General features: G+C 42.1%; 217 protein-coding genes and 3 riboswitches (2 of these 220 only partly in view). Of the genes, 89 read left to right on the top strand and 128 right to left on the bottom strand.

Annotated features, from left to right (window positions below; translation table 11 throughout):
* From CRO17_RS01945 to CRO17_RS01935, 3 genes are all read left to right on the top strand, one after another.
* Positions 1 to 397, top strand: partial view of a glycosyltransferase family 4 protein gene (locus CRO17_RS01945; protein ID WP_097038755.1) — the 3' end only. 830 nt of this gene lie to the left of the window's left edge; only the last 397 of its 1227 coding nucleotides appear in the window; its start codon lies beyond the left edge, outside the window; it ends in the stop codon at positions 395 to 397.
* Between the two features lie 100 nt (positions 398 to 497).
* Complete coding sequence (locus tag CRO17_RS01940; protein WP_097038753.1) at positions 498 to 929, top strand: hypothetical protein; 432 nt, start codon at positions 498 to 500, stop codon at positions 927 to 929.
* A gap of 399 nt (positions 930 to 1328) precedes the next feature.
* A complete protein-coding gene (locus CRO17_RS01935) occupies positions 1329 to 1655 on the top strand; it encodes a four-helix bundle copper-binding protein (protein ID WP_097038750.1) in 327 nt (108 codons plus the stop codon).
* Positions 1656 to 1715: 60 nt separating this feature from the next.
* Here the strand turns inward: CRO17_RS01935 and CRO17_RS01930 are convergent, their stop codons facing one another.
* A complete protein-coding gene (locus CRO17_RS01930; protein WP_097038748.1) occupies positions 1716 to 2012 on the bottom strand; it encodes a hypothetical protein in 297 nt (98 codons plus the stop codon).
* Between the two features lie 160 nt (positions 2013 to 2172).
* Here CRO17_RS01930 and CRO17_RS01925 point away from each other — a divergent pair, with 160 nt between their 5' ends.
* Genes CRO17_RS01925 through CRO17_RS01910 form a run of 4 tightly spaced genes read left to right on the top strand, consistent with a single transcriptional unit; the run spans position 2173 to position 5932 of the window.
* Complete coding sequence (locus CRO17_RS01925) at positions 2173 to 3270, top strand: ABC transporter ATP-binding protein (protein ID WP_097038746.1); 1098 nt, start codon at positions 2173 to 2175, stop codon at positions 3268 to 3270.
* A complete protein-coding gene (locus tag CRO17_RS01920; protein WP_097038744.1) occupies positions 3260 to 4069 on the top strand; it encodes an ABC transporter permease in 810 nt (269 codons plus the stop codon). Before CRO17_RS01925 ends, CRO17_RS01920 begins: the two co-directional genes overlap by 11 nt.
* Complete coding sequence (locus tag CRO17_RS01915; RefSeq protein WP_097038742.1) at positions 4062 to 4868, top strand: ABC transporter permease; 807 nt, start codon at positions 4062 to 4064, stop codon at positions 4866 to 4868. The genes CRO17_RS01920 and CRO17_RS01915 overlap by 8 nt, the downstream gene beginning before the upstream one ends.
* Positions 4865 to 5932, top strand: coding sequence for an ABC transporter substrate-binding protein (locus tag CRO17_RS01910; RefSeq protein ID WP_097038740.1), 1068 nt, complete (start codon positions 4865 to 4867; stop codon positions 5930 to 5932). The genes CRO17_RS01915 and CRO17_RS01910 overlap by 4 nt, the downstream gene beginning before the upstream one ends.
* Positions 5933 to 5975: 43 nt before the next feature.
* Here the strand turns inward: CRO17_RS01910 and CRO17_RS01905 are convergent, their stop codons facing one another.
* The 4 genes from CRO17_RS01905 to CRO17_RS01890 form a co-directional block, all read right to left on the bottom strand.
* Complete coding sequence (locus CRO17_RS01905; RefSeq protein WP_097038738.1) at positions 5976 to 7418, bottom strand: glycoside hydrolase family 1 protein; 1443 nt, start codon at positions 7416 to 7418, stop codon at positions 5976 to 5978.
* A 21-nt stretch (positions 7419 to 7439) separates the two neighbouring features.
* Positions 7440 to 9332: a beta-glucoside-specific PTS transporter subunit IIABC gene (locus tag CRO17_RS01900; RefSeq protein ID WP_097038736.1), complete on the bottom strand. Its 1893-nt coding sequence runs from the start codon at positions 9330 to 9332 to the stop codon at positions 7440 to 7442.
* A 260-nt stretch (positions 9333 to 9592) separates the two neighbouring features.
* Positions 9593 to 9760 (bottom strand): DUF2642 domain-containing protein, encoded by a 168-nt coding sequence (locus tag CRO17_RS17990; protein WP_097038734.1) that lies wholly within the window; start codon positions 9758 to 9760, stop codon positions 9593 to 9595.
* Positions 9761 to 9784: 24 nt separating this feature from the next.
* Positions 9785 to 10714, bottom strand: coding sequence for an alpha/beta hydrolase (locus CRO17_RS01890; RefSeq protein WP_097038732.1), 930 nt, complete (start codon positions 10712 to 10714; stop codon positions 9785 to 9787).
* 133 nt (positions 10715 to 10847) lie between these two features.
* On the opposite strand from CRO17_RS01890, the gene CRO17_RS01885 reads away from it, so the two are divergent.
* The gene (locus CRO17_RS01885; protein WP_245864552.1) at positions 10848 to 12029 is read left to right on the top strand and encodes an MFS transporter; all 1182 of its coding nucleotides are present in this window, start codon (positions 10848 to 10850) and stop codon (positions 12027 to 12029) included.
* 545 nt (positions 12030 to 12574) lie between these two features.
* Here CRO17_RS01885 and CRO17_RS01880 read toward each other — a convergent pair.
* From CRO17_RS01880 to CRO17_RS01860, 5 genes are all read right to left on the bottom strand, one after another.
* Positions 12575 to 13003 (bottom strand): hypothetical protein, encoded by a 429-nt coding sequence (locus tag CRO17_RS01880; protein WP_097038728.1) that lies wholly within the window; start codon positions 13001 to 13003, stop codon positions 12575 to 12577.
* 112 nt (positions 13004 to 13115) lie between these two features.
* A complete protein-coding gene (locus CRO17_RS01875) occupies positions 13116 to 13982 on the bottom strand; it encodes an SDR family oxidoreductase (RefSeq protein ID WP_245864550.1) in 867 nt (288 codons plus the stop codon).
* A 77-nt stretch (positions 13983 to 14059) separates the two neighbouring features.
* Entirely contained in the window at positions 14060 to 14995 is a 936-nt protein-coding gene (gene mmuM, locus CRO17_RS01870) for a homocysteine S-methyltransferase (RefSeq protein WP_097040029.1), read from the bottom strand.
* Positions 14955 to 16373, bottom strand: a complete 1419-nt coding sequence (gene mmuP / locus CRO17_RS01865; protein WP_097038725.1) for an S-methylmethionine permease — start codon at positions 16371 to 16373, stop codon at positions 14955 to 14957. Before mmuP ends, mmuM begins: the two co-directional genes overlap by 41 nt.
* A gap of 90 nt (positions 16374 to 16463) precedes the next feature.
* Positions 16464 to 16568: riboswitch (SAM riboswitch) on the bottom strand.
* A 53-nt stretch (positions 16569 to 16621) separates the two neighbouring features.
* A complete protein-coding gene (locus CRO17_RS01860; protein WP_097038723.1) occupies positions 16622 to 18670 on the bottom strand; it encodes a beta-galactosidase in 2049 nt (682 codons plus the stop codon).
* A gap of 163 nt (positions 18671 to 18833) precedes the next feature.
* Between CRO17_RS01860 and CRO17_RS01855 the strand changes: the two genes are divergently transcribed.
* Genes CRO17_RS01855 through CRO17_RS01845 form a run of 3 tightly spaced genes read left to right on the top strand, consistent with a single transcriptional unit; the run spans position 18834 to position 22542 of the window.
* The gene (locus CRO17_RS01855; protein WP_097038721.1) at positions 18834 to 20006 is read left to right on the top strand and encodes a galactokinase; all 1173 of its coding nucleotides are present in this window, start codon (positions 18834 to 18836) and stop codon (positions 20004 to 20006) included.
* 14 nt (positions 20007 to 20020) lie between these two features.
* A complete protein-coding gene (gene galT, locus CRO17_RS01850; RefSeq protein ID WP_097038719.1) occupies positions 20021 to 21514 on the top strand; it encodes a UDP-glucose--hexose-1-phosphate uridylyltransferase in 1494 nt (497 codons plus the stop codon).
* Positions 21511 to 22542, top strand: coding sequence for an aldose epimerase family protein (locus tag CRO17_RS01845; protein WP_245864547.1), 1032 nt, complete (start codon positions 21511 to 21513; stop codon positions 22540 to 22542). Before galT ends, CRO17_RS01845 begins: the two co-directional genes overlap by 4 nt.
* Before the next feature lie 85 nt (positions 22543 to 22627).
* Here the strand turns inward: CRO17_RS01845 and CRO17_RS01840 are convergent, their stop codons facing one another.
* Together CRO17_RS01840 and maa are read right to left on the bottom strand one after the other, a co-directional pair.
* Entirely contained in the window at positions 22628 to 23767 is a 1140-nt protein-coding gene (locus tag CRO17_RS01840; protein WP_097038717.1) for an ROK family transcriptional regulator, read from the bottom strand.
* A gap of 71 nt (positions 23768 to 23838) precedes the next feature.
* A complete protein-coding gene (maa, locus tag CRO17_RS01835; RefSeq protein ID WP_097038715.1) occupies positions 23839 to 24399 on the bottom strand; it encodes a maltose O-acetyltransferase in 561 nt (186 codons plus the stop codon).
* Between the two features lie 104 nt (positions 24400 to 24503).
* On the opposite strand from maa, the gene CRO17_RS01830 reads away from it, so the two are divergent.
* A complete protein-coding gene (locus CRO17_RS01830) occupies positions 24504 to 25361 on the top strand; it encodes an N-acetylmuramoyl-L-alanine amidase (RefSeq protein ID WP_097038713.1) in 858 nt (285 codons plus the stop codon).
* Positions 25362 to 25453: 92 nt separating this feature from the next.
* On the top strand, positions 25454 to 25801 hold the full coding sequence (locus tag CRO17_RS01825) for a hypothetical protein (protein WP_097038711.1): 348 nt from the start codon (positions 25454 to 25456) through the stop codon (positions 25799 to 25801).
* Positions 25802 to 25876: 75 nt separating this feature from the next.
* Here the strand turns inward: CRO17_RS01825 and CRO17_RS01820 are convergent, their stop codons facing one another.
* The 3 genes from CRO17_RS01820 to CRO17_RS01810 all read right to left on the bottom strand — a co-directional run bounded on the left by CRO17_RS01820 (position 25877) and on the right by CRO17_RS01810 (position 27968).
* Positions 25877 to 26929 (bottom strand): tetratricopeptide repeat protein, encoded by a 1053-nt coding sequence (locus tag CRO17_RS01820; RefSeq protein ID WP_097038709.1) that lies wholly within the window; start codon positions 26927 to 26929, stop codon positions 25877 to 25879.
* A gap of 96 nt (positions 26930 to 27025) precedes the next feature.
* Complete coding sequence (locus CRO17_RS01815; RefSeq protein ID WP_097038707.1) at positions 27026 to 27529, bottom strand: GNAT family N-acetyltransferase; 504 nt, start codon at positions 27527 to 27529, stop codon at positions 27026 to 27028.
* Between the two features lie 46 nt (positions 27530 to 27575).
* Positions 27576 to 27968: a YfmQ family protein gene (locus CRO17_RS01810; RefSeq protein ID WP_097038705.1), complete on the bottom strand. Its 393-nt coding sequence runs from the start codon at positions 27966 to 27968 to the stop codon at positions 27576 to 27578.
* Between the two features lie 151 nt (positions 27969 to 28119).
* Here CRO17_RS01810 and CRO17_RS01805 point away from each other — a divergent pair, with 151 nt between their 5' ends.
* The gene (locus CRO17_RS01805) at positions 28120 to 28539 is read left to right on the top strand and encodes a DUF4064 domain-containing protein (protein WP_097038703.1); all 420 of its coding nucleotides are present in this window, start codon (positions 28120 to 28122) and stop codon (positions 28537 to 28539) included.
* Between the two features lie 42 nt (positions 28540 to 28581).
* Here CRO17_RS01805 and brnQ read toward each other — a convergent pair whose 3' ends face one another.
* From brnQ to CRO17_RS01760, 10 genes are all read right to left on the bottom strand, one after another.
* Positions 28582 to 29898 (bottom strand): branched-chain amino acid transport system II carrier protein, encoded by a 1317-nt coding sequence (gene brnQ / locus CRO17_RS01800; protein WP_097038701.1) that lies wholly within the window; start codon positions 29896 to 29898, stop codon positions 28582 to 28584.
* Positions 29899 to 30319: 421 nt separating this feature from the next.
* Positions 30320 to 30889, bottom strand: coding sequence for a LysE/ArgO family amino acid transporter (locus CRO17_RS01795; RefSeq protein ID WP_342748948.1), 570 nt, complete (start codon positions 30887 to 30889; stop codon positions 30320 to 30322).
* A gap of 93 nt (positions 30890 to 30982) precedes the next feature.
* Positions 30983 to 31414 carry a GNAT family N-acetyltransferase gene (locus CRO17_RS01790; RefSeq protein WP_342748947.1) on the bottom strand — a complete coding sequence of 144 codons (432 nt, stop codon included), beginning with the start codon at positions 31412 to 31414 and terminating at the stop codon, positions 30983 to 30985.
* Positions 31411 to 31551, bottom strand: coding sequence for a hypothetical protein (locus CRO17_RS17945; protein WP_342748946.1), 141 nt, complete (start codon positions 31549 to 31551; stop codon positions 31411 to 31413). The genes CRO17_RS01790 and CRO17_RS17945 overlap by 4 nt, the downstream gene beginning before the upstream one ends.
* 104 nt (positions 31552 to 31655) lie before the next feature.
* Positions 31656 to 33992: a putative bifunctional diguanylate cyclase/phosphodiesterase gene (locus CRO17_RS01785; protein WP_097038697.1), complete on the bottom strand. Its 2337-nt coding sequence runs from the start codon at positions 33990 to 33992 to the stop codon at positions 31656 to 31658.
* Between the two features lie 106 nt (positions 33993 to 34098).
* The gene (locus tag CRO17_RS01780; protein ID WP_097038695.1) at positions 34099 to 36285 is read right to left on the bottom strand and encodes an alpha-galactosidase; all 2187 of its coding nucleotides are present in this window, start codon (positions 36283 to 36285) and stop codon (positions 34099 to 34101) included.
* A 166-nt stretch (positions 36286 to 36451) separates the two neighbouring features.
* On the bottom strand, positions 36452 to 37159 hold the full coding sequence (locus tag CRO17_RS01775; protein WP_097038693.1) for a LutC/YkgG family protein: 708 nt from the start codon (positions 37157 to 37159) through the stop codon (positions 36452 to 36454).
* On the bottom strand, positions 37156 to 38586 hold the full coding sequence (locus CRO17_RS01770) for a LutB/LldF family L-lactate oxidation iron-sulfur protein (RefSeq protein ID WP_097038691.1): 1431 nt from the start codon (positions 38584 to 38586) through the stop codon (positions 37156 to 37158). The genes CRO17_RS01775 and CRO17_RS01770 overlap by 4 nt, the downstream gene beginning before the upstream one ends.
* A gap of 16 nt (positions 38587 to 38602) precedes the next feature.
* The gene (locus CRO17_RS01765) at positions 38603 to 39319 is read right to left on the bottom strand and encodes a (Fe-S)-binding protein (RefSeq protein WP_097038690.1); all 717 of its coding nucleotides are present in this window, start codon (positions 39317 to 39319) and stop codon (positions 38603 to 38605) included.
* A 128-nt stretch (positions 39320 to 39447) separates the two neighbouring features.
* Entirely contained in the window at positions 39448 to 40158 is a 711-nt protein-coding gene (locus CRO17_RS01760) for a FadR/GntR family transcriptional regulator (RefSeq protein ID WP_097038688.1), read from the bottom strand.
* Positions 40159 to 40309: 151 nt separating this feature from the next.
* On the opposite strand from CRO17_RS01760, the gene CRO17_RS01755 reads away from it, so the two are divergent.
* Positions 40310 to 42109 (top strand): L-lactate permease, encoded by a 1800-nt coding sequence (locus CRO17_RS01755; RefSeq protein ID WP_097038686.1) that lies wholly within the window; start codon positions 40310 to 40312, stop codon positions 42107 to 42109.
* A 28-nt stretch (positions 42110 to 42137) separates the two neighbouring features.
* Here the strand turns inward: CRO17_RS01755 and CRO17_RS01750 are convergent, their stop codons facing one another.
* Positions 42138 to 42770: a pentapeptide repeat-containing protein gene (locus tag CRO17_RS01750; RefSeq protein WP_097038684.1), complete on the bottom strand. Its 633-nt coding sequence runs from the start codon at positions 42768 to 42770 to the stop codon at positions 42138 to 42140.
* An 82-nt stretch (positions 42771 to 42852) separates the two neighbouring features.
* Entirely contained in the window at positions 42853 to 44859 is a 2007-nt protein-coding gene (locus CRO17_RS01745) for a YhgE/Pip domain-containing protein (protein ID WP_097038682.1), read from the bottom strand.
* Between the two features lie 139 nt (positions 44860 to 44998).
* Here CRO17_RS01745 and CRO17_RS01740 point away from each other — a divergent pair, with 139 nt between their 5' ends.
* From CRO17_RS01740 to CRO17_RS01720, 5 genes are all read left to right on the top strand, one after another.
* Complete coding sequence (locus CRO17_RS01740) at positions 44999 to 45928, top strand: LysR substrate-binding domain-containing protein (protein WP_097038680.1); 930 nt, start codon at positions 44999 to 45001, stop codon at positions 45926 to 45928.
* 80 nt (positions 45929 to 46008) lie between these two features.
* The gene (locus CRO17_RS01735; protein WP_097038678.1) at positions 46009 to 46449 is read left to right on the top strand and encodes an Rrf2 family transcriptional regulator; all 441 of its coding nucleotides are present in this window, start codon (positions 46009 to 46011) and stop codon (positions 46447 to 46449) included.
* A 60-nt stretch (positions 46450 to 46509) separates the two neighbouring features.
* Positions 46510 to 47412: an NAD(P)/FAD-dependent oxidoreductase gene (locus CRO17_RS01730; RefSeq protein ID WP_245864545.1), complete on the top strand. Its 903-nt coding sequence runs from the start codon at positions 46510 to 46512 to the stop codon at positions 47410 to 47412.
* A gap of 99 nt (positions 47413 to 47511) precedes the next feature.
* Complete coding sequence (locus CRO17_RS01725; protein WP_097038673.1) at positions 47512 to 48183, top strand: TolB family protein; 672 nt, start codon at positions 47512 to 47514, stop codon at positions 48181 to 48183.
* Between the two features lie 208 nt (positions 48184 to 48391).
* Positions 48392 to 49345: a S9 family peptidase gene (locus CRO17_RS01720; RefSeq protein WP_097038671.1), complete on the top strand. Its 954-nt coding sequence runs from the start codon at positions 48392 to 48394 to the stop codon at positions 49343 to 49345.
* Between the two features lie 189 nt (positions 49346 to 49534).
* Here CRO17_RS01720 and CRO17_RS01715 read toward each other — a convergent pair whose 3' ends face one another.
* The 6 genes from CRO17_RS01715 to CRO17_RS01690 form a co-directional block, all read right to left on the bottom strand.
* Positions 49535 to 49867, bottom strand: coding sequence for a hypothetical protein (locus CRO17_RS01715; RefSeq protein WP_143595977.1), 333 nt, complete (start codon positions 49865 to 49867; stop codon positions 49535 to 49537).
* 555 nt (positions 49868 to 50422) lie between these two features.
* A complete protein-coding gene (locus tag CRO17_RS01710; protein WP_097038667.1) occupies positions 50423 to 50746 on the bottom strand; it encodes a nucleoside triphosphate pyrophosphohydrolase in 324 nt (107 codons plus the stop codon).
* Between the two features lie 128 nt (positions 50747 to 50874).
* Positions 50875 to 52014 (bottom strand): M20 metallopeptidase family protein, encoded by a 1140-nt coding sequence (locus CRO17_RS01705; protein ID WP_097038665.1) that lies wholly within the window; start codon positions 52012 to 52014, stop codon positions 50875 to 50877.
* Positions 52015 to 52032: 18 nt separating this feature from the next.
* Positions 52033 to 53448 carry a YfcC family protein gene (locus tag CRO17_RS01700; RefSeq protein ID WP_097038663.1) on the bottom strand — a complete coding sequence of 472 codons (1416 nt, stop codon included), beginning with the start codon at positions 53446 to 53448 and terminating at the stop codon, positions 52033 to 52035.
* Positions 53449 to 53605: 157 nt separating this feature from the next.
* Entirely contained in the window at positions 53606 to 54643 is a 1038-nt protein-coding gene (locus tag CRO17_RS01695; RefSeq protein WP_097038662.1) for a polysaccharide pyruvyl transferase family protein, read from the bottom strand.
* 106 nt (positions 54644 to 54749) lie between these two features.
* On the bottom strand, positions 54750 to 55310 hold the full coding sequence (locus tag CRO17_RS01690) for a DUF3267 domain-containing protein (RefSeq protein ID WP_097038660.1): 561 nt from the start codon (positions 55308 to 55310) through the stop codon (positions 54750 to 54752).
* Between the two features lie 114 nt (positions 55311 to 55424).
* Here CRO17_RS01690 and CRO17_RS01685 point away from each other — a divergent pair, with 114 nt between their 5' ends.
* Positions 55425 to 56117, top strand: a complete 693-nt coding sequence (locus CRO17_RS01685) for a DUF421 domain-containing protein (RefSeq protein ID WP_097038658.1) — start codon at positions 55425 to 55427, stop codon at positions 56115 to 56117.
* A gap of 91 nt (positions 56118 to 56208) precedes the next feature.
* On the opposite strand, the gene nhaC (CRO17_RS01680) is transcribed toward CRO17_RS01685, so the two are convergent.
* On the bottom strand, positions 56209 to 57633 hold the full coding sequence (gene nhaC, locus CRO17_RS01680; RefSeq protein WP_245864543.1) for a Na+/H+ antiporter NhaC: 1425 nt from the start codon (positions 57631 to 57633) through the stop codon (positions 56209 to 56211).
* 310 nt (positions 57634 to 57943) lie between these two features.
* Positions 57944 to 58654 (bottom strand): DsbA family oxidoreductase, encoded by a 711-nt coding sequence (locus CRO17_RS01675; protein WP_097038654.1) that lies wholly within the window; start codon positions 58652 to 58654, stop codon positions 57944 to 57946.
* A gap of 142 nt (positions 58655 to 58796) precedes the next feature.
* On the opposite strand from CRO17_RS01675, the gene CRO17_RS01670 reads away from it, so the two are divergent.
* Together CRO17_RS01670 and CRO17_RS01665 are read left to right on the top strand one after the other, a co-directional pair.
* A complete protein-coding gene (locus CRO17_RS01670) occupies positions 58797 to 60668 on the top strand; it encodes a DUF4084 domain-containing protein (protein WP_179636772.1) in 1872 nt (623 codons plus the stop codon).
* A 159-nt stretch (positions 60669 to 60827) separates the two neighbouring features.
* Positions 60828 to 61844, top strand: a complete 1017-nt coding sequence (locus CRO17_RS01665) for a quercetin 2,3-dioxygenase (RefSeq protein WP_097038650.1) — start codon at positions 60828 to 60830, stop codon at positions 61842 to 61844.
* A 33-nt stretch (positions 61845 to 61877) separates the two neighbouring features.
* Here the strand turns inward: CRO17_RS01665 and CRO17_RS01660 are convergent, their stop codons facing one another.
* The gene (locus tag CRO17_RS01660; protein ID WP_245864541.1) at positions 61878 to 63833 is read right to left on the bottom strand and encodes a glycoside hydrolase family 127 protein; all 1956 of its coding nucleotides are present in this window, start codon (positions 63831 to 63833) and stop codon (positions 61878 to 61880) included.
* 138 nt (positions 63834 to 63971) lie between these two features.
* Between CRO17_RS01660 and CRO17_RS01655 the strand changes: the two genes are divergently transcribed.
* Positions 63972 to 64838 (top strand): helix-turn-helix transcriptional regulator, encoded by an 867-nt coding sequence (locus CRO17_RS01655; RefSeq protein ID WP_097038646.1) that lies wholly within the window; start codon positions 63972 to 63974, stop codon positions 64836 to 64838.
* Between the two features lie 368 nt (positions 64839 to 65206).
* On the opposite strand, the gene CRO17_RS01650 is transcribed toward CRO17_RS01655, so the two are convergent.
* Together CRO17_RS01650 and CRO17_RS01645 are read right to left on the bottom strand one after the other, a co-directional pair.
* Positions 65207 to 66070 (bottom strand): EamA family transporter, encoded by an 864-nt coding sequence (locus CRO17_RS01650; protein ID WP_097038644.1) that lies wholly within the window; start codon positions 66068 to 66070, stop codon positions 65207 to 65209.
* A gap of 51 nt (positions 66071 to 66121) precedes the next feature.
* Entirely contained in the window at positions 66122 to 66754 is a 633-nt protein-coding gene (locus tag CRO17_RS01645; RefSeq protein ID WP_245864540.1) for a DUF2306 domain-containing protein, read from the bottom strand.
* Positions 66755 to 67218: 464 nt separating this feature from the next.
* Here CRO17_RS01645 and CRO17_RS01640 point away from each other — a divergent pair, with 464 nt between their 5' ends.
* From CRO17_RS01640 to CRO17_RS01625, 4 genes are read left to right on the top strand one after another with little or no spacing between them, the layout of a single operon-like run.
* On the top strand, positions 67219 to 67818 hold the full coding sequence (locus tag CRO17_RS01640; protein WP_097038642.1) for a TetR/AcrR family transcriptional regulator: 600 nt from the start codon (positions 67219 to 67221) through the stop codon (positions 67816 to 67818).
* A gap of 1 nt (position 67819) precedes the next feature.
* On the top strand, positions 67820 to 68674 hold the full coding sequence (locus CRO17_RS01635) for an ABC transporter ATP-binding protein (protein ID WP_097038640.1): 855 nt from the start codon (positions 67820 to 67822) through the stop codon (positions 68672 to 68674).
* On the top strand, positions 68671 to 69363 hold the full coding sequence (locus tag CRO17_RS01630; RefSeq protein ID WP_097038638.1) for a fluoroquinolone export ABC transporter permease subunit: 693 nt from the start codon (positions 68671 to 68673) through the stop codon (positions 69361 to 69363). The genes CRO17_RS01635 and CRO17_RS01630 overlap by 4 nt, the downstream gene beginning before the upstream one ends.
* Positions 69364 to 69366: 3 nt before the next feature.
* Positions 69367 to 70092: a hypothetical protein gene (locus CRO17_RS01625; protein ID WP_097038636.1), complete on the top strand. Its 726-nt coding sequence runs from the start codon at positions 69367 to 69369 to the stop codon at positions 70090 to 70092.
* Positions 70093 to 70149: 57 nt separating this feature from the next.
* On the opposite strand, the gene CRO17_RS01620 is transcribed toward CRO17_RS01625, so the two are convergent.
* From CRO17_RS01620 to CRO17_RS01610, 3 genes are all read right to left on the bottom strand, one after another.
* On the bottom strand, positions 70150 to 71211 hold the full coding sequence (locus CRO17_RS01620; protein ID WP_097038634.1) for a hypothetical protein: 1062 nt from the start codon (positions 71209 to 71211) through the stop codon (positions 70150 to 70152).
* Between the two features lie 174 nt (positions 71212 to 71385).
* Entirely contained in the window at positions 71386 to 71664 is a 279-nt protein-coding gene (locus CRO17_RS01615; RefSeq protein WP_097038633.1) for a hypothetical protein, read from the bottom strand.
* Between the two features lie 167 nt (positions 71665 to 71831).
* Entirely contained in the window at positions 71832 to 73463 is a 1632-nt protein-coding gene (locus CRO17_RS01610) for an alkaline phosphatase (RefSeq protein WP_097038631.1), read from the bottom strand.
* 803 nt (positions 73464 to 74266) lie between these two features.
* Here CRO17_RS01610 and ahpC point away from each other — a divergent pair.
* Together ahpC and ahpF are read left to right on the top strand one after the other, a co-directional pair.
* Positions 74267 to 74830, top strand: a complete 564-nt coding sequence (gene ahpC, locus CRO17_RS01605; protein WP_097038629.1) for an alkyl hydroperoxide reductase subunit C — start codon at positions 74267 to 74269, stop codon at positions 74828 to 74830.
* A gap of 16 nt (positions 74831 to 74846) precedes the next feature.
* Positions 74847 to 76376 carry an alkyl hydroperoxide reductase subunit F gene (gene ahpF / locus CRO17_RS01600; RefSeq protein WP_097038628.1) on the top strand — a complete coding sequence of 510 codons (1530 nt, stop codon included), beginning with the start codon at positions 74847 to 74849 and terminating at the stop codon, positions 76374 to 76376.
* A gap of 125 nt (positions 76377 to 76501) precedes the next feature.
* On the opposite strand, the gene CRO17_RS01595 is transcribed toward ahpF, so the two are convergent.
* The 9 genes from CRO17_RS01595 to CRO17_RS01555 form a co-directional block, all read right to left on the bottom strand.
* Positions 76502 to 77449: a 5-oxoprolinase subunit C family protein gene (locus tag CRO17_RS01595; protein WP_097038626.1), complete on the bottom strand. Its 948-nt coding sequence runs from the start codon at positions 77447 to 77449 to the stop codon at positions 76502 to 76504.
* Positions 77442 to 78215: a LamB/YcsF family protein gene (locus tag CRO17_RS01590; protein ID WP_097038625.1), complete on the bottom strand. Its 774-nt coding sequence runs from the start codon at positions 78213 to 78215 to the stop codon at positions 77442 to 77444. The genes CRO17_RS01595 and CRO17_RS01590 overlap by 8 nt, the downstream gene beginning before the upstream one ends.
* Positions 78216 to 78226: 11 nt before the next feature.
* Complete coding sequence (gene pxpB, locus CRO17_RS01585; protein WP_097038624.1) at positions 78227 to 78949, bottom strand: 5-oxoprolinase subunit PxpB; 723 nt, start codon at positions 78947 to 78949, stop codon at positions 78227 to 78229.
* A gap of 21 nt (positions 78950 to 78970) precedes the next feature.
* Complete coding sequence (locus CRO17_RS01580) at positions 78971 to 80197, bottom strand: NRAMP family divalent metal transporter (protein ID WP_097038623.1); 1227 nt, start codon at positions 80195 to 80197, stop codon at positions 78971 to 78973.
* A gap of 182 nt (positions 80198 to 80379) precedes the next feature.
* On the bottom strand, positions 80380 to 81924 hold the full coding sequence (locus tag CRO17_RS01575) for a glycoside hydrolase family 32 protein (RefSeq protein ID WP_425444401.1): 1545 nt from the start codon (positions 81922 to 81924) through the stop codon (positions 80380 to 80382).
* An 89-nt stretch (positions 81925 to 82013) separates the two neighbouring features.
* The gene (locus CRO17_RS01570; RefSeq protein WP_097038622.1) at positions 82014 to 83489 is read right to left on the bottom strand and encodes a glycoside hydrolase family 68 protein; all 1476 of its coding nucleotides are present in this window, start codon (positions 83487 to 83489) and stop codon (positions 82014 to 82016) included.
* A 174-nt stretch (positions 83490 to 83663) separates the two neighbouring features.
* On the bottom strand, positions 83664 to 84923 hold the full coding sequence (locus CRO17_RS01565; protein WP_097038621.1) for an ABC transporter substrate-binding protein: 1260 nt from the start codon (positions 84921 to 84923) through the stop codon (positions 83664 to 83666).
* A complete protein-coding gene (locus CRO17_RS01560; RefSeq protein WP_097038620.1) occupies positions 84923 to 86089 on the bottom strand; it encodes a response regulator in 1167 nt (388 codons plus the stop codon). Before CRO17_RS01560 ends, CRO17_RS01565 begins: the two co-directional genes overlap by 1 nt.
* 12 nt (positions 86090 to 86101) lie before the next feature.
* A complete protein-coding gene (locus tag CRO17_RS01555) occupies positions 86102 to 87811 on the bottom strand; it encodes a sensor histidine kinase (protein WP_097038619.1) in 1710 nt (569 codons plus the stop codon).
* A gap of 250 nt (positions 87812 to 88061) precedes the next feature.
* On the opposite strand from CRO17_RS01555, the gene CRO17_RS01550 reads away from it, so the two are divergent.
* Positions 88062 to 88955 carry a fructose bisphosphate aldolase gene (locus CRO17_RS01550; protein WP_097038618.1) on the top strand — a complete coding sequence of 298 codons (894 nt, stop codon included), beginning with the start codon at positions 88062 to 88064 and terminating at the stop codon, positions 88953 to 88955.
* 39 nt (positions 88956 to 88994) lie between these two features.
* Here CRO17_RS01550 and CRO17_RS01545 read toward each other — a convergent pair whose 3' ends face one another.
* Positions 88995 to 89885: a LysR family transcriptional regulator gene (locus CRO17_RS01545; protein ID WP_097038617.1), complete on the bottom strand. Its 891-nt coding sequence runs from the start codon at positions 89883 to 89885 to the stop codon at positions 88995 to 88997.
* A gap of 136 nt (positions 89886 to 90021) precedes the next feature.
* On the opposite strand from CRO17_RS01545, the gene CRO17_RS01540 reads away from it, so the two are divergent.
* The 5 genes from CRO17_RS01540 to CRO17_RS01520 are packed head-to-tail and all read left to right on the top strand — an operon-like array spanning position 90022 to position 95571.
* Positions 90022 to 90987, top strand: a complete 966-nt coding sequence (locus tag CRO17_RS01540; protein ID WP_097038615.1) for an ABC transporter ATP-binding protein — start codon at positions 90022 to 90024, stop codon at positions 90985 to 90987.
* 3 nt (positions 90988 to 90990) lie between these two features.
* On the top strand, positions 90991 to 92001 hold the full coding sequence (locus CRO17_RS01535) for an ABC transporter substrate-binding protein (RefSeq protein ID WP_097038614.1): 1011 nt from the start codon (positions 90991 to 90993) through the stop codon (positions 91999 to 92001).
* A 17-nt stretch (positions 92002 to 92018) separates the two neighbouring features.
* Positions 92019 to 93671, top strand: coding sequence for an ABC transporter permease (locus CRO17_RS01530; protein ID WP_097038611.1), 1653 nt, complete (start codon positions 92019 to 92021; stop codon positions 93669 to 93671).
* Positions 93668 to 94774: an MBL fold metallo-hydrolase gene (locus CRO17_RS01525; RefSeq protein WP_097038609.1), complete on the top strand. Its 1107-nt coding sequence runs from the start codon at positions 93668 to 93670 to the stop codon at positions 94772 to 94774. The genes CRO17_RS01530 and CRO17_RS01525 overlap by 4 nt, the downstream gene beginning before the upstream one ends.
* Positions 94771 to 95571 carry a CYTH domain-containing protein gene (locus CRO17_RS01520; RefSeq protein ID WP_097038607.1) on the top strand — a complete coding sequence of 267 codons (801 nt, stop codon included), beginning with the start codon at positions 94771 to 94773 and terminating at the stop codon, positions 95569 to 95571. The genes CRO17_RS01525 and CRO17_RS01520 overlap by 4 nt, the downstream gene beginning before the upstream one ends.
* 48 nt (positions 95572 to 95619) lie before the next feature.
* On the opposite strand, the gene CRO17_RS01515 is transcribed toward CRO17_RS01520, so the two are convergent.
* From CRO17_RS01515 to CRO17_RS01495, 5 genes are all read right to left on the bottom strand, one after another.
* Positions 95620 to 96225, bottom strand: coding sequence for a Bax inhibitor-1/YccA family protein (locus CRO17_RS01515; RefSeq protein ID WP_097040021.1), 606 nt, complete (start codon positions 96223 to 96225; stop codon positions 95620 to 95622).
* Positions 96226 to 96323: 98 nt separating this feature from the next.
* Positions 96324 to 96698 carry a hypothetical protein gene (locus CRO17_RS01510; RefSeq protein WP_097038605.1) on the bottom strand — a complete coding sequence of 125 codons (375 nt, stop codon included), beginning with the start codon at positions 96696 to 96698 and terminating at the stop codon, positions 96324 to 96326.
* An 18-nt stretch (positions 96699 to 96716) separates the two neighbouring features.
* Positions 96717 to 96995: a YwqI/YxiC family protein gene (locus CRO17_RS01505; protein ID WP_097038603.1), complete on the bottom strand. Its 279-nt coding sequence runs from the start codon at positions 96993 to 96995 to the stop codon at positions 96717 to 96719.
* On the bottom strand, positions 96992 to 97408 hold the full coding sequence (locus CRO17_RS01500) for a YwqH-like family protein (RefSeq protein ID WP_097038601.1): 417 nt from the start codon (positions 97406 to 97408) through the stop codon (positions 96992 to 96994). The genes CRO17_RS01505 and CRO17_RS01500 overlap by 4 nt, the downstream gene beginning before the upstream one ends.
* 154 nt (positions 97409 to 97562) lie before the next feature.
* Complete coding sequence (locus CRO17_RS01495) at positions 97563 to 98006, bottom strand: hypothetical protein (protein ID WP_097038599.1); 444 nt, start codon at positions 98004 to 98006, stop codon at positions 97563 to 97565.
* Positions 98007 to 98317: 311 nt separating this feature from the next.
* Between CRO17_RS01495 and CRO17_RS01490 the strand changes: the two genes are divergently transcribed.
* Genes CRO17_RS01490 through CRO17_RS01475 form a run of 4 tightly spaced genes read left to right on the top strand, consistent with a single transcriptional unit; the run spans position 98318 to position 101196 of the window.
* Positions 98318 to 98596: a YwqI/YxiC family protein gene (locus CRO17_RS01490; RefSeq protein WP_097038596.1), complete on the top strand. Its 279-nt coding sequence runs from the start codon at positions 98318 to 98320 to the stop codon at positions 98594 to 98596.
* 19 nt (positions 98597 to 98615) lie between these two features.
* A complete protein-coding gene (locus tag CRO17_RS01485) occupies positions 98616 to 100223 on the top strand; it encodes an LXG domain-containing protein (RefSeq protein ID WP_179636770.1) in 1608 nt (535 codons plus the stop codon).
* Between the two features lie 3 nt (positions 100224 to 100226).
* On the top strand, positions 100227 to 100880 hold the full coding sequence (locus tag CRO17_RS01480; RefSeq protein WP_097038592.1) for a DUF443 family protein: 654 nt from the start codon (positions 100227 to 100229) through the stop codon (positions 100878 to 100880).
* Between the two features lie 19 nt (positions 100881 to 100899).
* The gene (locus CRO17_RS01475; protein ID WP_097038590.1) at positions 100900 to 101196 is read left to right on the top strand and encodes a DUF4176 domain-containing protein; all 297 of its coding nucleotides are present in this window, start codon (positions 100900 to 100902) and stop codon (positions 101194 to 101196) included.
* A 232-nt stretch (positions 101197 to 101428) separates the two neighbouring features.
* Here CRO17_RS01475 and CRO17_RS17835 read toward each other — a convergent pair whose 3' ends face one another.
* From CRO17_RS17835 to codB, 4 genes are all read right to left on the bottom strand, one after another.
* A complete protein-coding gene (locus CRO17_RS17835; RefSeq protein ID WP_281253802.1) occupies positions 101429 to 101605 on the bottom strand; it encodes a winged helix-turn-helix domain-containing protein in 177 nt (58 codons plus the stop codon).
* Positions 101606 to 101802: 197 nt separating this feature from the next.
* On the bottom strand, positions 101803 to 102006 hold the full coding sequence (locus tag CRO17_RS17830; protein WP_281253787.1) for a response regulator: 204 nt from the start codon (positions 102004 to 102006) through the stop codon (positions 101803 to 101805).
* 204 nt (positions 102007 to 102210) lie between these two features.
* Complete coding sequence (locus tag CRO17_RS01465; RefSeq protein ID WP_097038587.1) at positions 102211 to 103479, bottom strand: cytosine deaminase; 1269 nt, start codon at positions 103477 to 103479, stop codon at positions 102211 to 102213.
* Complete coding sequence (codB, locus tag CRO17_RS01460) at positions 103476 to 104750, bottom strand: cytosine permease (protein ID WP_097038585.1); 1275 nt, start codon at positions 104748 to 104750, stop codon at positions 103476 to 103478. The genes CRO17_RS01465 and codB overlap by 4 nt, the downstream gene beginning before the upstream one ends.
* Positions 104751 to 105080: 330 nt before the next feature.
* Between codB and CRO17_RS01455 the strand changes: the two genes are divergently transcribed.
* Positions 105081 to 105620: a sigma-70 family RNA polymerase sigma factor gene (locus tag CRO17_RS01455; RefSeq protein WP_097038583.1), complete on the top strand. Its 540-nt coding sequence runs from the start codon at positions 105081 to 105083 to the stop codon at positions 105618 to 105620.
* Entirely contained in the window at positions 105598 to 107010 is a 1413-nt protein-coding gene (locus tag CRO17_RS01450) for a DUF4179 domain-containing protein (RefSeq protein ID WP_097038581.1), read from the top strand. Before CRO17_RS01455 ends, CRO17_RS01450 begins: the two co-directional genes overlap by 23 nt.
* A gap of 267 nt (positions 107011 to 107277) precedes the next feature.
* Here the strand turns inward: CRO17_RS01450 and nhaC (CRO17_RS01445) are convergent, their stop codons facing one another.
* The 4 genes from nhaC (CRO17_RS01445) to CRO17_RS01430 form a co-directional block, all read right to left on the bottom strand.
* Positions 107278 to 108753 (bottom strand): Na+/H+ antiporter NhaC, encoded by a 1476-nt coding sequence (gene nhaC, locus CRO17_RS01445; protein ID WP_097038579.1) that lies wholly within the window; start codon positions 108751 to 108753, stop codon positions 107278 to 107280.
* 313 nt (positions 108754 to 109066) lie between these two features.
* The gene (locus CRO17_RS01440) at positions 109067 to 110218 is read right to left on the bottom strand and encodes a glycerate kinase (RefSeq protein WP_097038577.1); all 1152 of its coding nucleotides are present in this window, start codon (positions 110216 to 110218) and stop codon (positions 109067 to 109069) included.
* Between the two features lie 61 nt (positions 110219 to 110279).
* Positions 110280 to 111548 (bottom strand): GntP family permease, encoded by a 1269-nt coding sequence (locus tag CRO17_RS01435; RefSeq protein WP_097038575.1) that lies wholly within the window; start codon positions 111546 to 111548, stop codon positions 110280 to 110282.
* Between the two features lie 125 nt (positions 111549 to 111673).
* Entirely contained in the window at positions 111674 to 112783 is a 1110-nt protein-coding gene (locus CRO17_RS01430; protein ID WP_097038573.1) for a CdaR family transcriptional regulator, read from the bottom strand.
* A 204-nt stretch (positions 112784 to 112987) separates the two neighbouring features.
* On the opposite strand from CRO17_RS01430, the gene CRO17_RS01425 reads away from it, so the two are divergent.
* Positions 112988 to 113296, top strand: a complete 309-nt coding sequence (locus tag CRO17_RS01425; protein WP_097038571.1) for a hypothetical protein — start codon at positions 112988 to 112990, stop codon at positions 113294 to 113296.
* A gap of 256 nt (positions 113297 to 113552) precedes the next feature.
* Here CRO17_RS01425 and CRO17_RS01420 read toward each other — a convergent pair whose 3' ends face one another.
* Positions 113553 to 114902 (bottom strand): amino acid permease, encoded by a 1350-nt coding sequence (locus CRO17_RS01420; RefSeq protein WP_097038570.1) that lies wholly within the window; start codon positions 114900 to 114902, stop codon positions 113553 to 113555.
* Between the two features lie 118 nt (positions 114903 to 115020).
* Positions 115021 to 115099: riboswitch (glycine riboswitch) on the bottom strand.
* 138 nt (positions 115100 to 115237) lie between these two features.
* Positions 115238 to 116698, bottom strand: coding sequence for a sensor histidine kinase (locus tag CRO17_RS01415; RefSeq protein WP_097038568.1), 1461 nt, complete (start codon positions 116696 to 116698; stop codon positions 115238 to 115240).
* A 333-nt stretch (positions 116699 to 117031) separates the two neighbouring features.
* On the opposite strand from CRO17_RS01415, the gene CRO17_RS01410 reads away from it, so the two are divergent.
* The 3 genes from CRO17_RS01410 (at position 117032) to CRO17_RS01395 (ending at position 120501) form a co-directional block, all read left to right on the top strand.
* Positions 117032 to 117994 (top strand): bile acid:sodium symporter family protein, encoded by a 963-nt coding sequence (locus CRO17_RS01410; protein ID WP_097038566.1) that lies wholly within the window; start codon positions 117032 to 117034, stop codon positions 117992 to 117994.
* A 308-nt stretch (positions 117995 to 118302) separates the two neighbouring features.
* Complete coding sequence (locus CRO17_RS01400; protein WP_179636768.1) at positions 118303 to 120006, top strand: T7SS effector LXG polymorphic toxin; 1704 nt, start codon at positions 118303 to 118305, stop codon at positions 120004 to 120006.
* Positions 120007 to 120501, top strand: coding sequence for an immunity protein YezG family protein (locus tag CRO17_RS01395; protein WP_097038559.1), 495 nt, complete (start codon positions 120007 to 120009; stop codon positions 120499 to 120501).
* A gap of 317 nt (positions 120502 to 120818) precedes the next feature.
* Here CRO17_RS01395 and CRO17_RS01390 read toward each other — a convergent pair whose 3' ends face one another.
* Positions 120819 to 121202: a hypothetical protein gene (locus CRO17_RS01390; protein WP_097038557.1), complete on the bottom strand. Its 384-nt coding sequence runs from the start codon at positions 121200 to 121202 to the stop codon at positions 120819 to 120821.
* Between the two features lie 367 nt (positions 121203 to 121569).
* On the opposite strand from CRO17_RS01390, the gene CRO17_RS01385 reads away from it, so the two are divergent.
* The 3 genes from CRO17_RS01385 (at position 121570) to CRO17_RS01375 (ending at position 123128) form a co-directional block, all read left to right on the top strand.
* The gene (locus tag CRO17_RS01385; RefSeq protein WP_179636766.1) at positions 121570 to 121869 is read left to right on the top strand and encodes a T7SS effector LXG polymorphic toxin; all 300 of its coding nucleotides are present in this window, start codon (positions 121570 to 121572) and stop codon (positions 121867 to 121869) included.
* A 268-nt stretch (positions 121870 to 122137) separates the two neighbouring features.
* Positions 122138 to 122665 (top strand): DNA/RNA non-specific endonuclease, encoded by a 528-nt coding sequence (locus CRO17_RS01380; protein WP_097038554.1) that lies wholly within the window; start codon positions 122138 to 122140, stop codon positions 122663 to 122665.
* Positions 122658 to 123128 carry an antitoxin YezG family protein gene (locus CRO17_RS01375; RefSeq protein ID WP_097038553.1) on the top strand — a complete coding sequence of 157 codons (471 nt, stop codon included), beginning with the start codon at positions 122658 to 122660 and terminating at the stop codon, positions 123126 to 123128. The genes CRO17_RS01380 and CRO17_RS01375 overlap by 8 nt, the downstream gene beginning before the upstream one ends.
* Positions 123129 to 123363: 235 nt before the next feature.
* On the opposite strand, the gene CRO17_RS01370 is transcribed toward CRO17_RS01375, so the two are convergent.
* From CRO17_RS01370 to CRO17_RS01310, 13 genes are all read right to left on the bottom strand, one after another.
* Positions 123364 to 125274 (bottom strand): DEAD/DEAH box helicase, encoded by a 1911-nt coding sequence (locus tag CRO17_RS01370; protein ID WP_097038551.1) that lies wholly within the window; start codon positions 125272 to 125274, stop codon positions 123364 to 123366.
* Between the two features lie 98 nt (positions 125275 to 125372).
* Entirely contained in the window at positions 125373 to 128258 is a 2886-nt protein-coding gene (locus CRO17_RS01365; protein WP_097038548.1) for a DEAD/DEAH box helicase, read from the bottom strand.
* 83 nt (positions 128259 to 128341) lie between these two features.
* A complete protein-coding gene (locus tag CRO17_RS01360; protein ID WP_097038546.1) occupies positions 128342 to 128737 on the bottom strand; it encodes a (deoxy)nucleoside triphosphate pyrophosphohydrolase in 396 nt (131 codons plus the stop codon).
* A 170-nt stretch (positions 128738 to 128907) separates the two neighbouring features.
* Complete coding sequence (locus CRO17_RS01355) at positions 128908 to 130527, bottom strand: DUF262 domain-containing protein (protein WP_097038544.1); 1620 nt, start codon at positions 130525 to 130527, stop codon at positions 128908 to 128910.
* Positions 130528 to 131027: 500 nt separating this feature from the next.
* Positions 131028 to 131396 carry a DUF3899 domain-containing protein gene (locus tag CRO17_RS01350; protein WP_097038542.1) on the bottom strand — a complete coding sequence of 123 codons (369 nt, stop codon included), beginning with the start codon at positions 131394 to 131396 and terminating at the stop codon, positions 131028 to 131030.
* 79 nt (positions 131397 to 131475) lie between these two features.
* Complete coding sequence (locus CRO17_RS01345) at positions 131476 to 133080, bottom strand: peptide ABC transporter substrate-binding protein (protein WP_097038540.1); 1605 nt, start codon at positions 133078 to 133080, stop codon at positions 131476 to 131478.
* 21 nt (positions 133081 to 133101) lie between these two features.
* Positions 133102 to 134058, bottom strand: a complete 957-nt coding sequence (locus CRO17_RS01340) for an ABC transporter ATP-binding protein (RefSeq protein WP_097038537.1) — start codon at positions 134056 to 134058, stop codon at positions 133102 to 133104.
* A complete protein-coding gene (locus tag CRO17_RS01335; protein WP_179636764.1) occupies positions 134055 to 135074 on the bottom strand; it encodes an ABC transporter ATP-binding protein in 1020 nt (339 codons plus the stop codon). Before CRO17_RS01335 ends, CRO17_RS01340 begins: the two co-directional genes overlap by 4 nt.
* Before the next feature lie 8 nt (positions 135075 to 135082).
* The gene (locus CRO17_RS01330; protein WP_097038533.1) at positions 135083 to 136033 is read right to left on the bottom strand and encodes an ABC transporter permease; all 951 of its coding nucleotides are present in this window, start codon (positions 136031 to 136033) and stop codon (positions 135083 to 135085) included.
* 1 nt (position 136034) lies between these two features.
* A complete protein-coding gene (locus tag CRO17_RS01325; RefSeq protein ID WP_097038531.1) occupies positions 136035 to 136961 on the bottom strand; it encodes an ABC transporter permease in 927 nt (308 codons plus the stop codon).
* A 37-nt stretch (positions 136962 to 136998) separates the two neighbouring features.
* On the bottom strand, positions 136999 to 137847 hold the full coding sequence (locus tag CRO17_RS01320) for a M55 family metallopeptidase (protein WP_097038528.1): 849 nt from the start codon (positions 137845 to 137847) through the stop codon (positions 136999 to 137001).
* A gap of 60 nt (positions 137848 to 137907) precedes the next feature.
* Positions 137908 to 138963, bottom strand: coding sequence for a M42 family metallopeptidase (locus tag CRO17_RS01315; protein ID WP_097038527.1), 1056 nt, complete (start codon positions 138961 to 138963; stop codon positions 137908 to 137910).
* 17 nt (positions 138964 to 138980) lie between these two features.
* A complete protein-coding gene (locus CRO17_RS01310) occupies positions 138981 to 139427 on the bottom strand; it encodes an Lrp/AsnC family transcriptional regulator (protein ID WP_097038525.1) in 447 nt (148 codons plus the stop codon).
* Between the two features lie 188 nt (positions 139428 to 139615).
* Here CRO17_RS01310 and CRO17_RS01305 point away from each other — a divergent pair, with 188 nt between their 5' ends.
* The 3 genes from CRO17_RS01305 to CRO17_RS01295 all read left to right on the top strand — a co-directional run bounded on the left by CRO17_RS01305 (position 139616) and on the right by CRO17_RS01295 (position 143461).
* Complete coding sequence (locus CRO17_RS01305; protein ID WP_097038523.1) at positions 139616 to 140746, top strand: amidohydrolase; 1131 nt, start codon at positions 139616 to 139618, stop codon at positions 140744 to 140746.
* A gap of 117 nt (positions 140747 to 140863) precedes the next feature.
* Complete coding sequence (locus CRO17_RS01300; protein ID WP_097038521.1) at positions 140864 to 142849, top strand: S9 family peptidase; 1986 nt, start codon at positions 140864 to 140866, stop codon at positions 142847 to 142849.
* A gap of 15 nt (positions 142850 to 142864) precedes the next feature.
* Entirely contained in the window at positions 142865 to 143461 is a 597-nt protein-coding gene (locus CRO17_RS01295; RefSeq protein ID WP_281253786.1) for a pyroglutamyl-peptidase I, read from the top strand.
* A 107-nt stretch (positions 143462 to 143568) separates the two neighbouring features.
* On the opposite strand, the gene CRO17_RS01290 is transcribed toward CRO17_RS01295, so the two are convergent.
* A complete protein-coding gene (locus tag CRO17_RS01290) occupies positions 143569 to 144234 on the bottom strand; it encodes an NDxxF motif lipoprotein (protein ID WP_245864536.1) in 666 nt (221 codons plus the stop codon).
* 206 nt (positions 144235 to 144440) lie between these two features.
* Between CRO17_RS01290 and CRO17_RS01285 the strand changes: the two genes are divergently transcribed.
* From CRO17_RS01285 to nikE, 6 genes are all read left to right on the top strand, one after another.
* On the top strand, positions 144441 to 145145 hold the full coding sequence (locus CRO17_RS01285; protein WP_097038517.1) for a DUF421 domain-containing protein: 705 nt from the start codon (positions 144441 to 144443) through the stop codon (positions 145143 to 145145).
* 244 nt (positions 145146 to 145389) lie between these two features.
* Positions 145390 to 147009: a nickel ABC transporter substrate-binding protein gene (gene nikA, locus CRO17_RS01280; RefSeq protein ID WP_097038515.1), complete on the top strand. Its 1620-nt coding sequence runs from the start codon at positions 145390 to 145392 to the stop codon at positions 147007 to 147009.
* A gap of 17 nt (positions 147010 to 147026) precedes the next feature.
* Positions 147027 to 147971, top strand: coding sequence for a nickel ABC transporter permease subunit NikB (gene nikB / locus CRO17_RS01275; RefSeq protein ID WP_097038513.1), 945 nt, complete (start codon positions 147027 to 147029; stop codon positions 147969 to 147971).
* Positions 147968 to 148798, top strand: a complete 831-nt coding sequence (gene nikC / locus CRO17_RS01270) for a nickel transporter permease (RefSeq protein ID WP_097038511.1) — start codon at positions 147968 to 147970, stop codon at positions 148796 to 148798. Before nikB ends, nikC begins: the two co-directional genes overlap by 4 nt.
* An 18-nt stretch (positions 148799 to 148816) precedes the next feature.
* A complete protein-coding gene (locus CRO17_RS01265) occupies positions 148817 to 149647 on the top strand; it encodes an ABC transporter ATP-binding protein (RefSeq protein ID WP_097038509.1) in 831 nt (276 codons plus the stop codon).
* A 23-nt stretch (positions 149648 to 149670) separates the two neighbouring features.
* On the top strand, positions 149671 to 150483 hold the full coding sequence (gene nikE, locus CRO17_RS01260) for a nickel import ATP-binding protein NikE (RefSeq protein ID WP_097038507.1): 813 nt from the start codon (positions 149671 to 149673) through the stop codon (positions 150481 to 150483).
* 137 nt (positions 150484 to 150620) lie between these two features.
* Here the strand turns inward: nikE and CRO17_RS01255 are convergent, their stop codons facing one another.
* Positions 150621 to 152699, bottom strand: coding sequence for a pectate lyase family protein (locus CRO17_RS01255; protein ID WP_097038505.1), 2079 nt, complete (start codon positions 152697 to 152699; stop codon positions 150621 to 150623).
* Between the two features lie 191 nt (positions 152700 to 152890).
* Positions 152891 to 152979: riboswitch (cyclic di-GMP riboswitch) on the bottom strand.
* Positions 152980 to 153230: 251 nt separating this feature from the next.
* Between CRO17_RS01255 and CRO17_RS01250 the strand changes: the two genes are divergently transcribed.
* Positions 153231 to 154676 carry a DEAD/DEAH box helicase gene (locus tag CRO17_RS01250; protein WP_097038503.1) on the top strand — a complete coding sequence of 482 codons (1446 nt, stop codon included), beginning with the start codon at positions 153231 to 153233 and terminating at the stop codon, positions 154674 to 154676.
* A gap of 75 nt (positions 154677 to 154751) precedes the next feature.
* Here the strand turns inward: CRO17_RS01250 and CRO17_RS01245 are convergent, their stop codons facing one another.
* From CRO17_RS01245 to CRO17_RS01225, 5 genes are all read right to left on the bottom strand, one after another.
* Positions 154752 to 155768 carry an oxidoreductase gene (locus CRO17_RS01245; RefSeq protein WP_097038501.1) on the bottom strand — a complete coding sequence of 339 codons (1017 nt, stop codon included), beginning with the start codon at positions 155766 to 155768 and terminating at the stop codon, positions 154752 to 154754.
* 89 nt (positions 155769 to 155857) lie between these two features.
* The gene (locus tag CRO17_RS01240) at positions 155858 to 156769 is read right to left on the bottom strand and encodes a PTS system mannose/fructose/sorbose family transporter subunit IID (protein WP_097038499.1); all 912 of its coding nucleotides are present in this window, start codon (positions 156767 to 156769) and stop codon (positions 155858 to 155860) included.
* 21 nt (positions 156770 to 156790) lie between these two features.
* Positions 156791 to 157600 carry a PTS mannose/fructose/sorbose transporter subunit IIC gene (locus CRO17_RS01235; protein ID WP_097038497.1) on the bottom strand — a complete coding sequence of 270 codons (810 nt, stop codon included), beginning with the start codon at positions 157598 to 157600 and terminating at the stop codon, positions 156791 to 156793.
* 34 nt (positions 157601 to 157634) lie between these two features.
* Positions 157635 to 158609, bottom strand: a complete 975-nt coding sequence (locus tag CRO17_RS01230; RefSeq protein ID WP_097038495.1) for a mannose/fructose/sorbose PTS transporter subunit IIA — start codon at positions 158607 to 158609, stop codon at positions 157635 to 157637.
* Positions 158610 to 159051: 442 nt separating this feature from the next.
* The gene (locus tag CRO17_RS01225; protein WP_097038493.1) at positions 159052 to 159423 is read right to left on the bottom strand and encodes a DUF956 family protein; all 372 of its coding nucleotides are present in this window, start codon (positions 159421 to 159423) and stop codon (positions 159052 to 159054) included.
* 363 nt (positions 159424 to 159786) lie between these two features.
* Between CRO17_RS01225 and CRO17_RS01220 the strand changes: the two genes are divergently transcribed.
* Complete coding sequence (locus tag CRO17_RS01220) at positions 159787 to 161241, top strand: SulP family inorganic anion transporter (protein WP_245864534.1); 1455 nt, start codon at positions 159787 to 159789, stop codon at positions 161239 to 161241.
* 200 nt (positions 161242 to 161441) lie between these two features.
* Positions 161442 to 162197 carry an IclR family transcriptional regulator gene (locus CRO17_RS01215; protein ID WP_097038490.1) on the top strand — a complete coding sequence of 252 codons (756 nt, stop codon included), beginning with the start codon at positions 161442 to 161444 and terminating at the stop codon, positions 162195 to 162197.
* Between the two features lie 74 nt (positions 162198 to 162271).
* On the opposite strand, the gene CRO17_RS01210 is transcribed toward CRO17_RS01215, so the two are convergent.
* The 5 genes from CRO17_RS01210 to CRO17_RS01190 all read right to left on the bottom strand — a co-directional run bounded on the left by CRO17_RS01210 (position 162272) and on the right by CRO17_RS01190 (position 168146).
* Positions 162272 to 163369: a hypothetical protein gene (locus tag CRO17_RS01210; protein ID WP_245864532.1), complete on the bottom strand. Its 1098-nt coding sequence runs from the start codon at positions 163367 to 163369 to the stop codon at positions 162272 to 162274.
* 197 nt (positions 163370 to 163566) lie between these two features.
* Positions 163567 to 164199: a copper homeostasis protein CutC gene (locus CRO17_RS01205; RefSeq protein WP_097038488.1), complete on the bottom strand. Its 633-nt coding sequence runs from the start codon at positions 164197 to 164199 to the stop codon at positions 163567 to 163569.
* A 99-nt stretch (positions 164200 to 164298) separates the two neighbouring features.
* A complete protein-coding gene (locus CRO17_RS01200) occupies positions 164299 to 165750 on the bottom strand; it encodes a sensor histidine kinase (RefSeq protein ID WP_245864529.1) in 1452 nt (483 codons plus the stop codon).
* 378 nt (positions 165751 to 166128) lie between these two features.
* A complete protein-coding gene (gene rlmH / locus CRO17_RS01195) occupies positions 166129 to 166608 on the bottom strand; it encodes a 23S rRNA (pseudouridine(1915)-N(3))-methyltransferase RlmH (RefSeq protein WP_097038485.1) in 480 nt (159 codons plus the stop codon).
* Between the two features lie 257 nt (positions 166609 to 166865).
* Positions 166866 to 168146, bottom strand: a complete 1281-nt coding sequence (locus CRO17_RS01190; RefSeq protein WP_097038484.1) for a glycosyltransferase family 2 protein — start codon at positions 168144 to 168146, stop codon at positions 166866 to 166868.
* A gap of 1033 nt (positions 168147 to 169179) precedes the next feature.
* On the opposite strand from CRO17_RS01190, the gene CRO17_RS01185 reads away from it, so the two are divergent.
* Complete coding sequence (locus CRO17_RS01185) at positions 169180 to 170703, top strand: BCCT family transporter (protein WP_097038481.1); 1524 nt, start codon at positions 169180 to 169182, stop codon at positions 170701 to 170703.
* A gap of 43 nt (positions 170704 to 170746) precedes the next feature.
* On the opposite strand, the gene CRO17_RS01180 is transcribed toward CRO17_RS01185, so the two are convergent.
* Positions 170747 to 171301 carry a class I SAM-dependent methyltransferase gene (locus CRO17_RS01180; protein ID WP_097038480.1) on the bottom strand — a complete coding sequence of 185 codons (555 nt, stop codon included), beginning with the start codon at positions 171299 to 171301 and terminating at the stop codon, positions 170747 to 170749.
* Between the two features lie 335 nt (positions 171302 to 171636).
* Between CRO17_RS01180 and CRO17_RS01175 the strand changes: the two genes are divergently transcribed.
* Positions 171637 to 172536, top strand: coding sequence for a CPBP family intramembrane glutamic endopeptidase (locus CRO17_RS01175; RefSeq protein ID WP_097038478.1), 900 nt, complete (start codon positions 171637 to 171639; stop codon positions 172534 to 172536).
* Positions 172537 to 172563: 27 nt separating this feature from the next.
* Here CRO17_RS01175 and CRO17_RS01170 read toward each other — a convergent pair whose 3' ends face one another.
* Entirely contained in the window at positions 172564 to 173439 is an 876-nt protein-coding gene (locus CRO17_RS01170; RefSeq protein ID WP_245864527.1) for a sulfurtransferase, read from the bottom strand.
* Positions 173440 to 173692: 253 nt separating this feature from the next.
* Here CRO17_RS01170 and CRO17_RS01165 point away from each other — a divergent pair, with 253 nt between their 5' ends.
* A complete protein-coding gene (locus CRO17_RS01165) occupies positions 173693 to 175057 on the top strand; it encodes a sodium-dependent transporter (protein WP_097038476.1) in 1365 nt (454 codons plus the stop codon).
* 94 nt (positions 175058 to 175151) lie between these two features.
* Here the strand turns inward: CRO17_RS01165 and CRO17_RS01160 are convergent, their stop codons facing one another.
* From CRO17_RS01160 to CRO17_RS01145, 4 genes are all read right to left on the bottom strand, one after another.
* On the bottom strand, positions 175152 to 176240 hold the full coding sequence (locus tag CRO17_RS01160) for an NAD(P)-dependent alcohol dehydrogenase (RefSeq protein WP_097038474.1): 1089 nt from the start codon (positions 176238 to 176240) through the stop codon (positions 175152 to 175154).
* Positions 176241 to 176427: 187 nt separating this feature from the next.
* On the bottom strand, positions 176428 to 177249 hold the full coding sequence (locus tag CRO17_RS01155) for a DUF368 domain-containing protein (RefSeq protein WP_097038471.1): 822 nt from the start codon (positions 177247 to 177249) through the stop codon (positions 176428 to 176430).
* A gap of 570 nt (positions 177250 to 177819) precedes the next feature.
* Positions 177820 to 178431 carry an NAD(P)H:quinone oxidoreductase gene (gene wrbA, locus CRO17_RS01150; protein WP_097040008.1) on the bottom strand — a complete coding sequence of 204 codons (612 nt, stop codon included), beginning with the start codon at positions 178429 to 178431 and terminating at the stop codon, positions 177820 to 177822.
* 181 nt (positions 178432 to 178612) lie between these two features.
* Positions 178613 to 179548, bottom strand: coding sequence for a ring-cleaving dioxygenase (locus tag CRO17_RS01145; RefSeq protein ID WP_097038469.1), 936 nt, complete (start codon positions 179546 to 179548; stop codon positions 178613 to 178615).
* A 273-nt stretch (positions 179549 to 179821) separates the two neighbouring features.
* Here CRO17_RS01145 and CRO17_RS01140 point away from each other — a divergent pair, with 273 nt between their 5' ends.
* On the top strand, positions 179822 to 180256 hold the full coding sequence (locus CRO17_RS01140; protein WP_097038467.1) for a DUF421 domain-containing protein: 435 nt from the start codon (positions 179822 to 179824) through the stop codon (positions 180254 to 180256).
* A gap of 67 nt (positions 180257 to 180323) precedes the next feature.
* Here the strand turns inward: CRO17_RS01140 and CRO17_RS17825 are convergent, their stop codons facing one another.
* Positions 180324 to 180458, bottom strand: coding sequence for a hypothetical protein (locus CRO17_RS17825; RefSeq protein ID WP_281253785.1), 135 nt, complete (start codon positions 180456 to 180458; stop codon positions 180324 to 180326).
* A gap of 861 nt (positions 180459 to 181319) precedes the next feature.
* Between CRO17_RS17825 and CRO17_RS17985 the strand changes: the two genes are divergently transcribed.
* Together CRO17_RS17985 and CRO17_RS01130 are read left to right on the top strand one after the other, a co-directional pair.
* Complete coding sequence (locus CRO17_RS17985) at positions 181320 to 182120, top strand: thermonuclease family protein (RefSeq protein WP_245864630.1); 801 nt, start codon at positions 181320 to 181322, stop codon at positions 182118 to 182120.
* A gap of 171 nt (positions 182121 to 182291) precedes the next feature.
* Positions 182292 to 182672, top strand: a complete 381-nt coding sequence (locus CRO17_RS01130) for a glyoxalase (RefSeq protein WP_097038464.1) — start codon at positions 182292 to 182294, stop codon at positions 182670 to 182672.
* A 50-nt stretch (positions 182673 to 182722) separates the two neighbouring features.
* Here the strand turns inward: CRO17_RS01130 and CRO17_RS01125 are convergent, their stop codons facing one another.
* The gene (locus CRO17_RS01125; protein ID WP_245864525.1) at positions 182723 to 183136 is read right to left on the bottom strand and encodes a YbaN family protein; all 414 of its coding nucleotides are present in this window, start codon (positions 183134 to 183136) and stop codon (positions 182723 to 182725) included.
* Between the two features lie 252 nt (positions 183137 to 183388).
* Entirely contained in the window at positions 183389 to 183838 is a 450-nt protein-coding gene (locus CRO17_RS01120) for a hypothetical protein (RefSeq protein WP_097038462.1), read from the bottom strand.
* Positions 183839 to 183953: 115 nt separating this feature from the next.
* Here CRO17_RS01120 and CRO17_RS01115 point away from each other — a divergent pair, with 115 nt between their 5' ends.
* Complete coding sequence (locus CRO17_RS01115) at positions 183954 to 185018, top strand: hypothetical protein (RefSeq protein WP_097038460.1); 1065 nt, start codon at positions 183954 to 183956, stop codon at positions 185016 to 185018.
* Positions 185019 to 185109: 91 nt separating this feature from the next.
* Positions 185110 to 185670: a GNAT family N-acetyltransferase gene (locus CRO17_RS01110; protein WP_097038458.1), complete on the top strand. Its 561-nt coding sequence runs from the start codon at positions 185110 to 185112 to the stop codon at positions 185668 to 185670.
* A gap of 52 nt (positions 185671 to 185722) precedes the next feature.
* On the opposite strand, the gene CRO17_RS01105 is transcribed toward CRO17_RS01110, so the two are convergent.
* Together CRO17_RS01105 and CRO17_RS01100 are read right to left on the bottom strand one after the other, a co-directional pair.
* Positions 185723 to 186148: a MaoC family dehydratase gene (locus CRO17_RS01105; RefSeq protein WP_097038456.1), complete on the bottom strand. Its 426-nt coding sequence runs from the start codon at positions 186146 to 186148 to the stop codon at positions 185723 to 185725.
* A 65-nt stretch (positions 186149 to 186213) separates the two neighbouring features.
* Positions 186214 to 186816: a TetR/AcrR family transcriptional regulator gene (locus CRO17_RS01100; protein ID WP_179636762.1), complete on the bottom strand. Its 603-nt coding sequence runs from the start codon at positions 186814 to 186816 to the stop codon at positions 186214 to 186216.
* 146 nt (positions 186817 to 186962) lie between these two features.
* Between CRO17_RS01100 and CRO17_RS01095 the strand changes: the two genes are divergently transcribed.
* Positions 186963 to 187700, top strand: a complete 738-nt coding sequence (locus tag CRO17_RS01095; protein WP_097038455.1) for an SDR family NAD(P)-dependent oxidoreductase — start codon at positions 186963 to 186965, stop codon at positions 187698 to 187700.
* Positions 187701 to 187744: 44 nt separating this feature from the next.
* Here CRO17_RS01095 and CRO17_RS01090 read toward each other — a convergent pair whose 3' ends face one another.
* Positions 187745 to 188224, bottom strand: coding sequence for a tetratricopeptide repeat protein (locus CRO17_RS01090; protein WP_097038453.1), 480 nt, complete (start codon positions 188222 to 188224; stop codon positions 187745 to 187747).
* Between the two features lie 223 nt (positions 188225 to 188447).
* Between CRO17_RS01090 and CRO17_RS01085 the strand changes: the two genes are divergently transcribed.
* The 3 genes from CRO17_RS01085 (at position 188448) to CRO17_RS01075 (ending at position 191417) form a co-directional block, all read left to right on the top strand.
* Positions 188448 to 188654: a TRADD-N-associated membrane domain-containing protein gene (locus CRO17_RS01085; protein WP_097038451.1), complete on the top strand. Its 207-nt coding sequence runs from the start codon at positions 188448 to 188450 to the stop codon at positions 188652 to 188654.
* A gap of 244 nt (positions 188655 to 188898) precedes the next feature.
* The gene (locus tag CRO17_RS01080; RefSeq protein WP_097038449.1) at positions 188899 to 190587 is read left to right on the top strand and encodes an alpha-glucosidase; all 1689 of its coding nucleotides are present in this window, start codon (positions 188899 to 188901) and stop codon (positions 190585 to 190587) included.
* Positions 190588 to 190670: 83 nt separating this feature from the next.
* A complete protein-coding gene (locus CRO17_RS01075) occupies positions 190671 to 191417 on the top strand; it encodes an SDR family NAD(P)-dependent oxidoreductase (protein WP_097038447.1) in 747 nt (248 codons plus the stop codon).
* A 204-nt stretch (positions 191418 to 191621) separates the two neighbouring features.
* Here the strand turns inward: CRO17_RS01075 and CRO17_RS01070 are convergent, their stop codons facing one another.
* Positions 191622 to 192767, bottom strand: coding sequence for an FtsW/RodA/SpoVE family cell cycle protein (locus CRO17_RS01070; RefSeq protein WP_097040002.1), 1146 nt, complete (start codon positions 192765 to 192767; stop codon positions 191622 to 191624).
* Positions 192768 to 192808: 41 nt separating this feature from the next.
* Entirely contained in the window at positions 192809 to 193948 is a 1140-nt protein-coding gene (gene ftsW / locus CRO17_RS01065) for a putative lipid II flippase FtsW (RefSeq protein ID WP_281253800.1), read from the bottom strand.
* A 175-nt stretch (positions 193949 to 194123) separates the two neighbouring features.
* On the opposite strand from ftsW, the gene uppP reads away from it, so the two are divergent.
* A complete protein-coding gene (uppP, locus tag CRO17_RS01060; RefSeq protein WP_097038444.1) occupies positions 194124 to 194936 on the top strand; it encodes an undecaprenyl-diphosphatase UppP in 813 nt (270 codons plus the stop codon).
* A 44-nt stretch (positions 194937 to 194980) separates the two neighbouring features.
* Here uppP and CRO17_RS01055 read toward each other — a convergent pair whose 3' ends face one another.
* The 4 genes from CRO17_RS01055 to CRO17_RS01040 form a co-directional block, all read right to left on the bottom strand.
* Positions 194981 to 196327 (bottom strand): gluconate:H+ symporter, encoded by a 1347-nt coding sequence (locus CRO17_RS01055; protein WP_097038442.1) that lies wholly within the window; start codon positions 196325 to 196327, stop codon positions 194981 to 194983.
* A 98-nt stretch (positions 196328 to 196425) separates the two neighbouring features.
* Positions 196426 to 197436 (bottom strand): 4-hydroxythreonine-4-phosphate dehydrogenase PdxA, encoded by a 1011-nt coding sequence (pdxA, locus tag CRO17_RS01050; protein ID WP_097038441.1) that lies wholly within the window; start codon positions 197434 to 197436, stop codon positions 196426 to 196428.
* Positions 197437 to 197449: 13 nt separating this feature from the next.
* Positions 197450 to 198736, bottom strand: coding sequence for a four-carbon acid sugar kinase family protein (locus tag CRO17_RS01045; RefSeq protein WP_097038439.1), 1287 nt, complete (start codon positions 198734 to 198736; stop codon positions 197450 to 197452).
* A complete protein-coding gene (locus CRO17_RS01040) occupies positions 198736 to 199503 on the bottom strand; it encodes a DeoR/GlpR family DNA-binding transcription regulator (RefSeq protein ID WP_097038437.1) in 768 nt (255 codons plus the stop codon). Before CRO17_RS01040 ends, CRO17_RS01045 begins: the two co-directional genes overlap by 1 nt.
* 395 nt (positions 199504 to 199898) lie before the next feature.
* Here CRO17_RS01040 and CRO17_RS01035 point away from each other — a divergent pair, with 395 nt between their 5' ends.
* Both CRO17_RS01035 and CRO17_RS01030 read left to right on the top strand, forming a co-directional pair.
* Positions 199899 to 200105 (top strand): DUF3951 domain-containing protein, encoded by a 207-nt coding sequence (locus CRO17_RS01035; protein ID WP_097038435.1) that lies wholly within the window; start codon positions 199899 to 199901, stop codon positions 200103 to 200105.
* A complete protein-coding gene (locus tag CRO17_RS01030) occupies positions 200102 to 201160 on the top strand; it encodes a tartrate dehydrogenase (RefSeq protein WP_097038433.1) in 1059 nt (352 codons plus the stop codon). The genes CRO17_RS01035 and CRO17_RS01030 overlap by 4 nt, the downstream gene beginning before the upstream one ends.
* 111 nt (positions 201161 to 201271) lie before the next feature.
* On the opposite strand, the gene CRO17_RS01025 is transcribed toward CRO17_RS01030, so the two are convergent.
* Complete coding sequence (locus CRO17_RS01025; RefSeq protein WP_179636760.1) at positions 201272 to 201730, bottom strand: response regulator; 459 nt, start codon at positions 201728 to 201730, stop codon at positions 201272 to 201274.
* Positions 201731 to 201951: 221 nt separating this feature from the next.
* The gene (locus CRO17_RS01020; RefSeq protein ID WP_097038429.1) at positions 201952 to 202998 is read right to left on the bottom strand and encodes an NAD(P)/FAD-dependent oxidoreductase; all 1047 of its coding nucleotides are present in this window, start codon (positions 202996 to 202998) and stop codon (positions 201952 to 201954) included.
* A 487-nt stretch (positions 202999 to 203485) separates the two neighbouring features.
* Here CRO17_RS01020 and CRO17_RS01015 point away from each other — a divergent pair, with 487 nt between their 5' ends.
* Together CRO17_RS01015 and CRO17_RS01010 are read left to right on the top strand one after the other, a co-directional pair.
* Positions 203486 to 204481, top strand: a complete 996-nt coding sequence (locus tag CRO17_RS01015) for a FecCD family ABC transporter permease (protein ID WP_097038428.1) — start codon at positions 203486 to 203488, stop codon at positions 204479 to 204481.
* Positions 204478 to 205482, top strand: a complete 1005-nt coding sequence (locus CRO17_RS01010; RefSeq protein WP_097038426.1) for a FecCD family ABC transporter permease — start codon at positions 204478 to 204480, stop codon at positions 205480 to 205482. The genes CRO17_RS01015 and CRO17_RS01010 overlap by 4 nt, the downstream gene beginning before the upstream one ends.
* Before the next feature lie 32 nt (positions 205483 to 205514).
* Here the strand turns inward: CRO17_RS01010 and CRO17_RS01005 are convergent, their stop codons facing one another.
* From CRO17_RS01005 to betB, 5 genes are all read right to left on the bottom strand, one after another.
* On the bottom strand, positions 205515 to 205868 hold the full coding sequence (locus tag CRO17_RS01005) for a DMT family transporter (protein WP_097038424.1): 354 nt from the start codon (positions 205866 to 205868) through the stop codon (positions 205515 to 205517).
* A 12-nt stretch (positions 205869 to 205880) separates the two neighbouring features.
* Positions 205881 to 206195 (bottom strand): DMT family transporter, encoded by a 315-nt coding sequence (locus CRO17_RS01000; protein ID WP_097038421.1) that lies wholly within the window; start codon positions 206193 to 206195, stop codon positions 205881 to 205883.
* Positions 206196 to 206199: 4 nt separating this feature from the next.
* The gene (locus CRO17_RS00995) at positions 206200 to 206736 is read right to left on the bottom strand and encodes a TetR/AcrR family transcriptional regulator (RefSeq protein WP_179636758.1); all 537 of its coding nucleotides are present in this window, start codon (positions 206734 to 206736) and stop codon (positions 206200 to 206202) included.
* Between the two features lie 535 nt (positions 206737 to 207271).
* The gene (gene betA, locus CRO17_RS00990; RefSeq protein ID WP_097038417.1) at positions 207272 to 208957 is read right to left on the bottom strand and encodes a choline dehydrogenase; all 1686 of its coding nucleotides are present in this window, start codon (positions 208955 to 208957) and stop codon (positions 207272 to 207274) included.
* Between the two features lie 99 nt (positions 208958 to 209056).
* Positions 209057 to 210529: a betaine-aldehyde dehydrogenase gene (betB, locus tag CRO17_RS00985; protein WP_097038415.1), complete on the bottom strand. Its 1473-nt coding sequence runs from the start codon at positions 210527 to 210529 to the stop codon at positions 209057 to 209059.
* Between the two features lie 278 nt (positions 210530 to 210807).
* Between betB and cudC the strand changes: the two genes are divergently transcribed.
* The 3 genes from cudC to licT all read left to right on the top strand — a co-directional run bounded on the left by cudC (position 210808) and on the right by licT (position 213470).
* Positions 210808 to 211359 carry a choline uptake/conversion transcriptional regulator CudC gene (gene cudC / locus CRO17_RS00980; RefSeq protein WP_097038413.1) on the top strand — a complete coding sequence of 184 codons (552 nt, stop codon included), beginning with the start codon at positions 210808 to 210810 and terminating at the stop codon, positions 211357 to 211359.
* Between the two features lie 185 nt (positions 211360 to 211544).
* A complete protein-coding gene (locus tag CRO17_RS00975; RefSeq protein WP_097038411.1) occupies positions 211545 to 212414 on the top strand; it encodes a glycine betaine ABC transporter substrate-binding protein in 870 nt (289 codons plus the stop codon).
* A gap of 210 nt (positions 212415 to 212624) precedes the next feature.
* The gene (gene licT, locus CRO17_RS00970; RefSeq protein WP_097038409.1) at positions 212625 to 213470 is read left to right on the top strand and encodes a BglG family transcription antiterminator LicT; all 846 of its coding nucleotides are present in this window, start codon (positions 212625 to 212627) and stop codon (positions 213468 to 213470) included.
* 34 nt (positions 213471 to 213504) lie between these two features.
* Here licT and CRO17_RS00965 read toward each other — a convergent pair whose 3' ends face one another.
* The 3 genes from CRO17_RS00965 to CRO17_RS00955 form a co-directional block, all read right to left on the bottom strand.
* The gene (locus CRO17_RS00965) at positions 213505 to 214542 is read right to left on the bottom strand and encodes a ribonucleotide-diphosphate reductase subunit beta (RefSeq protein WP_097038407.1); all 1038 of its coding nucleotides are present in this window, start codon (positions 214540 to 214542) and stop codon (positions 213505 to 213507) included.
* Positions 214530 to 214979, bottom strand: a complete 450-nt coding sequence (locus CRO17_RS00960) for a flavodoxin (protein ID WP_097038405.1) — start codon at positions 214977 to 214979, stop codon at positions 214530 to 214532. The genes CRO17_RS00965 and CRO17_RS00960 overlap by 13 nt, the downstream gene beginning before the upstream one ends.
* 345 nt (positions 214980 to 215324) lie before the next feature.
* On the bottom strand, positions 215325 to 215777 hold the full coding sequence (locus CRO17_RS00955) for an NUDIX hydrolase (RefSeq protein ID WP_097038403.1): 453 nt from the start codon (positions 215775 to 215777) through the stop codon (positions 215325 to 215327).
* Positions 215778 to 215892: 115 nt separating this feature from the next.
* Between CRO17_RS00955 and CRO17_RS00950 the strand changes: the two genes are divergently transcribed.
* The 4 genes from CRO17_RS00950 to CRO17_RS00935 all read left to right on the top strand — a co-directional run bounded on the left by CRO17_RS00950 (position 215893) and on the right by CRO17_RS00935 (position 219430).
* The gene (locus tag CRO17_RS00950) at positions 215893 to 217101 is read left to right on the top strand and encodes an MFS transporter (protein WP_097038401.1); all 1209 of its coding nucleotides are present in this window, start codon (positions 215893 to 215895) and stop codon (positions 217099 to 217101) included.
* Positions 217102 to 217129: 28 nt separating this feature from the next.
* On the top strand, positions 217130 to 217573 hold the full coding sequence (locus CRO17_RS00945; protein WP_097038399.1) for a MarR family winged helix-turn-helix transcriptional regulator: 444 nt from the start codon (positions 217130 to 217132) through the stop codon (positions 217571 to 217573).
* A 223-nt stretch (positions 217574 to 217796) separates the two neighbouring features.
* A complete protein-coding gene (gene thiW, locus CRO17_RS00940; protein ID WP_245864522.1) occupies positions 217797 to 218279 on the top strand; it encodes an energy coupling factor transporter S component ThiW in 483 nt (160 codons plus the stop codon).
* Positions 218280 to 218380: 101 nt separating this feature from the next.
* Positions 218381 to 219430 (top strand): glycoside hydrolase family protein, encoded by a 1050-nt coding sequence (locus CRO17_RS00935; protein WP_097038397.1) that lies wholly within the window; start codon positions 218381 to 218383, stop codon positions 219428 to 219430.
* A gap of 32 nt (positions 219431 to 219462) precedes the next feature.
* Here the strand turns inward: CRO17_RS00935 and CRO17_RS00930 are convergent, their stop codons facing one another.
* Together CRO17_RS00930 and CRO17_RS00925 are read right to left on the bottom strand one after the other, a co-directional pair.
* Positions 219463 to 219681: a hypothetical protein gene (locus CRO17_RS00930; protein WP_097038395.1), complete on the bottom strand. Its 219-nt coding sequence runs from the start codon at positions 219679 to 219681 to the stop codon at positions 219463 to 219465.
* Positions 219682 to 219736: 55 nt separating this feature from the next.
* Complete coding sequence (locus tag CRO17_RS00925) at positions 219737 to 220396, bottom strand: bifunctional 4-hydroxy-2-oxoglutarate aldolase/2-dehydro-3-deoxy-phosphogluconate aldolase (protein ID WP_097038393.1); 660 nt, start codon at positions 220394 to 220396, stop codon at positions 219737 to 219739.
* Positions 220397 to 220495: 99 nt separating this feature from the next.
* Between CRO17_RS00925 and CRO17_RS00920 the strand changes: the two genes are divergently transcribed.
* Positions 220496 to 221257: an IclR family transcriptional regulator gene (locus CRO17_RS00920; RefSeq protein ID WP_097038392.1), complete on the top strand. Its 762-nt coding sequence runs from the start codon at positions 220496 to 220498 to the stop codon at positions 221255 to 221257.
* Between the two features lie 33 nt (positions 221258 to 221290).
* Here CRO17_RS00920 and CRO17_RS00915 read toward each other — a convergent pair whose 3' ends face one another.
* The 4 genes from CRO17_RS00915 to kduI all read right to left on the bottom strand — a co-directional run bounded on the left by CRO17_RS00915 (position 221291) and on the right by kduI (position 225141).
* Positions 221291 to 222241 carry a sugar kinase gene (locus tag CRO17_RS00915; protein ID WP_097038390.1) on the bottom strand — a complete coding sequence of 317 codons (951 nt, stop codon included), beginning with the start codon at positions 222239 to 222241 and terminating at the stop codon, positions 221291 to 221293.
* Between the two features lie 57 nt (positions 222242 to 222298).
* Positions 222299 to 223309, bottom strand: a complete 1011-nt coding sequence (gene kdgT / locus CRO17_RS00910; protein ID WP_097038388.1) for a 2-keto-3-deoxygluconate transporter — start codon at positions 223307 to 223309, stop codon at positions 222299 to 222301.
* Between the two features lie 212 nt (positions 223310 to 223521).
* Positions 223522 to 224298, bottom strand: coding sequence for a 2-dehydro-3-deoxy-D-gluconate 5-dehydrogenase KduD (gene kduD, locus CRO17_RS00905; protein WP_097038386.1), 777 nt, complete (start codon positions 224296 to 224298; stop codon positions 223522 to 223524).
* A gap of 12 nt (positions 224299 to 224310) precedes the next feature.
* Positions 224311 to 225141, bottom strand: a complete 831-nt coding sequence (gene kduI / locus CRO17_RS00900) for a 5-dehydro-4-deoxy-D-glucuronate isomerase (RefSeq protein ID WP_097038384.1) — start codon at positions 225139 to 225141, stop codon at positions 224311 to 224313.
* Positions 225142 to 225467: 326 nt separating this feature from the next.
* Between kduI and CRO17_RS00895 the strand changes: the two genes are divergently transcribed.
* From CRO17_RS00895 to CRO17_RS00885, 3 genes are all read left to right on the top strand, one after another.
* On the top strand, positions 225468 to 227132 hold the full coding sequence (locus CRO17_RS00895; protein WP_179636756.1) for a LytS/YhcK type 5TM receptor domain-containing protein: 1665 nt from the start codon (positions 225468 to 225470) through the stop codon (positions 227130 to 227132).
* An 8-nt stretch (positions 227133 to 227140) separates the two neighbouring features.
* Positions 227141 to 227866 carry a LytR/AlgR family response regulator transcription factor gene (locus CRO17_RS00890; protein ID WP_097039997.1) on the top strand — a complete coding sequence of 242 codons (726 nt, stop codon included), beginning with the start codon at positions 227141 to 227143 and terminating at the stop codon, positions 227864 to 227866.
* Between the two features lie 110 nt (positions 227867 to 227976).
* Positions 227977 to 229203 (top strand): L-lactate MFS transporter, encoded by a 1227-nt coding sequence (locus tag CRO17_RS00885; protein ID WP_097038383.1) that lies wholly within the window; start codon positions 227977 to 227979, stop codon positions 229201 to 229203.
* Positions 229204 to 229236: 33 nt separating this feature from the next.
* Here the strand turns inward: CRO17_RS00885 and CRO17_RS00880 are convergent, their stop codons facing one another.
* Positions 229237 to 229788, bottom strand: a complete 552-nt coding sequence (locus CRO17_RS00880; protein ID WP_097038381.1) for a GNAT family N-acetyltransferase — start codon at positions 229786 to 229788, stop codon at positions 229237 to 229239.
* A gap of 56 nt (positions 229789 to 229844) precedes the next feature.
* On the bottom strand, positions 229845 to 230686 hold the 3' portion of the coding sequence (locus CRO17_RS00875; RefSeq protein WP_097038379.1) for an AGE family epimerase/isomerase. It continues 355 nt past the right edge of the window; the window shows 842 of its 1197 coding nt (coding positions 356–1197); the start codon falls outside the window, past its right edge; the stop codon is at positions 229845 to 229847.

Here is a 230686-nt window from a genome sequence, read left to right as displayed (position 1 = left end):
AATAAAAAATGCAGACCTTACAGAAAACATTAAACTCTTTGGTTCCGTACCGAACGTAAAAGGCTTCCTCGATACTGCTGATATCTTTGTATCGCCAAGTCTGCAGGATACACAGCCGTATTCTGTCATCGAAGCACAGCTCAGCGGTCTTCCTGTTGTAGTAAGCGATGCTGGCGGCTTACCCGAAATGGTGCAAGAGGGTCTAACAGGATTGCTCACAGAGACAGCTAATCCAGAAAGTCTGGCACAGCAGCTGGCTCGCTTGCTTCAGGATGCCCCGTTCCGCCAGCAGCTGGGCAATCAAGCAAAACAATGGGCTGAACAGCAATGGTCGCTAATAAACATGGGAAACAATACCTTCAGTTTATACAAGAAAGCACTCGGGCTACCAGATTGAACATGAAAATAGATTCATCTGCCATGGGTTGGCTGTCCCTTTCACAATGAAGCACGAATCATACAATATGATATCTTCATTAAGAGAGGAGGACTTTATCATGACTATACTTCTTGATGCAAGAACATCCCAGAATGCTAGTACGGCAGGTTCCATTGCCTCACCGATTTTAGTTGGTACACCAGTTTTGTTTGGCCAAATCGGTTTAGTAGTAACAGAAGCAACAACGCCAATCCGAGTGCAACTGAGTGGTATCATTACGCTGCAGCTTCCCTTGCTTCCTGCACTGACTAGTATTACAGTTACAATTGTTCGAGGCACAGCTCCTACAGATCCAGTTGTTTTCTCAGCTACTTCCAACTTAGATTTGGAAATTCTCGGTCCCCAATCCTTTTCTTTCGTCGGATCAGATTACAACGTACCTGCACCACCAAGCGGACAACTGACGTATACAGCTTTCGTATCGTCAAACTTACTTGGTACTGTTCGGGTAGGTCCAGAAAGCTTGAACGGAATTGCGTTTGCCGAGTAATTTTTAAGAGAATGAGCAATTTTTGCTTGTCCTCTTTTCTAATAGCCCTGTCTGTTATGCCGATATTTTCATATTATATGGAAGAGAGGTGGTGAACTACATGGGTTACTACTGGCCAGACTGCAATCAAAAGCCTAGACGCAAATATATATGCAAGAAAGAAGAATGCTGCGAAAAAGAAGAGGAACACGAGTGTGAGTGTGAGGAGAAATGCGATCACAAGTGCGAAGGCGGCACACGATGGGGAGCGTCATTCCTGACACCTCCTTCCCCGCCATTCCCATATTAATAAATAGCTAACGGCATCTGTATAAGATGCCGTTTTCTACATACTTTTTCATGTTAGGAAGCGATTCAGGCAGGGTAAACAGGAACCGTAATAACAGAGGAGGTACCATAATGAACCCTAACTATGAGAAGTGTATCCAAGCCTGTTTCGAATGCTTGGAAGCCTGTAATAGCTGCTATGATGCGTGCTTACTGGAAGATAACGTTAAAATGATGGCAGATTGCATTCGGATGGACCGAGAGTGTGCGGATATGTGTGCGTTTGCTGTTCAATCAATGCAGCGAAACAGTCCATTTGCCGAGCAAGTGTGCACCCTTTGTGCAGAAGTATGCCAAGCTTGCGGCGAAATCTGCCGCCAGCATGAAGCAAAACATTGCCAAGATTGCGCGGATGCGTGCTTTGCTTGTGCAGATGCTTGCCGTACAATGGCAGCATAATTCGAAAAAGACTGCCAAGAAAGATGGCAGTCTTTTTCATTGTTTTAGGTCATGTTAAGTTTATTGCTGAAGCCGTCTCGAGAAGGACTCGACCAGCAGTACTATCGCTGCTGCGGCATGAAGCAGCCAGCCGACAAATGGAATCCAACCCAGACAAGAAGCAATAATCCCTACAATACTGCCGGCGAGCGGCCCTTGAACTCGGACAGCCAGCAGGAGTGTAATAATATGCAAAACAAGCATGATAACTAACGGCATCCAGCCATTCGATACAATAATAATTGCACCTAGAACAGGGATTGCCAAAACTGCTTCCATAATTCCAGTAATCAATTTCATCATTCTCACTGCAGACATTCTATTCCGCCTCTCTATGCACATACTCAATTACTTACATATACGTATCATACAGGAAATTGTTTCATACGGAAAAAGTTCTATTCATCTAGCATATTCTGTCGTATAATGGTACGTCTAGTTTTATAAAATACATTTTTTAGAAACAAGGGAGATGACAATGACAAAGAATCCGATCATTCAATTCAACAATGTCATAAAGCAATACGATAAAGAAGCCACCATCTTAGACAGCGTCAGTTTCGAGATTGAGCGGGGTAAATTTTATACCCTTTTAGGTCCCTCGGGCTGCGGCAAAACCACGATACTCCGTTTGATTGCCGGTTTTACAGAACCAACTTCTGGCGACATGCTGTTTGATGGGAAACCACTAAACAAAATACCTGCCAATAAGCGCTCCGTTAATACGGTATTCCAGGATTATGCTCTGTTTCCGCATTTAAACGTTTTTGAGAACGTTGCTTTCGGTTTGCGCATTAAGAAAATGCCGCAAAAGCAGATTGACAAGAAGGTAACAGAAGCTTTGCGCTTCGTTAATCTTGCTGGCTACGAAAAACGAGAGATCAGCGAAATGTCCGGCGGTCAGCGCCAGCGTGTTGCGATTGCTCGAGCAGTGGTCAATGAACCCGAAGTAATCCTTCTGGATGAGCCATTATCCGCACTTGATTTAAAATTGCGTACGGAGATGCAATACGAGTTACGTGAGATGCAGCAGCGCCTCGGCATCACCTTTATCTTCGTCACACATGACCAAGAAGAAGCACTGGCACTTTCAGATGAGATTTTTGTCCTGAATAACGGAAAAATTGAACAAAGCGGCACACCAACAGATATATATGATGAGCCAATCAACCGCTTTGTGGCAGACTTTATCGGAGAATCTAACATTGTTGATGGACGGATGATCCGGGATTATGAAGTAGAGTTCACCGGCAAGCGATTTGCTTGTGTAGACCAAGGTTTACAGCCGAATGAACCTATTGAAATTGTCATCAGACCCGAGGATTTGCATATAACAAGCGCAGATTCCGGTAATTTGCGCGTCAAAGTGGATTCCCAGCTGTTCCGCGGCGTTCACTATGAAATTTCCAGCTATGATGAAGCCGGAAACGAATGGCTTGTCCATTCAACGAAGAAAGCGGTTGTCGGCGAAGAAATCGGCCTTGCCTTCGAGCCGGAGGCCATTCACGTTATGCGACTGAATGAAACAGAAGAAGAATTCGATAAACGATTAGAGGCATACAGCGATGGAGAATAAGTCAACTCGCAGTCTGTATATGATTCCTTATGTAATCTGGATTGCTTTCTTCGTTATCGCACCAATTCTGCTCGTGCTGTATTATTCTTTCCAAGACTTGAATGGGAATTTTTCGTTAACGAATTATCAAAATTTCTTCACTCCAATCTATTTGGAGATGACTTTAAGTTCTTTTTGGTATGCGTTTCTGATTACACTAGTTACGCTGCTCTTTGCTTATCCAACAGCTTACCTGCTGACAAAATTAAAACACAAGCAGCTCTGGCTCCTATTAATTATCGTGCCAAGCTGGATCAATTTGTTGTTGAAAGCTTATGCTTTCCTGGGAATTTTCGGCACCTACGGGATGGCAAATAAATTGCTGGAAGCAATCGGCATGGGATCAAAACAGCTGTTATTCACGGATTTCAGCTTTGTGTTCGTAGCTGTTTATATTTTCATTCCGTTTATGATTCTGCCTATCTTTAATTCGTTGGACAAGCTGAATGCAACCTATTTGGATGCGGCAAACGATTTAGGTGCTTCCCGCTGGACGACATTCCGCCGAATTGTCTTTCCGCTAACAATTGATGGTGTGAAAGCAGGATGTCAAATTACGTTCATTCCTGCATTGTCCTTGTTTATGCTGACTCGCCTTATTGCAGGCAGCCAAGTTATTACACTCGGCACCGCAATCGAGCAGCAGTTCCTTGTCACGCAGGATTGGGGCATGGGATCAACAATTGCCGTCTTCCTGATCATCTTTATGTTCATTGTTATGTTTGCAACTGGAACGAAAAGGAGGAGAGCACGTGGATAAGAGGATTTCTCCCCTGTCACGGATATTTTTGATTGTCATGTTTGCACTGCTATACTTACCAATCTTTTATTTAATCTTTTATTCCTTTAACAGCGGCGGAAAAATGTACGGATTTGAAAGCTTTACGCTCGATAGGTATCGAGAGCTGTTTCAGAACACCAGACTGCTTATTATTGTGTTAAATACAGTTGTTATTGCGCTGCTGTCTGCTTTGATCTCAACTATTATAGGTGTGCTGGGTGCCATGATGATTAATAAGGTACGTTCTCGCCGGGCGAGAGACAGTCTGTTGTCCTTGAACAATATACTCATCGTCAGTCCGGATGTTATTATCGGCGCCTCTTTTCTGATTTTGTTCACAATAGCAGGATTAAAGCTCGGCTTTTATTCGGTATTGCTTTCGCACATAGCTTTTAGCATTCCAATTGTCGTGCTGATGGTACTGCCAAAGATTTCGGAGATGAGTCCATCTCTGCTGGATGCAGCAAGAGACTTAGGCGCTTCTCGCTGGGAAGTCATGACCAAGGTAGTTATACCTTACATCACTCCCGGAATATTCGCCGGCTTCTTTATGGCTTTAACTTATTCACTGGATGACTTTGCCGTTACGTTCTTTGTTACCGGAAATGGTTTTACAACATTGTCAGTAGAGATTTATTCGTTAGCAAGACGTGGTATTTCATTAGATATAAATGCACTTTCCACTATTATCTTTCTTATAACGATGGTAATTGTGGTCATTTATTACCTAATTACAAACCGAACCAAGAAAGCACCTGATATGGAGGTGTTCAAATGAAACAACTTGTTCGTTTGGCTGTCGTAATTCTGGCAGTCTGCGGTATCCTGCTCTTCACAATTTCACGCTTGAATGCCTCGCAAGGCTACTCGGGCAACAATACACTCACTGTGTACAATTGGGGAGATTATATCGACCCCGAAGTGTTGGACAGCTTTGAAGAGGAAACCGGCATCACGGTCATTTATGAGACATTCGATACCAATGAAGCGATGATGACAAAAATTCAGCAAGGCGGTACAAGCTATGATATTGCCGTTCCTTCTGAGTATATGATTGAAAAGCTGAAGGAAGAAGATTTGCTGCTGCCGATTGACCACAGCAAGATTCCGAACTTGAAAAATATTGATGAGCGATTTTTAGATTTATCGTTTGACCCGGACAACAAGTATTCAATCCCATACTTCTGGGGAACGGTTGGGATTGTTTATAACAGTAAACAACTTAACGGTATGAAAATAAACAGCTGGGACGATCTCTGGAATCCAACATTAAAGAATGAAATTATCTTCACAGACAGTCCACGTGAAATTATAGGTATGGGACTAAACAGCCTTGGCTATTCGTTGAATGATACAGATCCTCATCATTTGCAAGAGGCTTATGATAAGCTAGTCTCTTTAAAACCGAATGTAAAAGCACTGCTTGGCGATGAGAACAAAATGCTGCTGGCATCCGGTGAAGCATCTATCGGCGTCGTATGGTCAGGTGATGCATCGGAAATCATGTCGGAAAATGAAGATTTAGATTATGTGCTTCCAGAAGAAGGATCCAATCTTTGGTTCGATAACATGGTCATTCCGAAAACGGCCAAGAATGTCGATGCCGCACATAAATTCATGAATTACATGCTCGATCCGAAAGTTGCAGCAAAGAACACGGAGTATGTAAGCTATTCCACACCGAATGAGGAAGCATTACAATATATGCCAGAAGAAATGGTGAATGACAAACGTTTTTACCCATCACCCGAACAAACCGAACGACTAGAAGTTTATGAGAACCTCGGACCGGAAAAACTGGGTCGTATTAATGAGTTATTCCTCCAATTTAAAATGGAATAAGCAAAAGGCATGTGTCTAGTGACACATGCCTTTTCGCTTTATATTAGGACAAGTCCGCTCCATCAGATGCAATTACTTTTTTATACCAATGGAAGGATTTCTTCCTGCTTCGCTCTAGTGTACCGCTACCATCATCATGCTTATCTACATAAATGAAGCCGTAACGCTTCGAATACTCCCCAGTAGATGCACTCACCAAATCGATGCAGCCCCAGCTTGTATAGCCCATTAAATCAACGCCGTCTTCTATCGCTTCTCCCATCGCTTGAATATGATTACGCAAGTATTCAATACGATAGTCATCATTAACACTGCCGTCTGCTTCTACTTTGTCATACGCACCAAGACCATTCTCAACAATGAACAATGGCACTTGATATCGATCATACATATCATTCATTGCAATACGCAGACCTAGCGGATCAATTTCCCAGCCCCAATCACTCGCTTGAAGGAATGGATTTTTCACGCCGGACATCATATTCCCCTGCGCCTTTTCTTCCTCGGTTTTTTCCGCTTTTTCGGTACGGGACATGTAGTAGCTGAAACCGATGTAATCTACTTTTCCTTTTTGAATTGTTTCCAAGTCACCTTCTTCTATCTCAAGCTCTACTCCTTGCTCCTTCAGGAAACGCTTAGCAAAGGCTGGGTAAGCACCGCGTACCATCACATCACCGCAATAGTTATTGAACAGGCGTGCTTCCTGATTGGCATAAAAGACATTCTCCGGGTTGCTGTCAAAGGCATACACAGGTGCATAGATAATCATGCAGCCAATCTGAGCTTCTGGATTCACTTCGTGGCAATACTCCACTGCTTTTGCACTAGCTACAAACTGATGATGAAGCCCTTGTGCAACAGACTGATACTTATGCTCACCAGGCTGGATGGAGAATCCAAGGCTCATAATAGGCATCACCAGTCCGCTGTTAATTTCGTTGAATGTCATCCAATATTTCACTTTATCTTTATAACGATCCAGCACAGCTTTTGCGTAGCGTTCAAAGAATGTGATAACTTCACGGCTCTTCCAGCCGCCATATTCCTTTACTAAGTTAACCGGCATCTCATAGTGTGAAATCGTAACAACTGGCTCGATACCATGCTTATGCAGTTCATCAAATACACGGTCATAAAATGCCAGACCCTCTTCATTCGGCTCCAGCTCATTACCTTGCGGGAAAATACGTGTCCAAGCAATTGACATCCTGAATACCTTGAAGCCCATTTCGGCAAACAACGCAATATCTTCTTTATAGCGATGATAGAAATCAATTGCTTCATGGTTTGGATACGTGTACTTATCTGTATCAATATCAAAATTAAAGCCAGGTTCAGCCAATATGCGCAGGCGCTGCTTACCACCTGGCAGGACATCTGCAATATTTAAGCCCTTATTCCCTTCATGGAAGCCACCCTCCATTTGGTTAGCGGCAGTAGCGCCGCCCCAAAGAAAGTCTTTTGGAAATACTGTTGTGTTTGTCATCGTTTCTCTCTCCTTCGCAAATTAAGATGCTTCTTTTGATGCTGCGTGTGGTACTGCTAAATCTAATAGTGCTTCTCCCGTGCTGACAGTCCCTTCAGCTAGCGCAGTAATATCTTCGTACTCCGCCGTATTGGTAATAATGACTGGTGTAATCAAATCATATCCAGCAGCCTGGATTGCTTCTTTATCAAAGGACAGCAGCTTTTGACCTTTGTGCACTTTAACACCTGATTCAATATGTGCTGTGAAATGTTCCCCATTCAACTTGACTGTATCAATACCTACATGAATCAGCACTTCCGCGCCATTTGAACTCTTCAAGCCAATCGCATGCTTGGTTGCAAACACCGTAACCACTTCTCCGTCAATTGGCGAAACAACTTCACCTACGGATGGAAAAATAGCTGTTCCTTTGCCCATAATTTCCTGGGCGAATGTCGGGTCACTTACTTCTGCAAGCGGTCGAGTTTCTCCTGCAATTGGGCTTGCAAGAACTTCTGAAGTTTTTTCTGTTACGATTGCTTCTTTTTCCGTATTTTGATCGGCAGTTGTTGTTTCTTCAGCAGGTGATAGGACATCTTCGAAACCAAGAATCCACGTTACCACTGCTGCAGAAACGAACGCTAACAAAAGACCAAAAAGTGCAAAGACAAATTCAGGTCCAATCAAGACAGGAATACCCGGAAGGCCAACAATACCTGCAATGATATAAGCTTTCACATCTGCAATTCCATACAGTGCTCCACCTATTGCAGCACCAATCAACGCGGCTACAAATGGCTTCTTCAACTTCATGTTTACGCCGTACATAGCTGGTTCTGTAACACCCATTACTGCTGTTATTGCTGTTGTATAGGACAATGATTTAAACTTTTTATTCTTCGATTTAAGCGCAACAGCAAAAGCTGCTCCTGCTTGGCCAAAATTGGCAAGAAACATTGCTGGAATAATGTAATCATAGCCATTTACTGCAATGTTATTAATTACGATTGGCGTAAACGCATAATGCATCCCAGTCATGATAATTAGCGAGAATGTACCCGCCAGCAGAATGGTAGCAAAGATACCTGCATGCTCAAACATAAAACTCATGCCAGTAGATAGATAGTCACCAAGAATGGCACCTAGAGGCCCAACTGTAATTAATGTGACTGGGACTACCACCAGCAAAGTTATAGTTGGTACGACAATCAGCTTTAATGACGCATGTGTGATGCGATCAATCCACTTCTCTACATAGGAAGCAATCCATATAGCGAGCAAGATTGGAATAACAGTAGATGAATACGTTGCAATCGTCACCGGCAATCCAGCAAAGGAGATGTCTCCTCCTTCTGCAAACATCGCAGTTAGTGTCGGATGGAGCATGGCTGCAGCTATTGCGGCAGCTATATATGGATTAGAGCCGAATTTACGCGCTGCACTAATTGCGAGTAAAATTGGCAGGAAGTAAAACGCACCATCACCAATTACTGTTAGAATTTGATACGTTTGTGATGTATCCTGCAGCACACCAAGTGTTAATAATAGCGCTGTGATCCCTTTGATCATCCCCGCTCCAGCGATCGCTGGAAGTATCGGTGTAAATACACCAGAGATAACATCAAAGATAGAACTAATGACGTTTTTCTTTTCTTTCGATCCACCTTGTGTATTACTTGATTCACTTAACCCGCTGCTCGCAATGATTTCTTTGTATACTTTTGGTACTTCATTCCCGATAATCAGCTGGAATTGACTTCCGCTGATATTAGAGCCGAGTACGCCATCCACTTGTTCCAAAGCCTGCCGATCTGCTTTGCTGTTGTCATAAAGATTAAAACGAAGACGCGTCATACAATGAATAACACTTTGAACATTTGACTCTCCGCCTACTAATTGCAAAATCTCTTCAGCTGTTTTACGATGGTTCATGTTAGACCCTCCATTCTGGGATAGTGTGATGAGGATAAAGGGTGCCGCCTTTTCCTTTTTTCGCTGATAAGCCCTATTTGGTACACAAAAAAACCCAAATTACACCCTGTGCACAAAGTCGCCTTTGCTTAAGGAATATAATTTAGGTTTTGCCTGCTTATCAGTAACAATCCTAAAGGATAGTTGTATGCTGTTGTTTTTTATTACACTCATAATTTATCATGTAAGCGTATACTTGTCAACGCTTACATGATAAATTTTTAATCCGGCATTACAGAGATAAGTTGCATGGTTCTAATATAAAAAACGGAATTACCCATTTTAACTGTGATATAATCCGGCTTCGCATCGATAAGAATGTCACGGTAGCCGTTACCAGGTGATCGACGACAATTCTTCCTCCGATTATACTTTGCAGTAATTGACATACATAAGGCTCTGCTTAGATGTGCCTATACATTAGGATGCAAAGCTTGTTTTAGCTTAGCAGCTCCTTCTTCCATTGCTTCACGCGCTTCTTCTACATGCGCTGAGAATCCGGCAAACCCGTGAATTAAACCTTCATAATTCCTAACAAACACATCAACACCCTCTTGCTGCAGCTTGGCTGCAAAAGCTTGTGCTTCATCACGAAGCGGATCAAACTGAGCAGTCAAGATTGCTGCTGGCGGCAATGTATGCAGCAGCTCAGAATGAATCGGTGCTGCATGCGGATGAAGACGATCTGCATCCGTTCGGTAATAATGTGATCGGAACCAGGTCATTAAGTTCTTGGATAATAAATATCCTTCTGCATTTTCATTTAGCGAAGCCGGTTCCTCACCGATGTACCCAGTAGAAGGATATAACAGCAGTTGGAAAACTGGCTTCTGTCCGCCTCTTTCCTCTGCCATCAGACAAACAACAGTTGCTAAGTTTCCGCCTGCACTGTCACCGCCTACAGCAAGCTCGCTGCCCTCAACTCCCAGCCTATCTGCATGCTCTGCTATCCATTGGAACGCATCATACGCATCTTCTACTGCTGCCGGGAAACGATGTTCGGGCGCCAGCCGGTAGTCAACAGAGATAACGGTGCACGCTGCCGAGTTTGCCAGCTCACGACATGTTGCATCATGTGATTCAATACTGCCGACAACCCATCCGCCACCATGATAAAAAACAAGAGCGGGCTGCGTCTTATCCGCTGACCGATAAATTCGGATCGGCACTGACCTGTCTTCTAAGTCTATTGTACGATCTTCTACCTTAGCCACTTCTTGTTTTAGTGTATCGCTTTGCATCCTCGCCTGACTCCGAAACTGTTCAGGTGACACGTTTTCCAGCGATATTGGCTGCGCATTTACCTCTTCCAGAAATGCTTTAATTTTTGGATTTAATCCCATTGTTCAAACTCCTTCCCTTTCCTTCATACTAAAATATTTTCCACTATTCCCCTACTATTTAAACACAGTTGCATTGCGGCAGTCTTCGAGAAGGTTTACAATAAATGAATTGATAAGGATGGGGGTACAGCACGTGAAAAAATCAACATACATTTGGTTAGGCATTGCATTGTTTGCAGCGGCTTTAAATCTACGGCCTGCTATTAACTCCATTTCTCCACTCATTGAAACCATTCAGACAGAGTTACATATGAACGCATCCAGCGCAAGCCTGCTCACCTCGATACCTGTTTTGTGTATGGGCGTCTTCTCACCTGTGGCAGCAAAGCTGGCGAATCGTTTCTCACTTGAGTATGTGATTGCCTGGTCTTTAGGTATTATTGGTATTGGTACGATTATCCGCTTTTTCTCCCATACTTCCTTTTTCCTGCTCATCACAGCTTTTTTAGCAGGAGTAGGTATAGCTGCGGCTGGCCCGCTTCTTTCCGGTTATATAAAGAAATACTTCCCTCACAACAGCGCATTTATGATCAGCATTTATACAGCAGCTTTGGCAGTTGGCGCAGGGGTTGCATCCGGCGGCGTAGCACCTATTCAGCATCTTTTTGATTCTTGGCAAATTGCGTTAGCATCTTGGTCCATACTGGCATTGCTTGCTATTGTAATCTGGGTTCTGGTTGTACTGCCTCAGAAAAAGAAAGATCGTGCTGCCCAGACTTTCGGCGGAGCCGAGAAGTTACCTTGGAATCAGTGGAATGCATGGCTGCTCACCTTTTCTTTCGGCGGTATGGCTTTTATCTTTTATTCTTTGACCGCCTGGCTGCCACCTATTGTTGAGAATATGGGGTACAGCAAGACCTATGCAGCCAATCTGCTCGTTATTTTCATGATTCTGCAGGTTCCTGCTAATCTAGCAGTACCTTATTTACTAAACAGAATTCCGAGCCGTTTGTTCTGGCTTGTACTGGCCGCTATTTTTGAAATGATCGGCTTTGGCATGATTTTATTCTCCTTTCTGCCTTGGCTGGCAGCATGCTTTATCGGACTCGGTGCTGGCGGATTGTTCGCGATGAACATGCTTCTTCCCATTGACGTCACCACCACACATCAAGCAGCTGCTTCTTGGTCAGCGATGGTGCAGGCAATTGGTTATATTATTGGTTCATTCGGTCCGATAATTTTAGGCGCGGTAAATGATAGGACAGGAAGCTTCTCGTACTCTGTCTTTGTCCTGATTGCTGTCAATCTGCTCATGATTGTCATGCAGGTGTTTTCGGTTAAACGAAACTTCCAAGGATTAAAAAAATCCGCCTAACCAGAAATTGGATGATTACCAGTTTGCTAGATTGGGTATCTTATTAATACAAACCCAATCACAAGGAGGATTCAACTCATGAGTTCATTAACCAAAGACGTTTTCACTACCTATGCCGAGGACGATTCATTCGAGCTAGAACCATACTTAGATCATCTGTTTGAAATGAATGAAGAAGAATCCGATAGCGAATAAAGCAAAAGAAGCAGCGTCTGCAATACAGCTGCTTCTTTTTAATGTCCCTGTTGCTTCTGCTGTATATTTATCTAAAAAAATTTTCCTTTTATAGGTTTGACTTTCTGCGCAGAGGGCATAATTAATGCAACCCCCTTAACTTAATTTTTTACTTAAACTGTATTCGACGTTTTATTCGTTGGATACTTTTTTTTGTGTATAGATGCGGCTATAGCATACTATTAGAGTTAAATACTTTCTATCTATGGTAATGTTAAAGTTTCCAAGTTACTGAAAAACACCGAATTCAGGTGCATCCTCATAAGAGAGAATGCACTTAAGTTCGGTGTTTTCAATTGATATTCTATCATTTACACACTAAAATCTTCTGAAATAAAACTTTGGTAAAACTTATTTGACGGAACTTCATAGCCAGTTACGGTACCAAAGCGTCTCATCATTACGGCATTCCAGGCTAGGAACCAATCTCGGTCTTCGTGTATCTCATCAAGCAGCATCGGTGTCATTCCGATATGGCCGTCAAATAGATGAGCTCCAAGCTTCGCTAGTCGCAGCAAGTCATTGTCCAATTCATAATCCTTAAACATCTGCTCATACGCAAATTGGCAGCCATCAACTTGAAAGTATGGTTTAAATAATTTTTCCAGCCTGCTGTCTCCTGCCATTAAATATAAAACAGCCAGACAACCTTTATTCTCCAGGAACTCTGCATTTCCGATGCCCGCTCGCAAGTTTTGGTATTTGATTTCATGATTTTCATCACGGAATTTAATATACACGTTTCCCCCTCCTCCCGTCCGTTCTGCTTATCACCTAATAAAATTGTTGTTCCCTATCCTGTCCGCGTTAAACAAAAAAAGGCCCTGCCGGAAGACGACAGGGACAAAGTAATCAAGATGATGTGTAAGTACCGCCGTTAATATGAATGGCTTGCCCTGTCATATAAGATGCCTCATCTGAAGCCAGCATCACATAAGGCCACGCATGTTCCGATGGCTGGCCTGGTCGGCCCATTAAGCTATCTTGTCCGAACTGCTCAATCTTATCTTCGCCGATTGTTGCTGGAATGAGCGGTGTCCAAACCGGTCCAGGCGCAACCGAATTGGCACGAATCCCTTTCTTAATAAGACTTTGTGCGATACTGCGTGTCCAGGCTGTAATCGCACCTTTTGTCGCAGAGTAGTCCATGAACATTGGGTTCCCGCGATAAGCATTAATAGAAGAAGTACTTATAATGGAGTCGCCTGCTTCCATGTGGCGCACGGCTGCTTTCGTTAAATAAAATTGGGAGAAGAAATTGACTTGGAACACCTCCTCAAATTGCTCTGAAGAAATCTCCAAAACATCCTCTCTCACATATTGAATTGCTGCATTGTTGACGAGAATATTTAGTTTACCAAATTCCTCAACTGTCTTTTCGACTAAGTTGATGCAATGCTCTTCATCTTTAATATCTCCTGGCAGCAGCAAGCAGCGTTTTCCTTCTGCTTCGACAAGACGCTTCGTTTCCTCTGCATCTTCTGTTTCATCGAGGTAGGAAATGGCGACATCTGCACCTTCCTTAGCATATAATACCGCTACTGCACGGCCGATGCCGGAATCTCCGCCAGTAATAAGGGCTGCTTTTCCTTCCAATCTGCCCACCCCTTTATAGTCGAGCGGCTGATGCGGCAATGGCTCCATCTTTGCTTCAATACCGGGTTGACGATCCTGCTGGTGGGTACTTGTCTGACCATTCATCATATCTTTTGGTTTCATGGGGAAACGCTCCTTTGTTTTAATAATTGATACATTACTTTTCCTCTATTTCCCCAAAACAAAACGTCAATTGCACCCTAGCGCCATCGCTTGGCCAAGTGCTGAATCTGCTGCGGCGTCGTGCGGCAGCACCCGCCAATAATATGCGCACCAGCTTCATACCATTCCGGAGAGCAGCCAGCGAGCGTTTCCAATCCCTCTGTACCTGACCATGTTTTAGACACCGCATCGTACTGTTCACCAGAGTTCGGATAAACAATGATAGGTTTTGATGTATGTTTTTTTAGTTCCTTTACAGCATCTGTCACCACAGAAATAGGTGCACAGTTTAAGCCAATCGCCGCAATCTGCTCACTGCTAGCTGCCAGTTCTGCACAGCGGCCAAGCGGAGTTCCGTCACTAATACTATTTGCATCCCGAAGCGTAAACGTAAGCCACGCTGAAGAATCGGGAAACTCTTTTAACAGGTCGATTAAGACTTCAGCTTCTCGTAACGATGGAATTGTTTCAAAAGCCAGAAGATCTGCGCCAGCTTCCAGCAAAGCTTGAATACGAGGTCTGTGAAAATCTTTAAGTACCTCGTCAGATACTTGATAGTCCCCCCGATATTCCGAACCGTCGGCCAAAAAGGCACCATATGGGCCCACAGATCCTGCAACGAGCGGTAACACTTGATTAGGGAATTTTGCTTCTTGCCTATAAATCTCTCTTGCTTCTGCTGCTAACTTAACTGTTTTTCCAATCAAGTTCAGCGCTTCTTTCTCCTCTAGCCCCCGAGACTGGAAACCCTCAACAGAAGCTTGGTAGCTGGAAGTGATGGTACAATCGGCACCAGCTCGGAAATAATTCAAGTGTGTTTGGCGGATCAATTCTGGCTGCTCCAAAAGAATGCGCGCTGACCATAATGGGTCCTCCAGATTGCATCCTTGTCTTTCTAATTCTGTTCCTAATGCACCATCAAGAATCATTACTTTATGCTTGCTTAGCAGATGTTGAATTGGATTTCTTGGCATGACGTTGTCTCCTCTTTTTTGTATATTCGGTAATATAATAAGCAGCGTAGCAAAATACGACGAATGGAATGGTACAATACAAGGCAATTACCTGGGTCGGATCAAATGCGATACCAATAACAGATGCCAGACATAACAAGAAAGCTGTAATCGGCACAACTGGATACCATGGCGTTCGGTAGCCAAGTTCTTTATCGGCGTGACCCAATCCACGAAAACGGCGCCGGAAGAAAAATTGGGATAAAGCAATGCTCATCCATACCGCTACAACCGCAAGACCGGAAACAGATACTAAAACAAGATAAATAGTTTCCGGCGCAATTATACTCGATAGTAAAGCAAGTGCTCCCCCTCCCATGCTCCAGACAGTCGCCCGCAGCGGGATACCCTGTTTAGAAAGCTTGGCAAAGTATTGCGGAATAAGCTTTTTATCTCCTAATGACCACAGCATTCTGCTCGAAGCATACAGCCCTGAATTCGCAGCTGAAAGAATTGCTGTCAGAATAACAAAGTTCATCACATCCGCAGCATATGGTATTCCAATCCGTGACAGTACCGTTACAAAGGGGCTTTCGAGTACCCCGGCTTCTTGGAAAGGGAGCAAGGCTGATAGCACAATAATGGTCCCGACAAAGAAGATAACCAGCCTGATGACTGTAGTACGAATTGCTTTTGGCACAGTTTTCTGCGGATCTTCTGTCTCTCCTGATGCAATACCAATTAACTCGGTGCCGGAAAAAGCAAAATTAACTGCAAGCATTGTCAAAAGAATGGCAAAAGCACCATTAGGCAGCAATCCAGCATCAGTGAAGTTCGTAAACAACGGTGCAGTTTCTGTTTCTTGCATCGGGATCATTCCGAAAATGGCAGCAGTTCCAATTAAGATAAAAAGAATAATAGCAGCTACTTTTACGAATGAAAACCAAAACTCTGATTCGGCAAAGAACCGAACAGCAACACTATTTAAGAAGAATACTAAACCAGCAAACAGTGCACTCCAAATCCATACATTGATTTGCGGAAACCAGCGCTGCATAAGCAGTCCGGCAGCTGTAAACTCTGAGCCTAAAGCTACTGTCCATGTCAGCCAGTACAGCCAAGCAACAACATATCCTGTTGCTGGTCCTATGTATTTATGTGCATAGCTATGAAATGCTCCTGTTTCCGGCATATGCACTGCAAGCTCGCCTAAACAAAGCATGACGAGGTAAACAACTAACGCCCCAATTAAATAGGCAAGCACCGTCCCAAACGGACCAGCTTGCTGGATCGTGTAACCCGAGCTTAGAAACAACCCTGTCCCAATTACACCGCCAAGTGAAAGCATAATAAGATGACGCGCCTGCATGTGTCGTTTAAAATTTCGTTTCGATGTCATATTACAGCCTCATTTCTATCAATCAAGTATTTTGTCAACAAAAAAAGCACATCCATGAGGATGTGCTGAACTGACAAATAATCTGCGAACGTCTCATCTATCAGGTGGCAACCACCCGCTGGAATTAGCACAGTATCATTGCGACCTGTTGCTGAAGCTTCATCGGGCCAGTCCCTCTGCTTCTCTGGATAAGATTATGGAATTGCATTTACAATATCATTAGCTGTCAAAAAAGTAAATAAAATCTTTTAGAACTGCAGCACTTTTGCTTCATATGGTTTTAATAGGTAAAGCCCTTCCAAGAAGCCTCCTTGGAGCACATCCTGATATGTTTGATCCAATTCAATGGCTTTTTCACTTTCACTGAAGTTCATGATGAACACATAAGTGGTGTGGGCATGGAAACGGGCTTGGATAGAAACACCTTCTTCTTTTTTAATACGAACAGGCGCGACAATTTGCTCTTTTATCAGCAGTTCCTCGTAGAATTCCTCTTGAAATGCATCTTCCAGCCTGCCGCCAATATAATAAGCACTGCCCTCCCCATAATCATGTTCGGTAACGGCAGGTGTTCCTGCATAAAAATCTTTTTCATAGCTGCCAATCGCCTTTGCTCCATGAAGCTCCAGTACAGTGGCGTAGTCTTTTAATTCATACTGCTTCCCTTTGTACTGTACACTGTTGCGATCCGCCGGGTACAGTGTGTCTGTTTCGGCAGGACACAACCCAAAGATATTCGCCAGTTTCTCCTGCCAAGCTCCAGGGTGCACTAAGTCATGCTCATCTGCCACACCGCTAATATAGGTCATCACGAGTCGTCCGCCCGCTTGCACAAACTTCTCTAGCTTTTCTGCGGTTTTGTTTTCCATCATGTAAAGCATAGGCACAACCAAAAGCTTATACTTTTGGAAATCATGCGTTTTCCCAATCACATCAACCGGAATATCACGTTTCCAAAATGGCCGGTAATGCGCATGCATTGTCTTGATATACTGTTTGGACTCCAACCCATAACCTTGCGCATCCTCCAGCGCCCAATCATTCTCCCAATCATAAAGCAAAGCCACTTCCGCCGTCCGATGTGCACCTGCTAAGCCCGCCAGTTTTTCCATGTTTGCGCCGAGTGCTGCCACTTCTCGGAAGACGCGGTTATCCGGCGAACGATCATGATCGACAACAGCTCCATGGAACTTTTCCGTTGACCCGCGTGATTTTCGCCACTGGAAATATAAAATGCTATCCGACCCGTGCGCAATCATTTGCATCGAGGAGAGTATATGCATACCAGGCCGCTTTGCTTTGTTCACCGGATGCCAGTTGACCATACTCGGTGTGTTCTCCATTAAAAGAAACGGCTGATCTTTCATTGTACGGTACAGGTCATCGATAAACCCAACTTTCATCGCCAGTTCGGCTGTTGTTTCCCAATCGTTATGCCAAGTCGGATACGCATCCCAGCTGATCACATCAATTTTTTCTGCAAATCGCTGATAATCCAGACCGCGGAAAGGTATTAAGTCTGGGGTGTCTGCCATAAAATTCGTCGTTACCGGGATATCCGGTGTAAGCTCACGAATGGGAACCATCTCATTTTCCATGAATCGCACAGTCTGATCTGTCACGAACCGCCGCCAATCCAAGCGCAAACCATGAACACCATCCTCACCATTCGGTGATGGAGATTCTACCTGTTCCCAATCTGTGAATGTATGGCTCCAGAACGGCCCCCACCATGCATCATTTAACGTATCCAAACTGCCATCGTAGCGCTCTTTTAACCACTCACGAAAAGCAGTCTGACACCGATCACAATGACAATCACCGCTGTATTCATTGGAAATATGCCATAACAGCAGCGCTGGATGCCCGCCGTATCTTTCTGCTAGTTTACGGTTCATGTTTTGTGTCTTCTCTAAATAAGCAGGAGAGGTGAAGCAATGATTATGCCTGCCTCCATGCAGCTGTTTGACTCGAGCTGCGTTAACCCGAAGAACATCTGGATACTTTTGCGATAACCAAGCAGGACGCGCTCCGCTTGGGGTAGCCAGAATTACCTTCCCCCCAAAAGCATGAATATCATCAAAAACCTTATCAAGCCATTCGAAGGTGTATACACCTTCCTCCGGTTCTAAAGCACTCCACGCAAATATACCGACAGAAAATGTATTCGTGTTTGCTGCTAGCATGAGTTGAATATCCTCTTTTAAGACATCAGGATATTTCAGCCATTGATCTGGATTATAGTCTCCGCCATGAAGCAGAAATGATGCGTTTATGTTACGTTTTTTGTTGGTCATCCCCGTTTCCTCCCGCACTTAGTAAGCGTTTACAATATATGATACGCCAATCATCTCTATTCTCCTTCTTAAAAGAAGTATTCCTTGCTCCCCCCTTCCGCATATAGTACACTAACCGTAACTTAATAAATTTAATTAATAAAGTTAAGGAGGCTCTATAATCATGACTCGCATTCCTAATTTGACAGCTGAGTTCCAGAAAATTTTTCAAACAGCAGAATTACCTCGCCGCTTCTTCGCTCCCGGCAGGATCAACCTGATTGGAGAACATACAGATTACAATGGCGGTCACGTCTTCCCCGCAGCCATCTCCTATGGTACGTATGCTTTAGCAGCTAAACGCCAGGATAACTTACTGCGATTTTATAGTATCAACCTTAATGAAAGCGGTATCATTAATTCTTCTTTGGAAGATCTCAGCTATCGCGACGAAGATGGCTGGGCGAACTATCCAAAAGGCATGCTACTTTACTTACAGCAATACGCTGACAAAATGAATGCTGGCATGGATATTCTTTTTTACGGAAATATACCAAACGGCGCAGGCCTCTCCTCTTCTGCTTCTATTGAACTTGTAACTGGCGTCTTGGCGGATCAAATGTATGACATTGGAATTGACCGAATTCCATTAGTTCAGATTGGGCAGCGTGTAGAAAACGAATATATCGGCGTGAATAGCGGGATAATGGATCAATTCGCAGTCGGCATGGGCAAACAGGGGCACGCTATACTGCTTGACTGCCAATCGTTAAATTACCAGCACGCCCCTCTAGATTTGACCGAGCACGTCATCTTAATAGCGAATACGAATAAACAGCGTGCGCTATCGGGTTCGAAATATAACGAACGCCGCTCCCAGTGCGAAACAGCACTGCGGGATTTACAACAGCACTTGCCTATTCAAAGTCTCGGAGAACTTACACCAGAAGCATTTGAACAGCATTGTACACTGATTAGCAATCCAATCAACATAAAGCGCGCCCGCCATGCTGTCTATGAAAATAATCGAACAATCGAGGCTTTGAAGCAGCTGCAGAAGCATGACTTAATTGCTTTCGGGGAATTGATGAATGAATCGCACTGTTCACTGCGTGACGATTATGAAGTGACTGGCAAGGAGCTGGATGTACTTGTTGAAGCTGCATGGTCACAACCGGGTGTTCTTGGAGCCCGCATGACAGGTGCTGGATTTGGCGGCTGTGCCATTGCGCTTGTTGAAAAAGACAAAGCAGAAGCTATTCAGGCAGGGATTCAGCAGCGCTATGAAGAAGAAATCGGATATAAAGCAACTTTCTATACAGCTACAATCGGTGACGGCGCGAAAGAATTAGCATAAGGGATGTGGGACAGATGATTTATTCAGATATTGAAGCTTTATTGGAACAAACATGTCAGGAAGGCTTAATCAAGGAACGAGATAAAACGTATGTACGAAATCAAGTAATCCACTTGCTTGGGATGAACAATTACCCGATGCATAAAATCCTGACAAGTGAAGGCTCTATACCAGATTTAGTCGATCGAATAATAGACTACGCTGTTAATGAAGAAATCATTGATAATGTGTTAGATGAAAAGGAGATGCTTGCTGCATCTTTAATGGATTGCTTTATGCCTCGTCCTTCCACTGTACAGACACTATTCGATTATTATTATGACGAATCACCTGAAAAAGCAACCGACTATTTCTACAATCTAAGTAAGAACAGCAACTACATTCAAATGAATCGGATCAAGAAAAATATTTCTTATAAAGCGCAAACAAAATACGGGGAGATGGATATAACCATCAATCTGTCTAAACCTGAAAAAGACCCGGAACAAATCAAACGCGAGCGAATGATAAAGCAAGATGTTTCTTATCCTGCTTGTGTGCTTTGCAAGGAGAATGAGGGCTATGCCGGGAGGATTGGTTATCCTGCACGCTCTAACCACAGACTCATTCAGCTTTCCTTGCAAGATGAAACATGGTATCTCCAGTACTCTCCTTATGTGTACTATGAGGAACACAGCATTGTACTGTCAGAGGAACACCGCGATATGAAAATAAATAAAGAAGCATTTGCCAGATTGCTCGAATTTGTAGAGCAATTCCCCCACTACTTTATTGGCTCCAACGCAGATTTGCCCATTGTAGGGGGCTCTATTTTATCGCATGATCACTATCAAGCTGGACGATATACATTTGCTATGACAAATGCAGAAGAACAGTATACGTTTCCTATACACGCCCACCCTGATGTCAAAGCTGCTGTACTCAATTGGCCGCTCTCTGTCATTCGCCTGCAAGCGAGTGATAAAGAAAAACTAACAGAAGCTGCCGAAAGTATACACTCGTTCTGGTATAACTATGATGATCCCGATGCAGAAATTCAGGCTTATACAGATAAAACACGCCATAACACGATCACACCAATTGCAAGAAAGCGTGATGATATGTATGAACTTGATTTGGTTTTACGCAACAACCGCACATCCGCTACGCATCCGCTAGGTATCTTTCATCCGCATGCAGATGTTCATCACATCAAAAAAGAGAACATCGGCCTAATTGAAGTGATGGGACTAGCGGTGCTTCCTCCCCGGCTGAAGGAAGAGCTGGAGACCATTTATAAATTTTTATCCGGGGAAGTGGATAATGTAGATCCTGCCCAGCAGGACTGGGCGCAAGAACTGCGCGATAAGCATGGTTTTCTGCACAACCAGCAATATGCCGAAGAAGTAGTTCGCAAAGAATTAGGAGAGAAATTCGTCCGAGTACTTGAGGATGCAGGTGTTTTTAAAGACGATGAAACCTTTCAGCGCTTTATCACAAAACTAAATCAGAAAGTGGTGTCGAATTGATCGAAAAAACTCCATTACAAGATGATTGGATGTTGTACACAGTTACCAATTCTAACGGCATGAAGCTTGAAGTGCTAAACTTCGGAGGTATTATTACTTCATTAGAAGTTCCAGATAAGAATGGCAAACTGGAGAATATCGTGCTGGGTTACCGCAATTTGGAAGATTACAAAGCTAATCCGAACTATTTTGGCGCGATTATCGGGCGAGTAGCTGGTCGTATAGAAGATGCCCAATTTGAGTTAAATGGCAAGGTCTATCCTTTGCCGGCAAACGAAGGCAACCACCATCTGCATGGCGGACCGGAAGGCTTTCATCAAGTCCTATGGGATGTAGAGACATTCGAGCACGGCCGAACGAATGGCCTCCGACTTTCCTACACAAGCACAGATGGTGAAGGAGGCTACCCTGGTAAATTAAACGTAGTCGTCACATACACATTGACTGAGGATAATAAGTTCGCCATTCTTTATGAAGCAACTACTAATCAAGCTACACCTGTCGCACTAACCAACCATACCTATTTCAACTTGAGCGGCGGCTTAAAAAGATCAATTGCAGAGCAGCAAGCAATGGTTGCCAGCAGCCATTTCACGGAGCTAGATGAAGAGCTCATCTCTACAGGAAAGCTGCTGGATACGGCAGGCACACCCTTCAATCTGCAATCATTCAGAACGCTAGCTGATATTTTCAGTGCACCTCATGAACAGCTTCGGCTTGCAGGAGAAGGAATTGATCATTATTTTCTGTTCTCTAACAATGAGAAGCCGAAAGCTGGCTTATATGATCCGGCAAGCGGCCGATTAATGACAATGGATTCGAATCAACCAGGTCTTGTTTTGTACACGAGCAATGGGCTTGATGATACATTAGAATTAAAAGAACGCCAGTCGGAGAAATATTTAGGAATATGCTTTGAAACGCAAGCTTTTCCAGCCGGCTTGCATCACAGCGGCTTTCCAAATATCATTTTACAGCCAAAGGAAACATATCGGAAAGAAACCATCTTCTCTTTTTCCGTTAAGTGATGCTTTACCCCATATCGGATCTCTGAGAGAACGTTATTTGATCTGCGCAAAACCAAAATAAGAGCACAGCCAGCCGCTGTGCTCTTTAAACTGGAGCAAATAATTCTTCTAATAATAAGGCCACTGCACCAAGTGCTGTCGCCCGCTCTTCCAGTTCACTAATATGAATCTCTGTCTTCGCTGCTTTATCCGTGAGCGCTCTTGCTTTTATCTCTTCTTTCAGCGACGGAAGAAGATAGGCCGCACTTTGCATTACACCGCCGCCCAATATAATACGGTCCGGATTCAAGAGATGAATCAAATTAATCAGTCCGATGCCTAGTGTTCTGCCGGTTTCTTGCAAAATGTTTCTTGCTGTCTCCTCGCCCCTAACAGCTGCCTGGTAGACAGCTTCTCCGCTTATCATTCCAGCTCGCTTGGCAATAGCCGGCCCGCTGGCAAAAGTCTGTAAGCAGCCGCGATTTCCACATGCACATATTTCTCCATTCAAATCTATAGACATATGACCGAATTCGCCAGCAAGTCCTGCTGCCCCGTGAAGCAGCCTGCCTTGAATGATAATACCAGCGCCAATTCCGCTTCCTATATTAACTGCAACGATTGTTTCATATGTATCGTACTTGCCAAACCATGCTTCACCAAGTGCCATGGCGCGCGCATCATTCTCCACTTTAACAGGTACACCAAACGCACTTTCCATTTCTTGCTTAATCGGTATATTATGCAGCTTTAAAATCGGGGCCACCTGTCCTATACCAGCTTCTGCGTCAACTACTCCGTGCATGGCGATGCCAATTCCCAAGATATGCTCTCTCTTCACCGAATAACTTTCCAGTAAATAATCTACAGCTTGAGACAGCTGCTTTAGAAATTCGCGATTAGTATATACTTGAAGATTACGGGAAATAGTACCAATCACCTCACCAGTAAGCGTCGTCAATATACAATCAACTGTTTCCGGCCCGGCATCCACCCCAATGACAAACAATCCTTCTGTTCGAATACGGAGCATCTTCGGTTTCCGCCCGCCGCTGGAAGATCCAAGCGTACTCTCCACCACTAGTCCTTGTTCTATCAATTCCTTGACGATTGTACTTACAGTTGGAGGTGTCAACCCTGTCTCCTTGGCAATATCAGCCCTTGATATGGGGGCCGCTAATCGAATCTTATTCAATATTAGTGATCTATTTACTGTTTTCATTAACTGAAATGTACCACGCTGCATATGAACCGCTCCACTTTTTTGATACTCCGAGTATAGCATGTTTACACTGACGCCAGCTTCTCAAGAAAATCTCAGACTTGGATTACTTTTATAGCGCTTGCTGGGTTCCCGCCCACAACTGTATTGGCAGGTACATCCTTCGTCACAACTGCTCCTGATCCAATGACTGCGTTATCCCCAATCGTCACGCCAGGATTAATAATGGCACGTCCGCCAATCCAGACATTATCCCCAATGGTTACCGGCTTCCCCAGCTCGTACCCGGAATTACGCTCCGCAGGATGAAGCGGGTGCGTTGCTGTGTAAATGTGCACACCTGGAGCAAGCATACAATTATCACCGATTTTGATCTCACAAATATCCAGCATCACACAGTCAAAGTTCGCATAAAAGTTCTTCCCGAGATGAATGTTGTATCCGTAATCACAACGAAAGGTAGGTTCAATGTAAGCACAGCCATCCGAAGAGCCAAGAATCAGTCCGAGCAAATCCGCTCGTTCCGCATGTTCATAGCTCGTCGAGTTATTGTAACGCCTAACCAGCTCCCGAACTTCCATACGTCTGTCAGCTAATTCCTTATCAGAGGGCCGGTAAAGCTCACCAGCAACCATCTTTTCTCGTTCTGTCTTCATTTTGCTCTCCTCTCTCTATTATTCTCACAGATTATGTTTCTAATGTTATAAAACTCTTAAACGATGTCCATACTGTTTCTATTATATCGCAAAGGAGAATCACGATGCATACCGCCATGAAAGTTGCACTACCTATTCTTTTTATACTCGTTGCCATTTTATTCATCTTGCCAACCCAAGCAGACGCTAGCACCTCCCAAACAGGACAGACAACAGCAAATCTAAATATTAGAGCCGCTCCTACGACCGACGCTGCTATTCTCGGAAAATTCCCGGCAGGTACACAATTTCAATATATTGATAGAGGCGATGGGTGGGGGCAGATTACAATTCATAGTCAAACGGGATTTGTCAGCTTGGATTATGTAACTTCTGTACAAATGCAGGCAGCACCTGCTCCGGAAGAACCATCAGAACCAGCTCACCACCCTATCCGGAAGATTATTATTGATCCAGGACACGGCGGGAAGGACCCTGGAGCCATTGGAAACGATACAGTAGAGAAATCGGTAGCGTTATCTATCTCCAAAAGACTGCAGAACCAATTGCTTCATAACGGGTTTGATGTAAAAATGACACGCAGTGAAGATATCTTTATTCCATTAGCAGACCGCGCCAGCATATCAAATAACTGGGGAGCAGATATTTTTGTCAGCGTACATGCTAATAGCGCAACCACTTCCGCAGCACAAGGACTGGAATCATACTATTATGGATCCAGCAGCAGCGGGAAGCAGCTAGCTTCCAGTATTCAAACAGCTCTAGCAGCTAATACTGACAATGGAGACCGCGGAACACGCAGTTCTGATTTCTACGTATTACGACACACATCCATGCCAGCCGTACTTGTAGAAACTGGATTCACCTCTAATCCGACTGATGCTGTTCTACTCAAGGACACAGGCTATCAAGACAAAGTTGCAAACTCTATTGCAGATGGTATAAAAAATTATGCGAGTTAAAAGGCTGCTCACGAAGCAGTCTTTTTTTACATAATATTCACACTTATCTTCCCGTATAATTGTATAATCAGTAAAAGAGGAGGGGAAATTAATTGAAGTATATTTTCGATTTTATTTTAGCTATAACACTAACGGGATTGTCTTACTACATAGGCAGCTTATTTTTCCGGCATGGATTGCCAATCTGGCAAGCCCTAATCATCGGTTTCTCTGTCGTCAGTCTGGGGGCACTAACGGAGGCGCTCGGTGCACCTATTTGGCTCATTGTATTGCTCCCTTTTCCGGTTGGGATGCTGCTATTATATTTATTCCTGCAAGTCCCAGTCCCCAATTGGTTCCTCACCTATGCAACAACACTCGCTTTATACACCGTCATGCACATTCCAATGAGCTACTTCTTCCAATTTCACAGCTTAATTCCAGCTTGGAAACTATCTTAATAAGGAAAAAGGAGGTTGCTTTCAAGCAATCTCCTTTTTCCAGCATGGCATGTCCTTTATCAAACAAAAATAAGTCTATTTCAAAGCCAGCAAATAATAGCGGGATGCTTTTTCAAAATCCCGATGGTCTGTATAGTACTTCGCAAACCGCTCTGCAAAATGACGTACTTTATTGCTGTCTTGAATGGATTGGAAATACTCAATCCCTTCCCGCCAAACGCCTTCCAGGCTGTCCTGGTCCACGTATTGCTTATGAAGCATGGCAAACATCCATTTGTAAGCATCATCGTCACGTTCTTTGCTCAGCGTAAAACCTTCTGCAAAATACTGCATCGCGCGTTCTTTCAAACCAAGGCGAAAACTGCATTCGGTTACATAATAAAGACTTTTTATATAATAGTCGGGATGCTTGTACCCCATCGATTGTTCCATATGAAAAATGGCCTTCTCCAATTGATTCTTCTTGAAATAAAGCACACCCAGGTTATGATGCACATATAACGGCAGCTTTAATTCTGACTGTGATGCATCATGTTCTAATGCTGCTTGGAACAGTTCTTCTGCTTTGCGGAAGTTAGCTGCTTCCATGTAATTCAACCCTTGGAGCAAACGGCACTTCGCAACCTGCAGATCTTGCTTATAGCGTAACGCCGATTCAATTGCTTTATCTGCATTCAAGATCGAGAAGGCAGTCATATTCATATGATAGTACGTATTCGCCAATTTATAATAAAAATCAGATACTTCCCGATGATCAATTTGCCCTGTTAAAAATGACTCCGCACGTTCGTATTCAATAATTGCTTCTTGAAGCTTGGACTGTCGGTAAAGTAACAATCCTTTAAAGAAATGGTAATAATAAAGATTTTCGCTGGTGAGCGCAAATGCATCAGTAACGCCTTCCAAAAGTTGCCCACCCTTTTCCAAGTTCCCTTTCAGCGTTTCCAAGCGGGCCTCGTACAGCATACTCCTTGCAAGCAGTTTCTCGTCACGAATAACCATTTCCTGTTCAGCTATCTTAAATCGGACATGCTCAGCAGCTTTTATCTGCTCCGACTTGATATTTTCATACAAATTATCAAGCAGCAATGTAAACATTTCTGTTTGTTTCAAATCTGTCTGGTGCATCGGCTCACCCTCCTTCTATTCATAGGAACCATCGGTTGGTTAACGGTAATGTTTAGGAGTTAGCATCAAAAAAGATCCACCAGGTGGTGAATCGGGCTATAACAGCTTTTTCCCGTATATTCGATATGCTTTATCATCCGGATAAAAGGAGTCTTTCAGCAACTCCCAGCCATTCCGTTCATATAGACGAATCGCCCCCGTATTTTTTTCTCGAGTTGTCAGGATAGCTGTTTGATTAGGAACAGCGGCAAGTACTTGCGTTAGCAGCGACGTTCCGATTCCTTTTCCGCGCATTGTTGGTGACACTGCTAATTCTACTATTTCAAAGCAATCTTCGAGCCAAGAGGATTTACCATTCTCCTGCAGCGCTGAATGCAATAAGTCATGATAATATTGTCCCTGTTTCGAGATATATCCGTATACCAACCCCACTATATTGCCTTTTTCGTCTAGCTGTACGAGTCCGCAATATCCCGGATACGTACTATGGCGCACAAAACGAGGGGCAATCGTTGCGTCCTCCACTTGCCATGCTTCTTGGTAGAAAGCTGCTGCCGAAACAATTAGCGGAGAATCTATTGTTAAGGTCTTCCTTGTCATGCAGGCTCACATCCGTTTCCTTTTTCTATCCATTATAAAGGAAGCTTCAATCAGTGTGCACCTTTCTTTGCATGGACTCAGAACGTAAACTGTAAGCATAAACTTTTTTCTTTTTATATTTAAAAACATCTACTCTGTCTCCATAGGGATAAAGATAATAACGCTCATTGATTGTTTCGATTTCATATGGAGTTCCTTCAGGAGCTGGCGGATAGTAATACTTTTCGAGAAAATTAGACGCATTAAAAGCATCTACCAGACGCTGTTTCTCCTCATCTGATAAGACTTCTCCATCTTTCTTTACAGAGACATCATATGATAAGGATGGGTGAAGCTGAAATCTTTTACCTACCTTATCAACGACAGCACTGGGGGCAGAAGCAGCTAAAATCTTAAACAGACTAGCAACAATCAATATAACAATAAAAACCCACGACATATGCTCGCCTCAATTCCATTTTATCCTGCTAATAATACCACATTTCCCGTCCTTCCACTTATCGAATTTTGACAAGTAATTGACAGATACGTCTTTGGTTCTATACCATCAATCGCCAGCTGCGTTTATACTGGAAAGGAGGTGAATAATCTTGAGAACTTCTAAAGTCTTAACAAGTATCGCACTTACATTAATGGTTCTAATTTTAATCGGAAGTCTCGTATTCACCGTCACACTGCCGCAGAACGATTCTTTGGAACAAGCCGTGACGACGTTCTTGGAAAATGATCCGAAATATCAGCGACAGCTGGAAGCGGACGAAGCCTCTTCTATTTCACTCAGTGACATGGCAGCTGAGACACTATCTGTGCTGCAAATTTTTCTCATCATCCCTACGGTTTATATCGCAATTATTTGTTTAATTGTATTGATCGGCTTCTTGTTAATCTCCAAGAAACCGCGTGCAGCTCGCTTCACTTTATTTAGCGCAGCAATTCTATCTTTAATAACCATTATTGTCCCTATCTTATTGTTTATTGCCGGCGGGAAGCTAAAAGGCCAACCTGCATAAGAAAATCTCCTCCCGATCAGGAGGAGATTTCTCTTCTTCTTCTTATTTTCTAAGATGGGACACAAACAGACCCAGCAAGCCTCCTAATATGGAAGGTACTAGCCACCCAAGACCAACTTCGTGAAAAGGCAAAATCTTTGTGTAAAGATCATTGACTGCTGCAACTTGCAGTCCAGCCTCGTTTAAACCATCAAAAATACTCACACAGAATGTCAGTGCAAGACTGCCGATGTATACTCCTCTTCTCCCTTTAAATAGCGAATGAAGGAATGTCAGGAACACAAGACTGATCGTAATCGGATAGATTGCCATCAATACCGGAACAGAAATGGAAATCAGTTGTGTAAGCCCAACAGTTGATACAATCGCACTAAAGATAGCCAGGATAACTGCGAAAGTCCTATAAGATATGCGCGGCATTAATTCATGAAAGAAAGCTGAACAGGATGTGATTAAACCCACACTTGTTGTCAGGCACGCGACTGTAATCATTAAACCAAGGAATATTTCACCCCAAGCACCGAAATAATGGTTTGAAACATCAGCCAAAATTTCAGCTCCATTATTCAAATAACCAAGTTCACTGACACTAGAAGCTCCCATAAAAGCAAGTGATGTATAAATCACACCTAAAACAACTGCTGCAAGACCAGTTGCTAGTAAGCACACCTTCATGACTGTCGCTTTTTTAGTTATTCCCTTCCCTTTAATAGCGTTCACAATGATGATTCCGAACACACATGCTACCAGCGCATCAAGTGTTAAGTAGCCTTCTTGGAATCCATTAAAGAAAGCATTGCTTCTATACTCATTTGTCGGTTCCTTCATTTTTCCGATTGGATATAGTATTGCAACTAGTACAAGCAAGCCAATAAACGTAAGCTTGATTGGCGTTAAGAATTTCCCAATTATATCAATGATCTTCGTCGGATTTAATGACAATAAACACGTGATTAAAAAGAAAATAACCGAGAAAACAATCAATGGAAGCGGACCTGGATCTGCAGACAAAAATGGCTGCTTCAAGCCAATCTCATAAGATACATTCCCCGCACGCGGAATGGCGAAGAACGGTCCGATCGCAAGATACAAAAGAACTGTGTAAACAATTCCAAAAACCGGATGAACTCTGCTGGATAATGACATAAGATCTTTCTCACCGGAGAAAACAAAAGCAATGATACCGATTAAAGGCAGTCCAACACCTGTTACAAGAAACCCTGCATTTGCTCCCCAAATATTTTCACCAGCTTGCTGCCCTAGCATCGGCGGAAAAATTAAATTTCCTGCTCCAAAGAATAAAGCAAAAAGCATCAAGCCAAGCATAATCGTAAATTTACCTGGTACTTTCTGTGACACACCAAAACCTCCAACTAACTTTTCGAAAAGTCTGATAAATAACGCAGTAAAAGACTGACTTTTGTCATATTTTCTGACACAATAGAAGTTAGTATAATACTGAATTAGGCAACATTCAAGGAGTTTTTTTAAGGAATTTTCTGCAAAACATTCACCCTATTATATTTATGCATAACAAGGATAAGCTGTCTGCTAAACAATTCTTTGCCAGTCTAACTAGTTTTTTATAAAAACAGTATGGTCAATTTCCTGTTCTTCTAACCTATAGTACGCTGTGTCTTCTCCCATAAGCCGAAGACATGGAATGAATTATAAACCAAATTACTGAAATCTAAAGTCGAATGAAAAGCCGAACGATTCTGGAATTTACCTCAGAATCACTCGGATTTTCGTGAATAAATCGTCATTGTTTCACTTTCTTTTATAACGCATTTATAAACCTCACAAGCATCAGAATAGCCATTATCCATATAAGTCCTGCTGATACGCGATTGAGTACAACTATTATCTTACCTTGTGTATCTAATCTCCCTACCAGCCTTCCCGCGGCTGCTAATCCGATGAACCAGATCCACGAAACAAGGATACAGGCAATGGTGAACGCCCATTTTTCCGTCCCGGTATATGTCAACGAGCTTGTCCCAATAACACCAACAATATCTAAAATAGCATGCGGATTTAATAAGGAGACAGATGCGGCAAAAGCGATCTGTTTACGAGGTGGAAAGCGTTCTTCTCCCGCTTGTGTATTGTTCGGAGCTGCCTTCCATAAGCTATATCCAATATAAAGAAGAAAACAAGCTCCTGCTCCGTATCGTACAACTTGAATCCACGGAACACCCCATACGAGTACAGAAATTCCGCTGACTGCTATGAAGATCATTATTGTATCTGCCATACCTGCTGTAATAACAGTCGGTAAAGTATACATAGAACGCTTTTGAATAATCCCTTGATTGAATAAAAATACATTTTGAGCCCCTAGAGGCAAGATGAGACCGAATGCCAGAAGAATACGTAGCTAATAGAAAAAGCCTGTATGTTAGATGAGCAAGTAATCATCGATACAGGCTTTTTTCACGATTCATATAGTTGAACGAGAATCAGCATTTATATAATACACGAGATGGTCAACCCACTGATCTTCTTCTAGAATAAATCCTTTTCTTGTGCATTCATATGTCATTCCGACACACTTTGCTAAATTGTATGAAACGTCATTATCAATAGCTATATGCGCTTCAATGCAATGGAAACCTAAGTCGTTAAAGGCAATTTTAAGTGCTTCCTTCACTGCTTCCTTGCCATATCCGTTTCCCCAATGCTGATTGTGAATGGTATAACCTATTCTAGCCCATTGAAAATGCATTCTGGCTAAAGTAGAGAAATCCACCATTCCCAGATGTGTTCCTTCTGACTTATGAAAAAGACCGAATACATGTGCAATATCACTCACTGCCTTCTTCTGGTGCTGTTCTACTAGATCAAGGAACCATCCTTCTGTACATTCACTCATATCAATTCTTCCAGGATCGTGTTTATGCTGCCATTGAATTGCTCAAGCCAATTCTTATAGTCATTTGGCTGCAGTGGTCTCACTATCAATCTTTCTGATTCCGATGCAGCATCAAAACCTTTTTCAGCAGCTATCAATGTGACATCTCCTCTTCTTTTTTCCCATACAAATAAAGTTTGTTTTATTCATATGCTTCCTTCTGATTCCCTAGATATCACACTTCCTTATATCGCCATACAATTTATCCTAACCATTTCAACTGAAATTCCTCTGCTGAAATTGGCTTTCCTATTAGGTAGCCCTGCACAAACGTACAGCCCTTCTCTTTTAGAAAATCGAGTTGATCCTGTTCTTCTACGCCCTCTGCAATAACATCCAGCTCCAACTGATTGGCCATAACCAAAATCGTTTCGACGAGCACTCTGTTATTCCGATTCTGCATCATATCGTAAACAAATGCCCGATCAATTTTCAGCGTATGTACAGGCAGGCGCTGAATATACTGCAGGGAGCTGTACCCTGTCCCAAAATCATCAATGCTCATTCGTACACCAAGCTGATTAATATGTGCGAGTACAGCAATAGCATGGGCGTCACTAAACGGAATATTTTCTGTAATCTCAAGCTCCAGATAAGCTGGATCCATCTCAAATTCACGCAGAGCTCCCTCCAGCTCTCGCACAAATTCAGGATGAATAAATTGATTAACAGATATGTTTACAGCCAAACTTATAGGCTCGTATCCTTGTTCTTTCCAGTCACGCCACTGCCTGCATACCTCGCGAATCAGCCATTTCCCTAGAGGTATAATGAACCGGGATTCTTCAGCTAACGGAATAAATTGATTCGGCGGCAGCAGACCTTGCTTCGGGTGATTCCAGCGCATCAGCGCCTCCGCTCCTGCAACTGTTTCTGTTTCCAAGCGATACAACGGCTGAAAGTGAAGAAGGAACTCCCCTCGTTCCAGCCCGTAGCGCATTTCTTTCTCCATCTCAAGCTTGGATTGTTCTACAGGATGAAGCGATTCATCATAAAATAGCCAGCGCTTTCCAGGACTCTTTTTTGCTGCGTACATCGCAATGTCTGCTTTTATTTTCAGCAGCTCTACGTCTTTGGCGTCCTTTGGGTATGAACTAATTCCGATACTCGCTGACACAAATACTTCTTTTCCATGCAAATGAAACACTTGTTCAAGCGCTTGTACTAGCTCATCTACAGCTGTTTCAATCTTACGTACATCCGTAGATGGCAGCAAAATCAGAAACTCATCTCCACCCTGGCGAAAAACTTCCCCTTCTAACTTGATACTCGTTTGTAAACGTTCTGCCACCTGCCTGAGCAGCAAATCCCCGACTCCGTGATTCATTGTGTCATTTACCCACTTGAATCGGTCCATATCTATAAACAGCAAAGCAAATCTTTTGCTTTTTGCGGCCCATTCGGCGGCCACTCTGTCAAACTCACGACGGTTAGGCAGTCCTGTTAAAGGGTCATGTCCTGCCAAGAACTTTGCTTTTTCCGTGGAGCTTTCGAGTTCTTTGTTCTTTTGCAGCAATTCTTCTGTCCGGTGTAACACCTTCTTTTCTAGCTCCAGCACCAGCGTTCGATTTTCAAACATTGTATACATCTGACGAAACATAATCAGCAAGATAGAAGCTATACAACCAAGCACGATTAAATCAAAGCCATCTTTTCTCACTACAATAACTGCAAGCATAAGAAGTACGCTGATAGTAGAGAACCACAAACGAAAGGAAAATAATGATTTACTAACAGCAACCGCCGGTTCTTTATGGAAAACATCTTCATCTAATTTCTTTGTATACATTGCTGCACTTCCGACTAAAACCAAACCGGCAATCCATAACAAATCTATCAGATGTCCCTCAAAATAGGATTGCTTTGAAAGAAGGTACAAGTAACTTGTATCAGCGATTAGAAAAATGATAAAACCTGCGCATATGAGAAGCAATGCTTTCGAGAAATATTGAAGGCTTAGCGCATTAAACATGCTTACCACAAAAAATAAGATAATAAGATCTCCAACTGGATAACTCAATCCAATTATCTGCGAAAGCAATCCTAATTCATTTGCCCCGTCCCATAGCGGCTGCAGCAAGAACTCCCAGCTTAGGCTGGCTGCAGCAATAATGATAATAACCGCGTCATATACCATTTGATAAAAGGTAACTTCTATTGACCTCTTCCGAATTAATTGTAAGAAAGCCAGCAAATAGAAAATCATCATAAGATTCCAAACTATATCTGCTGTAAAAGTGAGAAGGGAACTCACTTCCATAAAAAAATAGTGGCTATTCCAAAGGATAGTTGCGATTAAGTAGCCTGTTATTGCAATAGATAAGTAAAACCAAAATAATCTCAATGCCGTGTTAGAAGTTTTATATGCCTGAAAAGTCCAATAGGCAGGAAAGGCGGTTCCAATCACTTGGAAGATAGCTGATCCGGCTGCAAGCACGTTTGATGACGCAAAAAGAAGCAAAAAAATAGCATAAGCTATTAAAAATACAGCAATTAAAGTTGCATACACAAAGTAGTTTCCATCTCTTTTTCTTGCCAACTATAACTTCTCTCCTTGATAAAAAAGAATAGTTAAAGTATACGATAACCTGCATAGATTTTATATACTTCAGCAAAAAAGCCGCCTTCACAAGGCGACTTTTCTCTTATTCTGATTTTAAATGCCATGTATGACTTACAAAGTCCCCTTGCAGTGCTGTTGGTATTCTGATTCCGCTATACTCCAGCTCTTCGCCGCTATACACTTCGTCTGTTCCCTGCACATAATAATCCTTTGCTAAATCCAGTCCTTTCATTCGCAGCGCAGCAAGCGGGGCGGCTGGCTCTGCCAGCACACGGTAATAACAAACATAAGCCTCCGTTTTATCTTCAGTCACAAACATCCAAGCTGTCTCATTTCCCTCAAAAGGACTTTTCAAGCGATAAAAGTTTCCAAATTGTACAAGACTCCGAATTTCCTTATAAAATTCTATTTGCTGGCTGACGACTTGCTTCTCCTCTTCACTAAGTTTGGTGAGATCCAATTCGTAGCCGAGATTGCCAGCCATCGCAACATCGCCGCGCATCGCCAAAGAAGTAAAGCGGTGTACCTGGTGATTTGGTACATCGGATACGTGGGCTGCCATCGATGCAACTGGATACAGCAGACTGGTAGCATATTGGATTTTAAGCCGGGATACCGCATCGGTATTATCACTCGTCCACGTTTGCGGCATGTAATACAGGACCCCCGGATCATAACGCCCGCCGCCACCGGAACAGCTTTCAAACAAAATATGCGGAAAACGAGAAGTGAGCGTCTCCATCACCTCATAAACACCAAGCATGTGTCGATGTGCTGTCTCACGCTGCCGTTCGGCAGGAAGAGAAGCTGATCCTACTTCTGATAAATGACGGTTCATATCCCACTTCACGTAAGCAATTGGTGCGCTGCCAAGGATAGCGGATATACGCTTGATGATTTCCTTGCGAACATCCTCCCGGGAAAAATCAAGGACTAGCTGATCACGGCTTTCTGTTCGGTAGCGGTCCGGAACATGCAAACACCAATCCGGATACTCCCGGTACAGCTCACTATCTACTGATACCATCTCTGGTTCTAGCCAAAGACCAAACTGCATTCCGAACTCGTTAATCCGCTTCGCCACGTCTTCCAGCCCATTCGGCAGCTTCTTTTTATCAACAAACCAGTCTCCTAAAGAAGTAGAATCAGAGTTTCGGTTCTGAAACCAGCCGTCATCCAGAACGAACAATTCAATTCCTAATTTGCTGCCCGCTCTCGCGATTTGTTCAATTTTACCGGCATCAAAATCAAAATACGTTGCTTCCCAGTTATTAATAAGAATTGGCCGTTTCTTATCTTTGTGTTCCCCTCTTACAAGATGCTGCTGATAAAAGCGGTGCAGTGTGCCAGACATACCGCCAAGGCCATTTGAGGAATATACAAGGACAGCTTCAGGTGTTTGAAATATTTCTCCAGGTTCCAGCAGCCATGAAAAATCAAATGGATTAATCCCTAATGTTACCCGCGTTGCTGCAAATTGATCAACCTCTGCCTGCGCAAGAAAGTTGCCGCTGTAAACCAGGTGAAAGCCGAACACTTCCCCGTGATCTTCTGTTGTGTGCTTTTCCATTAAACCGATGAATGGATGCTGCTGGTGGCTGCTTGCTCCACGCGTACTTTCGGCAGATTGTATACCTGACTGCAAGGGACGTTTTTCCATATGACGCTCTTTCCCCCACGCACCAGGAAACGTCAGCATATCAAAGTCAGATCGCCGAAAATCAACACTCACACTGGAGGCCTGCAGCAGTTTCAGCTTTTGTTTGCCTTTGTTGCGGAACTGAACTGACCTTGTTACCACATCATAGTTGCTGAAGACGGTATACAATAACTGCACTTCCAAGTCTAAATATTCATCCTGCATCACAAGCTCCAGCGTTTCAGCATCTGCTTGGCCCGCATAGGTCGCTGGCAGTCCTGTAAGCTTTGGTTTGCCGCTATACATACGATGTGACTTATAACGTAAATCAGTTACAGTTGATCCATTTTCCAGTTGAATATGATAAGCCGGCTTCCGAAAATCAGAATTACCATACTGCGGATATTCCTGAGGCAGGTTATCTAAAGAAAACGTTCGATCACGATAATAAGGGTTCGGGGAAAAGGAACGATCTATGTACTGCTGCCGATTGCTATTTCGAAACTGCCGTATTTTTCTCCCCCAATACTGGTGCGTGACATAACCATCCCGCTCCAGCTGTATGACATAACTAGTCGCCTTACCCTGCAGGTGAAACATACGGTGTTTCTCATCGAATTGAATCCCCATTAAATTAGTACCCCCTCAGGATTTATAAATAAATTAGTCTGACGTTTATAGCTGTTTTCGTTTCACCATCCAAGTATCTTTTCTAACAAGCTAAGCCTAGCAAAGAAAGCGCTATCATTCAAGATAAAAAAGCAGAAGGCAATTCTAAGAATAGCCTTCTTCCCCCTTATCTATCTTCAATAACAATATAAGCCGCTTTCACGGGCCCATGAACGCCTACAACCAAGTTCATTTCAATATCCGCAGAGTTGCTTGGCCCCGTAATAAAGTTAATACAAGAAGCAATCGTTTTTCCTTCTTGCACTTGTTTTGAGATTTGCTGTGCTGCCTGGGTCATGCGCGGAACGATAGTGCTTTTTGGTATGAGTGCAATATATTTATGCGGAAGCAGGCTGACGGAGCGGCCTTTTCCTTCCCCAGAAAAAAGCACAACCGTACCTGACTCAGCGAGCGTAATATCGCTGAAGGTAATACCAATATTGGCTTTTTCTGCAATGGCGACATTATCGCAGCCAAGACTTGCATCCCATTCGTGCACAGCAATCCCTTGCGCCGGCCACTTCTCCAGCTGTTTTTGCAGCCCAAATTCTTCGTAACGAGGATCCTGCCATATTACTAGCGGACCGCCATCATAAGCTGCGACTGTCTCCTCCAGCACGCTTGGCAAATCCTGTGCATTGGTTTCTATCAGATCAGTATGGATGAGACGGCATTGATCTCGGAGAATGCTGACCAGTTCATCCGGCGTTTTATTTGTCAGTGTTTTATCTTGCGGCCGGAACTTCCAATTACGAACTGGTCTTTCTGTTTGTACTGCTGTCCGGCTAAGACGGCTGGCGACGTTCGCTAGAAACCTCTCCCGATTTTGTATCATGCATTATCACGCTCCTTGTCATGCTGCTTGAACCAATCGCGGAAACGTTCTTTATTTGGTGCAGGGAAGTCACGAATCTCTGTCCATGCTTTCAACGGACCAGGTCCTTTTGATATTGTTTCATCCTTTGTAAAAGGTTTCATCACAGTATTGGCCATTTTCGACCCTGCTGCGTAAAGCGGATTTGAGGACGCTCCAAGTCCGAATGCTTTCATCGCCAGCTTTTCTGATATAGGGGCACGTCCTTCCCGCTCGACAATTACTTGGCGATGGCGGTGCAGCAGCGTATGCAGCGGAATCTTAACCGGGCAGGCATCGGTGCAAGCTCCACAAAGTGTTGACGCGTACGGTAATTCTTTGAAATCATCGTAGCCGCCTAACAGCGGCGTAAGCACAGCACCAATCGGCCCTGGATAAATAGAGTTATACGAATGTCCGCCAATATGCCGGTAGACCGGGCAAACATTAATACATGCTGCGCACCGGATACATTGCAACACCGATTGGAACTCAGTGCCTAAGATACCGGAGCGGCCATTGTCCACGATAACAAGATGGAATTCAGATGGACCATCAACTTCTTCCGCTGTCCGGGGGCCTGTTAAAGCAGTAATGTAGCTCGTTAGCTTCTGGCCGACAGCACTCCGCGTTAACAGCCCTACAAGCACCTCAAATTCCTCAAAAGTGGGAACAATCCGCTCCATCCCCATCACACAAACTTGCGTATCTGGTAAATCAGATACCATACCGGCATTTCCTTCATTCGTTACTAAGCCCACAGAACCGGACTCTGCAATCGCAAAGTTGCAGCCTGTGATACCAATATCCGCTTGCAGAAATTCTTGGCGAAGCTTTTCCCTAGCATGCAGCGCAAGCTCTTCTGGTTTGGACGTCAATTTGTATTCCAGCTTCTCGGTAAAAACGTCCTTGATCTGCTCTTTATTTTTATGAAGTGCAGGTGTAACGATATGAGATGGCGGATCGTGATCATCCAGCTGCAGAATATATTCGCCAAGGTCTGTTTCAATCACTTCACAGCCTTCTTGCTGCAGAACATCGTTTAAACCGATTTCTTCGGTAACCATCGATTTAGCCTTCAAGATTTTCTTCGCACGCTTCTCTTTTACGATGCCTCTTACATAATCATTGGCTTCTTCAGCTGTAGCTGCAAAGCATACATGCCCCCCGCGCTTTTGCAGGTTCTCTGAAAGCTCTTGTAAATAATAGTCAAGATTGTCTAACGTATGCTGACGTATCTCTTCCCCATGAGATCGCCATTCTTCCCAGTTGCCGAGCTCCTCGGCTGCATCCAGCCTTCTCGTGCGAAGCCGCTCTTGCGCTCCAGCAACAGCTCCGCGCATGAACGTGTCTTCCATCTGCTTATTAACGTTATCCTTAAACTTCTCATTCCCAATTTTCATCGCCATGTCTGTTCCGCCCCCTTTATCTGCTGTTTAATACTTCGGCAATGTGCATCACTTTCACTGGTTTGCCGCGCCGCTGCATTCTTCCCCCGATATTCATCAAACAGCCGCCATCTGCCCCAATCAGATAGCTCGCTTTTGTTTCGGATACTGAATTCACTTTCTCATCAACCATTTGTTCAGAGATATTTCCCATCTTTACAGCAAATGTTCCGCCGAAACCACAGCAGTTCTGCGCATTCGGAAGCGGTTGCATTTCTAAGCCCTCTACATGAGACAACAGCTTCATTGGTGCGTCTTTCACACCGAGCAGCCGTGTCATATGGCAAGAAGGATGATAGGTGGCAATGCCATCTAACTTGGCACCAACATCCTCCACTTTTAATACATCTACAATAAACTGCGTCAGTTCATACGTTTTTTCTGCCAAGCGCTCTGCCCGCGGACGCCAAACCGGATCATCTTTGAATACTTGCTGGTATTCTTTAAACATCGTGGCACAAGACCCGGACGGTGTCACAATTACCTCCGCATCCTCAAACGTGGCAATCATTTTCTTCATTGCTTTTTTCGCATCTTCTACATACCCAGAATTGAAGGCAGGCTGCCCGCAGCAGACCTGTCCAGTCGGAAACGCAATCTCACAGCCCAGTCTTTCCAGTACCTCAACGGTTGCTATCCCAACGTCGGATTGAAACATATCAACAATACACGTCGCAAATAAAGTAACCTTCATGCTCTCACCCCACAGATAAGGTCATCAGATGACCTGTTCTATTGTCTGCTTTCAGCATACTACAAACGCTTACATTTTCCAAGTACTGCCTATACAAAAAAAGCCAACCCTTATCGGGCAGCTTCTCTCTATTCCATATAAGTGCGTAATACATCTTCTACATATTCCAGATGTGAAACCATGGCCTTTCGTGCTTGTTCCGGCTGCTGCAGGCGGATAGCTTGGAGGATTGCTTCGTGCTGTTTGTTTAATTCCTCTGGCGCAGTTTCTGTCCCAAACAAACAGATCTGTCTCGTTTCTTTCATCGATTCTGCTGTTAAATCTGACACATGATGCATCAAGCGAAGCAGTAATTTATTTTTGGCTGCATGCGCAATAGTCATGTGAAAGGCAAGGTCTGCTTTCTCGCCATTTTCCGGGTCGCCTTCATATTGCTTCATCTCCGTGAGCGCTTGTTCCATCTGCGCTAGATCCTCCTCTGATCTATTTCGGGCTGCTGAAGCTGCAATTCCCGTCTCCAGTATGTTACGAACCTCCATAAGCTCTGCTCGATCTTCCATACTCATAAGCAAGGCATGCTGCAGCGGGTAAACAATTTCTTCCGGCTCGAATGCCTTCACATATGTCCCTTCCCCCTGCTTCATTTCCACCAGACCCATCGCCCGAAGTGTAGCCAGCGCTTCACGAATCGCTGAACGTCCCACTTGAAAGTTCTCGGCAAGCTGTGTCACACTATCCAGCTTCTCTCCTGGCTGAAGATTACCGTCTCGTATCATCGCAAGCAGCTCATCTGCTACCTGTTCATATATCTTTTTTGGTTTGATTTGTTTGTATTTCATTGGGTTCTCACCTCCCCCTCATTATAAACGGAAATTTTCCAAAATTTCATTGCTTTTTCAAAAAATAGCATTCTATAATATAAACAGGTCATCAGATGACCTTATTTTACCATTGGTATGTAAACGCTTACTAAAGGGGATGGAGCGGAAGATGAGTTTACTTGCATTATCTTTAATCGCTGTAGTACCAATCGTAACGATATTGCTATTCTTAGTTATTTTAAACTGGCCAGCCAGTAAAGCAATGCCGGTCGCACTTGTTGTTACTGCACTAACCGCCGTTTTCGTTTGGGGAACGAAAACAAATGTTGTAGCTGCTGCTGCCTTTAATGGTCTCGTAACTGCACTGGAGGTTATCTTTATTGTATTCGGCGCTGTCCTGCTGCTGAACACAGTAAAGGAATCTGGTGCAATTCACACCATTCGCCGCGGCTTTATGACTATTTCACCCGACCGGCGTATTCAAGCTATTCTAATTGCCTGGCTGTTCGGTTCCTTCATTGAAGGTGCAGCAGGCTACGGCACAGCTGCTGCGATTGCTGCCCCGCTGCTTGTAGCTGTCGGGTTCCCAGCCATGGCTGCCGTGCTCGTTTCCTTGATCATTCAAAGCACGCCGGTTTCCTTCGGAGCAGTAGGGACACCCATCTTGATTGGCGTTAATACGGGACTGACAGATCAGCAAGCTGTTATGTCCGGTCTGCAGCAAACTAACATGGGTTATTTTGATTATTTGCTTCGTATCACTTCTGATGTGGTCCTTGTCCATGGCATCGTAGGGTCCATCATTCCGCTGTTTGTATCCGCTATGCTTACCCGCTTCTTTGGGCCGAATAAATCTTTCTTGGAAGGACTTCGAGCTTGGAAATTTGCTTTATTTGCCGGGATTGCCTTTACTATCCCTTACTACTTAATCGGCATTTTGCTAGGACCTGAATTCCCTTCCTTGCTAGGTGCACTCATTGCCCTTCTAATTGTAGTACCTGCTGCAAGGCAAGGGTGGTTTATGCCTAAAGATAAAACGTTTGATTTCCCAGACAGAAGTCAATGGGAAGCCGACTGGATTGGCAAACTAAATCAAGCTCCTGCGGAAGAAAAAGCTGCTCGCTCTATCTCTGCTTGGATGTCTTGGCTGCCTTACGTATTGATTGCAGGGATACTTGTCTTGTCCCGTTCCGTTGATTCATTTAAACAGTTGCTTGAATCTTGGAAGCTTGTCTTCCCAGATACATTTGGTTCCGGCATAACTACTACTTCTACACCGCTTTATTTACCTGGATTTCTATTTGTCATTGTTTCTATCCTAACTTTCTTCCTGCACAGGATGAAGCTGCCAGCATACAAAAGTGCTTGGGAGAATTCTTTTAAAACAGCCCTCAGCGCTGGTGCAGCACTTTTGTTCGCGGTACCTATGATTAAGATTTTCCTCAACACTTCCTTGGCAGCTGACAAAGTCAATGCTGCAACAGAAGCGCTCACCGGGCAAAATATGCCGCTAATTCTCGCAGAGTCTGTTGCCATCTTAACCGCCAGTTTCTGGCCAATTGTTGCACCGACAGTCGGCGCACTTGGTGCCTTTATCGCAGGCAGCAACACCTTCAGCAATATGATGTTTTCTTTGTTCCAATTTGGCGCTGCCGGCAATATCGGCTTGAATGTACATCAATCTGGAACAGTTGTCGCATTGCAAGCTGTTGGAGGTGCTGCCGGTAATATGATTTGTGTCCACAACATCGTTGCTGCCTCCGCTACAGTCGGGTTAGTTGGCAAGGAAGGCGCACTCATCCGGAAAGCCATTCTTCCCATGTCCTATTATGTGCTTGCCGCTGGTTTCCTCGGTATGGCCCTTATCCATGGCATCTTGAATATCTGGCTGCTTCTATACGCTGTAATTGTTATGCTGTATATCCTGCGTCTCGTCACTGCAAAGAGCGCCTTAAAAACAGCCGCTTAAAAAAAGCTTCCCACCACGGGAAGCTTTTTCACTTAATAACCAGTCCTATTAAAGCTGCAAACTGAATTGCTTGGTTCGGTGATACGATACAGCCTTTTAAGTTATCAATCGAAACAGTAAGCTGCTTAAAGCTGCTTGTGCTGAGATCTATTCCTTTTAACGATGTTTGCTCGAAGTTTGCTTCATTCAAGTCACAGGCAGCAAATTCTAGTTTTTTCATTCGGCAAGCGTAGAAATCTGCTCCTTGCAAGCCGCAGGAGGAAAATATAATTTTCTCTAATTTAGATCGTCCGAATGAAACAAGGTTTACGAGTGAATCTGTAAAGGAGACATTTCCTAAACTAGATTCCGTTAAGTCTGCACCAAGCAGCTTACAGCCGTGGAACTCCACGCGGTGAATGGAGGATTTGCTCATTTGCACATTCGAAAAATCACAATTCTCAAAACGCACATCCAGTAAATCCATTCCTGTAAAATCCGTATGGTTGAAGCGGCTGTTGCGGATGACCACCTTTGACAAACGGAGCCGATCGACTGACTCATTCTCAAAATCAGCTTGCAGTACTTGACCATTCTCTAATTCAGGTTCTTCTTCAAAGAAAATATCGTGCATTCTTTTTTCAGGTAAGTTATTTGGTAGTTTTGGTTTATCAATTTGCATAACACGTATCCTTTTTATGTGATGCTTAAAGTCTATCATAATATGTCAACGAAAAAAGCCCGCCTAATCGGCGAGCTTTTCTTTATGCTGCTTGTTGCTCTATATCTTTTTTCGGACGGTGCTGCAAGTGGGAAACCACCCAGCCGATAACACCGACTACTACTAGATAAATGATTAAATCGATCAGCTGATGACTTAGTACAGACCAGTCGCCTAGCGTAATGGCTTCTTGCAAGCTGTGCAAGGAATGCGCCATTGGCAAGTATTTACCTACAGCAGCCAACCCGGATACAGTTAGTTCACTCGGGAAGGTACCGCCGCAGGATGCCAGCTGAATAACCAGCAGGACAATGGCAAGTAATTTCCCTAAGTTACCGAATATCGTCACCAGGGCTAGAATAATTGTCATAACCGTCATAGATACTATGATACTAGACAAGAACAATAGCGGCACGCTTTGTACATCTACTTGGAATCCGAATAAGAAAATCAGATCAAGGATCACCGCCTGTACAATTGCTACGATATAAATAAGTGTCAGCTTACTGAAGAATTGTACGGTGCCTGACACTTGCATGTCCTGTCTTCTGCCAAGCGGCAGGATATTGGCTGCCATCAAACCACCCACAAACAATGCCAATGACAAGAAGTACGGTGCAATACCCACGCCATAATTCGGTACATCGGACAGTTGTTTTTCTGTCAGTTTAATTGGGTCAGCAAACATTGTAGTCAAAGCATCACTTGACTGAATATCACTTGTTTTGGCCGCAGCATCCTGCAAGCTAGCCGCAAGCTCATCCGAACCATCGGAAAGCTTATTGATACCATCGTTAAGTTTTGTTGCGCCATCGGAAAGATCACCTGTACCGGAAGCAAGCAGCGCAGCACCAGTTTGCAAGGAAACGAAACCTTTCGTGTAATCAGCAAATCCACTATTCAAATCTGCTGCCCCGCTAGCTACTTTATCCGCACCGCTAACAGCTGAGTTAAGTTTCTCGCGGAAGGTATCCACTCCATCTGTAAGTTTTTGTTCACTGCTTGCAAGTTGGTCGGCACCTTCCCCTAGCTTCTGCTGCCCGTCAGCTAATTCCGCAGAGGAATCTGCCATTTTATCAGATATCGCAGCTATTTGCTGGAATGCTTGATCATCCTCAAGTTCTGGATGTTCTTTCATATATGATGCAATCAGCTTACTCAAGTCTTCTGAACCAGATGTGAATGCTTGTTGATTTTCAGATAGCTTTTCGCTTTGTTTCTGCCAATCAGTCAAGCCAGCTGCTATTTTTTCACTATTTACAGCTAGTGAGTCAGCACCGTCATTCAGCTGCCCTAGCCCGTCTGCTAAATCGCTAGCACCTGTGTTCAAGCTGCCGATACCATCAGACAATTTACCTTGCGCACCCGCCAGCTTGTCTGCGCCATTTGCTAAATCTGCTGCACCGCTATGCACGTCGCCAATGCCGGTTTGCAAATCCTTCAGACCACTTTGCTCATCTGTAATTCCTGTATGCAAATCTCCTGCGCCATCACCTGCATCTTGCAAGCCGGCAGCTACTTCATGGAAACTTGTAAACACACTGTCAGCATATGATTTTGTAATGCTGCTCGCCAGCTTTGCTTTCATTTTTTCCATAGCAGAGGAACTGATTTGTGATGCTACAAAGTTTTTCCCTGGATTTATTTCATACGTCAGCTCCGCTTGCTGTGGCTCATCGTCCATCAAGGTTGTGACGTTTTCAGAGAAGTCATTTGGGATTGTTACTTTCATATAATACTTTCCGTCATCCAATCCTTCTTCTGCCTTGTCATTGGAGACAAAAGCAAAGTCGAGTGACTTGCTCTTTTTCAATTCTTTTATAAAGTCATCCCCAGCATGCATTTCTTCTCCATCCATGCTGGCACCTTCATCCTGGTTAACAACAGCCACAGGCAGATCTTCTATATGGCCGTACGGATCCCAGTAACCACCAAGAAACAGCGACGCATAGATAACTGGAATAATCAGTAGAAATAGAAGTGCAATTCGTCCATGCTTATGCTGCCACATCCGCTTTATATCAAATAAGCCTAGTTTTAATCCTTTCATAATTTCCTCACCTTTACCTTTGTGAAATATTGAACATCTATATAGAACATCTAAATAGCATACCGGCTATGTTATATAATGTATAATATATATATCGTTATAAATAATAGCTTTAAAGCTATCTGAAAGAAGGCCGATTATGGAACTGCTGCAACTTTACTATTTCAAAAAGGTAGCGGAGCTAGAACATATGACACATGCTGCCGAAGCACTGAATATCGCCCAGCCTTCTCTCAGCAAGGCCATCAGCAGACTGGAAGAAGATATAGGTGTAAAACTCTTTGAGCGCTTTAATCGCCAAATCAAGTTAAATAGTAATGGGAAGATGTTTCTCAAACGCGTTGATGCGGTACTGCATGAGCTGCAGGAAGCTAGAAGAGAGCTGAACGCCGCAAATGAAGAGGCCGATAACAGCCTTAAACTGTCTGTTACTATCCCAAGAGTACTGCCTGATTTAATTAGCAATTTTCTGCAGAAACAGCCTGCGGTTCACTTCAAACAATACGTGCATTCTGTCTCAACAATGACGGATAAGCTGCGCAGTGGGGATCTTGATTTCTGTATATCTTCGGTCCCCCTTGAAGGAGAAGACATTGAATGGAAGCCACTTATTACAGAAGAAATCTTGCTCATCGCTCCGCCTGGACACTGGCTTGAGACAAAGCACACTGTTGCGTTAGCGGAACTTCGAGAGGAAGCCTTTGTCAGCATGAACGAAGGCCATGGCATTCGCAGTCTGACGGATAAATATTGTCAGCTTGCTGGTTTTCAGCCGCATATTGCTTTTGAAGGCGATGAACCGGGGGTTATTGGCGATCTTGTTCGTAATGGCTTGGGTATCGCTTTTATCCCGGCTGTCTCCCTGACTGGAAGCAAAGTCGAACATCTGCCCGTCGTTCGCATAAAAGAACCTGTTTGCCAACGAACAATCGGCGTGGCGTGGTCTTCCAGAAGATTTCTCAGCCCGATTGCAAAACAGTTCCAGCATTTCCTGTCGAGTTATTTTCATGAATTAGAAGGAAAGCTGCATGCTATTACAGCATGGCGCATCGAGGATAGATCCAAGTAAATACAAGGCATTCACATTGACTTTGTTAAATACAGAAGATATTATAGACACATGGAATCTACAATAAAGAGGTTAACGTCATGAAATATTCCAAAGCTACCAACTACGCACTCCACTCTATTGCTTTTCTTGGTTTGCTTCCGTCTGGGAAGTCTGTCGGTGTGAAGCCTTTAGCTGAATTGCAGAAAGTATCACCCACTTATCTGTCAAAAGTGCTGACAACGCTTGTAAAAGCTGGGTTAATCTCATCTGCAACTGGCGTAAAAGGCGGTTACAAATTGATGAAGCAAGTCCAAGACATTTCTTTCTGGGATGTCATCCAAGCCGTAGAAGGTCAGAATCCTTTGTTCCAATGCGGCCTGGAATCGCACGCGCACGAAAACGAAAATTGTTTTATTCAAAGCGTGATGAACGATGCGGAAAGAAAAATGGAAGAACACTTGCAATCACAAACGATTGAACAGGTACTAGAAAAAATCGACCGCCGAGCTTCTGCATTTCTTCAATCCGAAGCGGGTTGATTTTTTCTTTACACCAATTAAAGACAATAACTATCCATAATATCCACGGGAGGCATGAACATGTTAGATTGTGCCATTATAGGCGGAGGTCCAGCTGGATTAAATGCTGCACTTGTTTTAGGGAGAGCCAGAAGAAATATTGTGTTATTTGATCATGGCAAGCCGAGAAATGCTGTGACGCACGAATCACATGGTTTTATTACGAGAGATGGAGTTTCTCCAAGTGAGTTTCGCAGCTTGGCACACAATGACTTGCGTAAGTACCCTTCTATTACCATTCATAATATGGAGGTTGTGTCGATTGAAAAAAACAGTGAATCCGCATATCAGCTCCAAACACAGTGCGGTGACACATTTTCCGCCAAAAAAGTCATCCTCGCAACAGGACTAAAGGAGAATTTACCGAATGTACCAGGCATTTACGATATGTATGGGAAGAGTCTGTTCAGCTGTCCTTATTGCGATGGCTGGGAACTACGTGATCAACCGTTGGTGTTAATCGCAGAACACAAACATAGCACACACATGGCAAAGATAATCTCGCAATGGAGTAAGGATTTAATTGTTTGTACAAATGGGCTGGCCATTATTCCCGATGAAGAAAAAGCAATGCTTCAAAAACATGACATTCGCGTCGTAGAAGAAAAGATAGCTAAACTGGCGGGATCTGTTGGGATATTAAAAAAGGTTATCTTGGAAAACGGAAAAGAATTGGAGCGCACTGGAGGATTTGTAATAACAGAACTCTCACAGCCGCATAATTTCGCCTCTTCGCTTGGTTATGATACGGACGATAAAGGCGGAATTAAAATCGATAATTTAGGCAGAACTTCTATTCCTGGTGTTTATGCTGCAGGCGATTCTACTATTGCGGGCCCTTCTCAGCTCATCCTCGCTGCGGCAAACGGATCCCTCGCCGCAGTAGGAGTGAACAGTGATTTAACGATGGAAGCATTCAGCTAGAATACTAGCTGAATACTCTTTGCCATAGGAGTTTATATTGTCCCATCTCCCTTTATTTCGATACAATTAATGATAAATAGACAGGGAGGCGTTTCAACAATGGCAAAGCGTTATTTCATCCCGGAAGATTTGCTCGATCACCATTGGCTATCCGGTTTAACTGTTCATTCTGACAGTACAATCGCCTATGTGGATCGCAGTATCGATAGAGAAACAAACAGCTATCACACAGCTATCAAAACAATCAGCAATTCCATCAGCGAAACAATACCTGGTGAAGGCTTTGATTCACTACCATCTTGGTCACCTGAAGGCAGCCTCACCTTCCTGCGCGGAAAAGAGAAAAAAGCCATCTGGATGCTGGATGTGCAGGGAAACGCGGCACAGTTAGTTGATTACCCGGCATCCATTCTATCCTATCAGTGGTCACCCGATGGTTCACATTTGTTATTTACTGCATCTATTCATGCCGATCATAAGAAGCAGCTGAACACCGACCAGCGTGGACATGTGTATGAACAAGTCTATTTTAAACAAGAAGGCACAGGTTCTTACTCTGGTGCTTACAACCATCTATTTTTGTTCCGTTTGGCAGATAACAGCATCGTCAGGAAAAGCAGATACAAGATGTTTATACCGTTGCAATTCAAGATCGTACTATTACAAAACAGTCAGATTCGAGCTTGTCGATTAAAAAGTTCACTTACAATGCTGACGAACAAACCTTTATGCTCATTGCAAATGATCAAGCATTCGGAAGCGGTACTCTGATCGGCTTTACCGTCTCGGAACAAATGGTATTCCAGTATTACATCATACAGAAGATATTCATGTAGGAAGTGCTTCTCTCAACGACGCAAAGTTTTCAGATGATTATACAGCTCCGCTTGTTCACCCTGTCAGCAAGGCCATTTATACACTTGTTACCAAACTGGGCCAAGTACATATCTACCGCTTTGCTGGGGATGCGCCGCTTCAAGTGACACCAGGAGAGAAAGATATTTATGACGCAGTAATAAGTGCAGATGGACGTTATCTTATTTATGCAGCGCTCACACCGACCAGCCTTAGTGAGATTTATCGACTGGACTTGGAAACGATGACAGAAGAACAGCTTACAAATTGCCATACCGCATTTCATGAAACTACATGGCAAAGCATCCCAGAAGAATTTTGGTTCACCTCCTTTGATGGCACTAAGCTGCAGGGATGGATAATGCCGCCAGCTGAGATCACGCTTGGAAAAGTCCCGCTCATTCTGCAAATTCATGGCGGACCGCACTCTGCTTACACCAATATGTACAGTTATGAAATGCAATCTCTCACTGCACAAGGTTATGCAGTACTTTTCCTTAATCCAAGAGGCAGTGTCGGCTATGGCCAATCCGTAACGCAAGCTTGCCGCGGCGACTTCGGAAATGGCGATTACCGCGATATCATGACTGGACTTGCGCATGCCCTTAACACTTATCCATTCGCAGATTCATCCCGTCTCGGTGCTACAGGCGGAAGTTACGGCGGACTAATGACCAATTGGATTATCGGTCAAACAAATAAATTCAAAGCCGCTGTATCACAGCGCTGTATCTCTAACTGGGTCTCCTTTTACAACACAAGTGATATCGGCATTGCATACACAGAAGGAATGGTTGGCGGCAACATCTGGGAGAACACTGACAGACTATGGGAGCGCTCTCCCATCGCACACGTACAAGACGTGGAAACACCGCTGCTCCTCATCCACGGAGTAGCAGACTTACGCTGCCCTGTCAGCCAAGCAGATGAGCTCTACACCGCATTGAAGCGCTGGAACAAAACAACAAAACTAATCCATTATCCAGCATCTAATCACACCTTGCTGAAAAGCGGCAAGCCTTCTTACAGAGTTGATCTGCTGGAACAGGTCACTTCATGGATGAAACAATACGTTTGAAGACCTCAGCACGTGATAGATAGCTATGGCTTACCTTTATAAAGATCGAAAACATCACGTCTGTTAAAATGTTTGTGCCTATGATCTTCTGTTCATATAAAACTAGCTTTTACGTTTATGTCCCCCACGCAAGGGGTTAAACGGTGCTTAAACCGCATAAAAAAAGCTGACCATCCGGTCAGCTTTTTCTTATTGTTTCGTTAGCGTAATTGGATCATCATCAGCATCCTCAGGATTGGTTAATCTAATTACATCCTTGCTTTTTTGCTCAAATCCCAGAGATGCGCCTTCTCCTTGGTAGGTAAGTGTAAGTTCATTTCCTTCATCATTAATGCTGTATTCCATATTCATTTCATCATCATAATTATCTATCACAGTTGCTGTTCCATCATCAAAAAACATAAAAGTGATAGCGTCACCATATGGATCTTCACCTTTCCATGTTCCTTCAATATTCGGTTTTCCACATGCTGCTAAAACGATGACGATTAAAAGAAGCATGCCCATTAAAGTTCTCTTCATTGCAATCTCTCCAATAACTAATTATGTAATAATTTCACACTTTTACTATGTTAAGGTTTATCAATATTTACCGCAAGCCTTTTTCCTTAGATCCTCAATTAATAAAGGGGGTATATTTGACTAACATCTGCACTAGTGGTTTCCCCAAGAGAAAACAAATTGCCTATTTTTTATGTATGTGCAACCGAACCAAGTTAATAAACTTCCAAGCGATATAAACTTACACCTTTACCAACACGCCGGTAAGTATGGATGAACTATTTGCTGAGGTTTTGAGGCAAAGCTGAGGTAAAGCTGAAGAGATTAGATGAAGCGGTGGTTGTACCTGACTAAAGAAAACCAGGTTCACATAAAAGAACCTGGTTTCTTCGGTACCAAAATGAACCAAAGCCGTTTTTATAAAGCTTGCTGTGCTGCTCATTAGTAATCTTTCAAATGGACGGTGAGTTCCTTCTTGCTATACTTTTGATGATAGCAAGGTTGTGAATATGCGTCATATGTTTTCATCCGTTAAAAAATAACCTTCCTGAAGTTCTCCGACGCTCAACTTATGACTCAATCATGCACCTCCACTAAAAACAGCCTTTCCTTAAACCCGCCTCGTTCCAGCTTCTTCTGCTGGCGCACTTGCTCTACCTCTTCATGCGTAATACCCTGGTTCTCCAGCATCATATATACTACTTCTACTAAATCTGCCGCTTCTTCTACTATTTCTGTTTTTTCTTCTGCAGTTCGTAGTTCATTTGCTTCCTCGAGAAGTTTTAATTTCAGTTCTTCTGTGTAACTTGCCTGATCAAGTATTTTCACCTTGGGAACCTTGCCAGCTTGTTCTATGATCTGAGGGATATGATCACGGACTAATTTGTTATAGATAGGCATGAGCTGAGACCTCCTATTTAAGGTTGTTTATCTGGTTTGCACGACTTCTTTTCTCTATTATAACTATACTTTAAAGCTAGCAAATATCAAAAAGCCAGAAAGGAGAACTCCCTCTCTAGCTTATTTTGTCAGCTCTGTTGAATCAGTTTTAAAAATACCTCAATTGCATCGCCAAACACATCTTCATCTATATCAAATTTCGGATGATGGTGCGGATATTGACTTTTCTCTCCTTGCATACCGACCTTGATGAATACCCCCGGGATTTTCTGTAAGTAATAAGAAAAATCTTCCGATCCCATTACCGGCTCGAGCTCTTCGTATCGTTCTGCACCAAATGTATCTTGCAGTACTTTTTCTGCAAATGCTGCTTCTTGTTCGTCATTGATGAGCGGTGGTGTACCAACGATGAAGTCAACTTCTGCTGTGGCGCCGAATGATTCACAGATGCCTTTCGTCAGCTTGGTAATCTGCTCTTGGATTGTTTGCACCGCTTCTGTAGAAAAGGAGCGCATCGTCCCGATGATTTTAGCTGAGTCCGGGATCACGTTGTATGTGTTGCCTGCTTCTATTTTTCCGACAGAGATGACGCTCGCTCCCATTGGATTGAGCTTACGGCTGATGATGCTTTGCAAAGCTTGGATAACATGTGTTGCAATATAGATTGGGTCTATCGTCAAATGCGGTGTTGACGCATGGCCGCCGGAACCTTGAATTTTAATCTCAAAGTCGTCTACAGAAGCCATCATCGCACCAGGACGCGTACCAAATTGACCTTTCGCCAAACCGGCATCAACATGGATACCATAGATACTGTCCACACCTTCCAGTACACCTTCTCCAATCAGTTTATCGGCCCCGCTTGGGGAAGCCTCTTCAGAAGATTGGAACAGCAATACAATATTATGCTCTACTTTCTCGCGATGCAGCGTAATCCACTCTGCTACTGCCAGCAGAATAGCTGTATGTCCATCATGGCCGCACATATGAGAAATACCATGATGTTTAGAAATATAAGGTTTGCCGCCTTCCTCGACAATCGGGAGGGCATCCATATCCGCACGAAGCGCAATAGTTTTATCTCCCTTTGTGCCTTTTACGTATCCAACCACGCTTGGCGGCTGATAATCCAGTATCTCAATGCCAAGCTTTTCAAGTCTAGCTTGGACATACTCTCCTGTCTCATATTCTTCTCCAGAAAGCTCTGGATATTGGTGAAAATGACGGCGATCCTGAATCGCCTGTTCGATTAATCTTTCAGATACCATAACAATTGACTCCTTCTATTAAAACGGTCCGTATTGGATTGCTTGTGCCACAATCAAAGCGATAAGAGCAATACCTATTTGAATAAAGAAAAACGGTAAAAACCACTTCACCCATCTGCCATAACCAATGCCGGCAATCGCCAGCAGTGCAATGATATTACCAGTTGGCAAGATCATATTTGAGATTCCATCACCAAATTGATAAGCCAATACTGCTGTTTGTCTTGTTACGCCGATCATATCAGATAACGGCGCCATTAAAGGCATGGTGAGTGCTGCTTGTCCGCTTCCAGATGGTACAAAGAAATTGATTCCCATCTGCAAAAACAGCATGCCTGCAGCAGATAAAGCGGCCGGAATTGTTCCCAGTGCATTGGCAGCATGATACAAGAATGTATCCATCATACCGGATGTATTGAAGATAACGAGAATTGCCTGTGCAAATCCAATGATTAAGGCTCCGCCAAGCAGATCCTTCGCACCGAGAATAAAGTTATCTGCAATACCTGAAGGTGAAATACCTCCAAGAATACCCATGAACACGCCGAACAATAGGAACAACCCAGCAATTTCGGTAATATACCAGCCATATTTCAACACGCCGATAATCAATACTACATAGTTGACCAAGAATGCTGCTAACACGAGTTTATGACGAGTAGTCATTTTGCTAGTATTTTTTAATGCAGAAGCATTTGCTTTTCTCCCGAATTTCCCGTATACACCAAGTTCCGGATTCTTTTTCACCTTCCTAGCATGACGCATCACATAAAATACGGCTGCCAGATATAAGATGACAAAAATAACAATTCGAAAGCCGATGCCCGAGAATGTTGGCAATTCCGAAATACCTTGAGCAATTCCGACTGTAAATGGATTCATGACAGCAGCTGTAAAGCCAACGCCAGCTCCAAGTACAACAATTGCAAACCCTGTTAATGCATCAAATCCCAGTGCAATTGTCATCGGTGCCAGAATGGCAACATACACAATTGTTTCATCTGACATCCCCATTAAAGCTCCTGCCGCTGCAAAGAACAGCATCAAAACAGGAATCAAAAGCATCTCTTTCTTCGCCATTTTTCTGGAGAGCATATGAATGAAAGCATCTAAAGCTCCTGTTGCGGTAAAAATACCAAACGCACCGCCAACAATAAGGACGAAAAAGATAATATTCGCACCGTTTACCATACCGGCATGAATACTATTGAATATCCCCAGCAAACCAACATTCTCTCCATCGATATAATGGAATGTTTCCGGCAGGATAACACTGCGGCCATCCTGATCCACACGGTCGTAAGCTCCGCCTGGTATGATATAAGTTAATAATGCAGATACAATGATGAATGCAAAAATCATCACGTAGACATTAAATTGTTTTGGTTTCTTTTTTTGAGCAGGCTGCTGCTGCAATTCTTGTAAACTGTTCATCTGGTTGTACTCCCTTGTTAGAATGAATCATGTTTGTATATTGTTTAATAAATATACAACTACACTCATAATAATACAACCTTATATTCATATTCTTTTGGATTAATTACGTGAACACATACGAAAAAGCTAGAATCCTAAGATTCTAGCTTTCCTTTCAGCTGCGGAAGAAATCAACTAATGGCTGATAGTCTTTACGCAGATCTACTTCATTTGGTTCTTCCTGCATTAATTTGTCTGCTAACTGTTCTAGCAGCTCTACATCTTTTGAATCTGTATATTCAACAAATCGAATGGAACTTAGCCAGTCTTGATAAGAGTGCTTCGCTTTTCCGTAGCTGTTGCCGAAGACCAAGCAAGGAGTTTTTGTGAGAATAGAGAAAATCATGGCATGCAGGCGATCCGTGACAATCAGCTTCTTAGAACTAATAAGATCCAGCATTTCAAGGAAATGCTTTTCACGATCTGCGTAATCAATTGTTGGCACGACTTTCTCATCTAAAACGGTATCTGCGCGATCTACAGAGCCGTATTTCTTCGTCCACTCCATTAACTCGGCAACAAAGTCTTCCTCCATCACCTTTTCTTTATCCGCTCGAAGGAAGAACATAACGCCTTCGCGTTCTTTTTGACGAGGTACATAATCGAGAGACATAACCATATCCGGTGTATAAATCACATTTGAATCAAATGTCTGTCTGACAATATCGAGCGTTTGATTCTCTCTGGCCGCAATCGTCAGATTTTTATTTTGATGATACGCATCCTGCGTTTTCTTCTTCTCCTGCTCGCCATGCTCGTTATTCTCGAAGAATACAGACTGCGGCATGGAAATGGATTTATAATCCTTGAATGCAGCGAAGACTTTGCGGCGATCTTCTTCTATATCCAAGTACAGACTTCCAAGATTCCCTCCGCCAGTAAACATCACAATATCATCTTCATGAATGATCTTCTTAACAAATTCAATTCCCTCATCTGTCGCATAGTCCATGATTTCAATGTATTCATAATAAGGGAAACGGCTTGTGATGAACTGTTCAATGCTGTATGCAATTGCTTGGTCTCCTATATTTGTATAGCTTGGTGAACCGAACAAGAATATCTTGCGTTTATCATTTGTGAATGCCTCTGGGGAAACATTCGGCCCGATGCCTTTGGTCAAATTATTTATATCAATTGGTTGTATAGTCATAACTTATACCCTCCTAGCAACTTCTTTTGTTATTACTCCATTCCCCAAATCAAAAGATTTTATGCCAAATAGGAGTTTCAATTTTTACCATTGTATATGTAAAAGGTTATGTTGTTTTCTCTTTCTCTTCCGATTTCGATGTATTTGTATAAATAAAGTACCCCACCTTGGTCGGGTGGTCCAATACCTGCTGATTGGCGTCGTATTTCATTAAGCTGCGGAATACAAGCCAATCTCCTATACCGCCAGCTGTTAAGATGACCGAAACAGTGAGCAGCATGCCATTCCCAATTATATAGGCTATCAGAAGCGGAATTAGTCCTGTCAGCATTACCGGCAGCAGCAGCGCGATACGATACGCGCGCAATTTAATCGGTACTTGGCAGTGTGCATAAGCAACCCCTTGCTTCCACAGAATACCGTATTTCACCTCGTTCAGCCGGACCTTACCAAAACAGATGAATCCGATACCGTGCAGAAACTCATGCAGGATAATCCCCAGGCCAGTAAGCAGCAAGAATACAGTACATCCAGTTAACGTTATATAAATCTCCATTCCATGAATCATAAAATAAACAAAACTGGCTGCTGCCATCAATCCAAACGTCAGGTATGCTGCTTGTTTCTGGAGTTTGTGCATATCGAATAATATTTCTTGCTTGTGCATACATATCACCTCTTCTTTCTATTACATACAGTTCCTTTTATTCCATTTATATTTATAGTCTCGTTTTGAAATCAGGGCTGACTGGAGATGCTGTTAGATGAAAGGAGCTGCATGATGCCAGATTATATACACGATAATATAATTGTCCTTGTCCGGATAGCCACTATTATTCCGTTAATGCTTTTCGTGACCTTGTATATGGGAAAACGCGCAATTGGAGAAATGCCTGTATTTGATTTCCTGATTGTCGTTATATTAGGCGCGGTTGTCGGTGCTGATATTGCAGATCCTGCGATTCACCATCTGCCTACAGCGGTAGCTATAGCAGCCATTGGTATTTTCCAAAAGGCGATTGGCAAGTGGAAGATCTCCAATCGCACAGTCGGACGATTGCTCACCTTTAACCCTACGGTTGTAATAGAAGATGGGGTTTTTATTTATGAAAATATGAAGAAAATCCAATACTCTATTGATAACGTTTTATTCATGCTCCGCCAAAAAGATGTCTTCGATATTAGCGACGTGCAGCTCGCCATTGTCGAGCCGAATGGGACCATCAGTGTCCTAAAAGTCTCCAATGAGAAGCAGCGCAACCCAATAATGACGTATTCTGCTATTGTAGAAGGAAAGATTGAACAAGAAGTCCTCGATTACCTTCAATTGGATGAGATTTGGCTTCGCACCCAGCTGGCAGACAGAGGAATCATCGGATTGAACCAAGTTTTTTATGCATCCATTTCTTCTGACCTGGAAGTGCATGTAAGCCTGAAGGAGCACACCCGGAGAATTCCACCTGTAAAGCATTAAATTACACAAAAGATAAGCGATTTCCTCCTCTTATTTCTCAAGCACATAAAAATGAGCATTACCCTGTCAAGGTAGTGCTCTCCCTTACATATTATGCTTCTGCAATTTTCATCTTCGGTTTCTTTTGTTTTACTGCATCTTTCTTCTTTTTCATTGTCCAGCCTGTTATACCATACATTAAGGTGAACATTGGTGTTATGAAAGCGAGGAAACAGAATGGCAAGTATGTGACTGTTGTGATACCAAGTGCACCAGCAGCGTAAATTCCTCCGCCAGTCCAAGGTACTAATGGTGAACTAAGCGTTCCGGTATCTTCCAGTATACGTGACAAGTTTTCCGGCTCCAAATCCAGTCGTTCGAATATCGGACGCATTAGCGTTCCGCCCATTACAGTAGAGAAATACACGGTACCACCCAAAATGAGCGTCAAATAACTTACCGCTAGTGTTACAACTGTCAGAACACCAGTATGTTTAATCTTAGAAGCAAATGATGCAATCAATGCTTCCAGTACACCAGCATCTGCTAACAGACCACCTAATCCAAGTGCGAATAGGAAGAGTGCAATCAATTCCAGCATACTGGTCAATCCGCCGCGCATCAGAAGCGTATCGACAACTGGAATGCCTGATTCTACCGCATACCCGCTATAAAACGTTGTAAGTGTCTCAGCAAAACCAAATCCTTGATAGAAGACTGCAATCAAACCGCCAACTGCTGCCCCAGCAAAGATAGATGGAATAGCTGGCTTTTTCATTATTAGCAAAGTAATTAGCACGACAATCGGAAGCAATGGCACGAGACCTAAGTGGAAGTGCTCAGCCAAATAAGCTGTCAGCTGATTAACACTCGCTGAGTCCGCTCCTGCTCCGTTATAACGCAAGCCGATAAACAAGAAGATACCAGCTGTAATGAGGTAAGATGGTACAGTCGTCCATAGCAAGTGCTTGATATGCTTGAATAAATCCCCGCCTGTTACAGCAGGAGCTAAATTTGTTGTATCAGATAAAGGAGACATTTTATCACCGAAGAAAGCTCCGCTGACAATTGCTCCGCCTGTCAGTCCTACCGGAATACCAAGCGCCGCACCGACACCCATCATCGCAACACCCGCTGTACCTACCGTTCCCCAGCTAGTACCTGTAGAGACAGAGACAAGCGAACAGAACAATAGTGTTGTTACTAAGAAAAACTGCGGTGTAATTGCCTGTACACCGTAATAGATCAATGTTGGCACAGTCCCGGAGGCGATCCATGCACCGATTAAAATGCCGACGGTCAAAAGAATAACACCGGGCATCAATGCTCTTCCCATTGCTTTTGCCATGGATTTTTCGATTTGTTTATACGTAAATCCAAGTTTTAGCATGTATGGGATAATGACCAGCATGCTGATGAACATCAGTATTTGAATCGGTGCATCAAAAGCCAAAATTCCTGCGGATACTACTGCTACAACAGATAAAATCATCATCATTGCGTACAGAAACGACGGTTTTCTAATATCGGTTTCCAACAAACCACTCCCTTGAGATTGTGTTTTTTTTTTACTGAACGAGCTTATTTTCTAAGCACAACTATGCTCATATTCCCGCTCAGTCATTTCTCAAACTTACTCTTAAAATGTTACAGGACTTTGATTTTAATGGAAAATGCCATAATACTGGTATAAACGGGATTATGTTGACTAATCCCTCCAGGTTGTTATGTAATCTATGTCATTCTTAGATATTCGCCGTTATAGTACACTATCATCCCTATAGGAGGCATGTTCACCTTTTTTGGAAATGAAAAATGCCCTGGAGCGGCTGCTGCAGGGCACTTTCTTATATAGAACAGTTATCATCTTTGCATACACCGGTATCAGCGGATCCAAAGTTTTGGAATTTTGGCTGTTCGTTCTCTTCTTTCCATACTTGATTAATCGCACCAATAAATGTTTCCATCGGCTGCGCACCAGAGATGGTGTATTTGTCATTAAAGATGAAGAAAGGTACACCAGATATCCCATATTGCTGCGCCAATCTTTCATCTGCTCGTACTTCGTCTAAGTGACGTGACTCATTGTCGAGCACTTCCGCAGCAGCATCTCGGTCTAATCCAGAAGCTTCCGCGATAGCAAGAAGCGTTTCTTTCTCACTAAGATTCTTCGATTCCGTAAAATACGCATAAAGCAAATTATCTGTAATGTCTTTTTCTTTCCCTTGTGTTTCGGCAAACTTTGCCAAGCGGTGGGCTTGGAGTGTATTCGTTGGCTTCATTTCTTCAAAATTAAATGTTAGGCCCACCTCGGCAGCATGCTCTCCAATTTGTTCATTGTTCCTTTTAGCCTGTTCAATTGTCATGCCGTATTTCTCCGCGAGCGCCTCATGAATGCTCTTTCCATTGTAGACACCAGCATTCGGATCCAGCTCAAAGGCTTTAAATACTACTTCCACTTGACCTTTATGCTCGAATTTATCCAGCGCAAGCTCAAGTTTTTGTTTCCCTATATAACAAAAAGGACAGACAAAATCTGACCATACTTCTATTTTCATTCGGACACCCCTTTTCACAATAAAATAATCTTAGCATAGCGGTAAAACTACACAAAAATAATTGCTCACGTTTTTATCTTTACGAACACTGGTAAAACTGGGTATGATTACAGAAAACAGTTTAATTGAAGGAGTAACGCAGATGCTTCACCCTAGTTATAAACAACTTCCGTTCGTCTTCATCTTTAGTTATATGCTTGTCTATTATACGTGGATTACATTATTCCAGCATCATGATGTGTGGCTGACGTGGGGTGGCAACCTGCTTTGCCTAATCGCCTGCTTTGTTGCGGCTTTCTGGCTGCAGAAAACTGCACTATCAGAAACCGATAAAACGTTGCGGTTGTTTTGGCTGCTTCTAACAGCAGCTATGTATTGTGCCTTTCTAGCAGAGTTTGTATGGATGATTATCGAGAATATATTAGGAAAAGCAATTCCCGTTCCTGGTTTGCCAGATATTTTCTATATACTTCAATATCTGTTATATTTAGCTGCTTTTTTTTATAAAATTATGATTGATAGAAAGAATAACCATTCTACATCTTTCTTGTTTGACGTATTAATCATTTTAACTGTGGCCTCAACCTTTAGTTGGCACTTTTTAATTGTGCCTATGCTTACAACTGGTGATGTATCTTCTTTGGCTCTCGGTGTTTCTCTTATTTATCCTGTAGGAGATTTGGCTCTTTTGTTTGGTGCGTTTGTTTTGTTTTACAGCCCTCAGCAAATCGGATCCAGACATGTAATAACTATCATCTTTGTTGGGTTACAGATTCAAGTTATTAGTGACACTCTTTACTTATATCTCGTTTCCAATGATAGTTATTATTCCGGAAACTGGATTGATCCATTGATTATGCTAGCCAACTTGCTTATTGGCTATGCAGGTCTTCTGCACAGACAAAACACGCTTCAACACCATTCTAAAACTGAAAATTATATTACACAGAAAAATTGGTCGCACTTATTATATCCTTATATAAGTGTTACAATCCTTTTTGCTTTTATGATGCAGCATTCTTCTAAATTCGACGCTATCACAGTTGGATCTGGGCTCTCTATCTTATTAGTAATTAGCCGCCAGCTTATCATTATTAGAGAAAACCAGAAACTCGTTCAAGAGATATCCGTAAAAGCGGAAGCAATTGAAACGAATGAACAACGGTACAAGTCCTTATTTAAACATCATCCTGATTCTGTTTTTTCGCTTGATTTAAATGGCCGTATTGAGGATACGAATGAAGCCGGGGTAGATTTACTAGGATATTCTCAGGAGGAATTGATTGGGGCAACAAGCGATACATTTGCAGAACCTGCACATAAAACGACAGTTAGAAAACATATTGCACAGATGAAGGAAGGCGTACCATTATCCTATGAATTTGGGGTGCACAGTAAATCGGGCAGTTACCATTACATCAGTATGACCAATATCCCCATCCTGGTCAGAAACAAACTTGTCGGTATATTCGGAATCGGTAAAGATATTACCCTCAATAAGCAAAATGAAGAAAAGATACATTATCTTGCCTACCATGACCCCTTAACCGGGCTGGCAAATCGCTCTCTTTTCGAAGCATCATTAAAAAAAGCAATTACAGATCAAGCCCAGTCTTTCGCACTCATGTTTTTGGATTTGGATGATTTCAAAAAAGTGAACGATACAGCAGGACATAGGATTGGAGACAAGCTGCTCATGTCCGTTGCAGACAGATTAAAAGCATGCGTCCGGGAAAGTGACATCGTTGCCCGTAATGGCGGTGATGAATTCACTATTTTGCTGCAGCCGCTAAAATCACCGGAAGAAGCGGACAACATGGCAGCGGATATATTAGCAGCACTTCGAGAGAAACACATCGTGGACGGACATATTCTCTATAACATGCCAAGTATTGGCGTAGCGATACATCCGCAAGACGGTTTGACGATAAGTGAGTTAATGAACAGTGCAGATCAGGCGATGTATGAAGTGAAGCTAAACGGTAAAGGCAGCTATAAATTTTATAACAGTTAATCAGCCTGTATCAAAGGATACAGGTCTTTTTTCGTCTTACATCATTACTTGTACGGGGAGTCACCGTATTGAAGCACAACTTTATCCTCTTGTTAGAAAAAGGGGTATTTCTTATACTAATCCCCTAAGGTGAAATTGCTAGCGACTGGAGGAAGTATAATGACTACGATACAAAAGCAGGCTGTTCCAAATCAAAAACAAGCCTATTTATTACACGATAGCAATGGGGAACGTCACATAATTAACAAACAAGTTATTAAAATTCTCGCTGACGCCAAAAGTACGGGAAACCTTTTCGGACTGGTGCAGATTACAGGCAGTAAGGGCGAAGGATCACCTCTCCACCTGCATAACACGCAGCATGAGGCAATATATGTAACGGATGGATTACTCGAACTAACAATTAATAACAAAAAGCATATGCTTGCTTCAGGTGATTATGCCCATCTCCCTGCAGGCACAGTACACCAGTATGTTCTATTAAGAAATCGAACTAAGTTCTACTCCTTCACCACCGGAGGGCTTAATGCAGACCTATATCGTGAACTTGGGGAAACACATGCTTACATGGAACCTTTAATTGGAACTGCTGCTCCTACTATTACAGAGCAGGAATTAGACAAGCTAGATAATTTTGATATCCGTATTGTCAACGAAACTTCACAAGGACCGCAAGCTATTCTGCTGCAAGAGCCCGGAGGCTTGCCGGATACCACTACTCCTTATGTAATCGAAGCCGGCGCTGGAGAAGGTATGCTAGCTGCTGATCAGCTGTTCACATTTCTTGCGACACAAGCAACTACTGACGAACAGTTTCTTGCTCTGACAACAGAAGGGTACGCTGGCGAGGCCATTCCTCCGCATTACCACGAAAAGCACACCGAATGCTTTCTCTGTCTCGAAGGGCGGATGACAATGTGGGCAGGCGATGAAGAATTTCATTTGGAGAAGGGCGACTTTCTTCACGTCCCAGCTAACACAGAGCATTCTTTCAAGCTGGACAGTCCTTACACAAAGTTCATCGGATTTCTTGCGTCTGGTTTATTTGAGCAATTCTTCCGCCTTCTTGGAGAACCATACGAATATAGTGAACTGCCTAAACAGCCCAGTGCGTTCTCATTTCAGCGTGTGTTGGAAAACATCAGTGAACTGGATCTAAAATTTCCTCAGAGATAACAAAATGCTGTCCGCGATGGACAGCATTTTTCATTATTCCACACCCTCATGCACCCATATTCGCATCTCACCAAGTCCTCGATTGCCCCAAGCAAAATACGGAATAGCTCGGATAGTTCTTGGCGTTGTCTTAGGTACATCCGTCTGATAAAGGTTCTCCGTCCCCGTAATACGAAGCGCTTCTGCTTCTAGTGTAACAACGCCGTTCAGGAAGTCTCTGTCGTATATTGTCTGGAAAGCAGCTTGGCGCGGGAGACGAATGCCAGCCAGATTTGCTCCATTGTCTGTTTCTTCTAAACAATACACAACCGGACCGCGCTGCAGTGCCACCTGCCCTTGATTCATCCCTGCTTTTGGATTGCTATAAACTCGTTCTACAGGCATCGGAAACAGCAATTCAATCTGATCCCCTGCTTTCCATGCTCGATTCAACACCAGGTATCCATTTTGCAAGTCATTGACATAAATCGCTTCATCATTCACAGAAGCAGCTGCTTCGCGGCTCCACTCTGGAATACGAAACGCCAGATTAAAGACTCCTTCTGTTTCTACAGTAATGGTTATCTTGCCATCCCACGGATACTGATGTGTCTGCGTCAGCTTTACCGGCACTTTCCCAATGTTTGCTTTTACACTTCCTGCCATATACAGATGGGTATAAAGTGTGTCCCCGGTCGTTGTGTAAGCATAATCTTCAATAGATGCAATCATTCGTGCTAAATTCGGCGGACAGCAAGCGCATGCATACCATTTCTGTCGCTCTTGCTTTACATGCTCCTGATCTTTACGCCCTGCCTGATACATATTTACTTCCAATGGATTCACGTAGAAAAAGCGCTTCCCGTCCAAGTCCATGCCGCTGATGGTTCCATTATATATCGCTCGCTCCAGTACATCGGCATACTTGCGGTCTGGCGAAAGCTCCAGCATTTTCTTCGCCCAGAAAACAAGACCAATCGATGCGCATGTTTCGCAGTACATGCTGTCATTAGGCAGATCATATGCATTTGTAAATGCTTCTCCATTCACAGCCGATCCAAGTCCAGCCGTAATGTACAGCTTCCGCCTTGTAACATCCTCCCACAGCTTGTCACAGATTTTCTGCAGCTGTTTATCCTCTGTTCGTTGGGCTAAATCAGCCATTGCTGTATATAAATACATCGCCCGCACAACATGACCGACAGCTTCTTCCTGTTCCCGGACCGGCTTATGCGCCTGCATATAGGCATACCCCAGACCGAAATTCGTATGTTCATCATTCCATGTTTTGGGCCGATTTAACGTTTGCCGCTTTTCCTTTTCGATATCAAAGTAATGCGGCTGCTGTCCTCTCTGCTCAATAAAGTAAACTGCTAAATCAAGATGCTCCTGCTTACCCGTAACATCATATAGCCGAAGCAGCGCCAGCTCCAATTCTGGATGCCCTGGATAGCCTTGCAGCTTGTTGTCTTCATTTCCGAATACTTGCTGAATGAGCTGCACGTTCTTTTCCATCACATCTAAAAAGGCACGCTTGCCAGTTGTTTGATAATAAGCAACGGCTGCCTCAATCAAGTGACCCGCGCAATACAACTCATGGTTATCACGCAAGTTAGACCACCGGTAATCTGGTTCGACAAGCATATAATACGTATTCAGATAACCATCTTCAGCCTGCGCTCTTCCCAGTAAAGCAATTACATCATCGGCTGTCTTCTCCAGCTCTGCATCCGGAAAGCTTCGCAAGCTGTACGCAACTGTCTCCAGCCATTTCGCTACATCACTATCCTGAAATACCGCTCCAAAAAATTCTCCTTCTGCCTCTCCAGCCGCAATCCGGAAATTCTCGATTGCATGACTCGGAACAGTATCCGGCAATGCATCATTCAATGCTTTCCATTGATACGGAATGACCTGCTCGGCCACGATTCGCTTATACGTTTGCCAAAAAACATCTGTCACCGTTACGTTGTTCGACTTTTCCACACCTGCCTGTATCGGTTCACTCAAGATTGGCATCCCCCTTCAAAATCACTCATCACTATTATTTAAGCGTTTTCAAAAGTTAGCTTATCATCTAAAATAAAAGCTATATACTACAGAATTCAACCTGTATTTTCACTATTTCAACCAAAAGGTGGCGCTGTTATGAAAAGTACTTCCTTCTTATCTATGCTTACGCCTCCCCTTCCTTATTTTTTAGAAGGAAATCTGACTATTTTCCGCAAAGGACAACGGCATCCCGCTCGGAAACAGCTCGGTTTCTTTGATGTGCTAGTCATAAAAGAAGGCACGCTATATATTGGAGAAGAGACAGCGTGCTGGCAGATAGGCGCCGGGGAAGCACTCATCCTGGAGCCAGCAAAGTTTCATTACCCTACTGCTGCATGTGAAGAAGATACCACGTTTTATTGGCTGCACATGCAAACTCCTGCCACATGGCGGGAACAAGAATTGTGTGAACCAATCCATACAGATCAGCATAATTCATCGCTTCAGTATCACACGAGCAATACGACCATTCATTTACCAAAACAGCAGCATATTTCCCATCCAAAAGAACTGTATCAAACCATTCAGCGCTTGTTACAATCAACGACCCAAGCGCGATCCTTTGCCTTTTGGGAAACACAGCAGCTGTTTCTGCAAGTGTTACAGCATCTCTCCTATTCGCCACTACCACAACAGGCTTCCTTGCAGCTGGCGGAACGTGTGGAGATGTATATAAAGCAGCATTATATGGAGCACATCACGAATACGACGCTCGCTTCCCACTTCCATGTACATGAAAATTATTTAGCAAGATGCATGAAGCAAGCATTTCATTGTACGCCGCTCACCTACTTAGCAGCTTACCGAATGCATCAAGCACGCTTGCTTTTGCTGAAAACAGATTGGCCGTTGCAGAAGGTTGCCGAGGAAGTTGGCTTTTCGAGACAAGGATATTTCTCGACCTGCTTTAAACAGGCGTACGGCATGGCACCGAGCGACTATCGAAAGAACATGCAAAAGTAAGGGTTTGCATCAGCATCCCATGCACAACGAATCTGCCATCTTCCGCGTCAAGCAACTCATTACTTGTAGATAATGTAATAATTTTATCTTCTTTCGCTACTTGCACATCAGTTGGTATACTGGACCAAAATCTGTTTCTATGTAATTGAAGTCCGTCTTCGTAACAAACCGAGTAAATCTCTACTTTCTTATTTTCGTAAATTTCTTGTAGATTCGATAAATCTCGCAGTTCGTTTATTGATTATTTTTACATTTATGATAGTTATTGTAACTTATAAAGGTAAGACAAATCGTTTGCAATTAAATAGAAGTCCAAACGAAAGTCATTTTCTGCTCCGTTTGGACTCTCTCATTCTAGTGGTATAAACCTAACTCTTTCGGGATGAAAAAGCGATCAAGATAATGCCGGCTAAAAGAAGCGCAATCCCCGCCCAAGAGACAATAGTTAATTCCTCGCCAACTAGCACCACACCTAGCACAGCAGCAGTAAGCGGTTCAGCTAATGAAAGGGTAACAGCAGAAGATGCCGGCACCTTCTTGAGTCCGTTTGAAAACAAGAAGTATGCAATTGCTGTTGTGATGAGTCCTAAATGCAAACTCACGACTATTCCGCTAGTTTGCAGGATCCAACTCATATCAAAGAAGAATAGAAACGGAACGAGAAAAATCCCTCCAAGAATAAAGATTACAGCGGTTGCTTCAAGCGAGCTTTTATTTTGTACAATTTTGCTGCTCAGCAGGGTATAACCCGCAAATGCTAAACCTGCCCCCAGCGCCAGCACAATGCCCAATGGTTGTATCGTTACAGCATCACCAGTCAAAAACAGCAGCAAACAACCAAAGATGGACAATAAGGTAGCTGCCCACCATACAAGTGCAGGGCGCTTCTTTAAGAATACCGCTTCTAAAAATCCAGACAAAATCGGCGCGCTGCCAATACCAATCACCGTACCTACCGCTACACCTGTCTGCTGCACCGCAGAAAAGAACAGCGGCTGATAACATGCCATGCAAAAAGCAGCAAGCAGCGTCAGACCGACAGGCCAGCCTGTACGATTAAACTGGCCAAATATCAGTAAAACCGCCAGCAGACATATACCGCCTATCGCCAGTCTCGCGGCACCGACTGCAATGGGGTGGGCAGCAGCTGGCGCAAAAGTTTGAGCCGTTCCGGTTGTTCCCCACAGCATCGCAGCAAACAAAACAAATAACGGAGCCAGTCTAGCGGCCATTTGTGTTCCTCCTTCCTTTCCTTTCCACCTTTACCCGTAACCAAAGACACATTAAGTCTCTTTATTTCTTGTCCGTAAATAGAAGATAATGCCTTCAGCTATCATTAAATTCAACACAACAGAGCCGTAAACCCCAATTGTATAACTTAGCGTATAATCCATACCTAATTTATACAATACATCAGAAATCAGATGAATAAAGAGATTCGTAAAACAAAACAAATAACTTCGAATCATCCAGTTTTGATGTTTCTCCAGCCTCCCTTTTCTGGCGTGGACTATCGCAGCAATAACCATAATTGGCCAAAAAAGATTTACCATATTGAACGGGATACTAACCAGCTTGCCGCCTGTTGCATAAGGAGCCAAGTAACCTGATGTTAACGATACAAGCAAGACAGAAATAGCGTACACATAACCATTGATACGGTGAAATTTACGTTGATGCCATGCCAGACCTCTGGAGAAATTCACTGCACCGCTCCATGTTGCCAGACAAGCGACAAACACATGGATATACATTACATCAAGCCAAATAGGCAAGCGGAAAGAATCACGTAAATCTAACTTCTGTTCGAGAAAAAAGGAAGCGCGATGATCCAGAATGTAATTATCTGCAAAGGTATAGAGAATATAAGTGCCAATAAATAAGAGCAGCAATTTGTATAAGTTCTTTGTGGACATACTGACCTCCTTTATTAAATCTTTATCTACAAGAATTGGAATCTATCCAATCCAGAACAAAATAAATTAATCGAATGGGATGCTATCCATTCTATCATGGAAGCCGAGAAATCTGATCCTGTATCCGATGAACAAACAGCATCCGCATATTTCACCTATACAGATGATGAAACGCAGAACACGTCATTTGGTATGAAGATACCAATTCTTTAACACAAAAAAGTGACCTAACCAATCAATACGATATTGCCGGCTTATCTGTGTATGCTTTAGGACATGAATCAACCTCCTATTGGAATGCGATTGCAGCCTGATTAAAGTAAAGCAGCAGGCAAAGCGCTAACTTTGCCTGCTGTTTTTTTATGCCTTTTAATGAAATAACATTTACAATATTAACCATAAGCAGTAAAATGAATAAAAAATAAAAATATTCATTTATTCAAAGGAGGAGAAGTATCTTAGAAATGAACCACTCGCAGAGTCCAAAACATCTTCTCATTAAGAAGCGTCTGCTTCTGTCAGCGCGCGAGTTATTCAGGGTTTACGGGCTTAAAAAGACAAGCATTGCGGAACTTACCAAAGCAGTAGGCATCGCACAAGGTTCCTTTTATGCCTATTTCTCATCTAAAGAAGAATTATTTTTCGAACTGGTTGAGGTGGAGGAAGGGCGAATAAAAGAAGAACTATTTCACCTTCTGCAAGAAGAACCAATGACAAAACACTTATTTAAAAAGTTCCTTTTAAAAAGCCTGGAATTGATTCAGCAAAATCCAATTATCCGCAGCCTGTTTGATAAAGAGCATATGCAGTATCTCTTAAACAAACTACCGCCAGAACGTATGGAGAAACATATAAAGGTGGATACAGAGAGTCTGAGACCGATGATTGAACACTTACAGCAACAGAATATCATGATAAAGAAAGACCCTAGGATCATCAGCGGCATTATTCGTTCCTTTATCTTATCTTTCCTCCACCAACAAACGATAGGTGAGGATATTTTTGAAGAGACGATTGCACTTCATGCTGAAATGATTGCTGATGGTTTAATTCAAGGAGGCTAATATGATTATAGCGGATAAACTTACCTACCGTTACCCACGAGCAGCAGCTGATACGCTGAAAGGCATCTCATTTGAGGTTGGAGATGGAGAGATATTCGGATTTCTAGGTCCCTCAGGCGCAGGAAAAAGCACGACCTTAAAGATTCTAATTGGAGTCGCAAAAAACTATGCCGGTTCTGTACGTTTATTTGGCAATGAAATGAAAACAGAAGACAAATCCTTTTACGAGCGAATCGGTGTTGCTTTTGAACAACCTAACTTTTACAGCAAATTCACTGCTGAGGAGAACTTACGTTTTTTCTCAAGTCTCTATTCTGCTTCCGCTCCGGACCCTACTCCATTACTAGAAGAACTCGGTCTGGAAGCGCATCGCAGCAAGCGGGTAAGTGAGTTTTCTAAAGGAATGAAAATGCGCCTCAATTTTTGCAGAGCGTTGCTGCATGATCCGGATATTCTCTTCCTTGATGAACCAACTTCTGGTTTGGACCCGACGAATGCCAAGACGGTAAGGGATATTATCCTCCGAGAGAAAAGCAAAGGAAAAACAATTGTCATCAACACGCATAATATGCAGCTGGCAGAAGCTATTTGCGACCGTGTAGCATTTGTAGTAGACGGTACCATTCCGGTAATTGACTCCCCGTACCGCCTGAATCTCCAGCACGGTAAAAAGATCGTGAACATTACATACCGAACGGATAATGGTATCGAGGATACTGACTTCCCATTAACCGACCTGCATAGCAATGCCGCCTTTCAAAGATTGCTAGAAACGAAAAGCATTGAGACAATTCACACACAAGAAGCTAGCTTGGAAGATATCTTTACAAAAGTAACAGGGAGGCGGCTCGTGTGAAGGGTTTACTTTTGCAGGATATTAAGTTTCAGTTTCGACATGGCTTCTACCTTGCCTATACACTTATCAGCTGCTTTTATATTTTTTTGCTCGTCTACTTACCCGAGCGCTATTTAGAAAAAATAGCATCTCTCATTATCTTTTCCGATCCATCTACTTTAGGTTTCTTCTTTATGGGCGGTTTGTTACTGCTTGAGAAGGACCAGCACATATTTAACCCCTTATTTATCACACCGTTGTCCATACACCGGTATATTTGTTCAAAGATAGGCTCGTTATGCCTGCTTTCGATTGCATCCAGCTGCGTAATAAAAGGAGTCGTTTTTGGGTTTTCGAATCTGACATTTATAATGCTGATTGGCGTCATACTGACATCGCTGTTATTCTCACTTATCGGCATTGCTATTGCAGCAATCTCACAATCTTTAAACCATTTCTTTTTGCTAGCCACCATCTATACAACGTGGCTTTTCCTTCCGATACTGCCTGCTGTCAATTTGGCAGAGCATTGGTTATTCTGCTTGCTGCCGACAACTGGTTCCTTGCTATTAATAAATGGCGGGTTCCATGTCATCGATTATGTTCGTTTTCTATATAGCACCTGCATACTGCTAATTAGTATCGGGCTGGCATATTGGATAGCGTATCACTCATTCAAAAAGCATATCGTATTAAAGATAGGAGATTAACACATGAAGAAAATAGCTTTTCTCTTACAGGGAGACGCCAAAAACATCTTGCGAGATCCGATGCTTATCATGTCGATTCTGTCTCCCATTATCCTTACTCTGCTTATTCGTTATGTATTGCCGCCCATCCAGCGCATTATGCTGCAACGGTTTGACATCGACCTGTATGATTACGATATTTTAATCATGAGTTTTGCGATTATCTTATGCCCTTTGATGATCGGAATGCTTACCGGGTTTCTGCTGCTGGATGAACGGGATGAAGAGCTAATCAGCTACTTCTCTATTACACCATTAACACGGAATGGCTATCTGCTTTACCGCATCAGCATTCCGTTTTGCATTACGCTATGCTGCAGCAGCCTCCTTCTCTTAGGCAGCGGAATTGCACAGCCTGGTTTTTGGCCAGCAGTCTCGATCGTTATTCTTACGTCGTTACAGGCACCAATCGTCACGCTTTTTTTAGGTGTATTTGCGGCGAACAAAGTAGAAGGCTTAGCTTTATCTAAAATGGCCGGCATCACCGTTATCGCACCTGTTATTGCCTATTTTGTCCCTTCTCAGCTACAGTATATCAGCGGCTTTCTCCCTGCTTTTTGGGTAACAAAAGCTTATATGAGGACAGGTAATTTTGATACAGTTTACTGGCTTTACAGCATGACAGGGTTCGTTGTTTGTTTACTTCTCACCGGTACCTTATATCAGCGCTTCCGCAAGCAATTGACTTAATCCTAAAAGAAATGCACCTCGCAATTCGAGGTGCATTTAACGACATATCTTTATCCTTTATTCTTCTAACAAAAAGCTGAATTTACTCTTTTTCACTTCATCTATAAGGGATTCTAGGCGCTTCTGTTCTTTTTCTACTTTCTCCAAGTAAGTATTGTAACCATCTTTATATTCTTTCAAGTAAGCTGTATCCAAAGGTCTCTCATATTGAAATTCATTAGATTCTCCCTTGTACTCAGCAAGAGCTTTATAAAAATCATAGATCTTTTCAAAAGAATCTCGCTCATAAATAGCATTATTCCTTGCATCTTCTAATGCTTGTTTCCGATCCTGGAGACCTACAATAGCTTCCATGACCTCTAGCTTATCAAACGCTTCCTCATCAGTATTATTAATAACGACTAATCCTTCAATATTTTCACGCTTATCATAAATACTATCTGCAAGTTCAATATTCAACGTGTTGTGGACGCCAGCACTTGGTACTATACGATTTTCTAAATCCATGTACGCCCCCGAATAACCTTCATATACGCCATGATACATTGAAAGTACACTACCGTATATATCATATACGCCTTCATAGCCTTCAAAGTTCTCTTCTGTTGATGCAAAATCAGCATCAATATTATCCGGATTACGCGCACCTACAGGTTCATGAGACTGAATTTTGACGAGTTTCTCCGCAATCTTCAATTCTTCCTTCGTAACCTCATAGAATTGTTCGTCCGTGCTCTTTCGATCAAAATAAAAATCATGTTGACCGTCCACTGCAATTGGATAATTTGTGTCGTATACATCAGACTTATATTTTGTAAGACTCTTTACTTCAAATTTCTCTTCTGGATAGATTGTTTTCTTCCCGAAATACGCATAATCAAGCTGAGGTTCTGCCTGAATAAAAGCAAACTCCAAGTCCCCATCTTTTACAGCCTGCTTAAAATCTTGAAAATGCTGTTCACTTGGAAAAAACAGCTTATATGTAATTGGCGTGACTTTATCTTCTTCTTTTTGTACAGAACTTTCTTTCTCAGTTTTTGCACTGCTAGATTGACTGCTGCTGCAACCTGCAATTACTAGAACAGCTAATAATAAAATTGGTAAAACAAATTTCTTCATTTATCTAACTCCTATTCCTCAATAAGCTCTCTTAAATTAATTTGTTTGATATATGGAAGGAGTATTTATTTCTGCTTCTTTTTTTTTGAGTCATATGACATTAATTAAGTACTTTCTCCCCAAAACCAAAATAAAACCGCCATTCAAGTTAAGAATGACAGTTCTATAAAAGAATTATGCAGCACTAGCGCCTGCACTTATTAGCACTACCCAAAAAGTTATTTTAAATAATATTGTTATGATACCAGTAACAACTCCCGTGATGCCAAGACCTTTTTTGATTTTCTTCTTTGCCCCTATAGCCCCGAATATAATAGCTAGAATTGCTAGTGGATATGGCATGAACGGCACCCAGCATAGAACCAATGCGATAAGTCCTAAAACAAGAGCTGTAACTGCCAACCCGTTGCCTTCTGGTCTAGTTACAACCACTGTATGTTGTTGTTGTTCCATATGACTTCCTCCTCGTATATATGTATAAAAAATAGGTAAAAATACTTCACTATATTACCAGATATAATTCATTATAACTACACTTTTACTAAATTTTATTATAAAAAGTATAATTTATCTAATTTTCCCAGATAGAAGACCCCTGACGCTGACGCCAGGGGAAATGTTTATTTTGCTTTTTTAACTATCTTAACAGCTTCCTTGGATACATAAAACTTGCCGCCGCTCTGAACTGTAACACTATCAAGTTCGTACTCACGGTCATTCACAATAGCAATATTTTTATTCACCGGGAATTCAACTTTCTTACTTCCTTTGTCTACAACAAGCACTGGATTGGCTTCATTAGAAGTATCAATGCTTACTTCACCCCAATTTCCAAATGCTTCTTCTGCTTCCATGAACATATTACGGCTCAGCTTATCAAGCTTAAAGCCCATTGCGTCCGCTGCACGATGCGCGATGTCTGTGTTCTCAATCATTCCCGTTGGCTTTCCAGGTCCATAAGAATAAAGGAAAACATCCTCGCCCGTATGTCCGCCAGTTGTAAAGCCAAGGTTCGCCCGCTGCGCAAGCAGATCTACCAATGTACCTCCAAGGTCCTCCGCTTTATTGATAGCTGTCTTCTCTTGTTCCGTCGGGTTGGTAATACCATAAAGAGCTGCTACTTCCAACTTGTTCGAGCCATCCTCGTTCAGCTGAGACAAAGCGCCTTCTAATGTCATCTTCGCTTGTTTCAGAGGGTCCACATATGCAGATACCGGCGTAGAGGGATAGGTGCCATCTGTATTTTCATTTCCGATAGAAATCCCGCTATTTCCGTGATCAGACACAGCAATGACCATGGTATGTTTATCTTTCTTAGCAAAATCAAGCGCCTCTTTCACCGCATCATCGAAAGCCAGCGTATCACTAACCATACCGACAGGATCATTTGCATGGGCTGCCCAGTCCGGCTTGCTGCCTTCTACAAAGAGAAAGAATCCATCTTTATCTTTAGACAATGTCTGGATACCTTTTTTCGTCATCTCAGCCAGCGTAGGTTCCTCCGGCTGTGTTACTTCCCTATCCAGGTCATACGCTAGAGCAGCTGGTGCGAAAGAGCCCCAAATTTTCTTTGATTTGGAATTGAGTAAGTCATCCCGTGTTTCCACGAAATCATAGCCTTTGTTATCAATTACTTCCAGTAAATTCTCGCCATCCTCACGATTGCCGCTTTCGAGTGTTTCTTTCCCCCCGCCAAGGACAACATCAATATTCTGATACACTTGCTGCTCCGCAATATTGTCGTATTGCTTACGGTGCTCAGCGTGGGAAGAAAATGCCGCTGGCGTCGCATGCTGAATTTCTGACGTAGAAATTAGACCTGTTGCTTTTCCTTTCGTCTTCGCACCTTCGAGGACATTCGTTACTGGACGATATGGATCATCGGCAAGTTCCTCATCTACTCCAGGTGACGTTACCTTTTCCGGCAAGACGCCGACAAACTTATCATTTGATTTGTTACCAGTGGCCATTGCTGTTCCCGCTGGTGCTGAATCCGTTATTGCCGAATCAGCTGAATATGTACGCACGCCTCCCGCAGCCATTTCATCCAATGCCAAGTCACTGCCTTTATACCATCTGGATAAAGTCGTCGTGGAAGAGCTGACGCCGTCCTTCACTAGGACGATAACATTTTTTACCTTAGCACCTTTCTTCGCCTCTGCTTCTTCCCGATCTAAATTAGTTAAACCGAAAGATCCAACTGCCAGCGTTCCCGCTAATGTAACACCAAGTATTTTTTTGCTCAGTTTCATTTCGCATTCCTCCATCCAATATTTATGAAAAACAAAGATTAATACACCAAGAAAGTTAATAGAATTAGTTCGTCTACGAGAGTAATTGTAAAGGCGAATTGTTAATAGGGTATTAAGAGGTTATAAAGCTATCGTTAATTGTAGAAAGAAATCTTTGATAAGGAAAGAGTTCTCAAATCGCAGAAAATACTGTTGTAATAAGTATTGTGCAATGTTTTAGGAGTAACTCAATCTATATAGTAATCTGTCAGCCGTTGAATTTTGTTTAGGTTTCCTGGTCATTAGTACAAATTACCTAACCCTTCTATCATTAAGACTACATCAATATAGATATCAATAAGTTACCAGATATAGTTAATTTTTATCCAAATAGAATCATTTGTGTTATAAATTCAGCTTCTACAAGAAAATCGACTCTTTCTCGAGTTGCTTTTGATTTATAATTTGAACTTCGTCTACTCCCTTGAAATCTCTCCTGCCAGCCACCTATTTACAGATATTTTCTTCCATTAAGACAGTTTTCCAAGATTCTCAAAGAATCAGTACCAATTGATAATAGGTTCACAGGATAGCGAAAACAGCAGCTTCAAGCCGACTCTGGCTTTCACATAAATTTAACTATCTCTTAAAACCTGCAAAGAATAGCATATACATCGCATTTTTCATGTGACAAGCTTCACATAATTGCTTGACATTGCTCCGTGAATATTCTAACCTTACTAATAAATATAAACTTAGAATGATTATGTTTAAGTAATTCTAAGTTTCTAGTTATTAATATATTTTAGGAGGCTATTTAATTTATGTCACTTATCGGCAAAGAAGTACAACCATTCACAGCACAAGCTTACAAAAACGGTGATTTCATCGAAGTAACAGAACAGAATTTCAAAGGTAACTGGAGCGTTGTTTGCTTCTACCCTGCAGATTTCAGCTTTGTTTGCCCAACTGAACTAGAAGACCTTCAAAATCAGTACAGCGCACTTCAAGAACTAGGTGTAGAAGTATTTTCTGTATCAACTGATACACACTTCGTACATAAGGGCTGGCACGACAGCTCTGAGAAAATCGGCAAAATCACGTACGCAATGATCGGTGATCCATCTCAGGCGATCACTCGTCAATTTGATGTATTGGATGAAGAATCCGGTCTTGCTGACCGCGGTACATTCATCATCGACCCAGACGGTGTTATTCAAACTGTTGAAATCAATGCTGGCGGTATCGGCCGTGACGCAAGCACACTAGTAAACAAAATCAAAGCAGCACAGTATGTACGCCAAAATCCAGGTGAAGTTTGCCCGGCGAAATGGGAAGAAGGCGGCGAAACCCTAACACCTAGCTTGGACCTTGTAGGTAAAATCTAAGGAGTGCATTTGACTTATGGTACTTGATGCAACGATCAAAGCACAATTAAACCAATATATGGCGATGATGGAGAACCAAATCGTTCTTAAAGTAAGCACGGCTGCAGACGACGTGTCCAAAGACATGCTTGCTCTTGTAGAAGAACTTGCTTCCATGTCACCTAAGATCACAATCGAAAAAGCAGAACTGACTCGCACACCAAGCTTCACAGTAAACCGTGTCGGCGAAGATACTGGCGTTGCTTTCGCTGGTATTCCGCTTGGTCATGAGTTCACTTCCCTTGTTCTTGCTCTCTTGCAAGTAAGCGGTCGTGCTCCAAAGGTTGATGAAAATCTGATCAAACAGATTAAAAACATCAAAGGGGAATTCCACTTTGAATCTTACATCAGCCTTACGTGTCATAACTGCCCAGATGTTGTACAAGCATTAAACGTGATGAGCGTGCTTAACCCGAACATCACGCATACAATGATTGACGGCGCGGCTTTCAAAGAGGAAGTAGAACGCAAAAACATCATGGCAGTCCCTACCGTTTACTTGAACGGCGAAAACTTCGGCAGCGGCCGGATGACAATGGACGAGATGCTTGCCAAAATGGGCGCTGGCGCGGATGCGTCTGAGTTCGATAACAAAGATCCGTATGATGTGCTTGTTGTCGGCGGCGGCCCAGCTGGTTCCAGTGCAGCGATCTATGCTGCCCGTAAAGGAATTCGTACTGGTATCGTAGCTGAGCGCTTCGGCGGTCAGGTATTGGATACAATGAGCATCGAGAACTTCATTACCGTTAAGGAAACAGAAGGTCCGAAGCTTGTTGCAAGCCTGGAAGAGCACGTAAAAGAATACGATATTGATGTAATGAACCTGCAGAAAGCAACGAAGATCGCGAAAAACGATTTATTCGAGCTGGAACTGGAAAACGGCGCTACACTGAAAAGTAAGAGCGTAATCATTTCCACAGGTGCACGCTGGCGTAATGTCAACGTACCTGGTGAGCAAGAGTTCAAAAACAAAGGTGTTGCGTACTGCGCACACTGTGATGGTCCGCTATTCGAAGGAAAAGACGTTGCTGTTATCGGCGGCGGCAACTCCGGAATCGAAGCAGCGATTGACTTAGCAGGTATCGTAAATCACGTTACTGTTCTTGAGTTCAACGCAACACTAAAAGCAGATGAGGTACTGCAAAAGCGTGCCTACAGCCTGCCAAACGTAACAATCATTACCAATGCGCAAACAACAGAAATCACTGGTGACGAAAACGTTAACGGCATCTCTTACCTCGAGCGCGACACAGGTGAAGAGAAACATGTTGCCTTGCAAGGTGTGTTCGTCCAAATCGGACTTGTACCAAACACAGAGTTCCTAGCGGACGTGGTAGAACGTACACCGATGGGTGAAATCATCGTTGACAAACACGGTCAATCAAACATTCCTGGCCTATTCGCAGCTGGTGACTGTACCGATTCAGCGTACAAACAGATCATCGTTTCGATGGGATCTGGTGCGACTGCATCACTTGGTGCATTTGATTATTTAATCCGTAATTAAAGCAAAGCGTGCAGCTACATATGTGGCTGCACGCTTTTTTATTTTCTAAAGACACACATCTTAAAAAATAGTTGTAACAATATGCACTCACAAAAAAGAAGATGTCCAGAAACATCCTCTCATCGTTAAAGTACTATCTTCTCTAACACGCTAACTATTTTCTCTTTTCTCAGATAAAGCTCTTGCGCCTCATCCACACTAATCTCTTCAAATCGAACTACAGCTCCCGGTGTGGCCTGTGCTAACTTTGGCATATCCGCAGCAATTACTGTTGCAATTCGTGTATAACCGCCAGTTGTCTGTCGGTCAGCCATCAAGATAATCGGCTGGCCATTGGCTGGTACTTGAATACCTCCGAGCGGAATGGCTTCTGAGATAATGTCTGCCGAGGTTTTATGCTTTAGTTCTGGACCGTTCAGGCGGTATCCCATGCGATCTGATTGAGGCGTAATCTTATAAGCAGATGATAAGAAGGTATCAAGCGCCTCTTTGGTAAATGCATTTTGATGCGGACCAAGGATGACACGAACCGTGATCTCCTTCTTATATTCTGGAATGGCATCGTAATGAAGTGAACGGCCCGCTATTGTGTGCACCTGCTCCGATCCATACAGCATGTCTTCCTTCTCGAGTGCACGTCCGTTCAGACCGCCTAATTTTGCTTTGAGGAAGGTGGACTTGCTTCCCATAACAACCGGCAAATCAAAGCCGCCTGCCACACTTATATAAGAACGAATGCCTTCTAATGGCTGGCCAAATTCAATCAGCTGGCCTTCTTTCACAGCAATACTTTTCCACATCGGTACCGGTTTCCCATTTACTCGAGGAGAGAGATTCCCGCCACAAATGCTGATAACGGTATCTTCTATGACTTTAAGCGTAGGCCCCATCATCGTTACTTCTAATGCCGCTTCATTCCGCTGGTTGCCGACAAGCAGGTTGGCAATCTGCAGTGAATAGTCATCCATTGCACCAGCCACGACAACTCCATACTCCTGATAGCCCGTTCGGCCGAGATCCTGGAAAGTTGTCAGCAATCCCGGCTTGATCACTTGAAACAACGGTCTACTCATGATGATTCGCTCCGAAATTTTTGATAGTAATGTTTTCTGTCCGCAGTCGCTCACGCAGCTGCTGGACAAAACGCAGTGCCTCCGGTTCATCGCCATGCACACAAATCGTGTCTGCTTGAATGGCAATATCTGTCCCATCAACTGCCGTTACTTTTTCTTCCTGAATCATGCGAACAACACGATTTACCGCAACCGTCACATCATGAATCATCGCATTCGATTGGGTGCGGGGCGTTAGTGCGCCGTCAGGCTGATAGGTTCTATCCGCAAAGACTTCTTGCGCCACACGTAAGCCCATTTTCTCTCCCGCACGAACAAGCTCACTGCCTGCCAAACCGAACAGTACTAGCTCTGGATCAACTGCATGTACAGCTTCAGCAATCGCTTCCGCCATCGCCGCATCCTTAGATGCCATATTGTAAAGTGCACCATGCGGCTTCACATGCTGAACATGCGTTCCGCAAGCTTTCGCTGCACCTTGTATAGCGCCAACCTGGTATACAACCATATGATAAATCTCCTTAGGCGAGAGATTCATATTACGACGACCAAAGCCTGCCAGATCAGGAAAGCCCGGATGCGCACCAATTCCCACCCCCAGCTCCGCTGCTGTTTTAACAGTTTCCACCATGACATTGGGGTCACCAGCATGAAATCCGCAAGCAATATTGGCGGATGATATGTATTTCAAGACTGCTGCATCGTTTCCAATTGTATAAGCGCCAAAGCTTTCGCCTAAATCACTATTCAAGTCAATTGTCTGCATATCCTTCCTCCTTACTTTTCCTTAGAGTTTATCTTATATTCCCCAGCTCGTACTGCTTCTGCAATCGCATCGTACTCACTTTTAGAAACAGACACAAAACGTAAATAATGTCCAGAAGACAGCAAAATTGGCTTTTGGCTTTCTGGGTCATACAATTTCACCGGCGCCTTTCCAATAATCTGCCATCCGCCAGGTGACTCGAGCGAATAAATACCTGTTTGCGAAGCGGCTATTCCAACAGAACCTGCCTCTATTTTCGCACGCGGATTTTCCCGGCGCGGTGTGGCGATTGCTTCCGGCATACCGCCTAAATACGGAAAACCTGGAACAAATCCCATCATATAAATCAAATAATCTTGACCCGAATGAATTCGGATTACTTCCTCTTCTGACAGACCATTATGCTCGGCAACAAAAGCAAGATCAGTACCTGTCTCCCCGCCATAATAGGTGGGAATCTCATAAACAAGAGAAGCAGCATCCGCCACTCCTCCTTGAATCCTATCATATAGCTGCTCCAATCGCTCTTTGAGCGCTTGGTAGCGTATTTTCTCAGGTCGGTAGAAAATGGATAAGGTCGTATAAGCCGGTACCCATTCCATAATGCCCTCTATTTGCTCTGCCTTAAGGCGCGCAGCAAACAGCCGGATATGCTGATTCGTTTCCTCTGAGATTGTCTGTCCGAAAACGAGCTGAATGCCTGTATCTCCTAAAGGATGATAAGTAAGCGTCATTTTGTGGACCTCCTTCTCGATTTAGAACAATTGCGGTACTTTATCTATTAGTGTAACAATCGCCAAGTAAGCAGTAGCAAGGAAGACAATCGCACCGAATATTGTCAGCCATAGCGGATGCTTGTAGTCGTCGCCAACAACAGACTTTTTGTAAGCTCCAATTAGCAAGACACCTAAAGCAACTGGTAAAATTAAACCATTCACTGCCCCGGCAAGTACAAGCAATGTTGCGGGCTGTCCGACTAAAACCATGATGATTGTTGAAACAACGATAAAACCAATTGTCACCAGCTTCTGGTGCCGCTCAATACTTTTTGATAGTGTTTTTAGGAAGGATACAGATGTGTAAGCCGCCCCAATAACAGACGTGATACCGGCAGCCCAAAGGATAAGGCCGAACATTTTATATCCAATTGTTCCGGCAGCTTCCAAGAAAACAGAAGCAGCTGGGTTATTCGCATCCAATTTCACACCAGTTACGACAACACCTAATACGGCAAGGAACAAGAATATACGCATAATAGAAGCAATTAAGATTCCAGTAACCGAGCTTCGTGTCACGTGCCGAAGATTTTCTTTTCCGGATATTCCCGCATCCAATAAACGGTGTCCCCCAGCAAATGTAATATAACCGCCGACTGTACCACCCACAAGTGTAATGATAGCAAATACATCCAGCTCAGTTGGTGCAAATGTACGCACTGCAGCTTGTCCGAGTGGCGGATCACTTTGGAAGGCTACATATATGGTGAGCGCAATCATAATAATACCAAGAATACGCGCAATCTGGTCCATCGCTGCGCCTGCTTCTCTGGAAAGAAAAATACCAATTGCGATAACCCCAGTAATAACGGCACCAATTCGCGCATCCATACCAAAAATAACATTTAAACCAAGACCAGCACCGCCGACATTTCCGATATTAAATGCCAAGCCGCCTAATGCAACAGCGAAAGCCAAAAAGTAACCAAGGCCAGGCATTACTTTATTTGCAATATCCTGCCCGCGCATTCTTGACACAGCGATAATGCGCCATATATTCATCTGTACGCCAACATCTAAAATAATTGACATAAGAATAACAAAGCCGAAACTGGCTAATAATTGCTCTGTAAAGACCGCCGTCTGTGTCAGGAAACCCGGACCGACTGCTGATGAACCCATCAAAAATGCTGCTCCTAACAAAACTCCCAATTTCCCTTTAGAAGAAGACTGCTTCTGTTGTAAGTCTTTCTCTCTTGATGCCATATAAATCCCCCTTATGTAACGATTCTTACAAATCGTTTGTAGTATGTACTTCTTCCCTTACATTATCACATTTAATAAATAATAATAATTATAACGCACGAAACAATATTAACACAATATGTGAGTTAACCTAACATTAAAAGTTGGCAATATAAAAAGAGAGGATCTGTCATAGATCCTCTCTACTGCATACTTCTGACTGTTACGTTCGTAAACGTTGCCTCTCCACCTTCTGCAAACAAACTAATTCCTTTGTCTGCTTCCAAGGGAAATGCCAAGTTGCTATGGACGACTTTACCGTCATCGACAAACATCTCAACACTCATTTTGTCAATAAGAACGGTTAAGTGCACTTGCTTCTTCTCAGTATCAAAAGGTGCTCGGCTTTCTTGATATACCCCATCTTGATTAGGATTAGCTGCAAGCCCCCTATTCACATAAGAATAACCTTCATCTGCAGCAATACCTACATCCAGGTGACGGGAGCCATCCGATGATTCTCTAAGTCGTAAGCCAACATTCGGGCTGTCCGTCCAGAAGATGTCTGCGTCTAATCGGTACGTTTCAGCCTCTACATTCAAGCTTTCAGAAGCATCGCGCAACGTGATATCTTTTACAGTTTCCGTATTTTGAACAAGCTGATCTAGTGCAGAAACCGGCGCAGAAGCAAGATAGTAACTACCCTTCCCTTGCTGCAAGGTAATTTCTCTCACAACTGAGTCCATGCCATTGAATCCATCTGTTTCCATGGAAGGTGTCTCATCCGCGTACGACCAATTGTTCATCCAAGCCAGCGCATACCGTTTTGTTTTTTTATCTTCAGCTAAACCATCTTCAAAAGTTACACCGCCATACCAGTCAAAGCCATAATCCAGCCATTCAGGCTGTTCATCATCCGGACTGAAAGCTGTGCCATTGAAGTCACCAGTCCAATACGCATATGTCTTCGGTTCTCCATTATTCTCTCCGTTTGCACTTACCCCAAGCACATATTTGACGGTGCCATCAGGTGCACGCAGCTCGAATAAATCCGGGCATTCCAGTACACCAATGCCTTTCGTTTTAAAATCACTAACAAAGGTCCAGCTTTTCAAATCGTTTGATTCATAAAAACCTATTTTTTCGCCTTCTGCCAGTAACATCATCCATTTGTTATACGCTTCATCCCAAATTATTTTTGGATCTCGAAAGTCAGGTGTCCCTGGATTAGCAAGTACAGGGTCCTCACTTCCTACCTGAAATGTATTGCCACCATCCGTGCTGAACCACAGATACTGCTCTTGCTGACCTGTCGAACCTGTCGGCTGCGTGACAATCGCAATAAGCGCATCCTCACCAAACCCTGCTGTATTGTTTTGATCATGCACAACTGAACCTGACCAAGGATCACCATTTTCCGTCGTGTATTTAGGAATGCTAACGCCATGGTCCTCCCAATGAGTTAAGTCCTCTGAAGTTGCATGCCGCCATTCTGTGCCATTTCCATTGGGGTAATCCTTATTGTAGAGATAATAATAGTGGTATTTTCCTTGATAATAAATCGGCTTCTGCGGATCATTTTTCCACTTATCAGGTGAGCTAAAGTGGAAAACAGGACGATAAGAAACTGCTTGTGCCTTCCCGGGTTTATGTTTTTCTGGTGATTTCTGGTTTAATACTAGCAACACTGCAACTACGGCCAAAGTGACCACTACGAGGATAGCAAGCATCTTCCACTTTGCGTGCACAATCTTTCTCAATTTATCTACACCACACTTTACTAAAATGAATGAAAAGGAAATGCCATTACCCTGACATTTCCTTTTCTAGTTCATTTTTATTCTTCTTCGTACGTGATTTGTCCTTGATCTAAGATGCCATCTTCAACGACGGAAGAACGCTTGCCATCGATATCAAGCAAGAATGAAGGAGCAAATGTAGATTTGTGATCCTGGAAGAACCCACGGTTTGTCATATAGCTTGTTACTACAAACTTATCTGATTCTTTCTGCGGAATCACATAATGCGCGTATGTCCAAGTCAAATCATTTGGATCTAGATCCTGATGAAGTACAATACCTGTCTTGTTCATCGGCTTATATGGACCAGTTAGATTGTTGGCAACATAGCCAAGCATATAAATATCCTGATTATCAATTCCATCGATTGTCATTTTAGAACCACGTGTGCTCGTGAACAAGTAGAACTTTCCATCTTTCTTGAAGATGTTCGGACGCTCAATTTCATCTGTTACTGTATTGGAAACGATTAGTGGTTTCATTTCTTTCTTGATCGTGTAATCGTCATTAATTTCAATAATACCGATTGCACCATTCGCCAGTTCTGCTGTGTCTTTCTTTCCGCTGTTCTGAAGCTGACTGAATTCTTCACGGAAGTAATTCATGCCATTCCCGTAGTACGCACGGTTGTATAAAGATTCCTCACCAGAGTAGCCATATTCTGTACCTGTATTTGCTTCGAAGACTAGATATTTCTTCCCTTTATCTTCGATGTAATGCGGGTCACGGAGTGTATGGTTGTTAGCAAAGTTGCGATCTTCAAAGGCTTTCTCCATATTCTCATATGTCTCGCTATCGCCGCCGCTGTAGATGGTTTTATGATCTTCTACTCCATCAACCTGCAATGTACCTTGGCTTTTTTCCGATACATTTACTTGTGCTGTTGTAAGAGACTGTCTGCCGAAGATACCTTCTGCATCATTCCATCCGCCACGGTTTGTGTAGAATAAACGTACTTCTCCGTCTTCAGTGAAGGTAGCAGAACCAGACCATTCTTCTTGCTGACCAGCTAACGTTTTATCACCTTTGTACTTATCTTCATCCTCGAAGACACGCCCTGCATTTTTCCATGCATCAACAGAGGTATCGTCTGCTTTCTTATAGAAGAGGTAAATGAATGTATCACTTGCATCTTTCGGGTCACCAGCGAGACCGAATACAAGGTGATAGCCGTTGTACTCTGCTACTGTACCGTCTGTATTTTGCAGCGGCCATGTATCCCAAACATCCATTTTAATTTCATTACCGTTTTCATCAATCTTCGTAGCTGATTTGATATTTTTAATGGAAGAGGCATCAAAACTAGGAACAGTAAACTGTTTATCCCCATGCTGCCCAATCATTTGCTCCATGTCCTGACGAGTGATTGGTGATGCACCGTACGTCTCTTTAAACGGTTTTACATCCCCGCCTTCATGTGTTTTTGCTGAAGCAACTGTCAGACTGCTTCCCAGTATCAATGCTGCACTTAATGAAACAACACTAGCTTTTAACGCTCGTTTCTGAAATTTCATCCCGTATTCCTCCTATTAATAAATGCTAATCCTATATAAGACATGCCTTGGCAAGTCCGTTATAAGCTCAGTATAGGACAGAAGCGAAAAAACGGGGATGGCTTGTTTTGATCTCCTTTTCGTCTAAAATTGATATTTATTATAATAGTCCCTCACCTCCGGGGGACTTCTACACTACTTTGAAGAAACGTGCTGCCTCCAAGCATGATCTAAGTCCTGTAACGTATCACGTTTGGATTTTTCTTCGTTTACATACCGCTTGAAAACTTGTCCAAATGCTTCTTTAAGTGGCGGAGAATAAGAAGACCAGTTAAAACTTTGTCGTTCTTGCTGTTTATATTGTTTCCATACACTCCCGCTTAGTCCTGTTTTAGGCGGATCAATAGTTTGGAATGCCGGTATAAAATGCAGCCGCTCTGTTTGAAATCTTCGACCCTCTGCAGATTCAGCCATCCAGCGCAGGAAACGCTTTGCTTCCCGTATCTCTGCTTCTCCAGATTGCTTATTTACGACCCAATAACTCGGCACACCTGTGACAAGCTGCGCATCTCCATCGTTATCAAGCGGTATCGGGAACATTCCCACTTCCAGCTTTGGCACTTGATTCTCAAGCAGCGGCTCGACCCAATTCCCTTGAACAACCATTGCCGCTTCCCCGCTTCGAAATGCATCCATTTCTGTGTAATAATCCGCAGTTGCCGCATGCGGGTTACCGTAAGTGAGTGTCAAATCAACAAACCGTAACAAATTACGAAAACTGTCACTATCCGTAAAGCTTGTCCGATTGTCAGATAGACTTTCTATAAAAGCCTCTGGATTGGATTGTTCAGCAAATGCTAAACTCGTCAGATGGTGACCCAGCTTCCATTCTTCATAATAGCCATTAGCAAATGGCGTTACTCCGTACTGATTTAGCTTCTGTGCAGCTGCCTCCAGTTCTTTAAACGTTTTTGGAGGCTGATCAACACCAGCTTTTCTGAACAGCTCTTTATTATAAATAACTCCAAAACCCTCAATATTCATCGGCATACCATATACCTTTCCTTCCACCGTAACAGGAGCAAGTGTATCTGGCCGCGCATCCCCTACCCACGATTCTTCACTCAAGTCCACCAAATAATCCAGCCACTCACCTGTGGCAGCATAACCGACATTTGTAAAGATGTCCGGTCCTTGGCCTATTGCCATTTGTGTCTTTAAGTCAGAGAAGTCATCTGAAATTCCGCCAACTGTCTCTGTTTGAATACGAACTAGCGGGTGCGACTTCTCGTATAACGATGCCATGTTTTCAAATTGACCTGCTATTTCAACTTTTGGGTTTCGGACTGTGATCGTAATAATTTTCTCCGTATCGTTTTTAACGGTCTTTTGCATGGGGTGACAGCTGGCTGACAAGCCCAGTAAGAGAAGAAACAGAATGAATTGCTTGGCCATTACGTTGCCTCCTGGTTCTTCTTTTTCGACCGATAAGCAGAAGGCGTAAGGCCTGCTTCTTTCTTAAAAAGCTTAGAGAAATACTTTTCATCTTGATAGCCAAGCAATCGTGCAATGTCGTATGAGGTTTTATCAGATTGCTCCAGCCACTCCCTCGCCTGCTTCATCCGGCAGTTAGTTACAAACTTGGAAAGCGTCATCCCGGTTTCTTGTTTGAATTTACGTGAGATATGCTCTTTTGTCAGGAAAAAAAGCTTGGAAAGACGCTCCAAGCTTACGTCCTCCATATAGTAATCCTTCACATAAGCGACAATATCTTGACCTCTCTGCTCCGATTCGAGCTCGTCAAGTCGCCTGATTGTACGATAATGATGAGCAGCCAGCTCACTCCTAAGCCGGCAGAATGCACTTGCTATACCATCCAGTTCCGGCAGCTGCTGCTGTACCAGCCGGACTGGTATAGGAAGATGCTGTCGCAGCCAATTTTCAATCTCCAGCCAATGCCCTGCCGCTGACAGCACGATATACAGGTGTTCATCAGATTGCACACGGAATACATCTCCACATGCTGTCCGCTGGAGTTCATCACCTAATCTATCCATGCATGCTGCAGGCTGATGCATGTGATAAAAAGAAAGTAATGTCAGGTCAAGTTGCTCCACTTGCGGCAGCGCCTCCTTTAAAAGAGACAAATCATTCGTTTCATTTTTACAAAGTGCCGTCACTAGCTGCTCAAGCCGCAGTCGCTTGGCATCTTCCAGCATGACCGCTTCCTCTGTGTGCGTATTCCTATCAGATTGCACGACTTGCGACACTTTCTCCAGTACTTTTGCAAAGCTATCCGGTTCTATTGGTTTCAAAAGATAATCGAAGCTGTTGAATTGAATCGCTTTTCTCATAAATTGATAATCATCATACCCTGTCACCAGAATACATTTTGCTCTATCCCCAGCTGCATATAGCCGTTCCATTAATTGAATGCCATCCATGCGAGGCATTTTGATATCTGTAAAAACAATCTCTGGCTGCTCTGCTGCAATCAATTGCAGCGCCTCTTCTCCATTGCTCGCCTCTAAGAGCTTGGTTATGCCGTTCTCCTCCCAGTCTCCGAGCATCCGCAGCACATCACGCCCATTTCTTTCATCATCCACAAGCAGCGCCTTCATGCTGTCAACCTCCTAATCTCTATGTGGAATGTGTATCGTTACCTCAAATCCTTCTCCATTCAAATTATCCAAATGAAATGCTGCCTCTCCATCGTAGTGCAGGCGCAGTCGTTCGGCTATATTACGTAAGCCTGTCCCGCCCGCTTCTTGCTTTCGGAGCAACTGCAGCCGTTCTATGTTAACTGGCACACCATAACTTCTTGCCTGGAAAACCATTTCTCCGTTAGACTCCGATCCCTTCAAGACAAATCTGCCAGCTTGCTGGGCATGCTCAAAACTATGCTTAAAATAATTTTCCACAAGCGGCTGCAGCAGCATACTCGGTATACGGCAGTCCTGGATTTTCTCTTCTACCTCGACTGCAACGTGCATGCCAGATCCGAAACGCTCTCGCTGCAGCATGACATAAGAATTTATATAAGCCAGCTCCTCCCGCACAGGTACAAGTTGATCGGCTTGGAGTGCATAGCGCATCATTTTTGACAATGAAACGAGCAGTTTGTATACATCACGATCACCCGAGCGAAGCGCGACAGCGCCAATGGATTGAATCGCATTAAAAAGGAAATGCGGATTGACTTGTGATTTGAGCATACGCAGCTGACTTTCTCTTACTTCCAGCTCCAGCTTATATTCACGCTCGATATGAGAATCCACCCGATTTAACATATCCTGCATATGCGCTGCCAAATGGCCAATTTCATCCTGCCGATCGGTTCTGAGCTCTACATGCATTTGTCCGCCTTCGATAGAACGCACTTTCTCACTCAATTGGATGATAGGTTTTGTAAATACACGCGAAACAACAATCACCAACACAATTCCCAATGCCACAACGCCGAATCCGAGCAGCACGCTCGTCCAAGCTGCATCTCTTGCATCACGGAATAATACATCCTTTGACGTTATCTTAATTAGCCTCCAGCCCGTTAAGGGTTCTCCTAATTCTTCCTTTAAAACAAGGTTTTTTTCAACGGATTTCAGCTGCTCCTCTTGCAATCTTTTGCCTAGCAGTTTCTTCTCCTCACTGTACATAATCCTTCCGCTGTCATTGACTAAAAGAACTTGTGTTCCTGCCTCTTTCGTAATAGCATCCAGAAGCGGAGCAAGCGATGACAATTCTACGTCGGTTGAAAGAAAGCCTAAAAAATCTCCGCTAAGAACATCTGTTATTTTATGGTTCATCGGCAATACCATCGTGTCCTCCGATGCTGGTACTATTGCTACATTATCCTCATTTTTGAGCACATGCGGCACGCCAAGCGTGTAAGCATTTTGTGCACTATACAGAGAACGGAATGTTGGGTTCTCCATATAATCCGGTGCCGGCTTAGGTGCACTGACATTTGCTTTATAAACAGTTAAAGACTGTTGATCCTTCTCAAAGTAAAACCGCAGCTGCCGAATATCCGGCCGCGTAGCAGCATACGTCTCGACTCTATTTTCGAAAGCCTGCATATGATTTGTACTTTCTGTAAGCAATCCATTTTCCAGTACTCTCTGCACCTCAGGCATATTAAACAGACTGTACGGAAGCTGGACCATCCCTTCGATATAATGTTCCAGATTTTTCCCACTTTCCCGCAACTCTTCTCGACTTTTTGCCAAGTCCCGTTCTTCAATTGCTGATTTGCTATTTTCATAAATAAAAATAACTGAAAGAAAATATGGCAAAATGATCATCACGAGCAGCATGATGAATAAGCGATTACGAATACTCATTGTGCCTCTTCCTTCCGTTCCGTCCTTCACTTGGTCAAACTAACCCTATACCATGCCATAATCGCAGTCAATCCAACTTTAGTTCCAACAAAAAACCATATTTTCACGACAGGAAGAACAGCCGACGCAGAGGTTAACAGAAATCCTTAAACAGAATCTCTATCAAGATTTGATGTTAAAAACATGGATAAAAGGGAAAAGTGAACGTGGAACATATTTGATAATAAAAAGATTAAAGGAGTGGCACCACATGAATAACAAGCAACTCGATCTTATTAAAAACGGTAAAGGCTTCATCGCCGCACTGGATCAAAGCGGCGGCAGCACACCGAAAGCACTGGCGGAATACGGTGTACCAGAGGATTCCTACCAGAATGAAGACGACATGTTCAAGCTTGTACACGATATGCGTACACGCATCATCACTTCCCCCGCCTTTACATCTGATCAGATTTTAGGCGCGATTCTTTTCGAACAAACAATGGATCGCGATATTGAGGGGAAATATACCGCAGATTATCTATGGGAAGAAAAAGGTATCGTCCCATTTCTTAAAGTAGATAAAGGACTAGACGAGGAAAAAGATGGCGTCCAGCTTATGAAACCAATTGAAGATCTGAATGAAACACTCGGGCGCGCAACCGAACGCAATATCTTCGGTACAAAAATGCGTTCCGTTATTAAGGAGCCGAATGTCAGCGGTATTAAAGCAGTGGTTGACCAGCAATTTGAAATTGGAAAAAGCATCATCGCGGCAGGTCTTGTACCAATCATTGAGCCCGAAGTGAATATTCACAGCGAAGAAAAACCGAAATGTGAAGAAATCCTTCGTGATGAGATCTTCCGCCACCTGAACGACCTTTCTGAGGAAGAAAATGTCATGCTGAAGCTCTCAATTCCAACACAAGCAAATCTGTATAAGGAACTCACAGAACACCCTCGCGTCGTACGCGTTGTCGTCTTATCCGGCGGCTACTCCCGTGAAGAAGCAAATGAAAAACTGAGAGAGAATGAAGGCCTGATCGCCAGCTTCTCCAGAGCGCTTTCTGCTGACTTGAACGCAAGCCAGTCTAAGGAAGAATTTGATGCCGCACTGAAAGATGCTGTTGATACGATTTATGATGCATCAGTGAATAAGAAGTAAGAGAAAAAGGCGAACTTCCTCAATGGAAGCTCGCCTTTATTATGTCACCTCCAATGCCTCTGCCATCTCCTCCACCAACCTTTGAAAATGACGAAATGGCTCACTAATCCACAAATCACGATGATAAACAAAGAATATTCTCCGCTCCAAGCTCGAATCATGGAGTTCTTTATAAGTAAGATTAACTTCCTTCTCAATCAGACGCTTTGAAATAAGGGCAACAGACTTTCCAAATGAGAGCATCTTCGTAATCGTCGAGACAGAGTCTAGTTCTATCTTTTCCATCTCCATGTCCTTCTCTAGCAGCCATGTTCGGGAAAAGTGCCCAGTTGAACTTGATAGATTGTGTACCAGCAATGTCTCTTGATGCAAGTCTTGAATCTTCCACGCTGCTTTCGCTGTTAAATGATGCTCTTTGCTGAACGCTAGAACAAGTTTATCTCTTGTTACTTCTTCGTATAGTAATGCTTCATGTTTATGCTCTGTTTCCATTACCAAACCGAAGTCAAGCTCCTGGGTTAACAGCCTAGCTTCTATCTCAGGAGCGGTTTTGACATCTAAAGATACCTTCACACGCGGATAATGTTCGGTTAGCCGATGAATTAAATCGGGCATATAAAGCTGAGCTGGAACGCCGCTTGCCCCTAAACGAATAGAACCCGCCATTCCTTCTCTAATAGCCTTCATGGATCTCTCCATTGCCTGGTTTGTTTGAATAAGCTGCTTCGCATAATGATAAAGTACCTCACCACCAGGAGTCAGGCGGTAGCCCCCTGCATTGGTTCGGAAAAGCCGCATATTAAATTCCTTCTCCAAGGAACGTATATGGAACGATACCGTAGGAACCGTCAATTGTAATCTAGCAGCTGCCTCTGTCATCTTTCGTGTTTCTACCAGTGTTATAAAGATTGATAGTTTTTGGATATTCACTTTATCACCCTAAAGGATATTAGATAACTTCTTATATATAGTTAATTTTCGCATACTTTTTTTAATTCAACGTTAACAGCACGTTAATATTTTCCATACATTTACTTTCTATACTAGAAAACAAGGAGAGGATATGATGCGCATTACACTAAATGGAATCGAAAAACGCTTTGGAGCTGTACAAGCAGTGGGCCAGACAAATCTGACCATTACCGATCAGTTTGTCACGATATTAGGTCAGTCAGGATGCGGAAAGACAACGTTGCTAAAGATGTTAGCCGGCCTAACCGAACCCTCTGCTGGGGAACTTCTGTTCGATGATCAAGTTATGTTCTCATCGAAAGAGAAAACGAATGTGAAGCCTAGTAAACGCGGAATCGGTATGGTGTTTCAAGATTTTGGTCTTTGGCCGCATATGAGTGTCTTCGACAATATTGCATTCGGTCTTCGCGGAGAAAAGTCTAAAGCAGAACGCCGTCATATCGTCATGGATGCGTTGCAGAAAGTACAGCTTGAAGATAAAGCGAAACGGAAGCCTGGCGAGCTTTCCGGCGGACAGCAGCAGCGGGTTGCGTTAGCAAGAGCCATTGCCGTGGATCCACGTCTTATTTTATTTGACGAAGCTCTTAGCGCTTTAGATTCCATTCTTCGGGAGCAAATGCGGGAGGAGATTCTATCAATTGTCCAAACAATCAACGCACAAGCTATATTTGTTACCCATGATCAGACAGAAGCAATGGCAATGTCAGATTGTATGATCATCATGGAAGCTGGCAAGGTCATTCAAAGCGGCCCGCCAGAACAGATTTACCATGAACCAACCGATGCTTACGTTGCCAATTTAATCGGCCGAGCCAATTGGACAGACAACGATGTCTTGATTCGTCCGGAGTACATACACCTGCAGTCAAAGTCAGCTGGACCAGCCGTTACTGGCATTGTGCGTAAAAGTCTCTTTGAAGGGGACAGATACGTCATCCACGCTGAAGTAAAAGGGCAGCTCTGGAAATTTTACGACTCACGCCCACACAAAGCCCATTCCATTGTAAAACTGTACGTGCAAGAAAATACGACACATTCCCTTTATAAACAGGAGGTATAAACGATGAAAAAAACTGTTAGTATCGTAATCGCCGGCCTTGTCACTTCCGCCCTATTCTTGAGTGCATGCAGCTCCGACTCTAACGGTCAAGCAAGCTCCTCAGAAGGATCGAACGATACAATTACCGTCTATACTGCAGGACCTAAAGGATTAGCTGATGAAGTCACAGCCAAATTTGAGGAAGAGACAGGTATAAAAGTGGAGATGTTTCAAGGCACCACCGGAAAAGTACTTTCCAGATTGGAAGCCGAAGCAAATAACCCAGTCGCAGACGTTGTCGTCCTCGCCTCCGTTCCATCAATGGAAGGACTGAAAGCAGATGATCAGCTGCAGCCCTATGAATCGGAGAATGACGCAAGCATGAATAAAGATTGGAGCGATCCAGAACATTATTATTCCGCTTACAGCGCATCAGTGTTAGGCGTCGCTTATAACACCGACAATGTATCCGAACTGGATGCTGATTGGAAGGAATTTGGTGATAAAGAGTGGAAAAACCGCGTCACCATGCCAGACCCCACTGCTTCTGGTTCAGCAGTCGATTTCTTGTATGGGCTGACGACTACAGAAGAAGATGGCTGGGATACAATCGAGAGCTGGAAGGATAATGACTTGCTTGTTGCCGGCGCAAATAAAGCAGCTTTGGAATCTGTAATCACTGGCAGTAAGGATGTTGTTGTGTCTGCTGTTGACTATATGGCTTATAAAGCAAAAGACAAAGGTGAACCAATCGATATCTATTACCCAGAAAGCGGAACAGTTGTAAGCCCTCGTGCTGCCGCCATTCTGAAGGATGCCCAAAACAAAGAAGGCGCCGAAGAATTCATTGATTTCCTAACATCTGATGAAGCACAGGAACTCGTTGCTGATGCTTATCTGCTTCCTAGTAACGCAGATATACCACTGGAAAATCGTGCGAAGCTGAGCGATATCCCTACTATTCCAGTGACTTGGAACGGAGCAGATAAGAAACAAGAGGATACACTAAAAGAATTTACAGAGTTAGTGCAGTAAGTTTGGAGGAATGACAGATGTTTATTAGCAAACATATCCCCTTTTGGATGCTGTTTGCCTTGCTGGGATTATTAGCTGCAGCACCACTTCTGGCGGTGCTCGGTTACACATTTACCGAAGAAGGCACCTTATCTTTTACCGCTTTTTCAGAAGCACTACACAATGAACGTATCCTCTCCACGATGGAGCATTCTTTCGTTCTCGGACTACTCGTCATTCTCGGCACAACGATTATTGCTTTGCCGCTTGCCATCATCCGAACGAAAACGCAATTCGCAAATAAAAACTGGCTCGATATTGTCTTTACCATTCCTTTCATGACACCGCCTTATATCGGCTCCATGGGATGGATGCAGTTTATGCAGCATAACGGCTACTACGAAAGCATCTTCACTGTCCCTGCACCTGCTTCCTTCTTCAGTTTGGCAGGAATGGTATTCATCATGAGTATGCATTTGTATCCATTTTTATATTTGATGCTGCGGAACACGCTTATACGGATTAACGGCTCTTTTCAAGATGCAGCTGATATCTATGGCCGCAGCCCATTTATGAATTGGATCCGCATTGTCTTGCCGCTGCTGCTGTCTACTTATGCGATGGCTTCCCTGCTGATTTTCATTAAAACATTGGCAGAATTCGGAACACCAGCCACTTTTGGAAAGCAAATCGGATTTTATGTGTTTACAACCGAAATACATCAATACTTGTCTCGCTGGCCGGTGAATATTTCAGCCGCTACTTCCCTATCGTTAATTTTGCTTAGTGTTTGCATGGTGATCTGGTATTTGCAAAACATCATAAGCCGGCGATACGCCTATGGAATCCATTCCGGGCGATCAAGTATCCCAGCACCGAAAAAGGACAGCCAAGCTGTACGGATCATTTCTTGGTTCTATGTAACTGTCATTTTGCTGCTTTCCATCGGTGTCCCTTACTTTTCCATTGTCGCCACATCTTTATTAAAAGTGCGGGGTGATGGTTTGCAGTGGGATAATATCACGTTCTCTCATTATATAGAATTATTCAGTCTGCATTCTGAGGGATTTTATGCTTTAATGAACAGTTTTGGATTTGCACTTGTTGCAGCAACGGCTGCAGCTGTCATCGGGCTCTTCACCGCTCTTTCTATCAAAGACGCATCTAATAAACCACAGAAATTGATGGATCTTACCAGCATGATGCCGAACATTATCCCTGGCATTGTATTCGTTGTTGGGCTCATCATATTCTGGAATGCCCGCTGGCTTCCGGCAACCATCTATAACACAAAATGGATGCCGATTGTAACCTACATCGTGCTGTTTCTGCCATATGCTGTGCAGTATACAAAAGGGTCAATAAGTCAGCTTCATCAATCCATTCACGCTTCCAATGCTGTATATGGTACGAGCAAACTGACCATCTTCATACGTATTTGGCTGCCATTACTAGCACAAGGAATTCTAGCAGGCTGGATTATGACATTTATCATCTCTATGCGAGAGCTCGTTGGATCCTTATTAATTCTCCCACCTTCTGTCTCCACAAGCGCTACGTTCATCTATAGTCAGTTTGAACAAGGCGACGCTGGAGCAGGAATGTCCATGGCCGTCATTACGGTATTCGTTACAATTTTATTTATTACCATAATGAATTGGATACAAAGAAAGGCACTGACACATTCATGATTAACTTGCACATCCTGGGAGGATTCCAGGAATACGGGAGGAATTGCTTCCTCATTGAACACGAAGAAACAGACACACGCATTATGCTCGATTGCGGTGTCCAGAATGGCCAGCCCGAGGTGTATCCCCCCCTTACACCGGAGATTGCTCAATCATTGGATGCCGTCTTCCTGTCGCATGTGCACAATGACCATATTGGTGCTTTGCCTCTTCTGGCGGATATGGGTTATGAAGGCGCGGTTTGGTTAAGCCAAGCAAGCTTCGCCCAGCTAGACCCTATTCAACAACACTGGAAACAAAAAAATAGTGCACCTTATCAAATCACCGCAGCCGACAAACTGCGCTTCACCCCTTTTTCACCTGAATCAAAAGGGCAAAGTATCGTTTTATCAGAACACCTATCCTTTGAATGGGGACACAGCGGCCATATGTTGGGAAGTGTTTGGTACATCTTCCGAATCGGAGAAGAATCGCTTTTTTATTCTGGTGATATGGTGCTTGATTCTATTACTTTTCAGACAGAACCACCTGCTCAGTCTGCTTTTCAACTAGCTATTATTGACTCCGGGCACGGCGGACAAGTGACCTCACGCACAACAAGCGAACAAACATTATTAAAAGCACTGAACGATTCAGAAGTAAGCTACCAAATTCCAGTCTCTTTATCTGGTAAAGCATGCGATCTGATTCTAACCATTTACAAACAGCTCCCAGGTCGCCGGCTCTTCCTGGATCAGGCAGTTCGGAACCATCTAGCTGACTGTTTATCTTACGCCGCTAACTTGAATATTGGTATGAAAGAGCGGCTAGAAAACCTGTTGCGTGATGAGCGCGTCACTATTTTAACAACTGACCATGCTAGCGAAGCAGGTATTTACTTTACAGCGAATAAAATATGCGGCACAAAGTTTATACCAGTTGATTCCGCCGCCCACCCAGAACTCTTTTACAAAGCGCACCCAGACCAAAAAGATGTGGAAAAGCTGCTGCAAAGCATACAAGCCGAACGACTCGTCTTTTTCCACAGCAAACCACAGGACTTCTCAAAGCTGATAGCATATATGCCAAAAGAACTCACCTTAAATGGAGGCGTTTATAAATGAGAAAGTATTCGATTGTTGTTCTACTTGCCCTGCTGCTTGTAACTGTACTTCCTATATCTCCGCTCGCTGAAGAGCATGAAATCGACCCCGGATACGAAGTGAAATTCATGCTTGATGTAAGTCAATTTGCAACACAGGATGATATTGTGAATGCCTTTCAAGCCAGCCACGATGAAGATTTGAAAGTTTATTACTTTGATACACCCGACCAAATCTTCCGCAAGCTTCATTACATCCATCGCTTGCGAGTCTATGACGGGGACAAGAAAACGAACATCACTTACAAAAAGACGTTTCCAGATCAAACAATAGAAGAAGCGATTGCAGAAGCTCACGCACACGATTTTCATGGTGACATGTCCAATTACAAGTTTGAGGTAGATAAAAAGCCAGGGAAGGACTCTTTTTCCATTAGCCGGAAGGAGAAATTTGAACAAGACGAGCGCTTGAGCTACGACAAAGGCATAGATACTGCATATGCACTTGATTTATTGCAGGTAGAAGCACCTAAGAAATATCGCAATTGGGATGACCAAGACTGGTATTACGATACACTCGAAGAAGCTATCCCTTATGGACCTGCTGCGGTCTCTAAATACGCAGGCGAGTATGAGAATTTAGATGCTGATCTGGAGATTTGGAATTACAAAGGGGAAACGATTGCTGAGATTTCTGCCAAGACAGATAATAAAGCGGAAGCAGAAGACATTCAAGCGGAATGGGCAGAAGCTCTAGCGGAAAATGGCTGGTTAAGCGAAAACCAGCAATCGAAAACAAGTTTCGTGATGGATCGATAAGTAAATAACAAAAATGCCAGAGGCTTCTAAGCACTCTGGCATTTTATCTTAGTCCTTCGACAAGATGCCGAGGAATCTCAAGATATTCAAGAATAAGTTAATGAAATCTAAGTATAAGTTCAGCGCCATTAGCGGAATCATCTCTTCTGTCACATGATTTCTAGCCATTTGGTTGAAATCATACAGAATATAGAGAGAGAATACGACAGAGCCTATTCCCGAGATCCCCAGCATTGTTGCGTCACTGTATGGTACAAAGATTCCGATTAAACCGGTAATAATTAATGCAATTAAAGCAATCAATAAGAATCCGCCAAGGAAAGAGAAATCCTTTTTCGATTTAACTCCTACCAGCGCCATTGCACCGAAGATAACAAATGTCGTCGTGAATGCATACAGTACGACATTTGCACCTGACGTCGACGCATAATAAGCTACTGCCGGGTATGTCGTAATACCAGAGATAGCAGCAAATATATAGATGAATGTGTAGCTGACAGCCTTCTTCCTTCTAAGCCAAAACGCTGCAATCAGCATTCCCAATTCCACTATAATCAACGGCAGCATGAGCACCGGCGGTACAAAATGACCTGCATAAATTCCGATGGTCGCTATTAACAGCGTCATCAAGAAGGTCTGCAGCACCTTTTGCATGATTGTCTTTTGATTATCTATCGCGTATTCCACTTTCATCGCTCCTAAAATTATTATTAGGATATATACGCGCCATTTGTACGATAGGTTTCATAAATTTACTTTTCATCTAATTCATCTAACTGGAACCAATTATTCATTCCGTACACAATAACCAGAATAAACAGCACGAGCGCCGCAGCTGAAATAAGCGGACTAATTACAACACTGAAAATCAGACAGATAAATGCAGCAAGAAAAAGAATCATGGCCGTTGAATTAATACGCACCTCAACACGGGAACCTGGGGCTGCTTCCAGCTTCTTGCTCCCAAAAAACCACTGCCTTGCCTGCAGCTTAACCGGAGCATCACCAGAACCGACAGTTGTTTCCTCGCTATTTCCCAACTTCACTACATGCTCATTATCCACAACTACAGCAATCTTTGCTAAACCGCCCATCATACCTGTATTACGCTTAACACTTACACCCATATTCTCTTGCTCCTCATCCTATTTAAGTCCAATTATCATATTGGCCACTGTTCGTTCTAAATTCTCCAAAGAATCCACTGCATCACGGCCTGCTTCTGTATGCTGCAGTGCCATTTGCTGATAATCTTGAATTAGGTTATTCAAAGAGTCATTCAAATCGTTTATTTTTGCTTGAACATCCAGCATCTCTTGACCGCTGCCTGAATCTGGGTTGCCTGCTTGGAAATCAGCTAGGGCTGCTTTAAGATCTGCCAGCTTCTGCTGAACAAGACTAGCTTGTAATTTAATTTCACTCATGACTTCATTTCCTGCCTTTTATCCGCATGCAGTCTATCCAATGAACTTTGTTTGTAAGCGATTTGCATCTGACAGTTATCAACTTCTGCCACAAGAAGACTCTTCGCCTGCTGCAATTCATCCAGCACGCGCTCTACCTCTGCTTCCGAAACATCTCGAAAACTGGCAGCCAGCTCACCGTCCCGAAAAGCCTCAAACTTGTCAGCCAACTCCCCTTTCCATGTGCCCGCCGACAACTGTACATCCTGCCAGTGTCTTCTGCTCTCCTCATAATCTCCCTGCAAACTCTCAATCTCCGCAATCGCACGGTTAAGCCGATCAATTTCATCCTGCTTCAATCCTACCTGCGTGTGCAAGTTGCTGATTGACTGCTCGGTGTTTCTGATTTGACTATTAATAGAAGCTAACGACATTTCCACCACTCCTTACATTGATTCATACCGCCCTAAAACTTCATTACTATTACAGTAAAGGATTTATCACAGAAAATCTGTAAGACTTCTGCCTTGTTTTTCCATAATGTGACTGAATAGTAATGGTAAAAAGGTTGTGGATTCCTACAAGACTCTATTCCAACACGTTGTTCAGCCTTTCTGCTAAACCTTCTGTTAAATAGTTTAGATTTTGCTCTTGGTTAGGCAGATTTTTAGGGCTTCGTTTCCTTATTTGAAAAACATAATCACCATCATTCCCTTCACTCTTCAAAGTGATCGTAGCGTTTAGCCATCCATCTTTTAACTTGAGGTGCTCTACACCTGAAAAACCGAAGTACCAAGCCGCTATTGCTTTGTCTGCTCTAAATAAATGCATTAGCACGACTAATAATCCATCTTCTTCTATGTCCATCACACAGTTTACTGATGATTTTTCTCCGTCTGCCTTTCTTATAATTCCCATCACAGGGTGTGTCATTTCAAAGTCTGGTATTGGCCCTGAGGTGTCGTCGGAATTATGCAAAACTAATTCTCGGAAGGCTTCTTTTATTATTGGTTCTGTGTATCTAAATTTCATAAAGTGTTCCTCCTCCAGTTGAAGTACAGCAGACAAAAGTTAGAGTTTATATGATTAGCAAAAAATCTACAGTTACAAAACTATTCCCTTTCAAATAACAATTAAAATCAAAATTATGTAATTATATGTAATAATAATCCAACAAAAAGGGTAATAGGTAAGCGTTCCAAGATGAAAAATAAGCATATAAAACTATTTCCCTAGATGCAGAACTCAAAAGATGAGGAAAAAGGTACTTAATACTCTACAAAATGGAAAAGGGTTTCGTTAGGGTAGAATAAGCAACTTTTATGGAAAGGAGTCCCCCATAGATGAGCGGAGAAATTAAGATTAAACAAGCTGAAGCACAAAAAGGCATTCAAGAGATGAGCGCAGCAGTGCAAGCATTAAAAAAAGAAATCGGCGAAACAATGGACGGTAACCACGGAATAAAAATGAGTGATGCATACAATGAAATCAAAGCCGAATACGAAGCAGTCCTCAACCAGTTCATTGCACTATTCCAAGACAATATAACAGCAACAGAAGCAGCAGTACAAGAGCTGGTTGAATTAGATCAAGCTTTAGGCAATCAGATATCATTGCAATAAATAGGAAGGAGGAAATATATTGAAGGAACTCGCGGTAAAAGAAATTCACAAAGGTACCGAAACATCCAAAATAGATTTAGATACTTTTTTTGAACAGCTATCTACCCTACAACAAAAAGTCCGCAACTTTAACAATATGGAGGATGCTTTAAAAGGCAAAACCGGTAAAGCAATTCGCTCCTTTTACAACGAAATACATACCCCCTTCCTCACTTTCCTGCTGCAATCGATGGAAGATTACAAAGGCAGACTGGAAGACATGAAGAACGACGTACAATCCTTTGAATCCAGCCATCAAGGATTTATAAGTGAAATCTTCCTAAGAGACGAGCTAACACTTGGATTGGACAATGCGAAATTAAAAGCCGGAATTGTCACAGATAAAGTAAATCAAACCCTATCCAGCGTGGCGGATATTGTATCTGTCAAAAGTATTAATCAATCAGATTTCGAATCTGGTATAGACAAAGGCAACCGCCAGATAGCCACTGTCGTGAACAATCTGAACGACCTTGACAGCAAACACGCAGCAAAACTCGAAGAAACACAAAGCGACTTGCAAACATTGAAAAAGTATTTATCTGAAATGACCACTGGGTTAAGCAACGGCACAATATCAGTAAGTGAATTCGATGTAGCATCTCTGAAGGGAATGGATAGCTACCAAAGTGTAATCCAGAAGAGTTATGGAAACGGGAGTATTGAGATAACTGAAGAAAATATTCAGTATCTGCCTTTGGCAGCGATTGCTGCTGCCAGGAAAAACACGGAAAAAGGGTTAGATAAAGGTATGCGTGTAATCATAAGCCATGCATACAAGGATTTGGAGAAAGGGAATATAACACGAAAAGACTATCATTCAATCGTTTCTATAGCTACTAAAAAGAACAGGGACTTAAAAAAAGAGTCTGAGAAAGATAAGACTGATACTTTAATAGAGTATATTGAGAAAAACGTTGATAAAATTACCCAAGATGTTTCTAAAGATGTACTTCACAACAGCGTCCAACAAATAGGGTTGGAAGGAAAACGTATAGGTAAATTCCTTCAAAAACAAGCATATAAGAGAGGTATTGTCGGACCACCAGGACCTAATGGTTTTGTAATGCTCGATTCAAAGGGCGCAAAGTTAGCTCATACATGGAATAAATATGGCAATAGGATAGAATCTAGCGGCAAAGTGTTAGGAAAATTTTTAGCATTCGGAAGTGCTGGGTGGGGCTGGTATGAAGATGTAACTAAAAAGGATAAAACACATGGAGAGGCTTTTACTCACAATGGCGCCTCTTTACTTGCAGGGATGGCAGGAGGAGCTGCCGGTTCAGGGCTTACAACTATAGCATTGACAGCCCTAGGTGTTTCTAATCCAGCAGGTTGGGCAGTTCTAGGGTCAATAGCTGTTGGTGCTTTTGCATCTACGTTCTTTAATTGGGCGTATGACGAGAATATTTTAGGGTTACAAGACGGTTTGGATTACGTTGGAAACAAGATAGGTGAGGGTGTAAGTTACGTAGGTGACAAGTTTAGTGATTTAGGATCCAGTGTGAATAATACGATTGATCAAACTGGTGAAGCAATTAAATCAGGAATAGAATCACTCAATCCAATGAATTGGGGATGGAATTAATATATGAGTACGGAAGCTTTTATTATATTAAAGAATTTTAGATACCAACTTATTAAAATAGATAATAACTTTTACATTATTGACAAAGACAAGCCATTTGTGTTCACTTTTCTATTTCCATTTATATATTGGTATTTCCCTAAAAAAGTTGTACAGATTAGTGAAGAGTCTGCTAGTATTCTGCAAACTGTACCGAATAAAGATATAAAGAGTGCCAAATTGAGTATGTTTGGAGTCGGTATTTCTTTATTACTTGCTAATCTAATTGAGCCTACACTAGACTATTTTCTTATTCCAATATCACCTGTATTGGCCAGCTCAATTGTTTTTTTGATTACAGTAATTCTAATCTATTTTAGATTTCAAATCAGTTTACGTAATAAGAGGTCTATTTCTAAACAGATAAAATTGGATAGTAACTTTACCACTAACTCTTTAAATATATGGGTTTTCCCAAAGTCAATAAAGAGTTGGATTAGTCTTACCTTTTTAATGATATTCATAGGAGCATTTGCTGCAGGAGCTATGTATGGTTTTATAATTTCTGGCAATACTTTCATATTAATTTGCTACATTGTATTCTTTTTCATGTTGATATTCTTTAATATAGCGACTGTCCCGCAAGGAAAGAATACACTAAAAGTAATAATTAAATAGACAAACTAGGAGGAAATATATGTTACCTATCGGATCAATAGTCTACCTTAAAGAAGGAACAAGTAAATTAATGATTCTCAACCGCGGCCCTATCATAGAGCTAGACGGAGAACAAAAAATGTTTGATTACTCTGCTTGTGTTTATCCACAAGGATTGGTCGCGGATAGTGTCCTTTACTTTAATGAAGAGAATATTGATGAAGTGATTTTTGAAGGATTCAAAGATAGTGACGAGGATCGATTCCATTCCTTGTATAAACAATGGCTTGATGAAAATGAAATTCAAAAAGGGGTTGTAAGTGGCCCATTGAAATAAACAACAGACAAAGCATCAAGATTTTTCATTTATCTTGGTGCTATATTTGTTACACCTAGATTCTATTAAGGGGATAATAGAAGGCATTGCTTCTTTTAATACCCTATGACTTATGCGAGGTGTATGTATCAATTTATGGAGGAATCAGAAGGTTAAGAGGAAATATAAGGTATAGAATTTTGACGAGGATTATTATCTTATAGATACAGGGGCATCTCCTTTGAAAGCAATATCACCGTTCCCTTTCTGGATAAATTCCCCAAATTGTTTTTATATAAGATGGAGCAGACGCATCATCTTCAATTTTGCCTCGCAGTCTTCGAACGTGAACATTAATAACATTATCATCACCGTAATAAGCTTCTTTCCATACACTTTTCGTACAGCTGTCCTTTGGTAAATACTTGATTCGGATTCGCAGCTAACACGCGTAAAATCTCGAATTCCTTCACCGTTAAATAAAGCGTCTCTCCTCTCTACTGACAGAGAAGTTTTTTAAATCTATATGTAAATCTTGTACATCCACAACCTGTTCGGTATCTTCTTTCTGCTGACTGTATTGCGTTGACCGCCGCAGTGCTGCTTTTACCCTAACCGTCAGCTCAATCAGCGAGACGGCTTGCAGATATAGTCATCTGCTCCAAACCCAAGCCCCAATGCCTTGTCCACATCACTATCCTTGGCAGACATAATCAAAATTGGCAGCATGTTATCCCGTCTGATCAGCTGCATAATATCCAACCCATTGTATTCAGGCAGCATCAAATCCAAGGTAACCAGATCAACAGATTCTTGAGCAAACAAATTCAATGCGGCTTTCCCATCAAATGCCGAAAATACGGTATAACCTCTCGCTTCAGCCGCTCACTTCTTTCATCCAGTATCCATATGTTCTATGAATAGTATACGGTAAATAGTAATGGGTGTTTTGTTTAATTTTGGAATAATATCTAGCGACATGTAAAAAAGCCTCCCCTGACTTTGCAGAGGAGGCTGTACACTTTTGGTATGAACTTACTTTGTGAACGTAATATTCTCGAAAGTCTCACCAAGCTTTACCATTGTTTCTCTCGGCTTTGTCTCGGCAACGATATTTCCGTTTCGTATAGAGTACAGAACGCTGGCCTGTTTACGAATTGCTTCGTATTCATTCTCTGCGTCTAGCACAATCAGGTTAGCCGGCTTGCCTTCTTCCATACCGTATTTGTCTTCAATGTGCAGCGTTTTGGCGCTATTTGTTGTAATCAGATCAATCGAATTTACGATTTGATCATAACCCATTAATTGTGTCACATGAATGCCCATGTGCAGCACTTGCAGCATGTTACCAGTACCTAGCGGGTACCATGGATCAAAAATATCGTCATGTCCAAAAGCAACATTGATTCCTGCTTCTTGCAGTTCTTTTACTCGTGTAACTCCTCTGCGTTTGGGATAGGTGTCGAAACGTCCTTGCAGATGAATATTGACGAGCGGATTTGCCACCATATTAATATTGGATAGCTTCAGCAAGCGGAACAGCTTAGACGTATACGCATCATTATAAGATCCCATCGCTGTCGTGTGGCTTGCGGTAACACGCTCTCCCATGCCAAGTCGGTGGGCTTCCGCAGCTACTACTTCCACAAAACGAGATTGCTCATCATCAATTTCATCACAGTGGATATCTACGAGCCGGTCGTATTTCTCTGCCAGCTTAAAGGCCGTTTTAAGCGAATCAACGCCGTATTCTCTTGTAAACTCATAATGCGGAATACCGCCGACAACATCTGCCCCCATGCGCAGCGCTTCTTCCAGCAGCTCCTCGCCGTTCGGATAAGAGAGAATCCCTTCTTGCGGAAAAGCCACGAGCTGCAAGTCTACGAATGGTGCCATTTCTTCTTTCACTTCCAGCAAAGCTTTTAATGCCGTTAAATCCGGATCGGTAACGTCAACGTGCGTCCGAACATGCTGAATGCCTTGTGCAATTTGCCATTTTAACGCCGTTTTGGCACGTGTTTTAACGTCTTCCAAGGTAAGCGACTCTTTTCTTTCCGACCAGCGCTGAATCCCTTCAAATAACGTTCCGCTTTCATTCCAGTGCGGCTCGCCAGCTGTCAGCGTTGTATCCAAGTGAATATGCGGCTCAACGAAAGGCGGCAGAACGAGGTTTCCCTGTACATCCATCATGTCTTGTTCCGCAGTAACTTCAATCGTTGGAGCAATCTTTTCAATCTTTCCTTCATGAATTAGAATTTGCCAAAGGCCTTCTCTATTTCTGAGTTTTGCATTTCGTATAATCATAATTCTGTCACCTTTTCTGCTTCTAGATTTAAGTTCGCTTCTGCTGCCTTGGCAGCAATAATGGAAAGTACGACATAAACAACTGCCGCTCCAATCAGTCCGTTAAGCGGTGGAATCCCTGGTAAAAATTTCGCCGCTCCTGCACCGAGAACCCATGCAGCGATTGCATTCCAGTTCACCGCTTTGAATGTCATCTTCTCAAACGCCGGATACTTGCCGCGACGTACGATGAAATAATCTGCAATCAGAATAGCTCCAATTGGCGGCAGCACCGAGCCAAGCGTTGTAAGAAAGCCGACGAAATTGTTGTAAAGCCACATCGCAAAGATTGTTCCGATAATACCGTTGATAATTACAACTTTATTTTTCTTGATTTTCGTAATGTTCGAGATACCTAGACTAGCTGCATAGATGGCATTATCATTTGTCGTCCAAATGTTTAGTCCCAAGACAATAATTGCCGGAATGATAAGCCCCTGTACAAACATCACTTCCGAAATATCGGATTGACCTGTGACAATGGCGCCAATCGCTCCGAACGCGAACATGAGCGAGTTACCGATAAGGAATGCGATGACTGTCGTTGATACGCCAACTTTCGGGCTTTTCGCGAATCGTGTGAAATCAGGTGTTAACGTACCGCCGCTAATGAACGATCCTACACCAATGGTTAATGCCGCCGCTGCTCCAAGCGTTTCGGTTGGCTGATACTGCATGAAACCGTCAAGACCGCCAAGTCCATCCACTGCTTCCAAGGCAGAAAATCCGCCAAGCGCAATAATTGCTGGTACTGCGACAAAACTTAATATCGTCAGTGCTTTCATTCCGAAGAAAGCTGTCGCTGTCATCAAAATCCCGAAGATAAGAATTAATACGGTCGTATCCATGCCGGTTACCTTTTGCACGGGCACCGCGAACATCGCCACCCCAACGCCGAACCAGCCAATTTGTGTAGCGCTCAGCAGGAAGGAAGAAAGATAAGAACCTTTTTCGCCAAATGCGTAACGTGTTAATAGGTGTGTAGAAAGTCCAGTTTTCGCTGAGATATAAGCAAGTGTTCCTGTATAAGCTCCTAATATCAAATTACCCGCTAGCACAATTCCGATGAACTGCATCATACTTAACCCTAACCCTAATGTTCCTCCTGCCACCATACTCGCCGAGAAGAAAGTAAACCCAAGCATGAGCATCAGCATCTTCCAAAAACCATTCCGATGTGATTGCGGCACTGCCTGCAAAGAAAAATCATGATCGATTCGTTTCTGTTCCATTGCTATTCCCCCTGTTTTATTTAGACTAAAACTGGTACCAGAGGAGTAAAAAAAGAGGCTTCCTGCCATCACTGACAGGAAGCCTCTCTTAACATGCAGATAAAAGGGTAGACTTCCCCTGTTCATCTGCAACGTTTCCGAATGTCCTTGTCAGCCTCACGGGACTGAATTAAAGGTACCAGTATTCAAATTACAGTTATTATTGCAATATTAGTGAGAAAAGTCAACATCCTGTATTGCCGTTATACGGTGCCGCGTTGAATCTTTGATAAATATCTTGAAACTTTATCACTGTATTACGTCTCTAACATTTAGAAAGGAGGCCATGATTTGAAAGATAAAGTAAAGCTTGTAAAGAAAGCCGTAAAGGGTAGTGAAAGAGCCTTTGAACAGCTTATAAAGAACGAAAGTGAAAAATTATATAAAACCGCTTTTCTATATGTAAAGAATAAAGAGGATGCACTAGATGTACTGCAGGAAACTATTTACAAGGCTTTTGTATCAATTGAACAAGTAAAACAACCAGAATTCTTTACAACCTGGCTTACAAGGATCCTGATTCGTACTTCTTATGATTTTCTGGACAAGAAGAACAAACTTGTCTTAGATGAAGACTTTTTGAAGCACCAAGCTTCAGAAGATACGTCTAATATGGAAGAAAAGTTAGACTTACTAGCAGCAATATCTGCATTAAGCAAAACTTATCAAACTGTCATAATCTTATTTTATTATCATGATCTCTCTATACAATCAATTGGTAACACGCTTGAAATGTCCGAGAATACGGTTAAAACAAATCTTCGTCGCGCAAAGATGGAATTAAAAAAACAATTGGGTGGGATAGCGTATGAACAAACAGCGTATCAATGAGGAGTTGGATAAGATAGATTTTCCGGAGCAGGAAGTGATGAACACAATAAAAAACGGTATTAAAAAAGGCAAAAAAGATACTGAACGAAAGAAAAGAGTTAGAGTAAGAAAACTTGCAATCACTTCATCCATTGCTGCATCTGCCTTCCTGGCATCTGGACTACTGTTTGCACCAATAACCAATGTACTTGCTTCTGTTCCAATTATTGGTTCCATATATGATAGATTTAGCATGCAGATTGGGTATGAATTGTTTGAAAGCAAGCTTGTTACACAACTAAATCAAACAGCAAGCAGCAATGCGATAGACGTGACCATTACAAGTGCTTATTACGATGGAAATGTTATCGGTTTAACATTTCTAGCAAAAGGAGATAGAATCTCTTTAGATAAAATGGAGGAGAGAGGACCAGAAGTTGGTTATAGTTCTTACCTTTTTGATGGAGATGAGCAAAAGCAATGGGCAGGAAGTATGGCAAGTTTGGAAAAAGCAGACGATGGTTATGTTGGTGCAATGGAGTTTCATAACGAAAGCGCTGACTTACCAAAGAACTACACACTTCCTTTAACCTTTACCTCTATCACAGGAGTAAAGGGCAAATGGAAATTTGATATACCAGTCACGCAAATTCCATCCCAAACAATCGCTGCTAAAGAGAAAATTATTTCTGCCCACGAGACAAATTATGCAATAGAGATAGAATCTGTAACGAAAGGAAAAGCCACTACTTTCCTTAATTATAAAACAACCAAACCTGCTGACGGTGAGAATGATGAGATTAACATCACGGTATTTGATAACTTGGGGAATCGATTATCAAAAAGTCATGCGGAGGTACTAGCCACAGAGCAGCATAATGGCGTATTGTTACATGATACACGAGAGTTATTTACGTCCAAGATCTCGGAAGATGCACAGTACTTAACTATACAACCCGAGTTAAGGAAAGACGAGCAGCAAACTGTAAGTTCTTTAGATCAGAGCGCACCTTTCACGGTGGAAAGCAGTCGATTTGACTATAAAATAAAAGTGAACTCAATCGAGCACGACAAGAACCAGATTATAATAGACTATCACGTGCAAAATATAAACTCTGCAGAACTTAGAGACGACATTATCCAAAACTTTGCTGATTTCATTATGCTAATAAAATCAGAAAATATCATAGAAGATGATGACGGCCAGCTGGATATGAATCATATAATTAGCGATCAAATCCGCAGCACGAAAACAACAGCAGTAGACGAAAACTATCATTTCCAATCCGTATTCACCCTTAGCAATTCAAATAATACTGACATCGCCAACTACTCGCTCATGGTCCCATTCGGAACATTAAGCTTAAACCAACCAATCGAAATGGATCCTGTTAGATTTGAATTAAAGTAAGTGTACATGAAGGACTATTTACACATAGTCCTTCCCCTTTGATTTAAAATCTCCTGCCTTATTACAAATTCATCTTCTTATTAAGGACCTCAACACGCTATTTTCACCAGCATAAAATATTCGGGAACAAAGGATTTCTCCTCTTATTTTTGCTTCTATCTAAAATTATGTACAATCCGTCCAACAAAATATATCATAATTCATTGCGTAAGAAGCTGATTAAGTAAACAAAAAAACCCCTATCCATCGTGGATAGAGGTTTACAATTTAAAGAATAGGCAGGGATCTTTTGGTTGGTTTCTTTTTCCCGCTTGCGGTTGCAGGCATGGTTTTGTTAACCTGTTTCCCCTCTTTATTCTTAGTCATCGTCAGCCCTGTGATTCCGTAGAACATGGAAACGACTGGGGTTATAAATGCCAAGAAACAGAATGGAATGTATGTTCCAGCTGATACACCGAGCGCACCGGCAGCGAAGATACCAGCTCCTGTCCAAGGTACGAGTGCACCGCCTTGCGTACTTGAATCCTCAATTACCCTGGAGAGATTCTCCGGTTTAAGATTCAGCCGCTCGGAAATTGGACGCATCAGGGTTCCCGTCATAACGGAGGAGAAATAGATAGAACCTCCGATTGCTAACGTAACATAACCAACAATAATGGTTACAAAAACGAATACTCCGGTGCTTTGAATCTTCTCTGCAAATGAATCAATAATCGCTTCCAGTACACCAGCATCTGCTAACATACCGCCAAGGCCTAAGGCGAATAAGAATAACAGAATCAGCGCTGTCATGCTAGTTAAGCCGCCTCGTACTAGCAGTTCATCGACTACTCCAATTCCAGACTCTACGGAATAACCGCTATAGAAGAAGCTGATTGTTTCACTAAAAGAGAAACCTTGATATACAACAGCAATAAGGCCACCAACAGCTGTACCGATAAAGATCGCTGGAAGTGCAGGTTTCTTCATCATCAGCAGCGTGACAAGTACTGCGATGGGAATCATTGGGATAATCCCTAAATTAAAGTTAGTTGATAAGTAGCCTGTCAGCTGATTAACACTCTCTGCTTCCATAGACGGCGATTTGTACTGCAGTCCAATCACTGTAAAAATGATCGCTGTAATGATATAAGATGGTACAGTTGTCCAAAGCATATGCTTAATATGCGTGAACAGATCACCGCCAGTTATCGTTGGCGTTAAATTCGTGGTATCCGAAAGTGGTGACATTTTATCACCGAAGAAAGCTCCGCTGATGACTGCACCAGCAGTAATTCCAGCGGGTACACCAATCGTAGCACCAACACCCATCAGTGCAATTCCTGCAGTACCAATGGCACCCCATGAACTACCGATAGCTAGTGCAACTAGCGAACTAAATATTAAGGTTGTAAGTAAGAAGAAACGCGGAGAAATAGACTCAATACCGTAATATACAAGCGTCGGCACTGTACCAGACGCAATCCACGCACCGATTAAAATACCTACGGTCAACAAAATCAGACCTGGCTGAAGCGCCCTGCTCATTGATTTTGTCATCGATTTTTCTACTTGTTTATAATTAAAACCTAACCCCATCATGAACGGAATAATCGCAAGTATACTAATAAACATCAGCATTTGAATCGAAGCATCAAATACCAGAAGGCCAACTGAAATGATAAGGACTACAACGGATAGCATTGATAATGCATACTTAAACGACGGTTTTTTAATCGTCCTTTTTCCCGTGTCACTTTCCATAAGAACACTCCTTAATAAAATAGAAATTATTTATACCGAAAACTTTTTCAAGCAAAGTGACGTAACAAAACATAAATTTAAAACAGCACTTAAACTTTTAAAAACAATTAATACTTAGCACTGTTTACATAATACGTACCCTTTCGCCACACGAAATAAACAATTTATTAGCTGGTTTACTCATTGAAACTATTCCAGGTCTAATAAAGCTCCATGCTTGCTTGAAAAAGAGGCAGAACTTCTACTACTATTAGGATTGTTCAAAAGGATTGATTATATTTCAAACAATCCTTAATGGATAAAGTTTCCGTTATTACTTAATCATACTCCCATACTTCACAGTTTTCATAGATGCTGCAATGTTCCTTGCTGTTCTCTCCATGTACACTGCAGCATGTTCAAATGCATCCGGCAAGGTTACAACCCCTGGCACAATGCTGAAAAGTGCATCAATGCCATGGGCGTGTACGATATCCGCATCTTCAGATAGTGAGCCAGCAAGCCCAATTACAGGCACACCGTATTTTTTGGCTGCTTTGGCCACACCAATTGGCGTTTTTCCATAAATCGTTTGGCTATCAATTCGACCCTCACCTGTAATTACTAGGTCTGCATCTTTGACTGCATCTTCAAAGTTTACAGCTTCCAGGACAATTTCAATTCCTCTTTTTAAATCCGCATGAAGAAATGCCAGCAGACTTGCACCTAAACCTCCAGCTGCACCGGCACCTTCTCTATCTCGGAAAGCTGTCCCTACTGTCTTTTCTGCAATATCAGCAAAGTAAGCGAGATTTTTATCCAGCAATTCAACCATTTCAGGAGTAGCACCCTTTTGAGGACCAAATATCGCCGAAGCACCTCTTGGTCCTGTTAATGGATTATCCACGTCACAAGCTACTTCAATTTGTACATCTTGTAATCGATCATCAAGACTATCCAAATTTATAGTAGCAATTTTAGCTAGTGCTCCGCCTCCGTAACCAATATCATTACCATTTTCGTCGAGCAGCTTTCCACCTAAAGCCTGCACCATTCCGGCTCCAGCATCATTTGTCGCACTGCCGCCGATACCAATGATAATATGCTCTACACCCAAATCAAGCGCAGCTACTATTAATTCCCCCGTTCCTCTTGTAGAAGTAACAAGCGGATTTCTGTGTTCCACAGGTACGAGATGTAATCCTGACGCGGCAGCCATTTCAATAACAGCTGTTTTCCCATCTCCCATTAATCCAAAGAATGCTTTAACAGGATCACCTAAAGGACCTGTTACAGCGTGTTCCACCACTTTACCGTTTGTCGCATCTACAAGTGACTGAACTGTTCCTTCGCCGCCATCCGCCATCGGCATCTTGTGGTAAACAGCATCTGGAAGCACCTGTTTAAAACCTCGTTCAATTGCATTGGCAGCATCAAGCGCAGATAAACTTTCTTTATAAGAGTCTGGAGCAATTACGATTTTCATCGTTTACCGCCTACCTTCTATTAAGATTTAAATCTTCCATAAAAGCACTGATACCAGCTTTTTAACCAAATAGCTGCAAGACACCAAAAATAAGTGTCGAAACAACAGCCAGTGTTAACCCGACTATTGATTCATATGGCATTAGCTTCAATCGTTCCTTGATACCCATATTGACACTTCCAGCTGTTGCGTGGAAAAAGCTACCGTGCGGCATGTGATCTAATACAGTTGCGCCAGCATGAATCATCGCAGCTCCGCCCAGCGCGGATACACCTAATCCTAAAATGGCGCTGCTGAAAACACTGCTAGCTACGGCTGTACCAGCTGTGGTAGAAGCAGTTGCCGCTGACATGAAAATCCCTGACATAGGTGCTAATAAGTATGCAGGCATACCTGAAGCGTTTAATGTATTAATCAGTACATCTTTTAAGCCCGAATTGGCAATGATTCCGGCTAATGTTCCGGTGCCCAACAACATAATGGCTACTCCAGACATCTTGCTTAATCCCGAGATAGCATACTCATTTATTTTCTTTGTCTTCTTCATTGCAATGGCACCGATGATTCCTCCAACAGGCAGTGCAATCATCGGATCAATATTGATATCAAATAACGGCCGCAATGCGAGTAAGATGATTGTAACTAACGGTGCAATCAACGCTGTTATAAATATCGGCAATTTTGTATTGTCCGTCATTTCAACATCCTGACTTACTACTGCAGAGCCTTTGCTGACAAGCTTCTTCGCTAGCAGATACGTAACTGCCAAGCCGAATATAGCTGGTATTATTCCGGCAGCCATTACAGAAGTAAGCGGTACACCAAAAGCATCAGAAGCGGCAATTGCATTCGGATTTGGAGACATAATGTTTCCGGCCTTACCTCCACCAACCATCGCCAGCAAGATAGCTGTTTTGGATAAGTTAGCACGCTTGGCAATTGCCAAAGCAATCGGTGATACCGTAATAACAGCTACATCAACGAACACCCCAACCGTTGTCAGTATCATCGCGGCAATAGCTAAAGCCAAAAGCGCACGTGTTTCGCCCATTTTTTTGACGATTGTCTCGGCAATCGAGGATGCAGCTCCTGATTCTATAAGAACCCCAGCTAAAACCCCCGCGGCCAAAATTCGCAGCACTGCCGGAATAATATCTTGTGCACCTTCCATCATTAGCGTAACGGTATCGGTAATATTTACGCCGCCAATGAGCCCGCCGATTAAAGCTCCAGCAACCATGCCGTATGCTGGCGGTACTTTTTTCAAGATGAGTACAATTGCAATAATTAAGGCACTAACAGCTCCTAAAGCGCTTACAGTGATATCCATGATGATTTCCCCCTAGATTGCTTTTTCTATGTATATCTATTGTAAGCGTTTTCTAAAAGGAACACATTGTAAATACAGATAGATATTACAGGTATAATTTATCTGGCATTTGTGCATTTGCACAATCAATAGGTATCATACACAAGCTTGGCCAAGTATAGCTCCATCAAATCTTTTGCATGTCGCGGGTCTTTTCCTGTTAGCTCTGTTATTTTCTCAAGACGGTACCTCAACGTATTCCGATGGATAAAAAGAGTTTCCGCAATTTTATTCAATTCACCACCCTCTCGAATATATGCCTCAAGAGTTTGAACCAGTTCCCCTTTCTTATCTTGATTTAATAGCAGCTGATAATAGGTAAACACATGTAAATCCTCATTAACCACATTTTTTGTCAGCATTATTTCAAACTGGTAATCCTCATAGCTGTAGAAGCTTCTTTTAGGATGCAGCTTACTCCCTATATTAGTTGCTCTTTTTGCTCGATCGTAAGAGCTTTTATATGCTTGTACGTTTTTTGCCAAGTCCCCACATCCAATGAGAACGCCGCTGCCTGTCACTTTTGACAGTCGCTTCAAGAAAGAGGCGAATTCTGCTCTGGATTCGTTCATCGCTTTAAGAATAACAATTTCATCATTAAACGTAGCACCAATTAAATCATTCTTTCCGATTTCATATTGGATCGACCGAATTAAATTTTGCGTTGAGATGGCAGTGTGATCTGATTTTGTAATAAAAATAGCAGTTCTAGGATGTTCCAGATTAATCCCCAGGAATTCCGCCCGCTCTATTAGTAACACTTCATTCCGAACGTCTTCTGAGATAAGCTGATTTACAATCTCGCTTTGAAGTCTTTGTCTCCATTGCACCCTTTCCAATAATACAGACTGCTCTAACACTAACTCTGCCGCCATCTTCACAAGCTCTGCATAATTCCGGATTTGCTCAGGCTCCCCTGTAATACCAACCACACCCACAATTTGGTTATTGAACTGGATGGGCAAATTAATCCCGGACTTTGCTCCCTCTACATTCCCCACACTAGCATCGTCTATCTCCACACTCTCTCCTTGCTCAAGGACAACAAGTGCACCTGCATGAAACTGATTGATTCTCTCCTTATCACCAGATCCTATAATGATTCCTTCGTCATTCATTACATTTATATTTTGATGTAATATCTTCATCGTGCGCTCCACTATTTCCTGCGCCAATTCATAAGTTAAAAATTGCACGTCTCTTTACCTGCCTTCCGTCCAATTAAGTACATTTATTTATAAAGAGAAAAGAAAAACAAGCTATTTAGTTAGCATGCTAGCAGACTTTCACGTCATACCCTATTAAGAGAATAGCTACTTGTCAGGATATAACAAACAACACACGAAAGACACAGTAGAGTTGTAACTTATTATAAGTGAAAATCAAAAAGAGGTGATCTAATGTGTTATGTTTGTCCAGTCTGTGGGTTTGAGGGATTACCCGAACCTGCTTACAACGAATACAATGAAGCATCGTTTGAGATTTGCTCCTGCTGTTTCTTTCAATTTGGCGTGGATGATGATGCAGAAATAAAAAATGACGCCTATATGGAAAGAGAAGATACACACAAGTTATACAGAAAACAGTGGATTGACGATGGCGCTAAGTTAATGTCTTCTTTCGGATATCCAGCAAGTCGGCAGACAAATGGAAAAGTAAAACCCGAGGCCTTAACAAAACAGCTTAAGAATATAAACGTTCTCTTATAACCAACTGATTGAGGAAATCTGCCAGATTAAAAAAGACCTGTATGTGTTTTTAATGGATATAATCATTTTCAGGAGACCTTATCTTCAAATCCTTATACGCATTAGTTGGATCAGGATATCTTTAGGTGCCTTGGCAAACAAAGTAATCTGTATCGATTAAGAAAAATTAATGGTATATAAACGAAACAGCCTCCGTCTCCTGGAGGCTGCTCCCTTTCATTTTTTAACTACCAATCACAAGTCTGCTTTCTTACTTTTAATAAGAACCTTTTCTGTTTCTGCCCCAATACAATCCAAATAATAAGATAAACCACAACGGTGTCAGCAGCAGCGCCGGACGCGTCTCATCTGCAACTAGCATAATCACCAAAACTCCAGCAAACAAAGCCAGCACGATGTAATTCACAAATGGTGTGAGCGGTGCTTTGAATGTTGACTTCGCATGCAGGTCTTTGCGTGTTTTTTTGTATTTGATATGACAAATCAGGATGATGCTCCATACCCAGATAAAGCAAATTGCACTGATTGTCGTTACAATACTGAAAGCTTGGTCAGGGATGAGTTTGCTTAGAAGTGCTCCGATTGAGATAACAATGGCAGATAGCCATAGCGCATTTCCCGGAACGTGCTTTTCGTTCAGTTTGGCAAGCCGCGCTGGACCTTGGTCTTGCTTGCCAAGATTATATAAAGTCCGGCTTGTAGAGAACATGCCGCTATTCCCGGCAGATGCAGCAGATGTTAACACAACAAAGTTAATGATACCTGCAGCAATCGGGATCCCGACTAAAGTAAATGTCTTCACGAACGGACTTTCCGCTGCGTTCAGCTCTGTCCAAGGGTTTATCATTAACAGAACAAGCAGTGCACCTACATAAAAGAATAAAATCCGTAATGGTATTTTATTAATCGCTGACGGGATGTTTTTAGCAGGATCAGCAGTTTCAGCAGCCGATACACCAATCAGCTCCACGCCGACATATGCGAAAACAACCATTTGGAAAGCAAGCAAGAAGCCGGAAATACCATTCGGGAACAGTCCCCCATGTTCCCACAGATTTGTGACCGACACAGTGCCGGAATCTGTTTGGAAGCCGATAACCACTAAGACAATTCCAATACCGATCAGCGCTAATATCGTTACAACTTTAATCAATGCAAACCAAAATTCCAATTCGCCGAATAGCTTCACTGTCAGCAGATTCAGTCCTAATAAAACAATGACGCAAATAAGTGCAGGAATCCATTGCGGGATATCAAACCAATAGTTCACATACACCCCAACAGCAATCACATCCGCCATCGCTGTCATAATCCAGCAGAACCAGTACGTCCACCCGGTTACAAAAGATGCCCATGAGCCAAGATAATCTTCCGCAATATCTGTTATCGATGAATAGCCTGCTTTTGACAGCAGCAGCTCTCCCAGCGCACGCATCACGAAAAACAAGGCGATACCGACAATTAAATAAGCAAAGATGATAGAAGGACCAGCCAGCTGTATCGCTTTCCCCGACCCTAAAAATAAGCCCGTACCGATGGTTCCGCCAATGGCAATCAGCTGTACATGTCTATTTGATAAATCTCTCTTTAATTCTTGTTGTGCCAACTCTAACTCCCCCTTAATCAAACCAATAAAAAAAGAGATTGGAGGCTCTCCAATCTCTTGATCACAAGAATAACAAATACTATTGATTATGCATGCGCAGCACAACCCAAATAGATATTGATACTCTTCTGTCCTTTTGCCTGAGATTGTGAACCCTTCGGCGCCGCACTTACCGCGGTCTCTCCAGAAGCTGCTCCTGCTATAGTACGACCCATAGCATTCATAGCTTTATTTATTAAGTTTATTAGATTCTGTTGAATGTAGATTATTTTAATGTTTGTTAGATCTTTTGTCAAATTGCGCATTAATAGAGTTGTAATAGTAAACTGTACTGCTTATTGGGGCGGTTTTTGGTAGTTGCCTCCACGCAGCATACCTTCTTGTGGTATTTCAAGCTTAAAATGCGTTCCATTTGATGAACTCTCGACTATATGGATATCTCCTAAGTGTTCAATCATCATTTTTTTCACAAAAGGAAGGCCCAGCCCCATACCGCGTTTCTTATTTCCTAATGAGATGAACGGATCAAATACACTTACCCAGTTCTCCGGACAGATGCCCTTTCCATTGTCCTTAAAATGTATGATGATGTTTTTGTCATCAATTTCAGTACGAATTGTAATCTTCTTGTTCGCCCTGTTTTCCGGCATAGCTTCCACACTGTTCTTGATCAGATTAATGAAGACTTGTTGTAAGTTGGCTTTGTTAAGATAAACATTCAGCGGCGAGTAAATATTTATAAATTCCAGCTTAACATTGTTTTCTTGAAGCATCCCAGCAGAAAAATCAATTGACGCTTGGACGATTTCCGCAAGATCATCTGTCTTAAAAGTCATAGCAGAGGACTTCATATATGCACGATAGTTATCAGCCAGCTGCTCTAGATGTTCGGATGATTTACCGATCATCTCCAATGTTCGCTTATCTCTTTCAATTAAAGCATCACTTTTCTCCAACATACTCGAGAAACTCTTAATGATGACATTCGTGTTCTTCACTTCATGGATCAAACTGCCAGTCAGCTGACCTGTATAATCCAGTTTCTTCTGCTTTTCCATTAATTCGTGATTGTAACTTTTTAAGTCTACATTGAACTTAACAAAAATGTGCATACTTGCCACCGAAAATAGAATGACACCTATACTGCTAGTAAGAACGCCAGTTAAAGGAAGGAAGTTTAGAATGCCTGGCAAGATGAGAAACAATGCGTTAAATGAAAAACCCCTCAGGAAGTTTTTAAAGTGTGAGTTCCGAATCCTCCCTGACAATACACATACAACGAACAAGAAAAATACAATGATACCCATGTGAAAGATATAAACCCAAACTAACGGACCATAATCAGGTAAGTAGTGATTAGAAGCAATACTCTCTTCCGTAACGACTAATCCTTTTATTCCTAAGCTAGTCCAGCTTATGATATAAACGATTGTGCTCCATATTGCAAAGCCAATCAACGCTTTCTTTGTGAAAAGAGCATACTTGATTTTCGTCAAACCATTAACTTTCTTTATCACGGACGGTTGATTTTTTATAATCCAGTAAGCCACATATAGTACAATCGGAAGGCTGAAAGTCGGCCCTATACGAAATAATTTAAATAAAAATAGCACCAAACCTTCTGACAAGACATCCTGTAAATAAAGAACCCCGATATCCAACTGCCATATGGTAATTAAAATCATAGATATGACCATTCCGACAGACAACTTTGTTTCATTATAAACTTTGCTTATGCTCAATGCTAAAAACAATGGCAGTAAGCCAATGGCACATATTAATATACCAGTAACCATACCGACTAACCCCTAACTGCTAAAAACCCACTTTTGGATTATATTTTTATGTATATACATGTCTTTTTCACCATGTCGTGATTTAAACAGCCGCTAACTTTTACCTACAAATTATATCAGATGTATGAAGAATTACTGCAATTAATTACAGTGAGTGGGGTGAAGAAAATACCACCTTCCATCTTGCTGTAAAAAAGGATTAGGCACAGCAGATTTTTGAGTGTTATTTCCTAAACATAAATAGTGCATTTAAATATATCTGAAAAATAACAATATTGAATTTTATTCAGATGTGTTATACAATCTGACAAACAGTCAAAGAAGAGGTGGATGATGAAATCTTTAGAACGATTTAGTCAGTTTGTCGGAAGTACGTTTGCTTTTTGGGTTATTTTATTTGCGGTAGCGGCTTTCTTGCTGCCATCTGGATTCACGTGGATTGTGCCTTACATAACACCATTATTAGGAATTATTATGTTCGGAATGGGCTTAACATTGTCTGCCAATGATTTTAAAGGGGTGGTAAAGCGTCCTTTTGAAGTGTTTGCAGTCGTCGCCGGGCAATTTCTAATCATGCCGCTGCTTGCCTTTGCACTGGCTAAAGGACTGCAATTACCTCCAGAAGTAGCTGTCGGTGTTATCCTAGTCGGATGCTGCCCAGGCGGGACATCATCTAATGTTATGACCTTCCTAGCCAAAGGTGATGTTGCCTTATCTGTAACCGCTACAGCAGTTACTACTGTTCTTGCACCAATTGTAACGCCTGCACTCATTCTATTATTCGCGAGCCAGTGGATTGAAATTAGTCCTGTCTCCTTATTTGTCTCCATTGTAAAAGTCGTTATTATACCAATCGCTTTAGGTCTGTTAGTAAAGCGCTTCTTCAACCGACAAGCCACAGCAAGCGTAAAAGTACTGCCGCTTGTGTCAGCCGTCGCCATCATCGGCATTGTAGGAGCAGTCGTATCCAATAGCCAACAACAAATTGCACAAACCGGCTTGGCGATCTTCGGTGTCGTCGTGCTTCATAACGTACTCGGCTACCTGATCGGTTTCGGATTTGCTAAGCTGTTGCGCATGGATTTGCCAAAAAGTAAGACAGCCTCTATCGAGATTGGCATGCAGAATTCTGGATTAGGTGCACAGCTAGCCACAGCGCACTTCTCCCCTCTCGCAGCTGTTCCGAGCGCTATCTTTAGTGTTTGGCATAATATCTCAGGGTCTATTTTGGCTAATATTTATGCGAAGATGGATAATGGTAAGAAGGAAGAAGCTCCTAAGCAGCAGATATCTTAGTTAGAATAGCCATCCTTGTGTTAAGGGTGGCTATTTTTTTACTTTCTCTTTCTAAAGCAGCCTCCTCCTTGTCTCTCTTTCTAGCTTTGTCTATATCTAGTAATGGTCTCTTACTAAGTTCACGACAGCATGATAAATCTTCCGAAAAACTACTCAGCATCCACTTCCTATGACTTCCGACTCGTTTTTCTTAAAATAAGACTGTTTAATACTGGTAATATAGATCTGTTTTCACCATAAACACTTTCACCATATTTTTCCTTTATTATAATTACTTATTAGGAGACCGTTAACGGGATAATTAGGTGGTGAAAGCAATTAAGAACTTAGATGTACAAGACATCCAGCATCAAGTCGACAGTACAAAGAAATTCATCAACAAAACAAAAGAAGGCGTCGAACAAGTCAAGCAAGCCATAAACGGTATCACAACCCTGAATGATGGATTCAAAGGCAAAACTGCCGATTCCATCCGCTCGTTTTACGAGGAAGCCCACAAGCCCTTCCTCGAATTCATGGAGAGCTTTTTGGTACAATATGAAGAGGCACTGAGTTCCCTCACGGAGGAAGTTCGTTCTTTTGAATCTAGTGAAAGCGGATTTATCCGCCAAGAATTTCTGGAAGGCGAACTGACGAATAAGATGGAGAAATCCAAAGCTAGTTTGACCGCGACAAGTGATGCTATTAATGCCAAGCTTAGCAGCGTAAGTGATCTAGCATCTGTCTCACACATCAACGATTCTGATTTTCTGGATTCGATTTCGAATGCTAAAGAAAAGATTAAGACGACCGTTGATAACATGCAGGATATGGATTCTCAAGCAACGAAAAAGCTAGATAAGCCAATGCAAGATATTGATCAAATGAACACCTACATGTCGAAGCTCCGAAACGTGATCGATAAAAATAATATTACAATTGCAGATTACAATTCCGATCAGCTAACAAAGCAGGAATTCTACAAGGAATTCAAACTGCAGGCAGACGGCCGAAAAGCGCTGATAAGTAATGAACCCGTTCCTCTCACAGAAAAGGAATTTAATGCTCTACATGATAAAATTGTAGAAAGTAAGACCGTTAAAGATGACCGCTTCGAATGGAACGGAAATTATCTTACCTTAGATGATGGTCGTATTATTAGAGCCTATTATGATCCACACTCTAACAACTCGCTATCCAGACCATCCTATGAATTTGTCTCGCATATACCTGAAGAACGAGAAGTAATGAAGGAGTATGCGCAAGAAGATGGCAAAAGAATAATTACTAGTGCCGTAAAGGGAACAGCTAATTTCTTCTTAGGAGACGCCCTCACTTTATTTGGTCAAGACGCGACCGTAGAGGAAAGAGCCTGGGCTGCCTTATTCTTATTTGTAAAGCCAGCTAAAGTAGCAGATAAAGCCTTGCCTTTTTTAAGTACTGGTAAAAAAAATATTGATGATCTTGCTGAGAGTAAGGGAATTAAAAATAAGAAGATTAAGGATACAAATAAAACAGAAGCACAAGCCGAGGTACACAATAATGTTGATATTGTAATTAAAGATGGCAGTCACTTTCTAGATGAATTGAAATTGAAGCCAAACGTGAAATATGAGTCAAATGGCTACCGATATCAGACCGACGAACTTGGAAGGATATCTAGAGCGCAAGGAGAATTAAAACTCCAGAAAGGGACACGTAATTCAAAGCATCAGTTAGCAGCTGGCAATGATGATAGAATTATCGCCCCTAGTACACGAGGGGATCACGGTGGCCACTTAATAGGCACACAATTTAATGGCTCTCCATTAATTGATAATATAGTTGCAATGAATGGTAATGTAAATGTTAGTTCGTACAAAAAACTCGAAAATACTTGGGCTAACGCTTTGAGGCACGGTCAGAAGGTAACTGTAGATATTAAACCTGTTTTTGCTGATAAGTTAGAACGTCCAACTAGATTTGAAATAAAATATAAAATTGACGGAAGAAAGTTTGTTGAAGTTCTAGAAAATGTATATGGAGGTAAGTAAATGGACACTGAAAGAATGGAAGAAATTTACCAAGAAATTGGTCAACAGTTAAATATAATTATTCCGGAAGACTGGGATCGAGTAATACTGTATTCTGCGGTAAGCGAATTTAGTAACAGAACATATTTCTATTACTTCCCAACCAAAAGAAATACTCCTATTTTCAGCTTAGATATCGAAGATAAGGAGAATGTAGTTGAAGAGGAAATAAATGAACAGTTACATGAACTATATAACTATCTTAGAGATTTATGGAACGAGTTTGAAAATCAAAATCAAGAAAAATGGACCAACTTAACACTCGAATTATTATCAACAGGAAAACTAAACATTGATTACCGCTACAATGATATACAAAATGAGGATAGTTACGAACAGCAAGTAATTTGGGAATACGAAAAATTGAACATTAAGCCGAACCATAGAAATCAAAGAGATATTAAGATAATTGAAGAATATATTAAGCGTAGCAAGAATTCAGAATCAGAAAAATAAATATCACTCCTAAGTGAGAAGTGATCTATACCCCGAATGAAGTATCCCTATAAAAGTGCCTCATTCGGGTTTTTTAGTTTTTTATCACCCAAGAGATGATTTATATAATCCATACTTTAAAATTTTGAATGTGATGGTTGGTAGCAATACCTCTGAAAACCCTTGATTGGCAAATACTCGAATTCCAGAAGACCTGTGACTGAACTGAGCATCTTTCTTTAAACCTCCGCTTATCCACCGCATAGAAGCCCCTATTCCTCTATAAAAGATCTCCCTTCAGTCAACTGCTTACCTCGAAGTGATCCTCTGTATGCTAATTAATCTCTTGGTAAAAATTCTGCACTTATTCTGTCGACTCTCACCTCAACATGTTTTCCTATTAACTTTGGGTAATTTAAAAAATATCCATCTTCATCACTAATGGTTATTCCAGCATCTATTGAATCCTTACTCAACAGACCTTTTATAAGGTAAGCATAGCTTGAATCAAGACAGATTATTTCTTTTCTGTTCTCGATTATTTCATGTATATTCAAATCATCAAGAATTGTAAATCCAATTGTGACAGGGTAACTTTCCCCTAATTCAATTGGATAAGGACAAACAAAAGCAAAAGCTGTAAATTCTGTCTGATTAATTTTAAGGGTAACTTCTTCCTCAATATGAGGGTTAAGATCTGTTACTGTAGCTATATACTTCATCAATATCGCTCACTTTCTAAAACTGGATCGATTACTAGACTAACTCCCCTCAATAATTGCCTTCTGAAGTAACTTCTAAACAGCAGGTATATTGGTAACATTAGCCCTCCTCTATATTAGAGTGGCTGCATTTTCCTGTGACAGTTAACATCACACAATGTTCCCTACTTTATAGCTTGTCCATATAAAAGCAACCATTCCCCCTAATCCCACTACTACATCCATTTCCTATGACTTCCGACTCTTTTTTCTATAATTATAACTGTTTAATTATGGAATATAGTTGTGTTTTTCTCACAAACCCTTTCACCATATTTTTCCTTTATTATAATTATCTATTAGGAGACTGTTAACGGAAAATTAGGTGGTGAAAGCAATTAAAAACTTAGATGTACAAGACATCCAGCAGCAAGTCGACAGTACAAAGAAATTCATCAATAAAACAAAAGAAGGCGTCGAACAAGTCAAGCAAGCCATAAACGGCATTACAACTCTGAACGATAAATTCAAAGGGCAAAACCGCCGCTCTGAAAAAGAGGAAAATGTAAACTTACCTACATCTTTTCCGGCTTTTAAGGGTTTACCAACTGTAAATAGAGAGGCCATAGTATATTCACCAAGGGAAGCATCTGAATCTGCAAGGGTATGCAAATCCCCAAAGAAATAATTATAAAGACCTACTGTACCGTCTATCACTACTTTCGTGGCATTCTCTTGCTTATACTCCGTCATTACTTCTCGTTCTTCAGGTATGTGCGAAACAAATTCATAGGATGGCCTAGATAGAGAGCCGTTAGAGTGTGGATCATAATAGGCTCTATTAATACGACCATCATCTAAGGTAAGATAATTTCCGTTCCATTCGAAGCGGTCATCTTTAACGTGTTGATGAACTTGCTAAAGGTAAGGGGCTTCCGAATGCGAATCCGCAGAAGATTGAAATTAATAAAGGTTCGGTTACAGGCACTACAAGAGTTAAATATGGTGACCAATATACTAAGGTTGGCCGCAAAAAAGTATTAAAACCAAATGTCGAGTATACAAGTAAAGAAGGATACAATTATAAAACAGACGCTCATGGTCGGATAAATAGTGCTGAAGGAACATTAAAATTAGGAGATGGAAAAAGAAATAACTATGCTCAAAAGATAGCACGAAGAGAAGATAGAAAAGCTGATGATGAAGGTGGTCACCTAATTGCGAGTGTTTTCAAAGGTTCCGGAAACCTTGATAATCTTGTTCCAATGAACGGAAATTTAAATAAAGGCGAATGGAAAAAACTTGAGAAAAAATGGGCAGATGCACTTAAATATGGTGACGAGGTAAAAGTGAAGATAACCCCAAACTACAAGGCTAATTCACAACGTCCAGAGAGTTTTAATATTAAGTATAAAATTGGTGATGATGACTGGGAAATTAGAAGATTCGATAATGTACCGGGAGGGAGACAGTTAGATGAATGAAGAAAGATTGGAACAATTATATCAACAGGTAGCTGGAGTTGTTGTAGAAACCATTCCAGAAGAGTGGTCTAAGGTATATTTATACGGTGAGGTTCTGGAAGGATCACAGACTGCTTACTTTTATTATTATCCAGAACGTAGCGATAAGCCTGTATACAGTCATGAAGTAACTGAATTATTTTCAGTTACCGAACAAGAATATATCAAAAAGTGGAATGAATTAGTTGATTTAACTCAAGAACTTTGGAGAGCATTTAAGAATAATGGTCAAGAGACTTGGACAAATTTCACTATGTTCTTTGATAAGGCGGGAAAGTTTAGAATTGACTTTAATTATGATGATCTTACAAGTATAGACCCTCATGAAAGGAAAACTATCTGGAAATATGAGCATCTAGGTATTATCCCCAAAAGTAATTCTGGAAAAAAGCATTTAGAAAAATATCTCTCTACACGGGAATAACTACTAAGTTTTTAATGATTTTTTTATAACGAGGAATTGGCTAAATGACTCTGAAACTACAAAGTAGCGTTATTCCATTCTTTATCTTTTAATCATGCCATACACAGGATGGAACTATCCCTGGTAAGTGGACACTTCTCAGGGATAGTTTCGTTATAGTGTTTCATCATTGTTAATCTCACTTTCCATATATTAAGTTTTAAAGAAAAAATAAAGTAAGCTTTTATTTCAAAATTCATACACTCTTAAAACCATTTTCATCTTCTAAGTCTCGTTTCCTCTCCTCCAACACCTGATCAAAATAACGCGTAAAAACAGATTCTCCAGAATAAGAAATACACAAATAATCTTTTGCTCTTGTCATGCCTATGTAAAGTAAGGAAGCTTCCCTTTCTTCATCATCCTGCAAAGCATATGGAATGTTATCTGCGTTTACAATGAATACTGCTTGGAAATCGAGTCCTTTACTACTGTCAATTGTGCTGATTTTTACGGATTCGTCATCTTTTTGGAAGTTGCGTTTGGACTGGCTATTCTCGGTGAGCCAGTAGTACGAAATTCCTTCTTCTTTTAATGCACGTATTAGTGTATCTATGTAACTCATCTTGTAGGTTCCTTTTACGCGGTACAGAATGAGCATTTCTGAATACGGGACTTTCTTTTGTTCATGTAACTTCTTCATTTGTTTGGCGACGATCTTTGCTTCCTTTGCAAAGGACTCTGCTTTTACGATTGCGGGTTCAAAGCCCTTTCTTCTTGTACTTTGCGGAGCAATAATCTCGCCCTCTGTCTCTTTCGTCACTACCTTATTTTTAAGTTTCGAGTGCGCTTGGTAAAAGTCCCAGGCGAACTTAACGATTTGAGCGGTGTTTCGATAGTTAATATTGAGTACCTTAGACCGCCCGCGGAAGTCTAAGCCCGTATCCTGCACGTAGGAGCGTTTACGCTTATAAATTGATTGAGCACGATCTTCTACAAGCAGCAGAGATTTTGTATTCTCGTTAAGTAACTCACTTACTAGCTCAAACCATTCAGATTCAAAGTCTTGTCCTTCATCAATGAGAATAGCATCATATTTCGGCAAAATGGCTTCCTTATTCCGAAGTTTTTCGAGCATATTCGGGATCGATTGGTCCGAGCATTTTAAATCATGTTTCAACCACCCATGAAAATTGCGTACCTCGATACCATGCTTTGAGTTATCATGTTGTTCATCAAAATCAAATAAATTATCAGGCTGCAGCATCATTTGTGAAACCATCTGTTCAATAAAGCGTGCAAGAGAGATGTTATAGCAAAGAATCAAGATATTCCAATCTGGATTCTCCTTCGCTAGTAACTTCGCTCTGCTAGCTAAGATCAATGTTTTACCACTACCTGCCACGCCTCGAATCAAACGATTCTTATCTCCAATTTGCTTCGCCAAATTCTCTTGATGTAGATCCATTGCTTTAATGTTGTGCAGTGACAATAACAACTGATCTTGATACGGAGAAGGTTGCTTAAATTCTGCACTAATTCGAACTTCCGGAAATAAGTGATAACGAATGGCATCAATATCAGCCTTACTTAATGGCTCCCGCAAACGATATGGCACAGTAAACATATTCAAGATTTTCTCAATCAGTATCTCTTCAGAAAACGCCTCATCGTCCGGGTTAATTTCATCCCGTGTTAAGCAAAGAGAAGGCTCCACAACCGCATACAAGTCATGCTGGATAAAATCCTTTTGTGTTAACCTTGTGAAAACTGCCCCAGAACCATAAGGGAACTTCAAGCTGTAAGCATATTTCCCTTCAAGCTGAAGAAGGTTCTTGTCCTTCTTCAATGTGTTAACCAAGTGAAACATATTCTCCCGAGCTTGTACTAGTGGGCTCTTTACCTTCGTCTGTTCACCAGCTGAAGTTACAATTGTCCATTCATCTTGATTCAGCTGGAAAAGTGTATTCTTCGTGTAATCCTTCACTTCTAAAACTAGTAACCCTAGATCTGGACCAACGATAACGAAATCTGGTCTTCTGCCATGAATATCAGGTTCAAAATACACAATGTAATCATCCGGTAAATAGTTCTTAAATGTAGAAAAGAGTAACCGCTCTCCTGCGGTTGCTGTGGTTCTTATTGATTCTGGTACAGTGTAAGCCACAAGTTATAACCCCTTCTCCCCTTTATGGGGTCAAATGATTTGAAGAAAACCCCAACCAAGCAGTTGGTTGGGGTACATAAACCTAAGTACAGTATCAATTACTCCACAATATACCGATAAATCTTCTTATCAACAGGTTCTTCCAAAACCATATTCATCGTCACAACAGGAATGACTTTATCTTCCCCATTTCTCATCTCTTCCTGCTGAACAGTTTGTTTATCGGGATGCACCTGACCAAGATAGTAGAAACCAATACCTTCATCATCATCTTTCTTTACAAATAAGTGAACGTCGATGTCGTTTTGATCTGCATCAATGATCTCCGCTACTTCTTTTGACGCGACGGTTCGTTTGCTTCTGGTGTACCACTTGAATGTTTGTTCATTCAAGAAAGTATCATCATAAGCCACGCTAGATTCTACATCTTCATCTTTGTGGTATGTGACAAAGATTGGACACGTTTGATGCTTTGTCTTATAACCATAAATAGTAGAGCTTTCATCGCTGTCCCAATTTAATAGTCGGCAGGCGTCTTTTCGTGTGTATTTCTCATAGCGAGTAAGAATGTTGTTGCCGTATCGTTTATTCTTTTCCTTAGAGGTTGCAAGTACATCCTTCAGGAGATACGCAAAAGTATCATTATTAGTGATACTCTCCTTTAGTTCCTGTCTCAACTTCAATGTATGGTTCTCGACAAAAACAAGCGGCCAATCCCCATACTTTCTCCGGTTCGTTTGACTGAAGAAGGATAGATCAACTATACGGAGTACAGATGCTAACGTTTTGTCATCATACGATAGCTCTCTATCCGCTAATGTGCGTCTATATTCTTCATAAGAGATTTCTGCATGCTCGCTTAGCATCTCTAACAACACAATTTCATGCAGGCGTTTCCCATTAAGCAGTTCCTGCGAAACCATTGTCAGAACTCTATTCTCGTAGTCTGAGATTGCGGGTACTTCCTCTTTTACCGCAGTGAGGAATAGATGATAATTATCTTTAGATTTAACGAGTACTTCAGGATCAATCGAATGATTTAGAATAAAGTCATGCAAATACGGAACTCTACCCAAACGATTTCTTAAAGCTGTATAAGCATCTTTTAATATCCTCATCGCCGTCAGCTTACTGTCACTAATAGACTTATAGATTTGTTTCTTCGCTATTTCCTCAAAGTTAACTGTAGAGATTCCCTTAATATAATCCGTGTTCTTCATGCGGCGTCGAATTGCATCTTTATTTTGGGAGCTTTCACCAGACAGAGCTACTGGGATTAAGTAGTTATTTTTATAGTTACCGATAAAATCAATAATGGTCACGTATTCCTTTGAATTATGCTTACGTAAACCTCGTCCTAGCTGCTGGATAAAGATAATACTAGATGAGGTTTGTCGCAACATCACAACTTGGTTAATCGACGGTATATCGATTCCTTCGTTAAAGATATCTACCGTCAAGATGTAATCCAGTTCCCCATTTTCAAGCTGCTCGACCCTACTTATACGCACCTCTTGTGAATCATCACCTGTTAAAGCACATGTTCGATAGCCTCTTTCATTTAGTGCATTTGCTAGCTGATGCGTTTCTTCTTTCCTACTACAGAAGATAAGTCCTTTCACCGATTCACCAGAATAACCATAATAATTTACCTTCTCAATAATATGGTTGATTCGTTCATCGGTAACTAGATGAGCGAGTATAGCCGTTTCACTAATCAGCTCGCCATTGTACTCAATATCTGTAACCCCGTAATAATGGAAAGGAGAAAGCATATCCTCCTCTAAAGCTTCCTGCAAGCGAATCTCATAGGCAATATTATAGTCAAACAATTCATATATATTAAAGTCATCCATACGCTCTGGCGTCGCCGTCATGCCTAACATGAACGTAGGCTCAAAATAGTCGATTACTCTTTGATAGGATTTGGCTCCGGCCTTATGAACCTCATCAATCAGCACATAGTCAAATGCTTCTCTCTCAAATAAATCGAGATTATCCTTCTTGGACAATGTCTGAATCGTAGCAAATACATACTTTCTATCTATCTCTCTAGAAGATCCAGAAAAGATACCAAACTGCTCATCTTGCCCACCGAGAATCTTTTTATAGTCGCTCATTGCTTTTTGCAAAATCTGTTCACGGTGCACGATAAAAAGCATGCGTTCTGGCTGCACGCTGCGTACATCAAACGCCGACAAAAACGTTTTCCCTGTTCCAGTCGCCGAAATAATTAACCCCTTATTATGGCCCGCATCTCTTACTGCTTGGATTTGCGCTAAAGCAGCTTCCTGCATTTTATTTGGTTCAATACTTAAAGCATCCTGAATCGTATTGATCCGATAATCAGCAGGTAACTCTATTACTTTCTCAACTGCTCGCTTCTCTTTACTATCCTCATAGGCAACTGCATACTTCTCTATCCACTCTTCTGTAAGCGGAAAAGCCTTAGCCCAGACATCATCAAATTGATTAGAGAAATGCTTAATAATCTCCCCATCTTGGTGCGAAGTAAGCTTCACATTCCATTCGTAATTCACTTGAAGTGCTTGGGCAGTAAGGTTAGAACTGCCAATAACCAATGTATGATGTGTCTCGTGGTGAAAAATATAACCTTTTGCATGGAAACCAGGCAAATCCGTCAGTTTAACATCTACATTTGGAATCTTTAATAACTCACGAAAAGCCTTGGGCGAATTAAACTGCAAGAAAGTAGACGTTAAAATACGCCCCTTTATCCCCCGTTGCGCCAAATCATAAAGAACCGTCTTCAATGTAGCTAATCCACTCTCTGTAATAAAAGCCACCGAGAATATAAAACTTTGACAAACTTCTAATTCCTCCAATAGTGATTGCAATACTGTCGTATTCTCTTGGTGATTGTTCACCAATAACTGAGGATTAAAATTTTTTTGATTACTATATGTATGATCAATAAATCCGTTATGCAATGAATCCTTTAAGCTGCTAATAAAATTATCCATTTACTCCACCATTCATTACCAATTAATAGCTTAATTGTAATGTTTTTTATCTATGGGGTAAATGGATAATTAGTAAAATGTGCTTATTTATGGTCTAATTGGATCTTTTCAATAGCTGGAATGTCTGCCGGTGCCCAGTCCAGGATGTGTAACTCTTCTGGGGCTAACCATCTGATTGCTACATGCTCTGTTAGGGTTGGTTCTCCTTCTACTAATTCGCAATAATATGTATTAAGGTTAACTATCCCAAAGTCATATTCATAAGTTGTATCTTCAATAGCATCTCCGATAGAAATCGTACAGTGCATCTCTTCAGTAAGCTCTCTTTTTAGTGCTTCCTGAGGTGTCTCACCTTTTTCTATTTTACCGCCTGGGAACTCCCATTTTAGAGGTAGAGACTTTTCTGTTCCTCTTTGGGCGCATAATATTTTGTTGTTTTGTTTGATTACTGCGCCTACTACGTTTATGGTCTTTTTCATAATATCTCCCTTATTCTCATACTTTCTTTTATTCCATTAAATTGACTTACCTTAAAGCTATCCACGCCTTTTAGTTAGAAAAAACCAAACTTACATTCAAAGTATTAAAAGTGTTGTAAAACATCGATTTGATGTGGTGCTCTAGTTATGAAATTAGAGCTGCATTAATTCTAAGCTTTTTCTGGGTGAGTTTTTTCTTTAATTATTAATTTACCTCTTAGCTCGTCACTTATAGTTTCTGCTCTTTTACTGAAAAACAAATCATAATCATCGTCCCATACACCAAAAGTATCTGGGTCAATAAAATGTGTTGACATCGTTTCATCAAGGTTACTATTTTTCTTTTTAAAGTCACTCATATAAATAGATGGTGCCTTCGCTCTAATAACCCTCTTATTTAAATAGTCATCGACGATCGTAATATTAAGAATATGGTTAATATAAAACTCGTCTTCGTTTCTTGATTTTAGATATGCTTTTGGAAAGAAATGATGATAATTCTTGCTAGTTGCTATTTGTAACCAAGCGTTATCTATATGGACTCTGCTATTATCTGCAAATGATCTAGGTCCTTTAGATGCATATAAGCACAATATAGCCTTAATAAAGCTCCTACTAATACTAAACCAACCCTGATCTATTATTCGATCTGTAGAGATGTTCACTTCAAAATCATAACTAGGTAAATCACCATTTAGAATAGTTTCAATTCTTCTAATATCTTTTCCCAACTTAGTCTCTACTCCACTTGAATATCTTTCTGTTAAAGATACTCTCCAAAAGAAATCTTGTAAATATTCTCTCTTTTGATCCAGTGGTCTATCAGGGTGATAATAAAAGAAATAAGCAAACGGTACAATTAATGCATCATAAGGGAGTATCTTAGATACAGGTATGCCGTAGTAATTTTTAAAATAATCTATAGCTTTTTTTATTGCTACTGTAACGGATTCCCATGTATCAATAAACATTTGTTTTTCTAATCTTAGAATTTGCTTTCTAGTACAATCCTTCTTTAATATCAGAGAAATAACTTGTAGGATAGTGGAGCTTGAAATCGTCTTAAAATCTTCACCTATTTCTTCTATTAATTGATCAAATTTCTCCGATAAATCAAAATCCTGACTCGAATCATATGTTTTTGCCACCATTACTTCGAACAGTGTTAATGTCTTTCCACCAACATTAAGACGCGTAAAAACATCAGTTGCCACATCCAAAGAAGCGTTTTTTAGTATTACTAAAGAGAACTGATATGATTTAAACCTTTCTTTGTACAAATCTATCTTATCTAGTCCTTCCTCTGAATACTGCCTTACTAAAACACTCATCTTGCCATACAATAAGTCAGTTATAGCCACATATCTTTTAGGGTTCTCTTCCTCGTAGTTTAACGTAACAATATCTTCATCTTCACTTGCTTCTAAATCCACATATATTTGAGCAAAATCTTCTACCTTACTATTTCTTGAAATCTTAAGTCCTTTAAAACAAGTATATAAACTTGTGATCCTTTGCTGTCCATCGAGAATATATTGTGCTACGTGTCCTGTTGGCGTCTCAGGTAAATTATGATTTCCAATATTTCTTATAGATCGCAATTCTTCTTGTGTTTCCCATAAAATAAAGGTACCTATCGGGAAGCCTTTGGCAATACTATCTAATAGTTGTGCCGCTGCTTTTCTTTCCCATACATATTGCCTTTGAAATTGCGGTATTTTTATTCTGCCACTTTCAATATCATTTAGCAGTGACGATAGCCCTGTACTTTGTGGTTCAGGTTGTATCATCTTATTCCCCCCATAAAATAGATTTACATCTATAAGCGTACATGAAAATAAAATATATTTGTAGTTTTTTTGAATGGTCTAATAATTAATCAATTACCCCGTTGATTGGATAAGCTTCCCCTATTGCTTCAGTGGTTTTCGGATTTTATTACTCTATGTTTTCCCCTTTCTCTTCTGCACTTGCTGTTTCTTCGGAATCCATTTAAGCTAGTGTCTTTGTATTTGCAGTATTTTGTTTGTCTTGTGAACAAGCAGCTAAGAGGAATGTGCCGAATAGCAAATTACTCTTTTTTAACATTCATTCTTCCTCCTAGGATTTGAATTGTAGAATCCGAGTGTCGGCCATAGTGTGGCAAGGGGTTCGATGACGATAAAGGTTTCAGAGAAGATGAAATTACTCAACCCCTATATAAAAATAATATCTTTTAGCTTGAAATTATTAAATGGAATTGAAGTTTACGCAGCTAAGAAAGACCTTCCTGCCCCTGCAGAAAGGTCTCTCAAAGCATCACTATACTAATCACAGAAATAAGAATAGAGCCCGCACCAACAATGAAAGTGCTTTGGGTAATAAAAGCACCCAGGTTTGTTTTAAAGGATTGAATCGTATGATCATTCTTTATTTGCTTATCTGCTCTCTCCATAGCTCGTGATTTGCGAATCATTCGTTCTCCGATTATCCTGAACCCTTCTGTAACTGGAGTAAGGAAGCCTGTTTTAAAGATAATTGCGATGCTTGCAATGATTAATAGGAAAAGGCCAATTAGAAATGCGGCATTGGAGAGAGATGCTTTTGTAAAAGGAACAGCTAATGTTGCTATGTACCAGCCAAGGATGGTGAGAAAGAATAAAGATAATTTCCATTTCATATGATTTGCAAGCCCCTTCCTTATGTAATGGAAAGCGGGACCTACATGAGATCCCGCTTTCCAATCATTTAGGTTTTTCTTATTCAGAAACTTTTTCTGCCCATTTCAGGTAAGGGTAACGGTTTACCGGATAGACAATGTTATCAAAGTCCTGGGATGTTAAGTAGTTGTTTGTATAATGGTAGATTGGGTTGAACGGCAGTTCTTCCATTAATACTGCTTCTGCTTGATGCAATAGTTCGTAACGTTTTTCTGGGTCTTGTTCTACTTTGGCGTCAGCCATCAGCTGATCGTATTCTTCATTTACCCAGTTGGTGCGGTTGTTCGGGCTGTCGCCTAGATAGTAATCAAGGATTACCACTGGATCTACCAGCACGCCGATCCAGCCCATACGAGCCATTTGGAAGTTGCCTTGTTTTGTTGTATCAAGGTACGTCTTCCACTCTTGGTTTTCTAATTTCACATCCACACCAAGGTTCTCTTTATACATGGCTTGCACAGCTTCGGCAATTTTCTTGTGATTCTCAGACGTATTATAAAGCAGTGTTACTTCTGGAAGCTCGGTCCAGCCTTCTTCTTTCATACCTTCTTCTAGCAGTTTCTTCGCTTCTGCGGCATCATCTTCAAAGTATGCACCGCCAGCTTCACGGAAGTCACCATCTGGCGTTTCTACACCTTCTGGTACAAATGCATGTGCTGGCGTTTCGCCTGCTTTGGTTACATTTGTTGTTAGTGTCTCACGATCTACCGCTAGGTTGAATGCTTTCCTAACTTTCGCATTAGTGAATGGCTCTTTGTCGACGTTAAACATATACATGTACGTACCAAAGTATGGCACTTCACTATACTCCTCAGAATCCTTTTCTTGATCGATCACATCAGATGGCAATGTCTGAATAAGATCAAGCTCATCTGTCTTAAACATTTGATAGTACGTAGTGGCATCGTTCACCATTTTGTATGTTACTTTGTCGAGTTTTACGACGTCACTATCCCAGTAGTTCTCACTCTTCTCAATAACTACTTCACTATCATGTTCCCATTTTGTAAGCTTAAATGGGCCGTTACTTACATACGTCTCTGCTTCTGCAGACCATTTTTCATTTTCTTCTACAACATCTTGTTTCACCGGATAAAATGACCACATTGTTAATAGCTCATCAAAGTATCCAAGTGGTGCTTCTAATTCCACGACGAGCGTCTTGTCATCTTCTGCCGTTACGCCAACGTCTTCTACGGAACCTTCCCCTTTGTTATAAGCTTCCCCGCCTTTAAGATAGTACAAGTAGAAGGCAAAGGAGCTACCGGTATCCGGATTCAGCGTACGTTTCCACGCATATTCGAAGTCACCAGCTGTCACATTTGATCCATCTGACCATTTTGCATCATCACGAATGGTAAAGGTGTACGTTTTGCCGTCTTCGGATACTTCTGCGTTACTAGCAGCCCCTAGCACTGGATTTCCATTTTCATCTTTTGTATAAAGTCCTTCAAACACGTGATCTAAAACCCAGCCTGATGTCGTATCGGTAGCTAGTGCTGGATCAAGATCTGGCGGCTCACTCATAGCATTTATGGTAATTTCCTGCGCTATATCTCCGCTTCCTGACGTTCCTCCACTACAACCTGCGACAAATACAGCGACAGCTGCCAGCAATACTAGACTCTTTAGCCATTTTTTCATCATAATACCCCCTTCAGATTTTTAACTATTGTAAAGATGACAAGCCGTCCAGTGATTGTCTTTTACTTCTCTCCACTCAGGTACCGATTGCGCACAAACATCCATTGCAAATGGACATCGTGTACGGAATCGGCAGCCGCTTGGCGGGTCAACTGGGCTTGGCGGATCACCATCTAACACAAGTCTTTCACGTTTCTGTGCTTCCGGATTTGTGACTGGAATGGCTGATAATAACGCTTTTGTATACGGATGGAGCGGATCTTGAAACAGCTCCTCGCTGTCGGCAAGTTCCATCATCTTTCCTAAGTACATGACACCAATTCGGTCACTAATGTGCTTAACCATACCTAAATCATGAGCAATAAATAAGTACGTAAGATCTTCTTGTTCCTTCAAGTCTTCTAATAGATTAATAACCTGTGCTTGGATTGATACATCCAGTGCGGATATCGGTTCATCCGCTACAATAAACTTCGGTTCGACCGCCAGAGCGCGAGCGATACCGATTCGCTGCCGCTGCCCGCCACTGAACTCATGCGGGTAGCGTTTAGCATGCCCTGGCTGCAGCCCAACTCTTTCTAACAGTTCATAGACGCGTTCCTGGCGGCTGTTACCTTTCGCTAGCTTATGCGCATCAATTCCTTCTGCAATAATGTCGCCAACGCGCATCCGCGGATTTAACGAAGCATGCGGGTCTTGGAAAATGACTTGAATCTCTCGGTTAATCTGTTTCTTTTGCTTTTTATTTAATTCACTTAGATCCAGACCATTGTAGACGATTTTGCCGGACGTCGGATTTTCCAAGCCAACGATCGTTTTGCCTAGTGTCGATTTTCCGCTGCCGCTTTCTCCTACTAGACCAAATGTTTCGCCGCGCTTGATTTCAATCGAGATATCATCAACCGATTTCACGGTTAATTCTTTGCCGATTGGATAGTATTTTTTCATTTGATCAATTTGAATGATTGTTTCCGTCATAGCTGCTCCCTCCCGGCTGCCAATTCTTGCAGAGCTGGAGTTCTCGAATCGTTCAGCCAGCACTTCGCCTCGTGCCCTTGCTCGATGGAAAACGCAGGCGGCATTGCTTCGACACAAACGTCCATCGCGTATTTGCAGCGCGGGGCAAAAGGACAGCCTTTCGGTGGTGAGAACAAATCGGGTGGTGCGCCGTCAATTGGCACTAATCGCTTCTTATCTGCTGCATGGATATCTGGAATCGACTCTAGCAGTCCCCATGTATAAGGATGCTTCGGATTGTTGAATAGTTCATTTACTGGCGCTGTTTCGACAATCATGCCGCCGTACATAACCGCAACTCTTTCTGCTGTCTCGGCTACAACGCCAAGGTCATGGGTAATTAATATAATGGAAGTATCTAGTTCATCTCGGAGGTTCTTCATCAAGTCCAAGACTTGTGCTTGGATAGTAACATCTAATGCTGTTGTAGGTTCATCAGCTAATAGAACTTGCGGGTGACAAGCAAGTGCGATGGCAATCATAATCCGCTGCCGCATTCCCCCGCTGAATTCATGCGGGTACTGATTATATCGCTCAGCAGGATTCGAAATACCAACAAGGCGAATCATGTCAATTGCGCGTTCTTTCGCTTCTTGCCCTTTTATATCTTGGTGTGCTGTAATGCTTTCTGTAATTTGTTTGCCGACCTTCATGGTAGGATTCAAGGACGTCATAGGATCTTGAAAGACCATACTAATCTTTGAACCTTTTACTTTTTGCATCTCTCGTTTGGACAGCTTTAACAGATCCTGTCCTTCCAGGAGTACTTCTCCATTCTTTATTTTGCCTGGCGGAGTTGGGATGAGGCCCATGATGGACTGCACAGTAACACTTTTTCCGCTGCCGCTCTCTCCAACTATCGCTAAGATTTCTCCTTTATCCACATGGAAGGAAACATCCCGAACGGCTTGCACTTCTCCTCCATATGTTTTAAACCGAACTTCCAGATTGTTCACTTCTAGTAAGTGTTCCAACATCCCACCTCCTATTTATTTGCTTTCGGATCAAGTGCGTCTTGCAGACCGTCACCGAATGCATTAAAGGCAAACATGGTGAGGGCAATCATAAAGCCTGGGAAAAAGAGTCGCCACCACTGCCCGCTTAAAATAACGCCTAAGGAATCGTTCGCCATCGTTCCCCAGCTGGCAAACGGCGCTTGCACCCCTAAGCCGAGAAAGCTGAGAAATGATTCAGCAAAGATTGCTTGCGGTATGGTAAAAGTCAAATTGACGATAATGATGCCGGCTGTATTCGGAATCAAATGCCGCCAAATGATTTTCCCGTGGGAGGTCCCCATTTTTTGCGCAGCCAATACATATTCCTGTGATTTCAGCTGCAAGATCTGGCCCCGAATGATCCTGGCCATTCCTACCCAGCCGGTGACAGATAAGGCGATAATAATCGAGGTTACACCTGGCTCCATAATTACCATCAGCAGAATAACGATTAAGAGGTACGGAATGCCGTATAAAATCTCAACGATACGCATTAAGATGCCATCAATTCGATCACCAAACTTACTGCGGCCAGCCATATAACCAGAGATACCGCCAACTGTAACCCCGATGATAATATCAATCGCCGCGGCAACGAGACCAATTGTCAGCGATACTCTAGCTCCGTACCACGTTCTAGACCAAACATCTCTGCCTAAATCATCGGAACCGAACCAATGCTCACTGTTTGGCGCAACGTTTGTGTTAACCAAATCTTGTTTAGCAGGATCGAACGGTACCATATGCGGACCAGCTATGGCAAAAAAGGCAATGACGACTAACAAGGTAAACCCAAGTACAGCCATCTTATTTTTAACAACATTAAGAATGGTTTCTTTCCACACGCTCATGCTCGGGCGCTGGATCGGATCATGGCCCCTGTTTTCTGGTGATAAGGGGCGAAAAAGGGAATCATCAACTTCAACGCGTCTTTCTTCCATCTTACTCCCCTCCACTCGTTAGTTTTATCCTTGGGTCAATGTAACGGTAAGATATATCAATGATGAATAACGTCAGCACGAGCAAGGTACTGAAAAAGATGGTAGTACCCATAATGACCGGATAATCGCGGTTAAAAATACTGTCTACAAAATAACGGCCGATACCTGGAATAGCGAATATCTTCTCAATAACGAAGGTTCCGGTAATTAACGATACAAAGAGTGGTCCAATAAAAGAAATGACCGGTAAAATCGCATTTCGGATGCCATGTCTGATGACGAGCTTTGATTTGGATAGCCCTTTGGCATCTGCTGTCTTGATGTAGTTCTGATTTGTTACTTCGAGCATGCTAGATCGCATAAACCGCGCAATAACAGCCAGCGGTGTTGCAGCTAGTGCGAGTGTTGGCAGAATGGAATGCTGCCAAGTTCCCCACGAGGCGACCGGTAACATCCCCCATTCAACGGCAAAGTACTTGATTAACAGCGGAGCCAGGATAAAACTAGGGACAGAGATACCGATAATGGCGATAAACATAGATACATAATCCAGTGCTTTGTTTTGATTCAGCGCTGCGACAATCCCCAGCAGCAGTCCGAAAATCAATGCAACGACCATTGCCTGCAACCCGAGCAGCGCAGAAGCTGGTGCACCATCGGCAATAATCGAATTAACCGATCTTGTTTCGGATTGAATGGAGTATCCTAAATCAAATGTCACTAAGTCCTTCATATATAAGACGTATTGCATAGCGATTGGCTCATCTAAGTTATACTTCGCTCGCATATTTTGCAGCACTTCTTCTGGCAGCACATCGGCATCCGAAGCAAACGGATCGCCAGGGATAAACTTCATAATCAAAAATGTCAGACTCGCTATGACCCATATCGTAAGCAGCATGGTAAGTAATCGTTTTACAATATACATGCAGATTCACCTCCGCTATTGTTTTACTTAATCCTCTTTAAGCATTCACGCTGCCAAGTACACCATTTGCAGCTGTCATAGCAATAATTACGCAGCCCCACATATGTTTGTAGGCGGTTACCATATCGTCACACGTGAAACGTATGCTTCTTGGACCAGTTAAGGTTACTGTAGGCAGCGTAGTCGTCATCATTGCTTGCTGCGGCCCCTTCAGCTCCATGTCGAACGTGACAGGACCTTCTGTTCGTAGCGGCTTATAGGATTTTGTATCCTTCACTGCTTCCTCCGCCTTTTCACGAATTTCTTTTTGAGCAGCTTCCGGATGAATCAACTCAGCCGCGAAGCGATCTACAGCACGCTTGGTGACAGCCGCTTTTACATCTGGTAATGTTTCATGTACTTCTTTTACATAAGCATCATCCCCACTGATGAAAATGGCTGGAACATGAAAGCTGCCTGCAACAAGCGCGTTCATTTCTGTTTCCCCAACGACTTTGCCATTGATTTTTATTTCATTTACGCAAATACCTGCTAACGTGTGACTAATGACCGTGCGTTCTGATCCTGCTTCACGTCCGTGATGGCCAACAAACATAATAGCGTCGAACGTACCATCTAATCCTTCTAGCTGACACATGACGCGGTTATTACCAGACACGAGTCTTGCGCGAGCATCTAAGTCTTCTACTAGTATGTTGGACATATTGCCATGCCCATCCGCTACAACCACCTCTGTTGCCCCGCCTTCGAAAGCTCCCTCAATAGCGGCATTTACATCTGCTGTCATGAGCTTTCTGAATCGCTGATATTCAGAGTTGGTTTTTAGCTGCTGGTTGGTTGCTACTCCTGAAATACCTTCCATATCTGCTGAAATAAATATTTTCATCGCCATCACCTCTGATTAATTATTGTAAATTTTCAAACTAATTCACTTAAAAAATTTCTTCTAGAATGGAAAACGCGAATCTGGCGTCACACTCTTTACGAATGCTTTTACTAAGTCCTTCGTCGCGAGAAGATCACCTACGTCTACAAGCTCAATCGCTGAATGTGTATACCGGGAAGGAATGGATAACACACCTGTCGGGATACCTTTGTTTGCGTAAGTCACTGCCCCGCCGTCGGTTCCAATCCCGGTAAACACTTCCAGCTGATAGGGAATGTGGTGATGCTTGGCTAGCTTGATAAGCTGCTGTTTCATTGTCTTGGGAACAATTAAACTTGCATCCATCACCTTAATCCCTGTCCCTTTGCCTAAGCGGAGGGTTTGGTCCATCGTTTGCTCGAGTGTGTCACTTCCTGCTGTTGTATCAATTGCAATCGCTGCATCAGCTTCTATATATTCGGACGCTGTTTTCGCCCCTCTTAACCCGACCTCTTCCTGAACCGTGAATAAACAAATGAGCTCGCCAGCAAAGTCATCTGCCAGCTCTTCTAAAACTTGCAGGATAACAGCACAACCTGCCCGGTCATCCAGTGACTTAGCACGTACTTTTGGTGCTGCTGTTCCAAGGGTTTGGAGGTCAGTCCCCCAAGTAACTGGTGTCCCAACCTCGATGCCCATGTCGATTACTTCTTCATGCGAGCTTGCTCCAACGTCTATGTACAACTGGCTGTGCTTTCTCACCTTTTGTGCGTCATCAAACTTAGCAAAATGTGCAGAAAGCGTTCCAATCACTCCATTGATATGGCCTTTTTCCCCTAACAGTCTTACCGGCTGTGCGACTAGGTTTCGATCATCATTGCCGCCAAGCTTTTCAAATCGCAGTAATCCGTTTGCCTCAATCTTCTTGATGATAAAGCCCACTTCATCCATGTGGGCTGTTAACAGTATAGCAGGTCCTGGTTTTGCTCCTTTTTTCTTAGCGATGACATTACCAATTGGGTCTATCTCAACTTGGTCTGCTTTATCCTTTAAATAGTCTCTTAGAAAATAACTCACTTCTTGCTCATAACCACTTGGACCATGCAGGCTAGTTAACGTCCTTAGTAAATCAATCAAGCTGCGCAAACTCCTTTCTATAGATACTCGAACGTATTCTTATAATTTTCTAATTGAATGATTGTATTAATGGCTGTAATTCCTTCGATGCGGTCCAGATTGAGTACACAGTCTCTAATATCTTCTTGGCTTCTTACGTTAATTTGAATAAGCAGCGGATAATCCCCTGATGTCATCGTAATATAGCGAACTTCTTTCAAGGTGCTAAGTTCTTCCTTCACTTTCGCCATCATCCGTTGTTCTGTCTTTATTTGAATAATTGCTCCAGCTTTTAAACCAAGCGCGATTGGATTCACAACACCTACAACTTCGATAATTTTATTTTGAACCAGATTTTTGTACCGAAGTCTGATTGTTTTCTCTGTCACATCTAACGCATTTGCTATTTCAGAAAATGGCAAGCGGCCATCCTTTGATAACATTCGGATTATACCGCGGTCTAACTCATCAATTTGATACTCCATTACACTTCCTACTTTCGGACTTTTTTACAATTAAATTACCCTTATAGATACATATTGTCAGATAAATTAACATTTACATTCCTAATTTATTGATTTACTATCGTTATAAGGAATCAGGTATAGAGGGTATTATACAAGTTAAATTTTCAGAAATCAATGATAATTCGGATTTTATTGGAGGTTATACGATGAAAGCCATCACGAATGTATCTGGTGTAGACGGAACTGGTAAGGCCTTACGCAATACAACAATTTTAATAAAGGATGGAAGATTCACTTCGATAGAAGAAACAGCCAGTATTCCCAATGGCTATGAAGTTATTGATGCAACGGGGAAATATTTTACACCGGGATTAATCGATGTGCATACCCACTTAGGCGTACATGAAGAAGGAATCGGTAAAGAAGGTCATGATTTCAATGAAACGAGTGCAGCTGTTACGCCGCAAGTACGGGCAATTGACGGAATTAACCCTAAAGATCAGGGTTTTGCGGATGCCCGACGAGCAGGTGTCACCACTGTACAAGTGATGCCTGGAAGTGCGAATGTAATCGGCGGCGAAATGTGTGTATTGAAGACAACTGGCACAATTGCAGATGAGATGGTCATTCGGAATCCATCTGGGTTAAAAGCGGCAACAGGTGAAAATCCAAAACGATTCCATGGCGATAAAGGAAGAATGCCAACAACAAGAATGGGAGTAGCCGCCATTCTTCGTGAACAACTAATAGCAGCACAAACCTATATGGAAGAGCACAGAACCGGAAAAACGGCGAGAAACCTGGGATTAGAACATATTGGGAAAGTATTAAATAAAGAAATTCCACTTCGTGTTCATGCCCACCGCGCCGATGACATTGTCACTGTCTTACGCTTAAAAAGAGAGTTTGATATTGATCTAACCATTGAGCATTGTACAGAAGGCCACCAAATTGCACCATTTATCGCCAAACACGATATTTCTGTCTCTGTGGGACCGACAATGACACCACGTTCTAAAATTGAACTTGCTGATAAAGGCTGGAATACCTTGCTAGCACTAGCAGACGCATCTGTTCCATTCTCTATTACGACTGATCATCCCGTAATTGCTATTGAGCATTTAATGACGAGTGCAATTTTAGCTGTTAAGTACGGTCTGCCAGAAGAAGAAGCATTAAAAGCTATTACACTGCATGCAGCGAAACATCTAGGCGTAGACGATCGAGTCGGTTCCGCAGAAGTCGGCAAGGATGCAGATTTTGTTCTCTGGGATGGCAATCCATTTGATCTAAGAAATAAAGTCTTACAAACCTATATCAACGGTGAATTAGTATAAATCATGCCTGTCTTGTCTCCTGGTCTGCCTTACGATTGTGTGGCAGTAAATCAGGAGACTTGTTCTATAACAAAATACCAAAAATAAATATTCGGATAGTACAGGAGGCAGTTTACCATGACAAGCAACGGCGTATCAGCACATGATTTATTTGAATTTTCATTCTTATCTGATCCGCAGCTATCACCGGATGGCAGTTGGGTTGTTTTTATAAAGCGCGTTATAAATGAAGAGGAGAAATACCAATCGAATTTATTTGTTTTACATGTTGCTTCGAAGGAAGTCACTCCGTTTACCCAAGGTAATTTCTCCGACACGCAGCCAAGATGGTCAGCTAACGGAAAAGATATATTCTTCACCTCCAATCGCTCGGGCAGGCCGCAAATTTGGCGTATTGCTTTTAACGGCGGTGAAGCAGTGCAGGTCACTTCGTTCAAAAGAGGTGCCTCTCAGCCAGTTTGTTCTCCCGATGGCAAACAGCTGATTGTCACAGTGCCGCTCACGAAATCAGATAGCTTAGAAGAAAAGGAAACAAAGCAGGAAGCGACAGAAGAAAAACTACAACCTTATATCACAACAAAACTGCATTACAAGTCCGACGCGAGTGGTTTTTCTGATGAAACATTCCAGCACCTCGTCTTAATCGATTTAGAAACTGACACAGAGACCTTGTTAACAGATGGAGCGTATGATCATCATTCTCCTGTCTTCTCACCAGATGGAACACATCTGGCTTATACCGCCAACCGTTCAGAAGATCCTGAACAAACATTTTTCTCGGATATTTATCAGCTGAATCTAGCGACGAAAGATACAGAGAAGCTGACGAGCAGCGACAAAAGATTTCGTGCACCGCAATATTCTCCCGATGGGACAAAGCTCTCATTATTAGGAGATGATTTAGCTTTTGCAGGCTCCACCCTTACTAGAGTTTGGTCGCTCGATCTGGCAACCAGCGATTTAACTTGCTTGACGAGTGATTGGGACGTGGAGTGCAGTGATATGGCAATTAATGATATGGGTACGAGTACAGGAGATGTGGGAGCCATTTGGCACAAGACAAATGATGCGCTTTACTTTTTAGCAAGTGAACAAGGAGCAGCGAACTTATATCGAGTGACGCTCGACAAACGAGTCACCAAAGTGCTTAGTGGGAAAAGGCAAGTTTATGCATTTAGTACAAACAAGGATCAAACGCGACTTGTGTATGCAGTCAGCCAGTATGATATTCCGGGTGACCTATTTGTATCCACATTCTCAGGGGATGAAGAGCAGCGTTTAACAGCAGCCAACAGGCACTTGCTGCAGACGAAGGATCTAGCTATTCCCGAAGATTTCTTTTTTAAGGCAAAAGACGGAACTGACTTGCAAGGCTGGATTATCAAGCCCGTCGGATTGAAAGAAGGCGAATCTTATCCACTTGTGTTAGAGATTCATGGCGGACCGCACGCCATGTACAGCCACGCGTTCATGCACGAGTTTCAAGTTCTCGCTAATAAAGGATATGGTGTCCTGTTTATGAACCCAAGAGGAAGTCATGGCTATGGCCAGCAGTTTGTCGATGCCGTGCGCGGAAACTATGGGGGCATAGACTATGACGATGTGATGACCGCTCTTGATTATGCACTGGAAACGTACGATTGGATTGACCCATTGCGTTTAGGTGTTACGGGCGGAAGCTATGGCGGATTTATGACGAATTGGATTGTCGGCCATACAAACACGTTTAAAGCAGCTGTTACCCAACGCTCTATCAGTAACTGGGTTAGCTTCTATGGCGTTAGTGATATTGGCTACTTCTTTACCGAATGGGAGCATAAGACGACCATGATGGAGGACCCCGATGAGCTATGGAGAATTTCGCCGCTTCGTTACGTAAAGCATGTCCAAACACCACTGCTGATTCTGCATAGTGAAAACGACTATCGCTGTCCAATCGAACAAGGCGAGCAACTATATGTCGCCTTAAAGCAGCAAAAGAAACCAACACGTTTTGTCCGTTTCCCTGATTCCAATCATGAGCTGTCTCGAAGCGGAGATCCTGGCCTGCGAATCGTTCGCCTGAACGAGATGACCAACTGGTTTGATCAGTACTTAAAATAAAGAGAGGTAATGGATTTGAAGATTTTACTCACTGGATTTGAAGCTTTTCTGGGAATGGCCTCTAATCCAACAGAAGTGATTGTCCGTCAGTTAGACGGCGTTACAATAGGCGGAAAACAAATAATCGGAAAGGTGCTTCCGGTGGATTTCACAACATCAGCTGGCATCCTTTTAGAACATATAAAAGCTTATCAGCCTGCAGCTGTTATATCTTTAGGATTAGCTGCCGGCAGAAATAGAATCACACCTGAGCGCGTCGCGATAAACTGTATGGATGGCGAAGCAGATAATGCGGGCAATCAGTACAACGGTCAAAAAATAATAGAGGGTACACCTGATGCCTATTTTTCAACACTGCCTATTAAAGAAATGGTCACAAGACTGCAAGCGCATAACCTGCCTGCGACTATCTCTAACACGGCCGGCACCTATTTATGTAACCAAATTATGTACACTGCAAGGCATTATATAGAAACTAACAAGCTGGATATTGTCTCTGGATTCGTGCACATACCAGCACATCACGAATTAGCAATGACGAATCCCAAGCTGCCATCGTGGTCGATAACGGACTTGGAAGAAGCGGTTCGAGTTATTATTGAAGGGATATGATAAAAGATGAAAGTGCAGGAATTATCCCTGCACTTTTTATTTTGTGTCCTTTCTGGTCTGTCTGAGCAGCTGCTTAAAGAATAGCCGTGCGTAAATGGGGATTCCTATTATTCACCTTTTCCTTTATCTGCTCTTCCAAAAGCAATCGTATCAATACCTTCCCTATCCAGAAAGTCCTCTATTTTTTTCTGTTCTCTTCCATTCACACCATCCGTTGCATCCTTTATTGATCCGATGTCTACTTTTGGCATTTTTCCTTCGCTTAGATTATCTGTAAAAGTACTGATTGCTTCATCCAATCCATACATCATCTCATTGGAGACTGTAATATACTGGCTAATTCGTTTAGACTCCTCTTGATAACTTTCAGGCAGCGTATTATTTACGATATAGCTAGAGAAATTCTTATCATTTTCTTCTGTAAGCCTTCTTATTTCATCAAATTTCTCTAATTCATCACGCTTTAATTCCCCTCCTCCATCAATAACATCTAAAAATGGATAACTCGCATTCGTTAATGCTTCATTGCTATCTAGATATGTTTTTATGCTTAATTTCATCTCTTCTTCTTCAATGATACGCGTTTGTTTTTCAGAGCTAAAAATAGTACTAGGAATTTCAACATCCTGCGTGGACATAACTTCTTCTTCTGTCGTGTCTATCGTTTCTTCCTGAGCTTGGGAGCAAGCACTTAATGTAAATAGAACAAAGATACAGCACAAAACCCTTTTCATACTCTTTTCTTCCCCCTCACAATTAAAATGTTTAAGCATAACCTATCCTCCAGTAACTACAACAGAGCTCCACATTAATATAACCGAACTTTTATGTAAAAAGTTCCGAAGTTCAGCAACTCCTTCTGAAATATGTAAATATCCCACGACCACTTATTGGCTCTCCATTCCATTGGATATGCATGGCTTGCCGGGAAATAATAAACATACCAAACGATTTCCTAAGAAAAAAGGATGTGTCTTATTTGGATTTCTTCCACAGCCAAGAAACACTCACTACAATGCAATGGATACTTCGAGCAGTTGTCTCATTTATCTTTTTATTAATTGTTGCTAAGGTGCTGGGGCAGCGTTCTATTTCGCAGCTGAGACTTCTGGATTTTGTTATTGCTTTAGTTGTTGGGAATATTATTGCCCACCCTTTATCCGACGAAGACTTGGGCTTGAAAGGCTCGCTCATTACAACAGTTGTACTGGTTCTCTTATACCTTGGGGGAATTTTTCTCATTTTAAGATGGCCTTGGTTCCGGAATTTAATAAACCATAAGCCGATTCCGATAGTCCGAGATGGGAAGATTCTTTTTGAAGGCTTGCGGCACGCCAGAATATCAATCGATGTGTTATTAGAAGAATTGCGAAAAGGGAAAGTGGCGGACGTTACAAAAGTGGCTTTAGCACTTTGGGAAGCGGAAGGAAGGGTATCATTCTTTCTTGATCCGAAATATGAAGCTGTTACTCCAGAGCTCATGCAGATAGGAACGCAGCCTTTTCATATGCCGCAGACAATTATAAAAGATGGGAGGATTCTTCAGAAAGAGCTACGGGAGACCGCAAAGGACGAAGAGTGGGTTGTGTCGCGCTTATCCAGCAGTTATCAGACGGAAGTTAAAAACGTGCTGTTTGCGACAATTGATAAAAATGATAAGCTCCGTGTCTTTTTATATCAATAATTTCCATCTTTAAATAAGAGCTCTTCTGTACTAAAATGCAGAACGGGCTTTTCGTTTGTAAGAAAACTGTATTTGCTCTATATAAGAATCTTCCTGCCTGATACTTCCACTATTACCGCTGCTATGCACTTCGTCTCTATTATCCGCACAAATATTCTAACAATTCGAAATGAAGTTGACGATATGATAATCTCATTCTACAATTGAAAATGGTTATCATTATCATTTTTAAGGGGCGTGCAGGATGTTCAACTTATCGTGTAAAAGGAAATGGCTGCTTTCAGCTATGTTCCTTATTATATCTATTACTTTATTTGGTTGTACCAATGGATCTGGGAATGGTTCTGAGACGGAAGATAATAAGGATATGGTTACTTTTGCGTGGCCTAGAGATATAGGGGATATGAATCCGCATGCTTATAATCCTTCTCAGTTATTTGCGCAATCCATGGTATATGAACCGTTGGTAAGCTATGGGGAGAATGGTGAGCTCAAGCCTCACTTAGCTGAATCCTGGGATATTTCAGAAGATGGGAAGGAATATGTTTTCCACTTACGCGAAGGTGTAAAGTTCACAGATGGGACGGAATTTAATGCAGCAGTTGTGAAGAAGAACTTCGATACAATTCAAGATAATATGGATTTAAACGGCTGGTTAGGCTTCCTTTCAAAAATAGATCAAACAGAGGCAGTGGATACGAATACGTTTAAGCTTACACTCACGGAGCCTTATTACCCAACAATTCAGGAGTTAGCGGTTGTTCGTCCTGTACGCTTCCTTGGAGAAGCTGGTTTCCCAAAGGATGGAGATACTTCTAAGGGTGTCGAGAAAGCAGTCGGAACAGGGCCGTGGATTCTGGATGAGCATAAAACGGATGAATATGCTGTGTTCAAACGGAATGAGAATTATTGGGGTGATGTGCCTAACGCAGAGAAAATCAAAGTGAAGGTCATCCCTGATGCGGAAACCCGCCTCCTCGCTTTTGAAAAAGGAGATTTGGATTTGCTTTATGGGGAGGGAATTATCAGTATCGATGCCTTCAACCAGCTAAAAGCGTCCGGTTCCTATGAGACAAGCGTGTCAGAGCCGATTGCGACAAGGCAGCTTGTTATGAATACGAATAAAAAGCAGCTGTCGGATGAGCGTGTGCGCCAGGCACTGCATTACGGTTTCAATAAAGAAGCAATGGTTGAAGGAGTCACTGCTGGTCTGGAAGAGAAAGCAGACTATATTTTACCGACAAACCTGCCTTACACGTCCGCTATTGATGCGACGGAAATAGAGTATAACGTGAACAAGGCAGAACAGCTGCTGGATGAAGCAGGCTGGAAGATTCCAAAAGGAGAAACGGTTCGTCAAAAAGACGGTAAGCCATTAAAAATTGAGCTGATGTACGATTCAGCAGAATCCGTCCAAAAGACAATGGCGGAAACATTGCAGTCAGAGTGGGCTCAAATTGGTGTACAATTGGATATAGTTGGCGTGGAGCTTACTACACAAGTAGAACGATTCAAAGCAAATGATTTTGATTTGAATTTCTTCAGCAACTATGGCGCACCATATGATCCGCATACTTTCGTCAATATCGTGGCTACGGAAGGGTTCGGATTCAACGAAGCGATCTCAGCTTATCCAAATAAACAAGAATTGCTAGATAAGATCACAAAAGTAACACAAACCACGGACGAAAAAGAGCGCCAGCAGCTCTATACCGAAATCCTCGGTTCTTTGCAGGAACAAGGCGCGATTGTACCGATTTCTTATATTAAGAAGATTGCTGTCTACCAAAACGGTATAGCTGATTTCACCTTCCCTGCAAACCGTGATGAACATCCGTTCACCGGTATTCGCAAGGAGCAGTAAGCAACAGGGGGGCCCTTATGGTTACTTTTATCATCAAGCGAATCATTACCATTGTACCAATATACCTCATAGCCATACTGATAACATTTGGGATGATTCATCTATCGCCAGTGGACCCAGCTGAGGCGTACTTTACTGCTGCACATGTACAAGCAACCGATCAATTACTGGAACAAAAGAGACAGGAGTTAGGCTTAGATCAGCCTTTCCTGCTTCAATATATCGATACCGTTCTAAACATTAGCCAATTCGATTTTGGCACTTCTTATGTAACAAATAAACCTGTTTGGGATGAGATTGCCACACGAATGCCGGCAACCATTCAATTGGCGCTGTGCAGTCTGCTTATTGCCATTATAGTCAGTGTGCCTTTAGGATTTTTAGCCGGTATTAAGAGAAATGGTGTAATGGACCATGCGAGTCGATTTCTCTCTTTCATAGGCGCATCTATCCCCTCCTTTTGGCTGGGGTACCTGCTCATCTTTTTCTTTTCTGTTAAATTGGATCTTTTCCCAGTCGAAGGAACAGGTACCTGGAAACACCTTGTCTTACCTTCAATTACGCTGGCTTTTCCATTAATCGCTTTGTATACACGTCTGCTTCGGACAAGTGTCATGGAAAACTTGCAGGAGACTTATGTCCTTTTCGCAAGGACAAGAGGCATTCGAGAGTACAGTATTATGGGAAAGCATGTCTTGCGCATTGCTATCTCTCCTATGATTACCGGTTTGGGGATGAACCTAGGACACTTGCTGACAGGCACCATCATTGTCGAAGCCGTCTTCTCTTGGCCTGGTCTCGGCCGTTTTTTTATTGACGCGATATTTAACCGAGATGTACCGGTCATTCAAGCCTATGTACTTCTAGCAGCAGGTGCCTTTCTTTTAGGCAACTTAATCGTAGATTTGATCCAGCTTTACATTGATCCGCGTATTTCTCGTAAAGGCAGGCAGCTTCCATGATTAAAGCACTTCAAAAGAAACTAAACAACCGGAAAGTAATTATTTTATGTTCGCTTCTGTTAGCAGCGATATGTATAGTGACGATACTTGCTCCGTGGCTAGCTCCAAATGATCCAATCATGGTCAATCTAGCTCAAAAACTGCAGCCCCCTTCCGCAGCATACCCATTCGGAACAGACCATTTGGGCCGATGTATATTATCTCGTCTTTTATATGGGGCAAGGATATCGCTCGGATACGCAGCGTTAATATGCATGGCAGCCCTAGGCATCGGTCTGGTCGTCGGTGTTTTAGCCGGCTATCTAGGCGGCTGGGTCGATTACGTATTGATGCGTATCGGTGACGGCCTCATTGCGATACCAAGCCTATTATTTGTAATCGGATTTGTCGGTATCTGGGGAGCTGGGCTAAAACAGGTTGTCTTAGGACTGATACTGGTGCAGTGGGTCTTTTACGCTAGAGTCATACGTGGTATGGTAATAAGCTTGAAAGAAGAGCAATACATTACAGCAGCTCGAATCAGCGGGTCTTCTTCTTGGAAAGTAATCAAGAAGCATGTAGCTCCAAATGTGATTTCATCTCTAGCGGTCATGGGTACCTTAGAAATGGGCTGGGCCATTATGAATCTATCGTCTATGTCCTTCTTAGGCTTAGGTGTTCAGCCGCCTACACCGGAATGGGGCGCTATGATTCTTGAAGGAAAATCCTATATTCGTACAAATCCAGCACTGATGCTGTACCCTGGTATATGCATTATGGTTGTAGTTATTGTCTTTAACTTATTAGGTGAATCCCTGTCCGAACGTTTTGGGATTAAACGCCGTTAATAAAAAGGGTTGGTTTGAATGACAGCAGAAAACAGCTATATTTTAAATGTACGTAATTTGCAAGTGGACATAAATACCAAGAATGCAACCTCTCCTCTTATCCAAGATATTAGCTTCGGAATAAAAAAAGGCGAGGTCCTGGGTCTTGTCGGCGAAAGCGGATGCGGTAAGACCGCCACAAGCATGGCCATCCTTCAATTGCTCAACAGACAGAACATGTGTGTATCAGGAAGTGTAACCCTGCACGACAGAGAACTAATTGGGCTGCAAGATAAACAGATGCGGATGATCAGAGGCAAGGATATTGCTTTTATCATGCAAAATCCGATGAATGCTTTCACTCCAGTTTTTACGATTGGACACCAGTTTATTGAAACGATTCAAGTTCATACCTCTTTTTCTAAGAAACAGGCGAAGGAGCTTGCCATCGAAATGATGGCGAGCATCAACCTGCCAGAGCCAGCAAAGCTGTTAAAACGATTTCCCTTCCAGTTAAGCGGCGGGATGCTTCAGCGGGTAATGATCGCCATGGCAGCATGTATGCAGCCTGCTGTCATCATCGCTGATGAACCCACGACAGCCCTTGATCTTCATAGTCAATTACTTGTGCTGCGTTTACTGGAGGATATCCGTTCCAAATATGGCACCTCTATTTTGCTTATTTCACACGACCTTGGTGTTATTTCAGAAATGGCAGACCACGTTATCGTAATGCAAAATGGTCAAATAACAGAAAGCGCAAACGTTTTACAATTATTCGATCACCCACAGCATGCATACACAAAAAAGCTGCTGCGGACAAGGCCGAGCCTGTATTCAAAAAAACAGCCTTACCCTTATATGATGTAGACAAAGCCTGGGAGTGAAAACCATTGAGCTTATTAGAAGTAAACCACATCGAGCTGAGTTATCCATCAACAAAGCTCTTCAAAGGCCGGAAAGATGTGAAAGTATTGAAGGATATCTCCTTCTCTATTGAAGAAGGTACATGCTTAGGCTTAATAGGTACAAGCGGAGCAGGAAAAAGCACGTTAGGAAAAGCCATTCTCGGCATACAGCGACCGCAGCAAGGGCAGATCTTATTTCAGGGGAACGACCTGTACAGGTCAGATAAGCACACACGGCAAAAAATGCGCAGAGAGCTCCAGGTTGTGTTTCAAGATTCTTACTCTGCCGTCAACCCACGCATGACAGCGGAAGCAATTATCAGCGAGCCTCTGGAAAACTACGAAAAGCTGTCCGTGAGTGAAAAAAGGAATACCGTAATTGAGTTATTAGAAAGAGTCGGCCTAAGCGAGCAGGATTTAAAAAAATATCCATACCAATTTAGCGGCGGGCAGCTCCAGCGCATCAACATTGCACGAGCCATCGCCGTAAAACCAAAGCTAATCGTCCTGGACGAATCAGTAAGCAGCTTAGACATGGTCACACAAAGTCTTATCCTGCAATTGCTCAACCAACTAAAGAGAGACTTCTCTTTATCCTATTTGTTTATCACTCACGACATAAAATCAGCCTTTTCTATCTCAGACAGCATAGGCGTACTGGAAAAAGGAGAACTCATCGAACAATATGAGTCAAAAGACGAGTTCTTCTCTTCCAAACACCCAGCCGTACAAAGATTACGAGAATCTATACTCGCTGAACACCCTCGCTTCCGTACTATTAGAAGAAATGATGGCTAACAGGGTTTTCTATATAAAAAAACATTGAAATTGAGGCACTCCCCTATTTCAATGTTTTTTTATTATGGTTTATTCACATTCCTGTATGATGCAGCTTGCACAATCACCTATAAGAAATACAGCAAACGGATATCACACTAATTATTCAGTTCGACATAAAACAGATTTGCCACGTCATCTTTGGTAATAAGATGTGTTCCAGGGTCAAGTGTGACTGTAACAGTGCCATTAGTAATTGGATAACTTGCTCCGTCGATATTAATACCTTTTCCATCCTCTGTATTAAACACGAGTGTTAGTGTGGAAGTTTCTGTAGTAGTAAACCCAATTCTAGTAGCACTCTCTATTTTCAAACAATCCGTTAGAGTTAATCCTTTGTAGTGGATAGTTCCTTTACTGTTTGATAGATTTCCTTCGATAGTAAAGAACTCGCTTGCCTTCCCATCTGCAGTAAAATTATGAACCTTCTCTCCTGTTGCAGGCTCCGTTGGATTCGGTTCCGGATCAGGCTCTGATTCTGTTGGCACTTCTATTGAGTTGCCCCCTACAGAGACTAGGTTTGTTTTGTAGTTTTTGATTTTTTCCATAAGTTCTGTGTTGAGCTTATATGAATGATCATCAACTGCGTCATTAAATTCCCATGTGAAATCTCCGCTGTTAAGACGTCCAGCTCCTGATGTAACAAACTTCTCAACATTATTTAATTCATCAATATCAGTGACGTTTACACCGATGTCTTTCTTCGTGTCAAAGTTATTATAAGTTGTTCCACCGACTAATGTTTTGTACGTACTTGGTACTGTTTCGTCTCTTGACGCAGCTAGGTATGCATCAAAGGATTTCTTATTAGCTGGATCTGTTCCAGCATTTGAATTAGCATAAATCAGACTTGCAGCATCCGTAATCCTATTATTGTGCGCTTTAATCATCCCTCCGTCTTCATCCGAAAACGTTCCGCTCCCTAAACTGTCAGTTCCTTGTAACGAACTCATCATAGGATTTTTCGCATGTCTAAAGTAATTGGATTCTACGAACGCTGAACTGCCTGTTGTCACACCGACACCATACTTTGAGATTCCATCAAAATAGTTATTATATACATGCACTGATCCAACTCTTACACGTGGATGGCGTGAGTCAGAATGATCAAACCAATTGTGATGATAGGTTACGAAGTACTCTTCTGATTCACTTAATCCGCTTAACGAAGATTTCCCTGAATCCCAGTAATGATTATAAGATAAAGTAATGTACGTAGTTCCTTTTTTTAAATCTGTTGAACCATCGCCTTTTGCTTGGTCAGAATCTGAACCTGCAGTACCATAAAAAAGATCATTATTATGAACCCAAACATTCACATTAGCTGTATCAAGTGAAATAGCATCGTCAGGGAATAAAGCTACACCTAAGTTTCTAATTTCCACATTACCGCTATACCTTACCAGTATTCCCCACCCGTAGGCATAAGTATCTTCTCCAATACCTTCTAATGTTATATTGGATTCAGAATAACTGGATTTACCCTTCACTTCCAGATAACCATTACTATTCAGTTGCCCTTCCATATCTTCATCCGTAATCTTTCCAATAAATCGAATTGCAAGTGGTGTCTTATCATATCCTTTTTTCCTTAATGACATGATTTCTCCTATGCCAACACCAGTCTCTGTATCACCAGAGCCATTGACGATTACATCATGCCTGACAGTTCTGGCAGTCTCCGAGGTTACGTAAATAACTTGAGCTTCACCCTTCAATGTTCCATCCTCATTATAAGCACCTGAGCCTGTACCGTATGGTGAATCCTTAGCAAAAGCAAATCCAGATCGATCATGTTCCTTTACTGAAAGTGTTTTGGAAACAGTACTTACCTTAGATCCATTTGCTAGTAATGCATCTATTTTCATAACATAATTACCAGCAGCAAGACCTAACGCGTCAGCTCTCCAAAATGATTTATATTCCCGAATCAGTTCGCTATCAATTTGTTCATATTGCGAATCCGGAGCATTTGAAGGTTTCACATACACATTGTACCGCTCTGCATGATTGACAGGAGACCACTCTATATATGCGCTTTCAAATCCGGCTCCGCTATTGGATATAGAAAAACCAGCCGCATGAACTGGCTGATTTAGGAATCCGCCCATTACTAAAAATAGAATACTAGAAAATAATACAATGTGACTAAACACTTTTGTTACTGTTCTTTTCATCGAATTTCCTCCTTTTAGTAGTTCAAAACCGTAAGCTTGCTATCAGTGACTATGCGCAGAGACACAGACGATTCTCCACCTCCTTGCACGTTGGAATATGCCCTGAAATATAAAAAAGACCTAATGAGCTATTGTCATTAGGCGGCATAACAAAATAACCTTAGCTATTTGCTTAAAATAACTTCAGTCCTATGCGCAACCCGACAATCATAGCAAATTACTTTACCTTAGACTCGTAGCTTTGCGTCCCTATTTTTCAATAGGTTTGCCAAATATATTTTATCTATCCACAAATTACCATATACTAATTCGGCGGTTCGGTCAATATGAGCACCTTTCAAGCAGTCGATTAACATTATTAATACCGCATTTCTTATGTAGGTTAAGAAACCATCTATCTGTGATATTTAAATAAAGAACGTTTTATACCGTACTTTTCAAGTATAATAAACCTAATTCAGATAATGCATATAATCTTTCTCGGTGAGAATTCTATCCATATGATGAAAAAACAAAAAAACGAGGTACAAAATGACTAAAATAAGTTTTGCGGATTATCAGGTAAGCGACGAAATTAAAAAAGCACTCGATGTGCTGCGATACGAAACGCCAACAGAAGTGCAAAGCAAAGTAATACCACTAGCAATGGAGAAGCAAGATCTTGTTGTAAAAGCACAAACCGGCAGCGGCAAGACGGCTTCTTTTGGTATTCCTGTGAACGATATGATTGTGTGGGAAGAGAAGAAACCACAGGCTCTGATCCTTACGCCAACGCGGGAGCTAGCGGTTCAAGTCCAGGAAGATATAAAGAATATCGGCAGATTCAAACGTATTAAAGCTGTTGCTGTTTACGGAAAAGAGCCGTTTAAGAAACAAAAAGATGAATTAAAGCAGCAAACGCATGTGGTTGTGGGTACACCTGGACGTGTTATGGACCATATCGACCGCGAAACACTTGATTTGGATCAAATCAAATATCTTGTTATCGATGAAGCCGATGAAATGCTTAATAGAGGTTTTATTGATGAAGTGGAGGCAATCATTAAAGCGTTGCCTGCTGACCGTGTGACGATGGTCTTTTCTGCTACTTTGCCAAAGGATGTTGAAAACCTTTGCCATAAATATATGAAGGATCCTGCTCACGTTGAAATCGAGTCTACCGGAGTAACAGCTGATACGATTGAACATGCTTTAATAGAAGTGAAAGACGAAGGCAAAATCTCACTGCTAAAAGATGTTACGGTTGTAGAGAATCCAGACAGCTGCATGATTTTCTGCCGCACGAAAGAAAACGTCGATACGGTGTATAGCGAACTAGATGAAGCAGGCTATCCTGTTGAACGGCTGCATGGCGGACTAGAGCAAGATGAACGATTTGCTGTTATGGAAGGCTTCAAAATGGGCAAATTCCGCTATCTTGTGGCGACTGATGTCGCTGCCAGAGGTATTGATATTGATAACGTAAACCTTGTGATCAACTATGATGTGCCAATGGAAAAAGAAAGCTACGTGCACCGTACGGGTAGAACGGGCCGTGCTGGTAACAAAGGACAAGCCATCACATTCTCGACGCCTTATGAAGGGAAGTTCCTGAAAGCAATCGAAAGATATATCGGCTTTGACATCCCTGCCGAAGAAGCTCCGAGCCAAGCTGAAGTAGCTGGCGCAAAAGCTGCATTTGAAGAAAAACTGAGCAGTAAGCGCATTGTAAAAAATAATAAAACAGCCCGAATCAATCAAGATATTATGAAGCTGCATTTCAACGGCGGTAAAAAGAAAAAAATCCGCGCTGTTGACTTTGTGGGGACAATCGCAAAAATCCCTGGCGTCACAGCTGAAGATATCGGCATTATCAACATCCAGGATATGATGTCTTACGTTGATATCCTAAACGGAAAAGGCTCTATCGTTTTACAAGCGATGGAGAATACAACGATTAAAGGAAAGAAATTAAGAGTTAGCAAGGCAATTAAATAGGAAACACTAGAATCCCCCTCACTAAAAATGAGGAGGATTCTTTTTTAATCAGAATGCAACTTAGGATTATCACCTTTATTTCAAGTCTCTAACCCCAGTCTCCAACATCTCCATCTGCAGCACGGTCTGCTCATCCGTGATGGTCTTCTCTTTCCCATTTATAATCGCTTCATACAAATCATCATACACGCGTCCATAATCACCATCGACCGATTTCACTGTTTCTTCATGAACGGTCCCTTCTTCATCTACATAAGTCAGCACACCGTAATGCTGTATTGTATCGATACCAAAGTCTTTATTATCCGGCATATAAAATAACTTCAAGTGCTCTTCCTGACGATCTTTTGTTTCTTTCACAAAGCTTCCCTTTTTGCCATAAACAACAAAGCTTGGTCTTTCTTTCAAACGGAAGTAACTGGATTTTACTGATACTTTCAGCGGGCCGTAATACAAATCCAGATCAAAATAATCATTCATTTTGCCTTGGCCTAATAATTGCCGCACATCATAGTGGATGTGATCCGGCTTTCCGAAATAGCTGATCACTTGATCCAGCGTATGGCAGCCGTGGCCGTACAAATAGGATTCTGCAGGGTCAAATGATTGCGCAGACTCCGGCACTTCGGGGCGGTAATAATCATAATGCATTTCTACCTCCAGCAAGTCCCCGAGCTTCCCTTCTTCGATGACTTTTTGAACAGTTAAGAAGTCGCTGTCAAAACGCCTGTTTTGGTATGCCTGCACGAGTAATCCTTTTTCTTTTGCCAATGCAAATATCTCTTTTGCTTGGTCAGATGTTTCCATAAACGGCTTTTCAACTAAACAGTGCTTGTTATGCGCCAGTACTTGTTTTGCGTAGTCGTAATGGCTGTCATGTTTTGTGCAGATAACAATAAGCTGAATGTCGGGATCATGTAATAATTCATCTAAATCAGATGTGTAAGTTACTCCTGCAATCTTGCTCCAGCTGTCACGTTCCGGACTTCTCCGGTAGATCGTTTTCACCTTTATATTGTCTCTTTGCAAGACGAACGGCAGATGATATCTGTTCGTGCTTTTTCCATTTCCTATGTAACCGATAGTAAGCATCCAGCAGCCTCCTAAAATGTATTTTCTGCGTAAAGAAAAGCACCTTCTGAGATTGATAGGTTCATCAAACCAGAAGGCACTTCTTCATCTTACATTAAGCCAATGACGTGGAAGACAATACCTACCACGAACAATCCAAGGATCATCACAATTGGCGATACTTTCTTTCTAAGCAGCCACATCGCAAGAAGTGTGATCAGCAATCCAGCTAAACCAGGAATTAAGCTGTCTAAGTTGTCTTGTAAAGTCGTTACATTCGTTTCGCTTAATGAGCGGCCGGCGGCTTGCTGTTCTAATGCTGTGCGCACTCCTTCTGAACCAGCGGGCAGGTTATCCCAATCAATATAAGCACCTTCATCAAGCTCTACTTCGGATACGGTTGGTGTAAAGGCGACCGATACCCACCGGTTAACTAAGGCACCGAGGATGAACATCCCGAGTATCGAGGCGCCCTTGGTTATATCCCGAAGCACGCCGCCAGATAAATCTTCTGTGATTTTGGAACCAGCTTTGTAGCCGAGTTCTTGCGTATACCATGTAAAGCCCATACGAGATAAGTTCCATAATACAAAGTAAAGAATTGGTCCAAGTATGTTACCTGTTAAAGCAAGTGATGCTGCTAATGCACCAAGGATTGGTTTTAACGTAAACCAGAATACCGGATCCCCGATACCTGCTAACGGTCCCATCATCCCGACCTTCACGCCTTGAATTGCTTTATCGTCAACTGGCGCACCGTTCGCACGTTCTTCTTCCAGTGCTAACGTTACTCCAATAATCGGTGACGCTACATATGGGTGTGTGTTAAAGAATTCTAAGTGACGTTTTAGTGCTGCTGCACGATCTTCTTTTGATTTATATAATCTTTTGATTGCAGGAATCATAGAAAATGCCCAGCCGCCGTTTTGCATCCGTTCATAGTTCCAAGAACCTTGAATGAAAGTGGAACGCCACCAAATAGCTACGCGATCTTTTTTTGTTAATTTCAATTCTTGTGCCATTTTTTTGTCCTCCTCCTCTGATTAATAGTTATCGATAATATCGCCTAACGGATCTCCTGTGTTTCCATTTCCGCCGTTACCGCCGGAACCACCTTGCTTCGTAAGCGCTAGATAAATAAGTGCCAGCGCGACACCGATACCGCCCAGTCCCAAAAGTGTGATGGAAGGAATCGTCGCTAATACAAAACCAATCGCAAAGAATGGCCAAACTTCTTTTGTCGCCATCATGTTAATAACCATCGCATAACCAACCGCTACAACCATTCCGCCTCCAACTGCCAGACCGTCTGTCAGCCAGCTTGGCATTGCTGTAAGCAAATCTCTTACCGGAGCAGCACCAATTGCCACAATCAGTGCCGCTGGAATGGCAATACGCAGCCCTTGCATGATGATTGCGATAATATGCCACATTTCAACTTTCTTGAAGTTTCCTTCTCTCGCTGCAGCATCCATTAAATGTACCAAGCCTGTTGCGAGCGTGCGGACGATAATGGTCAAAAGCAAACCTGCTACCGCAAGCGGAACTGCAATGGCGATTGCAGAGGTTACACCAGCTTCGCCTTGCCCGCCTAATACTAAAATAATGGCAGATGCGACCGATGCTAAAGCAGCATCCGGTGCTACAGCAGCCCCGATGTTTGCCCAGCCTAACGCGATCAATTGCAGCGTACCGCCTAAGATGAGACAAGGTACTACTTCGCCTGTAACCAAGCCGATTAATGTACAAGCAATGATTGGCTGATGGAAGTGGAATTCATCCAAGATGCCTTCTACACCGGCCAAAAATGCCACGAGAACAACTAATATTATCTGAATCATAGTTAAATCCATGGTTATTCATCCTCCTTTTATCTGCTAATTCGGTTTATCTCTGTTTGTTTAACTCTGCTTGCGCTCTTTTCAGAATGTCATCCATGTTGCCTTTCGAATCACCGGGCACTTTACGCACATCGAACTTCAGGCCTTTTTCTTTTAACTTAGCGAATGTATCAATATCATCTTGATCAAAAGCCAACACCTTGTTCGGCTGCACCTTGCCAGGTGAATGAGACATGGAACCAACGTTAATGGTTTCCAATGGAACGCCGCCCTCCACTGCTCGAAGTACATCTCGCGGGTTTTCGAATAGAAGTAACGCGCGCTGGCCGCCGAAGTGCTGATCATCTTTTGCAAGGTCGATCATTTTATGGATAGGCACAACATGAGCATGTACACCGGAAGGAGCAGCCTGTTGGATCAATTTCTTACGCAGCTCATCCTTCGCCACTTCATCCGATACAACGATGATTCGTGTCGGCTGTGTCGTCTTGGTCCAAGCTGTTGCTACTTGACCGTGAAGTAAACGCGTATCAATCCGCGCTAACACGTATTTAAATGTACCAGGCGCTCCTGCCGTGTTTGATGGCGCAGCACTAGCGACAGCTGGTGCTGTTGCTGGTTCTAATTCCTCCGGTTTTACTTTTACCGCATCTTTCGCTGTGTCTAGAATATGTGCTGCAATTTCATGCGCTGTTTCCATGGATAGTCGCGATGCAAAGGCTTCAATCAACATGGCCAAGTTCAAACCAGCAGCAATTGCCCATGTATCTTTGTGTGCTTCAAGCAAGCTGCTAGCTTGGTTGAACGGCGTCCCGCCCCACAGATCGACTAGAAACAATACTTCTTCTGGATTGTCGAAATCGGCAACTGCTTTCTCCATTTTCAGCTTCACATCTGCCGGTCCTTCGCTCGGCATTAATGTAACAGCTTTTACATTCTCTTGTTTTCCAAAGATCATCTCCCCAGATTGCAAGATACCCTCAGCAAATTCGCCGTGCGTGGCAATAATAATTCCTACCATCCTTTTACCTCCTATTAAAATAATTGGTAAAGCTTAACTATACATGGCCAGCTCCTAAAGCAATTTTTCAGCTCCTATAAACCGGTTACATTTCCGACAATAAAAAAGGCATGAGCTAAAAGCAGATTAAAAGAAGACAGAGGTATAGAAGGACCTTTTTGCCTCGATTTAACCGCTTTTTACTCATGCCTGATCGAATCAGTAACACGTAAAAATAATTGCGATAGCTATTAAATTTATTATGCAAGCGCTTTAATTAACATTCAAAAAAATAAGCGCCTAAATTACTTTATGAGCTTCCATGAGTATTTTATCACACTACTTTTTCCCTTACAAGCGGGAATTTTCTAAGCTTATTCCACCTCGGTAACAGTCTATCGTTGACCAGCGCAGCATATGGCCTGCAAAATAAGACAAATTCCTGCTTGTCTCCCATAAAAGGTTACTTGGCAGATTTACGTTTGAATCCACGTTTGAGTACATCAACAAACCCCAATGATTGGACCAGCCGGTTCGGTTCCACATATTCACGAATCGCACGTAAAACCCCTTTCGGATCTTTAGAAGAGAATGAATATGTCCCATTCCGCTTTGTCTGAATTGCATAACGCGGAATCCACTTCCCTTTAAACAGTACCGAAGCGACCACGTGATCCACTTCCTCCCAAGGAATTTGAATAAACTTGCGTGCATCACGATTATTGAAGAACTCAAACCCTTTATCTCCAACCATAATCTTCCCATAAGCCGAAATACCTGTATGTGAAGTTGCATCAATCACGAAGTCCACTTTTGTGTTGATTGATTGAACCATGTGGTTTCCCCCATTTCTTTCTTTATTGATAATTATTATACACGGATTGCTGCTTTAAGCAAAAAACCTAGATATAAATTCCTTTGCACCAATCCATAGAACAGTCTTATTCTGCATTTATCTTACTTCATAAGAATCATCAGGAATATACTATTTAATGAAGCGCGTACATATGTGTATCGCTTCACGACTACCTATTCCCTAATATAGAGAATTTGTTAAATATTTTTATCTATAATTGACGCGATGTGAAACAATCTCTTATAATATATTGTCTATAAGACGTGTTCCAAATATTAGATAGCAATAAAAAAGTGAGGTTAATTTATATAACTTTATATTCTATTAAAAGGAGTTTTTTATTTGAAAGCACAAACATGGAGACAATCATGGTTTGGAAACAGTATTAAGACAGAAGTTCTTTCCGGTATCGTGATTGCTCTCGCACTTATCCCTGAATCTATTGCATTCTCCGTTATCGCTGGGGTGGACCCAATGGTCGGTATGTATGGATCAGTTTGTATCGCAATTATGATTTCATTAGTAGGCGGCCGACCAGGAATGATATCTGCTGCCACGGGAGCGCAGGCTTTGCTGATTGTTGGCTTAGTGGCAGATCACGGCCTGCAGTATTTACTAGCAGCAACGATTTTAGCTGGGATATTCCAAATTCTCTTTGGTATTTTTAAGCTCTCTCGGTTTTTGAAGTTCATTTCCAGTTCGGTTGTGACAGGTTTTGTTAATGCTTTAGCTATTCTTTATTTCATTTCACAGATTGAACACTTTGAAGGTGCAACATGGATTATGTATGCCTTTGTGGCGCTAACACTCGCTATTATTTACATTTTTCCGCGCATCACGAAAGCAGTGCCATCACCGCTAGTTGCTATCATTATTGTGACAGCCGTATCCATTTATCTGCATGCAGATGTTAATACTGTAGGAGATATGGGCAGTCTTTCTCAGACATTACCAACGTTTCTATTCCCTCAGATTCCGTTGACAATGGAGACATTCTTGATCATTCTTCCTTACTCTCTTGCGATGATGATTGTTGGATTGCTTGAATCGTTATTAACAGCCACGATTCTTGATGAGACAACAAACACATACAGCAATAAGAACATGGAAAGTCGCGGCCAAGGTATAGCAAACATTACTGCAGGCTTTTTCGGCGGACTGCCAGGCTGTGCCATGATTGGACAATCAGTTATTAATGTATCGCTGGGGGCACGCGGTCGTCTTTCTACGCTTGTAGCAGGCGGATTTTTAATGATCCTTATCCTGCTGTTTACGGATGTTGTTAACCAAATTCCGATGGCAGCAATTGTCGGTATCATGCTTATGGTTGCAATCAGCACGATGGATTGGAGATCTGTCCGTACGATTCATAAAGTATCCAAAGCAGATGCATTCACCATGATTATTACGGTTGCATTGGTTGTCTATACCCATAACTTGGCAATAGGCGTTTTAGCAGGTGTTATTTTGAGTGCTTTCTTCTTCGTGCTGAAAGTATCCAATTTCTCAAAAATAAAAACGACAACAGAATTAAGTCAAAACGGAACAAAGAAAACGTATTTTGTTCGCGGTCAGCTATTCTTTGTCACTTCACCGGCTCTTGTGGAAGAATTCGATTATGAGGATACGGTAGAATCCGTTGATATTGATTTCACCAATGCGATTATATGGGACAATTCCGCTGTTGAAGGATTAAATAAAGTAAAAGAGAAATTCGAACAAAACAATATTTCTGTCACTATAACTGGATTAGACAGTACAAATTATTTTCATAAAGAAGAAATCGTTCGTTCCTAATGAATACCCCTGGAAACCACATTCCTCTCTTGAGAAATGTGGTTTCTAGAACTTTCATAGAGATGAAAGGATTTTGTTAGCATAATCTATCCGGTACGAGGGAGAGCTTTTCCGCGTCGGGTTAATAACATCGTATATGTGTGTGCCTCTGCTTAGCGGTCTCTACGTAAACACTTGGTTTTAGAAGGAGTATGTCAGTTATGAATGAAGTCGGCACCTTAAAAAAAGGGTTAGACATTTTTTTGTTGATACTAAAACAACCTAACCTTACCGTACTGGAAATCATGAATGCGCTGGGAATCAACAAAAGTACGACATATAGACTTGTTAACACATTAGAACAAAATCAATTTATTGTACGAACAGATAATAACCGGTATCAGCTATCCAACGCCTTAACATCCATGATTTTACAAAATGAAAACATACCTTCCTACGAATTAGACTGGAAAGCCGTTCCGGCCATGAAAAAGCTGGGGCAGCAAACAAAGGAAACAATCTATACAGGCATGTTAATGGATTTGGAAGTTGTGATTACGCAGGTAATTAACGGACAATATACAACAAGAACGCATATGGAAATCGGAGCTAACAGCCCTATTCATCATAACGCCATCGGCAAATGCATCTTAGCTCATCTCGAAGAAACGAGCAGAGATAGAATCATAAACGCGCTATCCTTAGAAATGTATACGGAGAATACCATTGTCACCAAAGAAGCATTTGCGAAAGAACTGCAGAAAATTCGAGAAGTTGGCTATAGTGTTGATGATGAAGAAGGAGAACTAGGCGTCCGCTGTATTGCTGCTCCAATCTGGAAAAACAATAAAGTCATTGCAGCTGTTGCTTTGACCGGTCCTTCTGTCCGCATCTCCACAGAGAAAGACGACTATCACGCAAACTTAGTTCAGCAATGTGCAAAAGAAATCACTACATCAATTGCACAAGACGTTTAATAACCGTTCTGCATAAAAAAAGTGCCAAAAGTTGATTTTGGCACTTTTTCTTATGCGTCAGGTTCTATTGCTGCTTATTGGTAATTCACAAAAGCCGGTGCAGGGTCTAGTTCTAAAACGTCCTTCGGTGTCATGACAGGTTCGTCTTTCTTGTAAAATACCTTAAACCCACCGTACTGAATAGGTTGATTATGTACTAATTGATGATAGCCTGATCGTTTTAACGCGGCAATTCCGTGGCCATCATTGTTTAACACCACTTCTACGTTTGATGTCGGGTGGATGCCATCTTTGTTGGTCAATATGATATCGGCAAATTGATGGACGATAACTATCTTGTCCGGAAGTCCATTTTCTTCCGTCAAATTCGATACATAGTCGATCGCTTTTTGAACATTTTTACCATCAACACGCCCCAAATTCTCTCCCGGCACTTGCCCTTCTTGGACATGAAACTCTGTATCTATCGCTAAATGGACATATGGCAGCTTCAGGTATTTCTCTATTGATTTCACTTGATTCATGATTGTGTCCTGACCCAATTGAATATCCAAAATCAGCAGCGCATTATTTTCTTTCGCTAATTTTGCGTATTTTTCAATTTCCTCATCCGGTGTTGCATGCACATAATGCCCTTCTTCTCCAGGACTTCGCTGCGCAACCGTGGTGATTAACTCAATTGCAGGAATGGCAGGTCTTTCCGGATCCAATTCAGAATAAGCCTTCGTCTGGGTTTTCAGTTTATCCATTAACACTTCAGGGCTGTACTCTCCTAAAATCCCCATATTCTCTGAATGCGGGTGACCATAATAGGAAACGATTCGATGATCCAGCAGCGGTCCATCCGTTTGATCTTCCGCCCCTTTTTCCAAAGTCTGACCTAACGGAACACTTCTATCCGTATCATCGCCGTGCGCCTCTGAACTTGGCATTTCAGCCAGCTGCTTCTCCGTATAATGCGTTTCAAGCTTCTCTGCTGAATCCGACGGTGCAATAGCTTGATAGTTTGCTTCCGCAAATCTTGGCGAACTAGCTATTTGCTCCTCTTCATAATGCTCCTCCGTAAAGGTCTTTTCCGATTTTTCAATTTGATCTGGTTGTGAATCTGCGCTCTGTGAACAGCCAGCTAACATGACTGCCAGGATCGCTCCTGTTCCTATTATTTTTTTCAAATTATCCCACCTGTTGTATGTATGCGTATTTCATAGTTAATCCAACAAATAAACTTGTATCCTATCATGCTGCTATAAATCTAGCACCCATTAAACTGTATGTAAAAGCTGCTTGTTATACTTACCACAAGAGAGACCTCTCAAAACATAGGGAGTTAAAGTTTCATTAATGGCTAAGCATAGATGCAATAGCTCTTTCAATCAACGATTCTTGTCCCATGAACTTCTCGGATATTTAAGGCAGATGCGATTGATGTAAGATTCTTTGTTGTAATTCCTCCGCCGGGGAGGATAATGATTCTGTCACTTGCATATTCAATAAGTTCCTTGAGCCTGACCAGATTCTGTTCAATCTTAGTAGCTAGAGGACCTCCATGTGTTAGGATTCGATCCACGCCACGTTCCGCCAGCCAATCTATCGCTTTAAACTGGTTCTCAGGCCGTATCTCATCAAAAGCCATGTGAAAGGTGACCTCTAGTCCTTTGGCTAAATCTAGTAAGCTTGTCATAGCGTCTTCATCAATCCAGCCAGCGGCATCTAAACAACCTAACACCACACCGTCTGTTCCTAATTTCTTTAGATGAACAAGATCCTGCTTCATTATCTCTATTTCTTCTTTACAGTAAACAAAACCGCCGCCCCTTGGCCTTATCATCGTCATTACCTGAACATCTTTACTGCGGCAATAGTTAATCGTTACTTCGGCTGCACCATGGCTTACTGTTGTCCCGCCCGCTGTAAGGTTGTCACAAAGCTCAATCCTGCCAGCTCCATTAGCAATCACTTCACGAACCTTCGTGAAATTTTCTACACAAATTTCTTTAAGCATTTTATAGCCACCTTACTTATGAAGTTACCATTAGGCAAATGTTGATCCGCTTCTGCTAGAAAGTTAAAGGTAATTGTATTTGTGCTTCTACTTACCGAATCAACTTATATTGCTACCGCCATTCAGCATTCCTTCCTGTGGTAATTCCAGCTTGAAATGGGTGCCATTCAGTGAACTGCCGACTATATTTATATCTCCCAGGTGTTCAATCATCATCTTCTTCACAAAGGCTAGACCCAACCCCATTCCTTGCTTTTTATTTCCCTCTGACACAAAGGGATCGAATACACTCACCCAGTTTTCAGGGAGTATGCCCTCCCCCGTGTCGATAAAGTGTATGATTATATTCCTATCATCAATCTCTGTGCTGATTGTTATCTTCTTCTCCGTCCTGTTTTCAGGCATTGCTTCCACACTATTTTTAATTAAATTTATAAACACTTGTTTCAAGTTTGTCTTATTCAGATACACATTGAGCGGTGAATATATATTTGTGAATTCCAGCTCAACCTTGTTTTCTTCGAGCATCCCGACTGTAAATTCAATAGACTCTTGAATGATCCTCACCAGATCATCTGTTTTATAAGTCACTGCAGACGACTTCATGTACGCACTATAATTATCTGTCAGCTCCTCTAAATGATCCGATGCATTCCTTATCATATTCAGTTTTCGTTTATCTCCTTCATCAAAGGAACCCTTTCTGTCCATCAAGCTGGAGAAACCTTTAATAATAGAGTTTGTGTTTTTTACTTCATGAATCAAACTGCCAGTCAGATGGCCGGTGTAATCTAGTTTTTTCTGTTTTTGCATTAATTCAAAAGAATGAACCTTCAATTCTACATTCAACTTCACAAAAATGTGCATGTTTGCCACCGAAAATAAAATGACACCAATGCTGCTAGTAAGAACGCCAGTTAAAGGAAAGAAATTTAAGATCCCTGGTATGACCAGCAGCAGCGCATTTAGTGAAAAACCCATAAGGAAGTTCTTAAAGTATGAGTTCCGTATTCTCATTGACAATACAGGTAGAACGACTAAGAAAAGGACAACGATAGCCATGTGCAAAAAGTACAACCAAAATAGCGGCCCATAATCAGGAAAATAATAAACACCAGTAAACCTTTCATGGGTAACAGTCAATCCTTTAATTCCTAAGTCCGTCCAATTTATCACATATACGATAGCACTCCATAAAGTGAAGCCAATAAGTGCTTTTTTAGTGAAGAAAGCATACGAAACATTCGTCAGCCAACGCTCCCTTTTCACCTCAGATGGCTGGTCTTTGATAATCCAGTAAGCTACATATAATACAATTGGGAGACCGAAAGTTGGGCCTATACGAAATAGTTTAAACAGAAATAGAACAGTATCCTCTGACAAAACATTCTTAAAATAAAGAACTCCGATATCCAACTGCCAAATTGTAATCAGAATCATGTATATAACCATGCCTGTAGACAGCTTTGTATCATTGTATACCTTGCTTATGCTCAATGCTAAAAACAATGGCAGTAACCCAATGACACAAATTAATATACCAATAATCATACCTACTAACCCCTAACTGCTGACTATGTTCTTATGTACAAAGTAATGTAGAGATTCTATTACACGATAGTAGATATACCCCTTAGCTTTAGCTGCTTTTCTCATATATTTCTTCATAAGTTATGCTCATACATTATAGCAGATGTTTTTCAATTAGCTGTAACTGTCAGTAGAGGGAAAGTTGTTGGGAACTATTAGTCTTTTTAAAGTTTAAGAGGCAGTTAATGCATAACGTAAAGCACCAAGCAGGTTAGTGTGATTACGTTTATGAACAGGTTCTCTAAGCAGACTCAATTAGTTCTATTCACAAGATTAAATAAAGGCTTTAAAAGAAGCTCAACATTAATGATGTTGAGCTGTTCTTTCATCATACCTCACTTATTTATGGTACGGTTCCCCCTTAATAATCCGAAACGCTCGATAAACCTGCTCCACCAATACCAGCTTCATCAACTGATGCGGGAATGTCATTTTTGAGAATGACAGCGCATAATCACTCCGCTGCATCACTTCTTCACTCAATCCTAAAGATCCGCCTATAACAAAGACAATTTTACTTTTGCCATATGTCGCTAGACTGTCAATTTTCGACGCGAGTTGTTCGGATGTGATCATTTGGCCTTTTATTTCCAGGGAAATGACGTGATTATCGGGGCCAATTTTCGACAAGATACGGTCGCCTTCTTTTTGTTTAACGATTTGCATGTCGGCTTCGCTTAAGTTTTCAGGGGCTTTTTCGTCTGGGACTTCGATTAGATCTACTTTAGCGTAAGCACCGAGACGTTTGGTGTATTCTTCGATGCCTTGCTTGAGGTATTTTTCTTTTAGTTTACCGACGCTGATGATGGTAATTTTCATGTGTCTGCCTTCTTTCCGTCCAGTTTTGTATCTATCTGTCATTATATAGCGGTTTGGGAGAGTTTACACGGAGTTTTATGAAGAATGATGGAGGGGCATTCTCTTTATTCTTTCTTTGCTCGGCAAATAAACGTGTACGCCCTCTGCAGCATGGGGCCATAGGGAGTTCTCCCACTAAAAATAAGAGCGAAAGGCGTTTCCCTTCACTCTCATTTATGAGGCTCTTCCTTTTACCTGCTTTTTGAAAACTATCCTATTTAACTCTCCCGCAGATCATCAAGGGATTTGACGACTGTATGCCTGATTGGTTTCCATTCAATTCTCTTGAATAGAGCAAACAAGGATATAGGCAGATATGTAAACATAAAGAGCGGAAATGTGAATAGATAAAAGATCTTTTTCCAGTTCGGACAGCGAATCTTATTCCATTCAGCAATGGTTGTAATTAGTCCCAGCAGAAACAGTGAACCATAAATAGATAGAACTCCAATAGTTACTCCTGTCGTGTAGGTCTCGGCAAGTCCCTTGCCTTCAATGGCCACAAGTACCAGGATCAATATATTAGCGAGCAGACTGAGTACAGTTAGAATCATAATTGGCATAACTGTCATCATCATATCAAAGCAAGATAGCTTATTTCCTTTACCTCGAACCACCCCATGGGACAGCTCTTTTCCGTAATTCATAAACACTTGGTAAAATCCTTTTGCCCAGCGTAGCCGCTGCTTCCAGGATTGACTGAATGTAGAGGGCTGTTCGTCATAAAACACGGCGCTGCCGCAGTAGCCAATTTTATCACCTTGAATAATTTGAGAGACGGTGAATTCAATGTCCTCTGTGAGCAGATGATGCACCCAGCCTCCGTTCTCTTTTATTACATCGGAATGGATTAAGAAACCTGTTCCCGAAACAGCACAACTTGTCTTGAGGAACATTCTTGGGCGGTTAAGGAATTCCGCTTCATACAGAAACCAAAGTGCATAACCAGAGGTAATCCAATTCTCATCGTGATTTTTGGAATTTCGATAACTAGTTACGATTCTGTATCCCTGATTAAAGGTTTTATTCATTTCCGCGATATAGTTCTTATCAAGAAGATTGTCCGCATCAAAGACAAAGTATCCATCGTATCTAGCAGCACAATCCGCATCTATAACGTTCAGTACATGCTTAAGCGCATATCCTTTTCCAATTTGATTCTCATTGAAGCGTTCTGTAACAATTGCTCCTGCTTCTCTGGCAATCTTAGCAGTATTATCCGTACAGTTATCGGCCACGACGAAGATGTCATATAGCTCTTTGGGGTAATTTTGGTCCTTTATGCTTTGGATCAGCTGACCGATTACCAGCTCTTCATTTCGTGCCGGTATCAAGAAAGCGTACTTAGAAAGAGGAACGTCTTGGTCCTTTGGAGATTCCCCTCTTCTTGCCTTAAACGCAACAACTACATAAATCATCTTATATACAAATAACAGTGTAAATAAAATGCCTATATAGAAAATAAAGTGACTCAAAACCTCTAACGTATCTCTGACCATGACGCACCTCATATCTCAGATTAATAGCCTGACAGTCTAGTTGTTTCTCCTGGCTTCATTTCCTATATTAGTAACTATTTTTCGGTTTAACGAAGACCAAACGTGTTATAAGCGTTGCAGGCTCACTCCTTTCCCCTGCTGCTCTGCAGCAGGCAGCCGATTGGCTCGCTTAGGACAGTTATCCGCTTCTTATTCCTCTGAATGATTTGGCAATCCGCAAACCTCCACTCTATATAAAATGTAGCAAACATTAGCTGCTATAGCTGTTTGTTTATTGTTAAAATTTATTAAACAAAAATTAATATTGATAATACTCGTAAGTCTTTTGTAAATTGCTGCCGAATCTTGCTCTTTTCTCAACTGACTAAGATAATTTTCCCTCCAGAATCGACAAAAACAAAAAAGAGAGGTACCCTTTTAAAGAGGCCTCCCATTTTTTTCATGGCAGTACACTTATAGTTAGAATATTCCCTCAATTCACACTGCTTCAAAACGGATGTATTTTGGGAGAAATAAAATTTATTATCACTGTCTTCTGTCACCACAAAGTAATGTTAAGTTGTTATAAAAGTAGTATCATTACTTCTCTCCCCGGTAATAATATATCTATTAAATAGCTTATTTCGTGAAATAAGACGGTCTTGTATGTCATATAGTCCATAATCTTGAGCATTATGGAGTATTAATACGGTCAGATTACTCTAACACTGACTAATGGCTCTAGAACTCAAATAAATCGTGTATATCGCATGTGCTTTATAGTTTGCTCTTTGTTAAGCTAGATAAGCACCCCAAAAAGTCCCATTATTTTAGTATCCATACTTCTTACCAGATTTTTTATCTGTAGCTTAGCGGGGCTAGAGTTAAAAAATTTGATACCTCTTCTAATTATTGTTAGTTGTAAGCAGAGTATTTATGGATGATTGCAATTGCTTCCGTGCAATTCATTTAATTGGTTTTTCATTTCTATATGTTCTCCATTAAATAAAGAAAAAACCACGAAAAATACAACGATAGGAGTATTACATCACATATGAAGAATGCCTCATCAGTGTTTTATGCATCAATAGCAATTGTGGCAGCTCTTGTGATCATGGGGGTCACCATTCCAGACACGCTAGAGAGTGCCACAACGAACACACAAGCTTTTATTACGGATACCTTTGGCTGGTATTACTTAGGTATAGTAGCTGTGTTTGTATTAGTATGTTTCTATTTATTAGTAAGTCCAGTTGGACGTATCAAACTTGGTAAACCAGATGATAAGCCTGAATTCTCTAAGCCAACGTGGCTTGCCATGCTATTTAGCGCTGGTGTGGGAATTGGTTTGATTTTCTACGGTACGGCTGAACCAATCAGTCACTATGCAATTAGTTCACCTACGGGAGAGCTTGGAACGGATCAAGGTATTAAAGATGCCATGCGTTTTACATTCTTCCACTGGGGAATTCATGCATGGGCGATTTACGGAACTGTTGCTTTAGTGCTTGGTTACTTTACTTTTAGAAAAGGTGAGCGTGCTTTAATCAGCAGAACTTTACGACCTCTAATTGGTAAGCATGCAGAAGGTCTGTTTGGTAAGATAATTGATACAATTGCAGTTATTTCTACTGTTATTGGGGTTGCCACTACACTAGGGTTCGGTGCAGCACAAATAAATGGCGGACTGTCTTATTTGTTCGATGTTCCGAGCAATATGACGACGCAGACGATTATTGTTGTTACTGTTACCATTCTATTTATGATCTCCGCTTTAACTGGTTTGAGCAAAGGAATTAAAATCTTGAGTAACCTGAATATGGGCCTTACCGCTCTGCTATTCATCATGGTATTCTTCTTTGGCTCAACAATCTTTACGCTTAACTTGTTTATTGATACTTTAGGCGGTTACGTGCAGCAATTTGTTGATATGAGTTTACGAATTGCTCCACTAAGCGAAGAATCCCGCAGCTGGATTAACGGCTGGACAATCTTCTATTGGTCATGGTGGATTGCTTGGTCACCATTTGTTGGTATCTTTATCGCTCGCGTATCGAAAGGCAGAACAATTCGTGAATTTGTTACGTATGTTTTAATTGTTCCATCTCTCATAAGTTTCCTATGGTTCACAACTATGGGTGGTGCAGCAATCAAAGCAGAATTAGCTGGAATGGTCTCTATTTCGTCACTATCAAATGAGCAATCACTATTCGGCGTACTAGAAGGTTTCCCAATGAGCTTAGCACTATCTATTCTAGCTATCCTAATAATCGTAACGTTCTTTGTTACTTCTGCTGACTCCGGTACTTTTGTGCTGGGTATGATGACAACAAACGGTTCTCAAAACCCAAGTACCCAAATCAAAGTAATTTGGGGCGCGTTCCTAGCCATTACGGCACTTGCTTTGCTTTATTCAGGTGGATTGCAGGCCTTGCAAAACACGATGATTATCGTAGCCCTCCCGTTCTCGGTGATAATGGGCTTGATGGTAATTAGCTTACTCAAATCATTAAATAAAGAAGCAAAAGAATTAGGAATCGGTCAAATTAGAAGACCAAAACCGAAAGCAACGAAGTAAAATAGAAGCCTTGTGCCAAATGGATTGGCACAAGGCTTTTTTGTTAGTTTTGAGCAAGAATTATGTACACAGGCTGATTCATGATTTTAGTTGTTGGGAGAATCTTATCAACAATCGTAAAGCCCGCATTCTGCATCTCAGCTGCCATATCTTTCGATGACACTCTGCGTCCTGAAGTGGACGCTGTCTCCTCAAAATCAATACATAAAAGCAAGCCTTTGTCTTCTAAGACTCTGTTGATCTCCTTCAATGCTGTGGAAAGGGGCTGCACTTCATGCAAAGAAATAGAAGCAAACGCGATATTTACTAACTTATCATCTAATGGTATCTCACGGAAATCCCCTGCAATTGTTTGAACATTTGATATACCTCTGTCTTTTGCTTGTGTCCCCAAGTAAGCAAGTATATTTTCATCCATATCGAATGCATATACCGTGTTCACCAGCTTCGCAATAGCAAGCGAAATATACCCCGTACCGGCTCCTAGGTCTAATATGTTATCACTTTCCTTTATAGACAATAACTCGAACATTTCTTCTGCCGGCACTCTCTCTATACTATTTAATTTATTGATTTTCTTCTGTAATTTCGGATCCATCTTATTAGCTCCTTTTATTATAGATATGACGAGTCTTTAATAACTGTAATGTAAGCTTTTTGTAAACAAGCATGCTTTTCAATATCTGTTATTTATTCTTATTTATCTTTGTTGTAATAGCATCAAAAATTCTGCATTGCTTATTTAGCTGCAAGGCGGAGAATATTGCATTGAATTGGAAAATCTAATTGTTTAAAGTGGAAATAAAAGGTAGAATTTAAAGACGCGCGCTCCCTGGATTGGAGAATGAGCAGCTATAGAGAGAAAGCAATACATACTGTAAAGAATATTAGTCCTGCAAGTAATAACCCTAATGACATGAAAGGAATATTGTGATGACAAAATCATTTACAAGAATTGAACAAGGAAAGAATAGTTTCTGGCGATATCTACTGTCTCTCCTAACCATTTTACTTTTTATCCTAATAAGCGGTTTCTTTTATGCACTTGCATTATTTCTATTAGACCCAGCAGCATTAGATTCACCAGAATTTATCTTAGGAAGACCAATAGCAGATCTTGCTATATCCCATATACATTTTTTTGTTTGGTTACTGGGTATTTGGTTCAGCATTGCTGTCATCCACAAAAGATCATTAAAAACCCTTATTACACCCTATTCCAAGATTAATTGGAAGAAGACACTATATGGATTTCTAGTTTTCTGTGGTCTTATGGCAATAGAGAATATTGTGAAATTTATCATCTTTCCACAATCGTATTCATTACATCCGTTCGATTTCTCAAACTATATGTGGCTGGTATGCATTGCAGTCTTACTCGTGCCCATCCAAACTACATGTGAAGAGTTGATGTTCAGGGGGTTTATCTTACAGTGGGCAGGAAAATGGTTGAGAAACCCTATCTTATTGTCTGTCATAGTAGGCTTGATATTCGGTTCTTTGCACTTTGAAAATCCAGAAATGAGTAAAGGAGCTATAATTATAGGTTTTGATTACGTATTTATAGGCTTTATGTTTACGTATATCGCAATCAAAAGTAACTCTGCGGAATTATCTATTGGAGCTCATGCTGCTAATAACATATTTCTTGTATTGTTTATTGTTAGTGATAACAGCGTAGTAGGAGATATCCCTTCTTTATTTGCCGTCTCCGGACAATCTCCCTATGTGAGTGTCGTATCGTCTGCTATTGTTATGGTTGCTTTCTACCTTATAACAGTAAAAAGAAAGAAGCATAGACGTTCAAATGAGGAAAAAGAACAAACCGCTTAGGTTATGTTCTTCTTCCTCATTTGAATCTTAAGACTCTTTCCCTTTTGCCACCGGATTTTCCTCATAAGACACCCAATCACTATAACTCCCTGCATACAGTTTCACATTTTCAAATCCGGCCATCCTTAAAGCTATATAGTTAGGCGCAGCTGTTACTCCTGATCCGCAATACACGATGACAGGATCAGCTGGATTCAGCTCGGCAAATCGTTTTCTCTGTTCTCCCTTGCCCTTGAATAATCCGTGCACTAATCCGTCTGCCCAGAATTTATTAATCGCACCTGGTATATGTCCAGCTACTCTATCAATAGGTTCAACTTCGCCTAAGTAGCGTCGTTCGTCTCTTGCATCAATTAATACTGGAGACTTCTTTTTTTGATCGACAATCTCTTTTACTTCTTCATAAGTTGCTAACAGGTCACCTTGCATCGTTACTTCAAACATCGCTGGCTGATATTCCGGTACTTCCTTAGTCGTGCTGTAACCGGCTCCAGTCCAGCCTTTAAAACCTCCATCCAGTACATACACTTTTTCATGCCCAGCGTACGTCAGCAGCCACCAGAAGCGGGCTGCGAACTGGCCATCACTGTCGTCATAAGCAATGACTGTCGTTGTGTTATCAATTCCGGCTTTTTCGATAGCTGCTTGAAATTGTTTCACATCTGGAAGCGGGTGCCGGCCGCCATGCTTTTCTACAGAACCTGATAACTGCTTGTCCAAATCAAAATAAACAGCACCTGGGATATGGCTTTCTTTATAAAGCTTTTCTCCTTTATCAGGCGCACTTAATGCAAATCGACAGTCTGCGATTCTGACTTGCGGATTATGTAACTGTTCATAAAGCCATTCCTTGTTCACCGTATAATTCACTGCAACCAACTCCCAATAGATAAGATTATTCATACATAGTTCTCTTACTGTAACAAAATATCCTTTTCTTTAGCAGTACAAACGAATGATGCATTATAGGGGCCGATAGCTTTTCCCTATTGTTTCTGAAAACTCACACAGTCATCCTATTTATTCTAGATATGTAAAATCAATTCAGATGCTCATCTATTAATTAACTAAATATTTAAAAAGTCGAACTATTCCTTTGTTGTATATGTTAATATCTTTATTATGCCTGCATTACACATTCAGAAAGGAGTCATGTATGTCCCAAGAACAATGGAAGTCTAAAATCGGTTTTATCTTTGCAGCAGCTGGGTCTGCTATTGGCTTAGGTGCTATTTGGAAGTTTCCATATATAGCCGGAACAGGGGGGGGCGGCGCTTTCTTTCTGATCTTTTTATTTTTCACAGTATTATTAGGTGCCCCGCTATTGTTAGGGGAATTTGTTGTTGGCCGCAGAGCCCAAAGCGATGCTGTCACAGCTTATAAAAAGTTTGCGCCAAATTCATCTTGGAGCTTAATCGGAAAGTTAGGAATTGTAACGTGTTTTATCCTCTTATCCTTTTATAGTGTAGTTGGCGGCTGGATTATTATTTACTTGTTTGAAGCAATACGAGGTGGATTAAACGGTTTATCTCAGGATCAATATGGCGCTTTATTTGGTGAATTGATTGCTAAGCCTTGGTCAACGCTTCTAGCACAGCTTGTCTTCATGTTAATGGCGATTGTTGTTGTGGCGAAGGGTGTACAAAAGGGAATAGAAAAAGCCAGTAAGATTATGATACCTGCACTTTTTATCTTATTTCTAATATTAGTTATCCGGTCAGTCACTTTAGATCAATCAATAGAAGGAATTGAGTTTCTACTTGTTCCCGATTTTACAAAACTAACATCGGAATCTATTTTATTGGCACTTGGTCAGGCGTTCTTCACCTTATCATTAGGTGTATCAGTTATGGTGACATACGCCTCTTACTTGCCGAAAACACAGAACCTGCCTTTCTCGGCCATCTCTATTATTGTCATTAATATTTTGGTTGCGTTATTGGCTGGATTGGCGATTTTCCCAGGGGTATTTTCATTTGGAATGGAACCAGACGCTGGACCTGTATTGATATTTGCGGTCTTACCCGCTGTATTTAGTCAGATGCAGTTTGGTGTGATTTTCTTTATCAATTTTTTACTATTGTTCTTGTTTGCAGCATTAACATCCGCCTTTTCTATGCTGGAAATATTCGTGGCAGCTACGACAAAACACGACAAAACAAAGCGCAAAAAACGCGCTTGGACGCTTGGACTGCTGATCTTCGTACTCGGTATTCCATCTTGTCTGTCGTATGGAGTATTATCAGACGTTCTAGTGTTCGACAAAACAATATTTGATCTGTTTGATTTTACCGTCAGTAATGTATTAATGCCTTTAGGTGCTTTGCTTATTTCGATTTTTGTTCCGTTGAAAATATCAAAAAGTGCATTGTATGAGGAGATCTCACTCGGTTCTAAGAGCGGTAAAATGTTCTTCAACGTTTGGTATTATCTCTTGAAATACGTGACACCAATTGCAATTGTAATTGTCTTTTTAGATGTACTGGGTTTTCTAGATAAAATGATTAGCTTATTTAAATAATAGCTAAAAAACCGAAATGAAGACCTAACAAAAAACAGCTGGGAACTTTGTCTTCCCAGCTGTTCTCGTTTATAAGATGGAACCTGCATGGATCCTAGCTGATTTTAAGAACCGGTTTCAATGCAACGCCTGCTTTCGAATCAGCAAATGCCTCATTGATTTGATCGAATTCATAGAACTTCACCAGCTTATCAAATGGAAATACACCCTTCTTGTAGTAATCGATTAGTTTTGGAATGAACAATTTAGGTACAGCATCTCCTTCGATGACACCAATCATTGCCTTCCCTTCAGCCATAATGTCATTATGCACATCAAATTCCATTGTTGGTGTTACTCCTACAATGGCACTTACACCAAGCGGACGCAGAGCGTGCAGCGATTGACGCACTACTTGTGGCACCCCAGTAGTATCAATTGCGTAGTTCGTACCCACTTTAGTAATCGCTTTGATTTCCTCCACCACATCTACTTTTGATCCATTAAATACATCTGTTGCGCCTAACTCCTTGGCCAGCTCTAAACGGGCATCATGTACATCAACAGCAATGATACGCTCACAGCCTGCAATCTTAGCTGCCATAATGGCACTAAGACCCACGGCTCCGCAGCCATAGATGGCAATAGATGACCCAAATTCTGGTTTTAATTTATTTAATACCGTACCACTGCCGGTTTGAATACCGCATCCAAGCGGTCCGAGCAACGCTAAATCAACATCTTTGTCTACTTTCACAACGTTACGTTCGTTCACGATAGCAAATGTACCGAATGATGACTGACCGAAAAAGGTTGATACCTCCTGGTCCTGCTGATGCAGACGATGTGTATGATCTTCCATTTTGCCATCAAAATTCAATTCATTAAATCGCACACAAGCGGCTGGATGTGCAGATAAGCAATTCTCACATTCTCCGCAGGATGCGAAAGACAATACAACGTGATCTCCAGCTTCAAAATTGCGGACACCGCTCCCTACTTTTTCAATAATACCGGACCCCTCATGTCCAAGCACTACCGGAAAAGGCGACAGTCCAGCGTCTCTTGCCACGGCGTCCGTATGACAAACACCAGAAGCCACCACTTTAATTAACACTTCATTGGCTTTCGGCTCTTGTAATTCCACTTCTTCAATCTTAAAATCTTCTCCTTGTGCATGTGTTACTGCAGCTGTGATTTTCACAATAAGTCCCCCTATATAGTCAGCCTAAGTTAAGACATAGCCTTAATCCTCTGCAATTAAACGCTGTTACGTAGTAATATTGTCTTATTGGGGAAATTGTATACTGCTCTGGAGAGGATATGGATTTTCACAAAAAAACAGCCGGCTCTCCACTTATCGGAAAGGCCGGCTGTTGTATGCATTTGATTTATTTCTCTACGTCTAATCCACTTAATAGATAAGCACATATCACACCTGCAATAAATGCGGTGATGCTCACGATGATTAACACAGCATTGCCTGGAAATCCTGGATAAATAATCACGATGGAGCCCACAATAAAGCCAATCATAACCGCATAAGTACCAGCTTTAAACTTAGCTAGAAGGATGGTAATCAGCTTACTTGTAACAAGCACACCAATAAAAACACCAGCTCCGACTGTTAGAATAACCGCGAAGTTAAGATTGGAAATCGCATTGATAACGGTTGGATAAACACCCAATAGCAGCAACACAAAAGAACCGCTGATTCCAGGGAGAATCATGGCAGAACTCGCAAGCCATCCAGCAAAAAATAACAATAAGTAATCACTTTGACTAAGATGCTCAATCACTGCAGCCATGTTATCATCTTTTACGAACGCAGTACTGGCAACCAGAGCTGCCCCAATTAAAAGCAGCACATAATGGACTGGAGTAAATGACTGCTTAAAATCAATCTCCTTCAGCAACGTAGGGATAATCCCGATGATAAGCCCCAGGAAGAAAATAAACGTTGGCTGAGGATATACCTCAATCAGCCATTCTACTAAACGGCTCACCAGCAAAAGCGCAATCACTATTCCAATCCCGATTGGTATCAAAAACAGCAAGCTCTGCTTCCATCGCTTCGAAAAAACGCCGTTAATAGAAGCGATAAACTGTTGATAAATCCCAAGCAATAAAGCAATGGTTCCCCCGCTTACGCCCGGAATAAGGTCACTGACTCCCATTGCCATACCTTTAAATATATTACGCCATTGAAACAAATTCTTCTTCTCCTTTATGACAAAAGTGTATGTAGCTCTTACTAAAACTGACTAAACTTCAAATGAATACTGCCAAAGCCATCTCTAATTCTATTAAGACTGTTCATCGATAACCTGAACCAGCCTATTTATCTAGTATACTGGTTCAACATCTTTCCATCAAACAAGAAATCAAGTCCTCTTTGATACAAAAAAAAGGACCCGCTAACGGATCCCCTAATCGGATGCATTACTCTTTTTAAGTTGTCTGATAAACTCAATTGTAACTGCTATAGCAACAATACACATTGCATAACCAAATACATTTCTGTCATTATTAAAAAACATTACTGCCAATGCAATAGACAAGACAGCAGCAATGAGAAGTCTTATTTTACTCAGAAGATTCACCTCAACTTCTACTTCTACTTCTACTTCTACTTCTACTTCTACTTCTACTTCTACTTCTACTTCTACTAAAGTATAGCATGTACATTTTATGGCAAGAAGCGTCCGTCTTGCAAGGCTGTCTCGTGTATATAAAGAAAACCCTGCGCCTTAAACGCAGGGTTCTGAATCTCCTATCTTTTCTTACTGATTTCCTTTTTTAACCCATTCCGCAACAGAAACCGTGCGTTTTGCTTGATGTTTCACGGCTGCTTCTACGTCTTCGATCATTTTACCGTCTTGGCCAACAGTGACGCTTGTGCCGTACGGGTTACCGCCGGCTGCGAATAGAACTGGATCTGTGTAGCCTGGTGTTGCGATGATAGCGCCCCAATGCATCATGGATGTGTACAGAGATAGTAGTGTTGCTTCTTGTCCGCCATGCGGGTTTTGAGCGGATGTCATTGCGCTGACTACTTTGTTTACTGTTTTGCCAGTTGCCCATAAACCGCCCTGCAGATCAAGGAACTGTTTCATTTGAGATGGCATGTTACCGAAGCGCGTTGGTACGCTGAAAATAATGGCATCTGCCCATTCAATATCGTCGGAAGATGAGACAGGTACATCTTTCGTTGCTTCTGCTTGTGCTTTCCAAGCTGGATTGCCATCAATTACAGATTGAGGTGCTATTTCTTGTACTTGCAGTACTTTTGCTTCTGCACCTGCTTCTTTGGCTGCCTCTGCTGCCCATTTTGCCATCTGATAGTTAGTGCCGCCCATGCTGTAATATACGACTGCTACTTTTACGTTTTCCATTGTCTCATTCTCCTTAGTTTTTCCGAATAATTTATTTAGAAATCCCATTTATACGTTCACTCCTTCTATCAGTCTACCCGCTCAACACGCGATAAGAACCACCTCCGCAAAAGACTTCAATAGTTTTATCGGAATTCTTATCTCTAATTCGAGATATACAGGTAAATATCCTTCTATAATGTTAATCTAGCTCTCTTACTTCAAAAGGTATAACATGCTTTTCTATTTTCTCGCGGTTCTGCTCGTATTGCTGCGGCAGCATTAGTTTCTCGCCCATTGCATGCTGCTCTTCATCAATAGCAAAACCTGGCGGATCTGTTGCAATCTCAAACAAGATTTCACCGTGCTCACGGAAGTAAATAGCATTGAAGTAGTTTCGATCTTGTACGGGTGTCACGCCATATCCTAAGTCCGCTATATAATTGCTCCAGTCCAGCTGATCTTGATTGTCACTTGCACGCCAAGCTATATGATGAACGGTGCCTACCCCCATGGAGCTGCGTCCGCTTGTTGTCTGTTTCATATCAATGATGTTTCCAAACTCACCAGCTGCGTGATAGCGAACATAGCCGCCTTCCTCGCCAACCTTTTTTAATCCCATATTTTCAAGAAGCTCGCCTGTGCTTCCAGGTCTTCTGGAGTAAAGTGTTGCACCGCCAAAGCCTTTAATCGCAACATCAGCAGTCACTTCACCAACTATCCACGTATTTGGTTCGCCAGCTTCTCTTTCAACGATTTCTAAATGCAGTCCGTGTACATCATCAAACTGCAAGTAAGTTTCGCCAAAGCGTTCCGTCTTCGTATAGGCAATATCAAATTTTTCGAGACGATGTTCCCAGAAAGGCAAAGCACCTTTTGGAACTGCATAAGAAGTGACACCAACCTGCCCATCACCTATTTTCCCTTGATAAGCATTTGGCCAGGGAAAGAAAGTCATAATGGTGCCTGGTTTTCCTTTTTCATCACCAAAGTAAAGATGATAAGTGCCTGGATCATCAAAATTCACCGTTTTTTTCACGAGACGAAGTCCCAACACACCAGCATAAAAATCGACGTTCTCCTGCGGATGCCCGACAATTGCGGTAATGTGGTGAATACCTTGTGTTTGTTTGGTCATACTGTTCACTCCTTTTTTATCTCGAATTAGAGACATATAGGTAAAAAAATAACTTACTATTTATCTCTAATTCGAGGTATTCGTGCAAAAAAATATAATTTCACTTTTTCATTTCATTTATCTCTAATTCGAGATAATTATATAATATATCAAATTGTCATGTCAACAGTCTTTTCTCCAAAATAGAAACTGTCACATTCCACCACGGACAATCGTTTATTATCTTCACCTCCTGGGAAAACACTTTTACGTTGATGATTTAAAGCTGTAAGTTTGTTATTTAACAACTGGCAAGCAATTGAAAGAACAGTAGTAGTCGGCATTCTAGCTTATATTGGATTAGTACTTTTCTTGAGGGTTTCAGGTAAGCGTACGCTATCTAAGATGAATTCTTTTGATTTTATTGTGACAATTGCACTCGGCTCTACCCCCGCCACTATCTTACTTACCAAAAAGGTGGCTCTAGCTGAAGAATTAACAGCTTTTATGGTGCTAATCGGCATGCAGTACCTGATGACCTTCTTGTCTGTGCGTTCTGCTGTATTTAAAAGGATCATTAAAGCTGAGCCCGAGATGCTCTACTACAATGGAGACTTTATAAGAGAAGCGATGAAAAGAAGTGAATGTGAATTTGTTAAAAAGAAAACCTCTCTGATGTCAGGAGGTTTCGTCTATGTGTTCGTGTTCTTCCTCTTTACGACCCCTTAAATTAGATAAAACAGCATCCCTATGAGCAGCGCTATTACTCCAATAACGCCACTTATCTTACCAACCTTCATTCGCAGCTTGCGATCTTCCTTCTTTTCCGTATGATAATTCCCCGCTGCTGCTGCCCGATAATAAAAACTCCCATAAAGGTACCTGCGTTTAAGAAACCAAAGATGCTGATGATGAACATAACAGCTTCCATATATATCCTCTTACTACTTTTCTGTATGAACAAGTTGTGCATAATATTTACTGTGCTCTTGAATAAGAAGAATTATCCTTATATTGTAATATTCACTAATAGGTAGATATCAACGCTAGTAAACTTAAATATAATTGTTTTATTGCGGAACTATTGTTATATAATGTAAGAGCACAAATATACTATCATTCTAGCTTTTTTCATCTTATACAAACTCCGTGCACCAGGTACAAACCACAAGAAGGAGATAGAAGCATGACACAAAAGAAGAAGGAAGAATCAAAGAGTAAGCGATTGCAGCGATTGGTCGAGTCAGCGTATCCGAAGGCATATTTCATTGAGCGTGTGGAGCTTCCAGGAAGAGAAGGCAAAGAAGACCTAGGTGTTTTTACAGAAAGTGCTCTCCTAACATTTAACTTGGACTTTGCAGGTTCTTTGCAACAAACGGCCGAGTTAGTTTGGCAGGAAGGAACAACAGGTGAAGTCGATCATTTTGCCATGCATTCTAAGTTTCAAATAGGTATACACCGTTTTCAAGTAATCAACAACGGAAAAGCAATAGCCGCTTTCTTAACGAATCGATGTCAAATGCAGATAACTACTGTCGAACGGAAATGGCATCAGAAAATACTTGGATTTAGATCTGGTAAGACTTGGAAGAAGATTACCGCTGTTATCATCTACTTATTCATGTTCTCTGCAATTATGAATCTATTTGGTCTTACAGATGATGAAAATACTGCATCCAAAAATGAAACATCTTCCGAAAAGATAGCTTCAGCTACATCAGAAACGAAAGCTGATACAAAAGATGATGAAAAGAAACAAGCGGAAGAAAATTCAGATCCAGAGAAAGAAGAAATAAAACAATCTACTGATACTATAGAAGACCAGAAAAAAACAGAAACAGAACAATCAAGTGAAAAGGAAACAGCGGATTCTGCTTCTGTTACGCCAACAACATCCAAAGCGACTAAAACAAGCGGAACTAAAGAACGCGTAGAAGTTACACTTGTTAAAACAGTCGATGGCGACACTATTAAGGTTAATTATAACGGGAAAGAAGAGACAGTCAGATACTTACTTATTGATACGCCTGAAACGAAGCACCCGAACGAATGTGTTCAGCCATTTGGTCAGGAAGCATCTAATCGAAATAGGCAACTTGTTAACAGTGGCAAGCTGGAGCTCGAGTTTGATGTTGGAGAACGCAAGGATAAATACGGTCGTTTGCTTGCTTATGTTTATGTAGACAGCAAGTCTGTTCAGAAGACATTGTTAGAAGAGGGATTAGCCCGCGTTGCTTACGTGTATCCGCCTAATACAAGATACCTGGACGACTACGAAGCTGCTGAAGCATCTGCAAGTAATGATGGTATTGCAATATGGGAGGAAAGCAATTATGTCGGAAGTAAAGTCTTTAACGGCTGTGTAGAAGAAAAGAAAGAATCGACAGCAACTACACAGTCAACTCCGACAGCAGAGCCAAAACAGACAACTAGCGAGCCTGAAGTAGCTACTCCCCCGACTAACAGCCGTACGGAATACTTTCAAAATTGTACGGAGCTAAGAAAGACTTATCCAAGCGGAGTAGATAGCTCCCATCCAGCTTACCAAGCGAAGATGGACAGAGATAAAGATAATTATGCCTGTGAAAGATAAAGAAGCGACGAGGATCCCTATCCTCGTCGTTTTTTCATTCTCAAGAAGGAAAAATCACGCTTCAGGCAGTATTAGAGAAAACAAGGGGGAAACCAAAATGAAGACCTTACTCCACTACCGTTACATCCTTATCGTACTGCCTGATTATTTTCCCGCGAAAGGTGCATCGCGATGAAGCAGCCTTCCTTTTCTCATTCGCTGCAGATTTTTCCTTGTCCTAATATGCTGGAAACAGCTGCTTATTATGAAAAACTTGGGTTTCGTGCCGATCCTTATTTAAGCGGATCGGATCCTCATATACGACTCTATCGCGATCTGATTGAGCTGATGCTGACACAATCTGCTTTGAAACGGATTTTTCCGAATCGAAAGCAGTATGGGTATGGGTATGATGCTTATTTCATCACGGATCAACAAGCTGCGATGCAGCAGCAGCTTGTTGAGAAGGGTGTTGCCATCGTGCAACCGTTAGTTGTGACGGATTACGGCAATAAGTTGTTTGTGTTTGAGGATATCGATGAAAGATGGATTGCGGTAGGAAGCAAACGATAAAAAAGGCCGTATCCATATAGGAAACGGCCCTTTTCTATATCTATGCTGAACTATGCTTGGTTTTTCAGTCCTTGCGCTTGCTCCGGTGTGATTGTTTTAATTTTCTTTATAAAATAATAATGCTTAATGAGACCAAGTACGATCAAAACAATCTTTACTAGTAAAATATCAATATAAAATACCGAGAACAAAATAAACGCATCCGCAATAATATTGATCCGGATCTTTTCCTTTAAAGTCATGCCTCTGTTTTCTTTTAAAGCAAGCACGTACTTTTTATAAAAAGTGGTACTTTGAAACCAAGCTTCCATTCGTTTGGAACTTTTTGCATAACAAAAAAATGCAATTAATAGAAATGGTCCCCCTGGCAGTACGGGGAGAACAATTCCCGCTATGCCAAAGCCTAAAGCGATGGTTCCCAGCAGGAAAAACAGGATGCTCTTCAGCTTTTTTATGATAATCACCCTTTATTATTTTCCTTGTATTTATTCGCATTATAACAAATGATACGGATTGCAAGTAAGCAGTTCGCCCTTCATTTTCCTCGCTAATCTGAAACTGTTGGAATTCTGCCATATTGATGGAAAAGGATAGAAAAAAAGTTTTCACGCTGGTGAAAACTCTTTACCTGTAACTCCTATTTATCTCTTTCCTTTATCTCCAGTCCTTTTTTCCTTAAAAGACTTTTTAATCCAAGACGGAAATTTGCATAGGCTTCAAAGCCTTGAAAACCGGAGTTGGATAATACCAGTTCCTGAACTAATTTGGCTGAAAATCCAACAAATATTGTATCTATTCCCATTAACTTCAGCGCATCTGTCAGGTTGGTTAATGTTAGCACTTAGCTCCTGATAGCCCCTGTCGTTGATATCCAAGTAATTAATGCCTGTCAGGTCAATCACAACCGTGTCTGTATCCGCCTTCACGACGCTGTTAACGATTGTATTCTGTATAGCAACGAACCGCTCTACCGTAAAAGTGCCAGTCAGCGGTACAAGCATCGTATTCGGAACAATCGATGGAATCATGGGCGCGGCTAGCTCTTTAATGATTGTTTCGTACTTTGCCACCTTTGTCTTTAGCTGCTCTATCTCCTGCTGCAGTTGTTCTTTAGTAGCTATCTTACTCATGAATGAATTTTTCATTGCAATAATCGCTATATGCAATATATACGCTCTCCAGAAATTAGAGAATATTTATTCTATCTCCAATGCTTCTCCATCTACAAAAATCGGCGAAAATGGTAATATATAACGACAGACTATTACAAAGGGGACGCGTATGGACAGAAGTTTGCTCGTATTAAATCAAGACGTAACGACGACTTTAGAAAGTTGGTATATGCAAATTCGGCTCGGACAGCAGCAGGCTGCTTTGGATTTGTATCTGGAATTAAGACAGCGAGAAGCGGAATTGAAGCAGCAAGAGACACTGTATGCAGTTTACTTACTGCTGTCTTGCCGGTTTCATTTGCTTACTTCAGATTTGGCTAAGAGCATCGAATTTCATGAGGAGGCTGGCAGGTATCAGCATGCCTTTGTTCCGGCTATTCATTATTATTACCATTTAGCGAAGGGAATGCGCCTCTTCGCCGAAAGATCTTATACCTGCGCGTTAGCAGCTTACGAGAAAGCGGAGGAATATCTATCTTCTATTGATGATGAAGTGGAGCACGGTGATTTTCATTTCCGGAAAGCAGCCGTATATTATTATTTGGATATCAGCTCTCTGTCTGTTTATCACACAGAGTATGCCGTAAAAGTATTTGAGAAATATCCCGATTATCGCTATCTGTTAGCCCGCAGTGAATTAATGCGCGGTTTAAATTTTATTGAACAAAAAGAATTCACGCAGGCTGAGCAAGCACTGAATGATGCGCTGGCCTACACAGATGTCACACAAGGAAACGGCCTGGTAACACTCATTCAGCATAATATCGGCTATTTATATACAGAACAGCAAATGCCGCTTGCCGCAATCCCTTACTTGTCAGCAGCTAGAAAAGATCGTACATTCACTGGTTATTTGAAGACTTTATATCTTTTGGCTGATTCCTGCTGGAAGACTGGTCAGCAGGAACTCGCATTTGATGCTTATCAGGAAGGTTTTCAGTTAAGCATTGAGCAAAATGACGACATATACAAATGGGAGTTTGCCATGCTGCATAAAAAGTATGCAGATCCTGCTAATTTTGAAGCGGTCTGGATGGAAGGCATTGACTTCTTTAAAGCCAAAGGCGACAGCTATAACGTCCGGACCTATGCCAGTGAGCTAGCCGCATATTTTAATGAGACTGAACAAGAGGAATTAGCCGTTTATTATTACAAGCTATCTTTGCAGTACTAGCAGATAGCTTGTTTTTTTCTTTATTCGTATTATTCGATATAATAAAACGACAACAAGAGGCCGCAGAAATTATCCTGACAAGGAGGAAAATATGTCTCATAAGCTAGTTTTCTTAAAGCCTATTGCACTTGAGGATGCGGAAGCGTTACTGCCGATTTGGTCAGACCGTGAAGTAACAAAATGGACCCGTTATCAAACCTTGCAAACAATGACAGAAACGAAAGCAAGGATTAAACGGCTGGAGGAAACAAAGCACGCAAGCCGATACACAATCCGGAATCAGGAAACGAAAGCGATTATGGGAACGTGTGGATTCAAGCGCTTGAACTTTTTACATGAAACAGCGGAGATTGAATTCGAACTTGGCAGCGCCTTTTGGCGCCAAGGCTTTATGACAGCTGCCCTGCAAGAGCTGCTTCATATCGGCTTTGACAGGATTCAGCTGAATCGACTTGAAGTAAAGGTCAATGCGGATAATATCCCTTCCCAAAAACTCGTTCAGCAAGCAGGCTTCTATCAAGAAGGCATTATCCGACAAGGACGCAAATGGGAAGGAACATTTCAAGATGTCATCCTTTTCAGCTTGCTGCAAAACGAGTTCCGATCTTCAGCTGCTGCCGCGGAATTACCTGATGAGCTGAAAAGCAGATAATTATAGTACAGAAAATGACAAGGGGGCATCGCTATCGACACCCCCTTCTTCCTTAGTTATCTATTAGTGCACTCAATTCCGCTTGAAATACTTGCACATCATGTTGATTGTACGTGTTAAGCTGGATAGTCACAATACCGTTGCCGCGTCGTTTCGGCAGGATTTCAATTACCTCCACTACTACACGCAGTTCATCATCTGGATAAACGGGCTTAATGAATTGGATATTGTTCATGCCTGTACCTGCTACAACATTTTCTCCATAAATGCCTTCTTCCACCCACAATTTAAAGGAAACACTCATCGTCTGCATACCAGACGCAATAAGATCACCGAAACGTCCCTGCTTGGCCTTCTCTTCATCTATGTGCATATATTGCGGATCATAAATTTTTGCAAAATCTACTATCGTTTCTTTCGATAGCTTGATTGATTTTGTTTCATAGCGCTGACCTACTTTAAATTCACTGAATCTCATCTTTACACCTCTGTTTGCTATTTCTCCTTCTTCACTTTATCGAAAAGGCGAAAGGTCAGCAAGCATTATTCCCCAATGTATTTGAACGACTGGATATGGGTTTGTGATAATTCAATCACATCTTTAGTAAATTGTTCTTCGGAAATTTGAAAGTCCTTCGCAATTAAGTTGCGTACAAGCCCGTAAAATCCATAAGCCGTATACACTTTAAAGTACGGCATATTTACATGCATGTCATTAATTGTCCTGAATTCAAATTGCTTTTCGTAAATGCTGAGAATTGTGCTGGGAAAACGCGTATGCATCCCTGGAAGTGTATCATCATATTGAATTAACCCAAAAAAGTCCTTATGTTCATAAAAATATGCAATGAGTGAGAAAGAAGGTACATCCAATGCTTTTGTATATGTCTTTTTACCCGGCGTGTAATTAACACCAGCTGAACGCTCTAAACCAGAAAACATCTGGTCGAGTATATCTTCTGCCAAATCAATTTTATCTTGGTAGTGAAAATAAAACGTACTTCGATTATAAGCTGCTTCTTCAACAATATCTTTCACTGTTACTGCTTGGTACCCTTTTTTCTTAATTAGCTTAATTAACGCTTCGCGAAAATGCTTTTTTGTCCGATTGCGCCGCTTGGATGTCGAATCTTGCACGTGATTCATTAAAAAATCCTCCATTCGTCCAACAATATCGATTTATCTGTCTAATTAGCAGACATTTGCTGTTCAGCTACTGATTGAGATATTTAATCAAAGTATTACAATTTAATTGTAACCGATTTATTTCAATTATACTGGGGGAAATAACGATGGGGAAATTACAAAATAAAGTAGCACTAATCACGGGAGGAGCCTCTGGAATTGGCGCCGCTACGGCTCGCCTTTTCGCATCAGAAGGTGCAAAGCTTGTTCTTGTTGACTTGAACGAGGAAAAAGGTAAAGAAGTTGAAGCAGAGCTAAAGGCGAACAATACGGACGCAATCTTTGTTAAGACTAACATCACAAAAGAAGAAGAAGTAACAGCTTTATTCAAGCAAGCAGCCGAAACATTCGGCAAAATCGATATCGTCTTCAACAATGCCGGAATTGGCCGTGTACATCCAACCCACGATTTAGATTATGCTGAGTGGCGCAACACAGTAAATGTAGACTTGGACGGTGTCTTCCTTGTAGCTCGCGAAGCACTTCGCAGTATGCTCGTGAATGGCAGCGGCGCAATCGTGAATACCGCTTCTATGTACGGCTGGGTCGGCTCACCTGGTTCCGCAGCATACAACGCAGCCAAAGGCGGTGTTGTGAACCTGACACGTTCGCTTGCATTGGAATACGCAGAGAAAAACATCCGTATTAACGCGCTATGCCCTGGCTTTATTGATACGCCAATCATCCCGGAAGATGACAAAGCGACACTTTCGACGATGACACCAATGAAGCGTCTTGGAAAAGCGGAAGAAATGGCGAAAGCTGTCTTATTCCTAGCTTCTGATGATTCTTCTTATATGACCGGTAACAGCTTAATTGTTGATGGCGGTTATACAGCACAATAACGAATCCAGCTCATTTCCTAATATGGAGATGGGCTTTCTTTTTTTCACCAAACCGCATCCAAGTTATCCGCATAAAAACGAATTGCCTTTTGATATATCTGAACTTCTTCATCTGAACTTGTTTCCGCCAGCAACTTCAAGAGAATTTGCATGGCTTCTCCGTGCTGCTTGCGATTATATTGCACCATAGCATAAAAAACCTGGAGTGCATTATTTTCCGGAAATAACGTTATGGCATTCCTCAACGTTTTCTCCGCTTCCTCATATTCCCCTAGTGCTCGGTACGTACTTCCTAAGCCGAGGTAGGCTCCTTCTGCTTTCTCCGCTGGCAGTCCTAGCGCAATTGCCCGTTCATAATAAGGAACCGCAGCTCTTTCCTGCCCCAGCACATCAAAACTCCATGCACATTGATAGTGCGTTTCCGCATGATTTGGATTGGCTGCTGCTAATTGCACCAATTGCTTATTAGCTTCTGTATGATTACCTGCTTCCCGTTTTGCAATTGCCTCTGCAAGTTCCTTCATGTCCAGATTCCTCCTTCGTCAGTACTGCTTGGATTTTATTTGTATAACCAAATTATACCTAGGTTTGCTTGAGATCCTGAATTAAGCATGACGTCTATAGTTTTGACGCCTTCTTATTGCTTTCTATTTTATCGAAAAGCGAGAGATATTCCTAGATAACACCGAAAATACGCAAGCTTTCTGTTATAATAGTACAAGTTTAAACGCGTTTAGGAGGCTGTTTATGTTAAAGAAAAACGCCCTTTATATTATCTTCCTCGGCCTGATCTGTATTCTCGCAGGAATAGGAATTATGATTTGGGCTACTGATAAATTCTACTTGGGTATTGCTTTTGCTGCGCTCGGGCTTATCTATGGATTAGCAGGTATGCTGTTATATCGCAAAGTAAAAAAGAAGGAATCCAAGCCACAAGAACAATCTGAGCAATAAGCTTTAGAGAGAGAAGCATGGTAATTTTTACTGGAGGTAAAGATAATGAAACTTTCTATCAAAGTAAAGCTAGAAATCTCTCCATATGTTGCGGCAGGAATTGCAGCAGCTGCGTGTATCCTTATCTTCAAGAAAATCCGAAACTGACCCGCTTTGCTATTTAGCATGGCGTTTTTTTATTTGCATGCTTTTACGGAGGGAAGGGAATAGTCCTGCAAAAGACACTGGGAAGATAGGTGATGAAATGGAGAGAACGTATTGGAAGGAAAGCATTATTTATGAATTGTATACGCGCAGTTTTAAAGATAGTAACGGCGATGGGATTGGCGACTTAAGAGGGATTCTAGAAAAAATAGATTACCTCGATTACCTCGGGATTGATGCCATCTGGCTGCCGCCAATCTATGCTTCCCCTAACATTGACCATGGCTATGACGTGAAGAATTATCGTGCAATTCAGCCCGAGTACGGAACTATGGAAGACTTTCACTCTGTATTGACCGCTTTTCACCAGCGCGATATCAAACTTGTTCTAGATTTTATTCCCAATCATACCGCCCAAGCACACGAATGGTTCCAGCAAGCTAAGACATCCAAAGATAACCCGTACCATGATTATTATATATGGCAACAAGCAAAGTCTGACGGCAGCCCGCCATCGAATTGGACTTCCCATCTCGGTCACTCTGCCTGGACATGGAATGAGCAAACAGAGGAGTACTACTTACACTTATATAGTGACAAGCAACCGGATTTGAATTGGGACAACCCCATGGTACGTCAAGAAATGAAAGCGATTATGCGTTTCTGGCTCGAAAAAGGGATAGACGGTTTCCGCATCGATGCTGTGAATGTTATTTCTAAAGATCGCCGTTTTCCTGATTCTGATAAAGATAAACTCCAAGCTAAAGGCGAGAAATATTTTAAGAATGGTCCCTATGTTCATGATAATCTGCACGAGATGATCAGTGAACTGAAACAGGATTTTGAATTTTTCACAGCTGGAGAAACTTCCGCTGTACATGATCATGATGTACTTAACTATACGAAGCCCGACCGAGAAGAATTGGATATGGTGTTATCCAGTGAGGCAGCTGAGCTTGCTAATCAAGAAAAGGATAAATATAAAAGTAAAACGTGGTCTGTCCCTGATTTCCGTGAAGTACTGCGCAAATGGCAAAAAGACGTCGGTGACAACGAAGGCTGGTTCGGCTTATATTTGAGTCATCACGATGCTCCAAGAATGGTTTCTACATTTGCAGATGATGGCAAGTATCGTATACCTTCAGCAAAGCTGCTGGCTGTTTTGCTGCACACCTTGCGCGGGACGCCGTTTATCTTTCAAGGGGAAGAGTTGGGGATGACGAATTATCCTCACTTCGACTCGATTGACTCCATACAGGAACAAGAAGCTCGCAGCTACTATAATCTTAAGGTAACAGAGCAAGGTGCATCGAAAACCGTGATTATGGAAAGGATTAAAAAGAACACCCGGGATCATGCCAGAACACCAATGCAATGGGATACCTCTCGTCACGCAGGTTTTACAAGCGGAGACCCATGGCTGCCAGTTAATCCGAATTACAGTGAAATTAATGTTCAGGCAGGTATAGATAATCCCGATTCTGTATTGCAGTTTTATCGGAAGCTTATTCAAATGCGAAAAGAGAATCCAATCATGGTTTATGGCGAATTAGAAATTATCCTAAATGATCATGATCAACTTATTGGTTACATTCGCCGGCTGGATAAGGAAGAATGGGTTATCTTGCTTAATATGACCGATAAAGAAGCATTGTACGATATCCCCAGGGAGTGTGTGGAAGATTGGGATAAAAAGCAATGTGTGATTAGAAATTATCCACATGTGGATAAGGATGATAGATTAAGACCTTTTGAAGCAGTTGTGTATAAATACAGGAATGATAGTTAACAATTCTAATATTTGATTAGTCTAAAATTTAGTTTATGATTGAATTGCAGTATAAATGACCCATTACATTGGAGGTAGTATTTATGACAGCAATCGACGGTAAAGTGGCAATTGTAACAGGTGCAGCATCCGGAATCGGACTGGCAACAGCGGAAGCTTATGCAAAAAAAGGTGCAAAAGTAGTTATTGCAGATTTCAACGCGGAAGCTGGTCAAAAAGAAACAGATAAACTGAAACAAACTGGCGCTGATGTACTGTTTATCGAGTTCAACGCCGCGGACGAAGATTCAATTAAGAATTTAATCGATCAAACAATTTCCCATTATGGTCAAGTTGATATTCTTGTTAACAATGCTGGCATTGGTAATGAAATGGGACCAACTGATGAGCTGTCCTATGAAGACTATCGTAAAGTCATTGCGGTTAACCAGGACGGTATGTTCTTAGCATCTAAATACGCTATAAAAAATATGCTGAAATCAGGCAGCGGTGTTATTATCAACACGTCTTCTATCTTAGGATTTGTAGCTCAGCCTGGTGCATTTGCTTATAACGCTAGTAAGGGTGCAGTGAATACACTAACTAAATCTTTAGCTGTGGAATATGCTGATAAAGGTATTCGCGTAAATGCTATAAATCCAGGTTTTGTAGAATCTGGTATGATGAATAAAGAAGCGCTTGGTGATTTCTATGACTCACTTGTAGCAAAACATCCAATCGGCCGTCTCGGTAAAGCCGATGAAATCGCGCATGCAATTGTATTCTTAACAGAAAATGACTTTGTAACTGGCGAAACACTTGTAATAGACGGCGGTTACTTGGCACAATAACGTAAAAACCTGCAATCTTGGAACTGTCCTTCCGTTTTTGAGACAGGGGATCAACAACTTCAAACAGCCAATTGCCGATAATTGTATTGGTGATTGGCTGTTTCGTTTGGATAAAAACGTTATTACAATAAGGATTAACGTTTTTATTTGTCTCAGCCTTTGAGATTAGTCCCTCTTTTTTTTCTATAGTAAGAACAAACTTTGTCAGGACACTTTACTGCTCCCAAAAAACTGATGACCATATGTATTACGAACTGACATAACAATTCCTAAAAGTATCATATTTGAAAATAAGGAACTGCCTCCGTATGTCAGGAAGGGAAGCGCAATACCTTTAACTGGAAGCATACCTTCAACCATACCAATATTCTGGACGATTTGAATTGTCAGGCTTAAAGCCAATCCCGCACAAATATAGGTACCATACGCATCATTTGATTTTATACCTATGTCTATAATCCTCACAATTAATAGAAAGAACAGCAAGATAACAACGGATCCGGTTAGAAACCCGCCTTCTTCCGCAATGGATGCAAAGATAAAATCTGTATGCTTTTCGGGTACATACACATTTCCTCCTTCTAGCCCTTTTCCTGTCAGCCCACCTGTACCAACAGCTAGAATGGATCTGCTGCTTTGAAATGACTCGTTGCTGTTACCACTGGGATCCAGCCAGCCAATAATACGTTCCTGCTGATGAGGTTTGAGTTTCGGGATAATGTCATCGTAAATTAGTTCTGGTTTAACCAGAAACAAAAACACAATTGTACTGACAAGCAGCATTGGAATTAATATGCCTATTGTAACAACAGCTTTATGAAGCTTAACCATCCCTAACATTGCTAATATCGCAAACAAGTACAGCATGACCATCCCTGTATCAGGCTGCTGGTAGACGAGTAGACTAGGTATTAAAATTACAATTAAAATCTTACCAATAAGCAAAAAATCTCCCTGTATTGACTGGCTCAAATGCTTCTCTTTATGCTCGAAAATCAATTTAGCTACGATTAAAATTACAGCAATTCGGAAAAACTCAGATGGTTGAATGGATCCTAAAAGAGGGATGCTGAACCACCTTTTCGCACCAAGTATATTAGGGGCTATTGATTCTGGAGCAATAGCCAGGATAACTAAAGATAGTGCTGTAAAAAAGTAAAATGGCCATGACAGCGTACGAAGCTGATTTAAGTCTAGAAATCGAAAAAAATACAGCAAAATAAAACCAATTATATAATTGATGCCTTGCTTTAACGCGAAGTTCTGTGCACCAAAGTGCCAGCTGGATTGTGTACTGAATATAAATAGTATACTCACACCGCATAGAATACCTAATAAAATAATAATCATTTTATCTAATTCATGCAGTCTTAATTTTTTGCCAAGCACAATTAACGCCTGCTTTCTATCCTATACATACTGATATGTTTTGAATTACATGATACTTGCAAGATAATTCCCATCGAAAATAGATTTACGATAAGAGAAGAACCGCCATAACTAATAAAAGGTAATGGGATACCTGTTATCGGTAAAAGACCCGAAACGGCACCCAAATTAAAAACTGCTTGCACCATTATCTGAAACAAAAGTCCAATGGTAAGCAAGGTAGCGAAAGAGTCTCTTGCTCGCAAAGCAATGGACACACCTTTAAAGAGCAGTCCAAAATACAGAAAAAAAACGACGGCCAACCCTAGAATGCCTAACTCTTCAAGTACGACAGCCATAATAAAATCCGTGTGTGCTTCAGGAAGGAAACCAAGCTTTTGGATCCCTTCTCCTATTCCTCTTCCCAGCACACCGCCCGAAGAAATTGCCTCATATCCATTGATAAGCTGATACCCCTTCCCATCTGGATCATTAAATGGGTCGCGAAAAGATAGAACACGCGCCAACCGATATGGAGCAGATACAGCTAAATAAACCACACCGCTAACACTAAACGCAGCGATTGCAAGTATATGGCGCTTTTTTATCCCTGCACAAAGCATAATAAAAACACAAGGAAGCGCTATGGAAGTAGCGGTGCCTAAATCTGGTTGCAACAGGATGAGTAAGAATACCACACCTAACACCAATAGCGGAGGTAATACATCCTTGTTAAAGTTAGATAACGTCTTTCCTCTCTTGCCAAAAATCGATGCAAAATATATGACAATTGTAAGCTTAACGAACTCTGCTGGCTGAAGGACAATAGGACCAATCTGCAGCCAGCGCTGCGAACTATTTCGCATCTCTCCAAACCACGGTGTAAGCACAAGTATTAACATTAGTATCGAGCCTAAGACGAGAACTGGGCTCCATTTACGATATAGACTATAGGGGAGAAAGAACCCAATTGTCATAGCGAAGAGCCCAATAAATAAGGACATTCTTTGATTGTGAAAGAAATACGAAGAATCATTATACTTAGCAGACCCTAGCGGATAACTAGCGCTATACACCATAATTAATCCAAATAGACAAATACATAAAATAAAAAACAGATAGGTTTTATCTATTTTTTTAACTTTCCCTAACACATCGAGCATCTCCAATTATAATACGTCAGCCTAAGATAAACCGGCTTTCATCATCATAGCGACACTGTTGACATTTTGTCAACGATATCGATAAATTTCTAGTAAAAGATTGACAAGTAATCAACAATTCTATATGGTATGCAAGTAGAAAGAAAGTCGGAAACGTTAAGAGAGGAAACAAATCATGGATTTATGGATTTTACTCGGAAAGTATTTCATTTTAGGCCTTATTCAAGGAATATCAGAACCTATCCCGATTAGCTCCAGCGGACATTTGATAATTGCCCAGGATTTATTCGGATTGGGAGTTGAGGACTTAAGTTTCGAAGTAGTTGTTAATACAGCTTCCCTTCTAGCTGTTATGCTAGTTTACCGGAAGGATATCATTCGGTTAATTACATCAACTATTAGCTACATAAGTAAAAGGGAAGAATCAACGAAAGATGACTTTAAATTGGTTGTCTATCTTATTATTGGTACAATCCCTGCGGCTCTATTAGGACTATTATTTAATGACTTTATTGGAGAGCATCTAAAAAGTACTATCACCGTAGGTATTGCTCTCTTGGTTACAGCATTCTCACTATTCTTCATCCGGAATCTGAAAGGCACGAAGAACAGACATGCAATGACTTGGAAAGAAGCGCTGCTTGTCGGCCTAGGGCAAGCTGTTGCCTTAATTCCCGGTGTAAGTCGTTCAGGAGCTACAGTAGTAACTGCTATGCTGATCGGATTAAAACGTGACACTGCCCTTATGTTCTCTTTCTTGCTTTATATACCTGTAAGCTTAGGCGCAAGTGTCCTGGAGCTTCCAGATATGCTTAGACAAGATTTCTCAAGTGACATGCTAATTGCTTATGCTCTTGCATTTGTCGCCTCACTTGTAGCAAGCTATTTTGCTTTGAAATGGTTCATCGACGTGATGAAGAAAGGGAAACTGATTTATTTCGCTATCTATTGTTTCCTACTAGCAATCATCACACTGTTTCTTCTGTAAGTATGCAAAAATCCCGGTTAAGCATCTGCTTTCCGGGATTTTTTTTAAATGAAGATATCGAGAATCATCGTGAATGCCAACCCTGCTACTGCCACAACTGTAGAAAGAATCGTATATGTACCAAGAGCTTCTTTCAGGGTCATACCGAGAGACTCTTTTACCATCCAGAAGCCTGCATCATTGACGTGCGCAGCAATAGCGCTCCCGGCACCTGTTGCGAGTGTAACTAGCTCTAGGTTTACATCTGGCATTGTCGCAAGAGATGGGATAACTAAACCTGCAGTCGTCAGTGTCGCGACTGTACCTGAACCGAGACAGATGCGCAGAATAGCCGCTACCAGCCATGCAAAGAAAATTGGTGATAAAGATGTACCAGCAAAGATGCTGGCAACATAGTCACCTACGCCTCCGTCAATTAACACCTGCTTCAGAGCACCGCCGCCGCCAATGATTAAAAGCAGCATCCCGATGGAGTTAATGGCTGAACCACAAGAATCCATCATTTTTTTCATTGAGATATTTCTTCTTATCCCCATTGTGTATATCGCCACTAATAGAGAAATTACCATAGCTGTTGAAGCGTTACCCACAAAAGCAGCCATATCTGTCCACATATTATCAGGAATCACTTGTTCAACTTTAATGATATCCACAATAGCTCCGATTCCCATGAGGATAACTGGGAATAGAGCTGTAAACACACTAATTCCAAATCCCGGCATCTCGTCATCTTTAAATGATTTTGCTACACCAAAGGATGCGCTGCCTTCACGAGTAAAAGCTGAAGGTACAATATTTTTTGCAAGCTTCGGAAAGAGAATTCCCGAGAGAATAACAGTAGGAATTGCAATAATGATGCCATAAAGAAGTACCAAACCTATATTGGCACCATATTCCGCTGCAACTGCGGTTGGACCTGGATGAGGCGGCAAAAATGCGTGCGTTGCTAAGGCAGCTGCCACCATCGGTAATCCAAGATAAACAATTGATACTTTCATCTCTTTTGCAATAGAGTAGATGATCGGAATGAGCAAGACAATTGCTACTTCCAGGAATAATGCTATCCCAACGATAAACGACGCAAATAGAATCGCCCATTGAATGCGTTTTTGACCGAATTTATCAATCAGTGTGTTTGCAATACGATTGGCACCACCGGCATCCGCAATCAATCGGCCAAGCATGGCTCCCATACCGAATATAAGCGCGATATGTCCTAGCGTACTTCCCAAACCAGCTTCAATGGAACTGACAATATCAGTCATTGGCATACCGAGCAGCAGAGCGACAACAAAGGAAACAATAATTAAGGAAACAAACGTGTTTAGCTTTAATCCCATAATAAAGATCAGCAATAAAATAACACCAAATGCGATAATTAGTAATGGCATGATGATACCCCACAATCAGTTTGTAAGTGTTTTCATTTAAATCGAGAGAAAAGAAAGATATGAAATTAAACCTTCCTTGTCTCCCATATGTTGTTTGCTTATAATGTCGTGCGTGTGAAATTCGGTGCATATTGGGCCGCAACCTTAATGCACTCTTCCATGCTGATGCTTTCAGCAATGTTCTTTCCAGCGATATCAAATGCAGTCCCATGATCAACAGATGTCCGGAGAAATGGCAAGCCATTCGTGATGGAAACCGTTCTGTGAAAGTCTGTCATCTTAGCTGCGATATGTCCCTGGTCATGATACAAGGAAAGTACCGCATCGTATTTTCCGTTTAATGCTTGGAAGAAGACCGAGTCAGCTGGTACTGGTCCGACAGCATTGATACCATCTTTGACTGCAAGCTCGATACCAGGCTTAATCTCCTCTACTTCTTCCCAGCCGAACAGGCCGCCTTCTCCGCTATGCGGGTTCAAGCCTGCTACTGCAAAACGGCGGTCTTCTACTCCGAGTCGCTGCAATGCTCTATCACAACGGACCAAGTAATCTTGTACTCTTTCCTTTGTCATTTGCGCAATCGCATCTTTTAAGGAGAGGTGGCGTGTAAGGAAGAAGATACGCATCCCGTTCACTTCGAACATGGTAAGCGGATCATCCGAGCCGGCTAAATCCTCCAGCATCTCTGTATGCCCGATATACGGCACTTTCGCTGCTTTTAACGATTCCTTGTTGATCGGTGTTGTGGCAAGCGCTTGTACTTGGTTCTCCATTGCGAGTTCCACAGACTTTTTAATATATTCAAAAGCACCTTGGCCGCCCTGTGCAGAGACTTGGCCATACTCCAGCTTTTTCATATCGATATTGTTCAGATTAATCACATCGACTGTACCTAATTCGTATTTTCCTTCAGATGGGGCAGATACTTCATTAACTGCAAGATTCGCATCAACAATCTCAATAGCCTTCTTTATAACAGCTGTATCTCCTATGACAAGCGGTTTGCAAACATCATAGATTTCCTGCTTTGCCAGTGACTTCATTGTAATCTCTGGTCCAATACCTGCCGGATCACCCATCGGAATTGCGATAATAGCTCTTTCTGTCATGTTGGTATCCCCCTTAGAATGTTGCTTCCAAATATTTAATGCTTGTATAAATTGCTTTTGTTCCGCCGGCTGTCCCGCCTTTGGTTACAATCGGAATACTGTCCAGATAGCCGCCGATGAACTTGCCGTAGGCGATTAGCGGGAGAATCTCATCCAATAACTGAATACCTTCTGCCCGGCATATCGAACAAAGGGAAGCGGTTACATCTCCGCCGCTAGAAAAGCACCCGCCGATCTCGAATTCACTATCTTGGACTACTACTCTTGTAATCTTGCCCAACCCGTCAGCAATCCGCTTTGCCAGTGCATCCTGACTCACTCCTTGGTTTTCTGCTAGTGTTTTTAAATCGAGAATCTCTGTTCCAGGTGCATCTGTTGTGATGAGCAGGATATCCTGTTCTTTCATTTCCTGCTTCGCTAACGCAATCACTCGGTCTACTTCTTCATCCCACACACCATCTACAGTTGCCAGTTTCTTAGAATCAACGTAGATAGGCCGGATATTCGTTTTATCAATTAAGTATTGCAGCTGCTTTGAGCTGTTTGAGGTAACACTGCCAATCGTGACGACAATTTTCTTGTCCTTCATTCTTCTCCGGCTGAAAGCCCGAACAAATGCAGCTGTCAGCGGGCCGGGGTCAGCAGGGATCATTTGATAGTCATCCAGTTCTGCCATAGCCCCGGCAACGGCATCTATGTCTTCATTTGTAATCACATCTGGTACTAGAATCCTGGCGCCAGATTGTATGGAATCCTTCATTTTCCTTTCAATTGCTTCCTTGCCTGCTAATATGACCTCTAAACCAATGCTGGCAACTGCATAATTACTCTGTTTTTCTACCAGCTGCGGAACATGTGATTCCGTTACTGGCTTAACCGGATCCTTTCCTACATCAGAAAGCTGAACCGGCACACCATGTACGAGCAAATAGCCGCCGGAAACGATTCTCCCTGAATCCGGATAAGCAGGAACGATAACAGCTATCGCTTGCGGCCCAAGTTCATCCAGTAGTGTGTCAATCTCCACACCAATGTTACCGCGGACTGTACTGTCGATACGTTTGCATATAACATCCGTTTCCCACTTCTTCAAGTTGTTCGCAACCGCTTTCACTCGGCGGTGCGCAACTTCCCCTTTCACATAGCGGCTGTCTGTATCTACGATAACGCCGTTAATCTGATCCGAGGATGGGAGATGGTCGTAAAAAACCATCGTTGCGACGTTATAGCCAAGCTTTGTCAGTTTGACGCCAGTACCATTTCCTCCAGTAAGATCATCGGCGATAACCCCAATCTTCATCAGGCTTCCTCCTCTGCTGCTACAACCTCCAATAACTCAGGCAATTCATGCGGATAATAGTTCGCAATTCCGCTATCGGAAATGATGCCAGTTAATGCTTTCAATTCACAAACCTTCGCAAATGCTTTTTGATCCAGTTTGCTCGAATCTGCTACCAGCCACGTAGCCTGCGCCGATTTAATCATCAGCTTTTTAATATATGCCTTCTCAAGTGCTGGAGCTGTCACGCCAACTTGGTGATGCACAGCATGGGCACCTAAGAAAAACAGATCTACGTGCAAGTTCAGTAATATTTGTTCCGTAATTGGACCAAATAGTGCTCCGATATTATTTTGCATTTCGCCGCCAGTTAAAATCACTTTGACTTCACTGTCCATCAGTTCAGCAGCAATCTTAATGTCATTTGTTACTACTGTGAGATTCCGCCTATTCTTTAGAAGTTTGGCAATCTCAAGTGTTGTAGTCCCTGAATCAAGCAATACAGTAAAGCGTTCCTGTACCAACTCAGCAGCTTTTTTCGCGATGCGCTGCTTCTCACTGGAATGTTTCCCTTCTTTCGTCGAAAAAGAGGACTCCTCTACTAGTGACTTGTTGAGAATAGCTCCACCCAGTGTACGAATGATTTGTTTCTGCTCTTCCAGATAGTTTAAGTCACGGCGAATTGTCATCGCTGAGACATTCAGTTCCGCTGCTAATGCATCGATATCTATCTTTTCATTTTCATTTAGTTTTCCTAAGATTACATTTCTGCGTTCATTTGGCTGCATAATTTCTCACCTTTTGTTCATTATGAACATAACTTCTACATTTATAGTAAATATATCATTGTTATTTGTCAACAATATTAGGCATTGTTGTTCAAATTTAACACAAGTTGTATAACAAGCATCTTGGATATTTACTTCACAACTGGTAAAATGGGAGAACGTTATAAAAGGAAAATCGTATTCAATAGCAGCTGCTCCATCCAGTTTTCTCTTTTCATCGTATGTACTTCCTCGGATGCCGCCGCCAGGACTTTCGGTTCGCTGTTCATAGAGTTCAGTAATACTAGAAGAGCATGTCTTCTCCCGAACTCCTGTCACCATTTGCTGATTATTTGACTTTGGAATTTTATATTAGTTAGGTAGAATAGAAGTAAGCCTTTTCAGAGGAGGACCACATGCCCGTTTTATTGTTACTAACAATCGGATTTAGTTTTGGTATCATCCTTTTAATCGGCCTCAGTCTTTATAAACTGCTTTGTCTTCAAGCAGTACCAGATAACAGCTATACACCCTTTGATTACATTACCTCTGTTACACAGGATGAGTTCCATGAAGAAAAACGAGAAACAATCATTGAAGCAAAACAAGGAGGAGACGTATGAAAAAGCTGAAGATTGCCAGTTTGCCAGGAGACGGTGTCGGCAAGGAGGTTGTTCCAGCTGCGCAGCAAGTTTTGAAAGCGGTTGCTAGGTTGCACGGCGGTTTGCAATTTGATTTCACGGACTACCCTTGGAGCTGTGAATATTTTTTAGAACATGACCAAATGATGCCGGACGATGCATTGGACCGCCTGCAGGATGCCGACGCTGTCTTTCTTGGTGCTGTCGGAAATCAGAAACTCGTTCCGGATCACATATCGCTGTGGGGTATGCTGATTAAGATACGCCGTGAATTCGAGCAGGTCATTAATGTTCGACCCGCTAAGCTGCTAAAAGGAATTACGTCACCACTTGCAAGCCCAAAGGACTTCGATTTGTTAGTCGTGCGGGAGAACAGCGAGGGAGAATACAGTGAAGTCGGCGGGAGAATATTCCGCGGAGAAGATGAAGTGGCGATTCAGAATGCTGTATTCTCGAGACGAGGTACAGAGAGAGTGATGCGCTATGCTTTTGACTTGGCTGCCAAGCGTCAGAAACATGTGACGAGTGCTACCAAGTCAAATGGTATTGTTCATTCGATGCCATTCTGGGATGAAGTCTTCCAGTCTGTTAGCCGGGATTATCCGGCTATTAACACAGACAGCCAGCATATTGATGCGCTCGCCGCCTTCTTTGTCACCCAGCCGCAGCGCTTTGATGTTATTGTTGCGAGTAATTTATTTGGGGATGTTCTCACAGATATCGGCGCTGCTATTATGGGCAGTATCGGCGTTGCGCCTGCAGCCAATATTAATGTAAACGGTAAATACCCTTCCATGTTTGAGCCTGTACACGGCTCTGCACCAGATATTGTCGGAAAAGGCATTGCCAATCCGCTCGGTCAGATATGGACAGCGAAACTTATGCTGGATCATTTTGGTGAGGAAGAACTCGGTGAGAAGCTGCTGGATATTATCGAGGATGTGACTGCAGCAGGAATATTGACACCTGATCTTGGCGGGAAGTATGGAACGGACGATGTTACTAAAGCTATTCTGAAGGGAATTAATAAATTGTAAGTCAGAAACCCTAGACTATTGCAGCCAGCCTAGGGTTTCAAGTACTCTCCGCTTCACTGCTAAGCGTTTTACTTTTATTCTTTATTACCTCTTATCAATTATTTACACTTTCTAAATGATTGTATATCCATATACATAATCCTTTCTTTCATCCCGATATACCTCATCTAAAAGGAACTTTGCCAACTTTCCTGACAAGACTAACTCTTCTCTAAAGATATTGCGGATGCTGTCTATAAAGTAGGCTGGATCTGATTCATATAACAGAAAACCAGAAGTTCCTAATTGCCAACCCTTTAAAAGGATATGTCGATTAATTTCAGGAAGCATAAAGACCATTTTGATACCTGGAAATCGATATTTTATATATTCGATTGTGGTAAATGAATTAAAGCTAAGTTTATTCGTATCTACTAACATTACCTCTGGTTTTTTCTCTAAAATAAGTTGCACAATCTCATCAACGTGATTCGAAATTCCGACAACTTCCATATCCATCTCATCATTTAAAATTTCTTGGATTCCCTGAACGAGCACGCCATTGTTATCAACTATCAAGATACGAATCATTTCTTCCAACCTCTCAAGCATAGAATTATGTTTGCATCTACTATATATTTCTAGCCTGTACAATATCTGAACATTTTTAAGCAATTCGTATCCTACTGTTTCTTTTACTTATTCACTTGGAAACAAATCGAGTTTCTAAATAGGAGTTTTTAACATAAAAAAGCCAGAAGGAATTATGTTATCCTTCTGGTCTTACAATTTTCATATGAGATTTAGTTATTCTACACTAACTTCTTCGACAGCTCGCGGTTACGCTGCTGGAATAATACGTTATGAGATGACACCATTCCGATTTTCTCTGCTGTAGGTTCCACATACTGCTTTGCTTTGTTAACCGCATTTGCTGCATCTTGGAAACAGCCCGCAATCAAGTTGACCTTACCGTCGTGTTTCAAAATATCTCCTGCCGCAAACAATCCTGGAACAGACGACTCGCCGCATGGTGTTCCGGCAATATAATAATTATCAAGCAGCTTAATATCTACATCGCTGTTTTCAATCAGATTCATATCATGCTCATAACCGTGGTTAACGATGACTTCATCGATCGGCAACTGTAAAATTTCGTTCGTTTTATGATTTGTCAGCTCAACACGTTCAATATTATGCTGGTTCGGACAAGCTACCAGCTTTGTAATGGAGGTACAAAGGAAACACTTAGCTCCGCCGCACATGAGGCGATCTACCGATGCTTCATGCCCTTTTAGTGACTCGTTTCGATACGTTACATAAACCTTTTTGGCAACCAACTCCAGCTCATTTGCCCAATCAACAGCTGAGTTGCCGCCGCCAGAAATAATGACAGTTTTGTCTTTGAAGCGCTGCATATCTTTTACTGTATAATTGAGGTTTGCCACCTCGAACTTTTCACAGCCTTCAATGGACAGCTTTTGCGGATTGAGGATACCTCCGCCAACAGCAACGATGATTGTCTTGGAGTAATGCTTTACGCCGCTTGCTGCATGCAGCTCAAATATGCCAGCGTCATTTCGCTTAATACTTGTTACCTTTTCGTTCAATACCACTTCAGGATCAAAGGTCAGCGCTTGTTCTGTCAGCTGATCAATTAGCTTTCCTGCTGGAAGGGGTGGCATTCCGCCCACATCCCAGACCATTTTTTCGGGATATACATGCAGCTTGCCGCCAAGATAAGGCTGAAACTCAATAACCTTCGTTTTCATCTGCCTTAATCCACTATAAAAAGCAGAATATAATCCCGCCGGACCTCCACCAATGATCGTAACATCATACAGCCACTCTTCCTGCACACTAATTCCTCCTCTATCCGATAGTGATAATCATTCTCACTACAATATATCGCAAAGTTTTCTGAAAATCAATGTTGACATCCTCTTTTTGTGCCTTTATGATGGAATTAAGCGAGATTGATAATCATTCTCATTCTCATCGTATTGCCTTAGTGCCCTGTCCCCCTAACAGGGCACCCCCCTAATATAATGTAAAAATTTATATACTTAATGAAAGAACGGACGGATTCACAGCATCAAGAAGAGACAGTATAACAATTCTATGAATTGACCAGCAGAGGTACCATAACATCCTCGCTCCTTGCTGGTGAATCATTCGGACGGAATATTCCAATTGTTGAAATTGAATCCATATTAAAACTTCAACTTCAGACTGATGACACCACTGCACATGCTCACCAGTTGAACCTTTATTACTATTTAATGAGAGCTTCCTAAATTAATAGGAAGCTTTTTACCTTATCTTACATAGAAAGATGCGTGGCTGATGAAGAACATATCGTTTCCATTAAAACTTATAGCTGGTCTTTTATTATCACTTGCCGCATTTTTTGTGGCTTTATCGTTCGGTGCTGCAGATGTTTCTTTACGTGATGTTTGGGGCGCACTTTTCAGCAGTCCAACAAATGGAAACATGCTGATCATTCAGGAAAATAGACTGCCGCGGGAAGTAGGGGCTTTCTTTGTTGGGGCTGCTTTAGCTGTTGCGGGTGCCATTATGCAAGGCTTAACGCGCAACCCGTTAGCAGATCCCGGCCTGCTAGGTCTAACAGCTGGTGCCAATGCAGCACTGGCAGCCGCTATGGCGTTTATTCCGAACGCAAACTATGCCGTCATTATTATTGCTTGTTTTATTGGTGCAGCAATTGGAGCTGGGCTTGTCTTTGGTATTGGTTCACTCCGCCCTGGCGGATTGTCACCCGTTAAGGTGGTCTTAGCGGGGGCTGCGGTTTCGGCATTGTTATATGCTGTCTCCGAAGCGATTGGCTTGAGCTTTGAGCTTTCTAAGCAAGTATCCGCCTGGACTGCCGGCGGTTTAGTCGGTGTGAATTGGACGCAGCTGCAGCTTGTAATCCCTATTCTGTTAGCAGGTACGATTCTTTCCTTATTTCTTTCCCATCAGCTGACGCTGCTCAGCTTAAGTGATGAAGTTGCTGTGGGGCTTGGCCAGAAAACCTTTGTGATTAAAGCGTTATTATTTCTGGTGACCATCCTGCTGGCAGGAGCATCTGTTGCTTTAGTTGGAAACATGACCTTCATTGGCTTGATGATTCCGCATATTGTCCGCTTTTTTGCTGGAACGGATTATCGCTATATTTTGCCGCTATCCTTTTTTGCCGGCGGTGCTTTCATGCTTCTTGCCGATACAGCGGCACGGACAGTCAATGCACCGTTTGAGACTCCATTAGTGGCAATTGTAGCTGCACTTGGTTTGCCGTTCTTCTTATTCATCGTGCATCGAGGAGGTCGAGCTTACTCATGATAACAGCTAAGAAAAGCAGACAAGCTATTGTGATATTTGCTCTGACCGCTTTAATCATTCTAACTATAGTTATCGGCATGGGACTTGGTCCAGCCTCTCTTTCTTATACGCGCTTGCTGCCGACAATAGTAGGTAACGGAACTTTTCCAGAATCATTTGTGTTATTTGACGTGCGGCTTCCGCGTATTGTTATTACATTGCTAGCGGGAATGGCATTGGCTATTGCCGGAACCATTCTGCAGGGGATTACGAGAAATGATTTGGCTGACCCTGGTATTATCGGTATTAATGCCGGAGCTGGATTAGGTATTGCACTATTTTTCTTATTTATGCCGATTGATGCGGGAAGCTTTGCTTATGCCCTGCCGGTTGTTGGTTTTGCCAGTGCATTCGTTACAGCTCTCCTCATTTATCTGTTCTCTTACAGCAAGCTTCACGGATTGCAGCCAGTTCGGCTCGTTCTAGTTGGAGTTGGATTCTCCATGGCGTTATCTGGCGCGATGATTGTGTTGATTTCTTCAGCCGAGCAGCAAAAAGTTGATTTTATTGCGCAGTGGCTGGCGGGGAATATTTGGGGAACGGATTGGCCCTTTATCCTTGCTTTGATTCCTTGGATTCTCATTATCCTTCCGCTCACGCTTTATATGGCCAATCGCCTGAATGTATTAGCTCTCAGTGAGGAAGTCGGCGTAGGGATTGGTGTGCAGCTTAATCGGGACCGTATCATTCTATTAATAGCCGCTGTAGCAATCGCCGCCGCTGCTGTATCGGTTGCGGGCGGTATCAGTTTTGTTGGTTTGATGGCACCGCATCTTGCCCGGGCGCTTGTCGGAGCCAGACACCAGCTCGTGATTCCGGTCGCTGCTCTAATCGGCGGGTGGCTGCTTTTGCTAGCCGATACAATTGGCCGTAATATCACAACAGCAGACGGGCTGCCAGCTGGTATTATCGTGGCCTTTATTGGCGCCCCCTATTTTCTGTATTTACTGTTGAAAAAATAAGAGGTACTGCGCGAGCCTGCGCAGTACCCCTTTTATTTAGAAGCTGAAGTTTCTTTTTCCTTTTCTGCTTTATGTTGTGTATTTAAAAGCACTAACCCGATGATAACAAGCAGCAGTCCGCCAAACTTCATTAGGGACACAGCTTCCCCGAAGATTGTGACGCCAATCATAGCTGTTAAAGCTGTACCTGCACCAGACCATGTCGCATAAGCTGTGGACAAGGACATGGACTTCAGTGTAAGCGATAGGAAGAGGAATGCTCCAAGATATCCAATGACGACTATGATGGATGGAAATAAAACAGAAAATCCATCTGACACTTTCAGCATGGATGAAGCAATTGTCTCTAATACGATTGCTGCTGCTAAGTATAGAGCTGCCCTCATTTTCCTTCCTCCTTATTTAGATAAGTTCATTAATACAAGACCTGCAAGTAATACAGCAATCCCTAAAATACCTTTTCTATTGATTCTTTCTTTGAAGAGCAGCACACCAATTATCACCGTCAGTATGGTCCCCACCCCGCTCCAGGTCGCATAGACGATACCAAGCGGCAATACTTGCAGCGTTTTGGATAGTGCATAGAAGCTAACGCCATATCCTGCAACTAATACAAGTACAGGAACTACGCGCTTAAAACCGTTCGATAATTTCAGCATCGTTGAGCTCAATACCTCAAAAAGAATAGAAGCTGCTAAGAATAGATAGCCCACATCATCACTCCTCTTCTTTATCTATACGTGCAAGCAGCTTGTGTAATAAGTCGGCAGCAAAATCGGCTACACGCATCGTACCAGCCACTTCGTTAAACCAAAGTCCATCACAGACAAAGCGAATGGTGGCAGCATCTTCCCACTCCAGGCCGTCTTGTTCAAACTGCTGCCGCCATCTTGTATAACCATCCTGCCATACTGTCATAATTTCCGGATGATCACTAAAGATGGAAATAAGTGCTGTACTGCGAGGGGTACCTTCTCTCTTAATATCTTCTAATGTCGCGAGCGCATACGCTTTGGTAAAAGCTCCCTTGCCATTCGGCTGCTCTGCAAGATGACGAGCCATTGCTTCTTCAAATTCACGAATCGCAGCGAAATTAAGTTCCTGAAACAGTGCTTCTTTTGTATGGTAGTGATATAACAGGCCACCCTTGCTGATAGCTGCCTTCTTGGCAATTTTCGCTAATGTGCAGTTACTCACGCCTTCTTCCAATATAAGTTCAGCCGTAGCATTTAATATTTTTTCCTTCGTATTCACATCACCATTCCTAACCGTCCAGACGGTAGAGTAAACTATAGCATATCGATGAACAAAAAAGGTACTGATTTCACTCAGTACCTTTACCACATCTGCTCATATGTAAATCCTGGCTGCAAACTGCTTGTCTATCCATTCTCTTTCGCTCAACCTTTCGTCAGCTAAGGGATAGGTTTTATGAGATGCGGCACACTTACCCTCGGTTATGATTATTCCGTCTTATCCCTACAAGAAATAAGACCGTCGACAATAACGTTACTGGTATGAAGAACCCATTTCCATGCCTCTGTCTCGTAAAAATACATAAAATAAAATACTGACGAATTCTATCAGACCCGCAATTATAAATATTGGCAGTACTCCTGGAGCGATAATGCATTTCTCCTTTCTTTATCCGGTAACACTCTAGCATTTGCACATTATGGATGGAAGGAGAATATACTGTTTTCTCCATAGAAAAAGAAGGCACTCTATCTAGATGCTTTGCTTTTAAAGCAAATACATCTTGAAAGAGACCTTCTTAGGCATATCATTATCAATATTGTGTTACTGTTCCCGCATCGGCTGGATGCACCCCGTGGCGATAGAAGTCAGCATCAATCGGATCCAGCGGCTTACGGCCAAGGATAAGATCGGCTGCTTTTTCTGCCAGCATTAACACCGGTGCATGGATATTACCGTTTGTAACATAAGGCATAGCCGATGCATCGACTACTCGCAGATTCTCCAGTCCGTGTACTTTCATCGTTTTTGGGTCAACTACAGCCATTGGATCTGAAGCAGGTCCCATTTTCGCTGTACAAGATGGATGAAGTGCTGTTTCTGCATCTTCTTTTACCCATTCTAAAATTTCTTCGTCTGTTTGAACAGAAGGACCTGGTGCCAGTTCTGCTGCATTGTAACGCTTCATCGCCGGTTGTGACATAATTCTGCGGGTCACTCGTATCGCTTCTACCCACTCTCGTCTGTCCTGTTCAGTAGAAAGATAGTTGTAGACCATGCTTGGATACTCTTTCGGATTTTTCGAGCGGATCTTCAATGATCCTCGAGCATCAGAGTACATTGGTCCTACATGCACTTGGAATCCGTGATCCGTTGGCGCTTTTTGGCCATCATATCGTACCGCCAATGGAAGGAAGTGATACATCAGATTCGGATAATCAACGTCTTCATTGGAACGAACGAACCCTCCGCCTTCAAAATGGTTGGTCGCAGCAGGTCCTGTACGTCCAAGCAGCCATTGCAAACCAATCCAAGGCATGCGCGCTTTATTTAAACTAGGCTGTTCGGATACAGGAAGCGGACATGCATGTTGGATATAGGCTTCCAGGTGATCCTGAAGGTTTTCTCCTACGCCAGGAAGATGGGCTACTGGCTTAATACCAAGTGAGCGAAGATGTTCAGCATCTCCCACACCTGACAGTTGAAGCAGCTGCGGTGTATTAATAGCACCGCCTGAGAGAATAACCTCACCCGCTTTCACTTGATGTGTCTTTCCATTTCGCTCATATGTTAATCCTGTCGCTTTCTTACCATCGAAATCAATATGCTTCACAAAAGCACGTGTTCTAACTGTTAAGTTTTCACGTTTCATTGCCGGATGCAGATAAGCACGGGAAGCTGATAGACGCCGTCCTTTGTATACATGCTTATCAAACGGTCCAAATCCTTCCTGACGAAAACCGTTTACATCAGGAGTTCTTGAATAACCAGCCTCTACAGCTGCAGTAAAGAATGCTTGGAATAATGGATTCGTCGCTGGTCCGCGTTCTAGTTTGATTGGTCCATCATGACCGCGAAGATCATCATCGGGTGATCCTAAAGCATTTTCTAAGCGTTTGAAATAAGGAAGACAATGCGCAAAGTTCCATGTTTCCATACCTTCATCCGCACCCCAGCGTTCATAGTCCATCGGATTTCCGCGCTGATAAATCATTCCGTTAATGGAGCTTGAGCCGCCGAGCAGTTTTCCTCGTGCATGCTTGATACGGCGTCCATTCATATATGGCTCAGGATCTGATTCATACTTCCAATCATAAAGGCTTTTACCCGCTGGGAATGGCAATGCTGCCGGCATTTGAATCAATAAGTCCCATGCATAGTCACTGCGTCCTGCCTCTAAAACAAGCACACTTTTCGTCCCATCTTCACTTAAACGGCCGCCGAGTACAGAACCAGCACTCCCGCCTCCTACGATGACAATATCATATGTTTCACTCATCTTCTGTTTCCTCCTTGATAGTTGGAATTGGAAGGAAGGGACATACCCTTCTTCATTTTTTTGTTCTAGTTAGTAGCTAATGTTTTTCAGATAATCAGTTTAGAACCAGTTAATAGATTCAGGTTTAAGATTTTGGAAGATATGCTTTGTTTCTGTATATTCTTCCATTCCTAGCCTGCCTAACTCGCGTCCGATACCAGACTGTTTAAATCCGCCCCATGGAGCATGCGGGAAATACAGGTTAAAATCATTAATCCAAACAGTTCCCATGCGCATTTTTGCTACACAGCGCTCGGCTTTTGCAATATCATTGGTCCAAACACCGCCAGCTAGTCCGTAGATGGAGTCATTAGAAAGCTTTATTGCTTCCTCTTCTGTCGTGAACTTTTCAACCGTTATAATTGGCCCAAAAGCCTCGTCTTGCACAATGCGCATGTCTGTTGTGCAGTCTGTAAAGATAGTAGGCAGGTAGAAGAATCCTTTTTGCAGTTCCGGATCTTCTGGCCGTTTGCCGCCAACCACTAAGGTAGCTCCTTCTTCTATCCCTGCTTCTACGTATTTCTCTACTTTCGCAAGATGTTCTGCTGAAATAAGCGGTCCCATCTGCGTATCTTCGTCAAAACCGTTTCCAAGCTTGAATTGCTTCACTCGCTCCACGAGTGCGTTAACAAACTTTTCGTGTATGCTTTCTTCGACTATCAATCTGGTGCCAGCGGAACAAATCTGTCCTGCGTGGAAAAACACTCCGTTTAATGCTTGATCAACAGCCACTTTAAAATCTGCATCAGCAAAAATAATATTCGGATTCTTTCCGCCAAGCTCTAGGGCAAGCTTTTTCACATTCACGCTTGCTGCTTGCATAATTTTCTTCCCGGTAGCAATGCCGCCTGTAAATGAAATCAGATCTACATCTGTATTATTAGAAAGCTCAGCGCCGACTGTATCGCCAGCTCCAAGAACTAAATTTACAACACCATCAGGCACACCTGCCTCTTCCATTAGTTCAAACACTTTTATCGTAGTCAGTGGTGTAATCTCACTTGGCTTCATGATTAGCGTATTTCCAGTCGCAAGAGCCGGGGCAAGTTTCCAGGATGCTTGCAGCAAAGGATAATTCCAAGGCGTAATTTGACCGCAAACGCCAACAGGTTCGTGCACTACTTTACTAATCGAGTTTGGGACTGGTGAATTTATTAATTCTCCGCCATCTTTATCGATAAGCTCACCGTAGTAGCGGAACACACCCGCGATATCATCCATGTCTCCGCGACTTTCATCCATTGTTTTTCCTGTATCTAACGATTCCAAGTGAGCAAGCTCTTCTTTGTCTCTTTCAATCAAATCAGCAATTTTCTTTACCAGGTTTCCTCGCTCAATTGCTGGAAGTGACGACCATTCTCCCTTATCAAATGCTTCTCTTGCTGCCGCGATGGCTGCCTTTGTATCTGCTTCATCACCTTCTGGAACAGTGGCAATGATCTCTTGGTTAAATGGATTGATAATCTCACGTGTGTTCCCGGAGATTGCATCCACCCATTCGCCATTTATGTATTGTTGCAGTTTTAGATTCATATGTATCAACTCCAGTTTCAAAGAGTATTAATTTTGTTAAGAATTTATTTAACGTTTTAAACAATATCACGTCTTCTAAGGACTGTCAAAGCCAATTAAAAGATAAAAAAGAATTAGATTGGTTAAGAATGCAGGGTTTATAGGATGGCAGCCACTTTCAACTATTAAAATGCCTGCCTCCATTTGACATTTCATCTGAGTACGTTAACATATAGTCCGTAAATAACATTTGAAAGATATTTAATGGGATTTACTTTATATATTGAAGGAGCGACCTTATGAGTGAATCTACTGAAGGACCCAACAGCAAAATAGAACAAGCGAAAGATAAAGTCATTGGCACAATTGCAGAGACGATGGATTTGTACGGGGTTACACCAGCTACAGCCAATTTATATGCAATGATGTACTTTAAAGAGCAGATGACGCTTGATGAGATGCGCACCGAACTCGAAATGAGCAAACCAAGCATGAGTACTAGTGTACGCAGACTTCAAGAGATAAAAATGGTAAAAAGAACATTTACACGCGGGTCCAGGAAACATACTTATATAGCGGAGAAAAACTTCTTCCGTTCCTTTATGGGCTTTTATTGTCAGATGTGGGAACGCGAAGTAAAAATGAATATGGAAGCCATTGAGGAATCTCAAAAAGATTTTATAGATATTATAAAAGACTCTGCCAGCACACCAGAAGTTATTGAAGAAGCAAAGAAATACTATGATCAATTAGAAGAATCGAAGACGTATTATCATTGGCTGGACGATTTAGTTGCAAGTATTAGAAGCGGTAAGATATTTGAATTCTTACCAAAGGATCAACAAGACTAAATAACAAGAAGTTAATAGGTGGTCTATAGGAAAGCAATCGCTATAGACTGCCCAATTATATAAGTGTTTCAGTTTGCGTAAAGAGAGATGCTATCACTCAGTGTTTTTGTTAAAAATTTTCTTAATAAATTTAATTTAGGATATATTTTCATTAATATACAAATAGATAAAGGGAGTTTTGTTACATGAATAAATGGAGAAAACCACTTAGTCTTATTGCAGCAATTTTAATGGTAGTCGCACTGACCGCATGCGGAAACAATAGCAGCGCTGATGCAGGAACAGGAGAAATAACGATAGGCCAAGTTAACTGGGCTGAAAATGTTGCTATCACAAATATGTGGAAAGTAATTCTAGAAGACGAAGGTTACGACGTGAAGCTAAACAACTTGAACATGGGCGTAACGATGAAGGCGTTAAAAGGCGGCGACTTAGATGCTAGTTTAGAAATATGGCTCCCAGTCCAGGATGCTAATTATTTGAAGCAATATAAGGATTCCGTTAACTTCTCGGATGCCACTTGGTATGACAATGCCAAAGTTGGACTTGTTGTCCCTTCCTACGTAAAGGATGTTAATAGTATAGAAGACTTAAATGAACATAAAGAACTTTTCAGCGGCGAAATTGTTGGTTTTGACCCGGGTGCAGGTACAATGGAAGTCACCGAACAACTGCTGAAGGATTATGACCTGAATTACGAACTGCTAAAAAGTTCAGAATCTGCGATGTTAGCTGAAATTAAGAAAGCAGTAGATGATAAAGAACCAATCGTCGCACCACTTTGGAGTCCGCACTGGATTTTCTCCAAATATGATTTGAAGTTCTTGGAAGATCCGCAAAATACATACGGTGGCGTAGAAAAAATTCACCATGCCACAAGACAAGGATTTGAAGAAGATTATCCGAAAGTAAGCCAGTGGTTTAAGAATTGGAAGATGAATGATCAGCAAATTGGCGAGCTGATTAAATATGTAGAAGGTGCTAATACACCTATTGAAGGTGCTGAAAAATGGGTGGAAGAGAATCAGGATTTGGTGAATGAATGGGTAAAATAAAAGCCATTTTTAAAAATAAAGAAGTTGGTTTCACTTATTATAGTGAACCAGCTTCTTTTACTTTTGTTGAAAAATTTTGATGAAAAGATTTTAGGAACTAGTTTGCTCATAGAAGTTTCACATTATTTAGCCACGCTGATTGTAATCGCTATCATTTTCTTATACTATAGACCTAGATAGTTTATCCCTCTTAAGAAATAGGTGATCCTGATGCAGATTAAGCAAGTGTTGAATAACAACGTCATCACCGTCTTGGATGAACAGGACCAAGAACTGGTTATTATGGGCCGAGGCATTGCCTTTGGCCGCAAAGCTGGCGACGATGTGGATGAATCACAGATAGAGAAAACGTTTAAGCTGGACGATAAGGAAATGAATAAACGGTTATTGGAATTATTAGCGGAAATTCCGCTTTCGTTTGTAGAAGTTTCCGAAGATATTATTCAATATGCCAGAAAGCATACAAACAAAAAAATACACGACAATATCTACGTTAGTCTGACAGACCACATCTATTATGCTGTGGAGAGATTTCAGCAAGGGATTGCTATAAAAAATGCGCTGCTTTGGGAGACCAAGCGGTTTTATCCGGAGGAATACCGAATTGGGCAGCACGCCTTGTCTATTATCGCAGAGAAGGTTGGCATCATTCTGCCAGAGGACGAAGCTGGTTTTATCGCCTTGCATCTTGTGAATGCACAAATGAATGAAGATATGCCAGTTATGATTAATATTACGAAGTTTATCCAGGATGTACTTCATATTGTGAAGTTCCACTTTGGCATTGAATATGAGGAAGATTCGTTGGCTTATTACCGTTTTGTCACCCATCTGAAATTCTTTGCACAACGAATATTAAATCATCGTACACAAAAAGATAGTGATAACAGTCTCTTTGAAATGGTGAAAACCAACTACAGCAGGGCCTATGCATGCGCCCAGAAAGTACAGTCTTATATTCAAAAGATGTACCAAGAGCAGCTTACAGATGAGGATATGCTTTACCTGACGATTCATATTCACCGAATTGTTCAGAAAAAAGAAGAAAACAGTTAGAGCCAGCCGTCTCCGGCTGGCTCTGTTACTGTTTTTATAAATCATCAAATCCGTTTAGGTCACTTGTTTTCGTGTACTGACGGGACTTTTGTTCGAAGAAGTCTGATTTTGTGCCGTTGAAGTTATCTGTGTAAGCGCGGATCCACTTCATCGGATTCTTTTCATAGCCTTCATAAATTTCACTTAGTCCGAGCATGCGAAGCATTTTATTCGCACGATACTTCACATAGCCTTCCATGTCATCTAAGTCGATGCCATCAATTCCAGCTAGTACGTAGCGGCTCCATTTTGTCTCTTGCTCGACAGAATGGCGGAATTCATCATATACCCATTCGATGAATTGCTCGTTATTGTATTCTGGATTTTCCGCTAATGTTGCGCGGAACAATTCACTAATAAAACGGCCATGATGCAGCTCATCACGATTGATATAAGAAATCATTGTGGATGTGCCAACCATCTTCTGATTTCGTGCTAAGTTATAAAAGAATGCAAAACCACTATAGAAGAATAGCCCTTCTAGCAACGCTGAATATACCATTGCCTTCAGCACAGTCTCAATTGTCGGATTTTCAGCGAATTCGTTATAAACTGCGGCGATTCGTTTATTGCGCTCCAGCAGTACTTCATCCGTACGTCCTTCATTAAAGGATGCGATTTGGTTATCATAGTTCGTAACAGAAGCTAATACATACGTATAGCTATGGTTGTGCTCGCTTTCCTGGTCAGCTATCGTTGCCAGTATTGATTTGACACTTGGGTCTGTCGAATAGGCAGCGATTTTGGAGGCGATATCTGTTTGCGGACCATCTAATGTCGCAAGCAAACCAATAATTTTCAAGAAAGCTGTGCGTTCTTCATTCGATAGACTCGCAAATTGCTTCGTATCTGCCACCATGTTTACTTCATTTGCAGTCCAAAACAGACCGCGGATGGTCTTACGCAAATCATAAAAATGCGGGTATGCAACGTTATCCCAATGGAGGATACCGCTTGCTTCTCCATTAAATAATGCAGTTGCTTTATTTGGATGCTTCGGTTCAAGTACCGTTGCTTTCATTAATTTAGCCATTCTATTACTCCTCTCGTCCATTCCACTACTTCTTGTTCTTGTGATCCCCTTGGTGACTGCTCAATCTTGAGCGGTGCAAGCGGGGAATGATAAAATTTCGCCAGCTTGTCCGCTGCCATGCAAAACATATCCTCGCCGCCGAACTGGGTATCACCTGTGCCGAAGACAAATACATGCTCAGGCTTATATCCGACATCCGCCACAAAATCCTTCACATCAAACGGCGTATCTCCTGAACCCCAAGTATACGTTCCAATTAGCATAGCATCAAAATCCGGTACATGCGGAAATGGGTCACTGCCGCTAACACAGTACAGGGTAACGTCTTGTTCCATATGTGTCAGTTCTTTCGCAATCAGCTCTGCAACTTCCTCGGTGTTGCCGCTGACAGAAGCATATGCGATGAGTAAGGTTTTTGTTTGGATAGGTTTCGGCATGATAGAGATTCCTTTTTCAGAATGCACTCGTAATCAGTCCAATCTGTTCATTTTACCATAATCTTAGATACGATTCGAAATCTTAATAACGTATTCCCTCCGTCATCGTAAAGAAACAATATATAGTTTCACCTTAGAAATAATAACACAGATATAGTGTTATCGGCTGCAATAATAGGAACTTATATGTACCTATTATTGCTATTTCTCACAAGAGACTTTCCCTGTTACTTGTTGGATATAAGAAGTCGAGCCGCCCACTCGAACTAATAGATCTCCTTCACTGCTTACGTCCAACAAAGATTTCAACTTGGAAACTGTATGCTATCTACTTCCAAAGTGATTTCAGCCATTAATAGTCGTTCCCTTTTTACTAACTGTGATAATACCTTCATCTACATATGGAACTCCTGAAGTAATGATACTCCGGATTCCTCCCGGATAATAAGTCATTACGTGATCCACTTCCTCATAAGACATCCATTTGGCTTCAGCTATCTTATCCGTATCTTGTATTTTTATTTCTTCACTAATTTGCTCCGCACGGAATGTCACAAAGGTAGCGTGCTCCTTATTAGCTAGCATTTTTGCTTCATTGACTGCCAAGATTGTTGTTACTTGGATGTCTAGCCCCGTTTCTTCCTTTGCTTCCCTGACAGCAGCCTCTGCAAGTGTTTCACCAGGTTCCACCAAACCACCCGGCAAGGTCCAGCTCTCATTCTTTTTATTTAATACCATGAGAATTTGCTTTGTTCCTTCGTTATGAATCAGTGCATAAGCTACGCGAACTTCTTTCATTTTTATACCCCCGTAAGTTTTACACCATTATATACCAAATCACGATATATGCATTGACATGAAACATCATGCGCCCTTATAGTTTAGTTAAGTTAACTTAACTAAGGAGTGCAACATGAAAACTTTACTAAAGAATAAACAATTTATTTTTCTCCTTCAATCCGAGCTGTTTTCTGTGCTGAGCTTTTCTATGTTTATGATTACAATCTCATGGTATGTCGTAGATGTGCTGCATCATCCCCAATACCTAGGTCTAATAATGGCTGCCGCCTCCATACCGCGAATGTTCACTATGCTTATCGGCGGCGTGCTGGCTGATCGTATACAAAAATCCAAAATCCTTTTTAGCACTCGATTGATCCAAGGGCTATTAATTGGAATCTTGCTATTAGGGCTTGCCAAAGATGTACTGTCTATTTGGTTGTTGCTAATTGTTTCCTTCTTTATTGGGTGCTTCGACGGGTTATTTTTCCCCGCTCTTTCATCTTTAGTTCCCAGCATTGTATCTCAAAAGCAACTGCAGCCTGCCAATACACTCATTCACAGTTCACAAGAGCTGCTATTTCTAATTGGCCCAATTGCAGCTGGGGCTATTTTACATTATTTTAATTTCAGTGCTACCTTTACTGTTAGCATTGCCGCTGCAGTAATCAGTGCATGTTTTGTTTTTCCTGGCTTTATTAAGGATATGAAACCGGTAAAACAGGAAGTAAAGGTCTCTTTTATAACAGAATTTAAAGAAGGCTATCGTTACTTACGGACTTCCACAGTTTATATATCTGCTATTAGCATTATCATCATCGTGAATTTCTTCGTTTTCGGTCCAATGTTTCTTAGTCTGCCTATTTTAGCGGAGCAACTCGGAGGCAGTGCGCTTGATTTAAGCTTCTTAGAGGCTGGTTTTTCGGCTGGATCTTTATCAGCTACGATCTTGCTGCTTTTCATTGCACTCAGAAAAAACCGCGGGAAATTGGTGCTCATATCTCTCATTGCTAGTGTTCTCTCGCTTGGATTATTCAGCCAGGTCCCTAGTTTAGGCTGGTTAATTCCTATCGCAGCACTGATTGGCTTCTTTGGCTTTTTCACCTATATTCCAACTGATGTCATCATTCAGGAAAAAACCGACCCTGCCATGATGGGGAGAGTGATGAGTATTGTATTTTTAGCTTCTACTGCCTTTGACCCAATCTCACAGACCTTATTCAGTTCCTTGATGGCCCTTGGGCTCCCAGCTCGTTTCTTATTAGCCGTATTCGCTAGCACTGGGCTGTTTCTTGCAATTGTTGTGTTTGCAAAAGCAAAAAATTGGCGTATTATGCAATAAAGAAGCAGATTCGGAAGGAATGATGCACATGAGCCATTCTTATAAGGATACAATCCGGAGAATGAATGAAGCATATGAGGAATTCGGTATTCTTATTTCCCAAGAAACAAAGAAACTAGATGAACTTGATCTAACTGTCCAGCAAGAATTCATCCTATCTTATATTGATAAAAATGAGCGCATCACAGCAAATGATATTGTCAATGTCTTCGATATTTCCAAAAGTGCGGTAAGTCAGGTACTTTCCAAATTAGAGAAACGAGATATGATCTCCAAGAAAGCTAACCCTTCTAATAAACGGGAGTATTTTCTAACACTTGGTACCAACGGCCGTAAGTATATGAACAGTTTGCTGCAGCTGGATGATATTCTGATAGAAAAGTATTATTCCAAAATCGCAATTGAAGAACTGCAGCAAATGACGGATACGATGCTGCGGATAAATGAAGTGATTCGTGAACAGAAAAAATAGAGGAGTTGCAGGAGTTGCTAAATAGGAACTGTACCTTAAATATGAACAGTTTATCAAGAAGCTTCTAGGCTTTAAAAAGATGATCCATATTATACCCGGGTCATTCTTTTTAATGACCTTTGTAATCAATCCTGTCGCTTCGGTAGCAGTGACAATACACTAACCCCTGCTCTCCCCTCTCCATCATAGGAGCTTAACAGAATACATAACAAAGGAGCTTCTAATGCAAACAAAAAAACTCACGCTTATGGCTGTTCTTGTCGCAATCGGTGTACTTGGAGCCCAGTTTATTTGGTTCCCGGCAGGTGTTGCCCGTGCTTTCCCTGTCCAGCACGCGGTAAATGTTATTACTGCCGTTTTGCTTGGACCTGTTCCCGCTGTTGCTGTCGCCTTTGTTATTGGACTTGTCCGTAATATGCTCGGTCTTGGAAGTTTACTAGCTTTTCCAGGAGGCATAATTGGCGCCTTGCTAGCAGGTCTGTTTTATCGTTTCTTTAAGCGTAAAGGTGCCGCGGCAATTGGTGAGATGATCGGCACTGGGGTTTTCGGCTCTTTACTCTCCGTCCCAATAGCGAATTTGCTGATGGGGCAAGAAGCCGGTGCATTAGCATTTGTACCAGGTTTCTTAGCCAGCTCCATTACTGGCGCTTTGCTCGGCTGGCTGCTTCTTAAACGATTAAACAAACATACAGAGTCACCAAAGTAAGGCTCTGCCATAAATACGAAGCGCACTGTACGTGAATCACTTTTATCTTAGTATGATTAGCTGCTCTTCCGTCCATACTGCTTGCTAGTGAGGTGGTAAAGATGGAGGCAAAACCAAATCTATTATATTCCATGCTGGATGGCTATAAGCCAATCCGTAATTTACTAGGGTTAGGTGATCCTTGTGTAGAGAAGATTGATGATCAATGGTGGATGTTTTTCGGTGGATTTCAGCGTAATTTTAAAAATAACTTATTCAGCGCCAGTCTCCCAAAAGGAGAACCGCTGACTACAGAGAATAAATGGCAAATCTCAACTTATCCTGGAAAATCGCATAAAGCAAAGCCCTTGCTGCCGCAGCCGAAAGAAGCTGCTTGGGATCGTTATGGTTTGCATGAACCTTGTTATGTGGAGGGGAAAGTGAACGGAAAACCTGTCCGCCGCATTTATTACACAGGACGAAGCGCCAGTAATGTATTGGGTAACGAATCTCCTTACAGTATCGGCTGCTTGGAATTGCGGCACGGCAGGTGGTTCCGGCACCCGGATCCAGTAATGATTGGAACAGTACGAAATGACAGTGTACTTGCTCCAAAAGTGATTTACGATGAAGGAAAATGGAAAATGTGGTTTGCTGCAACACCGCACGAACCAGGAAAAGGCGATATCCCCATGCATGAAGTGTACGCTGCGGAAAGTGAGAATGGCCTGGATACATGGTCGAAGCCACGTTTGTTTTTCACCCGGGAGGATGCTTTTACCCATGCTCGGCCAAAGAAAATTAACAATATGTACTACTTACTTGTCAGCCGCTGCGGCAATGCTTTTGGTGAGGATACGTATAAACCGCAAGATCTCTGGTTATTCAAAAGTAAGACTGCCAGCTTTACCAGGGCGGATTGGTCGGAGGCTCCGCAACTGCTGATTAAGGCGGATACGGGAGAGGATTGGTACCAAAACGGCATATTCGGTTCATGTCTATGCATGGATGATAACGGCGAAATGGTGATCTTCTTTTCTGCTATCAACAAATCTATCTATTGGATTAACGAAGCTGGAGCCAAATTGAAGCAAGGAAAGAAGCCCCCATTCCCTGCGCCATTCTATTTTACTGTCGGAAATCTGCGGGTAAAGAATGTACAAACAAAATAAGCAGGAAGTGCTGACCCGCATTTCCTGCATTATTACTTTCGCATTTGCCTTACATTTCGAACAAACTTCGGCCCTCTTTTGATCCCCTCCACACCTGCCATACTGCAAACGGAAGCAATAATTATTCCTGCTCCCAATAATTTCGCTGTCATATAAAGCCCTGAACCCGCTGCGATATCAATAAGCAGAAATGAATAGATAGCTGTTGCGTTTACAACAATGATGACAATTTCTTTCTTCTTTACCGTCATAGTGCAAGCCCCCTTCACAATGTTCAGTGTATGCCAAGGAAAGCTTGACTCATGTTTAAATATTCACACGTTCTGTTCTTGCTTCTCTAACTTTTTGAACGTATTGCCGTGCTATGGAAGTGATTTTGGCAAAGTCACCTGTGGCTGCTGGTGCTACAAGATTCCCGCCAACCCCTACTGCAACTGCCCCGTTCTGCAGCCACAGTCCAATGTTGTCCAAGTCCACTCCTCCTGTAGGCATCACATTAACTTGCGGCAAGGGAGCTCTGACAGCTTTGATAAAACTTGGTCCATAAACACTTCCTGGGAAAAGCTTCACAATATCTGCGCCCGCCTCCATTGCGTGTTTGATTTCGGCAATTGTCATACAGCCTGGCAAGTAAGGGACTTGATAGAGATTGCATATCCTGGCTGTCTCGGCATCAAAGGCCGGGCTGACGATAAAGCGCGCTCCTGCCAGCATCGCAAGACGTGCTGTTGTGCTATCAAGCACTGTTCCTGCTCCGATCATGACATTTTCGTTCTCTTTATATTGCGAAGAAAGCTCTTTTATCACCTGATCTGCGTCACGGACTGTAAACGTCACTTCAATTCCTGTGATACCACCTTCGATACAGGCATCTGAAATATGAATCGCCTCCTCTGGCGAATCAGCACGAACAACAGCAACAATCCCTTGCTCGCTAAGCTTGGTTAGAACAAGTGCTTTTTCCATCTGTATTCCTCCTATTTTATATAAGGCGTTTTACAAACGTTAACCGTTCCCGTATCATAAGATATAAGTAATGATCGCAATAGAAACGGAGTAATACCTATGTCTAATGTGCAATCACTCGAACGTGCTTTGACCATTTTGAATACGCTTTCTGATTATCCTGACGGCCTGACAATAGCCAAGCTTTCTAAACTTGTTGATTTATCGAAAAGCACTACACATCGGCTTCTCGCTACACTTGTTAATTTGAATTATGTGGCGAAGGATCCGGAAAACGACCGTTACAAAGTTGGCTTGCAGACACTGTATGTCGCGCGCAGTGTTCTGAATAACAATAATATAGCAACGGTGGCAAAACCATTTCTTAAGCAGCTATGCAATGACGTGAATGAGACCGTGCATCTTTGCCTGGAGGATAAAGGTGAGATTGTTTATATTGATAAGCTGGAAAGCAATCAGACCATTCGCATGTACTCCCGCATCGGCAACCGGGCACCCATGTACTGTACCGCTGTCGGTAAGGTGCTTTTGTCCGGTATGACTCCCGGACGATTGGAAGAGATTGCTGATGCCACAACATTCTCAGCACGGACACCTCGCACCATCACTTCAACAGAAGCACTTAAAGAAGAAGTAATAAGCGTACGGCAGCAAGGCTATGCGCTTGACGATATCGAGAATGAAGAAGGCATCCGGTGTATCGCAGCCCCGATTTACAGCCATGAACACCGCATCGTAGCGAGCTTCAGCATTTCCGGACCGAGTAACCGCGTGACGATGGAGCGCGTGAATGACGAGTTGATCAAAAAGATGAAAAACTGCAGCCAAGCGATTTCTCGAGCTTTAGGTTATAGCGGCTAATACGGAGACCTTCCAAGCGGAAGGTCTTTTTTGTCAGCCAATTGGTTCCCGTTTCATAAATTGCCGCAGCTCTTCTCGGTCCGGCAAACCGTCATTATCGCCAGGCGCCATAACTGCCAGTGCACCAATTGCAGCTCCCCTAGCTATGCAATCAGACAACTTCAGTCCTTCCAGCATTGCGCTTACGACACCGACCGCAAAACCATCTCCAGCTCCAACTGTGTCGACAACTTCATTCACCGGAAAACCTTCTGTATAAAATTGCGTTCCATCAGCACAGCTTGTAAACGCTCCTTCCGCGCCCAGTTTTAACACGACATTAGGTACGCCCGCCGCATGATAAAATGCAGCAATATCAAGTACATCACGCTTGCCCGTTAATTGTTTTCCTTCAGCAATTCCTGGGAATATAACGTCTGCCTGACTGGCTAGAGCGTTGATCACCTGCACCATCTCTTCTTTATCCGGCCACAGACCTGGACGAATATTTGGATCGAACGATATTTGCAAACCTTGTTCTCTCGCTTCTTTCATCATTTGGAATATAAGCTCACGACAGCTAGCCGATAATGCTGGCGGAATTCCAGTAAGATGAAGATGATCATAGTCGGTCCACTTAATCTTCTTGATCAGCTTTCTGTCCATATGAGATGCTGCTGAATTTTTTCGGGCCGAGAACACCTCAGGGTCTCCACTTTTCACTTTTTGCTTCCATTGCATTCCCGTTAGATAAGCAGCATTATAGTTGACGTAAGATGTATCTATTTGATTTTTTTGTAAGAATTTGTGAATGTTTCTGCCGAACGGATCTAATCCAAGCTGCGTGATATATGTTACATCGTGCCCCAGCCGCGCCATTCCAATAGAAAAGTTGACCTCGGCTCCGGCGATAAAGCGAGAAAAGCGTTCCGCATCGTCCAGCAATCCTTCTTGTTCCGCAACAAATAACGCCATCGGTTCCCCAATAGTAAGAATCCTTCTCATCTTTCAACGTCTCCTTTATGCAAAGAGAGACATACTGTATATGCCTCTCCATTTGTTTTATACAGTATTTGAGTTAATATTGTCCGAATCAATAGCAGCGTTATCCGAACTTTGTTTTTCCTTCTTCTTCATAAACTGCGCCCAATAAGCCGTAATGATTGGGACAAGAACAGAAGTAACAACAACAGATGCTGCGACAAGCGCCGTAGCTGCTTCTGCAACAGGCATGAATTCTGGTATCATCGTTGCAATAATCATTGGGTTGGCAACTGCCGCTCCGGCTGTACTGGACGCTGCAATACCAGCTGTTCCGTTTCCGCCTCCAATGAACTTATCTGCAAGCATAAGCGGTATACCAGTAACAATAATAACTAGAACACCAAGGAGAATACCTGCAATACCTGTATCAAGAATGACTCCCAGATCAATTGAATTACCTAATGCAAAGCCGAAAAATGGAATCATTGTTTGTGTTGCTTTGCCAAAGAAAGTACGAAGATCGCTATCAAGGTTTCCTAGCAGGAAACCGACTAAGAATGGAAGTACCGCTCCTGCAAACACTTGCGGTTCAAAGGCAGCAAGTCCGGTGGAGCCAAGAATGATCATTGTCATGAGCGGACCAGATTCCAAAGACATAAGCACAAATGCTCCGGCTTCTTCCTTGGATCCATACTGCTGCATAATGGATGCATATAAACCGCCATTGGTCATATCCATCGCAGCAACAAGTGTTAACACCGAGAATCCAGCAAACAAGCCAGTTTGAATACCGCCTTCAGGCAGGAACTGTGCTGCAACAATCGCTACAACCCATGCAACTGCAATTTTCGTGATGACGAGCGTGCCTGATTTTCGAAGAATGGTACCAGTTGATTTCAACTGAATGCCAGCTCCCATACAGAAGAACCAGACAGCCAGAATAGGAACGGTACCAGTCATGAGTCCGCCTGTAAACGAACCAAAATAATCTGCTGAATTTGGTGCAAAGGTATTAATGATTGCCCCTAAAAATAACGGTACGAGCATAAGCCCGCCAGGAATTCTCTCCATCGTCTTCATTATTTTCATTTTGCATCCCTTACCTTTCTTTATAGGTAATCGAGCAAAAGAAATTGAGATATTTGAATCACACGAGGTGATATGCTATTTTAATAATGATCGGCCAGATCATTGGATGAGAGGGTGGCATACACAAAGATGTTCCAGATCTTTGGTCACCTTCCCAGTCCTCTCAATCTCTCTTTCCCGTCAATCAGATTTGACGCCATTCATCCGCATGCCTACCTTGCCAGCCAGCCACCATCAACAGCCAGTACGTGACCATTCATATAATCGGATGCACGGCTTGCTAAAAATACAGCCACACCCATTAAATCAGACGGATCCGCCCAGCGGCCGCTTGGAATTCGCGATAATATTTCCGCATTTCGCTTTTCATCTGCACGAATCGGTGCTGTATTCGCTGTGGCAACATACCCCGGTGCGATGGCGTTTGTCTGGATATTGTACGCTCCCAGCTCGTTCGCAAATGCCTTCGTTAATCCAGCTACTGCATGTTTGCTTGCTGTATATGACGGTACAAACTTTCCGCCTTGGAATGACAGCATAGATGCCACATTGATGATTTTTCCGCCGCCTTGTTCTTTCATCACTTTCGCCGCTTCCTGCCCTAACAAATAGACTGCGTGCAGATTCACATCCATGACTTTATCCCAATCTTCTTCTTTATACTCCAGCAGCGGCGTCCGAATAATAGTCCCCGCATTGTTTACTAAGATATCAACTCTGCCAAATACATCTGCGCAGCTAGCAACTACTTGCTTTACTTGCTCTCTATCTGTTAAATCAGCTTGATGGAAATGCGCCTTGCCGCCGGACTGTTCAATCAGTTCCTTTGTTTCCTCCCAGTCATCTCTATGTGTCACCACGAAAACTGCGGCCCCAGCTTTAGCCAAAGCGACAGCGTATCCTTGGCCAAGTCCTTTACTGCCGCCCGTCACGATTGCAACCTTGCCTGCCAGATTAAAATAATCCATTGAAAAGTCCGTTAAGCTCATTGTTCTCCTCCTTTAGCGAAGCTCATCCATCGCCACTTTATCCATATCGGTGTATGTCTTGTTTTCACCAGCCATCCCCCAAATGAACGCGTAATTGCTTGTTGCGCTTCCGCAATGAATGGACCAAGGCGGAGAAATTACTGCTTGCTCATTTTTCATAACAAGATGGCGGGTTTCCGTTGGCTCGCCCATTAAATGAAACATACGCGCTTCCTCATCCAGATCGATATACAAATAAGCTTCCATGCGGCGATTGTGGGTGTGAGTCGGCATCGAATTCCAAACACTGCCACTCTCAAGAATGGTGATACCCATCGCGATTTGACAGCTCTGAATACCCTCGATGTGAATGATACGGCGGATAACACGTTCGTTAGCACTTTCCTTAGCTCCCATGCTATCACCGGGAACATCTTGGAATGATACATGTTTCGTAGGATAAGAAGTATGTGCCGGTGCTGAGAATAAGTAGAACTTTGCCGGTACGGCTTCCTCATTGCTTGTAAAAGTTAATTTCTCCTTGCCCTTGCCGATGTAGATACAATCTTTGTTCGCCATTTCATATGATTCGCCATCTACTGTGATTGAGCCGCTACCGCCAATATTAAAAATCCCGACTTCCCGTCTTTCCAGGAAGTAATCTGCTTTAATTTCGTCATAACCTTCCAAGGAAATAGCACTGCCAGCCGGTTGGATACCGCCGATGATTGTACGATCCTCCATACTATAGACAAGTTTGGTTTCTCCAGATACAAATAGGTCCTCAACCAAATAATGTTTTCGCAATTCCTCTGTCGTGAATGTTTTTGCATGCTCTGGATGCGTCGCATAACGCAGTTCCATTCCAATCATCTCCTTCCTTTATTTCCGTTGCTTTTCCGCAACTATGAAACCCCTTACATTTAGGTTGAAATAAAAAGCACCGAAAGCTCGATACCCCCTATCGTTCCACTATGTGGTATGGTGTTTCATTATATGTATTATAGCGCTTTCATTCCTTTAAATCCAGCCTAATCCTTAAATATGTTATATTATTTCCTTTTTTTATAAACCGGTTTTCTTTATCCAATAAATCTACTATCTGGCATCTTAATCAACACCTTGCCAATTCCCTTCCAGTCTAAAAATCTGATAAAATAACACTAACAAAGATGAAAGGGATTACACCGATGAACCCGACCTTAGAAATGATTATCTCCATATTTGAACGTGCTGCTTTACTGCTGATTATTCTTTTCTTCCTAACGAAAATAAAAGGGTTTAAGGAGATTCTCCAGAAAAAGCATCACTCCGTTCGAGAACTTAGTGTATTGACTATCGTATTCTGCAGCTTTGCTATTTTTGGCACCTACTCTGGAATTGAAGTGGAAGGATCTCTTGTTAATATCCGCACAGTGGCTATTATTTCTGGAGGAATCTTATTCGGACCGTGGGTTGGTATTATCACGGGGATTGTATCCGGTTTACACCGCTATCTAATCGATATTGACGGGATTACTTCTCTTCCTTGCTTGATTACTAGCATAACAGCTGGCTTTGCTTCAGGTTTTATCAATAAAAGAATTAAGAAGCATCGCTGGTGGTATGTTGGTATTCTCACCGGTGTGCTGTGTCAGGCACTAACGATGACGTTAATCATCACACTTAGCGAACCTAGATTGCTAGGGATTTCTATTGTGGAGCAAATTGTTATACCGATGATGGTAGGCGAAGTGAGTATTGGATTATTAGTCCTGCTCGTCCACAACATTGAAGGCGAGAAAAAACAAATTGCGGCTGCGCAAGCAAAACTTGCATTAGATATAGCGAATAAAACACTGCCATATTTCCGTTCGATTACGCCCGCTTCCTTGCAGCGTATATGTCAGATTATCAAAGAAGAAATAGGTGCAGATGCTGTAGCTATAACAGATACCGAAACAGTTATTGCTTATCACGGTTTAGGTGCAGAACGCTATCAAAACACTTCCCGCATCGTAACAGATATGACCAAAGAGGCACTTTCCAGCGGAGAGATTGTCATTCGAAATGAAGCCGATGACCTGCATTTGCCGCAAATGCATTGTTTGCTAATTGTTCCTTTTCAGGAAGGGAACGAGGTCACAGGTGCTTTGAAGATTTATTATGAGAAGAAAAACAGAATCACAGATTCTCTGCAAACACTCGGCATTGGACTGGCACAAATCATTTCAAACCTTATGGAGATATCACGGATTGAGCAGATTAAAGAAGCAGCTAATAAAGCAGAGCTAAAGGCGCTGCAATCAAAAATCAACCCGCATTTTCTCTTTAATTCGCTTAACGCTATTGCCTCTACAACGAGACGTGATCCAAACCGTGCGCGTGAACTGATTCACAACTTGTCCGGCTACTTGCGTTACAACTTGGAACTGCACGATGAAATGATTGCTATTGAAGAAGAACTAAAGCAGGTTCGTGATTATGTAGAAATTGAGAAATCGCGCTTTGGTGATAAGCTTCATATCGTCTATGATATTGATCCTGTACAGGTAAAGGTACCAAGTCTCCTGCTGCAGCCTTTAGTGGAAAATGCGATTCACCACGGCGTGCGAAAAAGCAGATGGCAGGGAGCAGTTTACCTTTCTGTAACAGCGCAAAAAGACTTTATACGAATAAGCGTATCAGACACAGGTGCTGGCATTGAGAAAGAAATTGTTGAAAAGCTTTATAAAGATGAAGCAAGTGTTAAAAATATTGGATTGGCAAATGTACATCAGCGGGTCCGCCTAAATTACGGTAAAGGTCTAACGATTAATCGTCTGGATCCTGGCACGGAGATTTATTTTGATATACCGGTAAAGGAAGGAAAATAATTATGACGTTGCGCGCAATCATTGCAGAAGATGAATTCCCCGCTCAAGAAGAGCTGCAATATTTAATTGAGACATATAGTTCGATTGAAGTAACAAAATGCTTTGATGATGGCTTAGATGTGCTCAAGTATTTTCAGGAAAACACAACGGATATACTTTTCCTCGACATCAACCTGCCTTCGTTGGATGGAATGATGCTTGCCGGAAGTTTAGCCAACTTCAAGCAAAAACCAATTATCGTGTTTACAACTGCTTATAAGGAACATGCTGCAAAAGCATTCGAGCTGGAGGCCTTTGATTATATTTTGAAGCCATATAGTGAAGAGCGTGTTGCCTCGATGCTTCAGAAACTTGAAACAAAAGTACAAGCACCAAAGCCCATAACACCAGAACCCAGCCAAACAACCGAACGATTGAATGTTTGGAAAGAAGAGAAAATCTATGTGATCAACGTACAAGATATCGCATACGCTGAAGCTGACGAGAAACAGACAGTAGTTCATACAAAGGATGGTATCTACACCTATCCTGGTTCTATCAGTACATTTGAGGAGCTCCTTTCAGCCGGGATATTTTTCCGCTGTCACCGCTCTTATATTGTGAACACCGAGCGAATCCATGAAATTCTGCCTTGGTTTCATAATACGTACCTTGTCAAAATGAAAGGAATGGACGAGCAAATACCAGTCAGCCGGAGCAAGGCAAAACAGTTTCGACAAATCATGCGCCTTTAAGGACCATTCATTCCCCTGCATATGCAATTCATGAGAAACCGCTTTCAAATACATCCGCAAAGGATATTATAAAACTATCAAAACAACGCAGATGAAATGAGGGGTTTCTCATGAAAACAGGAACGAACCGCTGGCTGATCGTCCTCGGTACGATTATTACACAAATTGGTCTTGGAACTATTTATACTTGGAGTTTATTTAACCAGCCATTGGCTGATGCATATGGATGGAGCGCCTCAGCAGTGGCAGTCACCTTCTCTATTACAAGCTTTGCATTAGCAATTGCTACTTTATTCGGCGGAAAGCTGCAAGATAAATTAGGTATTAAAAAGCTCGTTATTTGTGCAGGTATCTTGCTTGGAGCCGGCTTGATGCTAAGTTCCTTAGCTTCATCACTATGGCTTATCTATCTGCTCGCAGGTGTGGTCGTTGGCTTTGCAAACGGAATTGCTTACATTACGACACTATCTAATGTGATCAAATGGTTCCCAGAAAAGAAAGGTCTTATTTCTGGTATTTCCGTAGGTGCCTTCGGTACAGGAAGCCTTGTTTTTAAATATATTAACCAATTCTTGCTCGCTTCTGCAGGTGTACAAGGTACATTCTTAATCTGGGGAATTGCTGCACTTGTCTTAATCAGCGGAGGCGCCTTCTTGCTGAAGGATGCATTGCCGCAAGAAACAAGCGCAAGCATAACTCAAAAGGACTTTACTATTAAAGAAATGCTGAAAACCAAGCAAGCATACATCCTATTCGTCATCTTCTTGACTGCATGTATGAGCGGATTGTACTTAATCGGTATCGTGAAAGATGCTGGTATGGAACTAGCCAATCTTTCTGCTGCTACAGCAGCAAATGCTGTCGCTATCGTAGCAATTTGTAATACAACAGGCCGTGTCGTGCTAGGTGCACTATCTGATAAAGTGGAGCGATTATACCTAGTTGCTGCAGGATTGATTGTTACAGCTGGTGCTGCTGCAGTTCTTAGCTTGGTGGAGCTTTCCACAACCTTATTCTTTATATGTGTAGCAGCCGTCGCGTTTTTCTTTGGCGGAAACATCACCGTGTTCCCAACGATTGTAGCAGATTACTTCGGTTTGCAAAATCAAGGTAAGAACTACGGTGTCATTTATCAAGGGTTTGGCATTGGCGCTTTGGGCGGATCCTTTATCGCTACCCTTCTTGGCGGTTTCCAGCCAACATTTGTAGCAATTGGCATCCTTTGTGTCATCAGCTTCTTCCTAGCTGTTACGGTTCGCAGTCCGCAGCAGCCAGCAGCTGTTAAGAAGCAGCGCACACGTCAAAAAACAAGAGCCGTGCCGTCTCAGCTGCATTAATCAGAAAACCAGGAGCACACTTTGCTCCTGTTTTTACTTTGTACGCGGATCTGTCGCCAAAATAGAATACTTATAATGATCTTCAAACTTTCCATCTATCCGCAGTACATCACGCTCCAGCCCTTCCCGCAGAAAACCACATTTCTCTAACACAGCAATAGACCCTTTATTTCGGGGCATTACCCCTGCTTCTACACGATAGAAATGTGCTTCTCCAAACGCAAAATCAAGCACAAGCTGAACTGCCTCTGTCATATAGCCATTTCCGTTATGTGCTCTATCAAGCGAGTAGCCAATCATGCACCGATTCGACGTTTTCCGTTCAATGAAAAATAAAGATACAGTACCAATTAAACTTCCGGACTCTTTTAGGAAGATTCCGAATTCGTACCCTTTATCTTCCCGCCAATCCTTCAAAGCAGCCCCGATATTCTTTCGGTACGTGTTATGTGTATAATCGGTATCGTTTCGTTCCACCGGCGAAATCGATTCAAATAGCTCCCGGTTACGTACGTTCAAATCTAAAAGCTGTTCGGTATCTGTTTCCTTCAATGGTCTTATTAGTAATCTATCACTCTGATACACCTGTTTCGCCCCCTTTGTCTTATTATACCGAAATAAAAAAGGATCTGCGCATGATGCTACAGATCCTCCCCGCGGTAAGACATAATCAGATAGCTGGCACTGATTGGATGATAATCCGTTTTCGGTGAAGGGCTCTTCACTTGTCCTTCTACTTTATTATCTGCTGTCAGCCATGGATACCATGCGCCGTGCTCCGGATCGATGAAGACACCCTGCACATAGCGGAATAGCTCTTCGTAATGTTTGCCATAGATATCATTTCCTGTCTGACGATGGAGCAGTGCTGATGCAGCCAAGGCTTCTGCCATTACCCAATAGGATTTTCCTTTATCAATAATCTCTTTTTCCGGACTCATCGCGAAATAAATCCCGCCATTGCTTGCATCATAGTAATGTTTCCAGCCCATCTGATACAATTCTTCCGCTCGTTCCAATAGCCAGCTAGTTGGCTGATGAAGATTTAACCAAGCTAAGAGTTTGCTCCATTCCAACTGATGCCCCCCGACAAAACCGTATGCCCGGAATTCATCTCTCGTTTCACCATAGTTGAAACTTTCATCCTTCATCCACACTTCGTCGTAGTTCTCCCAAATGAGTCCTTTGCTTTGGGCTGCGAGCTCATTGGTTACTTTGTCTGCGATGCTCAGTGCTTGATCCAGGTAATGACGCTGAGCAGTCGCTTCATAAGCTGTAATCAACGATTCACACATGTGCATATTACAGTTTTGTCCGCGATATTCCAGGAAGCTCGACCAATCACGGGTCGCTTCGTCTTTATATAGTCTGGCTGCAGGCTCATACAATTTTTCCGTCAGTACTTGATAAATATCTGCAAGCAGCTCGTCCGCTCCCTCTATTTCTGCCTCCACTGCAGCAACGGCTGCCCGGAAGATAAAAG

The sequence above is a fragment of the Terribacillus aidingensis genome (assembly GCF_900215625.1).
Classification (GTDB): domain Bacteria; phylum Bacillota; class Bacilli; order Bacillales; family Amphibacillaceae; genus Terribacillus; species Terribacillus aidingensis.
This window is presented reverse-complemented; position numbering and strand designations above follow the sequence as displayed.

Bases quoted from the DNA above. Each gene is read 5' to 3' on its own strand.
- CRO17_RS01290 (WP_245864536.1), bottom strand. From the start codon at position 144,234: ATGCTTAAACATTTTAATTGTGAGGGGGAAGAAAAGAGTATGAAAAGG.
- CRO17_RS01905 (WP_097038738.1), bottom strand. From the start codon at position 7,418: ATGACAAACACAACAGTATTTCCAAAAGACTTTCTTTGGGGCGGCGCT.
- CRO17_RS01175 (WP_097038478.1), top strand. From the start codon at position 171,637: ATGACAAAATCATTTACAAGAATTGAACAAGGAAAGAATAGTTTCTGG.
- CRO17_RS01205 (WP_097038488.1), bottom strand. From the start codon at position 164,199: ATGCTTAAAGAAATTTGTGTAGAAAATTTCACGAAGGTTCGTGAAGTG.
- galT (WP_097038719.1), top strand. From the start codon at position 20,021: ATGATTTATTCAGATATTGAAGCTTTATTGGAACAAACATGTCAGGAA.
- CRO17_RS01070 (WP_097040002.1), bottom strand. From the start codon at position 192,767: ATGATTATTATTTTATTAGGTATTCTATGCGGTGTGAGTATACTATTT.
- CRO17_RS01095 (WP_097038455.1), top strand. From the start codon at position 186,963: ATGGGGAAATTACAAAATAAAGTAGCACTAATCACGGGAGGAGCCTCT.
- CRO17_RS01900 (WP_097038736.1), bottom strand. From the start codon at position 9,332: ATGAACCATCGTAAAACAGCTGAAGAGATTTTGCAATTAGTAGGCGGA.
- CRO17_RS17825 (WP_281253785.1), bottom strand. From the start codon at position 180,458: ATGGAAGCTGTTATGTTCATCATCAGCATCTTTGGTTTCTTAAACGCA.
- CRO17_RS01645 (WP_245864540.1), bottom strand. From the start codon at position 66,754: ATGTCCACAAAGAACTTATACAAATTGCTGCTCTTATTTATTGGCACT.
- CRO17_RS01665 (WP_097038650.1), top strand. From the start codon at position 60,828: ATGACTACGATACAAAAGCAGGCTGTTCCAAATCAAAAACAAGCCTAT.
- CRO17_RS01345 (WP_097038540.1), bottom strand. From the start codon at position 133,080: ATGAAAAAATGGCTAAAGAGTCTAGTATTGCTGGCAGCTGTCGCTGTA.
- kdgT (WP_097038388.1), bottom strand. From the start codon at position 223,309: ATGAAAATAATGAAGACGATGGAGAGAATTCCTGGCGGGCTTATGCTC.
- CRO17_RS01910 (WP_097038740.1), top strand. From the start codon at position 4,865: ATGAAACAACTTGTTCGTTTGGCTGTCGTAATTCTGGCAGTCTGCGGT.
- CRO17_RS01080 (WP_097038449.1), top strand. From the start codon at position 188,899: ATGGAGAGAACGTATTGGAAGGAAAGCATTATTTATGAATTGTATACG.
- CRO17_RS01255 (WP_097038505.1), bottom strand. From the start codon at position 152,699: ATGAAAAGAACAGTAACAAAAGTGTTTAGTCACATTGTATTATTTTCT.
- CRO17_RS01750 (WP_097038684.1), bottom strand. From the start codon at position 42,770: ATGCAAATTGATAAACCAAAACTACCAAATAACTTACCTGAAAAAAGA.
- CRO17_RS01075 (WP_097038447.1), top strand. From the start codon at position 190,671: ATGACAGCAATCGACGGTAAAGTGGCAATTGTAACAGGTGCAGCATCC.
- CRO17_RS01820 (WP_097038709.1), bottom strand. From the start codon at position 26,929: ATGCACCAGACAGATTTGAAACAAACAGAAATGTTTACATTGCTGCTT.
- CRO17_RS01765 (WP_097038690.1), bottom strand. From the start codon at position 39,319: ATGAAGGTTACTTTATTTGCGACGTGTATTGTTGATATGTTTCAATCC.
- CRO17_RS01045 (WP_097038439.1), bottom strand. From the start codon at position 198,736: ATGAAGATTGGGGTTATCGCCGATGATCTTACTGGAGGAAATGGTACT.
- CRO17_RS17990 (WP_097038734.1), bottom strand. From the start codon at position 9,760: ATGTCAATTACTGCAAAGTATAATCGGAGGAAGAATTGTCGTCGATCA.
- CRO17_RS01190 (WP_097038484.1), bottom strand. From the start codon at position 168,146: ATGGTCAGAGATACGTTAGAGGTTTTGAGTCACTTTATTTTCTATATA.
- CRO17_RS01920 (WP_097038744.1), top strand. From the start codon at position 3,260: ATGGAGAATAAGTCAACTCGCAGTCTGTATATGATTCCTTATGTAATC.
- CRO17_RS01525 (WP_097038609.1), top strand. From the start codon at position 93,668: ATGATTAACTTGCACATCCTGGGAGGATTCCAGGAATACGGGAGGAAT.
- licT (WP_097038409.1), top strand. From the start codon at position 212,625: ATGCAGATTAAGCAAGTGTTGAATAACAACGTCATCACCGTCTTGGAT.
- CRO17_RS01935 (WP_097038750.1), top strand. From the start codon at position 1,329: ATGAACCCTAACTATGAGAAGTGTATCCAAGCCTGTTTCGAATGCTTG.
- CRO17_RS01055 (WP_097038442.1), bottom strand. From the start codon at position 196,327: ATGCCATTACTAATTATCGCATTTGGTGTTATTTTATTGCTGATCTTT.
- CRO17_RS01560 (WP_097038620.1), bottom strand. From the start codon at position 86,089: ATGAAGGCGCTGCTTGTGGATGATGAAAGAAATGGGCGTGATGTGCTG.
- CRO17_RS01540 (WP_097038615.1), top strand. From the start codon at position 90,022: ATGCGCATTACACTAAATGGAATCGAAAAACGCTTTGGAGCTGTACAA.
- CRO17_RS01010 (WP_097038426.1), top strand. From the start codon at position 204,478: ATGATAACAGCTAAGAAAAGCAGACAAGCTATTGTGATATTTGCTCTG.
- nikC (WP_097038511.1), top strand. From the start codon at position 147,968: ATGATTAAAGCACTTCAAAAGAAACTAAACAACCGGAAAGTAATTATT.
- CRO17_RS01390 (WP_097038557.1), bottom strand. From the start codon at position 121,202: ATGAAGTATATAGCTACAGTAACAGATCTTAACCCTCATATTGAGGAA.
- CRO17_RS01310 (WP_097038525.1), bottom strand. From the start codon at position 139,427: ATGGAGTATCAAATTGATGAGTTAGACCGCGGTATAATCCGAATGTTA.
- CRO17_RS01375 (WP_097038553.1), top strand. From the start codon at position 122,658: ATGAATGAAGAAAGATTGGAACAATTATATCAACAGGTAGCTGGAGTT.
- CRO17_RS01165 (WP_097038476.1), top strand. From the start codon at position 173,693: ATGTCCCAAGAACAATGGAAGTCTAAAATCGGTTTTATCTTTGCAGCA.
- uppP (WP_097038444.1), top strand. From the start codon at position 194,124: ATGGATTTATGGATTTTACTCGGAAAGTATTTCATTTTAGGCCTTATT.
- cudC (WP_097038413.1), top strand. From the start codon at position 210,808: ATGAGTGAATCTACTGAAGGACCCAACAGCAAAATAGAACAAGCGAAA.
- CRO17_RS01350 (WP_097038542.1), bottom strand. From the start codon at position 131,396: ATGAAATGGAAATTATCTTTATTCTTTCTCACCATCCTTGGCTGGTAC.
- CRO17_RS01515 (WP_097040021.1), bottom strand. From the start codon at position 96,225: ATGCAAAAGGTGCTGCAGACCTTCTTGATGACGCTGTTAATAGCGACC.
- nikA (WP_097038515.1), top strand. From the start codon at position 145,390: ATGTTCAACTTATCGTGTAAAAGGAAATGGCTGCTTTCAGCTATGTTC.
- CRO17_RS01595 (WP_097038626.1), bottom strand. From the start codon at position 77,449: ATGAGTAGACCGTTGTTTCAAGTGATCAAGCCGGGATTGCTGACAACT.
- CRO17_RS01580 (WP_097038623.1), bottom strand. From the start codon at position 80,197: ATGGCATCAAGAGAGAAAGACTTACAACAGAAGCAGTCTTCTTCTAAA.
- CRO17_RS01875 (WP_245864550.1), bottom strand. From the start codon at position 13,982: ATGAAACCAAAAGATATGATGAATGGTCAGACAAGTACCCACCAGCAG.
- CRO17_RS01530 (WP_097038611.1), top strand. From the start codon at position 92,019: ATGTTTATTAGCAAACATATCCCCTTTTGGATGCTGTTTGCCTTGCTG.
- ahpC (WP_097038629.1), top strand. From the start codon at position 74,267: ATGTCACTTATCGGCAAAGAAGTACAACCATTCACAGCACAAGCTTAC.
- CRO17_RS01690 (WP_097038660.1), bottom strand. From the start codon at position 55,310: ATGCACAAGCAAGAAATATTATTCGATATGCACAAACTCCAGAAACAA.
- betA (WP_097038417.1), bottom strand. From the start codon at position 208,957: ATGAGTGAAACATATGATATTGTCATCGTAGGAGGCGGGAGTGCTGGT.
- CRO17_RS01110 (WP_097038458.1), top strand. From the start codon at position 185,110: ATGTCTCATAAGCTAGTTTTCTTAAAGCCTATTGCACTTGAGGATGCG.
- CRO17_RS01890 (WP_097038732.1), bottom strand. From the start codon at position 10,714: ATGGGATTAAATCCAAAAATTAAAGCATTTCTGGAAGAGGTAAATGCG.
- CRO17_RS01200 (WP_245864529.1), bottom strand. From the start codon at position 165,750: ATGATTATTGGTATATTAATTTGTGTCATTGGGTTACTGCCATTGTTT.
- CRO17_RS01365 (WP_097038548.1), bottom strand. From the start codon at position 128,258: ATGGATAATTTTATTAGCAGCTTAAAGGATTCATTGCATAACGGATTT.
- CRO17_RS01570 (WP_097038622.1), bottom strand. From the start codon at position 83,489: ATGAAATTTCAGAAACGAGCGTTAAAAGCTAGTGTTGTTTCATTAAGT.
- CRO17_RS01610 (WP_097038631.1), bottom strand. From the start codon at position 73,463: ATGAAACTGAGCAAAAAAATACTTGGTGTTACATTAGCGGGAACGCTG.
- CRO17_RS00935 (WP_097038397.1), top strand. From the start codon at position 218,381: ATGGAGGCAAAACCAAATCTATTATATTCCATGCTGGATGGCTATAAG.
- CRO17_RS00925 (WP_097038393.1), bottom strand. From the start codon at position 220,396: ATGGAAAAAGCACTTGTTCTAACCAAGCTTAGCGAGCAAGGGATTGTT.
- kduD (WP_097038386.1), bottom strand. From the start codon at position 224,298: ATGAGCTTAACGGACTTTTCAATGGATTATTTTAATCTGGCAGGCAAG.
- mmuP (WP_097038725.1), bottom strand. From the start codon at position 16,373: ATGACATCGAAACGAAATTTTAAACGACACATGCAGGCGCGTCATCTT.
- CRO17_RS01490 (WP_097038596.1), top strand. From the start codon at position 98,318: ATGAGCGGAGAAATTAAGATTAAACAAGCTGAAGCACAAAAAGGCATT.
- kduI (WP_097038384.1), bottom strand. From the start codon at position 225,141: ATGGAACTGCGTTATGCGACGCATCCAGAGCATGCAAAAACATTCACG.
- CRO17_RS01035 (WP_097038435.1), top strand. From the start codon at position 199,899: ATGCCCGTTTTATTGTTACTAACAATCGGATTTAGTTTTGGTATCATC.
- CRO17_RS01520 (WP_097038607.1), top strand. From the start codon at position 94,771: ATGAGAAAGTATTCGATTGTTGTTCTACTTGCCCTGCTGCTTGTAACT.
- CRO17_RS01745 (WP_097038682.1), bottom strand. From the start codon at position 44,859: ATGAAAGGATTAAAACTAGGCTTATTTGATATAAAGCGGATGTGGCAG.
- CRO17_RS01725 (WP_097038673.1), top strand. From the start codon at position 47,512: ATGGCAAAGCGTTATTTCATCCCGGAAGATTTGCTCGATCACCATTGG.
- wrbA (WP_097040008.1), bottom strand. From the start codon at position 178,431: ATGGAAAACGTAAAAGTAGCAGTCGTATATTACAGCATGGGCGGCACT.
- CRO17_RS01675 (WP_097038654.1), bottom strand. From the start codon at position 58,654: ATGAAAATAGAAGTATGGTCAGATTTTGTCTGTCCTTTTTGTTATATA.
- ftsW (WP_281253800.1), bottom strand. From the start codon at position 193,948: ATGCTCGATGTGTTAGGGAAAGTTAAAAAAATAGATAAAACCTATCTG.
- CRO17_RS01700 (WP_097038663.1), bottom strand. From the start codon at position 53,448: ATGAACAGTTTACAAGAATTGCAGCAGCAGCCTGCTCAAAAAAAGAAA.
- CRO17_RS01320 (WP_097038528.1), bottom strand. From the start codon at position 137,847: ATGAAAATATTTATTTCAGCAGATATGGAAGGTATTTCAGGAGTAGCA.
- mmuM (WP_097040029.1), bottom strand. From the start codon at position 14,995: ATGCCAAGAAATCCAATTCAACATCTGCTAAGCAAGCATAAAGTAATG.
- CRO17_RS01250 (WP_097038503.1), top strand. From the start codon at position 153,231: ATGACTAAAATAAGTTTTGCGGATTATCAGGTAAGCGACGAAATTAAA.
- CRO17_RS01495 (WP_097038599.1), bottom strand. From the start codon at position 98,006: ATGAAATTTAGATACACAGAACCAATAATAAAAGAAGCCTTCCGAGAA.
- CRO17_RS01860 (WP_097038723.1), bottom strand. From the start codon at position 18,670: ATGACCAACAAAAAACGTAACATAAACGCATCATTTCTGCTTCATGGC.
- CRO17_RS01685 (WP_097038658.1), top strand. From the start codon at position 55,425: ATGCCAGATTATATACACGATAATATAATTGTCCTTGTCCGGATAGCC.
- CRO17_RS01395 (WP_097038559.1), top strand. From the start codon at position 120,007: ATGGACACTGAAAGAATGGAAGAAATTTACCAAGAAATTGGTCAACAG.
- CRO17_RS00885 (WP_097038383.1), top strand. From the start codon at position 227,977: ATGAAAACAGGAACGAACCGCTGGCTGATCGTCCTCGGTACGATTATT.
- CRO17_RS01115 (WP_097038460.1), top strand. From the start codon at position 183,954: ATGGACAGAAGTTTGCTCGTATTAAATCAAGACGTAACGACGACTTTA.
- codB (WP_097038585.1), bottom strand. From the start codon at position 104,750: ATGGAACAGAAACGAATCGATCATGATTTTTCTTTGCAGGCAGTGCCG.
- CRO17_RS01265 (WP_097038509.1), top strand. From the start codon at position 148,817: ATGACAGCAGAAAACAGCTATATTTTAAATGTACGTAATTTGCAAGTG.
- CRO17_RS01030 (WP_097038433.1), top strand. From the start codon at position 200,102: ATGAAAAAGCTGAAGATTGCCAGTTTGCCAGGAGACGGTGTCGGCAAG.
- CRO17_RS01040 (WP_097038437.1), bottom strand. From the start codon at position 199,503: ATGCAGCCAAATGAACGCAGAAATGTAATCTTAGGAAAACTAAATGAA.
- CRO17_RS01235 (WP_097038497.1), bottom strand. From the start codon at position 157,600: ATGGATTTAACTATGATTCAGATAATATTAGTTGTTCTCGTGGCATTT.
- ahpF (WP_097038628.1), top strand. From the start codon at position 74,847: ATGGTACTTGATGCAACGATCAAAGCACAATTAAACCAATATATGGCG.
- CRO17_RS01300 (WP_097038521.1), top strand. From the start codon at position 140,864: ATGACAAGCAACGGCGTATCAGCACATGATTTATTTGAATTTTCATTC.
- CRO17_RS01855 (WP_097038721.1), top strand. From the start codon at position 18,834: ATGACTCGCATTCCTAATTTGACAGCTGAGTTCCAGAAAATTTTTCAA.
- maa (WP_097038715.1), bottom strand. From the start codon at position 24,399: ATGAAGACAGAACGAGAAAAGATGGTTGCTGGTGAGCTTTACCGGCCC.
- CRO17_RS01550 (WP_097038618.1), top strand. From the start codon at position 88,062: ATGAATAACAAGCAACTCGATCTTATTAAAAACGGTAAAGGCTTCATC.
- CRO17_RS01325 (WP_097038531.1), bottom strand. From the start codon at position 136,961: ATGTATATTGTAAAACGATTACTTACCATGCTGCTTACGATATGGGTC.
- CRO17_RS00895 (WP_179636756.1), top strand. From the start codon at position 225,468: ATGAACCCGACCTTAGAAATGATTATCTCCATATTTGAACGTGCTGCT.
- CRO17_RS00920 (WP_097038392.1), top strand. From the start codon at position 220,496: ATGTCTAATGTGCAATCACTCGAACGTGCTTTGACCATTTTGAATACG.
- pxpB (WP_097038624.1), bottom strand. From the start codon at position 78,949: ATGACGCTTACTTATCATCCTTTAGGAGATACAGGCATTCAGCTCGTT.
- CRO17_RS01925 (WP_097038746.1), top strand. From the start codon at position 2,173: ATGACAAAGAATCCGATCATTCAATTCAACAATGTCATAAAGCAATAC.
- CRO17_RS01535 (WP_097038614.1), top strand. From the start codon at position 90,991: ATGAAAAAAACTGTTAGTATCGTAATCGCCGGCCTTGTCACTTCCGCC.
- CRO17_RS01215 (WP_097038490.1), top strand. From the start codon at position 161,442: ATGAATGAAGTCGGCACCTTAAAAAAAGGGTTAGACATTTTTTTGTTG.
- CRO17_RS01100 (WP_179636762.1), bottom strand. From the start codon at position 186,816: ATGAATCACGTGCAAGATTCGACATCCAAGCGGCGCAATCGGACAAAA.
- CRO17_RS01230 (WP_097038495.1), bottom strand. From the start codon at position 158,609: ATGGTAGGAATTATTATTGCCACGCACGGCGAATTTGCTGAGGGTATC.
- CRO17_RS01775 (WP_097038693.1), bottom strand. From the start codon at position 37,159: ATGATACAAAATCGGGAGAGGTTTCTAGCGAACGTCGCCAGCCGTCTT.
- CRO17_RS01410 (WP_097038566.1), top strand. From the start codon at position 117,032: ATGAAATCTTTAGAACGATTTAGTCAGTTTGTCGGAAGTACGTTTGCT.
- CRO17_RS01695 (WP_097038662.1), bottom strand. From the start codon at position 54,643: ATGACTATACAACCAATTGATATAAATAATTTGACCAAAGGCATCGGG.
- CRO17_RS01330 (WP_097038533.1), bottom strand. From the start codon at position 136,033: ATGGAAGAAAGACGCGTTGAAGTTGATGATTCCCTTTTTCGCCCCTTA.
- betB (WP_097038415.1), bottom strand. From the start codon at position 210,529: ATGAATCTAAAACTGCAACAATACATAAATGGCGAATGGGTGGATGCA.
- CRO17_RS00965 (WP_097038407.1), bottom strand. From the start codon at position 214,542: ATGGCTAAATTAATGAAAGCAACGGTACTTGAACCGAAGCATCCAAAT.
- CRO17_RS01505 (WP_097038603.1), bottom strand. From the start codon at position 96,995: ATGAGTGAAATTAAATTACAAGCTAGTCTTGTTCAGCAGAAGCTGGCA.
- CRO17_RS01450 (WP_097038581.1), top strand. From the start codon at position 105,598: ATGAACAAACAGCGTATCAATGAGGAGTTGGATAAGATAGATTTTCCG.
- CRO17_RS01670 (WP_179636772.1), top strand. From the start codon at position 58,797: ATGCTTCACCCTAGTTATAAACAACTTCCGTTCGTCTTCATCTTTAGT.
- CRO17_RS01415 (WP_097038568.1), bottom strand. From the start codon at position 116,698: ATGGTTACTGGTATATTAATATGTGCCATTGGCTTACTGCCATTGTTT.
- CRO17_RS01810 (WP_097038705.1), bottom strand. From the start codon at position 27,968: ATGTCGTGGGTTTTTATTGTTATATTGATTGTTGCTAGTCTGTTTAAG.
- CRO17_RS01305 (WP_097038523.1), top strand. From the start codon at position 139,616: ATGAAAGCCATCACGAATGTATCTGGTGTAGACGGAACTGGTAAGGCC.
- CRO17_RS01640 (WP_097038642.1), top strand. From the start codon at position 67,219: ATGAACCACTCGCAGAGTCCAAAACATCTTCTCATTAAGAAGCGTCTG.
- CRO17_RS00950 (WP_097038401.1), top strand. From the start codon at position 215,893: ATGAAAACTTTACTAAAGAATAAACAATTTATTTTTCTCCTTCAATCC.
- CRO17_RS01015 (WP_097038428.1), top strand. From the start codon at position 203,486: ATGAAGAACATATCGTTTCCATTAAAACTTATAGCTGGTCTTTTATTA.
- CRO17_RS01930 (WP_097038748.1), bottom strand. From the start codon at position 2,012: ATGTCTGCAGTGAGAATGATGAAATTGATTACTGGAATTATGGAAGCA.
- CRO17_RS01555 (WP_097038619.1), bottom strand. From the start codon at position 87,811: ATGAGTATTCGTAATCGCTTATTCATCATGCTGCTCGTGATGATCATT.
- CRO17_RS01770 (WP_097038691.1), bottom strand. From the start codon at position 38,586: ATGGCGATGAAAATTGGGAATGAGAAGTTTAAGGATAACGTTAATAAG.
- CRO17_RS01735 (WP_097038678.1), top strand. From the start codon at position 46,009: ATGAAATATTCCAAAGCTACCAACTACGCACTCCACTCTATTGCTTTT.
- CRO17_RS01085 (WP_097038451.1), top strand. From the start codon at position 188,448: ATGTTAAAGAAAAACGCCCTTTATATTATCTTCCTCGGCCTGATCTGT.
- CRO17_RS01170 (WP_245864527.1), bottom strand. From the start codon at position 173,439: ATGAATAATCTTATCTATTGGGAGTTGGTTGCAGTGAATTATACGGTG.
- CRO17_RS01335 (WP_179636764.1), bottom strand. From the start codon at position 135,074: ATGTTGGAACACTTACTAGAAGTGAACAATCTGGAAGTTCGGTTTAAA.
- CRO17_RS01840 (WP_097038717.1), bottom strand. From the start codon at position 23,767: ATGCAGCGTGGTACATTTCAGTTAATGAAAACAGTAAATAGATCACTA.
- CRO17_RS01620 (WP_097038634.1), bottom strand. From the start codon at position 71,211: ATGAAGAAATTTGTTTTACCAATTTTATTATTAGCTGTTCTAGTAATT.
- CRO17_RS01590 (WP_097038625.1), bottom strand. From the start codon at position 78,215: ATGCAGACAATTGACTTGAATAGTGATTTAGGCGAAAGCTTTGGCGCT.
- CRO17_RS01760 (WP_097038688.1), bottom strand. From the start codon at position 40,158: ATGAAATACAAACAAATCAAACCAAAAAAGATATATGAACAGGTAGCA.
- CRO17_RS01705 (WP_097038665.1), bottom strand. From the start codon at position 52,014: ATGGTATCTGAAAGATTAATCGAACAGGCGATTCAGGATCGCCGTCAT.
- CRO17_RS01480 (WP_097038592.1), top strand. From the start codon at position 100,227: ATGAGTACGGAAGCTTTTATTATATTAAAGAATTTTAGATACCAACTT.
- CRO17_RS01440 (WP_097038577.1), bottom strand. From the start codon at position 110,218: ATGAAAATCGTAATTGCTCCAGACTCTTATAAAGAAAGTTTATCTGCG.
- CRO17_RS01830 (WP_097038713.1), top strand. From the start codon at position 24,504: ATGCATACCGCCATGAAAGTTGCACTACCTATTCTTTTTATACTCGTT.
- CRO17_RS01650 (WP_097038644.1), bottom strand. From the start codon at position 66,070: ATGGCCGCTAGACTGGCTCCGTTATTTGTTTTGTTTGCTGCGATGCTG.
- CRO17_RS01245 (WP_097038501.1), bottom strand. From the start codon at position 155,768: ATGCTTACTATCGGTTACATAGGAAATGGAAAAAGCACGAACAGATAT.
- CRO17_RS00960 (WP_097038405.1), bottom strand. From the start codon at position 214,979: ATGCCGAAACCTATCCAAACAAAAACCTTACTCATCGCATATGCTTCT.
- CRO17_RS01655 (WP_097038646.1), top strand. From the start codon at position 63,972: ATGAAAAGTACTTCCTTCTTATCTATGCTTACGCCTCCCCTTCCTTAT.
- CRO17_RS01940 (WP_097038753.1), top strand. From the start codon at position 498: ATGACTATACTTCTTGATGCAAGAACATCCCAGAATGCTAGTACGGCA.
- rlmH (WP_097038485.1), bottom strand. From the start codon at position 166,608: ATGAAAATTACCATCATCAGCGTCGGTAAACTAAAAGAAAAATACCTC.
- CRO17_RS01180 (WP_097038480.1), bottom strand. From the start codon at position 171,301: ATGGATCCGAAATTACAGAAGAAAATCAATAAATTAAATAGTATAGAG.
- CRO17_RS00915 (WP_097038390.1), bottom strand. From the start codon at position 222,241: ATGAGAAGGATTCTTACTATTGGGGAACCGATGGCGTTATTTGTTGCG.
- CRO17_RS01435 (WP_097038575.1), bottom strand. From the start codon at position 111,548: ATGGATATCACTGTAAGCGCTTTAGGAGCTGTTAGTGCCTTAATTATT.
- CRO17_RS01360 (WP_097038546.1), bottom strand. From the start codon at position 128,737: ATGAAAAAGACCATAAACGTAGTAGGCGCAGTAATCAAACAAAACAAC.
- CRO17_RS01510 (WP_097038605.1), bottom strand. From the start codon at position 96,698: ATGGGTGTAAGTGTTAAGCGTAATACAGGTATGATGGGCGGTTTAGCA.
- CRO17_RS01145 (WP_097038469.1), bottom strand. From the start codon at position 179,548: ATGACCAAACAAACACAAGGTATTCACCACATTACCGCAATTGTCGGG.
- CRO17_RS01425 (WP_097038571.1), top strand. From the start codon at position 112,988: ATGTGTTATGTTTGTCCAGTCTGTGGGTTTGAGGGATTACCCGAACCT.
- CRO17_RS01615 (WP_097038633.1), bottom strand. From the start codon at position 71,664: ATGGAACAACAACAACATACAGTGGTTGTAACTAGACCAGAAGGCAAC.
- CRO17_RS01005 (WP_097038424.1), bottom strand. From the start codon at position 205,868: ATGAGGGCAGCTCTATACTTAGCAGCAGCAATCGTATTAGAGACAATT.
- CRO17_RS01635 (WP_097038640.1), top strand. From the start codon at position 67,820: ATGATTATAGCGGATAAACTTACCTACCGTTACCCACGAGCAGCAGCT.
- CRO17_RS01355 (WP_097038544.1), bottom strand. From the start codon at position 130,527: ATGATACAACCTGAACCACAAAGTACAGGGCTATCGTCACTGCTAAAT.
- CRO17_RS01090 (WP_097038453.1), bottom strand. From the start codon at position 188,224: ATGAAGGAACTTGCAGAGGCAATTGCAAAACGGGAAGCAGGTAATCAT.
- CRO17_RS01780 (WP_097038695.1), bottom strand. From the start codon at position 36,285: ATGGGGATTCAATTCGATGAGAAACACCGTATGTTTCACCTGCAGGGT.
- CRO17_RS01130 (WP_097038464.1), top strand. From the start codon at position 182,292: ATGAAGCAGCCTTCCTTTTCTCATTCGCTGCAGATTTTTCCTTGTCCT.
- CRO17_RS01815 (WP_097038707.1), bottom strand. From the start codon at position 27,529: ATGACAAGGAAGACCTTAACAATAGATTCTCCGCTAATTGTTTCGGCA.
- CRO17_RS01025 (WP_179636760.1), bottom strand. From the start codon at position 201,730: ATGATTCGTATCTTGATAGTTGATAACAATGGCGTGCTCGTTCAGGGA.
- CRO17_RS01625 (WP_097038636.1), top strand. From the start codon at position 69,367: ATGAAGAAAATAGCTTTTCTCTTACAGGGAGACGCCAAAAACATCTTG.
- CRO17_RS01240 (WP_097038499.1), bottom strand. From the start codon at position 156,769: ATGGCACAAGAATTGAAATTAACAAAAAAAGATCGCGTAGCTATTTGG.
- CRO17_RS01715 (WP_143595977.1), bottom strand. From the start codon at position 49,867: ATGAAGAGAACTTTAATGGGCATGCTTCTTTTAATCGTCATCGTTTTA.
- CRO17_RS00930 (WP_097038395.1), bottom strand. From the start codon at position 219,681: ATGACGGTAAAGAAGAAAGAAATTGTCATCATTGTTGTAAACGCAACA.
- CRO17_RS00955 (WP_097038403.1), bottom strand. From the start codon at position 215,777: ATGAAAGAAGTTCGCGTAGCTTATGCACTGATTCATAACGAAGGAACA.
- CRO17_RS01185 (WP_097038481.1), top strand. From the start codon at position 169,180: ATGAAGAATGCCTCATCAGTGTTTTATGCATCAATAGCAATTGTGGCA.
- CRO17_RS01790 (WP_342748947.1), bottom strand. From the start codon at position 31,414: ATGAGTGAATGTACAGAAGGATGGTTCCTTGATCTAGTAGAACAGCAC.
- nikB (WP_097038513.1), top strand. From the start codon at position 147,027: ATGGTTACTTTTATCATCAAGCGAATCATTACCATTGTACCAATATAC.
- CRO17_RS00945 (WP_097038399.1), top strand. From the start codon at position 217,130: ATGAGCCATTCTTATAAGGATACAATCCGGAGAATGAATGAAGCATAT.
- nhaC (WP_097038579.1), bottom strand. From the start codon at position 108,753: ATGGAAAGTGACACGGGAAAAAGGACGATTAAAAAACCGTCGTTTAAG.
- CRO17_RS01105 (WP_097038456.1), bottom strand. From the start codon at position 186,148: ATGAGATTCAGTGAATTTAAAGTAGGTCAGCGCTATGAAACAAAATCA.
- CRO17_RS01225 (WP_097038493.1), bottom strand. From the start codon at position 159,423: ATGGTTCAATCAATCAACACAAAAGTGGACTTCGTGATTGATGCAACT.
- CRO17_RS00975 (WP_097038411.1), top strand. From the start codon at position 211,545: ATGAATAAATGGAGAAAACCACTTAGTCTTATTGCAGCAATTTTAATG.
- CRO17_RS01475 (WP_097038590.1), top strand. From the start codon at position 100,900: ATGTTACCTATCGGATCAATAGTCTACCTTAAAGAAGGAACAAGTAAA.
- CRO17_RS01755 (WP_097038686.1), top strand. From the start codon at position 40,310: ATGAGTTTACTTGCATTATCTTTAATCGCTGTAGTACCAATCGTAACG.
- CRO17_RS01565 (WP_097038621.1), bottom strand. From the start codon at position 84,923: ATGGCCAAGCAATTCATTCTGTTTCTTCTCTTACTGGGCTTGTCAGCC.
- CRO17_RS01340 (WP_097038537.1), bottom strand. From the start codon at position 134,058: ATGACGGAAACAATCATTCAAATTGATCAAATGAAAAAATACTATCCA.
- CRO17_RS01465 (WP_097038587.1), bottom strand. From the start codon at position 103,479: ATGATTATACGAAATGCAAAACTCAGAAATAGAGAAGGCCTTTGGCAA.
- pdxA (WP_097038441.1), bottom strand. From the start codon at position 197,436: ATGACAGAAAGAGCTATTATCGCAATTCCGATGGGTGATCCGGCAGGT.
- CRO17_RS01740 (WP_097038680.1), top strand. From the start codon at position 44,999: ATGGAACTGCTGCAACTTTACTATTTCAAAAAGGTAGCGGAGCTAGAA.
- CRO17_RS01500 (WP_097038601.1), bottom strand. From the start codon at position 97,408: ATGTCGTTAGCTTCTATTAATAGTCAAATCAGAAACACCGAGCAGTCA.
- thiW (WP_245864522.1), top strand. From the start codon at position 217,797: ATGCAAACAAAAAAACTCACGCTTATGGCTGTTCTTGTCGCAATCGGT.
- CRO17_RS01730 (WP_245864545.1), top strand. From the start codon at position 46,510: ATGTTAGATTGTGCCATTATAGGCGGAGGTCCAGCTGGATTAAATGCT.
- CRO17_RS01710 (WP_097038667.1), bottom strand. From the start codon at position 50,746: ATGCCTATCTATAACAAATTAGTCCGTGATCATATCCCTCAGATCATA.